We start from the raw sequence: 230,686 nt of genomic DNA, 5'->3' as shown, positions 1-230,686 counted from the left end.
CGGGATGACGGGCAGGGCTTTGATCTGGATGAGCAGAAGCAGGCTTCATATGGCTTGGCAAATATGCGGGAACGGGTGACGGAGATTGGTGGGGCTATCCAGTTTGTGACGGCCCCTGGTAAAGGAACACGAATTGAGATCACGATCCCTGTGATGAACGATGAAAGCGAGGTAGAAGATGTCAATGGAACCGGAAGTCGAAACGGAGACGGAATCGTCGATCAGAGTATTGCTCGTGGATGATCATGAGATGGTGCGTATCGGTCTTGCTGCTGTGCTTGATACGGAGGATGGCATCGAGGTCATCGGTGAAGCAGGAAGTGGAGAGGAAGGCATTCGGCTTGCGCAGGAGTATAAGCCTGACGTAGTGCTGATGGACCTTGTCATGGAAGGCATGGATGGTATCGAAGCTACACGTCAGGTGCTCAAGATCAACCCGGAATGCAAGGTTATTGTGTTGACCAGTTATCTGGATGATGAGAAGATGTATCCGGTCATTGAAGCCGGAGCTTTCAGTTATCTGCTGAAAACGTCCAGAGCCAATGAAGTTGCTGACGCCATTCGTGCAGCTGCCCGCGGTCAGTCTGTGCTGGAGTCACAGGTAGCATCCAAAATGATGAATCGATTTAGACAACCACAAGCGGCTGCGCCTTTGCACGAGGAGCTTACCGATCGGGAGATGGATGTTTTGCGCTTGCTCGCTCAAGGCAAGTCCAATCAGGATATTGCGGATGAACTGATTATCGGCATCAAAACGGTGAAGTTCCATGTAACCAACCTGCTTGCCAAGCTTGGAGTAGATGACCGGACACAGGCAGCAATCTATGCGTACAAAAATGGTTTAGCCGAGTAGACGCAGTATGTGAAATGGGAAGAGATCCATCCGTATCGGGAATGTTGGAATATGCAAAAGCAAGATGATCATGAAGCTTGATTATAACAGGAAGCTCAGTCTGCATTTACGTGGCAGAGGAGCTTTTTTTGTTTTGCATGAAAATTGAGAGGCTAGTAGTGAAGGACAAGGGGGGAAGTCCCCCGGCTGTATAAACCCGTCTGAAAGAGGGCATGCTGGTTGATAGATTCATAGAATGGGAGAAAGAAGCAGGGGGGATTCACTTGTTGAATCGTTGGATGACGACAGGCATTATTGCAGTGGCAATTATTATTTTAATCAGTGTTACACATGCACAGGTATATGCGGAAAATATGACGGCAGCAAAGTCCTTATCCGAAACAGCGGCTCTGGAGAAATTGCTGCATACAGCAGATTCGATGATCGACCGTACGGATCGCTTGGTGATCAAGTGGCAGGCTGGGGGGAAGGGGAACGCTCAGGAGCATGCGATGAAGCTGGCCCTGGAGCTCGGACTCGCGGCACCAGTGCAGATGTGGCAAAACGGACATCAGGTGTATCGCAGTGAGGGTACAATCGGAGCTGAAATATCAGGCCAAAGCACCCGGGTGCTGCTCAACGCAGTGGATACGGACGATGAAGGCTATTACATTATTGTGCAGCTGTCTGGAGGAAGGAATCTGGACCGTTATGCATTGTTAACATGGCATGGGCAGATGGCAGAAGTGATGGAGAAGCTGGGCATGAAGGCGAGCTGGAATATGTCGGTGCAGGGTATGGTGGATGAAACAGCGATAGATATAAAGCCAAAGACAGATGGACAACTCGCAGTGATGGAAGCCAAGCTTTCCCGTACAATGAAGATGAGGGCTGTGGAGCGGTATGAGGATGAAGCAACAGCAAGCATTTCCTATCAGGCGGCTGACTTGCCTCTGGAAATTCAAAGCGGTACACATCGATTAAATATGCAGCTTGCGGTGCATCAAGTGAGTGGGCAGCAGGCTGCTCGAGTTACGGTAGGTTTTCCAATCATCACGATTGAATATTGAATGGTGGAGGTAATGAAGTATAGTGCATCCGGCGAGGTGATATGCTAAAATGGCATCACATCCAGGAAGAAACTGGATGGTCGATGTCGGATGCCTGTCAGAAGCAGAGCAGATGAACACTATTACATAGCTCGGGAAGCAGACTAAGAAGAGTCCTCCCGGAAGAAAGAGGAGCCTATGGATAATAAACAGATGCAAAATGAAGTGCAGACACCAGGTGCAGTGTTTTTCATTTTTGGAGCGACGGGCGATCTGGCCCGCCGGAAGCTGTTTCCGGCCATCTATAGTTTATACCGTGAGGGCAAGCTTGCCGAGGATTTTGCGGTCATTGGCGTAGCCCGGCGTCCGAGGTCACAGGAGCAGTTTCGGGACGATCTTCTTGAATCCATTCAGGAGTTCTGCCGTTATCCGGCAGGAGAGCCTGAAGAATGGAATGCTTTTGCCGAGCATTTTGAATACAAATCACTGGATATTAACAACGTAGACGGGTTTCATGAGCTGCGGGAGCAGACGGAGCAGCTGGAAGCCAAATTCAAAACACCAGGCAACCGCTTGTTCTATCTGGCACTGGCTCCTGAGCTGTTCGGCAGTGTGTCCTACAGCTTGAGAGATGGCGGGATGCTGGAGGGAAAAGGATGGAATCGTCTGGTGATTGAGAAGCCGTTTGGATATGATCTGCCATCAGCGGAGAAGCTGAACGAGCAGATTCGCGAAGTGTTCAAGGAAGAGGAAATCTTCCGGATTGACCATTATCTGGGCAAGGAAATGGTGCAGAACATCGAGGTCATTCGCTTCGGTAATGCGTTCTTTGAGCCGCTTTGGAACAACAAACATATTGCTAACGTGCAGATTACGCTGGGTGAGACGGTGGGTGTGGAGGAGCGTGGCGGTTATTATGACCATTCTGGCGCTCTTCGCGATATGGGGCAGAACCATATGCTGCAGATGCTGACGATGATTGCGATGGAGCCGCCAAGCCGTTTGTTCCCGGAGGATATCCGTGATGAGAAGGTGAAGGTGCTTCGTTCCCTGCGGGAGTTTACGTCAGATGAAGATGTACGAAACAATGTGGTGCGAGCTCAATATACGGAAGGGGAGTACCGTGGAAAACAGCTTCCGGGGTATCGCCAGGAGGACAAGGTTGATCCGGAGTCCAATACAGAAACGTATTTTGCTGCGCGTGTATTTGTAGACAACTTCCGCTGGGCAGGAGTGCCGTTCTATATTCGGACAGGCAAACGCCTGCCGGTGAAAACGACGGAGATTGTCGTTGAGTTCAAATCGATGCCGAATAACGTATATCTCGGTAAAAAATATAAGCTGGAGCCGAATCTGCTGGTCATTCGGGTGAATCCGATGGAAGGCATTTATATCAAAATCAATGCCAAGAAACCGGGCTCGGATTCCGAGATTCAGCCCTTGGCGTTGGACTTCTGCCAGAGCTGCATGATCGGAATCAACTCGCCCGAGGCTTATGAGCGCCTGCTGCACGATGCAGCAGAAGGCGATTCCACGTATTTCACCCGCTGGGATGAAGTGGCGACAGCCTGGTCTTTTGTGGACCGCATTGCAGCTGCCTGGGGGCGGAATCAGGGCGAGCTGCACACGTATCCGGCAGGCACGTGGGGACCAGAGGCGACAGGCAAGCTGCTGGAGCAGGATGGTTTCCATTGGTGGCCGGTAAACGGGCAGGATGAGGACAGTGTCGTTTGGCATGTAAATGGTTAAGGTCATGAGCATGTGAAGATAAGGATGTATATGTGATTAAACAGAGTTCAACGGTTATTCAAGCCCGGAAGATCGCAAGAAAGATGCGGTATTTCCGGGCTTTTTTTCGGTTGAGCTCAAAGGGGAAAACGGAGCAGAAAGGCAGCTCCATCAGAAGGAAAAAAAATAATTAAATTTAAGTAGTTGACAAAAAGTAAGTATATAACTTATACTCAACACATGAGTTAAAGAGTTACGCAAATGACCTGCTGCATTCGGGCCACACAAAAATAAAATATTCCGAATCAGCGGAGCATTCATGAGATAAAAGGTAAACCAGTTGAAGGGGTTTGCGGCAGACAGAATCATGAAAAAAATTGGCATAATATCTTTAATCTAAGAATACTATTTTGTAATTATCGAATGGAGGAAAAAGAAGATGATGTTGGATCTAGGGTTGTTGTTAATTCGTTTGGTGATTGGTTTGTCGTTTATGGCGCATGGGGCACAAAAGCTGTTTGGATGGTTCGGGGGTTACGGTATTAAAGGGACTGGCGGCTGGTTTGAATCGATCGGCATGAAGCCGGGCACACTGCTTGCTCTGCTGGCAGGTCTTGCGGAATTTGGTGGAGGCTTGCTGCTGGCGCTGGGTCTGCTCACACCGGTAGGCGGCATTCTGATTGCACTGACCATGGTGATCGCTATTGTGAAAGTGCATGGTGCTAACGGCTACTGGTCCACACAGAACGGATTCGAGTACAATCTGGCGATTCTCGTACTGGGAGTAGCCCTTGCTCTGACAGGCGGCGGGCAATATGCGCTGGATGCACTGATTTTCTAAAATCGAATAATCTGCAAGGAATGAGAGGACCCGGATGCCAGGTATGGCAGAAGGGTTCTTTTTTTTGCGAAGAAAAGTGTAGAAGTTGGGGAAGGTAATCGGTTATTTTCGGCACAGATTATGGTACAATAGGAGAGTTGAATTGAGAACGAGTGACGAAACAGGAATGGAAGCGCCCAATCTGAAAGGATGAACTCCATTGTAAATGTGTAAAATGAATTTATCGTGTACTTCCAATTATGGGGACGACATGTGAATGAATAGACAACCGGCTTTGCCTTGTGGCATAAGTTTACTAAGGTTTGGCTACTTGCAATAATGGACCGGCATATGCCGGATTAACGTGAATGAACGGACGAAAGGGATAGACGCTATGAGCAAAGCTGCAAACAACATTCTGCAACAGGAAGTGGACAAACGTCGGACGTTTGCCATTATCTCTCACCCGGATGCGGGTAAAACGACTTTAACCGAAAAGCTCCTGTTGTTTGGGGGCGCGATTCGTCTTGCGGGAACAGTAAAGGCTCGGAAAGCCAGCAAACACGCGACAAGTGACTGGATGGAAATTGAGAAACAGCGGGGGATCTCGGTTACGTCTTCCGTCATGCAATTTGACTATCTGGGTCATCGGGTTAACATTCTGGATACACCAGGTCACCAGGACTTCAGTGAAGATACGTATCGTACGCTGACGGCTGCCGACAGTGCGGTCATGCTGATTGACGTGGCAAAGGGTGTCGAGGCACAGACGATTAAATTGTTCCAGGTGTGTGCGAAGCGCGGCATTCCAATCTTTACGTTTATTAACAAGCTGGACCGTGAAGGACAAAGCCCGTTTGATCTGATGGAGGAGCTGGAGAACGTACTGGGTATCCGCTCTGTGCCAATGAACTGGCCGATCGGAACAGGACGCGATCTGTGCGGTGTATACGACCGGATGAAAAATCAGGTGGAGCTGTTCCAGGGTGACGATCACTCCACGATTAAAGTGCAGAAGGTTGAAAGCTACAAAGATCCGATTATTCGTGAGATGGCGGGTGAATACCTGCATGAACAGCTGTGTCAGGAGCTTGAGCTTCTGGATGTTGCAGGTGATCCGTTTGATATGGAAAAGGTACAGCGTGGTGAACTGACACCGATTTTCTTCGGCAGTGCGATTAACAATTTCGGTGTGCAGACGTTCCTGGAGAACTTCCTTGAGCTGGCTCCCAAGCCAGAGCCGCGTCGCAGTACAGCAGGTGAAATTGATCCGACCAATGAGAAATTCAGCGGATATGTATTCAAAATTCAAGCGAATATGAATCCGGCGCACCGTGACCGAATTGCGTTCCTGCGCATTGTATCCGGCAAGTTCGAGCGTGGCATGAGCGTGAAGCATAATCGTGTGGGCAAAGAAATCAAGCTGTCTCAGCCGCAGCAGTTTCTGGCACAGGATCGGGATATTGTCGAAGAGGCGTATGCAGGCGACATTATCGGTCTGTTTGATCCGGGGATTTTCCGAATTGGAGACTCTTTGAGCCAAGGCAGTGAAGTGGTGTTTGATGAGCTGCCAACGTTCTCGCCAGAGATTTTTGCCAAAGTCACGGTTAAAAATGCGTTGAAGCACAAACAATATCAAAAAGGGATTGATCAGCTGACAGAGGAAGGCACGATCCAGGTATTTAACACGGTGAGCTTTGATGAGACCATTCTGGGCGTAGTGGGTCAGCTCCAGTTCGAGGTATTTGAATACCGGATGAAGGGTGAATACGGGGTAGATGTGCAGCTGCAGCGGATGCCGTATCAGTTTGCCCGCTGGATTGTAGATGAGAATCTGGACCCGAGCAAATTCCGGATTAATTCCGCGCTGGTTAAGGATAAAAAAGGAAACTACGTCGTTCTGTTCGAGAACGAATATGCGATGAGAACGGCTATAGACAAAAATCCGACAGCAAAGTTCCTCGAAACTGCGCCTTAATGGGAAAATTAGATCGTTCTGAGCGACTATGCGACTATACACGCACGCAGGCTTAAATAATTCAATCCCTCCGCCGTTTGGTGGAGGGATTGTTGCTTTACCCTTACCTTTAAGGCAGGTATGAAACTGCCGATCAGGGAGAGTTTTTTTCGCAGACAGAACAAACGGTTTGATGGTTTCCCTTCGTCTTTCAGTGCTTCGGTTAGCGAAGCGGCTGAACGGGAATGGTGTGCAGATGCTCCTGCGCGATCTGAATCAGTTCGTCCTGCTTGGCAGGTTCGGTGTTCTTCCAGATCATTTCGAAAATGGCGCCTAGTCCGGGCAGTGCTGCCTCAGGTCCGTCCACTGAACCTTCGATCATCTCTCGCAGTTGGTCATCACTTTTGTCATGAACCTTATGAACAATCGCTTCACGCAGGCTTAATGTAATGGGCATCGCATTTCCCTCCTCGTATTATTCGGCTGCTGTATTACTGTTCCCTGTGGAGGGTGAGCGCATTCAAGTTTCTCCGTCTTTGTGGTATACTACGAAGGATTATTTACGTTGGCATCGTACCGGAAGAGGTGCGTCATGCCGTAATGCAGCGGGAGGTTAAAGACCCTGATGGCAAAGAAACAATATGCTGTAATTGGCATGGGACGGTTCGGTTCAAGTGTGGCCAATGCACTCAGCGGCATGGGATTTGACGTGCTGGCGATTGATGCAAACGAGCAGCGGACGCAGGAAATGTCCAATGTGGTGACTCATGCGGTATCGGCAGACTCAACGGATGAAGAAGCGCTGCGCGCGCTGGGCATTCGCAATTTCGATGTAGTTGTTGTTGCGATAGGCGAGGATATTCAGGCCAGCATTCTGACAACGCTGATTTTGAAGGACATGGGTGTACCTGTGCTGATCGTGAAAGCTCAGAATGAGCTGCATGGCAAGGTGCTGCAGAAGATTGGTGCGGACAAGGTGATCTACCCGGAACGGGATATGGGGCTGCGTGTAGCGCATCACCTGACATCCCCGAACATTCTGGATTATATTGAGTTGTCTGAGGATTACAGCATTCTGGAGATGAAGGCATCGGAGCAGATGATCGGCAAAAACCTGCTGGAGCTGAACATCCGGGCACGATTTGGCTGTAACGTCATGGCGATCAAGAGCGGTGGATCGATGAACATCTCTCCATATGCCGAGGATCGGATAGTAGATGGAGACGTGCTGGTTATTGTAGGGCACAAGGATCATCTCACCAAGCTGGAGCTGGCATATCCGAAATGAAATGGGAATTCGGGAAGGATGGAACGATGGATATTGTATCACCGCAAAATACACGTGTAAAAGAATGGGCCCAGCTGCTGGAGAAAAAGCATCGGACCCGTCAGCATAAATATATAATCGAGGGCATTCATCTCGTACAGGAAGCACTGCGTGCCGGAGCCGATCTGGAGTGCATCGTGTACGATGGAGAGCAGGGGGTGCCGGTGGAGCTCGCTGGCTTGGAGAATCCGCTGAAACGAGTAGAGTGGGTTAGTGTATCGCCTGCAATTATCGCTAAATGTACGGATACGATGACACCTCAGCCGGTATTTGCAATTGTGCGGAAAAGCACAGAGCCGCTGCAGAGCCTGATTGCGGAGCGTTCAGGTCTTGTTGTTGTATTGGACGGGGTCCAGGATCCCGGCAACGTGGGTACCATTATTCGCAGTGCGGATGCCGCCGGAGCGGCAGGAGTCGTGCTTGGCGCTGGCTGTGCGGATGTATATAACCCCAAGACGATTCGTTCGACAATGGGTTCATTGTTCCATTTGCCTATTGTAGAGGGAGAGTTGGGAGTGCTGCTGGCTGAAGCAAAGTCCTCAGGTGTGAGGCTGGTCAGCACCTCACTGCAAGCAGAATATTCGTGTTATAGCTATGACTTTACACAGCCGGTATGGCTTGTCATTGGAAACGAAGGCAAAGGCATCTCTGACACTACAGCACAGCTTGTAGATGACGCAATTACGATTCCGATGCAGGGCCAAGCCGAGTCGCTCAATGCTGCGATGGCGGCAACGATTTTGCTGTTTGAGGCGATGCGGCAGCGGATGGGTTGATAAATAATATCAATCCGTATCCATCCATAATTAGCTTCACCCATTGACTTAAGACTGGAAAAAAATGAGGGCTTTCCCTGAGCGCTTTCCAGTCTTCTTTAGTGGACGACAAACGACCTATTCCACCTTCAATTGAAGGGTACGGAATAGGTTTTATTTTTATGGAGAGTGAACTTATTAAATTAAATCGAACGATATCGCCTGTTAAAACCAATATATAGTGTAAGGAGAAAGGGGATGGAAAATGAGTGAGGAGAACGAGTACATACGATTGGTGAGGCTAACCTTGGCTGGTAACCATGAGGCTTACGGAGAGTTATACGAGAAGACGGTAGCGGATGTGTATCGCACGGTTCGTTTTCTGGTTCGTGATGCGGCGGATGCGGAGGATTTGGTACAAGAGATTTATATCCACGCGTATCGATCCTTGGCGCGCTATGACACTGGGCGGGCTTTTTGGCCATGGTTAATGGGAGTCAGCATGAGACAGGTCAAAAATTATCGACGCAGAAAACTGATGCAATTTCAATTCAGGCAGCGAATTGAGCAGATGAATCGCGATAAGGATAGGGAAGTTGACTTTTCAACTCACCTTATCCATAGACTGGCGAACCGTCACCTACTGGATCAGGTGCAGTGTTTGCCTTACAAGCTGCAGCAGGTCGTTACTTTACACTATTTCAATGAGTTTAGCCAAGAAGAAGTCGCTGACATTTTAAATATTCCGCTAGGTACAGTGAAATCTCGAATTCATGCTGCACTCACCAAGCTGAGAATGAAACAGCAACGGCTTTCCGAAATTGCACGAAAGGTGGATAATGCAAATGAAATTGGATGAACAGTTACGAACGGCATATCAGGAGGAAACAAAGAATTGGATGATCTCAGCTCGTATCAAACATAATGTAATGAATAAGGTTCGGAAGAAAAAGCCTGGTGTGCAACGAAGCAGAACATGGCGGGTGACTATGCTGCTGGCGGCAGTGCTTCTAATTCCTACTGGAGCTTACGCGGGGTATACATACTTGGCAGACAGCATATATGGATCGCAAGATCAAATCACCTCATTAGGTGGGACAGCAGCAGATTACGAACGATTGGAAGCAAAGCTGCAGACGGCCAAGGCTCATTTTACGGAAAATGAATTCGAGCTGTATATGGGGCTGCTCAAACAATTTGGACAGATCGCATTGACTCATGCAGACGCTCAAGGGGAGTTGAATCCAGAGAGCTGGAGTATGGCAGAACAGGAAAAGTATAAAGAATTAGTGGCTGAGCTCCAGCCGTTCTTTGATAAGCTGGAAGGGTTAGAGAGCAAGTCTTCTAAGGCTATACCGGTTTCACCGAGACTAATGGACGAAGAAACATTTTGGACTGAGCAGTTTACAAAGGCAGAAAAGATGTTTACGAAGGAACAGTATGCTGACTTCAGATCGGTATATGAACAGATGAATAAGTACAAAGCGATCGTGGAAGACCCGGACGGAATTTATCACATGGATCGATTGTCCAAGGATCAGAGGTCCGATCTGGATCATTTAACAGAACGGATGGGTGTATATTTGGAAAAGCTGGGGCTGGATGTGCGCTGATGCACGGTACACAGACAGCTTGGGTAAGCTCGGGAATCAGGGGATTCTAAAGCTTAATTTGCTAGCTATTCGCTACTAGCTAATCTCTGGCTAATCCCTTCCTCTCATTCTCAAACGATATTGATGTGGTGTGGTGCCCGTTGCTTTTCGGAATACTTTACAAAAATAAGAGGTGCTGGATATGCCTACACGATGGCCGATCTCGGGAATGGACAAGATTGAACGGCTTAGCAGTACGCAGGCGTGACGAATACGTGTGGCTTGAGCATATGCCATGATGCTGTTGCCCGTTTCTTTTTTGAACAAATGAGATAAGTGATAGACGGACAGATGAAGTTCAGCTGCTATATGCTCTATACGAAAAGGCTCTGCATAGTGCTGCTCAATCCACTGCATGGCTGCCTCGGCATGGGGATTCATAAAACCTGAGCGAATTGTTGTCTGATCTGAGAAGTGCGAATGAGGGGAATGGGCTTCACTTTTCCATAAATAGCGAAGTTGCGTCAGTATATTTAGTGTGAAAAGACAGGCATCCTCCGCCGCTTCATAGGGCAACAAGTCTGGATACTGCTTACCAAAATGCTCAAAAAGCTGAATAAGTGGGACATCAGGCTTCAGAGATAGCGGGGGAGTGGATATCTGCTCATTGAGAATGTGATATGTGAAATGGTGTGTGGTGATGAAGTGCGGCCAATATTCCTGCAGCAGATCAAGCTCTACCATAAGCACTGTGCGAATAAACGGGTGCTTGCTCGATACTTGCATCTGTACATGGTGCAGCTGAAAGGGCCGGAAAATCATGAGCATCCCCGGTTCGAGTGGAAAGGCATGGCCCTCGGTAATCAACTGTCCGTAACCATCATGAATATAGGTTAATTCTAATTGGGAATGAGCGTGAAAAACCTCACGATAAGTAGTTTTAGTTGTGCGCCGCCACATCAAGCGAAATTGTTCATGATCGATATGAGACAAAAAAAGCAACCTCCCTTTGATCGCAAGATAGTTTTATTTTATCACAGGATCTGCGCATAAAAGCGCTTTATTCTGATGTATTGTGAAAGAACTAAGGGAGGAGTGGAATTGATGATCAACGTAGCTGTTATTGGTGCCGGTGCAATTAGCGGGGCGCATATTGAAGCGTATATGAAGTTTCCAGAGCGATGCCAGATTGTAGCTGTGGTGGATGTGTATGTGGAAAAAGCACAAAAGCGAATTAGTGAATACAGGCTCAAGGAGGCAGTGGCGGTGGCAACTGTTCAAGAGCTGCTGCACACCGACATCAACATTGATCTTGTATCGGTCTGCACACCACCATATACGCATGCTTCCATCGCTTGTGATTTCATGCGGGCGGGCAAGCATGTATTGGTTGAAAAGCCGATGGCTTCATCACTCGAGGAAGCGGATCAGATGCTGAAAGCTGCGCGAGAGAGCGGCAAACTGCTGTCTGTTGTTGCACAGAACCGGTTTACAACCCCGATGATGAAGCTTAAAGGAGTGCTTGACAGCAAGCTCATAGGTCCGATTCTCCATGTTCAGGTGGACTCTTACTGGTGGCGGGGGCATAACTATTATGATCTGTGGTGGCGTGGGACCTGGGAAAAGGAGGGCGGTGGATGTACGCTTAATCATGCCGTGCATCACATGGATGCCATGCTCTGGATGATGGGGCAGCCGATTGAAGTGCGGGCCATGATGGCGAACACGGCACATAATAATGCCGAGGTGGAGGATATATCAATGGCCATGCTTCGATTCGGCCAGGGGGCAGTCGGCATGATTACAAGTTCCGTGGTACATCACGGAGAGGAGCAGCAGTTAATTTTTCAAGGGAAAGAAGCTCGGGTGTCTGCACCCTGGAAAGTGGTCGCATCGACCTCGCGCAGCAATGGATTCCCTGAACCTAATCGGGAGCTTGAACAGGAGCTGCAGCGGCAGTTTGACGAACTGCCTGAAGTCATATACTCAGGTCATACGGGACAGATTGAGAATGTACTTCATGCTGTAGAGACAGGAGCTCCGATCTTGGTTGATGGAGAGAGTGGGCGAGATACCTTGGAATTAATTATAGCCATTTATAAGTCAGCAAGTACGGGGGAGAAGGTGACGTTTCCAATACCATCGAATGATGCGTTTTATTCCAGAGAAAGTATGATGAAGCAAACTGTTCATTTTTATGAGAAAAAATCATCGATCGAGAATTTCGAGGATTTGGGTATTACGCTTGGACGCAAATTGGATGCAGAGTAAGAGGGAAGTATACAAGGGGATCTGTGAAAGTTTATTAATAATGAGCAGGTAGAATTTAATCAAATAAGACCATATATAACAAATAAATGATCTGATTTTGTAAAGTGACGAAGTTGCGTTTTTTTATTTAGCTTATAAAACAAGTAGGGGGAAATAGGTAAGGCACGGATGACCTCTTTTGAAAAAGAAGAGACAGTTTGATGTTCATTTTTATGCATGATATCAATTGTTAGATGAATTTAGTTATTCAAATTTTACACGTGAACGCAAATGATATATAGAATAAAGCAAGATTTTTTAAAACAAGAGTCTATTTGAATTCAGTAATTTGATGAGCACTAATTTACGAAATAAAGAAAATATTCAATACAAAAGACTATTGTATAGCGCTATACAGTAGTCTTTTGTATTGAATTTTATTAAATATTACCCTTCTTTTCCCAAATATAAATTAGTTGATGGAAATAAAAAAGGAAAATAAATCTGAGATTAAAAAAAAGACTAGGACCAATTTGTGACACAAGGACTATATACTTAGTCATTTTTGGTCATAAATAACAAAAAAATGTTGTAAAATTGCCAAAATGAAGCTATGATCTTATTTGGAGTTACTTATTTATCCAAAATGTAGGTATAATGAACCACATATTCATAAAAATATAATATATTTCAACTGGGAAAAATGAAATTAAAATTGGAAAATTATATTTCCTGAAATGTTTCATATTTTCAAGAAAGTAGGTTGTGATACAGGTATGATTGACCTTGAAAGGTTTATTTCTGGTTTTTTACTCTCTGTTAACTGCGTTTTATTTATCGTTGGACTGTTCATGTACAGGAAGTGGAGAAATCCAACGTATCTTAAATTTTTGGTTGCCTTTTCCTTGATGCTGTTCTCCAACATCGGAATGTCACTAATGTCTGCTAAGCTCTTTGTGGTTAATATGTTTTTTATGTCTCTATACGCAGCATCAATAGTGATCACTCAAATTGCTCTGTTTCGTCTTTATTACAAGAGCACGGACAAACTTTATGTTCACTTAGGCGGAACCGCCGTGTCTTTGCTTACAGCAGCGATGTCTTTGTTTTTACCCGTACAGATGAGCTCATTTCTGTTGTTTCTGGCAGTTGTCGGGGTTACCCTCTTCACGCTAATCAGGATTTTTCCAGAAGTTGGTGTTAACCCTAAATACTTTATGCTTACGATTCTATTCTCTATACAATATTTGCTTCACCTGGCAGGAGCATTTACCGGGTATGAATTGTTGTCCGAGTTAGGCATGATCTTTAGTGCGTTTGCTAGCTTTACAGTCTTTTTGATGATATTTGAGAAAATTATTGGCGTTATGCAGGCAGCTACATATACATCAACCCGAGATGAACTTACTGGACTTTTTACACAAAAGCACTTTGTACATCAGGCTAATCAAGCTTTATCAAGTGGTAAAACGACAGGTGTGCTATACATAGAAATTCAAAATTTTTCAGCTCACATTTCCGAGGAAGAGTCACTGAGAAGAGCAGGTAGAGCCGTAGGGAGAGCATTAGATGGATTGGGATTTGCCGGGCGTTATCAAAACAATGCTATGACTGCTTTAATAACAAGTGCAAACATATCGCTGTCTGAACTGGTTAACTCCCTAAGAATGAAGATTGATGTGGAGGCTTCAAGTACAGTCCTTATCGGATACATGGATACCAAATCTGGTGTTGCTCTGGATGAATTGATCTCTGAGGCAAGAGAAGGGGCTATTCGAACCAAGCAAAATGGAGTAAACAAAATTTTTGATCTGGATCAAAGTAAAATATTAGCAGACTAATGGGGGCAGAACACAGTGAACGCAGTAATCATCTCCAGTAAAGCTTCTGCACTGGTACATGAGGCTATAGGGAATACGGATGTTAGCTTTGAGAAAACGGGACGCTTTGAAGGCGGACAGTTTGTTGAATTTTGTGAAGCTGTTGCGAGGATCAACATTAATGCATTTATTACAGATATCGATTGTACAGATGCTCAAACCTTCCTGCGGGGAATTAGTCAGTATCGAGTAATACGCCCTAATACGAAAATCATTGCTATAGCTCTTGATCGTTATGAAGATGATGGAGTCGTTCATGAATTGGCCGACATGGGAATAAACGTGGTGACGACCTCACCAGGTACGAAGCCCAAATCCATTATTCCGGCTCTACGTAATTTATTGCCTGAGCGGAATCAAGGGGGGATGAACGCTGCATCTCAATCCCAGGATGACTGGGAATCGACAGATTCTGAAATGGAGAATGTGAAGGAGCGAATCTATCGTTATACTGCTAAGTTAACCTCATCGGGGGGCTTCGACTCTTCTGATGTAATGGATCTTGAGCTGCCAGATGTACCGATTCAAGAAAGAATCATTCTTAAGGATCGCATTATCGGGACTATTCTCGTAGCGGTTATGGGTGTGGAGTCCAAAGTGGGATCAACTCATCAGAGTATACTGATAGCTAATTATTTGAAGCGGAAAGGCTATTCTGTAGGTTTGGTAGAAGCAAACGCATCAAGTGACTTTACAGCCATTGAGAATGCTTATGAAGGAACACCGGACTTTAAAAGCAACAACCTGCATTTCACAATTGAAGGTGTGGAGTACTACAAAAACAATAGCAAGCTGGACATAAATCACTTAGTTACAGCAGGTCATGACTATCTAATTCTAGATATCGGAGGTTTTGAAGAAAGCGACTGGAGTAAAGAGTTTTATCGGGCGAGTGTAAATATTGTAGTGGGTGCTGGCAGTGACTGGCGTCAAGGGAAGATCCGAAGATTCAGAGATATACATAAAAAAATGGATCAGTCGAATTGGGTTTATTGTATACCGTTCGTTGAAAATCTGAGCATTCAGGATATACGTAAAGAGCTTCCAGGCAATCTGGTCTATCGTATTCCGCCTCATGCAGACCCTTATAAGCACCAAAGTGACACGGAGTCGGTATTGAATAAACTCATGAAAAGTTATATGGGTGATAGCAAAAAGATATCCTCCAAATCCATGTTATATGGAATTCTCGGCTTATGTATTTTGATAATTGTTGTGCTAATTATTCTTTTAGCTATAAAAATATAATTGGATTTAATGATGTTAGATTGAGAGGGGTTCATTATGTCAAAGATTCGATTTAGACAGAAACAGCTGCTTCTGTCCGCTTCCATTGGAGGTGCAGTAGTTCTTTTTATATGTGTTGTCGCAGGATATTTCATCATTGAATATATTCAAGGAAGGTACTTAGAACGAACAGTACAGCTTGAACAGCAGCTTCAGGATGCCCAGAAGAAATTAAACGAGGACAAGATGAGAGTGACTGTCTTAAATGATAACCATAAGGCGGGTGATCTTATAACAGAAAATGATGTCACATCACTTGTTGTACCTGTTAGTACTGTTCCGCAGAATACAGCCGAGCAAGCTGATATTGTAGGCAAAAGAATAAAAATAGATATGCAAAAAAATTCTATTATTACGAGCACAATGTTGTTTGAGGATGGAATAACACCAAAAGACCTTAGGAATCAGGAATTTAGCCTTGTAAGACTTCCATTGAAATTGAAGAAAGATGAGTTTGTAGATGTACGGATCCGTTTTGCGACCGGTCAGGATTACATAGTGCTTTCGAAGAAAAAAGTCGAAGATTTAAACAATGGAACGATATGGTACAAGCTGAGCGAGAAGGAAATTTTGACGATGTCCAGTGCGATTGTGGATGCATACATCAACGATGCATCAATATATGCGCTAAGTTATGTTGATCCTTACATGCAAGAGGCTGCAATACCGAACTATCCATCCAATTCCAAAGTATTGGATCTCATTGAATCCAATCCAAATATTGTAGGGATAGCGACATCTGCACTTGAACGGCAAGTACGTGCCAAGCTCGAACAGGATTTAAGGTCCATGAGTGATGAAGATCGTCAGAAGTATATTAGCGGGCGTAATACCACTGAATTGAATAGCGGAGAATACATCACTGAGACAGAGGGACAAGGAAAAACACCGAATGCCCAGCAGGATAATTCATTGATGGATAATGGATCCTCAGGATTGAGTCAGCAAGGCAATGATGGTGCAGCAAATACCACTTCAGACCCAGGCATTTTTAAAGATGGCAATACAAGAGAACCCGGACAGTAAACGAGGAGATACCAACATGAAACAAATACTTGTGATCGGACACTATGATAAAACAGATTTTATGATGTACCTTGGAAAATTGTTATCTCTAGATCACAAAGTCTTGCTTGTGGATGCTACCCGGCATAGGGACTACGAATATGTATTTCCCAAAATGGACGAGACTCTCAACTTGCATACACATGATCAATTTGATGTGCTGGAGGATATTCACTCTTACGAGAGCCTGAAGAAAAATCTGGGAGATTCACAGTATGACTTTGTATTAATTGATTGTAATGACGAGCAGGCATTGGAGAGCTGGCCGGAGGTGGATTACGTCTACGTTGTAACGTCATACGAGAATCCGGTAATACAGAAAAATGTAAAACTTATTCGGGCTTATTTTCAAGGAGAAAAGTTGTCTTCCGTTAAATTACCTGTAACCAAAGTTATCTATGAGGTGAGTAATCATCTGGATGAAACATATCTGAACAGTTTGCTGGATGACCTGCCGTTATTGTGGAAGGAAAGCCTGATCTATTACCCGGATGAACGGGACCAAACATTAAAAATCATCAATCAATATAAAAGCACCGTAATGGTCAAACGCATGTCTAGTCCTTATAAATTTGTCATTAAACAAGTAATAGAGTTCATCTCAGGACAGGAAATGTCTAAGGTTAATGCATTATGGAAGCGGGCCGAAAGGAGTAATTAGCATGGGGAAAATTGCATTTTGGGGCATGCAGCACGGCTTGGGTGTAACCAGTGCAACTGCTGCTCTTGCTGCATATATCGGTTTTGAATATGACGTAAGAACTCTGGTATCGCAGCCGCAGCGGACAGATGGTGATATGGAACGTTTCTTTAACAAAACGATTAATCAATATAATCGGCAATTTTTTGCCATTGGTGGGCTTGGGCTTGATTCACTGGAACGAGTAGCCAAAAGCAGTAAGCTCGAACGTGATAGTGTTAAAAACTATACTTTGATGGTAGAGCGGAATCGTTTGGATTTGCTCTGGGGAAGTGATCGTCTTAATCGACCGCAACAAAGTTCAATCGATGCGGTTAACATGATTTTTCGCATGGCAGCGGAGTATTATGGCATTTCCCTTCTTGATGCAAGGAGCGGGAACGAGAATGAGGTTTCCAATAGTTTGATTGAGGAATCGGATTTAGTGATCGTTTGTGTTAATCAAAATGTGAGTGTGCTTGAAAAATATTTTGATGCACAAAAAAATCACTGGCCAGATGCTTTGCGGCAAAAACCGCATCTCCTCCTGATGACGCAGTATGACCCATTATCCAAGTACAAAATCAAAAATATTACGAACAAATATAAGTATAAGCTTCCGATTTTGACGATTCCATACAACACAAGCTTTAAAGATCATATGAATGATGGGGATATTAAAGGTTTCTTTGCAAGGAATCGATATATTAACAGCACCAACGAGAATTATTATTTTATACAGGAAGTTGGACGTGCAGCAAAAACTATTTTGCATGAGATTGGGATTAACACCAAACTGAAGCGAATTGAAAGAGGGAGTTAAAGATGGGCTTAGCATTCACCATTAATTTCCTCGTCATTGTTCTCATTGTGGCGACATTGATTGGTTATTTATTCGTAAAGCTCAACCGAAAGCCTGGTCAAATAACATCCAATAAAAAGCATGACAATGAAGAACGATTCCAATTTGATTATCTGCTTGAGTATGTCAAAACGATGATTAATGAGTATGTGAACAGTAATCTGCTGGATATGGGAATGACCAGCGAGGAATACAATCGCCGTCAAGGGGTAGTTGCCGAGTTAAGAAGTGCTATGAAAAATGCTACTTCTGGTGACATACAAGAAAAAATATATCTGAAGCAGTTTATTTCTGATTTGCTTGAGCGAAATTATGGATTTAACGAGGAAAACATTAATCAATTAATCCCTTTTGAAGATGAGGATGAATTGACACAGCAGGATAAATTTGATATTTTGCTGCATTTGTTTAAAAAGAAGCATGGTTTTCAGGCATTGTCCAAACTTATTGACAAATATCAACTGGATCAGCCGAAGAAAGTCATTGAGGATGGAACCGTAGATTCATATGTAATTACGGGTGAAGAGATTGACTCCATTTATGTGAAGGAAGCCCGTGGTGGTTTGGAGTTTGATGATAAGCTGGCTATCGTTGTACAGCGAGTTTACCAGCACTATAAAGGGTTTGGCGTTATTGATGAGATACGTGATATGTCGATTGATGGTGTATCAGGCGGCGTATCCGGAGTTCCCACACATATGCAGATTGTGGAAGATGAGATGTCATTACTGCAAGGTATGAAGCAAAATATATACCCGGGATATCAGAGCGTGTGGATCTTTTTCCGAGGCAAGTCGATTCATCTATCGTTTCTGAGCTTTGATACGGATTTGGAATTGAAGAGGGTCTGTCAGAACATTTATAAATATGACAACCCAGGCCAATTAACCGAGACAAATGGATTCAAGGTCAATGAGATGAAGGACGGGTCACGGGTGGTTGTTGTCAGACCTCCGTTCGCAGAAAGCTGGGCGTTTTTTGTCAGAAAGTTTGATCTTCCCAATATGAAGCTGGACCATCTGATCTCCTCCAAGGATACAGCAAATGCAGAATTAGCAAGAGATATGATTAAGTATTTGATGAAAGGTGCGCAGGTTACTGCATTTACCGGGCCACAAGGCTCTGGTAAGACATCTTTGGTCATGGCTTCTGTGAAATACATATATGCTACGTTAACTTTGAGGATTCAAGAGATGACCTTTGAGCTCCATTTAAGAAGGCTGTACCCGCAGCGTAACTCGCTGGCTTTACGAGAGACAGAGAACATTACGGGACAAGCGGGACTGGACTTACAGAAGAAAACAGATGGTTCTGTCAACATTCTGGGAGAGGTCGCTACGGATCCCGTTGCTGCCTGGATGATTCAGATGTCGCAGGTAGCGAGTCTGTTCACGATTTTCACCCATCACGCGACTTCTGCTCGTGAATTGGTATGGTCTTTACGTAACTCACTGCTTAAAACCGGTGTATTCCAAAACGAGCGCATTGCAGAAGAACAGGTTGCTAATGCCGTGCAATGGGATGTTCACATGCGCAAGGAAATGAACGGTAAACGTTACATTGAGCGCATTACAGAGATTACTCCTGTTCGATTCGAATCGGATACCCTGGAGCATGATGAAGTATTGTCCAAGGGAGATTCTATTGAAAGCAAGCTGGATGCACTCGTGAACCTGCAAAGAGAAGTATATCGAAGAAATAGCGGTAGAGTATGGACAGCCCGTAATATCATTGAATATCAAAACGGTGAATATGTCGCTGTGTCTCCAATCTCACCAGAGAAAATTGAAAAGATGCTGTTCCATATGAATGAGGAGGATCGCGCAAACTTTAGTCAATTTCTGAACAAGCATTGGGGGCAGACTCAATGAATAAGTGGATATGGATCTTTGCTATCTCTGGCGGCGCACTTCTCATCTCGGGTGGGATACTGCTTTATCTGATACTCAAAGACCGCAAACGGAAAAAAAATCGTGGAAACGTGTGGCCGTCTTCCAAAAGTGTAACCGGGAAAACACCACGGCAGCTGCTGGTGTTTTATCAGAAATCATATCATCAGCTGATCAAAGTACCGATCATCAAATCACAAATTTTGAAGATTCGCAAGCGCCTGACCGCGATCAATACATACGACGAATACTCGTTGCGGAAAGAAACCATGCGAATTACGTACTTGACCTTAGGCTCGATATTGGGAGGACTTATCGTCCTGGCGATTTTTAGTAAAAGCTGGATGGCTTTGTTTTTCGGTGCGCTGGCTGCAATTGTGATTAATGAACTGTTCATTGATATTTTCGTGAATCGTGTTGAGGATCGCTTGTTAAAGCATTTTTCCAATGTACTGGAGGATGATCGGCACCATTACCAGGAAGTTCGAATGGTGGACGAGGCCCTGTATCAGGCAGCTCAATCATCGCCACATGATATCAAGCTTCAGACCGAGCGAATTCACGAGGTGCTGACTTCAAAGGATCCTGCTCGGGAACTGGAAAAATACTATGCCGTTGCTCCTAACCGATATTTAAAGGTGTTCTCAGGGGTCTCACACCTGATCATGGAATATGGAGATCGCAATGTACAGAAGGGCTCCATGTATCTGAACGCCATTAATAAATTTGTACAGGAGATCAGATATGATCTGATGAGAAGGCAGAAACTGCGTTACAAGTTAGGTGGTCTCACCTTGCTTGCCTTGATTCCAATCTTGCTGTCATTTCCGTTGCAACGCTGGGCAGAAAATTATTTTCCAATAACAACGGAGTTCTACGATAGCAGAATAGGATTTCTCATTCGTATGTTTATCTATGCGGCAGCCGTCATTTGTTACTTGCTGATCCGTAAGCTATCCGAAAATGATGAGGCCAAATATGTACCCAAAGGTCCGAGGAAGGAATGGGAAAAGAAAGCATACTCGTGGTCTTGGGTGAAGTGGATTGTGGATCGATTGGTTCCGCCACCGAATACGAGAAAACATCATCGAACCAATATGCTGCTTAAAGAAGCAAATTCCCATCTAACGTTGGAATGGTTATACATCCATCGCGTAGTGATCTCGGTGTCTGCATTCGTAGGTGTGCTCTTGATCTCTGTATTTCTGCATTACAACAGTGTTCACCATATATTTAGCAAACCAACAACCGAAGAAACGAACATTCTGGGGTATATGAATGCGGATGAGCTGGAGCGGGCCAATCAAATGACTGCGATGGACAATCGAATTATAGAGGACCTCCAGAGCAATAAAAATCTGACCAGAGAACAGATTGTTCAATCTGTGGAGTCTCATGCCAACGAGCCATTAACGGAAGTGGCGATGAATAATACGGTCAACCGGATTATAGGCAAAATCACCGTTGTGAATAACGAATATCTCAAATGGTGGGAGCTTCTAATTGCAATAGGTTTTGGGGTGGCTGGCTACTACATTACGATATGGATGCTGCAATTTCAGCGCCGGTTACGAGCATTGGAAATGCAAAATGAGGTAGATCAGTTCCATGTGCTGATATCCATATTATGCGAGTTCGAACGGATATCGGTTGAAACCGTACTGGAATGGATGGAGCGGTACAGCATCATTTTCCGTCCTGCCCTGCAGAAATGTCTGCTGAACTATGACAGTGGTGCGGAAGAGGCATTGAAGATGCTGAAGTCGGATGCTCCTTTTGATTCCTTTGGCAGAATTGTGAAACGTTTGATGCAGGCTGTAGAAAAGCTATCTTTACGCGAAGCGTTTGATGATCTGGAGATGGAACAGGAGTATTATGCCGAACAGAAAAAAGAACGGCTGGAGCGCCTGATTCGCAAAAAAACTTCCTATGGCAAGCTATTTGGATGGACGCCAGGAGCGTTGCTTATCGCACTTTATCTGGTATTTCCGTTCCTCTATATGTCCTTTAAACAGCTAAGTGATATATCTACACAATTACAAACTATTTAAAAGAGGAGTAATATTTCATGGAAGAAAACACAGGCGTCGGTATACGTGTCGCAGCAGGTATATTCCTCACGATTATGTTGATTACCATCGTAGTCATTATAACGATCTCGTCACAAGATGCGGCGAAACAAGGGCAGACAAAGATGGCAGCTATTACCACCCAATTATCGGATACAGAGTATCAGACGTATAGCAATACGACGTTATCAGGAAGTCAGGTCTTGAATGCTGTAAGGCAATATATGAATCAGGAGCAGTTTGGAATCAAGGTTATTACCGGTAAAGAAAAAGGTGCAACAATCGATACTCAATCTCAAGGCGTTTTTTACGGAAGTACGTTTAATACTAAAACTGGTGATGTCCTAGATGCGAGTGCTAAAAATGTAGATTTGAGTAATGCTGAAAATCAATTTTTACCTAATTATATTAATCCTAGTGGTAAGTTTAAATCCTCTATTGTTAGAGACAAAAACAACATGATTCGTGGAATAATTTTTATACAAGAGTAGCTTGGAAAAAAATTAATTGAACAGGAGGTCCTCCAATGAGCGAAACCGTAGAAAAGTTCATACTCGTGGCAGCTGAGATCAGTATTGTGCTTGTCGCCTGCATGTTCGCTCTTGGAGGCATCCAATCTCAGGATGCTGCTGTCCAGGCGGCACACAAAAGCGCAGTCAACGAAGAACGGAGATTATTTACAAGTCTCGAAATTACGGAACAAGTGACGTATACCGGTGCTGAGGTGCTTCAAAGCATCCGGCAGATGAAAGCGCTGGATGCCAACATTCGTGTAGTTAACCAATATTTCTATCGTTCTGATGATATTGAAAGTATTGATGTGTCAGGCGTTGATCTGAACCGAACGTATACCGTGTCTTATATTCGGGATAGTCAAGGCAAGGTACAAACCATTGTTTTTACATAAAGGGTGAGCTTGTTTGGAAAACTCTTTCTCCAAAATATTAGGTGTTTTTATCGCTATCATTTTGTTATTTCTCTATCCATTATTCCAGCAGGCGCAGCGGCAGGATGACCTGTCACAGCTTGTGGTGCATTCGGCGGTTACTACGTTTGTGGATTCAGCCCGAACCAAGGGGTATATCACACCTGAAATGTATACCGAGTTTAATCAGAAGCTGGGGGCTACAGGCAACCAGTACGATATTCAGATGGAACATTTGCATAAGAAATACAATCCGGATTACTCAGATCCGGCCAATTCAACTACATTCCGTGAGAGCTTTACAACGTATTTCGACGGTCATTACAACCAGGAAATTATGCAAAGGTTATTTCCGAGCAGTCCCACATCGGATGTTAATCGAAGATACGTGATGGCAGTAGGTGATTTCTTTACGGTGAAAGTAAAAAATGTGAATCGTACCATGGCTACAATTTTAAACGATGTGTTCACAGGGGGAATTACGAACGGGAATGTCAAGGTTTACGTTCCTTACGGAGGCATGGTAATCAATGAAGATTACTAATTGGGCGATTTTCTTTATCTGCATTTTCGTGCCCTTCTATCTCATAATGGACTTCCGAACGGGGGATCAGAAGACAGCACTTGCTTTGTCTGATCAATATTCAGCAACGCTTCATACTGCTGTTCAGGATGCTTCTCAGATGTTGAATATGAATGTGCTTCAGGAATATGAGGCGGGATACCAGTCGAAGAAGTTTTTCTTCGCCAACAAAGAGCGAGCACTGGACACCTTTTTTCGCACATTATATTTGAACTTTGATATTGTCAATGATCCTGTTAGGCAAGGGACTCTTTCCGGGTATATACCAGCCGTTGCGGTCATTGATTACGATGGGTATGACGTGTATGCCGTAGACGAATATCGGGACGCTAACGGCGAGCGAGTGTTTAAGCATATGTGGAGACCCAAAAAACCTTATTCCTATTCCGACAATCGCGGCAACAGCATTAACTTTACGTTGGACAGTTATGTGTATGCATACGATGCTTATACAAAAGCCTGGGTAGAAGGCTTCCGTGAAGATTTGGCGGGTACAACCAACATTCCTTTATTAGACAATGCAGCGGATTTTGAACTGATGCGCAAGAGTGTCATTGTGAAGAGCATTCAGCAGGATCTGGCTTATTACATAAACAAACATAACGAATATGCGACCAGATATGGTATTCACTATACCTTTAAGCTTCCACAGATTTCCCAAGAGCAGTGGATCAACTCCATTGATGATATTGGGATTATGGCTTTTATCCAGGGCATCCCCATCGGTGACCAATTTTATAATAACTACGCGCTTGGCGGCGGGCGTCTGGTTAAGAAAACCGAGATCAAGGGCGCTGTCGATCCAGCGACTGGAATTAAATATTATTATCCAAGCACATGTTCATATGGCTATAGGGAAGACGAAACCTTTTCAAGTGAGAAAGACGCGGCGGCGGCGGGGTATTTTCCTAAAGGTTGTATGAATCGTTAAAGCAGTTGCATGAAGAGGAGGTAGCAGAGCATGTCCCATTTTTTTTATAAGAGATCACCTAGGATTATTAAGGAAACATCGGGGGAAGAAGTTGAAATTTTCTCACCGCCGGCTCTTCCTCAGCCTCCGCAGTTAAATATTATTTCGATTATGGTGCCGATCATGGTTACTGTTGCCGGTGGAGCGGCCATGATGACCTTTTATCAAAGCCGGGGAAACGGGCAATTCGTAACGGTACAAATGATATCCCTTTGTATGATGGTTGTGTCCTACTTCGTGCCTGTGCTGGTTCACTTTCAAGCGAAGGCAAAGCATCGGAAAAAAATAAAAGACAGGGAACGGTTATATGACAACCATATCAATGAGAATCGGGAAATTTTGCAAAACTGGAAAAACGAGCTGATTCTTAACTGGCATCAAACCCACCTGGATCCCCAGTTTTGTATCAATATGGTGAAGGATCGAAGCTCCTCGGTGTGGGAGAGAATTCCTCAGGATTTCGATTTTCTGAAAGTTCGTGTGGGGATAGGCACGGTGCCTAGCCATTTTGATATTAAAGTGCCGAAGCAGAATGGTGTCGAAAAGGACCCGATGCTTGAAAAGGCAAGAGAAATGACTGAAAAATTTACAACGATAACTAACGCTCCTGCTTTACTGGATCTGAATAAGTATCGCGTTGTTGGTCTTGTGGGCGATGAAGAAGAGCTGAACAGATTCTGTCGAACAGTCGTGACTCAACTTGCTTCACATCATGCTCCGGATGAGCTGAAACTGGCTGTATTCATGAATAAAACGCAGCGAGAGAATTGGGACTGGATGAGATGGATTCCCCATGTATGGAATGATACCCGTTCAGGCAGATATCTGTTCGAGGAACGTGCATATCAGCCACAGCTCATGGAACAGCTATTCACACTTTTACAACGACGCCAATGGTTGAACAAAGGGGAAAAAGCACTGCCTTTTTACGTCTGCTTCCTGCCCTACATTGAAATGCTGGAGCATGAGCCGATTCTTCCATTGATGATGAAAAGCTCGGAGGTCATCGGGGCGTGCAGCATCGTATTAGCCCCTAGCAAAGACGTCTTACCGAAGGAATGTGAACTTGTTATTGACTTACATTCAAATGAAGGGGTTATGCGTTCCACGAACGTTACAGGGGGCTCCGCGGGCGATAATACGTATGCCAAGCCTAAGGATGAGATTCCATTTGTACAGCCCTTCCAGCCGGATCAAATGTCACTGGAGCAAGCAGATCAGTTTGCCAGACAGATTGCACCGTATCGGATCAAGCGAAATTCCGCAGATGAAATTGTGAATGTACTGACGTTGTTCGAACTATTCGGTGTTCAGGATATTGAACAATTCCATGTAGAAAATAATTGGAAGAAATCGCGATATCCGAATACGCTGCCGTTTCCGGTCGGCGTTAGGGGCGGGAAAAAGCCTGTACTCCTGAATCTTCACGACAAAATCGAGCGTAAGGGACATGGACCTCACGGACTTATGGCAGGAACCACTGGTTCAGGGAAAAGTGAAGTTATTCAATCTATTATTGCATCTCTCGCAGTTGAATATCACCCGCATGATATGGCTTTTATGCTGATCGACTATAAGGGTGGGGGGATGTCCAATACGTTCCAGGATCTGCCTCACGTAATAGCGACCGTAACCAATCTCGAAGAAGAGGGATTGATTGAACGCTCGAAGGTTTCGCTTAAAGCGGAGCTCAAACGGAGACAGCGCTTGTTCATTGATGCTGGTAATGTACAGCATATTGACGAGTATTATCAGACAGATTGGAAGGATAAAGAGCCCCTTCCGCATCTATTTATTGTCATAGATGAGTTCGCGCAGCTTAAAAAGGATCAACCGGAGTTTATGAGTGAGCTTGTATCCATTGCGGCGATCGGCCGGACCTTGGGTGTGCACTTGCTGCTCGCAACGCAGAAGCCAGGCGGCGTTGTGGACGATAAAATCTGGAGTAACTCTCGTTATAAAGTCTGCCTCCGTGTTCAGGACGAGAGTGACAGTCGTGAGATGATTCGTATCCCGGATGCGGCTCATATTACAAATCCCGGTCGTGGTTTCCTGCAGGTGGGAAGCAATGAAGTATTTGAATCCGTGCAATTTGCCTGGAGCGGAGCGCCATACCGGCCCGATCAAAATATTGCACAGTCAGACGATACGATGTATTCCTATGAGCTGGATGGCCGGAAAACAAAGCTGAGAGATCAACTGGAGCTGATTCAGGAAACGGAGCCTTCCGAAGAGAAGGGCCTGCGCAAAAAGCAACTGAACGTTCTGATTGATCATATCGCTATGAAAGCTGAACAGGAAGGTATTCGACGTTTGCCGGGGCCTTGGCTAGAGCCTCTGCCTACTCAACTTACGCTAGAGGATTTGGAGACCGGTGCGGTGGAGCCGGGAAAAATTTTAAATCCACAGGTCGGACTTATTGATGATGTTGTCAATCAGAGACAGTTCCCGTTACGAATTGATCTGGAATCTGGCCATTGGCTGATCTATGGTATGCCAGGCACAGGGAAAACAACCTTTATTCAAACCTTGCTGTACTCTCTTGCAAAGGACACAACGCCGAATGATGTGAACATCTACGCACTTGATTTTGGAAGAATGCTGAAGGATTATGCGCTGCTGCCCCATGTGGCCGATGTCATTCAGGATGATCAGGAAGAGAAGATGAATCGGTTGTTTAATTATCTCGAAGAAACGATTAATAAGCGCAAAACGCTGTTTGCCGAAACGGGAGTAAAATCCAGACTTTCCTACTGTGCAGAGACAGGCAATACGCTGCCGGCAATTCTCGTTATTATCGATAGTTATGTCAGTTTCCGCGGTCAGTTCGAGAAGCTTCATGAGAAACTGGACCCTCTTCTTCGTGAAGGGCCCGGGCTTGGGATATATTTTGTGGCTACCATCAACCGAATCTCGGACATGCTGGAACGTAGTCGCAGTAATTTCCCGAATGCGGTCTCCTATATGCTTGCAGATGCAGCGGATTATAACTATGCCGTAGGAAGGTTACTCAAGGCTCCGACACAGATGCCGGAGGGCAGAGCTTTTGTGAAGGGAAGCATCCCTCCATATGAATTCCAGACGGCATTATCCATTCAAGCAGTGAATGAGTCTACTCGTGCAAAACAATTGCGTGAACAGTTCGTAGCAATCGACGCTTCTTGCACGACACCTAAGCCGGAGTCCATTCGAGTGCTGCCGGAGGTCATTTCTATTCCAGAAGCAACAAGTACACTGAATCTGGCTTCTAGCCCAGTCTTGCCTGTGCATATGAACATTGACAGTTTAAACATGCTTGGCTGGGATATGGAAGCGGATGGCCCATATTTCATGGTGGCAGGCAGAATGGAGTCCGGAAAGACATCCCTTCTTGTGACGATTGGCCTAATGTCTGCTATGAAATATAGACAGGATGAGCTTGAGCTCTATCTATGCGACTTTAGACGCACACAGCAAGGATTGGGAGCATTGAAAGAGTTGCATCATACCGTGGCATTTGCAACCAATGAGGACACGATGGAGGAAATGATCGAAGCTCTGCGTACCAAGCTGGAAGAGCGAGTTGCTGACCCGGATGAATTGGCTCCTAAAATGGTACTCATTATTGACGACGTTGATTTCATCGCAAAGCGTATTTCTCGAACCGTAACAGGACATCTGGAATACATCACGAGAAATGGACGGGAGCATGGGGTGTATATCATTGTTTCCGGACAAGCCAATGCGATTAATCGCAACTATGATGATTGGTTGAAGGACATCAAATCTGCTCAAATCGGTTGGTTGCTAGGCACAGCCGAGTCTAACGATACCGAGCTATTCAATATTAAGGTTCCTTACGTGTCAGGCAGCCGTTTGCTGCCAGACGGAGAAGGTTTTTATGTTAAACGTAAATTCGTCAATGTCAAAGCAGTGCATGCATTTGCCAATGGTGCTGCTCAGATTGAGGAGCAAGTAGCTGCAAGCAATGCAAGCTCGATTTTTGTCGCAAATTAAGGGTTAAAAGGAAAAAAGACTTACAAATGAGTCTTTTTTCCCAAAATATGTTTGGCAATTGTGTAGTTCATTGTATACAATAGTAATTGGGTAAAATTTATAAAATTGGTATAAAGGGGAATATAGGAATGGCGAAAATTTTAATAACACCTGATGAAATTACTAATGCTGGACAGAAGTTTGAGCAAGCTGCACAAGAAAGCCAACAAATGGCTCAGCAATTAAATTCACTGATGGAATCCATGCGCTCTCAGTGGGAAGGTATGACTTCTAATAAGTTCTATGACAGATTCCTGCAAGAAAAGAAAAGCATGGACGTTTATGTTAGGATGCTTCAGGATGTGGGAAAAGATTTAAAAGATATTGCAACTCGTTTCAGACAAGCAGACCAACAGTAGTTGTTACATAAGAAGCCAGGTAAACTTACCTGGCTTTTTCTATATCTGAAAGATGAAAAGGTGAATCTATTCCGATGAGTTATACAGTACATGCGACGGGAAGTACGCCCGCTCTATTAATCTATTTAATTGATATCAGTGGCTCAATGACACTTGAACTGGAAGGCCAGAGAAGGATGGACATTGTCAATGAGGGGTTACAAACCATCATCCGACAAATTGTTTATCGTGCGACGAAGGGTTCGAAGGTATCCCCTCGTTATCGGATCGCTATTCTTGCGTATAGTGACGAGGTGTATGACCTGCTGGATGGTGTAAAATCTATCGACCGAATCGCTAACCGTGGCAGTTTACCACCGTTATATCCCAAACGATTCACAGATACGGCGAAAGCATTCAAGCAGGCGGAGAAAATTATTCAGTCCGAGCTTCGCAACATGGAGCACTGTCCTGCCCCGCTCATTTGTCATATGACGGATGGGATCTATACAGGTGAAGACCCTGAACCAATCGTTGAACGAATCAAAGCAATATCCGTGCCTGATGGACAAGTGCTGATTGAGAATATTTTCATTACAGAGGATGCCTCAACAAGCCGTATTCGGGATACTCGGGCGTGGAAGGGCATGATGCCGGATTCTTTTGTGGTAGATCCTTATTCAGAAAAACTGAAACGGATGTCTTCGGTCATTCCCGAAAGTTATCGTGAAATGATGATGGAATCGGGTTATTCGGTTCAGAAGGGTGCACTCATGATGCTGCCTGGTACAAGTAAGGACTTAATATCGTTAGGGCTGCAGATGTCTGCGTCAACACCGATGTAGCCGGAAGGAGGATGATCAGATGGATCGGACATTATTAACCTTAATTATTGATGCAACCGGAAAAAGGACCGATATTGAAGTGCCTAATATGCTCCCGCTCAACGAATTACTTGAGCCCATGCTCAAGGGATTGAATGAAGGTATGGCTTTGACATTTCAAGCATCCAATTATCGCTACTCTCTTAGCAGTGATGGAAGTGAGTGGAGTAACATAGAGCTGCACCAGTCTTTGGCCGATGTAAAAGCGATGGATGGGTGTTACCTGCGAATCGAGCAGGTGAACTCGTTCTCAACGGTCTAATTTCGAAACATTTTTCAGTGCAAAGGGGAGCAAGCGTTGTGTTTCCACCAGAACTAACTACAGAACTACACATCAGAAGCCAGGTCTACAGATTGGTGCCTCACCCTCAATTTGAAGGTATGCCTTATGGTCAAGAGGGACGAGAAGGCACGGTCTATAAGCTGATCAACAGCGCGGGAGAGAGTAGTGCCTTGAAGGTGTTTCGTCCAGCCTTCAGAAAACCTTCTGCGATGAAATTAACGGAGCTTATGGCAAATATGAAGGATCAATCCGGGCTTCGGGTCTGGTCTAGAACTATCCTGAATCCGCTAGAAGATATGGAGCTGCTTGGACAATATCCAGAGTTGTTATATAGTGCGCATATGCCTTGGATTGAAGGCAAGACATGGAGTGAATTCATGCTTGACCGGGAAGTGGTTACTCCGGAGAAGTGTTTGAAACTAGCAAGCGTTTTGGTATCAACTATGGCTGTATTGGAGCAAGCTGGCATAGCCCATGCGGATTTGTCAGCCGCTAATCTACTGATCGTGAACGCGAATCAAGAATCGGAAGATATGTCTGTTGAACTAGTGGACGTAGAAGGCATGTATGCCAAGCAATTGGAGGAACCCGATAATTTACCTGAAGGTGCTACGGGATATACTCCCCCCTTCCTTAGAGAATACGGGGATTGGGGACCTCAATCGGATCGATTTGCTGGCGGAATCCTGCTTGCCGAGATGCTGGCTTGGTCGAGTACAGACATATGTAAGTATGCATGGGGAGACAGTTATTTTGATCCGCAAGAAATGCAGCAGCCGAGCGAGCGATACACCCTTCTTCAAGCAACGCTTGAACGACAGTATGGGCCCGAAGTAGCGGCTCTGTTAAGCAGATTGTGGAGTGCGGAGCAACTGCAGCAATGTCCGACATTTGGGGAGTGGCAGATTGCTTTGGCTTCAGCAAAACAGTTTGCGGAGCAAGCAGCCAAGGTTGTTTTTGATCCAGATACAGAGCTGCCGCAGCCAGAAGAAGAGACGGTGAACCTGCCAAGCGAGTATGCTGTGGATGCTCTAACATCTGCGCAAGAGAATCAACTGGCGCGGGCACGCCAACTCGAACGTCAGGGGAATTTGACTTCGGCCTTCTGGGAATACGGGAAGCTGATTGAGCAGTTTAAGGAACGAACTCCATTTCATATTGAGATTGGCATTGCGATGGAGCAGGTGCAGGAAGGCATCGATCAGACCGTTTTTAATCCGGAACCCAAGCAAACTTTAGTCAAAAAGGGCTGGGCTCAGCTACTACACCAGAGTAAACAGTCCAGTTATGAACGTTTGTGGATATATGTCATAGGTGGTTCGGTTGGGGCGCTAGTTTTTGCATTCATTATCTACGTCATAGGACTGTTTAAATAGAGCTATAGGGAGCGTGTGATTTTTGGAAAATGAGTTGCAGGAAGAGTGGGCTTTTGAGTTGTCTCCAGAGGAGTTTTTCTTTTTAACTCAGCTCGTAGGAGTTCGTTATATAGCCAACTTTGAAGATCCCTATCGTGGATATTTGGCTAAGGAATTGGAAGAGGAATATAAGCTTATCGAGAAAACATTTATATCCAAAGGATACCTGATCCCGAAAGCGGATGGCTCGGGCTACGATATGAATGAAATGCTGGCCTATTGTATTGCTGCGTGCGGCAGTGCTGATGTTATGCATGTGAGTAAACAGATTGAAGGCAAGGGGAAATACGAGGGCCATTACTATTTTACGCCTCGAATTGTCGTTGAACAGACCGTGAATGAGTCAGGTGGCATTCAGATTGTTCCTGTAGCGGATGCCAATATCACATTGGAAGCCATGAAAGGTTTTTTCCCGCTCACTCTCCAATATCGAAGTGCTGCGAAGAAGGCGGTCATTAAGGATTGCAAATGGGAACAATGGAATCAGCTTACGGAGGATGATCGGCGTAACAGATTGATTCAAGCAGGTCACACGGAGGAGCAGGCCATGCTTGCACTGGACATTTTCAACAACGGGGAGCGCTCCGGGTCCATGATGTTTATGAAGAGGCAAGGGCTGATGTGGCATCAGGAGGATTACCATTATGCACAATGGGGAGACAAGCTGTATCTGGCTGTCGAGCTGACCGAAGGTACACTTCAGTTGCAGCCTTATAAGCCAGCTATAGTGAAAAAAGCATTAATGCGTTTTGCAGATCAAATGGAGAAATTGGAAGGGAAAGGGGTTAAATAAATGGCGGACCGTATCAAAATCGAGCCTGAACGTATTAAGGAAATTGCCACCCGTTTTCTAGCGAGCAGTCAGGAAAATATTGCGTTATCCAGAGAATTAAAGTCATTGATTGATGGAATCACAGGGGAATGGGAGGGGAAATCCCAGGAGCGCTTTTATTCTTCATACAAGGATGCCCATGTTCAATTGGAAAGTGTTTCTACTGTATTGAAGGATGTAGGAGACGAACTGAATGCCATTGCTGAGCGATTTAACAAGGCAGACTCAATAAAGTAAGGAGATGTACGTATGCCTATTCGGCCAGATGTCAGCAAGCTGCGGAGCATCGCTTCCAGATTACGCAGCAACAGCAGCAAATTGGAGAATGAACGCTCCAGCATTAACAGTAATGTGCAATCTATGACCTGGAGAGGTCGGGTATATCAGCACTTCATGGATGATTTTCGTGATACTACACAGCGGATGAGACAGACTGCGGATGAAATGGAGCAATTTGCACGCCGGTTGGAATCGCTCGCCAATCAGTTTATGCAGGAAGACCTTGAGGAAGAGCGCAGAGAGAGAGAACGCCAGGAACGAGAGCGTCAGGAGCGTGAACGGCAACGGGCTGCCGCGTCTGCGGCCGCTGCAGCTGCGAAGAAGAAATAAGGGGGAAGTCAAGTGAAATTGGAAGTCAGCCTATCCGACCTGAAACGGACATCAAGAAGTCTAGATCGGGCTGCGGATGAGATGGGGGATTTGCGAGCGGATCTGAACCGGTCGATGAACAGCCTCACCCAGAAAACCCTCAGCCAAGGCGGGGTCCAAAGTACGTTTACCCAACTTATGCGAGAACTGGACGGCTTGCAGACCAAGCTGGAGCTGCTCTCCGAGCTGACTCGTCGCAAACGGGACGAATACGAACAAGCCGACCGGGAAGGCAAAAAGTTCAACTGGGGGAAGCTGGCGAGTTTCCTTACTTTTGCACTTGGCACAGTGCTCGATTTCGCGCCCATAGTGGGTAACGTTAAGGGAGTGATCGAAGCGATCACGGGCCGGGATTTGGTTACCGGAGAGAAGCTAGCATGGTATGAGCGTGGTCTTGGCGTGCTGGGACCACTGGGGAAAGGGGTCAATAAAGCGACATCTCTGCTCAAGTTTGCGGATGAAGCCGTGGAGCTGACCGGAAAAGCGGTGAAGCATGCAGACGATGCGGTCGATGCCGCCAAAACGGCTGGACGGAACGCGGATGACGCGATCGATGCCATCCCGACCAGTCCGAACAAGGCGGGGGTGCCGGGGAGTACGACCCGGGAAGCGGGAGAAGACATTGCGGGTACGGCGCCGAAGCCAGCCAAGGCAGGTGAAGCTCCGGCAGGTGCCAGAGATGCGGATGCACCGATGACCAGCAGTAAACCGACAGGCAAGGCAGACGATACCCCTGGCGATGCAGGTTCTACCCGCCATGATGGTGGTCTGACGGATGCCGAGAAAGCCGGGACGGCCGGTCTGACGGGACTAACAGGGGCAGCTGCGGCCAAGGCCATGAAGGATAAAGCGGCCAGTGCGGGCGCCAAAGGCGCAGATGCACCTGTCCCTCCATCCAAGGGGGGAGCCGCTTCACCGCACCAGCCGTCACCGGGCCGAGCGCCAGAGACACAGAATGTCACGAAGTCCAAATCGGAGAGCACTCCGGGAGATCCGATTCATGCCGCGACAGGCCAGCAGTTTATGAACCACGATATCCTGACCCTGCACGGGGCTGCGGACTGGCCGCTGACCTTGATCTACCATTCGGGTCTGCTGCAGCGAGGTGAACTGGGCCTGGCCTGGACACACCAATATGGACTTCGACTGGAGATCCAAACTGCCGAGGAAGCCGGACAGCCTGTACCTGCCGTGGAGGTATACTGGACCGCCGGACGACATAACCGGTTTGTGCATCAAGCGGACGGCACCTACCGCAGCTCCGATCTCGACGTCTACTTTGACGTGCTCGAACGAGATGCACAGGGCTGGACCTTGACCACGCGCGAGCCGCGTGAAATCTACCGCTTCACCGAAGATGGTCAACTGCTCAGCCACGCAAATGCAAGTGGTCTGAGCCTGGACATGACCTATAACGCATTCGGCCGATTGGCCGCCTTGACAGACCGAGCTACGCAGCGTGCATTGCAGCTGGAGTATACGCCTACAGGCGAATTGAAAGAAGTTAAAGACGCGCTGCGACAAGTGAAATTTGCATACAATGTCGGCGGTATCTTGGTACAGATTCAAGAGCCGGAAGGTGTTGTCACTGACCTGGTTTCGGACGAAGCCGGCCGCTTGCTCGCCCTGAGCGAGAGCGGCATCCTTCAGTTTACCAATACGTATGATGCCTCCTACCGGATCATCAAACAGACAGATGCCGCAGGCCATGCGTTCCTGTTCCGGTATGATACCGAGAGTCATCCAGGCCAGACGTGGACGACCGTCACCAACCGTCTTGGACAGACACGCATCCTGGTCCATGATGAAGCGCTGCAGCTCCTGGAAGTGCATGCCGAAGATGGCGGAATCACACGTTATACCTATACCCCGCAGGGGCAGACCGATCATGTCACCAATCCGCTGGGCGAAACGACGACGTACGTCTATGACAAGGATGGGCATCTCATCCGTGAGATCGATCCGTTAGGTCAGGAGACACAGTATAGCTATACCCCGCACCATCAACTGGCGCGTGAAATCGACGCCGAAGGCGGCGTAACCAGCTATCAGTACGATGAACAGCAGCGTCTGACCACCGTGACCCGTCCCGATGGCAGCCAGGCACAGTGGGCATACACGGAAACCGGACAAACAGCCGTGTATCAGGACTTCACCGGAGCGAGCTGGACCTATGGATATAACGACACAGGTGAACTGGCGTATACCCTGGATCCCGAGGGAAGAAAGGTACACGTTCGCTGGGATGAAGCGGGTCGTGTGGTGGAACTGGAGGATGCCGCGGGAGGCATCAGCCGCCGAAGCTATGATGGCGCAGACCGCCTGACCTCCATCATGGACCCGCTGGGCCTCACGTGGCAAACCCGATATAATGCCAGCGGACAACGCATTCGCGAGACGCGCCCATCGGGCGCTTCGATGCAGTATACCTATACACCAAGCGGGGAAGTAGCGACCGTCACCGATGCGCTGGGCCATAAGCGACAGTATATCTACGATGCCGAGAACCGCCTGATTGCTGAAACGAATGCTTTAGGCGACACGACACAGCTCGCGTATGACCTTGCTGGACGATTGCAGACTGTGACCGATGCGCTGGGACAGCTAACGCAGTATCACTATGATGGTGCTGGACGATTGGTGAGCGTTGTGGATGGCGAAGGACGAACCGTCCAGCAGCTGACCTACGATGCAGCCGGCCGCCCAGTCGCTTGGCAAGACGGACTTGGCCACATGACCCGGCTGCGATTTAACGCCCTGCACCAGCGTGTAGAGGATACCGACGCCGATGGGCACACCCGCCGTTATCGGTACGATGCGGCTCACCGCCTGCTGGAGGTCATCCAGGGTGAAGGCACAGACGAAGTCACCTATCGTCAGACCTGGGACGGGGAAGATCGCAATACGAGCTACACCGATGCCAGCGGCAATGAAACCCGACTCACGTATGACCGCAGCGGTCGATTGCTGCAGGAGACGAATGCCGCCGGAGCACGAATCGCCTACGATTATGATGAACGCGGCTGGCTGCGTGCCAAGCTGGATGCCAAGGGCCAGGAGACCCGGTACGAATACGATGCCGCGGGTCGCCTGATCCGAGCTACGGATGAAGCGGGCGAAATCGTGCTCACCTACACACCGGACGGACAAGTTGCACGTGTGCTGGAAGCCGAGCAGCATGAGGAACGCACCTACGATGCGGCTGGCCGCTTACTTACCCGAACGGATGGCTTCGGGCACCTGCTGCAATATGCTTATGATGCCGCAGGTCGCATGACTGCGTTGACCTATCCGGATGGCAAAGAAGTAGAGTACCGCTACCACGCTACCGGGGAACTGGCCGAAGTAAAGGACTGGAATGGTCGCCTGACCCGGTACCGGTACGATGCCAGCGGGAAACTCATCGACACCCGGCGTCCGAACGGCAGTCAGGAGCAGCGGGAATACGATGCCGCAGGCCAGCTCATTCGCCTGACCGATACGAGCGGGCAGGGGATTCGATTACAGCAATTCAAGTATGAATACAGTCCGGGCGGTTTGCTGCTGAAGGAAGAAAATAAACAGTATACGTATGACACCTTAAAACGCCTGCGCAGTGGCGCGGAGCCCGGCCGTATTGTACACTACACGTATGACCCGTCGGGCAACCTGACGAGCGAACACGTCGGCATCTCTCCAACCGAACCCGTTGGCAATTTGCCAACACAGCAGGAGCTACACTATACCTGGGATAATCGGCTACAACGGGTAGGGAACTATCCGGTCGAGATGGATGCGAATGGTAACCTGCTGTATGCCACGGATGGCAGCACTGCTTCCGCGTATGAATACGATGCCCGTAACCGACTGGTGAAGGCGGGCAAGCTGAAATATCGGTACAACCCGCAAGGCGATCGCATTGAACTGGCACAGCGGGGCCAAGTGACCCGCTACGTCATTGACGATGCGCCTGAACTGAGCCGGGTGCTGATGGAGCTGGATGGCGAGGGCAACGTCAAAGCCCGTTATGTGTACGGGCTGGGGCTGATCGGGCGCGAAGATGCAGATGGAACGTATCTGAGCTACCACTACGATTTGCGCGGCAGTACAACTCTCCTGACAGATGAACAGAACCGGGTGACGGATCGCTATACGTATGGATTGTATGGCGAGCTGGAGCAGCATGAAGGCGCCACCTCACAGCCGTTTGCGTATAATGGTCGAGACGGGGTCATGACCGATGTCAACGGACTGTATTATATGCGAGCGCGGTACTATGATCCGAAGCTGAAGCGGTTCCTGAACCGGGACGTGATTCGCGGTGAGATTCAGGACGGGCAGACCTTTAACCGCTATGCGTATGTCAACGGGAACCCGGTAAGCTACATTGACCCGTTGGGGTTGATGAAGTGTGAGACTGGAGGGACGGGTAATCCTGATTTTATAGATGAGACAGGTCGTCTCGGTGGTAAACTGTATAGTGATAAAGATTTGGACCTGTTAGGTAACTATCTTGAAAAAAGAGGAATAACGCTTAAAGTAGGTGATGAGCATTTACCTCCTAATAAAGGTGGAGCTTTTCACGGTCCTACAGGTACACTCTACTTAAGAAGTAATCCAACTCAATATGAAGTTTGGCATGAGCTATCTCACTATTTACAGTATAATAAGATAGGTAAAGAAGCATATTTAAATCTACCACGTACTGGACGGGTTCCAATGAATGATTTAAAGCAGTTTAACGCTCCAGAGCAATTTGTTTATGATATGCTTTCAAATAGCCCTAAGAAATGGAATTCTTTGAATGAGGCCGAACGACTTCATGCGAATTGGTATATAATGGAATTTGGGGGTATCAGGTAATGAAACTATCAAGAGAACAGGCGGAAAAATTAGCACTGGAATATGTGAATAAAGATACGAATGAAAACTACAAATTGATACTAATTAGTATCGAAATTTCTAAATTTTCCCCCAAATATTGGGCGGTTGCATTTGAAGTTAGAACCTCAGAAGATCATGTGTTAGAAGGTCCTTTACTTATACTTGTTGATGATAATTTAGAAAAGGCAATGAGCTTAGATGAAGCAGTAGAAGCTCATTTGGCTAACGGTGATGTTTAAGGGCTAAATTATCTTTATGAAATTTTCAAGCAAATCTAGTGTTAATTTTATACCTCAGTAACGCTATCCCAATACATTAAGCAGGTTGATTATGGTCAGATACCATCATGATTAACCTGCTTTTTGTTATCTTTTTATTCTGGAGTTTTTTATCATTTGTATTCATCTCGACCGGATAGTGCCTAAGTATGGGACTGATGTTTTTGACCAAAGAGCAGAGAATGCAGGATTTGACTTATACCAAAGCCTAGCCCTTATAAACAACTAGGAAATAAGACAAAAAAAGAAGTTGGAGGATAAAGTAAATAATCGAACAATAACAAATGAAGAGTGGAAGAGGCTTGAATGGAATAAACGGCTTGCGAGTCGAAGAGATGCAGGAGTCAAAGAGTTTTGGCAACAAGAGAAGAGAAGGATGAAAAACGGTGAGCCAACAACGAGAAACTGGTCTCAGGAACAAAAAGAAGCGATACTAAGTAATAAAGTTCCTAGTTATAATGAAAAAACAATAACAGGACATCATGCCTACAGTGTTTCAAAGTACCCTCACCTTGCAAATAGAGGAGAGATAATTTATCCTGCTACTGTAAAAGAACATATTACTCGTTGGCATGGTGGGTCATATAGAAGGAGTTTACCTGGAAAACCGTATAATCCTAGGTTTGCGGAGTAATTTTAATTTGGTAATATAAACGTTTTAGAAGGAGGTATTGCCAGTGACAAGAATCTCTGTGACTCTACAATCCGAAACATCAAGTAAATTGTTAATGACCATTAAAAAAACACACAGGTCTAGGTCTGTCAGATATTCAAACTCGTACTGATAATAATGCTCCTCTTATGGAAGTTGATTATGTAAATAATAAAGAGATGGAAAAAATGAAAGATTTAGTCGAAGATTTAATTGATAATGATGCGAGTATCCAACTGTTCGAACAGGATGGCGACTTCAAAGAGGAACTACCTCTTGGCCACTTCATGAAGAGCTTTGGAATGTCAAGACAAATTGCAGAAGATAGAGAAAGAATGGATGACATTTTAGTAGAAGAAGATGAAGAGTAAAAGAGAATCGGCGGGGCTAGCCAATGCCGAATGAACCTATCATTTATCAAATAACATGAATAACCCATGTAATACCAGTATAAATATTTTGTCATTTCGTTTGTACGCACATAAATGTTTGAATTTTATCACCTAAATAACGGCATCTCGTTACGTTGGGCAGGTCGATTATGGTCAGATACTACCCATAGTTGACCTGCTTTTTGTTATCTTCGTTTTCTGGCATTTTTTCAACTCGTAATTGTAGAATACGCCACCCCGATAGAAAAGCTGTCTAAACCATCCCGCTTGACGTATGACCGCAGCGGCCGATTGCTACAGGAAGCGAATGCAGCCAGTGTGCGAACTGCCTACGCTTATGATGAACTTGGCTGGCTACGAGCCAAGCTGGATGCCAAGGTGTATTACATGCGAGCACGGTACTATGATCCGAAGCTGAAGCGTTTCCTGAACCGGGACGTCATCCGCGGTGAAATCGAGGATGGGCAGACCTTTAACCGTTATGCGTATGTCAACGGGAACCCGGTAAGCTACATTGACCCGTTGGGATTGATGAAGTGTGAGACGACAAAAAGGGTTAGCGAAAATTCTAATCCAAATACAGGAAAATTAAAATTAGATCTGCAATTGTTTGCGTCTGAAGGCAAAAGCCCATCTTCTTGGAAACCTGGGATGGATGTTACTGAAGAACATGTTAGAGAGGCCATGAAGAACGCTCCTGTACAGACACAGCAAACTGCAGTATCTCTACCAGCTATTGATCGCTATACTAAGCGTTTAGCTGAGGGAGAGGTACCACCTCCTATTAAAGTCGATAATAATATTATAGTAGACGGTAACCACCGTTACATTTCAGGTAGAGTTGCAGGTATTGATATTCCAACCACTCCATATAGTGGAGGTAAAACTGATAAAGTTATACGATGGGAGGATGTGAAAATCGATCCATATGATTGGGGAAATAGATAAAATAAAAAGAGGTGAGTAAACATTATTATTATTAATTGTATTGCAAATGAAGCAATAAAGCTTGAGTTAGACTCTTTGGAGAGAGCGAAGTTGGATGAGCTAAACTTGCATAGAGCCATTTTGAACAGAGCCAACTTGAGTGGTTCTAGTTTAGTAAAAACGAATTTACGTGGCGCCGAACTAAAAGAATCAAACTTAAGTCGAGCGAACTTAACAAGTGCTTTACTGATGGTAGGTTTATTTGAAAATTCAAATTTGGAATCCTCTAATTTAACAAAAGCAAATCTCGCAGGAGCTGACTTTAGCCATGCGAATTTAAGTAATGCTATTTTATTTAAGGCTGATGTGTGGAATGCTAATTTCAAATCTGCTAATTTGAAAGGTGCAAACATGCTATGCCAGAGGATAGAAGATGCTAACATAGAAGGTGCTTTATACGACGACAGTACAATTTGGCCAGCCTCTTTTAATCCTTTAGATTATGGGGCTATAAAAACTTAGTCGTTGTGGTCGTATAACCGCTGGAGTGAAGTATCAAGAAAACCTTGAAATAGGGATTGAGTAGAGTTGGATATAGAAAATTCTCTAGGCTGATTGTGGTTCATTTTAGGGTCAAACCTAGTATGAAGATTATTTAAGAATCAACTGGTATCCAAAATTAATTCAAACAACTAGGATAGCCCAAGTTGTTTTGATTTAAATTGATAAGCAAAAGCCGATTCTTCGGAAAGGTGAAATTTTTGAGTTCTCGTATTCTAGATAATGATATAATAGTGTTTTACAATACTTGTACAAAAAAATAACTTCAATAGCAACCTTAGTTTATTTCTCTATAGAACTAAGGTTGTTCAGCATATTATTAGGTGGTAAAAATTCACCAGCATGTTCATTAATACCACTCACTCGCGGCTACACTACACCTGAGATAACCGCCTACAACGGGTAGGGGACTATCCCGTAGAGATGGATGCGAATGGTAACCTGCTGTATGCTACGGATGGCAGCACCGCTTCCGCCTACGAATATGATGCCCGTAACCGACTGGTGAAGGCGGTAAGCTGAAATATCGGTACAACCCGCAAGGCGACCGCATCGAACTGGCGCAACGCGGTCAAGTAACCCGTTACGTCATTGACGATGCGCCTGAACTGAGCCGGGTGCTGATGGAGCTGGATGGCGAGGGCAACGTCAAGGCCCGATAAGGTGCGGCCTGGGGTTGATCGGGCGCGAAGAGTTGGAGGAGGGATTATATTGAATGAGAAAAGAGAGTATATGAATGTGTTATTGAAATATCTAATGAATGAAAAGAATTCAGAAGAATTTCAAACTTTTCTCGTCCTTTTAGAACAAATAAAATATCAACCTAGTTTGATGAGATACTATGGAGAAGAGTTCATTAATAATTTGAAGGAACTTTTGCATAATATTACTGACAAGTATGATAAAGCTTCAATAATAGAAGCAATCGTTCAATCTTTTTTTTGGTATGAAAGTGACAGAAGTTACTATGAGGAATTACTTAATGATTATATTTGGTGTTTACGTGAACATGCTACTAGTGTCAATGATAGTATCCTTTGTTTAACCTCATTTCGTCATATGGGATTTACTGAGCACGAGTTGGTGGCGAAACTGGTAAAGAACTTGGATCAAGAACAATGTATATTAATCTTTTCTGGTTTAAATTGGGAATTTCCTTATAATTTAGATATAGAGATAATGGATACCTTTAAGGAATCCGAGGTTTATTCAAACATAAGCCAACGTTCAGCAATAATAGCTCAATTTCTATTATTGGTTAATCCGAATATAAGGAAATATGCTAGTGTAAGTAAAATAAAATTCTTATACGATTCCTACAAAGGCGTATATGAGGACTGCTGGCCAAGAGGTTTAATTCCGAATAACAAAGATACCCTTATTAAGACCAAGGTATTATCCCTAAAAGAAGTGAGCATCTTAGAAAAGTTAGATGAGTTAATAAATACGCAAGAAGAAGATTTGGATTCAATTCAAGTTAGGGGACTATATGATGAATTTTTTGGAGATAAAGATCCATTTGAGGTGATTTTCACTCTTCCCTTGTAAAATGGTTTTGTTTTATTGAGAAAACTCTTATCCAAGTCTTCAAAAAACATTATTGCTAAAACCGCACCTGCTATTGTCCATGCCGCTGATGAACCAATCCTGCTGAAAAAGCTTCAAGTGTAGGTAGTGGGTAGCTAAGAAAACTGGGTTGTACCTTGGGACTTAGACATGATCTTTTAACTGTAAGTACTAGTCAAGTCGGTATGATTAAGGTGTGAGGTGTAGCCTTAGATTAAGGTATAGAAATGAAAAGCAAGTAATTAACAACGAAAAGAAAGTAAAGTTTTAGATTCATTGCGGTATACCTTAAGGTGTACCGCATTTTTAAAACTAGGAGTAAAGTAAGCTAAGAGAAGTAGCTATACTGAGTTTATTCTATCTCTAAATTACATAGAAAAGAGGAAACACATAACAAGGCCGCCTGATCCGATACCAGCGGTCGACAGATTTGTTTGTAGCAGTTTAAGTGTGCCTAAGTTCGGACAGCCTGCTACTGAGAGAAGAAAATAAACAGTGTACGTATGACACGTTAAAACGCTGCGCCTAGACGATCGGTATCAATTACTTAATAGGGCAAAATAGATTTGAATGATGAGATATCCTTCCTTTTTTTTTTTTTTTTTTTTTTTTTGAAAAAAAGTAAAATTATGTAAATAAAATGATTATTAAAATCAATCCTAAATACCTATATCTCACAAGTTTTTAGCGGTAAAATATTCTTATAAATGGCATTTTTGAAAAATTATGAGGCGAGATGAAAATCACAAAGAATTGAAGGTGATATTTTAGGAAGTTGTAAGATGTGAACGATTCAACGTACATAGGTTTACCAGAGATTTTACGAAGAGAATAACAACATTGGAGTGTGAACGAATTGAAGAAAGTAACACAACTACTACTAAGCGGTGCATTGGTACTGGGAATGCTTCCTTTCACCGGGATTGCAAATGCAGCAGCACTCTCGTTTAAAGACGTGCCTGCAAGCCATTGGGCGAAAGCCTCCATTGATGCTGTCGTATCCAAGGGTGAGAGAATTGGGCCAATAACGCAGGTACTAAAATAGTATCTCAAGCGGATGTACGCCAGCTTAGGAATGCTGGATTTGATGTTTTGTATGCTCCAACAAGTAAAAAACCCTTATCATGTGAGGATCATTGCTAAAGATAAAAACTTTAATGAAGAAGGAATCCAATTGTTGGATGAGATATTTAGAGAGGTAGGAAGATTGAAAATTAAATAAGAGGTGTAGAAAATGAACAATCAAAATAGCTCTGATTGGAATAAACCCTTTAAAGATATTGATAATTTTAATGATTTCATTGATGTGATAAAAAACTGGGGCAACTTATATGATGATTGGGAAGAGTATAATATTTATGGTATGATTGCTATTTTGTCAGCTAGTTTAGATAACATAGAGAGAAACTTTTTAGATGATGAGATTGAAGGTCTCTATGAACATCTTAATGAGAAACAGTTGGATTTCCTGATAAAAGTGGGTAAGCTTATTGAAAAAAAATTATAATTTTCGAATTTGAAATGCCATAAAAAGTTGACTTTTATACTGTAACTTTGCTTCTGGCAAGAAGAAATTATGAAATTGCTTTAAGTAAGTAACCTTAGCGCCCATTATTAAGGTTACTTACTTTTTATTTTATTGATAATTTGACTTCACCGGAATAAAAAGATTGAAGAAGAGCAACATTCTGGCTAATAAAACTTGCTACTTTTGAATGCTGATATATTTGTCCTATTGCGTTGCTAGATAGTCCTGATGGTGGTAGGTCCAGAACCCGGCCAGTAGTACAAACATTCCGGAGTGATTCTCTTACGCAACATCCGAACTACATTTGGAACAACCGACTTCACTTGTAGGGGACTATCCCGTCGAGATGGATGCAAATGGTAACCTGCTGTATGCCACGGATGGCAGCACTGCTTCCGCGTATGAATACGATGCCCGTAACCGACTGGTGAAGGCTGCTAAGTTGAAATATCGGTACAACCCGCAAGGCGATCGCATCGAACTGGCACAGCGTGGCCAAGTGACCCGCTACGTCATTGACGATGCGCCTGAACTGAGCCGGGTGACGGATCGTTATACGTACGGACTGTATGGAGAACTGGAGCAGCATGAAGGCGTCACCTCGCAGCCGTTTGCGTATAATGGTCGAGACGGGGTCATGACCGATGCGAACGGACTGTATTACATGCGAGCGCGGTACTATGATCCAAAGCTGAAACGTTTCCTGAACCGGGACGTCATCCGCGGGGAGATTGAAGACGGACAGACCTTTAACCGCTATGCGTATGTCAACGGGAATCCGGTAAGCTACATTGACCCGTTGGGGTTGATGAAGTGTGAGAACGAACACTATGTTAGATATGGTGCTGAGAAAGAAGCAAAGGACTCACTAGATGCAAAGGGATTATTACCTAAAGTTCATGATAATGGAACTGAATCGAGAGGAAGCAAATGGATTTCAGAGAAGGGGAAGGAAAGAGATCCTCGATATCTTGGGGATCCAGAGAACTATACACAAAAAATCAAAATTGAGACGAAAAAAGGGACAAAAGAATGGCTCCAATCTAAAGGCGTAGATTTTGAAGCTATGGTTGGGGGAGAATCCAAGTATACAAATCGTGTTATAATTAAATCCTCTAATGAAGCAGGTTCTTATGGTATAGGATCAGGCTTACTGAAAGAATTTAACGAGAAGTGGGTTGAGAAAATTACTATTGAGAAGGTCCCTTCATCTAAGAAAAAAGGGCGATAATAACTAATGGACGGTGAGAAAAGTGTTTCGTAATAACAGTAATTTTATGGATAAAATCAAGGAGTACACTAAAGAATTAGTTGAAAAAAATCAAATGGTATATAGTCAAAAAGATTTTGAAGAAAGTTTCTTAATGCAATCCTCTCATACGCCTTTTAATATCGATGCTATACAAAAGTTTGAATATGGAAGAGTTGAAAGAGAGTATTCTACAGATGAATATAAAGGAATCTATGGATTAAAGGTGAAGAACCAAGCTGTTCTTTTAACAGATATTATGTACTTTCTTGAGGGAGAGAAGAATGTAATTAATTTAATCGAGAGTGAATTTCCCGAATTAAGTATCGGTGAAATTAAAGCCGCATTACGTGTGATGATGATATTTATGCTTAGCATTGAATGTGACGAGATTTTAGGAAACGAGTAAGATCAATTCTTTCTACTTAACTTATCATTGTAATCGTCTGCATCTAAATTACTGGCAATAGATATGAAAAAACCTTGAGCACTGTTTTATGGCGCTCAAGGTTTTCTCATATTTAATCGTTATCATCCTTATGAGTTATTCATGCCAGCTAAGCGGTATAACGTTTAACAACTGGTTTTCGTATGTGAATGGGAGTCTAGTAGGCTACCGTTACCCGTTAAGATTGATAAAATGATGCAAACGGCAATCTGCTGTATGCCACGGATGGCAGCACCGCTTCCGCGTATGAATACGATGCCCGTAACCGACTGGTGAAGGCAGGCAAGCTGAAATATCGGTACAACCCGCAAGGCGACCGCATTGAACTCGCGCAGCGCGGCCAAGTGATTCGCTACGTCATTGACGATGCGCCTGAACTGAGCCGGGTGCTGATGGAGCTGGATGGCGAGGGCGACGTCAAGGCCCGATATGTGTACGGCCTGGGGCTGATCGGACGCGAAGATGCAGACGGAACGTATCTGAGCTACCACTATGGTCTGCGCGGCAGCACGACGTTGCTCACGGATGAGCAGAATCGAGTGACGGATCGCTATACGTATGGATTGTATGGCGAGCTGGAGCAGCATGAAGGTGTAACCTCGCAGCCGTTTGCGTATAATGGCCGAGACGGCGTCATGACTGATGCCAATGGACTGTATTACATGCGAGCACGGTACTATGATCCGAAGCTGAAGCGTTTCCTGAACCGGGACGTGATTCGCGGGGAGATTCAGGACGGACAGACCTTTAACCGCTATGCGTACGTCAACGGGAACCCGGTAAGCTACATTGACCCGTTGGGGTTGATGAAGTGTGAGACGAATTCTAATGACATATTAGCCTTGCCCTTCGGTAACAACAGTAAGACCATGAATTTAGGATCTGGTGACAATCCGCTTAAAGGAGCAATCAATGTAGACATGAGGAATGTTAATGGCGTGGATGTTGTGGCAAACGCAAATCATTTGCCTTTCAGCACAAGATCGTTCTCAGAGGTCATTGCCCAAAATCCGCATGGTTACGACATTTTGAATATTAGAGAACGGTGGGGTTCTAAAAGTTGTTGGTGGTGAGAAAAATCCATTCTTTAAAAACATGTTGAGTGCAGACAATAAGTATTTTGAACAATTTGGTTTTGAGTTAGTTGGAAGAGGGAAAGCTTCTGGTGATTTAATGTTTGGAGTGCAAAAAACTACTGATGGTAAAATTTTTTCCGACAAATCATTGGAGAGACAATTTGAGGTTATCTTGAGGAGAACTTATCAATGATAGAACTGGATATATCTAAACAAAAATTTGAGCTTTACGACTTTACAGAATCAGTAATCCAATTTAAAAGCCCTTCTAAAATTATTAACAAATTCTCTCTGGATATTTGGGGGATAATTATACCAATCAAAATGTTTAGTATAGAGCAATATGGGTTAGGGAATGATCTGATCTTATTTGATGACAATGTCTATATTTCTGGTTTTTCCACTATCTATTTTGAGGATGTAGATAGTATTGAGATTGAAGTAGAGTTGCTTTCTGAGATGAAACCTCATGAGCATATTTACCAATATGATGGGTCTAAATGTAAAATTAAAAAAAAGTGGGGATCGAATAGTTCTTCTGAAGGATATAACTATGAGATATTTTCATCTATTGATTGGCCCTTTGGGAGTAGTTTTTTGTCTATAATTGCTTCAGGCAAAGCCACTTTAGAAATAGAACCGGAAAGGTTTATTCCACTAAATCAGTATATATTAAACACTTCAAAGTATGGATTGAACATAAATGGAGATTGACAAATATTCAATTTTATTTTAACTGATTCAAACCTCAAAGGAGTTTGAGAGTGTATGTTAAATTCTGAGTGAAAGTGTTCATAAATCATCTATTTGGTCTCAAGTATAAAGAAATTGTACTTGATATGGACCTAGACGAGTGGTTTCAATTACTTAAGAGGATAAAATTTGATTAATTTAAATGATGAGATCTCCTTATTCTTATACAACAGATCAGGTCAATTATGTAATAAACCATGATTGACCTGTTTTGTTATACCCTCGCTTAAACTGATTGTTAAAATCAATCCTAAATACCTATATTTCACAAGCCTTTAGTGGTAAAATATTCTTATAAATGGCATTTTTGATTGGCTTTTAGGATGATGGAAGACCTAGTATTTATTCTTTGAGAATTCATGAAGCAAGATGAAAATCACTAAGCATTGAAGGTGATATTTTAGGAAGTCGTAACATGCAAGAACGGTTCAAGAGATACATAGGTTTACCAGAGATTTTGCGAAGAGAATAACAATACTGGAGTGTGAACGAATTGAAGAAAGTAACACAATTAGTACTAAGCGGTGCATTGGTAATGGGAATGCTTCCTTTCACTGGGAGTGCAAGTGCAGCAGCACCTTCATTTAAAGATGTGCCTGCAAGCCATTGGGCAAAGACTTCCATCGATGCTGCTGTGTCCAAGGGTTATTTTAAAGGCTACAGTGATGGAACGTTTAAGCCTGGAGCAACGGTAACACGTGCGGAATTTGCGGCATTGTTGTCTCGTGTGTCCAAAGCGACTCCTGAGTTGGAGCAAGCGAATGTATTTCGGGATTTGACAGGTCATTGGAGTGAAGGAGAAGTAAACCGTGCGGTATCTCTCGGCTTTTTGAAAGCTTCGGATTATCCAAACGGATTTAAACCTAGCACGGCATTGACAAGGGAAGAAATGGCCAAGTGGCTCAGTTCAGGACTAGCTGCACAAAACGAGGATTTCAAGCAAGCGCTGAAGGATACAGATACAGAGAATACGTTAGTTCCTGTAGCTGAGTTCTACAAGGGTGGTTTAAAGAAAGCGGCTTATCCATACGTCTCAGTTGTATTAGGAACCGGATTGATGGCTGGGTACCCTGATGGAACCTTCGGTCCCGGGAAGACGACGACACGAGCAGAGGCTGCTGTGATTTTGTCTCGTTACCAACAAGTGCAAGAAAGTAAGGCTGATTCGTACAGAGATTTAAATGAAATGCGTGAAGTAGGAATGACGGGTACGAATTTGACTTCAGCAACACCTTATGTTTTTCTGAAATCCGAAGATGGTGTGATATCTAGCTTTGATCGTATAGTTGGCAAAACCGCAAAATTCCGTAACAATTTAGGTACACTAACTCCGCATCGAATGATTGTTACTGATGCAAAATCAAAGACAGATATTAGCAATCTTTACGGCAGGATGTTTATAGATGAATCATATGGATTTATGAACAATGATTATTACGATGTTTTTATGGAGGTGACCGTAACTCCAAGTGGAGATAATCTAAGAAATTTGATTTTTCACCAAGAGGTTGCAAATATTTTTACGACGGTAAGTAATTTCAATAGCGGAAAAGTGAAAACCTTTGGAATCACAAATCTCCCCATCAAAGAATATGTGAATTCCGGCTTCTTTAAGAAGGAGGTTCCAAGAACATTCTGGATGAAATTTCTTTTAAAAAGAAGTACGGAAGGATCTTCAAACGAAACTTGGAAATCCTTCAGCATTGATAAAAATACTAGCACTTCTTTTAGTCTCCCACTAAGATGAGAAAAATATTGGCAATAGAACGACGGAATTGGAAATTTTCTATTTTAATTGTTGGCGCTGTTTTCCTTCAATTTTTTATATATCCTTATTGTGTCACTACTGCTGAAGATAATGATAAAGTAGTGGTGGTGAGCCCTGACCCTGAGGATAATAAAAAAATAAATGAAGTAATTGACCCAATAGCTCTACCTAAAGGGCCAACAGGTTACCAAAAGGTAGTTAGAATATTCGAGGGGATAAAACAGGCAAACCCTGGGGTATATTGGTATCAAATTGATAGTCTGGATTGGATCGCAGAAACTACTTTAAGTGGTGGTAAAGTAAAAGCGGATAATGTCATTTATGGAGGTATCTCTGCACCAACTGTTAGAGAAGTGACAGATCGTATTCAAATGAGAGAAAACCCAGCATACCTGCCTAATGAATATCGAGATAAATCAGGAATACAAATTTCGCCAGACAAGGTACCGAGCCCATACATTGTTAAAGCAGAAACTACAGGAGTTCAGGGCCAGAAGTCTCTGATCACTAAATTAACACTGGATAATTCAAAATCAATTGTTACATTAACTTCAAAAACTGGTAAAAAAGATGCGTCCTTATATGAACCAGAGTACACAGATGATTATGGCAAAAATCCCAGTGGCAAAACCAAGTACAGTACCCTATATCTAACGCCTTTAAACATAACATGGCGAAGTAAATGGACGGAGCAGAAAAAAATTCGGCTTACAGGTACGCAGCGTTTAAAGAAAGATGAGGAAGCCAACCTCAAAGGTGAAGTGGCTACGATGGCTCATGGAGCAAAGCAGTTCGGCAATTGGGTAGATATTTCAACGCGATCGGGTGTGGATTGGAAATCAGATAATGAAAGTGTCGTATCCGTTAATTCAAGCGGAAAGATCAAAGGCTTGAGTCCGGGGACCGCTACTATTTCTGTGGAATGGAAAAGTGGTGATTCGTATCAATATGATCTCATCGCCTACTTAAAAGTGACGGTGGGGGATGGTCCAATCCCGCATGAACCTGGTGGTGTAGCAGGTTGTACATACACGATTAATCCACCGAATGAAGTCGCTTCCCCACAAACGGCATTTATGGATCCAGGGGCTCAAGGGCATATTCTGGCGGATGATCCTGCAAACGGTATCCACTTTGACGCCACGCGAGGCATTCCAACGTCGGAGCATCTGTATGCCAATACGTGGGCAATGAACTATCTCTTTCAGCACACCTTTGGCAAACAGCAAGGCACGATTACATATGACTGTGAAGCCAAACTGACGTATGTTCGAACCTGGAAGGTGGAACAGCCTGATCTCCCAGGGCCAGATGGAACAACGATTCCGCAGGAAGATACAGAGGAATCGGATACCGTCGATGTCACCTACAATTTCGACTTCGAGCGAAACTATAGCTATTGGAAGATCAATAACGTGGAGCTGTATTTCATTGATCAGGCGGAGATGGAGAATTACGCCCTGCCAGACGGCGAGCGCATTACGCTGTATCCGCAGGGATACACGCCACCCGAGCTGGAGATGGAACATGACGAAGATGTTGAAATTCATGTGATGCCGAAGGAAACCGGAGAAATCAGCTACGTGCCCCCGGTGCTGGCGAGTGATGGGTATGAACCCCTCGATGTTCCAGATGATACCGAGCTCTTAAAAGGGATGGCCGAGGGGCAAACAGGCCCGCCTGATGTGAAAAATGATGCACTCGACTTTATGTGGGAAGGTTCCTCCACGAAGGTCATGGACGGTAGTGTCGTGGTCGAACATGGACCCGATCCGACGCAAATTCCGGCACCGGCCAAGATCGGTTCGTATAAAAACACCGGAGAGCAGGTGCTGTATGAAGATCAGCTGTTGATTCCCCAGACTCGTTTGAACAAAGCGAATACGGAGTCCAGCGGAGAAATCCAGTATGCACTTCATCCGACAACGCTAGGAGGCAGTGGAGACAAGACATTCCCGGTCAGTCCCATTAATACCGTTACGGTTCATACCCCGGTGGTAAACTACTCGCTCGTGTCGGATGATCAACCGCATAACCAGAAGACCGTGCCCAATATGAATCGATCTGCACTCATTTTGGAGCGACCGTTTACCGTTCGTATCCCGACGAGCGGCCAGCATCTGGATTCGGGCTCGTATCCGGGATACGGAGATCGGGACTATGCCAAGTATTATCGGATCAAACAAGTGCGCTTCCCGTTTGATGTATATAGTGCGGACCAGACAGAGTTCTATCCACGGAAGACGTGGATTGATATCGAAGTTCCCGTTTTGGACACGACCTTCTATCTCCCGGTGTGGGTGGATGAGGGAGATTACCAGGTAGAGTTTCGCAACATTGCCGAGAATGCACCGTCTGACTACCCTATGCAGCCAGACGTTGATGCTCAGCCAGATGCGAATACCGACCTGTACTACCACGTGGCATCGGATGAAGTATCCGTGGAGGTCATTGGCCGATTGTACGATTTTGAAATTACCGATATCGCAGACTATAACTGGGAACTCGTTTTCCGCCGCTTCAAGGGCAGCATTGCCCCAACGTGGATCAGCTACTGGACAGGCACGAAGGATATTGATGGAGACAAGCGAGGCAATTTCCCGCAGTTCACCGTGCCGATCCGCCCGGGAAGCCATCCGCTGCAGGGATACCAAAATGTGGCGGTGAAGACGGGATACCACTTCAAGTTTGATTTTAAAACGAAAGGTAATATGTTTGGCCCGAGAGACGGGATTCGCCTCACCCCGACCTTTGATTTTGTAAGCAAGGATGGCCAAACCCGTGTGCCCGTGGATTTGTATTATTCGACTAATCAGCGGAACTTTATCCGTATTGGCTCGGCCGAGGATCAGGTGAAGCGATTTGTCATATTAAATGATCGCATGCGCCAAGTACCTGCGGTACAGCTGCGCGATACCGCGACGTACAAATACCATCGCTATGGCGAGACTCACACGGGGATGATGAGCGAAAGAGCGTATCAGGATTATTACCGGGACAAGTTTACAAAGATGAAAACCCCTGTCGGCGGATACAGTCTGCTGCTCATGCCAGAGCAGCTACGGACGTTTATCGGGCCGAAAACGAACATTCCGACTACAGCGAGTGCAGATGTGCTGCGAGCGAATGCGGCGATTCAGCAATGGTATGGCGAGTACAGCTTGCCCGCAGAGCCTTATGTGGTTCAGGCGGGAACCAACCTGGCAGAGTATGGCCGAACCCATGGGGGACTGGATGCGAAATCGCCGATTTTCCTGAAGAACGGATACATCGTGGTGAATTTTAACCTGGAATCCATTCGGGAAGGCAACCTGGCGGCACCTCATCTGCAATATATCCACGCCCCACTCATGAACCAGTGGCTGCTGGAAGGGTTCCAGCGTCAGGTGCAGGATAGTTACGGTAACTCATTTTCGCTACGAGATGGAGATGTGGTGTTCTATCACGCGGATCGCTCGAGTCGAGATGATTTTAGTGCTCAGGTGCCACATTAAGGATAAGAGAAGTAAACCTCAGGATGAGATCGAAGAGGACGGGATCATGAGTTTTCTTCGATCCTTCCCGTTTTTATGAAGATATGCAGAGTAAAGTGAGGGATGGCGATGCCACGGATTGCCAAGAGTTTTCTTTTGATTATGGTAGTGATTGGATTATTAGGAGGGTGTTCAGGAGTGAACAAAGAGGATCAGGAGATTATAGATCGGTCAGAATCTATAGCAATCAAGTATCTGAAAGATACTTATAACTTAAATGATGTAGTAATTACACGAAGACAATTGCAGCCTAGAATGGCTATGGCTCGTGTTACTGTATATGGTTATGTAAGAGGACATGAAGAGCAGCATTTTAATGTCTCGGTAAATTATGAATCCAATAAGGCAGAATTGCTTTCGTTTAGCAGAGAGTTTCGCAATATGCTTAGCGAACGGGGATTCGACCCCTACAAATAAAGAGAATAAATTACAGGTTTTAAAAGACTAAAGAACATTGGAGGTCATAAAATGGCTGAGAATAGCAGTCCAGGGAAATTAAATTTAACAGATCAAGATTATCAACAGATGTCTGAAGCAGCCTATAGTGATTATGTAATAGGAGAAGATTTTAGAATGGTTCCTGGATGGGAAGTGTTAGATCAAAAACATAATTCATCTGGAATGGACGCCGTGACCTTCTATAACCCGGACACCCAACAAGCGGTAATTGCATTTCGTGGAACCGAGGGCTCTGCCACTTGGGATCGAAGCGTACCCGATTTAACGACAGATGCTCTAAAAATAGGTTTTCCTGAAATTTGGCAGACGGTAGGTCGTGCTTTGGATAATCTGAGATTTCCCGCAGAAAAAGAAATTTCAAATAAGGTGGAAAAGTCACTAGGCTTAGACGATTTCGGGGATTGGGTAGGAAATACACAGAAAGATTTGAGTAAAAGTTTACGTTTTGAAAATCAACTCTACGAAGCAGAAGATTATGTAAAAGAAATGCAAAAGAAGTATCCGGAGGCGAGTTTCACCCTTACAGGGCACTCTCTGGGTGGAGGTAACGCGCAATATGCGGCAGTGTATACAGGGCTAGAAGCTGTCACCTTTAGTGCTCCAACAGTGGTAGCCACACTAACACCTGAAATGCAAAGAAAAGCAGAGGAAGGTGAATTTGACCGTCAGGTTACGAATTTTATACATCCGGGTGATTTCATTGCCAGTGGCATGTTGGGAGGGTATGAGCGACATGTGGGTTCAACCTTTGTAATCAATCAAAACTACGATGAATTTAATACCCGTTATGGTATCGAGGCATGGAAAAAATGGAATGATACTCTGAACGATCCAAATTACCATGGTATGGAGCATTACAAGTTCGATGACGACGGGTATGTGAACAATACATTGTATGACGAGATCACAGGAGAACAGGTTAGCTTTTCACCTCGGAAACCTTCGGACCACAATATATTGGATCATGCGCGAGAAGCCTGGGATACGATGAGCAAAGGCTTAAAGTCGGTCGTTAACATTGTCGGTGGATACTCGGCAGGAACGATCGAGCTGACGCCGGAAGAGTTGAGAGAGGTCGCACAGAAATGGAGTCAGCAGGCGCAAGACATGAGTCGCACGTTTGAACGAATCCAACGTAACTTTTTTGAATATACGGAAAGCAGTCATAGTCGGCGTCTAGTGCCGATCGTATGGGATCTGCAGATGAGCATTAAGCAGCTGGATGAATGGCATCTGGAGCATACCTCGGATCTCGTGGATTACATTCAGAATAAAGCTGATTTGTTTGTAAAGGCGGATGGGGGATAGAAATAGAGATTCAGGGGATCAGTCTGCTGAAGGCGATTCGACTATGGCTAAATGAATTGCGTATGAGCTTTACATAAGTAGAGGTACCAGGTTTTAGATTATGAAAGCTAAAGGAAAGGAAACATGAGAATGAGCAGCAACATAACGATGGATTTGGATCAATTATTACAAGCCGAACGTGAATTGGATCTAATCCTTAGTGAACTGAAGGAGAATGAACGGGAAGCTCGAAAGCTTTACGAAAAGTTAAATGCTTGGAAGGGGCAATCAGCAACAAAATTAAGGATTAAAGTAGAGGTATTCTTCTATCAGTTAGACACACGTACGCAGCAGCTTCTAAAACAGAAGCAGGAGATGTTAGAGGCAATCCAGAGAATAAAAGATGCAGATGGTAGTTATTAAGAACCTAAAAGTATTGAATTCCAATGGTTGAATTTGAGATGAAAATGCCAGATATAAACAGCCGTTTGCCCGTCTGATGTTGAGCATTTGAAAGAGTTAGAAGAGTTTATTTTAATTTTAATTTTAATAGAAATGAGGATAAGAATCTTGAAAAAGAAATTAATTGTGTTGAGTACGCTGATATCTATGTTAGCAGCTAGCATTCCGGTTTATGCAGAGCCATCTATAACCTTTGGTTCGAGTAGTGAAGCCAACCCAAAAACGTTAAATTCAGACGGTAATGCAGAAAGAGAAAGCTTATTATCATTCAAGGATATCCAAGGTCACTGGGCAGAATCAAGCATAAGGTCAGCAATCAGTAAAGGGGTTGTCAGTGGTTATCCCAATGGGATGTTTTATCCAGAAAATAAAGTAACGCGTGCGGAATTTTTAAAGATCGTCATTGGGTCGCTAGGCTACGAGACTGAATCTACGGCTTCTGGTGCTCCATGGTATAAAGCGTATGTTGCTGCCGCCAAATTGAATCAGTTGTATGTGGAATCTGATTTTCCTTCCTCCGACTGGTCTCAACCGATGACGCGTATGGAGATGGTTCACGTTGCAGCGAGAGCAATCGAGCAAGTGGGAACAGATGATTACGATTTTCTATATCTTGCTGTCAAACATGGATTAATCTCAGGTACGGGAAATGGGAATCTTGATCCGGGAGGTACAACAACCCGTGCTCAAGCGTTAACCGTTGTAGACCGCATTCATAAAGTGCGGGATGGACAGACGCTGCAGGTGGACACACTGGCTCTAAAGAATGCTGAAAAAGCAAAGAATGCTGAGCGTGATCCATGGGGACGGGTCATCCGAACGACCAATTTACCTAAAAACGTGAAGGATTTCCCATATATATTGGAAGAGTATCCGAATGAGATGTATGAGATGAAGCCTGATATTATTGTAGATACGACTTCTGCGCAGCTTGCCAAGAAGGACAGTAAATTTAACAATAAGGCTCTAATGGATCAGTGGAAACAAACAACGGAGAATTACTATAACTTATTGCTTAATGTAGACTACAGAACGATTGATGAAGAATGGGCCAATGAATTGTTTTCATATCACAATCAAGGGTTCAGGGTGGTACTTGCCGATATGAGACGGTATGTGAAATGGGTAAAGGAGAACAAAATCATTATGACAGGTTCTTTGATAGCGGAGCCATCTATGGTAACCAAATCGGATGACTTATACTTTTATTTTATTCGAACTAAATTTAGCTTTGAAATTAAATCGTATGTAAAATACAAAAATATTATGTTTGATGAACGTTTCGTAAATGCTGGTTCCTTAAAAAAAGGAAAAAAATATGAAGGATATGCAGATATTCCGCTATCTACGAATTCGAACACGTATGACCTGAAGGTTAGCGGAATGGCTACATTATTCAGTAAAAACTCTATTTTGCGTGAAGTGAAATGAATAAGCTACTCAAGAGAGTTTTCCTATCTTTTATGATTATTTCCTTAACAATGGAATTCATGTTTTTATTCTATGGTACACCTCAGACATATGCAGCAGATGATATTCGATTTGACCCTTCTGGTTCTATTGAGTTTAGTACAACTTCAACAAAAGCATCCACATCTATTCGGTATAAAACGGTGGGATTTACAATTGCTCGCAACGCAAGATGTACCTTAACCAATTGTGCTCCCCAGCAAGGGGGGCCGTTTGGTGTAGTGAGAATAACTCAATATCGTGAAGTGGATAATGGAGATAAAACAGTTACTACATATTTTCGAGTGCCAGTTGATAAAGTGAATGATGCATTGGAAGCTGCTGGACTCGAGAAGATAACTAATGGTGGACAGATTTGGTTGAGCTCTATATTTCATGTTATTAATGGATCCAGACCTGACACAGATTTTGTGACTCTTCAGAGTATAAAGAATGCTGAAAGTTGGGCAGACCCGAGTAAGTTCAGACAATACTATGATATTCCCGTCACTGTCCATGCATATTTTCCGGTTACCAAGATATATAGGACTAGTGAAGGGGCGGAGATGTATTCTGCGAAAGTAGAGAGCAGTCTAGATGATTACGATAAGAATTGGCCGGTGGGTAAGCCAGTAGATACGGTCAGGTTAGATAAAACTTATTCGTTTCAAGGTGAGAATTATAAATTAGTGAAATCGTATGTTCAGTCTAAACGGAAGTTAAATGAACAAAATTTTGTACAAACGGGTGATCCAGAGAGAAATCTAAAGTTATCAGAAAGGAATTTCACGAATTATCTTGGAGGTACTAATGTGGTAGGTGTGTACAGAAAAGATTCTGGAAACCCTTCCCACCCAGAACCTGATGGAAAAGCAGCCTGCAGACCTACAATTAATCCACCGAATGAAGTCGCTTCCCCGCAAACGGCATTTATGGATCCAGGGGCTCAAGGGCATATTCTGGCGGATGATCCTACAAACGGTATCCATTTTGACGCTACGCGAGGCATTCCAACGTCGGAGCATCTGTATGCCAATACGTGGGCGATGAACTATCTGTTCCAACATACGTTCGGTAAACAGCAAGGTACAATTACCTATGACTGTACCGCCGACATTACCTACGCCCGTACCTGGAAAGTGAAACAACCAGCTCTGCCAGGACCCAACGGTACAAAGATCCCACAACCCGATACTCAAGGTTCGGATGAGTATCCACACCAGTACAGGTTCAGCTTTGAGCGGAATTACAGCTATTGGAAGATCAATAATGTTGAACTATATACTATTGATCAGGCGGAGATGGAGAATTACGCCCTGCCAGACGGCGAGCGCATTACGCTGTATCCGCAGGGATACACGCCACCCGAGCTGGAAATGGAGAACGATGAAGACGTGGAGATTCACGTTATGCCGAAGGAAACGGGAGAGATTATTTTTGTGCCCGAGGTGGTTGAGGGTCAAGGGTACGAACCGCCCGATATACCCGATGATACAGAGCTCTTAAAAAGGATGGCTGAGGGTCAAACAGGCCCGCCTGATGTGAAAAATGATGCACTGGACTTTACATGGGAAGGTTCCTCCACCAAGGTCATGGATGGCAGTACCGTCATCGAAAACGGGCCCGATCCGACGCAAATTCCGGCACCAACCAAGATCGGTTCATATAAAAACACCGGAGAACAGGTGCTGTATGCCGATCAGCTGTTGATTCCCCAGACGCGTTTGAACAAAGCGAGTACGGAGTCCAGCGGAGAAATACAGTATGCACTTCATCCGACAACGCTAGGAGGCAGCGGAGACAAGACATTCCCGGTCAGTCCCATTAATACCGTCACGGTTCATACCCCGGTGGTAAATTACTCGCTCGTGTCGGATGACCAGCCGCATAACCAGAAGACCGTGCCCAATATGAATCGATCTGCACTCATTTTGGAACGACCGTTTACCGTTCGTATTCCGACGAGCGGCCAGCATCTGGATGCGGGCGCGTATCCGGGATACGGAGATCGGGATTATGCGAAGTATTATCGGATCAAACAGGTGCGCTTCCCGTTTGATGTATATAGTGCGGACCGGACACAGTTCTATCCACGGAAGACGTGGATTGATATTGAAGTTCCCGTCTTGGACACGACCTTCTATCTCCCGGTGTGGGTGGATGAGGGAGATTATCAGGTCGAGTTTCGTAACATTGCAGAAAATGCACCGTCTGACTACAGTATGCAGTCGAAAGTCGATGCTCAGCCGGATGCGAATACCGACCTGTACTACCACGTTGCATCGGACGAAGTATCCGTCGAGGTCATCGGGCGATTGTACGATTTTGAAATTACCGATATCGCCGACTATAACTGGGAACTCGTTTTCCGCCGCTTCAAGGACAGCATCGCCCCAACGGGGATCAGCTACTGGACAGGCACGAAGGATATTGATGGGGATAAGCGAGGCAATTTCCCGCAGTTTACCGTGCCGATCCGTCCGGGAAGCCATCCGCTGCAGGGATACCAGAATGTGGCGGTGAAGACGGGGTACCACTTCAAGTTTGATTTTAAAACGAAAGGCAATATGTTTGGCCCGAGAGACGGGATTCGCCTCACCCCGACCTTTGATTTTGTAAGCAAGGATGGCCAAACCCGTGTGCCCGTGGATTTGTATTATTCGACTAATCAGCGGAACTTTATCCGTATTGGCTCGGCCGAGGATCAGGTGAAGCGTTTTGTCATATTAAACGATCGGATGCGCCAAGTACCTGCGGTGCAGCTGCGCGATACCGCGACGTACAAATACCATCGCTACGGTGAGATTCACACGGGGATGATGAGCGAAAGAGCGTACCAGGACTATTACCGGGACAAGTTTACAAAGATGAAAACACCTGTCGGCGGATACAGTCTGCTGCTCATGCCAGAGCAGCTACGGACGTTTATCGGGCCGAAAACGAACATTCCGACTACAGCCAGTGCAGATGTGCTGCGAGCGAATGCGGCGATTCAGCAATGGTATGGCGAATACAGCTTGCCAGCAGAACCTTTTGTCGTTCAGGCGGGAACCAACCTGGCAGAGTATGGGCGAACTCATGGGGGACTGGATGCAAAATCGCCGATTTTCCTGAAGGACGGATACATCGTGGTGAATTTTAACCTGGAGTCCATTCGTGAAGGCAACCTGGCGGCACCGCATCTGCAATATATCCATGCCCCTCTAATGAACCAGTGGCTGCTGGAAGGGTACCAGCGTCAGGTGCAGGATAGCTATGGAAACTCGTTTTCGCTACGAGATGGAGATGTGGTGTTCTATCACGCGGATCGCTCGAGTCGAGATGATTTTAGTGCTCAGGTGCCGCATTAAGGATAAGAGAAAGTAAACCTCAGGATGAGATCGAAGAGAACGGGATCATGAGTTTTCTTCGATCTTTCCCGTTTTTGAGAAGATACAGAGTAAAGTGAGGGATGGCGATGCCACGGATTGCCAAGAGTTTTCTTTTGATTATTGTAGTGATTGGATTATTGGGAGGGTGTTCAGGAGTGAATAAAGAGGATCAGGACATTATAGATCGGTCAGAATCTATAGCGATCAAGTATTTGAAAGAGACGTATGATTTGGATGTAACCATTACAGAAAGAAGAATGTTACCTAAAATGGCCATGAGTCGTGTAACCGTTTATGGGTATGTTACTGGTAATCCAGAACAAAATTTTACAGTTTCTATTAATTATGAAACCGGGAAAAGTGAAAGGTTTAGTTTTAGCTCTGAGTTGGAGAGTTTCATTGAAAGTAAAGGTTTGAATCCATTCAACCAAAAGTGATGGGAGGATTAATGATGAATAAAAATATTACTGATTTAGTTTATCAGGAAATGTCAGATGCTGCTTACGATGACTATCGAGTTGGTGAGCGAATAAATAATTTGCCTGACTGGAAGATCTTGGATCAAAAACATAATTCATCTGGAATGGACGCCGTGACCTTCTATAACCCGGACACCCAACAGGCGGTAATTGCATTTCGTGGAACCGAGGGCTCTGCCACTTGGGATCGAAGCGTGCCCGATTTAACGACAGATGCTCTAAAAATAGGTTTTCCTGAAATTTGGCAGACGGTAGGTCGTGCTTTGGATAATCTGAGATTTCCCGCAGAAAAAGAAATTTCAAATAAGGTGGAAAAGTCACTAGGCTTAGACGATTTCGGGGATTGGGTAGGAAATACACAGAAAGATTTGAGTAAGAGTTTACGTTTTGAAAATCAACTCTACGAAGCAGAAGATTACGTAAAAGAAATGCAAAAGAAGTACCCGGAGGCGAGCTTCACCCTTACAGGGCACTCTCTGGGTGGAGGTAACGCGCAATATGCGGCAGTTTATACAGGGTTAGAAGCTGTCACCTTTAGTGCTCCGACAGTGATAGCCGCGCTAACACCTGAAATGCAAAGAAAAGCAGAAGAAGGTGCATTTGACCGTCAGGTTACGAATTTTATACATCCGGGTGATTTCATTGCAAGTGGCATGTTGGGGGGATATGAGCGACATGTGGGTTCTACTTTTGTGATCGATCAAAACTATGATGAATTTAATACCCGTTATGGCCTCGAGTTGTGGAATAAATGGAATGATACTCTGAACGATCCAAATTACCATGGTATGGAGCATTACAAGTTCGATGACGACGGGTATGTGAGCAATACATTGTATGACGAGATCACAGGAGAACAGGTTAGCTTTTCACCTCGAAAACCTTCGGACCACAATATATTGGATCATGCGCGAGATGCCTGGGATACGATGAGCAAAGGCTTAAAGTCGGTCGTTAACATTGTCGGTGGATACTCGGCAGGAACGATCGAACTGACGCCGGAAGAGTTGAGAGAGGTCGCACAGAAATGGAGTCAGCAGGCGCAAGACATGAGCCGCACGTTTGAACGGATCCAACGTAACTTTTTCGAATATACGGAAAGCAGTCATAGCAAGCGTCTAGTGCCGATCGTATGGGATCTGCAGATGAGCATTAAGCAGCTGGATGAATGGCATCTGGAGCATACCTCGGATCTCGTGGATTACATTCAGAATAAAGCCGATCTGTTTGTTAAGGCGGATGGGGGATAGAAATAGAGATTCAGGGGATCAGTCTGCTGAAGGCGATTCGACTAAGGCTAAATGAATTGCGTACGAACTTTACATAAGTAGAGGTACCAGGTTTTAGATTATGAAAGCTAAAGGAAAGGAAACATGAGAATGAGTAACAACATAACGATGGATTTGGATCAATTATTGCAGGGCAATCAGCAACAAAATTACGGATTAAAGTAGAGGTATTCTTCTATCAGTTAGACACACGTACGCAACAGCTTTTAAAACAGAAGCAGGAGATGTTAGAGGCAATCCAGAGAATAAAAGATGCAGATGGTAGTTATTAAATAAAGGTTTTTCAATTAGAGTGCAATATGTAAAAAAATTAAAAAATAAATCCCAAGTGCTCATGATCATGTCTTGACATGGAACGAACATTTGGGATTTTTATGCTTCCCTACAACCACTTCTCTGCCCATCGCTCCACCGCACTTAGAGCTCGTCCTAGCTCGGTTCCTTTGCGGGACAGCATATATTCAGTTCGAATGGGACGCTCTGTAATTACATGTCTTACGACCAGTCCCTCTTCCTCTAATTCCTTCATACGCTCATTTAATACACGTTTGCTCAAATCAGGAATATAAGCATGAATTTCACTGAAGCGTTTGGGCTCCTCCATCAATGCATGGATAATCAGGGCTACCCATTTCCGGCCAATGATCTGATAAGATAGTTCCACCTTTTCGCATAATTGCTTGGCATTCTTATCATCGTTCATAACGGTTACTCCTTTGGTTTAGTATGGCTTGTAATATCATTAGTATACTTATTGTAACCTGAATGTCCACAAGGTATATGTATAAAATATCACATTCCAATTGCTATTAAACTTACCACATAAAGCGTTAACATTCAATTAAATAGTCTGTAACCCTTGGTACAACTGGAGTTCACAGCTTAGACAAGAATATTGACGAATTGTGACGACAGGTGTAATATGAGTAACGTTAATTATTAGTGGTTACAATTTATAACCTAAGTCAAATAGTGATTCAGGTTGTGGAGAGAAGGAATGTTCCCATGGTTGGATTCAGGTCATGTGCATAACGGAGGCAAGGCGGGCGATGTACCCACTTATTCCGTCTTTTGTCATGCTTGGATTTGAACATTTTGCAACATCATATACTATACTGCACAGATCATAGGAGGCACTCCAATGGACGCAATGACATTTGTCCTGTTCGGGGCAACAGGCGATTTAGCCAAACGCAAAATTTACCCTGCATTATACAATCTGTTTGTAGATCAGAAAATGCCTAAGGCATTCTCCGTCATTGGTTTGGGACGTCGCGAGCTGTCAGATGCGGATTTCCAGGCGAATGTGGAAAAGTCACTGCATGAATTTTCTCGTCAGAAACCGGAGGAAGCATCACAAGTACGTGATTTCATCGGTGCTTTCCGTTATTGCTCATTGAACAACACCAAGCCTGAAGATTATACACGGCTTCTTCAATTGGTGCAGCAGCGGGAGCAGGAGCTTGATATTCCTGAAAATCGCATGTTCTACATGTCCGTTGCACCTGAGTTTTTTGAACCCATTGCATTAAACATTCAAGAGAGCGGCCTGGGGAACACCAAGGGCTGGAAGAAGCTCATCATCGAGAAGCCGTTTGGACATGATTTGCAATCTGCACGTGAGCTGAATGAGAAGCTGAGCAATACGTTTGCGGAGGAAGAAATTTATCGCATCGACCATTTCCTTGGCAAACCGATGGTGCAAAACATTGAAACGTTGACGTATGCCAATCCGGTTATTCAGGCGCTGTGGTCTAATCGCTACATTGCCAATGTACAGATTACAGCGAGTGAAACTGTAGGTGTTGAGGAACGCGCAGCGTATTATGACCAGAGTGGTGCGCTTCGCGACATGTTCCAGAACCATATGCTTCAACTGCTGATGATGATTGCATTGCATCTGCCGAAGCGCTGTACACCACAGGAAATTCAATATAAGAAGAAAAAAATTGCTGAAGCTCTGCGGCCATTAACCAAAGAGAATGTAGCCTCTGAAGTCGTTCGCGCTCAGTATGGTGCAGGAGAACTGCAAGGCTCCTCTGTAGTCGGTTATCTGGACGAGCCGGGCATTCCGGCCGGATCGCAGAATGAGACATATGTGGCTGCAAGGCTGTGGCTGGATGACCCGTTCTGGAGCGAGGTTCCGTTCTATATTCGTACAGGCAAACGCATGGCTGAGAAATCAACCCGTATCGTCATTGAATTCAAGTCACCGCTCAAAACAGGCCATGAGTCTGAAAATACGATGGCTCCGAACCTGCTGACACTTGAAATCGGCCCGGGCGAAAGCCTGTCCCTGCAATTAAATGTGAAGAATCCGCTGAACAAGGGCGAGGTTGAGCCGATGAATATGACCTTCCAGTCGGGGGAGCGCAACGTTCCAGAAGCGTATGAAAACCTGATCTTTGATGCGATGCGCGGTGACGCAACGTTCTTTGCACACTGGAATGAAGTGGAGCTGGCTTGGCAGTGGGTACAGCCGATTCAGGAAGCTTTTGCAGCCGGTTCAATTCCACTGGATACGTACAAAGCAGGATCAGATGGACCAGAATCTGCTGACCGTCTGATTGCAGAAAATGGCTTCCGTTGGTGGTAAGGCGAGCTTATTGCAATCCAAAAGTTATACAGTAAGCAACGCATCATTTTTTACTAAACATTATACCGTTTCAATTTTGCATAAGCCCTTTCGACTTTCGTAGCCGAAAGGCCGCAAACATTTTCTATATAGATCGCAGTTACATCACGATTTGCACAAAGGAACCTATAATCCATGGAGTGGAGGGGACGGAATCAATTCTGTAGAAACGAAGTGTTCGCCTTTGTATTCCAATTTTCCCATATAACAAATAAATCCGAAAAATTGGAATACAACAGCGATCGAAAGAATGATCCGTAACCGGAACGGTTGGTGCAAATGCGGATGTGTGCTGCATCCTGATTTAACTTAACACTAAATATTTGCATAACAGGAGGATTTTATTATGAAACTCGGACTTATCGGACTTGGAAAAATGGGCTTGAACCTGGGCAGAAACCTCATTGATCACAAACACGAAGTGGTTGCCTTTGACCTGAATGCAGAAGCGGTTAAAGAAATGAAAGAATACGGCGCTCAAGGCGTTTCCTCATACAAAGAAATGGTTGAATCCCTGGAATCTCCACGCGTGCTGTGGATCATGGTTCCTCACAACGTTGTAGATGCTGTACTGGCTGAAGTGAGTCCGCTGCTGTCCAAAGGGGATATCATCATTGAAGCAGGAAACTCCCACTACAAAGAGTCCATCCGTCGTTACGAAGAGCTGAAGCCACAAGGCATTCACTACATGGATGCAGGAACTTCAGGCGGTATGGAAGGTGCGCGCAACGGGGCATGTTACATGATCGGTGGAGATCCGGAAGCGTGGGCTATTGTTGAGCCAGCGTTCAAGGATACTTCCGTAGAGAACGGTTATCTGTATGCTGGTAAAGCAGGTAGCGGACACTTCCTCAAAATGGTACACAACGGGATTGAATACGGCATGATGGCTTCCATCGGTGAAGGCTTCGACGTGCTGGAGAAAAGCGGTTTTGACTTCGACTTCGAAAAAGTAGCGCGTGTATGGAACAACGGTTCCGTTATCCGTTCCTGGCTGATGGAATTGACAGAGCGTGCCTTCTCCAAAGACGCTAACCTGGACGAAATCAAAGGTGTAATGCACTCCTCCGGCGAAGGACGCTGGACGGTTGAAACGGCATTTGATCTGCAAACGGCGACTCCGGTTATCGCGTTGTCCCTGCTGATGCGTTACCGCTCCCTTGAAACCGATACGTTCACAGGTAAAGTTGTTGCGGCACTGCGTAACGAATTCGGTGGACATGCTGTGGAGAAAAACTAATTCATTCCTAAGTTCAGCTATTGTGAAAAGTAAACCTTTCGCCTGTGCAGATGACATATCTGCTGCGGGCGGAAGGTTTTTTATGTTGGGGTACCCTGATGTGTTCATCCTGCGGATAACCAAGATCAGGATACCCCAACCCGCTTGGCAAGCCGAACCGTGCACACGGTAAGCCTCCCTGCGTGAGGCTGCCTTGTACCGCACCTGCAGCATCGCCAAGCCGAGCATCGCAGGGCGCTGTCCTTCTTTTTCGGGACAACGCTGCATAAGCATTACATATAAGCCTATGGCTCATCCCGCAGGGGAGGGACGCTTCAATGATGCGAAAGAGATGGCGAAGCCGAAGACGGCGGCCCAAGCCGCCAAGCGGCAGACGCAAGGTGTGGTTCATTGTTTTGCTCGTGGCAGCGTTTTGTTTAATGCAGGGATTTGCATATGTGGACAAAAAGATGAAACCTCCCATTATGCACCTCGCCAAAATTCGGGTGAAGCAGATTGCAACAGAGGCAATTAACAAAGCGATTACGGCCCAGGTCGCTGAAGGCAAGACAACAGAAGGGCTGATTGATTGGAAAACGGATACGAAGGGCAAAGTATCGGGGTTCATGCTGAACTATAACGAGCATATGCGAATTACGGCAAGCACAATGAATGTGGTACAGTCTACACTTCAGAACGTGCATATGTTGAAGGAAAAAATCCCGCTAGGTCAGGCTTTGGGCAGCCCTGTGCTGGCCTCGTTTGGCCCAAGTATTCCCGTTCGGATTGAACCGCAGGGTGCAGTGAAGGTGGATCTGAATACCCGCCAGCAGAATGCAGGCATTAACATGATTCTGGTCGAGGTATATATCCACATTATTGCTGAAGTTGCTGTGGTGGTGCCTTTTGACATGGAGCCGGAGACGGTGGATACCGAAATACCTATTTCTTATCTGCTCGTGGTTGGTGATGTACCGATGTATTATTACGATAATCAGGGCAAGCCGGTTGGCAGCAACGGCAGCAATGCTCCAGCAATCGCGCTCCCGTCAGGTCAATCAGGGGTATCCAGCGGTGGCAGTGGTCATACGGGGACGGAGAATGGTACAGGTGCAAATGGCGGGAACAGCGCCGGTGGAACATCTGGACCACTTCAGGAACAGCCTCAGACTCCGCAGCAGGCACCGGGCAGTGGTGCGCAGTCGAACGGGCTGGAGCTTGAACTGGACCCGCCTGATCTGAACGGCAATTCCTCTGGTCAGAGCGGGCATCCATAAGTGAACGGCAAAGAAGGCCTCTCGCATCATGCGAAGGCCCTTTTTGCATCAGGTTTTCGTACCGAAAATTCTTTTTGCTTACTGAAGATTTTGTTTGTGTTCCGGGAAATCTATTTGCTTTTTTTATTTTTCTGACGGCGTTCATCCTGCTCCCAGTGTCTGAGCAGCGGATAGGGATCGAAGGACCATTCATGCAAGCCGCTGTCCCGATATATGCCATAATGAAGATGTGGAGGGAATTTGCCTTGCGTTCCCGGTTTGCCGTAGCCAGAGCTGCCTACCCAGCCTACAACCTGACCTGGAGTAACGACATCACCGATCTTGACCCCTTTATCAAAGCCGCTCAGATGAGCGTAATAGTGATAATGATTATTCAGATCCCGGATACCTATACGCCATCCTCCAAACGGATTCCAGCCTTTGATCTCCACCATCCCATAACAGGTGCTGCGAACGGGCAGACCGTGAGGAGCGAAGATATCGGTTCCTTCATGGATGCGGTAGCCGCCCCAGCTGCGCTTGGTTCCCCAGGTGCTGCGGTACGAATAGTTGGTGCCCAAAGGCACCGGGAAGGCGTGTCCAAACAAATCGAGCTTGTCAAAATGCTCATATAATTTCGCAAATTGCTGTATCCGTTGAACTGCCCTGGAGTTATGGTAATACTCCCACAGACCAATGGCGAAATCCTCCTGCTTGCTGCCGTACTGCTGTATGATCGAGGCCATGCTGTACAACACATCCAGATCATTGTTAGGGTCTGCAACCCCGTCTCCAGAGCCATCCCGACCGTTTCCGTTGAAAAAAAGAATGGAGGCCGGATGCTGGTCCGTTTCATCCGGGTTCAGCCATCCTCTCCATGCCGGAGCAGTCATAAAAATGCCGGTTAACCGTTCGGGATGCTTGCGATCCTTCGGGTGGGCACGTGTGATGGTTCGCTCATATTGATCAATAGCGGCGAGTCTGTACCATGGAATTTGTGTCATCTGCCCGATACTTTCATACAGATGGCGCCTTGCGGCGAAGATATCAGCAGGTTTAGGCTCGGTAGCTTGTGCAGCAGGCGCCGTTTGCTGCACAGATTTACCGTGAACATCAGCAGGCAGGAATGGGAGAAGCAGCGCGCCTGCGAGTATCGTTTTCAAGCAAAAGCCATAGGTGTTGCGAAATATGCAGTACTGTTGCACAGGGAAGCAGCCCCTTTCCGTTAAGATGATGCACATGTGCCCGATAAATCAAGCTATACCCTAGCGTTCTTCAAAAGCCCTGATTTTATCCATGTCAGCTTGAAAGCACAAGATGTGACAAATGGGGGTTTTTCCAAGCCTTTCATGGTATAATATGTTCCGAGCAACAGCCTAACTTCAGGTAGAAAGAAGGTTTATGCATTGGCTAAACGTGTGAAAGAACCGAAACCGGACTGGATTCGGATTAAATTGACAACTGGAGACAACTATCAGGAAATTAAAAACATGATGCGTTCCAAAACATTGCATACCGTATGTGAGGAAGCACGGTGCCCGAATATTTATGAATGCTGGGCGAATCGAACAGCTACTTTTATGATTTTAGGGGATATTTGTACAAGAGCATGCCGATTCTGCGCAGTCAATACCGGTTTGCCTACAGAGCTTGATTTGCAGGAGCCGGAGCGTGTCGCGGAAGCAGCTGAGCAGATGAACCTGCAGCATTGTGTTATTACAAGTGTAGCCCGGGACGACTTGAAGGACGGAGGGGCTTCCATCTTTGCAGAGACGGTTAAGGCTGTGCGCAGACGCTTGCCGTTGTGCAGTGTAGAGGTGCTTATCCCGGATTTCATGGGAGATCGGGATTCACTGCAGATCGTTATGGATGCCAAGCCGGATATTCTGAACCATAACATTGAAACGGTTGAGCGGTTGTCAGATAAAGTGCGTGCCAAAGCAAAGTATAAACGTTCTCTGGAACTGCTTGCTCGTGCGAAAGAGATGCAGCCTAACATCCCGACGAAATCAAGCATTATGCTCGGTGTCGGTGAGGAATATAATGAAATTTTGGCAACGATGGATGATCTTCGCGCGGTGAACTGTGATATTATGACGATTGGTCAATACTTGCAGCCATCCGAGAAACATCTGTTTGTAGAAAAGTACTACCCGCCTGAAGAATTCGCAGCATTGAAGCAGGAAGGGCTGAAGCGTGGATTCAGTCACGTGGAATCCGGTCCGATGGTTCGCAGTTCTTACCATGCACATGAGCAGGTGAAATCAGCGAATCAGCATGCGGAACAGGCGGCAACACACGCATGATGGAGGAGTCCGGATTGGAACAGGATAAAAATAGGGAAGACCAGCAGCAGACGCAGGAGACTGTGCAGGAAACCGTTCAGGAAAAACCTAAAGCCCCTGTCATTGTGCAGGTCGGCAGCAAAAATTATGAAATTGTTCAGAACCACAAAGAGGGCTGGAATCCTGAAGTGTTTCGTGACCGGTACAGTGAAGTGCTGGAGCGGTATGACTATATTATTGGCGATTGGGGTTACAGCCAGCTGAGACTCAAGGGGTTTTATCGGGACAATCATCCCAAAGCAACCAAAGATTCAACGATCTCTTATATGGTGGATTACATTAACGAATACTGTAACTTTGGCTGTGCCTACTTTGTGCTTCAAAAGTGCAAAGAGCAGCCTCAAGCCAAAGCAAAAAGCGGTTCCTGAGAAGGACCGCTTTTTTAATGCTTTTTCTATCCAATGATAATCTCTGTCAAGCATGATTCGGCTGCATTAATCCAGGAAGGCTGTCCGAACCCGGTTCCAGAACGGATACGGGCGAAACCGCGCAAAGCTGACCTTCTGCTGTGACACCTGACATCGTACCGAGATCAGATCCTCAACCATCACATTGACATGATCAATCGTTAGCAGCAGACGCTGATCTTTACGTGAGAAAATGTCGCAATGATGATGCTTGGGCAAAATGACGGGTGAACCTAGTGTTCGATACACACGGTTGTTGATCGAGGCAATTTCCGCAATCTGGATCGCATCAATCGTTGGATGCACCATGGCGCCGCCAAGCGCTTTGTTGTAAGCTGTACTGCCCGATGGTGTAGATACGCAGATGCCATCGCCCCGAAACATCTCAAATGTAACGTCGTTGATGTCCACCTGAGCCACGACCGTACCGTCAACCCCTTTTAACGTAAATTCATTCAGTGCGATGTAAGAGGCGTTGCCTGACTTTTTACGAATCTCCAGCTCCAATAGAGGGTACTGCACAATACGTGGCTTGAGGAGGTCAGGATCACCTTTACCGCTCATTAATCGCACCAATTCCCTTAATTCTTCCTTCTTCCAGTCGGCATAGAAGCCGAGATGGCCTGTATGAACCCCAACAAAAGCAATGTCCGGAATGCGGTCGATGAAATTGTGAAAAGCCTGAAGCATCGTACCATCGCCTCCGATGGAGATGACAATCTCCGGCGATTCTGCATCCAGTTTGAACCCTTCTTCCTTCGCCAGCGCATGAAACTGCTGACTGAGATCAATTGATAACTGGTCTCCGCGGTCTTGAACATAGTATCTCAAGATGAAAGCTCCTTTGTGGTCATTATACTACCGATGATAATCAATTCCGCGCCAGAACACAACGTTCGATTGAACTTCCGGACAAACTATTTGCACAAAGCCTATTTTTTGCCACGTTTGATCATGAGCTTTGAACCCATCCAGGCAAGACATAACATTAGGAAAAGTACAGAACTGAACACGCTGATTCCTGTTATGCCGATATGTTTCCATTCTGGCGAATAGGCATACGGAGGCATAAATGCATCATTCACAAAAGCAGGAGAAGCCATGCTGCCCATCAGCAGCGGCCATAACAAAACAACAAGCAGTGGTGCAATGGCTGCATGAATTGCTCTTGCCAGTAAGAACGGTCCGTACCGCATCGGGGTGCTGCTTAACACACTCATAATCTGCGCATGTACGGACAGTCCTCCCCAGGAGAGCACGAAGGAGGCAGCAGCGACTTTGAATACTAGAGGAACGGAGGCAGCGGCAGCTCCTGCTTCCTTGGCGCCAAGAGTTACTTCAAACAAACCTCCGACAAGACTGTGAGACAGTGAAGGCGGCAAAGCGGCGAGATGCAGCCCCTGTTCTGTCAGGCTATACAAAACGCCAAGCCATCCGGTCTGAACCATTAATTCCATAATGACGGAAAAGAATACTACAAGCCCGCCTACGATAATAATAAGGCGAAGGGAAGAGGAGACAGCCTGTCTCAGTAACTCACCCAATGTCCTTCCATCTGCTTGCCTCGCTTCATGCATCGCGTATATGGCGCGCAGGAAGCGGCTGCGATGTTGTTCGTGTGCCACAGGGGGCGCGGCAGAGGAGACATCGGAGCGACCGTGAAAACGCATGAGCATCCCGACAAGCACAGCAGCGGCATAATGAGATGCCACAAGAATCGGAGCGATGGACGTGTTGTGGAAAAAACCGACCGATACCGCTCCGATCATAAAGATCGGATCAGAGGAGGTCGTGAATGCGACCAGACGCTCGCCTTCCTCACGCGTAACCAGCTTCTGCTCCCACAGTTGTGCTGTCAGCTTGGCTCCGGTTGGATAACCTGAAGCGCAGCTTACTGCAAATACAAAGCCTCCGCTTCCCGGAACACGAAAAAGGGGGCGCATAAGTGGATTAAGCAGTGTGCCGAGAAAATGTACGATACCAAAGCCGAGCAGCAGCTCGGACAATACAAGAAAGGGGAACAGTGAAGGAAACAGCACGTCCCACCAGATGGCTAAACCTCTGACGCCTGCATGCCAGGTCTCTGCCGGATATAGCGCCATCAGGGTACAGAAGATCAGGAGAGCCAGTGTAATCAGCAAGGGGATGACGCGCTGAGCAGCAGTCATGAATTTTTCTCCTTTATGGTTGAAATGAATGATCTGCAGCCGATCAAGGGCTTTTGCCATCAATATATGAGAAAAAGCGGACAAACAGTACAAAATAATTATAAGAAAGCGTTTGCAAAAGTGGCTGTGTTTTTAAATGATGTATGCTAAAATAGGTAAAACGCCTGAACGTCACCTAATGGTCAATAAGGTGGAATCAATAAGGATGGAGTGATGATCATGAGTCTTGTCGCCGGAGTCCTGGTCTGTGCATTTGTGTATGTTATACGTGCCTCACTGGTACGTACCGAAGAGGAAGATTGGCGAAGTTATTAATGGAATATGCGGTGCGCCAGCCTTATGGGTGGCGCTTTTTTTGTCTTTTTTTGATAGAATGGAGATGCTGGCTTTAAGGGCTAGGTAGTTGACTTACTGTTCACCATGTTCATGAGACGTGTATTATATTGCAAAATTCGACATCAGGAAGAGGTGAGAACCATGAATCCCAGTTTAAGCATTTATGATAATCTTGGAGGTGCTCAAGGCGTTCGTGCATTGGTTGAGGCTTTTTATCCGATTGTATTGCAGAATGAACAGCTTGCACCTCTTTTCCCGGAAGATATTCAGCCGGTAATAGACAAACAGTACATGTTCCTGTCTCAATTTTTTGGAGGACCGGCGTTGTTCTCCGAGGCTTACGGACATCCGATGATGCGAGCTCGTCATATGCATTTTGAAGTAACGGTTGAGCGAGCAGAAGCATGGCTTGCCTGCATGAATCAGGCGTTAACACAGATTGGTGTAGAGGAGCCTCTGCATTCGTTTATTTTGCAGCGCTTATCAGGGCCGGCGCACCATTTTGTGAATACGCCATAGTTCCAAATACAAGACAAGCCTGACGGGAGAGGGATGGAACAAGTGGAATTAGAGCCGCTGTATAAGGTGAAGGTGAAGTGTCATTATTGCGAGACCGAATTTGAAACCTCACGGGTAAGACCTAGCTTGAAACGGCCTTACCGGACAGATTCTGATTTTTGCGCGTATTACAAACAGGAGAATCCCGATTTTTATGTCGTTCGGATCTGTCCTTCGTGCGGATTCGCTTCGACAGAAAATTCAACGGTCAACTTGAGTGATATGCAGCGCAAGGCGTTTATGGAGCAGATTGGTAACCGCTGGGTCAAGCGGGATTATAGTGGTGCAAGAAATTTGGAACAGGCACTCGCTACATACAAACTTGGCTTGTTGTGTGCTCAGGTGATACAGGAGAAGGATCGCGTTGTTGCTGGTCTGCTGCATCATATCGCCTGGCTGTACAGATATATGGAGGATCATGCACAGGAGCATCGTTTCCTTGAATTCAGTCTGGAAGCATACGTCAAAGTGTTCGAACGGGAAGGTACAGGCGGTAATGAAGCAAAGCTGCTGTATTTGCTCGGGGAGCTGAATCGCAGGGTTGGTCGATTTCATGAGGCGGTCCAATGGTTTGGACGAGTTATTCATGACAAGCGCATTACGGATGCTGCCATGATCCGGGCTTCAAGGGAACAGTGGGCGCTGCTGCGTGAACAGATGTTATCCAGCAAAATGGAGCTGCCAGAGGAAATGCTGGAGGCAGACAAAGAGGCTGCGAAGCGCAGCCCCCTTTAGTCTGATCTCATATCAATTAGCGGATAGGCCGACTGGCCAACAGATAATCGTTATCGGTGTCAATGACGGTTATGCTGCTGTTACAGCAAGGGAAAACAAGTAATTTCTTTTTTCCTTCACGGATACGGATGAGTTCCTTAGGTTTAAGGGGTAACAGTACATTGTTTGTGTCACAGAAGGGGCACTGCTGCACGTAAATATCCCCCATAATGATGTCATATGGCCAGCTGTTCTCAAAAGGAATCATTCCGCGCTGCCTTCTTTGTCCGCAGGTTTGGCCGCTTCTTCCTTTGCGAGTTCTGCAATCTTCTGCATGAGAATATGTTGAGGCATATGCATCAGATGCTCCAGAGGCACGCCGAGAGATGCTGCTAGTTTGACGGCAGTTTCAGCCGATACTTGTAAAGGTTTCATACATTGACCTCCTGAAAAGTTGTTGCATTATTTCTCTAGTATAGAGATACGTTGCGTATAAAACCAGTTTTTAATTCAAAGTGTTACATTGAATCTACAGAAAGAGGTGCCTTAATTAGATGAAAATGCCATTACACCCTGTTTGGGATCTGGAGTCCATCTTTAGTGGAGGTTCTTCTTCCGAAGCATTCGCCTCATATCTTTACGATCTGGACAAAGATGTACGAACATTGCAGCAAACCCTTCAGCAGATGGCTGCTCCTGCCACGCTGGAAGATGCAGCTGCTTATAAGCCTGTTCTGGAATTGCTGCAAAGCTGTTATGTGCGGATATCGGAGGGCTCTGCCTTCGTATCCTGTCTGTCAGCACAAAATCAGCAGGACAAAAAAGCGGCCCAGCTTCAAGGTACTGTTAGCTCCATTGCCGCAATGCTGAATAGCAGCAAGTCGAAGCTGGATAACCTCTTTAGCGAGACACCGGATGTTGTATGGGATCAATGGCTTGCGCAAGCTGACATACAGCCGCTATCCTTTGTGTTAAACGAAAGCCGGGCTCAGGCTAGAGACAAAATGTCACCTGAACTGGAGGGACTGGCTCTCGATCTGGGTGTTGACGGTTATCATGGCTGGGGTAAGTTTTATAATACCATCGTAAGCAAAGTGAATATTCCGTTTGAGCAGGATGGAGAGACGGTCATGCTGTCTGCAGGACAAGCGGCCAACAAGTTAAGTGATAGTGAGCGTGAAGTTCGTGAGCGGGTATTCGGCTCATGGGAGCAGGCCTGGACCGAGGTTGAAGATTTTTGTGCAGACACACTGAATCATCTTGCGGGATTCCGTCTGAAGCTTTACGAGAAACGTGGCTGGCAGGATATTTTGAAGGAGCCGCTGGCGATTAATCGGATGTCACGACAGACGCTGGATGCGATGTGGGACGTTATTAATGGAACCAAGCCGGTTCTTGTGAAGTATCTGGAACGAAAAGCCAAATTGCTTGGTGTGGATAAGCTGAGCTGGAGCGACGTAGATGCGCCGGTAGGAAAGTCTGTAGGGAAAGTAACGTATGACGAGGCGGCGTTGACGATTGTTGAGCAATTTGCGAGATTCAGTCCGAAACTGTCCAGCTTTGCGGAGATGGCGTTTGAAAAACGCTGGATAGAGGCTGAGGATCGCCCGGGGAAACGTCCAGGAGGCTTTTGCACGTCACTGCCGCTGAGCAAAGCGACTCGCATCTTCATGACGTTCTCCGGTACTGCGTCGAATGTATCCACGCTGGCTCATGAGCTTGGACATGGCTACCATCAGCACATTATGGAAGAACTGCCTGCACTGAATCAGCGTTATGCGATGAACGTGGCTGAGACAGCTTCGACATTTGCCGAGATGATTGTAGCCGATGCTTTGGTGCAGACAGCGCGTGATGAGCAGGAAAAGCTGGCGCTGCTGGAGGATAAAATCCAGCGCAGTGTTGCCTTTTTTATGAACATCCATGCTCGTTTCCTATTTGAAACTCGTTTCTATGAGCAGCGCAAGAAAGGCCTGGTAAGTGCCGACGAGCTCAGCAGATTGATGGTAGAGGCTCAGGAAGAGGCCTTCTGTGGCGTTCTTGCTTCCACTCACCCGCACTTCTGGGCATCCAAACTTCATTTTTATTTGACGGGGGTGCCGTTCTACAACTTCCCTTATACGTTCGGATATATGTTTAGTGCGGGAATCTATGCCCGGGCTCAGCAGGAAGGCACTGCTTTTGCCGATAAATATGATGATCTGCTTCGTGATACGGGTCGGATGACCGTGGAGCAATTGGCTCAGAAACATTTGGGTGCGGACCTGACCCAAGCTGATTTCTGGCAGGCTGCAGCGAATCTGGTTATTGCTGATATAGAGCAATTTATGGAGATGACGGAGAACGTGATTTAGTTTAACGCTTTTCCTTCATAATCATTAATGGTCGTAATTTGATGTCGGGGAGACATGAATTGCGGCCTTTTTTGTTGTGCACACAAGTTTTTTAATTTAAATTATTTTGTCGTAAATCAAGGAAAAAGCTCATTTTAAGGAATGCAAATGGCAATAAATCGCGCAAAATTTAGTAATAATTACCCAAAAATGTTTTATTTTGTTGAATAATTACATATGTTGTCATATAATGAGTCGTAAGTCCTTGTTGTATAGGACTAAAAGCATAATAGGAGGAGTGTTATCATGAAAATGGAACAGCTTTCACTAGCAAGGCAGTTAGATTTGGTATTTAAAGAGCTTGATGAGGAGTTGTCGGGCTTGGATTCAGGGGTGGTTTTTGTGCAAATACGAAATAATATTATCGGAAAGTTTGGTGTTCGACATAATCCGATAACGGGACGGGATGGACAGATGGAATTGGAGGGAGATGGCCTCACGCATGCACAGCGAGTTTCTTTCCGTGCGATGGCGCTGGAGACGCTGAAGTTCAAGCGCAATTGGACTCATGGGGAAATAAGTTATGATTTTACAGTTCGACAGAATATGATTCTGGTGGATGCAACGATGGAATCCAATTATAATATGGCGAACCTGATGATTCGATATCCTAGAACGAATACATATCTGGACTCAAACAGGGAATCATCATAACAAAATAAAGCGGCACTTCCGAAGAAGGCCGCCTTTCCGTTCAAGCTCTACTCAGGGCAGAAGCAATAATTTCGAGCTTACGAACGACCCGATAATTGCTGCTCAGCGATTTGTACCAGACGTTTGGTGATATAACCACCCAGAGAACCTGTCTCACGGGAAGTGTAGTTACCGTAGTAACCATCTTGCGGGATTGTTACACCCAGCTCTTGTGCAGCTTCCATTTTCAATTGTTGCAATGCTGCATTCGCTTGAGGAACAACCAGATTGTTAGAGCGGCTTCCGCTACCTTGGTTTTGGCTTCCGTACATATGTCTCACCTCCTTATAGGTTGGTGATGTTAGTATGGATCGGAAAAGCGGAAATATACATGATATGGCGTAAGGGAATATATGGATAATCAAAAAGATTCATGTCAACTTAAACAGCCGATCCATTGCGGATCGGCTGCTTTTTGTACAGGAGCATATATATAAGTTGAACTATTTATTTACACGTGAACGGAGAGGACAGAAAAAACCTGAAAAAGCGGAGCGGTCGCCTGAAAGCTTTCTGCAAGAAAGCTACATCGGAAGCATACGCTTATCACCGGATTTTGCCCTTTGGAAAAGGGAATCCAAAAAATCTGGGGATAACAGCGATTGGAAGGTTGTTCTGTCATCGGAGTGGATTGTGTAAAATCTTTAGTTCAACTTATATAGTTATGAAAATATTAGCCGAACGAATGGATTCATATCATCATCCAGACTGGTTCATTTGTTCGTTGAAACAACTTCAATTTTTGAGGTCAACTCGACGGGCTGTTCTGGCTCAAGCCGAATCAATCCTGTGATATCATCAGTCATGGGCAGGTTCGGTGCATCTGGCAGCCAAGTGTAGGGTTCAATGCACAAAAATTGATCTGATTCACCCTTGGTATACAGAACCCAATGTTTGAAAAAAGCTTCATCCACTGAATATTTCAGTGTATATCCATCTTTTCTTCGCAAATGAGCGACAGCCGGTTTGCCTTCCGCAGCACGAAGCAGTGTATCCCAGTTCCGGCCTTGCATATTAATGCCTTCGCTGATGGAGGACCATTCATCATGTAAAGCTTCTATTTCGCCTGTAGGCAGCTGCTCTTTATTTTGGGCATATAATCCGGAAACCGGCAGCTGGAGCGTCCAGTCGGCAGGCTGTCCGTCGAGCAAGAACCATGTATGATATCCCATTCCGAATGGAGCAGGTGTTGTGCTCAGGTTAGTGACACGCAGTCGTTGGGTCAGCACAGCATTTTGCAGGCTGAACGTCATTTCAAGCTTCAACAGGATGGGGAATTGCTCCATCCAGTGCTTTTCATTTTCGGTCAATAATTCGGTTGTGATGGTACATCCATCTTCATCTTCTTCAATATCACTGACACACCAGGCCTGGCTGCGATGGAGACCATGAATATGGTTGCCATGCTCCGTATTTTGATCGAACTGATAACGTACACCTTCATATTCGAATTGCCCCTGGTGAATGCGTCCAGGTGGTATAAGCAGCGGAACCCCGAAATGATATGGCTTCTGTAAATAGAAGGCCAGATCATTCTCGTCTGGACGGCGAACAATATCCCGGTTATGCACAAGATCGCGAATCGAAATGATATTATTTCCCAGGCGTGGCAGCAGGGTGATTTCCAATTCACGGCTATGTAGGATATACGTGTCGTAACCATTCCATTGACCTTTGGTCACTTGTTTCATATCGATGCTCCTTTTCCCACTTGAAATCTGTCTGCATCAGTACGTGTTGCTGCACTGCTGCAGGCGTGTCATTGTTGTGTTCATGCCAGCTTGTCGTGTAACATCCTGCAAGCTGCTTCTAAAGACATGGCAGGATGGCACTACCATCATAACAGATTTTAAACGATCGGGAAAAAAAACGCATCCCATTTTGACATTCTGGCTCCCGCGCATTAAGATGGAATTCTGAACGTTATTTATGAATTAAATGATGTCAACGCGATGACAGGGACAAGTAGGTAAGGAATATTCTCTTCAGAAAGCCAGTGGTAGATGCGAACTGGTGTGAAATCTTTGCTGAATGGACCCTTGAGTGTATAACTGAACAGGCACTGCCACTGCAAGGCGGTCTCAGTAGGTATACCGGGTATTCCACGTTAAGGAACAATGAAGGCTTTTCATTTGTTATGCTGCTTGTCAGTATAACGGGAGAACAAGCGAATAAGGGTGGCACCACGGTCTCACGTCCCTTGCGGATGTGGGGCTTTTTTGCGTTCGCAGGTTGAATTAGCAGGAGCCCACAGGCTGCGAGATCATTATTATCAATGAAATCAGGGAGGTTTATGATGATGAAAACAGTATTATCAGGCATTCAGCCAAGCGGTAAGTTGACATTAGGGAATTACATCGGCGCGATTAAAAATTTTGTGAAATTGCAGCATGACTACAAGTGTCATTTTATGGTTGTAGATCTGCATGCAGTTACCGTGCCGCAGGAGCCGGCAGCGCTTCGCGAGCAATCCGAGGCCGTTGCTGCCTTGTTCCTGGCAGCAGGCATTGATGCATCCAAGTCAAATGTATTTTTGCAGTCCCATGTGCCACAGCACGCGGAGCTTGGCTGGTTGATGACTACGCTCACTTCAATGGGTGAGCTGGAACGCATGACACAGTTTAAGGACAAATCCTCCGGTAAAGATTCGGTTGGTGCCGGTCTGTTTGTATATCCGTCTTTGATGGCTGCAGATATTTTGCTGTATAATGCCGATCTTGTGCCTGTCGGTGAGGATCAGAAGCAGCATCTGGAATTGACTCGTGATCTGGCTGGACGCTTTAACCATCGTTATGGAGAGTACTTCACCATTCCCGAGCCTTATATTCCACAGGTGGGCGCGCGCGTGATGTCACTGGATGATGCTTCCTCGAAAATGAGCAAAAGTAATCCGAATGCCGGCAGTTATATCGCTCTGTTAGATCCGCCGGATGTCATTCGCAAAAAAATCAGCCGTGCCACAACAGATTCAGGCCGTGAAGTCGTTTACGATCCGGCCAATAAACCGGAAGTCAGCAATCTGATGAGCATCTATGCAGAATGCGCAGGTATGACACTGAATGAGGTTGCCGAGCGTTACGAAGGAAAAATGTACGGTCCGTTTAAAAAGGAGCTGGCTGAAGTGGTTGTATCTGTCATTGAACCGCTGCAGACAAGATATAATGAAATTCGCGAGTCTGGTGAACTCGCAGAGGTATTAGAAACTTCGGCACGCCGTGCGGAAGAGGTTGCTCAGCAAACGCTGGATGCGGTGAAAGAGCGCATGGGCTTTGTTCCTAGACGCAAGCTGTAATTCGAATGGTATTGAAACAGGGCATAGGATAAGCAGGGTGGACACTCCAGCCTCAGGAAAGTTGAAGGATAGTCCATAGTCAAGCATGTAAATCGTTTATGCTGTTAAAAAAGAGGAGGCGGATGAAAATATCCGTCTCCTCTTTCCTTTGCGCTGGATGATATCGTTAACGAGCCGGGAACGTTAAGAGGTTGATTCGGAAGCCGAACGGGCTTCCTGACGCTCTTTTTTGGCACGAATGATAAATCCCCATACGATATTAGCCATAGAGAGAACAAACAGCAATGTGGCCAGCCAGCCGTTGTAAGAAATCGTGATTGCTGTAACCGTTAACAAAACGATAGATGAAAATGCGAACCATAAGGATAAACCTTTGCTCATTGGGAAAAACCTCCATGTACAAATTTAATGAATTTTCGTATAACCTGAAGCGTGCGAGCCATAATAATCTTGCAAGCTTGCAATACATTACAGACACAGATTGAAAGGAGATTTTAAATATGGCTCAAGGATCTCGCTCTTCTAACAACTTGGTGGTACCTCAAGCGACAGCAGCACTGCAACAATTGAAAATGGAGGCTGCACAGGAACTGGGTGTAACTATTCCACAAGACGGATACTATGGCAACTACACTTCCCGTGAAACCGGATCTTTGGGTGGTTATATCACCAAACGTCTGGTACAAATCGCTGAGCAGTCTCTGGCTGGGTCTGGCAAATAATTATTATACCAAAGCAGCAAAAGCCCGGAGCGGATAACGCTCCGGGCTTTTCCCGCGCAATCATTCCTATATCTGATTGTGCCCCGCAATCCACACCGCGTCAAGGGCGGGCAGATAAAAGTTTTTTATCCATCTTTTCATCACTCAGCCAGCCTACATACGTATCAATGGTTTCGAAATTGCGATCCATCACTACGACCGCGACAAAAGGATACTGTTTCCGGTGTCGATACCGGACATCTGCCCAGCGAACCTTATAACCTGCGGGCAGTTCCTCTACCTCTGCCACCGCGTAAGAAGTGAAGTAGAGGAACGCACTTACTTCCGGTGATTTACGTGAAGCGGCTACAGCGGCATGAGTGGATGAAGTGGCATGAAGGCTCCAGGTCAGCTCATTTCCGTCTATTTTGCCCAGCTCATAACTGCCATCCTTGTTCGTTTTTACAACGTGCCAACGGCTCCAGGAAATGGTGGGAATGACGATGTACTTGGCAGGCTCCGGGCTGTTGTCCATCTGTTTCACTTTTCGGGCTACCAGTGCGCGGGCGATCGTACGCCAGATATAATATACTCCAATCAGAATATACATCGAGGTGAAGAGTGGAGCAGGCTGCACCAGATCAAAGGCCCATAGCAGAATAGCAATAACATGAGTTGTGAACAGGAACGGGTCAAAAATATGAATGACGTTCCACGCAATCCAGCGTTCCGTAAAAGGCCGTGCGGCCTGGGTTCCATACGTATTAAACAAGTCAGTGAATACATGCACGCCTACAGCGACAGCGGTCCAGAGAACGACGTGTGCAAGGGGAATTCCCTGGAAGATTAATCCGATTACTCCTGTAATCATGAGCACCCATAGCAATAAAAATGGCAGTGAGTGGGACATCCCTCGATGATTCCGAATGTAGAGTGAATTGCTTTTGAAACGCAGAGCAGTATCAATGTCCGGGGCCTGGGAGCCTGCAATGGTGCCAACCATGACCGCGGCAGCGAGCATTGGATCAGCAGCAACAACAGGATCAATGTAGGCGAGCCCGGCCAGACCAATGCCCATGACAAAATGTGTAGAGGTATCCATAAACGTCTCCTTTATGAGGTATATCGTGTTCCAGCATTATACTTCTCTATCTAGGTGATACCCATATCTAGTGTATATTATCCGCCTGTATAGATGCAAAACAGGAATAACTTTGACAGGAATCTGTCCGATTTCCAACAAATGTACGAACATTGTCAAACTATTCAGTGAATTCCTGTGATAAAATTTATATCGGATGTGATCGACAATAGGGTCACTATTTTATACATATGTACCACTGAACCATCGCGATAACGCAAAATTTAAAGGATATGTGCTCAATCGGTTGAATCATGTGACGTTAGAAAACACCAGGTATGCGATCACGCTGAAGAGTGTTGGTGTTGATCAAAGATGTATGCGTATTCACCTTTATATTGTTAGGAGGAAGAGAAGAGGATGCAGGTCATAAAGAAATACAAATGGACTTGGATATTGCTTGGAATTGCCCTGATTATGGCGGTGTATTTAATGTGGAATACGGCGTTTGCCAGCAAGGAGAAATTACCCGAGATTCGGGAGATCCAATCGTTCTCCATGGAAAATGTAGACGGGCGCACCGTATCGCTGGCGGATACGAAAGGTAAAGTGCGATTGTTCTACTTTTATTTTACCAGCTGCCCTGATGTGTGTCCGATTACGACATTTACACTGTCTCAGATGCAGGACTTGCTGAAAGAGGACGGTACGTTTGGAGACAAGGCGTCCTTTGTATCCATCTCTTTTGATCCGAAAGTGGATACGAGAGAGAAGATCAAAACGTTTGCCGATCGTTTCCATGCGGACTATTCCGGCTGGTATTTTCTGCGAGGGGATATGGATAAAACAAAGCAGTTCGCCAAGGAATCCTTTCAGATTCTGATTGAAGGCGAGAACAAGGATGATTTTGCCCATATGAATATGATTGGTCTGGTGGATGAGAATAACCAGCTGCGCAAGGTGTATAACGCATTTAACACAGAGGACGTGCAGCCAGAAGTCATTGCTGAGGACATTCGCAGGCTGATCAAGGAATAGAATACCGAAAGTTTAAATTACAGATCAAGTTTCAAGATTAGCGATAGATGAAAGGCTGTCTCCAGTTGATTTAACCGGAAACAGCCTTTGTTGTCGTTGCTCATTTAAAAGGAAGGCTGCTCGGGATATTGAATGTATTCCTCTAACCCGGCCTTCTCCAGTTGAGCAATGATGTATTCGTCAGGTGTGCCTTCAACCCCTGCGTACCCGCGTCTGGTATATATCTGTACGGCATCGGGAAAAGCATCACGCAGCACCCCTCTTATTTTTTTGCCAGAGCTATCATTGTCCATAAATAAATAAACCTCATCATATCCGACTTGCTTGCGCAGCGTCTCCAGTTTGAGGGAGTTCAGTGTGCCAAACGTGCATAAAATGTTAATTTCTGGACCGACCAGACGTTTAAGCTTGCTGCGATCATTTTTACCTTCAACAATGACATGAATAGGCATCTTGTTCACCCCTGATTCGAGAGCTGATGTCGACATTCCCCGGGAAATGTTACAGCGAAAATCGACTGAATGTACCTATAGTGTATCTGGAAATGGGCGAATGATGCAATAAATTACCCGAGCACACTTTTGGCATCGGAAGAAGAGAGAGACGCAGCAGGTCTGGATGTATAATACGGAAGCAGCAGGATGCCAATCATGAGTAAAATAAATGCGATAAAATAAGGAGACACTCCAGTGCGGAGCTGTCCTGCTGTAATTGGACCGATGAATGAGCCAATAGAGGTGGCAATCGATTGTAAAGAGAAAATACGCCCCAGCTTGCTGCCGCCGCTTAAATGAATGAAAAGTGTAGCCATGGCTGGGAAAATAATACCTTTAGACATACCTAGCACAAATAACACAATGGATAACGAAATCTGAGGCATGGCTGCCATAACAAAAAAGCTCAAGGACATTAGTAATACACCAGCGACTAAACGCAGTTTGGGTGAATAACGGTTAAGAAACAGCATGCTGAGTGTAAACAATGCACCGATGCTGATGATCGAGAACAGTAAACCAGTAGACATCATGGAAGAATGACCGCCTCCCCGCAGAGGAAGTTCAAAGAACAAAATGCCTTGTGCACAGGCGATGACAAGTGGAAGCATAAAATAACGCCAGGATACGGGCAGGAATGCTTTGGATGACTCTGACGGTGTATGACCGGATTTGGATTTAGCAAAACCAGAGGGTGCAGGTACAGACTTCGCGGGTTCGGTTGCCGGCTCCGGCTGGCGAATCAAACCTCTTGGCATAGTTAACAGTGCAATGACTCCTGTAAGGATCAGGAGGTAGCCAAGACTGGAGAAGGTGGCAGAGAAGCCCATCGCACCTACAATAACTGCACCGGCAGCGGGTGATACGACAGAGGCCAGTGTGTGCACGACACCATGTCCGGACATATATTTCCCCTGTTTGACAGGATCATTGGAGAGCTGAGCGAGCAGGGCCAGACAGGCCGGTGACAAAAAGGCCAATACAAAGCCGCTGATTGAGCGCAGGGCGAGCAGTTGCCAAGGGGTATGAATATGGGCCTGCAAGAGCAGAATGATGCCCGCACCCAGTAGGCTGAACACAATATATCTTCGGCTGCCGTGTTTATCAATCTGTGTTCCGGCGATCAGATTGCCAGGAAGATGTGTCAGGGAATAGATGCCCATCATCCAGCCGATGAAGGTTGGAGCTGCACCGAGCGATATGGCAAAAGGCGTCAGGATGGGATACTGGGCATGCAGATCAAATACTGCCAGGAACAAAAACAGGTATAGCCAGATGGCCGTCTTCACAAAAGCCCCTCCTTGTTAGGCGATGCCTGTTTATACACAGGTCTGGAACGTATCCACGTTCGTCGGACGAATCCTCATGGTACTACTTGTACGCCCCGCAGGACGAACTTAGACCGTTTATTTTTACCGGAAAGGGCTTAGCTGACAGCGGGTTCGGAAATCATGTATAATATTCGGGAAGTGTCCTGATCAACTCTAATACGGAAGGTGTAGCCATGAACATAGAAGTTATCAAGGAATTTGTGATGCAGAACTGGCTGGTGATCGTTGTTGCGCTGATCATTCTGTTCTTTGTTCTGAATGTTGTCAAAACGATGTTGAAATGGGCGATTGCTATTATCATTATTGCGGCTCTGCTGATATACAGCGGTATCTCCATGGAGCAGATCAAACAGACGGTCACTGATGTGCAGTCCAGTACGATGGACACACTCAAAAAAGAAGCGACAAACATTATGCTGGAGGAGGCCTCGAAGGCAACCTATGCAGCGGGACAAAATGGTGAATTTACGATTACCAGTCCCAATGTAGAAATTAAGGGCAGCACGAAGTCTGATAAGGTGGATGTGACGTTTCGAGGTATTTCGGTAGGAGAATGGAAGCTCGACAACGAAACGATCCGAACATTTGTCGAACAGGCAAAAAAGAACAAAACAGCACCAGCTTCGTAGTCAAAGGAGGAATGAAGACGTGCTGCAAACTTGGCTGGACAGCCTGAGGGAGTTTAACGGCATAACGATATTGCTGCTGCTCATTGTAGCGGCTTCCTTATTGCAGGGATGGTCCAGAGGGGCTTCACGTTCTGCGGGGAGACTCTTTGGTTTCCTGATGGACGGTATTATGGCAGTGATCGGTATTTTGTTATCCATCGGTTTAACCTTGTGGCTTGCGCCATATGTACAGCAGTGGTTATCCGAGCATGCTTCAGCTATGCCTAATCGGGAGCTGAACCGATGGGAGCAGTTGTATTATACGCTGGTTACAGCGATTGCGGATTTTCCGCTGATGCGTTTCGCTGTATTATTTGTACTCAGCTATGGCATTATTCGCATGGTTCTTGGTTTGTTGTCCTCTTTGATCATCAGCAGAAGGCATGCAGGGCACGAACCAGGTGCACCCAAAGGGGTAATCAGCCGACTGACCGGTGCGGTGATTGGTACCATTATCGGTTCAGTTCGCGGAATGATTGTTATTGCTGTATTGTTCATGATCGTCAGTCTCTATCCGGGCAGCATGTTCAGCCGTTATGTGGAGGCGTCGCCGATCTATATGCAAGGGGCAAAATCGGTGATTGAACCGTTGTCCGGCACGTTTATCAAGGACAAGCTTCCCGTATTTACACAGGCGGTTCAGAAGGAACTTGGAAGTATTCTGCAGCGGAAATATGAGGTCATTGATCACAACATTCCGGCAGATATTGAGCAGGCTGCGCAGGAGATTGTCAAAGGCAAATCTACGGATGAAGCGAAAGCGAGAGCTTTATATGACTGGGTAGGCACCCGCATTCAATACGATTACGGGAAAGTGGATGATTACGAGCAGAAGGGCATCTGGCATGAGCAGACCCCGCAGAATACGTTTGATACACGCAAAGGGGTATGTATTGACTACGCTCGTCTCTATGCGGTGATGGCTCGTTCCCAAGGGCTGGATGTCAAGGTTGTTACAGGTCTTGGTTATAACGGTCAGGGAGGCTATGGCCCTCACGCGTGGAATGAGGTATATGTATCAGACACCGAAAGCTGGATTCCGCTTGATCCGACATGGGCGATCAGTGGCGACTGGTTTAATCCGCCGAACTTTGCGGACACCCACCTGAAGGATCAGTCTGCTTGAGTGCAGACCGGACAAGGTTCGCAATATGACGACGTTGCCAGGTAATCATGCCGGAAATATTCAGTTTTCTGTGGTATGCATCAAGTCATGAAAGAGGTAGGAAGAATGAAAAAGCATTCCAATGAGAAGGATGAACTTGCGGACAAACGGCGTTTTAGCTACCGAATGAACGTATTTTTCTTCGCTTCCTTTATTATTTTTAGTGTAATTATTGTACGTTTGGCCTATTTGCAGTTTGTCGAAGGGCCGGAGCTCAGCCAGGAAGAAGCGAGCAACATTACGAAGGATGTGCCGCTGGCTCCGGTAAGAGGAACGATCTATGATTCGACAGGTACGGTGAAGCTGGCCTATTCCAAGCCGATTCAGTCTTTGTATCTCACATTGTACAAAAACTATGGGGATGTGGACGGTAAGCCCAATCCGAAAATTGGTGAAGTGCAGGAGATGGCCGCACGATTGCATGATGTATTTGAAAAGTATAAAGCCCCGAATTCCGAATCCTTGACCGTGGATCAAATTATCGAGGAGATGGACCTGAATTCACGTAAGGCGAATGGTTTTATGCCGCGCCTGATCAAGAGTGATTTGTCCGAAGGAGAGGTTGCCTATTTTCTCCAGCACAAGGATGAATTCAAGGGCATTCAGATCGTGGAGGAAAGCGTGCGGTACTATGATCCGGATACCGTTGCGGTGCAAACCATTGGTTATCTGAAAAAATTTAAAAGCTCCAAATCCTTGAAAAAATATCAAGAAGTAGATGAAGCGAACAAAACGCAAACCGATCCGGGATTGGTATATACGGAAAATGAGTTTGTCGGCTTTGATGGGCTGGAGCTCCAGTATCAGGATAAGCTGCGGGGTAAAAGTGGATATACGTCGGTTGACGTTGATTTACGTAACTTGCCTGAGGGGGTAGCGGGCACTACGCCGCCGCAGAAAGGATATGACCTGATCTCCAGCATCAACAAAAATGTGCAGGTGAAAACCGAGCAGGCCATTATGGATCAGCTCAGCTGGCTGCATCGTAATCCGGTATCCGGTAAATTGCATCCCAACGCCAAAACAGGCTTTGCTGTAGCCATGGAAGTGGACACAGGTAAAATTGTAGCGGCTGCCAGTATGCCGGACTATGATACGAATGTGTGGAGAACGGGCAGCATCAGCAATGAAGATTACGATAAAATCAAATATATTTACCAGAATGGTACCATTAGGGGCTTCCCGCCGGATGATTCAAGAAAACGTGCAGAGTCGGTTGTCCTGCTTGGTTCAACGATCAAACCGCTCAGTGTGCTGATCGGCTTGAAAGAAGGCTTCTTTACAACCAATACGGTGTACATTGACCGAGGATCAACAACATTTGGTGGAGACAACCGCCGCGTACAGAACTCATCGGGTCACGTCTATGGTGCCATGTATCCTCGTGATGCCATTCGTCATTCCTCCAACGTATTTATGATTGACGAGATTGGGAAGAAGCTGTACTCCCGGTATGGTGCAGAAGGCGTTGGCGTGTGGGACAAGTATATGGAGCAGTTTGGTCTTGGTATAAAAACAGGAGTGGACTTGCCGAATGAATACCCAGGATTTAAAGAATATGAAAGTAAATCTGAAAGCTCTTTGACCAAACTGGCCTATGCTTCCTTTGGACAACAGGGTAAATATACAACGATGCAGCTGGCACAGTATACGACCATGCTGGCGAATAAAGGAAAACGTATGGAGCCACAACTGGTGAAAGAGTTTCGGGATTCTGAGGGTAATGTGGTGGAGAAGGTGAAACCGAAGGTACTCAGTACAGTAGACTTCAGTGATGCATACTGGAATGAGGTACAGCGAGGTATGGCAACCGAGGTTTCTTCCTTTAGCGGCTTCCCTTATGACTTTGCCAGAAAAACAGGTACATCGACACAAAATGTTGGCGGGAAACTGGTGGATAACGGTGTATTTATCGCCTATGCACCACGTAACAATCCAAAGCTGGCTGTTGCTGTAGTCATCCCGGAAGGTGGATTTGGAGCCACCAGTGCGGCTCCGGTTGCACGGGCCATCTTTGATGCCTATGATCAGGAGTTTGGTCTGGATGGTATTCCGAAAAAAAATCAAAATAAAGAAACTGAAACAAATACGCCATAATCCGGTAGTGGAGACACTACAGGCAGAAGAAGGCCCTCAGCATGCTTTGCTGGGGCCTTTATTGTTGCATTTTTATGTAACCTAATGACGGGGATAACGTTATATACAGAGAGGATTTTTCTCTTTTAAGCTGGAAACCGTGAGTTTGTGTATTATTTGTCATATGAAGCTCATTACGAAAATGTAACCAAAAATAGAAAGACGTTACAGTGAGCTTTTGATAAACTTATATTACCATCTTACAAAGAACGGAGAGAACAGCATCTATGTTCAAACGATTCAAGAACAAACCGCCGAATGAAGATGAGAGCGCGGTTAACAAACCTTCCACAGCCAGGCTGAATATGTTTTTTTTCGCGGCATTTGTTATATTCAGTATCCTCATCTTCCGGCTGGCGTTTGTGCAGTTTGTCGAGGGACCTGAGCTGACGTATATGGAGTCCACCCGCAATACCAAGGATATACCGCTTGCCCCGGTACGTGGTCCGATCTATGATGCCACCGGGGAAGTAGCGCTTGCATATTCAGAGCCGGTGCAATCGTTATATGTTTTGCTGTATGAAGACTATGGCAATGATGATCGCAGGCAGGAAGCGGAGGAGCTGGCACAAGAACTGGCCGACATATTCAAGCGCTTCAACCCGGGAGATGCGACGCAGCCCGATGCGGAGGAAATTATTAAACGACTGGATCTGGATCACCAGAAAACGTTTGGTTATGTGCCAAGGCTGGTCAAGTCCGATCTGTCGACCCGGGAAATTGCCTATTTTATGGAGAAAAAAACGGAGTATCCTGGCATTATGGTGCTGGAAGAAAATGTGCGCCGATATGACCCGGACCGGGTTGCTGTGCAGGTTATTGGTTACACACGGGAATTCAAGCGTGTTCCAACGACCATGAAGCAGTACCAGACCATTATCCAGGAGTCTGCTTCTCAACGTGATCCGGGATTGGTCTATTCTCAGGATGAGAGAGTGGGATTCGACGGGCTGGAGCTGCAGTATCAGCAGGAGCTTCGCGGGCGAAGCGGATATCAATCCATTGACATCGACTCTCGTAATTTGCCTACAGGCACAATGGAGCTGACTCCGCCAGAGAAGGGGTACAGTCTGATTTCCACGATCAACAAGGAAATTCAGCTGGCAGCACAACAAGCGATTAGCGATGAAATACGGAAATTGCCGAAGGCAATTACCGGATATGCTGTAGCTATGGAAGTTGATACAGGTAATGTTGTAGCGATGGCAAGCATGCCGGACTATGATCCGAATGACTGGGATTATGACAAGATCAAGTTTGTATTCCGCAACGGCACAACAGAGTCTTTTCCTCCGAATGATAACAAGCCGCGTCACGCCGAATCCGTTGTGCTGCTCGGATCAGTCATTAAACCGCTGAGTGTACTCATCGGACTGAAAGAGGGACTGTTCACTGCGGGAGAAACGTACCCTGATAAAGGGTACGCTGTACTCGGCAAAGACGGACGACAAGTGAGAAACTCGCACTCGGCGTACAATGGAAACATTACTGCGCGGAGAGCCATCGAAAAATCATCCAATGCATTCATGATTGATATGGTAGGCAAGCAGCTGTTAAACAAATACGGTGGAGATAAGGCCATTGATAAATGGGATGAATACATGAAGAGTTTTGGTTTGGGTGTGTCCACAGGCATTGATCTGCCCAATGAATTTCTTGGTCAGTTGGAATATAAAGCAGACAATGATGAATCTGCGCTGACACGTCTGGCGTTTGCGTCATTTGGACAGCAAGCCAAATATACCACGATGCAGCTGGCACAGTACACCACCATGCTGGCAAACAAGGGCAAACGAATGGAGCCGCATCTGGTGAAGGAGATTCGGGATGCAAACGGCAATGTGGTGAAGAAATTTAAGCCGAAAGTGCTGAATGAGGTGAAGTTTGCGGATGCACACTGGAACGAGGTGCATAAGGGCATGGTAACCAAAGTAAGCTCTTTTGATGGATTCCCTTATGATTTCGCCAGAAAAACAGGAACATCCGAGCAAGGAACCGGGCCGAATAAAAAGGAGAACGGTGTGTTTATCGCTTTTGCACCACGGGATAATCCCAAGCTGGCTGTAGCGGTAGTGGTACCGGAAGGTGGGTTTGGTTCGGTCAGCGCTTCACCGATTGCACGCAAAATCTTTGATGCGTATGATGAGGTGTATGGCCTTGACGGTATCCCGAAGGGGAAGAAGGATCAGAAGCAGGAGCAAGAATAACGTTTGAAGCTTTTGTACAATTCTGTGTATATCCGCAAGGTTAAAAGACTTATTGATCTGGTCTGCAAATTTCAATCTCATATCCTTATGGACAGGCAAGGGAAATTATCCCTTGCCTTTTGTTTTGTCATCGGATAAAATTTGCACAAGGGAAACATTATTAGACATGCTTAAAAATTAATGCCTAGTACAAGTTAATTAGTTGTGGACAAATATTTTAGAACAGGGAAAGGGGAAGTGTAACATGATTAAGGTGAAGATGAGGGGTATTCATCGCGGTTTGATGACATTGGCATGTGTTGTGCTGATAATCGTACTGACAGCTTGTTCTGGTACTACAGGCGAGGGTGAGGATGACGGGGGGAAGGTCCGGGTCACTGCGACTACAGGTATGATTGCGGATGTTGCACGAGAAGTAGGCGGGGCATATGTTGAGGTTACTGGCTTGATGGGCCCGGGGGTAGATCCGCATTTATACAAAGCATCCCAGGGAGATATTCGCAAGCTGGAGCAAGCCAAGGTGATTTTCTACAACGGTCTGCATCTGGAAGGCAAAATGACCAGCATCCTGGAGAAAATGTCCAACAGCAAGCTGGTAACGGCAGTAGCCGAGAGAATTCCGACAGAGGAGCTTCATTCTGGTCAAGCGACAGGTGGAACGGAGTACGATCCGCATGTCTGGTTCAATGTAAAACACTGGATGCGCGCAGCAGAAGCTGTCCGCGACACACTTATAGAAGCAGATCCGGACCATACGGAGCAGTATACAGCTCAGGCTGAACGTTATCTTGAGAAGCTGGATGCACTGGACACAGAAGTACGGGAGAAAATCGGACAGATTCCCGAAGCAAGCCGTGTGCTGGTTACAGCACACGACGCATTCGGTTATTTTGGTCAAGCCTACGGGATTAAAGTGATGGGGCTTCAGGGCATCAGTACTGCTGCTGAATACGGAGCCAAGGATGTGAGTGAGCTGCGGGATTTCCTTGTAGAAAATCAGATCAAAGCGGTATTTATAGAATCCAGTGTACCTGCGAAAGCGATGGAAGCGATCATTGCGGGAGCCGCTGAGAAGGGCCATACCGTCAGCATTGGCGGGGAATTATTCTCGGATGCCATGGGGGCTGAGGGAACGGAAGAGGGCACCTATATCGGAATGGTTCGGCATAATGTCGAAACTATTGCAGCGGCTTTAAAATAATATTCAACCTAGAGAAGGGAAGTGAATGAATGATGAATAGCATGAATGAGATGAATGCCACAAGACAGGGGGCAGTGCGTGTGGACCGTAAGTGGCATGGTGAACCCGTAAGGGAAACAGGTGCGGCGACTACCCCTCTTCGAGTAAGGAACCTGGCTGTGGCTTATCATAAAAAACCGGTGCTCAGCAATGTATCCTTTGATGTGCCTGAAGGGCAGCTGATCGGTATTCTTGGACCGAACGGAGCGGGCAAATCAACGCTGATCAAAGCCGTGCTGGGGCTTGTCCCGAAGATGCACGGTGACGTAGAAATTTTCGGACGTTCTTATCGCGAAACCCGTCGGCGCATCGGATATGTGCCACAGCGGGAATCTGTAGATTGGGATTTTCCAACTCATGCTCTGGATGTGGTTATGATGGGCAGATACGGACATCTGGGCTGGTTTCGCCGCCCGGGAAAGAAGGAGAAGGAACTGGCTGCTCATTGTCTTGAACAGGTGGGCATGGGAGATTACATGTACCGTCAGATCAGCCAACTGTCGGGTGGACAGCAGCAGCGTGTATTTCTCGCCAGAGCTTTGGTACAGGATGCAGACCTGTATTTCATGGATGAACCGTTTGCAGGGGTGGACGCTACAACGGAGAAAGCCATCATCTCGCTGCTGGAACAGCTGAAAAAACAGGGAAAAACGGTACTGGTCGTTCATCACGATCTGGCTACAGTAGAAGAATACTTCGATCATGTATTGCTGCTCAACGGGCGTCTGGTTGCGGCTGGACCAACAAATGAAGTATTTGTACCGGATACTTTACAGGAGACCTATGGAGGCCGGATTGCAATGATCGGCAGCCGGACGGAGAAAGGCCAGGTGTGAGTGATGGGGAACTGGCTGCTTTCCATTCTGTCTGATCCGAATACCCGCTGGATTTTGCTCGGCTGTTTATTGCTCGGCTTCAGCAGCGGTATTATCGGCTCGTTCACTTTTCTTCGTCGTCAAAGCCTGATGGGGGATACACTTGCTCACGCAGCACTGCCTGGAATCTGCATTGCATTTATGCTGACAGAAACCAAATCGATCGGATGGTTTCTGTTCGGTGCGCTGGTAGCGGGCATTGTGGCTACGTTCGGCATTTCATGGATCACCCGCTCCTCAAGAATTAAGCAGGATACGGCAATGGGCATCGTATTAACTGTATTTTTCGGAATCGGGGTGGTGATGCTGACACGAATTCAGCACAGTGCCAGCGGGAGTCAGAGCGGGCTCGACAAGTACCTTTTCGGGCAAGCCGCATCAATGGTGCAGACCGATGTGTATGTCATGGGTGGAGTATGTCTTGTACTGCTGATGGCCTGCCTTGTCTGGTTTAAGGAATTCAAGCTTGTCAGCTTTGATCCGGGCTTTGCAAGAGGTATGGGACTGCCTGTAGGAGCTCTGGAACAATTCATTCTGCTGCTCACGGTTATTGCTGTTGTTGCAGGCATTCAAGCGGTGGGTGTGGTGCTGGTTGCAGCGCTGCTAGTTACTCCAGCGGCAGCGGCGAGGTGCTGGACGGATTCACTTGCGCTTATGGTGCTGCTGGCAGGACTGTTCGGTGCGTTAAGCGGTGCGGCAGGCACATTGTTCAGCACACTTGTCCCGAACCTGCCAACAGGACCGGTCACAGTGCTCGCGGCTACGGTGCTGTTCGCCGGGTCAGCGCTGCTCGCACCAAGACGTGGACTGCTTGCTCGCAAGCTGCGCAGCATTCAGGCGAGATCTGAATATTTGCGCGAAGAGCATGCATCGCTTCAGACGCTATCCGCTCAGGCCAAGATGCAGGAACGGGGGGAGATGTAGATGGCCACATTCTGGATTATTTTAACGGCAGTATTAGTGTCCTCTGCTTGTGCCATTCTTGGATGTTTCCTGATCCTGCGGCGGATGGCTCTGGTCGGAGATGCCATCAGCCATGCGGTATTACCCGGAATTGCGATTGCTTTTCTATGGAGCGGCTCCAGAGACTCGCTGTGGATGCTGCTGGGGGCAACGGTGTTTGGGTTACTGACGGTATTTTTCATTCAAAGCCTTCAGGCGGGAGGGCTGTCCTCGGATGCTTCCATTGGCATTGTATTCACTGCACTCTTCGCCGCAGGTGTTATTCTGATCAGTCTGAACGCTCAGCATATTGATCTGGATCTGGACTGTGTATTATTTGGAGAGATCGCTTATGTACAATGGGATACGCTAACGCTGTGGGGGATGGATGTGGGCCCTAGAGCGGTGTGGATGCTGGGCATTACCCTGCTAGTCATTCTTGTTGTTGTGGGACTGTTCTATAAACAGTTCAAGCTGTGTGCGTTTGATCCGGCTCTGGCAGCGGCCTGCGGCATTCCGGTGGTACTGTTCCATTATGTGCTGATGGGGCTGGTGTCGATGACATCGGTGGCTTCTTTTGAAAGTGTCGGCTCCATTCTTGTGGTTGGCATGTTGATTGTACCTGCGGCTGCCGCCTATCTGCTCACGGATCAGCTCGGTAAAATGATTGTGTACGCTGTCCTGATTGGAGCGGCTTCCTCTGTTGGCGGTTATCTGATGGCGTATGTGATGGATGCTTCGATAGCAGGATGCATGGTGGCGGTTGCAGGTATACTGTTTGTGCTTGCGCTGTTGTTATCACCAAAACATGGAATTGTGCTTCGTTATGTACGTCGTAAATATGCGGCAAGGTGAGGCCGGATGAACAGATTCCTTAAAAGACCGTCTGCAGAAGTGAGCTGCATCCCAATGGATAGAAACAACTACCAATTGGAGGTGCAATTCACGGCAGGCGGTTTTTGATGTTTTATTTTTCGGAAATATATAAGACGAATTATACTCATTGTATATCGGAAACGAAGTGTCAAAGCGCCGAATACAGGTTACTTTGTTGCATATGCATGTTCTGTGGTAAAATGTCGTTAGCTGTGACGTCCGGAGGAGTCTGCCATTGGCGGATACCGGGCGATCTTGTTGTTTTAATGGAGAGAGAAATACTGGAGGAGGATTTACAGCATGAGTGAACTGAAATACAAGCTGCTCGCCCTGGATATGGACGGTACGCTGCTGAATGATAATCATGAAATTACACAGGAGACGGCCAAATGGATACAGATTGCAATCCGTCGCGGGGTACATGTGTGCCTGTCCACAGGAAGAGCAGTATATCACGCCATGCCTTATGCGGTACAGCTTGCATTGGAGACTCCGATGGTAACGGTTAACGGCAGTGAGGTCTGGAAAGCACCGCATGAGCTGCATATGCGCCATCTGATGGACCCGTCCTTGATTCGCAAGATGTATGAGATCGGGGAGAAATATAACAGCTGGTACTGGGCATACTCCGTGGAGGAGCTGTTTAATCGTGATCGCTGGACGGATGATCTTGAAGGACGGGAATGGCTGAAGTTTGGCTTCACGACCGAGGATGATGAGATTCGTCATCAGATTATGATGGAGCTGCAGGAGATGGGCGGTCTGCAAATGACGAATTCCTCCCCTGTGAACATTGAGGTGAACCCGGCGAATGTATCCAAAGCGACCGGTGTAGCCGAAGTGTGCAAGCTGCTGGGCATCGACATGTCGGAAGTGGTTGCTGTAGGCGACAGTCTGAACGATCTGGCCGTGATTGAAGCGGTAGGTCTGGGGGTTGCCATGGGCAATGCACAGGAGCAGGTGAAGCAGGCAGCGGATATGATTATTGGAAGTAACAATGAGGACGGCATTGCCCACCTGATTCGTGAACATATTTTGAAGGGGGAATAACCTTTGCTTGCAACCGTTGGCTGGATTTTAATTGTACTGCTCTTTGCAGTAGGCATGGCTGGCACGGTATATCCGATTCTGCCGGGTGCGATTGCGATTTTCTTCGCGTTTCTTGTCTACGGCTGGTTTTTCAGCTTTGATCCGTTCGGTGTATGGTTCTGGATCATTCAGATTCTGATTGTTGTTGTGCTGTTCGTGGCGGATTACGTGGTCAGTGCCTGGGGTGTAAAAAGGTTCGGCGGCTCCAAGCTATCCACAACGCTGAGTACAATCGGGGTCATTATCGGGCCATTTGTCATCCCGGCCTTTGGACTTGTTCTCGGCCCCTTTCTTGGCGCATTTATCGGGGAATTAATCGGAGGGTCTTCTCCTTCCAAGGCATCCAAGGTTGGATTCGGCTCTGTTGTCGGACTGTTTACGAGCACAGTGATGAAGATTATTTTGCAGCTGGTGATGATTGTGTTATTCATTATTTGGGTGGTCCGATTCGCCTAGAATGTCAGGTTAGCTAGCTTAGGGCCGGAGAGAGGTCCGGTGTGGGGGAAAGAAGGGGAATTCGTTTTGTCTAAGAAGGAAACATTTATTAAAGGTACGCTCATATTGGCGGCTGCCGCACTGATTGCAAGGGTACTTGGTCTGGTGCAGCGCGTGCCGCTGGAGCATATCCTTGGAGATATCGGTAACGCATCCTTTACGATCTCCAACACGGTTTATTTAATGCTGTTAACTGTTGCAACCGCAGGTATCCCGAGTACGCTGAGTAAAATGGTTTCGGAACGCTACGCGCTCGGACGTGCGGGGGAAGCGCAGCAGATTTACCGTGCTGCCTTGATCTTTGCGGCAGTGGCCGGTGTGGTCATGTCTGTGCTGTTATGGTTAGCGGCACCTTTCTATGCAACCAACATTTCCAAAGTGCCGGAATCTGTGAGTGCCATTCGGGCGCTGGCTCCGGCCTTGCTGCTCTTCCCGGCGATAGCCATGATGCGTGGGTACTTCCAGGGACGCGGTAACATGACCGCGGGCGGCATATCGCAGATTGTGGAGCAGTTCGCGCGTGTAGGTACAGCGATTGTTGTAGCATATGTGATGCTGCAGTGGAATTACGATGATCAGACCATTGCCGCGGGTGCGTCCTTCGGGGGTGTGTTTGGCAGTATCGGAGCGTTTGCCGTCATGCTGTATTTCACATTAAAGCTGCGCAAGAATGATCGTGCGGCACAGCTGAATTATGAGCGGGCAGAACAGCTGCCGATGCGGGGCATTTATGCTGATATTTTCAAATTATCGATTCCGATTGTGTTGTCTTCCCTTGCGGTACCGGCAATCAACTTTATTGACTCCTCCCTTGTTGTTCCGCTGCTTAGTGGACGGATCGGGCTGGAGGAGGCGACCGGCGTACTGGCGATTCTCGGGGCGAAGGCACAAAGTATTGCAGGCATTCCGCCGATTCTGGCGATTGCACTGAGCCAGTCTCTGGTACCTGTGATTTCGGCGGCTTTTGCCCGTAAGGATGAGCTGCATCTGAAAAACCAGGTTACGCTGGCTCTGCGTATTTCCATCTTGACGGGCATGCCCATTGTGATCGCGCTGTGTGCAGCTGCTTATTCGGTAAACGGTTTGCTGTTCACGAGTCCGGATGGAACGCCGATTATTGCGCTGCTGACGTTCGGTACCATCTTCCAGATTACGATGATGACTACCAACTCGATCCTGCTTGGCGTAGGTAAACCACGGATTACCATGATCAGCGTAGCGGCGGGCATTATCGTCAAGCTGATTGCGAGTCTTATTCTGGCGCCGCTGTTTGGCATCTATGGCATTATCATCGCAACGGCCCTCTGTTTCCTGGTGATTACGTATCTGAACCTGCGCGTGCTGCGCAAAATTGTAGATTTCTCTATTATGGGCGGTCGCTGGCGGGGCTTCATTCTTACGGTGCTTCTCGCGGCAGCGGTCGGTTTTGCAGCCAATTGGAGCGGAAATCAGATCTTTGGTGCGTTCCTGCCTGCACGTGTATCGTTCCTGTTAACCTGTATGGTTGTAGGTGTGCTGGTCGTTGTGGTGTACCTTGTTCTGATGGTGGTACTTCGCGTACTGCGTAAGGACGAGCTGGGCAGTTATCCACGGATTCTGCAAAAAATTCTCCGTCCGCTCATGCGTCTGCAACGCGGCGCCGGACAACGGGGATGAGAGATAAGATAGAAAAGATAAGATAAGATAAACAAAGCGCTGTTCGCTCCTGTAGCGTATTGCGCTTTGTTTTATTTTGTGCGTTTTGTTGGTTTTGTTGGTTTGCAGGATTTTGTTTGTACACTTTGCTGGTTCAGGTGAGAAGCGAGAATGATGTTTAGGTCTAAACAGTACTAGTGGGTAATCTGCTGCACATCATGTGCCAGAGCGGTTTTCAGCATGCCGTACCGATGCTCATGACTCATCTCGAACAGCCAGGGCCTGCGGGGCGCCGTCAGGTATCCGAGGCAATCTCTGGTCTGGAGCCAATCCTGTCTCGTAATCGGTTCATACGGAGTATCTCCCCAAACAGCAAGCAGCTCCGGTGAATACAAACGCTGTCCTTCCGGCAGCCATTCCTCGTTCAGTAAAGCTTCCGCATACAGCTTGTGATCCTGGGGTCCAACATGGTGTGTCGTGAACAGTCCGGGCCAATATTCAGCACGTGAACCTCTGTGAGGTATGGCGCGTGCGAATTCCAGTACCTGCTGGAGCACTTGTTCTACACCGAATAACAGCGCATACAGGCCTTTGCCGAATTGGATACGCTCATTGATTTTGCCGAAATGCTCAATGACCCGCCCGGTGAGCCCTGCTCCTTGTCCAAGAGGGAAAACGATGTGATTTAGTCCGGCCAGATTGTGCAGATGAAAAGCAGGCTTGGAGAGCACTTCTTTTTGAAAATACGGATGCTGTACGACTCTGCTCTCAATATAATTCTGCTCATTAATAATTAAGGCCACGCTTAATATAGAGCTGCATCGTTCCAGCCAGAATCGTTCCCAGAACGGGGTCATAAACGCCGAGACGTGAAAATGGGACAACAGATGAAAACAGCTGCGTCCAAGCCGCCGACTGTGTATATAGAGCTGTAACTGGGGATAAGCATCCTGGAAAATAAGGGCATTGCATCGCTCCAGCAAGCGGTACATATGCTCACGATCCTGCTGATTCTGCAGATTATGCATCAGGTCGCTATGCAAATCCGTCATGTGATACCCGCCGTTGCGGGACACCATATGTGCCAGCAGTGCCCAGTGCAGTTCGGGGTACTGCTCGTAACATTCCAGATACGCAGCTGTGCGGGTCACGTTACTGCGATTATGCTGCTGTGTCAGCGTTTTAATGTCCTCAAGGATGATGCAATCCTCCTCGCACACGAGCGTACTGTTCGCCTGAATGCTGCGGGATGGCGAAATGATGCCAGTTCCGGGTAACAGCCGTTCAACCTCGGCTTGCAGAGCAGCCGCTGTATCCGAGTTCCAGCCCAGATCGCGCAGAGGATGTCTAAGCAGTGAGGATGCCTGCCAAGCAGCCTGTTTGCCGCGCCATACTTCACGGGCCGCTCCGGGAATTGCTCGAACCATCTGCAATAACGAAGCAGGGTGATGTGTTTCTGTCGTGTCACTTCTGGTGGAAGTCATGAATGGAACATCCTTTCATGAAAAATGGTGTTTGATATATCAGGACTTGTGGTTATTCTAAGTATGCGCTGAACATTTGACTTCCAATCGCCAATTTGCTTCACTAAGATGGAGACAAGGTACAGAAAGGGAGATGTGACTATGGAACAGATTACATCCAAGCCGGAATTTGATGTGGCGATTCAATCGCCGCGTTTGACGGTAGCCGTATTCAAGGCAGACTGGTGCGGGGATTGCAAATACATCGATCCGTTTATGCCAGAGGTAGAAACGAAGTATTCACGTGATCTGACACTGATTGAAGTAGACGTGGATCAGGTTGGCCCGGTGAGTCAGGAACAGAATATTTTGGGTATTCCGAGCTTTGTTGCCTATACGGATGGACGTGAACTGGTGCGTTATGTGAACAAGCTGCGCAAGTCGCGTGAAGAGATTGAGCAATTTCTGGATCGCGCCGTTGAGGTATACAACACGATTCATAAGTAAGGGTAGGCCGCGAGTATACTGCTTTTCGTTTCGGTGTCACATGATGCGAAGCCGCCAGGAGAACCATCCCAGCACGCGGTGCCCTGTCTCATGACAAGGTGGTCAGCAAGGAATTGATTTTTCAGATGCAGGGCATACTGTGAACAAGTTTCTCAAACTCAGGGCTGTTGGTTGAGTCGTAATCTGGCTTAAGACAGCCTTGTTTCTGCTTAGGCATGTTGTGTACGTTGTGGATGTAATTGATTTACACGCAACCACAAAGTTTGTGATTCAAACCATTTGGAGAACGGCAATAATGAGTTAGTGGGGAAAGGGGACAATGTTAAGGGGAGGAAGTGAACGGGGTGGGGAAGCTCTTTCGGCCAGTTTCGTTACTCTAACGATTTCCAGAAACGCTATTTGGCCCTAATTACGTGTTTTTATTTTGTAACGATCTCAGGAAAGCTTATTTCGGGAATTTCATGTGAAACGGGACGTATTTAGCGGGTTTTAAATGAAATAAGGTTTCTGGGAATCGTTAAAATCGAAGTAAGCCCTATTTTGCTTAAATAAGCTCATCTGGAATCGTTACAATAAAAGGGTGACAATTAGACAAGACATAGGAACGTTGGAAACACTAGGAACACCGAGAATGCGGTAAACGTCGCAAGTATCTAAACAAACATTGAAAATTTAATCGAACCATCGAACCATCGAACCATCGAACCATCGAACCATCGAAGACAACGAAAACATCACGCAATCGGTAACGTTGAGCATAACCCAACCCAATCCAACCCAGCCCAAAACAATTTGTCGTTTAAATCAGGTTCTCATTTATCAAGCATAGCACTGAACAAACAAAAACCATCATAAAGCAACGAAACTAGCAAAGCACCTCAAAAGAGCTTTACAAACAAAACACTGCACCACCCAAACGTTACATAATAAAAAATCCAAAAGTAAGAAATCATAAATAAATTACACAATAAAGCTATTCCTCTAACAAGAGGGCGATAATATGACTATCAGGTCAAAATTTTAACAGACGTTAACATTTTGTCACAAAGCACGGCGTCAATGATGCTTTTATCCGTTATAATAAATTTAGTTGTGAAATTAGTGTCAAAGTAAAGAATAAAATATCAAACGAACGATCATGAAGCGAAGATGCTCTTCGCCATCTTAAACTAACAGCGGGTGAGAAAAAATTGAAGCACTTAACATTGTTTAAATGGTTAACCGTATTAACCTGTCTTATTATGTTCCTGGCCACTTTTGGCGGCGGGATCGTAACCAAGACAGAATCAGGCCTTGGATGCGGTAACGAATGGCCTTTATGTAACGGGAAGCTCGTTCCTGCACATACTGTTGCCTCTATCATTGAATTCTCCCACCGTGCCGTGAGTGCATTGGCGGGCCTGCTGTCCATCGCTTCGTTTGTTGCCTTTTTGCGATTTGGCAAGCAGCGTCGTGATCTGCAGCTTTTCTCATTTCTGACCCTAGTATTTGTCATTATACAGGGGATTATGGGCGCTTTTGCCGTGGTATTCTCACAATCCTCTGCGGTCATGGCGCTTCACTTCGGATTTGCGTTAATTGCGTTTGCAAGCTCCTTAATGATGGCTCTCGGTATTCGGCAGGAAGCCCGGTACGGTGGTCTCGAACGCCTGAACAGATATCCACGTGTCAGTAAAGGCTTCCGCAATCTGGTCTGGTTCTCCACCATCTACACCTATCTGGTCGTGTATACAGGGGCATTTGTGAGTCATACAAACTCTGCTGGAGGTTGTTCCGGGTTCCCGCTATGTAATGGACAGATCGTTCCTGAGCTTTCGGGAGGGGTAGCTGTAGCGTTTGCTCACCGTCTTGCTGCGGCATCGTTAGTGATTGTCATTGCAATTCTGGGACATTTTGCGTATCGCAAACATCCGGATAATCGGGAGCTGCGTACGCTGGGTGTGTTATCCGTAATATTGATTTTGATGCAAGTGGTTATCGGTATGTTTATGATGTGGACGATGAGCCGCCCAGAGGTGTATATGTTTGTAGCACTCGCACATATGCTGGATATCGCCATATTGTTCGGTGTGCTGACGTATATGAGTTTCCTGGTGTACAAACTGCACCGCCCGGTAAATCGCTTCTAAACTGAAGCAGCTGTCTATCTTAGAACAGAATTCAGTTCCTTCACTTTTAGCACTGCACTTGCAGCCTGGCTGCACTATATTTGGAAAGTCCACCCTTCGGTGATACAGATTACTGGAGCAGGTGGACTTTTGTTTTTGTTTGATGTTTGAATCAACAGGGCAACCTAAACCAAGTTATAATGATTACAAGCATTTGCAGCCGTTAATGGGGAGAAGTAGTGGCTGTCCAGCAGCTGTGACATCATATATTTTGCATCATTAGTGGAAAGAGGAGGACATCTATGCTGCGTACGTTACTTGGCGAGAAGCCGCGGGTCAATCAGGGGATTCTGAAGGAAGCGATGGATGCAATGGCACACACGCTGGATTCATTTGAGCGCCAGATGCATGTGGACCATGACCCGGAACACGATTACAGGAAGCTTTATATCTGGACGCAAGGGCTGATATCATCATTGGATGAATTGGAGCAGAGCTATTTTGCAGCAGCCCATTTTCGTAAAAAAGTGGTTGCCGGCTATACCGAAGATATGACCTCTGCTGAAAAGGGGGAGTATGCGCGTTATGTCTATTTTTATAAGGATGCGTTTATTCGATGCTTTGCCATACTGGACAAACTGGGAACCGTTTTGAATGAAATATTCCAGTTGAATACTTCAAAGACGAAGGTGCATTTCTCTTATTATACGGTACTTAGGCAATTTGATTATCATCGGGAACACCATGCGCTTGCATTGCAATTAATCAAAATCAAGGAAAATTATCGTGAACCCATGAGCAGGCTCCGCAAGCGGCGCAATATGGAGATTCATTACATGAACTCTGAAATGCAGGATGATCTATGGCAGCTGCATCAGACGATGAAGGGGAAAGTCAAGCTGGAGGATCTGGATCAGCATTTGCTGGAGATGCAGCAGGGTGTGGATATGGTCTGTGAAACACTGCACACAGCATATCGATATATCACTCGAATCTGGCGTAAACAGGGCATGAGACGATAATGGCATCAAGCATATCACAGTAACAACATGAAATAATACCCTTTGACAAATCGGAATACTTGGACTATACTGAGTTGCAGATCACAATTTACATGGATTTGTTATTTATCTAAAATGCACTATTTAATAGAGTTTTGACATTGTAGCATTTAATGCAGTTTAAAAATGTAATATTTGATGCAGTTTGATCATTATACATGATGAACTACAAGAACCTATATTATTCTACAAACAATATATTTCTCTTATCGAGAGTGGCGGAGGGACAGGCCCGATGAAGCCCGGCAACCGATCTGTGCTGATGACATGAATGTGTTTCATTACAGATGTTAGGTGCTAATTCCTACAGAATCATAGTGAATATGATTTTGGCAGATGAGAAGGTCATTTCACGTAAAGAGCCATCTTTGTATCTGCAAAGGGCTCTTTTTTTGCGTAGAAAGGGGAGTTTTCCCTTCCTTCGGGTAAAGATATATGTAGGTGATGGGGAAGGAGCCGTACTATTGATAGAACTGGTTGGATTAACCAAAACATATGGCAGGCGTGGCAAGACAACCACGGCGTTGTCAGAGCTCGATTTAAGCATCCAGAAGGGTGAAATATTCGGCGTTATTGGCCACTCGGGTGCGGGGAAAAGCACATTGATTCGTTGCATTAACTTGCTGGAACGTCCGACAGCAGGCGAAGTATGGGTGGATGGAATTAACCTGACGGAGCTTGGCAAAAGTGAACTTCAGCAGCAAAGACGCAAGATCGGCATGATTTTTCAGCATTTCAATCTTTTGTCTTCTGCCACAGTGTACGATAACGTGGCTTTTCCGTTAAAGCTGGTGAATACACCTAAGGATGCGATTGACCGCAAGGTGAAGGAGATGCTGGCTTTGGTCGGTCTGGAGCAGCACAGCAGCAAATATCCGGCACAGCTATCGGGTGGACAGAAACAGCGGGTTGGCATAGCACGAGCGCTTGCAAGTGATCCAAGTGTGCTTCTCTGTGATGAGGCGACCTCTGCGCTTGACCCGCAGACAACGGATTCGATTCTCAAGCTGCTGCTGGATATCAACGAAAAGTATAATCTGACAATTGTGCTTATCACGCACGAGATGCATGTTATTCAGAACATCTGCGCCCGGGTGGCAGTAATTCATCAAGGTGGCATTGTGGAGCAAGGGCCAGTAACTGAAGTGTTCCTGAAGCCGCAGCATGCGATTACTCGGGATTTTGTGAGTCGTGATCGTGAAGGTGGACTGGCGCTGGAAGAAATGGTGCTTGCGAATGCCGGAACGGAGCTCGGAACGGGTGTATCATCCAAGCTGGTGAAAGTGTCGTTTCTGGGAAACAAAACGTATGAAGCGATTTTATCTCGAACGGTTCGCAAAACAGGCGTGGATTTTGCCATTCTGCAGGGCGCAATCTCTACCATCAAGCAAGTTCCCTATGGTCAATTAACTGTAAGGTTTGAGGGCGATGTTCAAGCCATTGAGCAGACGTTATCCGAGCTTGCCGCAGAAGGACTTGATGTGGAGGTGCTTCGTTAATGGATTTTTCAAAAGTAAACTGGGATGAGGTTGGCACCGCCTCTATTGAGACGTTACAAATTTTAGCTGCATCCGGCTTGTTCACCGTTCTGCTTGGTCTACCGCTTGGTGTAATTCTGTTCATGACAGGGCGGTCCGCATCAGCGAGATCTCGAGTAACCTATATTGTTTTGTCCGTCATTGTTAACATCTTACGTTCTGTACCTTTTATTATATTAATTGTTGCTCTGATTCCAGTTTCACGTGCGCTGGTAGGGACTGCTACTGGGGTGCTTGGCGTCATTCCACCTCTTGTTATCTCGGCTGCGCCGTACTTTGCACGTCTCGTAGAGAATACGTTGCGAGAAGTGGATCGCGGCGTCATTGAAGCGGCACAGGCAATGGGGGCATCCACAGGACAGATTGTCAGACGTGTGCTGCTGCCAGAAGCGCTACCGGGCTTGCTTGCCGGCATTACCATCACGATTGTGACCCTGGTATCTTACACGGCTATGGCGGGTATGGTTGGCGGCGGCGGATTGGGAACGTTGGCAATTAACTACGGATACTACCGTTATCAGAACGAAATCATGATTATATCCGTTATATCCATGATTATTCTGGTCCAGCTTCTGCAGATGCTTGGCGATCGTCTGGTCATTTATTTCACCAGGAAATAACACATAGATGAAAAAATATAAGTCGAAGGGGTTTTACAGATGAAAAAATGGTCTATTGTTCTACTCAGCTTGATGTTAATTGCAGTGCTTGCAGCTTGCGGCAACAACAAGAAATCGGACAGCGGTGCGGATAATTCAGCAGGCGCTCCGCGTACCGTTGAATTGAAAGTAGGTGCTTCACCTACACCTCATGCTGAAATTTTGGAAAGCATCAAGCCTGCACTTGAAGCACAGGGCATCCGCTTGCAGGTTGTTACATTTAACGATTACGTACAGCCAAATCAGCAGCTGGAGGATGGCAAACTGGATGCGAACTTCTTCCAGCATCAGCCGTACCTGGATGTGCAAAATAAAGAGCGCGGATTCCATCTGGTTGCTGTAACGCCGGTTCATGTAGAACCTTTTGGCGGTTATTCCAAAAAGATTAAATCGTTGGATGAACTGAAAGACGGCGCAAAAGTAGCAATTCCCAATGACCCTTCCAATGGCGGACGTGCACTCCTGCTGCTGGAGAAGAAAGGTCTGATTACACTCAAAGACAATACCAACATTACTTCCACGAAACAGGACATTACAGCGAATCCGAAAAATCTTGATATTATTGAGCTCGATGCAGCGATGATGCCTCGCCAGCTGGATGAAGCCGATCTGGTGTTCATCAATTCAAACTATGCGCTGGAAGCTAATCTTAATCCGGCTAAAGATGCGCTGCTGATTGAAGACCTGCAAGGCAATCCATATGCAAACATTCTGGTATCCCGTGAGGATAATAAAGATGCAGATGCCATCAAAAAGCTGGCTGAAGCTCTTCACTCCGAAGATGTGAAAAAATTCATCAAAGAACGTTACCAAGGTGCAGTTGAACCTGCGTTTTAAGGTGAAAATCCAACGATAACCCGAAAGCCCCGCATGTCTCATAAAGAGAACTGCGGGGCTTTCTTATCAATCTGCATGCAAAAAGATTTGTTGTTTTATATTTCTCTTTTTTGAGTAAAGATTCAAATTGGAACAGATTGTGAAGAGCGGGCAAGTTGTGAGGGAAGCATAAATCTTTTATACTGGATGAGTGACTGCTCTTTGAAGAGGGGGATGAACGTGAAGGGAAAGATTGCCCTCATAACGGGAAGTGCCAAAGGCCTTGGGAAAATGACAGCACTTAGTCTGGCAGATCAAGGATGCCATATTGCCCTCAATTATGTGCACAGCCAATTAGAGGCTGAAGCGCTCAAGACTCAGATTATTGCCAAAGGCGTGCGTTGTATTGCTGTGCAGGCAGACATATCCAAAGCAGAAGAGATTCATGCGCTTGTAGCTGCCGTGGAAGCGCAGCTGGGGCATATCGATATTTTAGTGAATAACGCGGGGCCATTCGTACGTGAGCGCCGGGTGTTTGCGGACTATTCCGAGGCAGAGGTGCAGATGCTGGTGCAGGGCAACCTGCTGGGACCGATGATTCTGGATCAGCTCGTCCTGCCGGAAATGCGCCGCAAGCAGTGGGGGCGGATTATTCATTTTGGCTTCAGTCATGCCGGTGAAGCGAGGTCGTGGCCTCATCGTGCCGTATATGCTGCTGCGAAGGTGGGGCTGGTTTCGTTTACAAAGACACTCGCCGTGGAAGAAGCGCGCCTTACGGGATTACGGTGAACATGGTATGCCCTGGAGATATTCGTGGTGCAAACAAAGAGAAAACCATTGATGACATTGCGAACATACCTGATAAGGAAACGCCAAGAGGGCGTCCCGGCAGCGGAGAAGATATCGCAAGAGTGATTACGTATCTGTGCCTGGATCATTCGGATTTTATCACAGGCAACATTATGGATGTGTCTGGAGGGCTTGATCCGATCAGGCCAACAATATAACAGGGTACCAAAAAAAGAGCCCTCCGCTTCTTGCGAAGCGAAAGGCTCTCTGAGGTTTATTTCGTGAAGGATTGATTAGAATACTTGTACGACTTCTTGTACACCCTCAACTTCTTCAAGAAGGGCGCGTTCAATCCCGGCTTTTAATGTAATGGTGGAGCTTGGGCAGCTGCCGCAGGCACCGACCAGTTTCAGCTTAATGATGCCGTCCTCCACGTCGACCAGTTCCACGTCACCGCCATCGCGCTGCAGGAACGGACGAAGTTTATCAAGCACATCAGATACCTCATCATACATGGTGCTTTGTGCGTTTTCGCTCATATTGTTCAACTCCTTTCCTCCTTATAGTATATTACAAACGACCACAAATTAAAATGGTCAAACAAAGCAGGTGAATGAAATGAGACCAATTATTGAATTTTGTGCTAACAATATGCATTTTGGCACAGATGAAGTCATGGATCAACTGGATGAAAATCCGGACTATGACGTCATCGAATATGGCTGTCTGACCAATTGCGGTCAATGCTATATGACCCCTTTTGCCTTGGTTAATGGTGAAGTGGTCACCACGGACAAAGTAGAGGATCTATACAGCGCCATTCTTGCCAAAATCGCCGAAGCGGATGCATGGGACGCGCTCGATCTTGATTAATTAACCAAGATGGCGCTTGGACATCCAGAGCACGCCGCTTTTCAAAATACGAGGCACACGTCCCATCATGGACGTTTTGCCCATTAGCCCAAATCCAGCCTTCTTGCCGAGTGCGCCTAATGTGCCGCGAAGCTTGAGAGGCTGCGGATTGGGCTTTTCGCCTTTCCAGAGCGCATGCTGAATATGAGCGATTTGCTCACCCTGAACCTCCGCAGCCTGACCACTTGGTGCATAAGGTACACTTGCACAGTCACCTACAACATACACGTCCGTATACTCCGGAATTTGATAATATTCGTTTAATACGACACGACCCTGCGGGTCCTTGGTTACATTGAGGTCCTGAACTACCTTCACTGGCTGAATACCTGCCGTCCATACAACGGCATCTGTCTGAATTAGTTCGTCGCGGTTATATATGGCGTTAGGTTCAACGCGGGAGATGGCGATATGTCCACGCGCTTCCACCTGATGCTCACTAAACCACTCATGAACATAAGAGGAGAGACGTTGAGGGAATGCAGAGAGTACCCGCTCACCACGATCAAGAATAGTGATATTCAGGTCTGGTCTGCTCTCACGGAGCTCGGCAGCCATCTCAACTCCGCTTAGACCGCCGCCCACGATGTGAACATGGCCATAAGCTTTGACTTCGTTAAGACGAAGATAGGTCTCGCGTGTTTTGCTGAAGCTTTGAATGGTACAGCTATATTCCTCGGCACCAGGTGTGTTGTGAAAACGATCTGTACATCCGAGTCCAATCACAAGCTTGTCATATTCAAGCGGTTCCTGGCCTTCAAATTCAATCTGACGCTGCTCCAGGTTAATGGCTGTTACTTCACCGAAGCGGTGGGTGACTTTCTCATTGACCGGGAAATGGATGCGCAGATCGTAATCCGATACGGTTCCTGCTGCGAGTGCGTAGTATTCGGTCTTCAACCCCTGAAATGGGCTGCGATCCACCAGAATAATTTGTGTGTCTGCGGGGATTTTACCTTCCAAAAGTTCCTTGATGATGGTGAGGCCGCCATAGCCGCCTCCAAGAATGACGAAATTTTTCATGACTCGGCTTCCTTTCTGCATCAGTCCCAAGCGTTGGGGCTGTAACCTGCAGAACAGCTATGCATTGACATAGCTGCTCTGTGTGTTGTTTTAGTTTTAAAAAAATAAATATTTAAGATTGAAAAATTGAAAATTTGAGATATGAGACCACAGTTAAGCATCACTCTGTATAAAACGTGCCCCTGATTAAAGAAGGTTTCGTTCCTGGATGAGTGATGCCTTTGCTGTTTTAATTATTGTTTCAGATTATTATTGTTGTGAGGGAACAGAACTATTCGTAGACCTGGATTTCATTGTAGAACGTATCCCGTTCAACAGGAATACGACCTGCTCCTTTGACGAGCCAGATCAGCTCTTTGCGTGTCAGCCCTTCCGGTGTCAGTGCGCCAGCAGCGTGACTGATTTTCTCGCGTACAATGGTACCATGCACGTCAGATGCACCAAAACTCAGCGCTACTTGTGTCAGCTGCGGACCAATATTAATGAAATAAGCCTTCACGTGCTGAATGTTATCCAGCATCAGGCGGCTGATTGCAATCGTTTTGAGATCCTCATACGCAGAGTTGCGGCGCATAATGCTTGCAGATTTGCTTTTTGGCTGCATGGACAGTGGAATAAACACCATAAATCCGTTGGTTTCATCTTGTAATTCACGAATCTGTGCCATGTGGTTAACACGATCCTCGTAGGACTCGATGGAGCCATAAAGCATCGTAGTATGTGTACGCATGCCCAGATTATGAGCAGTACGGTGAACTTCGAGATAGCGATCTACGTTCGCTTTATCTACACGCATTTTTTTGCGATATTCATCCGACAGAATCTCTGCGCCGCCGCCCGTCAGGGACTTCAGGCCAGCCTTTTGCAGCTCTTGCAGCACTTCCTTGATGCTCAGGCCGCTGATGCGGGTGAAGAAATCAATCTCTGCCGCAGTGTATGCCTTCAGCGTAACATCCGGATATTTTTCGTTTAAAGCACGCAGCGAATCGACATAATATTGAAAAGGAACATGGTTGTTATGTCCACCTACGATATGGAATTCACGCACACCCGGATGAATATGCTGTTCCACGTAATCGATCATCTCAGGACCGGATAACGTATAAGAGCCTTCCTCACCCTGGTCTTTGCGGAAATTACAAAACGCGCAGCGAGCTTCGCATACGTTGGTGAAATAAAGGCTCATGTTCTCGATAAAATAAACTTTCTTGCCATTCTTTCGCAGATTGGCCTCATTGGCCAGCTGGCCCAAAGTCAGCAGATCATCTGTTTGGTACAGATAGACGCCGTCTTCTACGCTCAGCCTTACGCCGTTCTGCACTTTCTCAACGATTTCAGCCATTCTTTTGTCTGTGAACGGTGTTACCAATGTAGACATGCTGTTTCCTCCTGTTCTTTACCGGAATTCGAGTTGTGATGTGTAGGGCTTCTAAGCAGAACTACATAGCAAAGATGCGGTCAACTGCCGCCTTCTTTGTGAAAGACTAACTCTTATTACCCGGTGCAGCTTGTGCTGCATGCGAAAGTTTCATTTTTCCAAAATGAGTCTGGCGACTCTCTATGCATTGGGGACTGCAGTACAGTCTCGAAATGTGAAAAAAATTACAACTCTATATATGACCATCATCCGCATAAGTCATGGCAAAATATTGACATTTTCAGAGTGACCACCTATCCATTATAAACCTCGCGTCCCGGGGGTTCAATACACTGGGAAGAAAAAGGAGTCCAGGGTGAACGCGGAAACGGGCAAACATGACTTGAGCCCCTTGACGGGGTGGAGTATAATTTAAAGGGAAGAGTCGATGAAAAGGAGAGTGACCTGGCATGATTAACATTAGCGAAACGGCTGCTGACCGATTGAAAGAGATGCTTGCACAGCAAGAGACACCCGGAATGTTCCTGCGTCTTGGCGTAGCACCGGGCGGTTGTACCGGATTTTCGTACGCCATGGGCTTTGACGATAAAGAGTCCGATGAGGATATATATATGGAAATTCATGACATGAAGGTTGTTGTGGAGAAGGAAAATGTGAAATATTTGAATGGACTCGAAATTGATTTTGAAGAATCCGGCATGTCTGGCGGCTTCACCATTCATAACCCGAATGCAGTAGCCACATGCGGCTGCGGTTCTTCTTTCCGTACGAGAGAAGAAGCTGGGGTACCGGATAAGGATTGTTAATCTGGGCGGGTCTGAACGTGTTTTTTGAGTAGTGATTTGCAAAAATAGCAGGACGCATTTCCAGCGAAGAGTTTCGCGCGGAAGTGTGTCCTTTTTTATTTGAAATGATGGGAAGTAAAAAAAGAATCCGATATTCAAAAAAACTCCATAACCACTATGAAAGTGATTATGGAGGAGGTACGTATCAATGAGCCAACGCTTGTAATACCCACGGGCCCATCAGCTTGGCGGCGTCGTTTAAAATCGTCAAATCTGCCAGACGGCAAATTCGATAAGCCTTAGCACGATTATCACAATAGACAGTGAGATGGCTAAACTGCGCCGGGATGCGTGACGAGCACTAAGACGGGCTCCGACCCATATAGAAGCGACACCGACGACGATCATGGCAAGACATATCAATTTCTTAACCGTCCCCTGACTGCCAAGCGAGTAGATGCCGTTTACAATATTCACAGCCGCCGCTAAGTACCGAGGAATGTAATTCCCCACGTTTTCGGCTCTCCTCCGCCGCGAGAAAAAAACGATGACAAGCATTTTCTTTCAAAGTTTCACGAATCCACATATATTTTACTTGTTGTGGTTAAAAATAAGAAAATGAACTGGTTGACAGAATTAGTTGTAACAATTATAGTTACATTATGAAATTCAAAAACAGCTATAGTCTGAATAACCTTCATTTTAAAGGAGAGATTGTTGATGAAAATTGCAGTTATTGGCGCAACAGGTAAAGCAGGAAGCATCATTTTGAAAGAGGCGGCGGACCGGGGACATGAAATAACGGCAATTGTGCGTAACGCATCCAAACTGCAAGACAAGAGTCTGAATGTATTGGAAAAAGACGTATTTGATCTCACGGCTTCAGACGTGCAAGGCTTTGATGTCATTGTGAATGCTTTTGGAGCCCCGGCAGGGAAAGAAAACCTGCATGTTGAGGTGGGACAAGCTCTGATTAACATTTTGAAAGATGCTCCAAATACACGCCTGATCGTTGTGGGTGGTGCAGGAAGTTTGTTCACGGACGAGTCCAAAACATTGCGTGTTGTAGAATCCCCAGGATTCCCTGATGCATACAAAGCAACAGCGACTAACCAAGGCAAAAACTTGCAAGACTTGCAAGCATCTTCCGGTATTCAATGGACATTCCTTAGCCCGGCTGGATTCTTCAATCCAGAAGGCGTGCGTACTGGCAAGTATCAGTCAGGTAACGATGTAATTATGGTGAACAGTGAAGGCAACAGCTACATCAGCTATGCGGATTATGCGATTGCGCTTGTGGATGAGATTGAAAATCCGCAGCATCAAAATCAGCGCTTTACTGTGGTAGGCGAAGCGAAGTAACGGATTGTAAGTGATAAAATATGAACGGACACGGATCAGAATGAGATCGGTGTCCGTTTATATTTTGAGCAGCGGTATGCAGCTGCATAGCGTATTTGAAGATGATGTTCAGCAAAAGTATGAGAAAAAAAGTGAAAACAACTGACGGCTGAGCGTTTTAATAATAACTTTTCCGCATTCTAATGGTTGTAAAGTCCACAGATGTTTAATAAAATGGAAGCAAGACAAAAATAAGAGTAGCCTGGCCGGGCTACTCCTACAGCTTTTCATTTGTGGTGGGCTTCCTCCCGTAGTGTAACTTAGAAAGTGACCCGCCCCGCAAGGCCGTCAACCTGTGGCGAGTCACTTCTTCTTCTTGTCAATGTAAGTCAGGAGCGCAAGCACAAAAGTTGCGAACATGAGAACATCGGAAAAAGCGAAGTTCATAGACATCACCTCCCACTGGAGGCTTGTCTATACCCACCACAAATTGGCTGTACATATTAAATTATACCAGCATATAGACGCTCAGACGAGTGTCTTTTTATTTTTTTTATAGAACGAGTTCCGAATTTCGGAAGTGGTTCAGGTCGAGATTCGTCCCCTAGCTTTGCTTGCTCTCATCCATATACAACAGATTCCAGCGGTGGCCATCCAGATCGGCAAAGCCTGCACCATACATCCAGCCGTCCGTTTCACCCGGTCTGCCAAAGACACGTCCTCCGGCAAGCTTTGAATAAAGACATCAACCTCTTCTCTTTGACATGATGATTTTAGCCTCCTAAAGCTTTTTTTACTATACATTATTTTGGTCAGCAAAATAGAGAAATAACAAAAAATCATAAGACAATGTCGGCTGGGATCCATTCAGCTGCACAATGTTTTGTTTTTTTATAAGTATTTCTTTACTTATGCAAGTAGCCGGGCGTATAATCCGTTGAGACATGAGAGATAGAAAGAGAGAACAAAAAGAGAGGTAGGAATCATGAACAACGGATTAATTAATGCGATTATTGCTTATATCATGTGGGGCGTGCTCCCGCTATATTGGAAGCTGTTTAATGATGTGCCGGCAGGTGAAATTTTGTCACACCGTGTGGTGTGGTCATTTGTATTTATGGGAATATTGGTTGCGATTCAGCGCCGCTGGAGTGATGTCAAACGAATCTGGACCAGCCGCTCGCTTTTGCTGCCGCTTACGGCCAGCGGGCTGCTAATTGCAATCAACTGGCTGATCTTTATCTGGGCCGTTAACAACGGTCATGTTGTAGAGACCAGCCTCGGTTACTACTTGAACCCACTGCTGAACGTGCTGCTTGCCGTAGTGTTTCTTCATGAAAAACCAAACCGGGGACAATGGCTTGCCATCGCTATCGCGGCAGTTGCGGTGCTGATTATTGCCATCGACTATGGGCGTTTCCCGTGGATTGCCATATCTCTGGCAGCGTCATTTGGTCTATACGGCTTGGCGAAGAAAAAAATTAAACAGGATGCATCGGTCGGTTTGTTGTCAGAGACCGCAATTGTCCTGCCCCTTGCGTTAGGATACTGGATTTACCTGGGTATTGCTGGTCAAACAACAGCCTGGACGCTACCTCCGACGATGTTTTTTGAATTGCTTCTCTCCGGTGTTGTGACGGCACTGCCACTGCTGTTCTTTGCACGGGCAGCTGCGCGTATGTCGCTGTCTACGCTCGGGTTTGTTCAGTATATCGGTCCAACCATCATGCTGATTCTAAGCATATTTGTGTTTAAGGAATTTGTATCGCCCGTATTGCTCGGTGGTTTTGCTCTGATCTGGACAGCACTTGTTGTCTATGCTGCTGCATCAATGCGTGCGGCCAAAATGGCAAAGGCAGTGTAATTGAATTACAAAAGTAATAAGATATTATCGCGTAGCCCTTTCCGTCCTTAAGGATGGAGAGGGCTGTTTTTTTTACTGTTGTGTATAGATAAAAGAAAGTTTGAATGATTCTTTTATTTACAAATTAAGGAACGTATGTTCTAATTATAGGAGTGGAAAATTTCGGATCGCGGAGGATGTTTGTAATAATGAAGCAGCATGGAATTATGTTGGTTGTTAGTGTTTCGATCCTGCATGAGGGTAAGGTGCTTATCATCAAAGAGAACAAGGCGTCTGTCCGGAATACCTGGAATTTCCCCTCAGGAAGAGTGGAGTATGGGGAAGAGCTAATGGAAGCGGCGCGCCGGGAAGCGAGAGAAGAGACGGGATATGATGTTAAACTGACAGCGGCGACAGGAGTGTACAATTTCATAAGCAGCTTGCAGCAGCAAGTGGTTTTGTTTCATTTTCTCGGTGAAATTATGGGTGGTTCGCTGAAGCTGGATGCAGTGGAAATTGCAGATGCGAAGTGGATCACACCTGTGGAACTATGCAATTCGGAATCACTGGAGCTGCGTGATCGGGATGTGATGAAGCAGATTACTGGGAATATCATATCTAATAAAGAGCATCCATTAACGCTTTTTCATAACCAAGTATAGAAACGGAGAAACATGTCCATGAAGTCTTCTTATTTAACACGTCCCTTTTATTATCTTTGGACAACCCAGACGGCAGCAAATGCTGCTGATGTGTTATATATTATGGCCCTTACGGTGATGGTGCTGGACCGTACCAACTCACTTGTGTCAGCAGCACTGTTGCCCTTGATGCGCAGCGGAGCCCAGATGTTAAGCAGCCTTGCTGCACCGCTGCTCATTCAACGCTTTCAATTGTCCAAGCTGCTTTTATTGTCACAAACAGGGCAGTTTCTGCTGTTTATTTGTCTCGCCTTGTATCTACAACTTAATGGGGATTCCTCCTCATTGCTGCTTGTATTCTCGCTTATATTTGTGATGTCTTTTCTCGATGGATGGACAACTCCGGCTCGTAATGCGCTGATACCACGGTTGGTGACACATGAGCAAGGATTACTCAAAGCCAATGGACTCATGAGTGTCAGTGACCAAGTTGTGCAGTTCGCCGGCTGGGGTCTGAGCGGAATAATTGTTGCGTGGATCGGGTCCAGCCCAACGCTGTTGGTTACAGCTGTTATTTATGGTTTAGCAGCTGCATTCACACTTGGCGTCAAAGAGCTAGATCCTGCAGACTTGGCGGCGAAAGGTAAATTGCAAAAGTCAGCTGAGTTTACTGCGGAAACGGACACAAACCGGTGGCAGACATTAACGGAAGGCTGGAAAATGATCTGGAAAACACCGCGTTTGCGTGTGCTTACGTTCATGGATATGATCGATATGCTGGGTGGCTCTATCTGGGTTGGTGCTTTTACGCTAGCTTTTGTCCAGGTGGCACTTGGTCAAGGAGAAGAATGGTGGGGCTTCATTAATGCGGCTTATTTTGCCGGTACAATTGGCGGTGGATTGCTGGTGCTTGCTCTGGCCAAAGTTATTGGACGCCGATATTTCGGAGTGATGATGCTGGGCATGGCAGGGTATGGCGTATTGACCGCAATATATGCAATGAATTCACAGCCGCTCGCTGCATTAATCCTGGTTATGCTTATGGGCCCATTCGCCGAGCTTGCCATGATTAATCGCCGCACTTTGATTCAGAGCAGTGTGGCAGCTCCAATGCTGCCCAAAGTGTTGTCTGCTCAAGCCTCGATGATGCATCTCGTATTCTGCATTTCTTTACTGGGTATGGCCTGGCTTGCAGAATACATTGGAATTGTGAATCTCTATCTGTTTGCAGCGGCTTTGACGATCCTTGCAATCGTTGCGGGGCTGCTGAACTACCGGGCTTTTCAGGAGAAAACGTTTCTTCGTCAAACGGTGAAGTAAGAAGGGGCGGTGATTGTATAATGCACGATAATTCTAGCCAGAAGAATGGTCCTTTCATGCAACAAAGAAAAGCAATGCGTCTCATATCTCCCTTTATTTTTTCAATGATCATTGGTGTTATTTATGCTGCGCTGATCGTTAATGAAACAGCACTTATTTATATCAACAAAATACTCCCGAGCACGGATGGCCCTGATCTTTATCAGTATCTTCCGGTTGTGCTCCCCGCTTTTGTCTATTCATATGCTGTGCAGAGAAAACACATGATCTGGATTGAAAACCTGTCCTTCAGCTGCATTCAGGCGGTAATTGCTGTCCTGAGCTTTGCTGTATGTCTTTTGGTTGTTATGGTGATGATGTGAGTGTTAGGCTGATTCCGTCCGTTTATTGGAATGGAAGGAGTCTTATTAAGTGCCTTCATCCGGATCGATATCTGCACCATCTACAGCATCCAGTACCCCGACAGCGAGCGTTGTCACGGCAGCAGCAGCAATGAGATGTTTGGCGCCAAGCTTGGCTCGATTTACGTCATCTTCTTTAATGCCCATGACAACGTCCTTTCCGCTGTTATATACATATTTTGCAGAGACAGCGACACCTTTGGCGGTATCATTAACGGCATTTTCCAGATCGGTAAAGCCTGCCTGGATCGCCCCGTCATCCTTTCGAATGACTCCACTGGCCAAATCATATGTGCCGCTGGCCAATTGTCCTACCGTTTTACCCGTATTAATCGTAGCTTTCTCTACACCGTTCCCGATTTCTTTAATAAAGGAACTGCCTGTAACTTCGCCAACAACCCTGACGCTGCCACCAAGCACTCTCCCAGTTACCTCTCCGGCAAACTGCCCTAATCCTTTTAGAAAGCTCATTCCTGTTTCCCCCTTCATGCAACTTGGACAACGCTATGTAAACATAATAAAACTATTATATTCTTCTGTGATGCAAAAGGCCATTTATGTCCAACCACGCTTTTCAACGCAAAAAAGCGCTATCCCTAAAGGACAGCGCCTTCTGCTTTTACCCTGCTCCCGTGCCAAGCGAAAGCACGTTTTAGAAGCAATACTCCAAGGAGCAGCGCGTAGTGGAGGGGGCGGGAGCGATTCTGTAGAAGCGAAGCGTGCGCGTTTGTCATCGGATTTCTCCCATATCAGGGGAATAAAAAAATCCGAGGACAACCAGCGGAAGAACGCCCCGCCCCCGGAACGTCCACCCGCAGCTCCCTCCCAGGTGCTTCTAACCCCGTGCCTTAGTCAATAAACCCTTCCATGACAGCCGTTGGCATCATATTGGACTGCCAAGCGCCTTTGCCGTATCCACCGTTATAGCCAGGTGTAGCCTGCGGCTCCCAGTAGAATACGCCTTTACCTTTGCCATTTGGCAGATTGCGAATTTGATTTTTCATCGCAGCTACGAAGCTTTTGCCTGCTGCCGCCTGATTGTTATCCATGCCAATTTCGGAGATGATGATTTCTTTGCCATAACGATTTATCATATCCTTTGCATTGTTAACCGTGTTGGTCACAGCCGTATTCCAGCCGGAAGCGGAAGGGTAAAGTGACATGGCAATCATGTCGAAGTTAGCACCGTTGTTGATAAGGCCGCCAATATTCCAGACATACAGCGCATTGTCGTCGCCACCCGCCAGATGTACGATCGTTTTGGTACCGCTGCTGATGGATTTTACAGCATTATGTCCGGTGTTCACGAGCCATGCATAGTTTTTCATGTTAACCGAGGCTTTTCCGTCATCCCATAACATGCCGTTGCTCGTTTCGTTACCGATCTGTACCCAATCCGGCGTAACGCCCTTGCTTTGCATCGTTGTCATTACATCGCGCGTATAGTTCCATACAGCATCCATCAGCTGTTGGAAGGTGTAGTTTTTCCAAGCAGCCGGTTTGGTCTGTTGACCTGGATCTGCCCAGGAATCGCTGTAGTGAAGTGTGAGCATAACACTCATGCCTGCATTTTTGGCACGCTGTGCAAGAGCGGCTGCACGATCTTTATTCATATAGCCGTTACCATAATCATTCGATGGATTAACGAACACCCGGATCCGAACGGAGTTGATCTGGTAATCATTTTTTAAAATATCAATAATATCACGTTGTACCCCGTTTTTATCCTTCCATTTGTATCCCTGAGCTTCCATGCCGGGAACCCAGCTGATGTCAGCTCCCTTGGCAAAACTCGGTGCGGCGCTGGCGTGTTGGCCTGCAGGCAGCAGGACAGCAGTAAATAACAAAACAAAAGCCAGCAGAATACTTGTTTTAATTTTGAAACCCCTTACATTTTTGAACATTACAACATGCCTCCTCGGTTATAAGATGTACTGCATCCTCATTATAGCCGTCTGAATTCAAGCTGCTAAAGGGTCGTTTTGCAATATTTTGGTTGTTTTATTAACCACTCTTTCTCTTCTGGCTCCGGTTTAAGAGGAAACAAGGCAAAACAAAAAGCCGTCCGAAGACGGCTTTTCTACCCGTGGCGCTTTTTGAAACATTGATCCGTATCCCGCGCCTCCATCAGTCTCCTGTTAATTGGAGCTAGTGGATCGGGTAAGGGACACGTTCAACATGTGATTAGAAATGTTGACGCACCTCCTTTCCTTGTGGCAAGAGTATACAACACTCTGTTTCGGAAAGCTAGTCTTTTTTTCATAATTACGCAAAAATTATTTCTCGGTTTGAAACATCGTTGTTTCGCGTGCGTAATGGCTCTTTGTACCATTTTCATTGCGGATTCGCACACTTTCATCACTGATGCGCTCCACGATGCCGCGGCCCACTTCACAATATACACCTGCCGGATCTTCCTGCCATGCGGTAACTACACATTGAGACAGGGCAGCGGTGAAAAATTCAATATTTTTTTGCAGCGTTCTAGGTTTGTTCGATTTCATGGGAGACTCCTTTAAATGACTTTAATATGGAATAATAACAACAGCCGATCAAATCACACTGTAGTTCACTTTACCTTGTCTATTGCGCTTTGTAAAGGGATGGAAAAAGTTGCGGTCATGAGTTATCATTTACATAAATTTAACACCCCGTTAACATTCCGATGACGCTTGGAGTCGATTACGAATAGTACAATTATAGAAGAAGTTCGAATAAGAATTGACATGCATCACATTCGGAGGCCAGACATGCATAAGGACATTAAAACAGGCAATTATGTTAACCGTGATTTGAGTTGGGTTGAATTTAACAGACGTGTGCTTCAGGAGGCTCAGGACTCTACAACGCCGATGCTGGAGCGCATGAGGTTTCTTGGCATCGTTGCCAGCAATCTGGATGAGTTTGTCAGTGTCAGACTGGCGGAAACCAAAGAGAAGATCAAGGCTGGATTTACGCAAAAAGACTTCACAGGTTACACCCCTTCGGGGTTATACCGCAGATTGATTAAACGAACCGGGGCCATGGTCGCGGAGCAATATAAAACGTATCATGAACTCATTCGCCTTCTCGCCAAGAAGGGCGTGCTTATTCAGGAGTATGTCGATCTTAACGTGACACAGCAGCGAGCAATGGATCAATATTATCATGACATTATTTTCCCGGTGCTAACCCCGATGGCGATTGACCAGAGCCGTCCGTTCCCGTTGGTACACAATAAGTCCGTTTATCTATCCGTTATGCTGCAAAAGGAAGACGAGCAGGATGGCGAGCCCTTTATGGCCATTGTGCAGGTGCCTTCCAATCTTCCTCGTATTGTGAAGGTTCCTCTGCGGGCGAACAGCAAGAAGAAAACATTCATTCTGATCGAGGATCTGATCAAACATCATGTTCATACCCTTTTTAGCGGATATGTGTCGCTGGCTGTGCAGGAGTTCAGAGTGACGCGTAACGCTGACCTTTCGATTAACGAGGAGGAAGCTGAAGATCTGCTTGAGGCGATTGAAAAAGAGCTGCGGCGCAGACGTCGCGGGGCACCTGTCAGGCTGGAAGTATGCAAAGACTTCCGCAGTGACGCACTGCAGGAGCTGCAGGATGAATTTGAGATTCAGGACCCGATTTTTGAAATTGATGGACCGCTGGATCTCAGCTTCCTCGCTGGATTTGTAGATAGTCTCGACGGCTTCTCTCATCTCAAGTACAGTGCGGTGCAGCCCGTTTACCCGCCAGAGTTTGTGCCAAGAGAGAGTCATTTTGAACTGCTGCGCAAAAGGGACGTGCTGGTTCATCATCCTTATGAATCGTTCGAGCCGGTAACGGACTTTATTCTGGAGGCTTCGGAGGACCCGCAGGTTCTGGCGATCAAAATGACGCTGTATCGGGTAAATGGCGATTCGAGACTTATTCCTGCACTAGCTCTTGCAGCTGAGAGCGGCAAGCAGGTCACGGTAGTGGTGGAGCTGAAAGCGCGGTTTGATGAAGAGCGCAACATTGCTTGGGCACGCAAGCTGGAAAAGGCCGGCTGTCACGTCGTGTATGGTCTGGTAGGCCTGAAAACACATGCCAAAATCATTCTCGTTGTACGCCGGGAGCAGCAGGGGCTGCGTCGTTATGTTCACGTTGGCACAGGGAACTATAACGAGAGCACGGCCAAAGTGTATACAGACGTTGGGCTGTTCACTTCTAACCCTGTAATCGGGGAAGATGCATCCGAGCTATTTAACGAGATTACCGGATACTCCGGACCCAAGGCGCTGCAGGCCTTCCGTGTTGCGCCGGATGGGATGAAGGACGAGTTGTTTGCTCTGATCCAGCGTGAGACCGAGCATGCCTTGAAAGGCATGCGTTCAAGAATTATTGCGAAGATCAATTCCTTATCCCATCAGGATATCATCGATCAGCTCTATGCTGCCTCCCAGGCTGGAGTACAGATTGATCTGATTGTGCGTGGAGTGTGCTGCCTGCGTCCAGGCGTAGAAGGACTGAGCGAGAACATTCGTGTGATCAGCATCGTGGATCGTTTCCTTGAGCATTCACGTTTGTTTTATTTTGAAAATGATGGGAATCCAGACGTTTTCATCTCAAGTGCAGACTGGATGTCACGAAACTTGAACCGGCGCATTGAACTGATGTGTCCTGTATTTGATCCGACATTGAAGAAGATGCTGGTGGATATACTGAATCTGTCTCTGAACGACAATGTGAAGGCAAGACAGCTTATGCCAAACGGCAATTATGTATTTGTAAAAAATGAAAAGCCCCCGCTGAGAAGTCAGACGGAGGCGATGGGGATTATCCCTTGGAAGCCTGCTGAATGGAGTGTTTTAACGTAATTCCCCAAGCTTCCTGCACATCTTTGACGGCATCTTCCAGGCCGTTCAATTCCAGAAGAGGCTCGTCTGTACAGGTCAACGTGACCAGCAGCGAGTCTTTTTCTACGTGTGCATGTATGGCGGCGATGCTCTCAGCGCGGTTTATGGCTTCGGCTGCACGCAGCAGCGAGCCGATTCGATGAGCGCGCCGTACATCCGAATCGTTCAGAATGTCCTCATGCTTCTGAATGAGCTGAGGTGTTCTTTTTTTCGGGTGATAGTCAGCGGCAATGGCACTAAGAATGGTTTCCCGATGAGAGAGTCCGTAAATGCTTGCGTTCATAATCCAGTATGCCGAGTGCTGTGTGTAGCGGAAAAAGTTAATCTGCTTGCCAGCCATATGCAGCATGGAGGCAGTGTACAGAACATGATCTTCCGATGCATCAGGAGCAGCTCCCTGCAGCGCTGTGTACAACGTAACCATATCCTCATAAATACGCTGCAGACGCTTCCGCGGAATCGGCGGGCCGAAGTGAAGGAAATTACGAATGCTGTCTTTCAGAGCATCTGGAGCTGCAGGTTGACCAGAAGCCAAATAATCTCTCAGCAGTCCATCCCGCAACCCGGCTCCACTTACGACATAACGATCTCCTTGAATGAGACGGAAGACGGTGCGCAGTATCAGTACACCCGGCACAATAATATCTGCCCGATCTTTGGCAAGGCCAGGCACCTTTTTTCGTTGAGCGGAGGTCAGGTAGGGCAAGGTACGAGCGATATTTTCCATCGCTTCCTCACCAATTTCATAGTGATGTGTAATCGGCAGCGAGTATTGAATTCGTTTCTGTTCGACTTTTGCCAGAGTACGCATCGTGCCGCCCAATCCGATTAGCGGCAGCCCCGGATGCTTTCCGATCCAGTCCTGATCCTGCAATGCAGCAATGACCTCATCGCACAGCGCCTGTTCATTTTCTTCGGTCCATTCATCCTCGCCACCGTAACGCGCATGGGAATTTACAGCCCCGATGGGCAGGGAGACGCTGTGCAATCTTTGGCGATTGCGGAATACCGTAATTTCTGTACTGCCGCCCCCGATATCTACCACAAATCCGTCTGTCAGCTCAATGGACTGAATGACACCCAAAAATCCGTAGTAGGCTTCCCGGTCGCCGGAGACACATTCAATCGTAAGTCCCGTTTCACTCTCGAGCCACTGGATAATCTGTGCCGCATTGACCGCATTGCGGATGGCAGCTGTAGCAGCGGCGCGAATGTCCAAGGTCTGGTAAGACTCGCAGGTAGCTCTGAATTGACGCAGAATCGTTACGGCCGTATTCAGTGAAGACCGCTGGATTGTACCGTCCGGTTCGACAACTCCACTGAGTCTGGCGGCATATTTGTCTTCATGAATAATGCGGTAGGCTCCCTCGTCATGTAACTCATAGATGACCAGTCGAATGGAGTTGGAGCCGATATCAACAATGCCAAGTGTTTGATGTTGTGTCATAAATATCTCCTTCTACAGAGGTTCAGTTACCCGTAACGGTACAGGGCAGCCATCGCTTCCGGTGAGCCTGGAGGCGAGGCAGAGAAGGGCGTGGTCAGCATAACAACGATGATAAAGACGATGAAACAGGCAAACAATATGCAGCTCAGGGCAAAGCCTCGATTGCGTTTTTTGATAAAAAGACGAATACCGATGACAAAGAGAAGTATCGTCACCGCAACCAGAACGATAGACATTGCGAAATAGGCTACACCGTACAGTGATTTGAAAAATGCTTCCATGTCTTCTGAACGCTCCTTAAATCCTCATTTTTCCTTTACAAGTCATTCTTTAGTAGCATACGACAGATTGAAGCGTTTGAAAAGCTGAGCGGCTGTTGTCTCGTATTCCTCGAATCTAAGCGGGACAGGTTCCCTGGAAAAGGGGCCCCTGCCTTGGACAATCATCCAAGAAAACCGATCATGGGTTGAGTATGTATAAGGTAGGACCATTGTTTGGAGAGAGGAGATCAACCTATGTCGAGACAATTAGCAAGCAAATGGCGCAAGACGGCGCTTTTAATGAAATATCCGGTCGCTGCTGCCCATATTCCGCAGACGAAGGCATTTAATTCAGGCAATCTGCTCTACATGCTCCACCGTTATGGAATGGTATATATTAAACCGATTGTTGGCGGTGGTGGATATGGTGTTATCAGAGTGTCCCGGAGCGGCGGAGTTTACAGATATACACATGTCAACATTAGCCGTTCATTTAACAATTTCGGGCAGATGTATCGTTCTCTCTTGCGAGTGAAGGCGAGACGTAAATATTTGATTCAGCAAGGCATTCATCTTGCCACGATCCACGGAAGACCTGTGGACTATCGAGTCAAGGTGGTCAAGACTGAGCAGGGCTGGGTATTTCGTTCTTTGGTCGGAAGATGGGCTCGTCCCGGTCTGTGCGTAACCAATCTGAGCAGGGGAGGAACGATGCTGTCCGGCAAAAGGGCGCTGGCATTATCACTGCCTCATATTGCGAATCGGTACAAACGTCGGGAGATGCGTTCTTTGACGTTGACTTGTACACATATCATGGAAAGTCAACTTCCAGGCATAGGCCAGCTGGGTTTTGACTACGGGCTGGATCACTCAGGGAAAATATGGATTCTGGAAGTGAATACCAGACCTCAATGAAAATAGGCAAAAAGACTAAAGAAAATTCAGGAAAAACCGATAGTATATACAAGAGGAATGGTAAGAAAAGCGTTTGAAAATTTTCAATCTTGGGTAATACATTCCGAGAAACGCTGGAAAATATGAAAATAGTTCTAAATTTTTGTCTATTCGTAGTTCTAATAGGGTACTCATATGTCCTGTGTATAAATAATGTCCACATTATCCACTGTTATATATTCTATGTTTTTTCCAATTATCAACAATCTATACACAGGATTTCCACATGATGTTGTGGATAACAAGAACGCTTGTTCTCTTTGAGAATCTCTGATATGATAGTTTTGAGGAAAATAAAGGAAAGGTTGTGGCGGGAAATGGCTATGTTATCCGATGAGATGTTGTTGGATTCCTACCATAAAGCGATCGAACTGGATCTCGAACGAGATTTCATCGCGCTGCTATTGGCAGAAATCCATAAGCGCAAACTGGATACCAACGTATCTGCCATTCTTCACTAGAGATCCTCATTGCAGGCAATGTTACAGGTTTCCGGACAAGTCCCATAAAGAGACAGGCTGTACGATGCTTGTCTGACAATGGTGACAATACATCAGGTGATTGCAAACGCTCTCGGTTTCGTCTGCCATGTCAGAGGAAGTCTGAAGTTCGTAGGGGCTGTATGGTCCGGTGTAGTCTTCCAATTTGCCGCATTCTGACAGTCCCTGGAGGCAGTGGGGACAAGCCTGCTCCGGTACAACCAGACCGTTACACAGCGGGCATATATAAGACAAGGGTATCCCTCCTGATTATGGAATCGTTCAGGAGTAAGATACCCTTTTTTGTACCAATTATGCGATTGGTTTTACCACATAAGATGTGATTATCGTTCAATTAACGTTTCATATTACTGCTGTGTCCTGGAGAAAGCTTCGCCTCAGGATCGAAGTATACCTTGGCATTGTTCACTGCCGTAGGCGCTTCACCGAAGCCGACAGCAATCAGTTTAAGCTTGCCTGGATAAGTCGTAATATCGCCCGCAGCAAAGATGCCAGGAATTGATGTTTCCATACGGGAGTCTACAACGATAGAATTGCTGTCAATCTCGATTCCCCATTCCGCGATCGGGCCAAGGGAGGAAACAAAGCCGAAGTTAACGATGACATCATCCACCTCAATCTCCTGAGTTTCCTTCGTTTTGACGTGAGCAAGAGTGACCTTTGTAATCGTGTCATCCCCATGAAGCTCGGTAATTTCGGTCGGTGTTACTACGTTAACCTTGGAATTCATCAGGTTTTCCACACTATGCTCATGGGCACGGAACTTGTCCCGGCGGTGAATCAGTGTAACCTGCTCAGCGATCGGCTCCAGCATAAGCGCCCAGTCTACAGCGGAATCTCCGCCGCCGCTAATCAAAACTTTTTTACCTGCAAAAGCGTTTAAATCACTGATGAAGTAATGCAGATTTGTTTTTTCAAACTTGGCTGCACCTTCGAGTTCAAGGCGACGAGGTTCAAATGCTCCGACACCAGCCGTAATAATAACCGCTTTGGCATGATATTCATTCTCATCTGTCTTTACGATGAAATGCTGTTCTTCCTTTTTCTCGACCGAAACCACTTTTTCTTCCAGGCGGATGTTCGGGTTAAAATGGCTCATTTGCTCAATCAGGTTATTCACCAGTTCCTGAGCTGTTACTTTCGGGAAGCCGGCTACATCATAAATGTACTTTTCCGGATAAAGAGCTGCAAGCTGTCCGCCAAGCTGAGGCATGCTTTCAACGAGTGTAACGGAAGCCTGACGCATACCTCCGTAAAATGCAGCGAATAGCCCAGCAGGACCTCCGCCGATAATAAGCAGATCGGTCATTTCATGACCGGAAGTTTGTGCAGTCAACAATTAACAACACCTTTCTTATTTTAATAGGTAAGGAACAGGTTTTATTTTTGCAAATTACGTCACATAATCTGCATGGGTGTCAAACTGTCCTTCCTATTATAAACGGTGTAATCAGGGTTGCAAAGTTAGCTGCATCACGAATCTGAGAATAATTGATGAAGATCAGATGAGAATAGGGTGAAATTGGAAATGAAAGGTTATGAAAAATAACAAAAAAAACCTTGATCTTTACGTGAAATACAGATATCCTTGACCTGTACTATGTGTTTTTTTTGTCAAAATTAGAGTGATGATGTCAGGTCGGAACAACCTCGCGTTTTGTGGAAACTTGTGGTTAATTTCACAACTTAAATCGATGATATGCGTATAGAATTTCAAATACATTCACGAAGTTTACATTTCTCGTCATAATGGATAAGACCTCATCAATACTTGTAAGTAAGAGCATTTTAAGGAAGTGTATTGCATTCCACCTGTTGAAGGGAGGGTGCGAGCAAAACCGGAAGGGGTACAGACATGAGCAGCATTCCCAAAATCGTCATTCTCGGAGCGGGATATGGCGGAATTCTGACAGCCCAGCGGCTGCAGAAGGAACTGAACTATAACGAAGCTGACGTCACATTAGTGAATCGGCATGATTATCATTATATTACTACACATCTACATATGCCGGCAGCCGGCACGGATAAAATCGAACACGCGAGAGTGTCTATTTCCAAGCTGATTGACGAGTTCAAGATTGATCTGGTGAAATCCTCCGTGAAGGAGATTCGGCTTCAGGATCGCAAGGTCATCCTGGAAGACGGCACCTTGTCTTACGATTATCTGATTATTGCACTTGGCGGAGAGCCGGAAACGTTCGGCATACCAGGCATGCTTGAGCATGCCATGACCATTCGCAGCATCAACTCGGTGAGGCTGATCCGTGAACATATCGAATATCAATTTGCCATGTACAAAAACGATAACAAACGAAACCGTATTCGGTTCGTTGTGGGCGGAGCGGGTTTTAGCGGCGTTGAATTTGTTGCCGAGCTGGCAGACCGTATCCCGCAGCTGTGCAAGGAGTTTGACGTTGATCCCAAGCATGTACACATCTATAACGTGGAAGCGGCTCCATCTGCACTGCCGGGGTTTGATCCCGAACTGGTCGAGCATGCCATGAATGTGCTGAAGAAAAAAGGGGTTACGTTTAAAATCGGAGTCCCGATCAAGCAGTGCCTGCCTGACGGGGTTATCGTCGGAGAAGGCGAGAAGATTGAGGCGGCTACAGTGGTATGGACGGGTGGAATTCGGGGCAATTCCTTACTTGAACAGGCTGGGCTTGAAGTGATGCGCGGACGTGTGAAAGTGGACGAATACTTGCGTGCTCCCGGTCATGAGCATGTGTATGTCATCGGGGACAACTCCCTTGTGTTTAACAAGGAGGGCAGACCGTATCCACCAACAGCACAGATTGCGATGCAGCAGGGTGTGAACTGTGCGAAGAACATTGTCGCAGCCATTCGCAACAAGCAGCCTCAACCTTTTGAATTCACCAGCAAAGGTACTGTTGCCTCCTTGGGTAAGGGAGAAGCGATTGCTGTCGTTGGGGATAAGAAATATAAGGGCTGGAAGGCAGCACAATTGAAGAAGCTGGTGGATCTGCGCTATTTGTTCATCATCGGAGGTATTCCGCTGGTCCTGAGGAAAGGACGGTTTTTCGGATGAGACATTGCAGTGTGCAGGTTCGTGGTCTGTTAACGCGGGAAGAACTGGATCGGTACAACGGACTGATGCAGGTTGGCGGTTATCTGGAGGAACAGAACCAGTATGACCTCGCCTACATCGTGCAGAAGGAAGTGGATATTCTCATCCTGCCAGCAATCGAGCGTCTGAAGGAAAAAAGTCGTGATCGCGATCGTGCGACGGCCGAGTTTCTGGAATCTCTGAAAGCTGTGGATGAAGAGGAGCAGGATTAAAACATTGTATAAGTTGAAAGAGATTAATTTACACGAAACACTCCGATGACAGAACAACCTTTCAATCGCTGTTATCCCCAGATTTTTTTTGATTACCTTTTGTCAAAGGGGAAAATTCGGTGTTCAGCGAATGCTTCCGATGTAGCTTTCTTTCAGAAAGCTTTCAGGCGACCGCTCTGCTTTTCCAGTTTTTTTCTGTCCTCTCCGTTTTTGTGTAAACATTAAACAATTCAAATTATACAGATCCTAATCAAGCTTGAAGTACGTAATAGGTATGAAACAAAGCACCGCAGAGCGATCCTTAAAGGATATATCCGCGGTGCTTTGTTTGCTGTCCTGAGATTAAAAAGAATCGTGTAGCCTGCCTCAATAGAAGGCAAGCTGCACGATCCCTGCATGTGTGAAACCAATTACAGCTTCAGCATTTCTTCCAATGAGCTTTCATTCAGCAGACTTCCCACATAGAATGAACCAAATTCGCCGTAACGTGCACTTACTTCATCAAAACGCATCTCATAAACGAGCTTTTTGAATTGCAGTGCATCATCCGCGAACAAGGTAACGCCCCATTCCCAATCATCAAAACCGACAGAGCCGGTAATAATTTGTTTCACTTTACCCGCATAGCTGCGACCAATCATGCCATGACTGCGCATCATGCTGCGTCGCTCGTCCATAGACAGCATGTACCAGTTGTCGTTCAGCTCACGCTTTTTGTTCATCGGGTAGAAGCAGATATATTGGCGCTGCGGCAGCACCGGCTTGAGACGAGCAACAATCTCCGGATTTTGCATCGGATCTTCGCCCTCTTTGCCGAGGTAGTTGCTCAGTTCAACCACGCTGACATACGAGTAAGCTTTTGTTGTATACTTGGCAAACGTTGTTTTGTTAAAAGCATTCTCAACAGCTTTCAGGTCTTCCAGCGTTTCACGCAGATGCATCATGACAAAGTCTGCCTTCTGGCCAATCACCGTATAAACTACGGTACTGCCTTGGGAAGATTGCTCCACGTTTTTCCATTCGTTCCAAAACTCCTGAAGCTCGTCCAGGGCAACAGCACGCTCTTCATCATCTGCTGCTTTCCAAGCGGTCCAGTTCATGGAGCGAAAATCATGCAGGGCATACCAGCCCTCCAGGGTTGATGCTGCTTCGTTCATGGGTTTTGTTCCTCCTGCAGGTTATATTTCCAAATCCCGGTAAGGGATGGTTCAGTGCTTTATCGTTATATTGTATCCCATCCTGAAGCAGAAGGGCAAATGATCTTCTCGTGAAAATCGGCAGATTTGTCCAGAAAGTTCGTTGCTTCGCCACATTTTTTGCGGTAAACTTACAACTATCCAGAAGAGAAAACCGAATGGGTGAAAGAAGAGGTGAACGCAGCCAATGCAATTTATACCGGTGCTTGTGTTAATGGTGTTATTTTTTGTGATGATGTTTGGTATCGGTTTCATTTTGAATATGCTTATGAAGACCACCTGGTTTCCTTCTTATTTGTTTGTTATCGTCATTTTACCTGTGGTGGTATATTCCTTATGGGATCACTCGTCCACGCTCATGTCACATCTGGCATCATTCCAGCTGGTAGATTATATGACAGGAGTTGCCGGACTGGCGGGGGCCATTATTAGCGGCTGGACGATTCAGAAGCTGCGCCTGGGCGGATATCGCATGTTCTGATGGCTTGAAAGTGAAGGCAGCTGCCGCTACTAAATTGGAGAAAGTCTTGCCTTTGACGCAGACGCATACGCGTGCAAAGGAAAGGCTTTTTTTTGCATGCTCGATTTGAAAAGCTTTTCCCTATACTATGAAGAAGGGGAATGTCTGTCCGCGTTTTCTCATATATATGAAGTAAATAATGGACTATATTTTCACTTGTAATCCGGGACCACAGCTTTTATAGTAATCTAGCGCGGCTTTATGGAGTGAATCATTTTTATTTGAAAATTCGCCCAATTCTGCGAAAACGTGAACGATGTCGATCTAGGACGAAACGGAGTGAGAACGAGTCCGTTTTTTACCTGTTTTTGAGCATTTGAGGATCGGACTTTTATGATAGAATAGAAAAACAGTCTTTGGGAAAGAGGAGATCAGGTTATGCGCATGAAGAATTTGCATCATTATACCGAACATCATCGCTACTGCGTATACAGGGAGTTTGGACTAAGCGCCCTGGACGACCGCATGCTTACAGGAGCTTACCAGCCTATGGTAGGTGCTTTTGCGGTCGGCTTGTATCGGCTGTTATTTCAGCATCTTCCCGGAGAACAGGTCGGTTATTCCCCGCTGGAGCAGCAGCGCAGGTTATTTATGACCCTTGGGCTGGAGCCTAGTGAGAAGGGGCGTAAATATCTGGTTGAGCAGGCGTCCAAGCTGGAGGCTGTGGGCCTTCTTCAGACGTCGCGGGTGTACACTCCCGAAAATGACGATTACATCTACGAGTATGAGCTGCAGCCGCCGCTCTCGCCGGCAGAGTTTTTCCGTACACAGCATTTGACACTGCTGCTTCGAGATAAAATTGGCAAGTTTGCAGTGCTCTCCCTGCGAGCCGGATTCTCGGCTGCCGAGAATGGGGAAGCGCCCTACTCCGCTGCCAATAAAGAAAATATTTCTGTTCCCTTCTACGATATATTTGAATTGAACACCCATGTCATTGATTATGAGCTGGAACAGGCCTTGTCCGAAGTATCCAGCTCCGCGCAGCGAACAGGCACCAATGATGCAGCAGAAGAGATGACGCTGAATTATGCCGACATTATTTTACGATTCCCGCGGGAGTCGGTGAACCGTCGTTATGTGGAACAGCTGCGCTTTGATCATGAACAGCTTGGGATTGTCAATTATGTTGTGAACAAGTTTAATCTCAGTGTGCAGGATGTATGCCGGCTGCTGGATGAGGACGATGTCTTTAATCCGCAGGGCCAGCTGCTTTTGGATGAGCTGCAGCACAAAGCGAGCATGCAATTCAGACAGACGAAGAAACGTCAGGAGCAGCAGACAGTACAAGCCGCCAAAGTGGTTGCACTTCGGCAGCACATGGAGGAGCCACAGCCTTATGCCGATGCAGGTGAGCCGCCGGTAGAGCATGTGGTTCAGATGGAGTATTATGTGGAGGTTCCGCCGCAGTTCGCGACCAAGTGTGATATTCACCAGTACAACATGATGCTGCGCAACGAGCCGTATACCCGACTGCTTCAGACGTTCTTCCCGGGAGCTGTGCCGGACAATCTGATTGATATTTTTGCGAAAATTGATCTGAGCTACAAGCTGCCTGGAGAAGTGATCAACGTCTTGATTCACTATTTGATGGCTCTGCTTGTATCGGGCGGAGAGCAGCGAATTAACCGTAATTTTGTTGAGGCCATTGCCTCTAATATGCTGCTGAAGCAGGTCAATACGTATGAGAAGGCTGTGCAATATATTCGTGATCAGGCCAAGGTAAAAGGCAAGCAGGCTGCAGGAGCAGCTGGAACCCGCACCCGTACATACGGCAAAGGAACCAAAGCCAAACCCGAAATTCCGATTGTACAAGACATAAGCCATGATGAGGACAGCGTATCGGAGGAAGAGTTTGAAGAGATGATGCGTTTTGCCCAGCAGATGCAGGCCAGCAAGCAAAAAGGAACTTTATAATCGTTTATACAGGCGGGTCCCCTATCAAGAGGTGGCTCGCTTTTTTTCAAAGGTAGGGCGTACACAGGTCACACATATGCAAGGAGGGGGGCGTACCGCTTGAGTAAAAACCAAAGAGCCATCGAGTGTTATGAAAATAATGAGTATGATGCGGCGTTAGCTCTGTTCAGAGCAGCATTAAGCGAATCAAGAAATGTTCAGTCGTTGACGAATCTGGCCTGGATCTATTATCACGAAGAAGGTAACGTAGAGGGGGCTATGAAGCTTCTTCAAGAAGCGCTGAATCTTAATCCCGCTTCACACTTTCCTTACAGTTTGCTGGGTGAGATCTTGGTTCGGGAGGAAAGATGGGCTGAGGGGGCGGCTGTATTATTGCGTTCGATTGCCATCGAGACCTCCAAAGAAGCTTGCAACAATCTTGCTGTCGCCAAGTACCATCTGGGAGAATGGGATCAGGCTGCGGCGTTGTTTTTGCAAAGTGCGGAGCCTTCGGATTACGCGATGTACAGTCACATCTACTGTTTGATTAAAATGGGGCGAATGAATGAAGCCAAGCATATGCTGCATGCTTTTTCAGAACAGGATGAGCATTTTGCCGGGGAAGTGCATGTGGCCGAGCTGTATGTGGAGTTGCAATGCTTCTCTGAAGCGGTTCACTGGTTTAAAAAGTCATGGAACACGTACTACAAGTCACCTGACTGGGTGTGCAGATATATTTATGCCCTGGTGCAAATGAATGCAATGCAAGCTGCGATTGAAATCACGGAGCAATGTATTCAATTGAAACAGGATGATATCGAGGAAGAGCAGGCGGAGCTGTGTGAGGAGGAATGGACAGAAAGCGACCAAGCCGTGTACCTCAAGCAGTTGGAAACGGAGAAACAGGAGTACACGCACATTCTTGCCAAAATCTCCGAAGGGTACGTTCCACCGCTGGATTTCATGACATCCGTAAATTCAGTATGTTACTTGTTCGGCTGCTCCAGACATGGTCATTCGGAATATAAGGATTGAATGAATTATCAAATGATCAATAGATCAGCAGATCAACAGCCCTCTCCATTCCCTTCAGGGAAAAGACAGGGTTGTTTTTGTTCTACAGGCCAAATTAAAGATTTCGAGGTATAAATTAAAGAATAGTTGCGCGTGACAAGGATATGTCAGAGGGCGGGTGATATAATGCAAGACAGAAAAACGAGCAGCAAAGGGGGAGCCAGCTTGAAAATTGTTAGCGTTTACAATAATTTTTTCAAAAATAATATGTTTATGAAAATGCTGCTGATCTTTTCGCTGATCTCGATCGTTACGATGATTACGCTGTCCTATCTTATTTTTCTATCTGTATCGGATTCCACCATTCGCCGGGAATTGGCCATTCAGAAGGCTGCGATGGAACATGTAGACCGCTACATGCATCAACAGTATGAATTGGTGCAGAACATGGTGCGGGATATGCATCAGAATGAGGCTTTATCTGCCAACATTATTTATCTGATGAACCACTCGTATGCCGAGTATGCTCAGCATATGACGAACGGTTATTACGCCAATCGGGACGACTATTCGGCCGAGGTGCTCAGGCATTTTCAGAACATGATCGACCGCAATTCGGACATTCATCAGTTGATGCTGTACAGTGCCGAGAAGCAGAGCTTGTTCACCTTCAATCAGTATAAGCAGTTCCGCAGGCTGGACGCCAACGTAGCGAGATCTTATATTCCCGATGTGATGGCTATGGAGATGCCAAATATCAATGCACCCAATTACTGGATTCGCAAGGCGATCAATCTATGGGACCCTGCACTGTATGCCATACGTGTGCCCATTAACAATACACAGACCTTGCGCAATATGGGGCAGTTTCTCATTTTTTTTGACTCAAAGGGCATCGGCAGTGCACTGGATAACTATGAGCGGAATCTGAAGGGGGATATCGTAGTGCTGTCTGCTAAAGGCACGGTATTATTCGATTCCGGCGGCAGGTACTACGGGAAGAGGTATCCTTATGTCGAAGCGGCAGATTCACTGTTTGACCAGACCGATATGGATGCGATGAAGAAGGAACAGAACATGTATGTGAACCGATTTGTGTCTGCTGATCAGGGGTATGTCGTCATTGGCACAGTACCTGTAAAAGAGATGGCAGAAGCGTATGCAGGGATTCGGAATACCATTATTTCCATTAGCTTTATTTCTCTGCTGTTTGCCGTGTTTGTTCCGGCCTTTTTCATTATTAACTTTGCCAAGCGTACTCGCAGAATCATTCGTTTCACCCAAAAAGTAAAATACGGCAATTTGTCAGCACGCATTGATGATGCCAGAGAAGATGAACTGGGACAAATATCGCACAGTTTTAACGATATGCTGGATGAATTGAATCTGTACATTGAACGAGTATACAAAGCAGAGATCAGGCAAAAGGAGACCGAGCTGGTAGCACTCCAGGCACGAATTAATCCGCACTTTCTGTACAATACACTGGAAGTGATCCGTATGAGGGCCATTTCACAGGGGGCAAGAGATGTAGGGGAGATGATCTACAGCCTGTCGGTGTTGTTCAAAAGTCTGGTGCAGCAGAAGCCTGATTACACGCTGAAAGATGAGATGGAGGCTTGCCGTTTGTATCTGGAGCTGTTCCGTATCCGGTACAAGGATATTTTTATATATACGATACAGATGGATAACAAGTATTACGAACACCCTGTGGTGAAGCTTTCGCTGCAGCCCATGATTGAAAATTATGTGGTACATGGTATGCGCACAGAGTGTAGTGACAATAAACTGTCGATCAAGGTGCACGAGGCCGGGGACATGCTGCAGATCGAGGTGCGTGACAATGGTAAAGGCATTGATGCTTCCCGGCTTGCAGAAATTCAGGAGGAACTGGAACGTGCAGAAGAATCCGGCCAGATGTTTGGATTGCGGAGTGTACACAGTCGCTTGAAATATTTGTTCGGTCCACAGTTCGGAATCACGATTGAGAGCACTCTTGGGCAAGGGACTATGATCAGAGTGAGATTTCCTTATCAATTGCGTTCTTGAGATCTCCTTATCAATACCATTCATGAATTTCCTTATAATACCATTATAAAATTTTCTTATAATACAATTCGGAAAGGAAGTGTGTATGTCATGTACAAGGTTTTTATTGTGGACGACGAGCCGTTCATCATTGAGGGGTTATACGATATTGTGGATTGGGCTGCGTTCGGGATGGAAATTGTAAACCATGCGAGCAACGGACAAGCCGCTCTGCAAGCTCTTCCCTGTCAGCCGGTGGATATTCTGATAACGGATATTTCCATGCCCTTGATGAACGGACTTGAACTTATTCGGGAAGCCCGGCGGCTGCAGCCGGAGCTGAAGGTGATTATTCTCAGTGGATTTAATGAATTTGAATATTTAAAAGAAGGCATGAAGCTCGGCATCGAAAACTATCTGCTCAAACCGATTAACGTAGATGAACTGGAATCCACGCTTCGTAACACAGAAGCGAAGCTGGATCAGCTCGTTACACCGCGTCTGGAAGAAAAATACGGTATTCAGATATTAAAGGACAATATTCTGCATCGATGGCTTACCGGGCAGATTGCTGCAGCGGAATTTGAGGAGCGTGCCCGTTTCATGAATCTTTCACTCGCTGCACCTTATGTCACTGTTGCCGTGCTGCGTGATCAAGGTCATAAAGGTCAGGTGCAAAGGTCGGAGCTGCTGTTTGCACAAGTTGAACAGCTGGTTGCAGAGCAATCCCATCTGAACCTCTTTCGGGATATGGATGGAGATATCGTGCTTGTAGCCAATACAGGAGACGATGCGGGGGAAGCAGACAGGCTGATGTCAGATTTGCAGGACCTGGCAGAAGGGCTAACGGTGACGTATCCCGATCTGCATATTGGTGCAGGCCGCTTGGTGCATGGAATTTATCAGGCGCCTGCCAGTTACGAGCAAGCGAAAAAGGCACTCCAGTATGTGTTGATCTATCCTGATCGGCGGGTGATCGATTATACGATGCTGGACCAGCAAGGTTATGCTGGGGGGGCCTTTTTTATAGATTGGAGAGCCTACGCCAAACTCATTTTGTCTCGCAGTACGGAGCAGCTCGCTGCGCAAATTCGCACCGATTTTGAACAGCACCGTCATAAACTAACACCTGAGCAGCTGCAGAATACAGCGCTGGAAGTCGTCATCCGTTTCAAGATGGAGCTGGAGAGCATCAAACATGTGGAGGAAACAATAATCTGTCAGCAGGGACTTCGTCTGGTGCTGGATAGTATATCCTTTGAGGAACTGGTACATGCATTGCAGCAGGTGGCAGCCCGGACGGTGGAGTCCCTTATTCAGGACATGAGAAATCCCATTGTGAGTCAGGTACTGCAGCACATTGAAAAGCATTATGCTGAAGAGCTTTCCTTGAAGCTGCTCGGTGCACAGTATCATCTGCACCCGGTTTATTTGGGGCAGCTATTCCACAAAGAGACAGGTGAAACATTTGCCGAATATATCAACAAGTATCGAATTGAGCGTGCCAAAGAGCAATTGCGCACCTCCAATCTCAAGGTACATGAGATTGCCCGGAATGTAGGGTACTGGGAGACAGGGTATTTCTATAAACAGTTCCGCAAGTATGTGGGCATCTCACCGACGGACTTTAGAGTGTTTGGGTGACCAGATGCACATTTCTCTTTAATTTGTACCTCGAAACCTTAAGTTTATCTTCTTTTTGTAAACGATTTCATTCGATAAGGTTAAAGCAGTTAGTTGATAACAGCAAGGGAGCAAAAGAAGAAAACACAAAAAGGGAGGATCACGCAAATGAGTAAAAGCAAAAAACGTTACTCGCTCGTTCTTTCATTGTTAATGGCTTTTATGTTTGTTCTTAGCGCATGCGGTGGCAGCAAAGAGGCGTCGGAATCCGCCGGAGCAGGGAACGATACTGTGCAGTTGATCTGGTACACCATCGGTACCCCGCAGAAGGATGTCAATAAAGTCATGGAGGAAGTTAGCAAATACACCAAAGAGAAAATGAATGCTACCGTGACCATGAAAATGGTGGATTGGGGTGATTATTCTCAGAAAATGCAAGTGAACGTAGCATCTGGTGAACCGATGGACATTATTTTTACTTCTGCTGGAGGTTTTGACTATGTGCAAAATGCCCGAAAGGGTGCATTTCTGGAACTGGATGAATTGCTTCCCAAATACGGCCAGGACCTCATCAAAACGATAAATCCTGCTTTCCTGAGCGGTTCCAAGGTAGACGGTCACAACTACGGTATTCCTGCCAACAAGGAGCTGCCGCAGCAGGAGGTTTGGCGTTTCAACAAAACGCTGCTGGATAAATACAAGCTCGACACTTCGGGTGTTCGAACGTTAGACAGTCTGGAGCCTTTGCTCAAAACGATCAAGGAAAATGAGCCAGGTGTTACCCCTTTTGCAATGGATAAAAACTACGTGCCTTATGTGCCGTACGATTATGTGATCCAGAACCTTCCGATGGCGGTGAAGCTGGACACAACCGATTACAAGATCGTTAACATTCTGGAGACACCGGAGATGAAGGAAGCGCTGACCACCATGAACAAATACTATAAAGCGGGTTATGCGTCTCCAGAAGCTGCATCAACAGGCTCTACCAACGATCTGACAACATCGGGCAACTGGTTTCTGGATCGAGCTCAGACGCAGCCGCTCGCGGACAATCAATGGTCGGCAAGTTATGGTTATCCTGTCGTATCTACCCCGGCAAGTGATGCCATTATTACAAACACATCCGTACAAGGCTCCATCATGGCTATATCGGCCAACTCGGAATATCCAGAGAAAGCAATGCAATTTCTGAATTTGCTGAATACAGACCCTGTGCTGCGTAATATGGTGGACTCAGGCATTGAGGGTACACACTACAAAAAAGTGGGTGACACTCATATGGAAAATCTGCCTGAATCGAAAAACTACGATATGCCTTCCTACTCCCTCGGAAATAACATGCTGCTCTATCTCAACAGCAATGATCCGGATAATAAATGGGAGGAGTTCAAAACATTCAATGCAGAAGGCGTGGATTCGCCAATCCTCAGCTTTAACTTTGATGCAAGCAAAGTATCTGCTGAACTGACAGCGGTACAGAACGTGAAAGAGCAGTATTGGGCAGCATTGATGACAGGCACAATCGACCCGGCAACCAATCTGGATCAAGTGATTGAGAAATTCAATCAGGCCGGACTGGAGAAAGTGATGGCTGAAGCCCAAAGCCAGCTGGATGCCTGGAGAGCAGAGAACAAGTAAGGATACGGGAGATGGGATCGGGCGGCTGCTTGTAGCGTTCGATCCTTTTCCATTCACAGCCTGAAGGAGGATATCCGCAATGAGTACACTTTTGAAAAATCTGATCAAAAACCGAGTCATGCTGCTCATGGTGCTGCCCGGCGCTATCTGGTTTTTCTTCTTCTCTTATCTGCCGCTGGCAGGCACCGTCGCTGCCTTCAAGCAGTACCGCTTCAGCCGTGAAGGCTTCTGGGCCAGCCTCATGAAGAGTGAGTGGGTGGGATGGGACAATTTCAAGTTCCTGTTCAGCACGAATGATGCCTGGCTGATTACACGCAATACACTTCTTTATAACATTGCGATCATTTTTCTCGGTCTGGTTTTTGCGGTTGGACTCGCAATTCTGCTCTCCGAACTGATGAACAAACGTCTTGCCAAGCTGTATCAAACCGGGATGTTTCTGCCGTACTTTCTATCCTGGGTTATCGTCGGTTACTTTGTATTCAGCTTCCTGAGCATGGATCGAGGCATGCTGAACCAGATTATTGGTTGGTTCGGGTTCGAACCGATTCAGTGGTATTCAGAGGCCAAGTATTGGCCGTATATTCTGATTTTCGTTGCGTTATGGAAAACGATTGGATACAACAGCATCGTCTATCTAGCCTCTATTCTTAGCATCGACAAGTCGCTGTATGAAGCCGCCATGATTGATGGTGCGAGCAAATGGCAGCAGATGCGAAATATTACGATACCGCTGCTGTCTCCAATTATTACGATTATGACCTTGCTGGCCGTGGGCCGGATCTTCTACGCGGACTTTGGTCTCTTCTATCAAGTGCCGAGAGATTCGGGAACATTGTATTCCGTTACAAATGTCATAGATACGTATGTCTATCGGGGGCTGAAAACAAGCGGTGAGATCGGCATGAGCACAGCAGCAGGTTTGTATCAATCGGTTGTGGGGTTTGTGCTCGTCATCATCTCGAACTACGTGGTTCGCAAAATCGATAAAGACAGCAGCTTATTCTAGGATTACGAGAAAGGAGTGAACCTCTGTGGCTCAGGTTAGGCTTGTCAAAAGACGTGACTTCCACCACGTATCCGCTGCATGGAACGTGTTTATGAATATCATCGCCGGACTGTTTGCATTGATCTGTGTATTTCCCTTTATTTTTGTCGTAATTATCTCTTTTACGGACGAAAAAGTGCTGGCTTGCGACGGGTATCGTCTTATTCCGGCGGAATGGAGCCTCGCGGCCTACCAGTTTGTCTGGCAAAGTGGTGATACCTTGCTGCGAGCGTACGGGGTGACCCTTCTTGTCACCATGCTGGGCACCATCATTAGTTTGATTTTGATGTCACTCTATGCCTATGCAATCTCTCGCAAGAGCTTTCGTTATCGGAAATTTTTCTCCATCTTTGCCATTCTGACGATGCTGTTCAATGGAGGCATGATCCCGACGTATATGGTTGTATCCCAATTGTTAGGTATGAAGGACACCATCTGGGCATTAATTCTGCCGCTGGCGATGAATGCCTTTTACATTATGATTTTGCGTACGTTTTATTCGACCAGTGTGCCGGATGCCATTATTGAATCGGCGAGAATGGATGGTGCAGGAGAATTTCATACCTTTCTGAAAATCGTCATTCCGTTGTGCCTGCCAGGTCTGGCAACAATCGGTTTGTTCAGTACGCTGGGTTATTGGAACGACTGGTTTAATGCGTTGTTGTATATTGATAATCCAAATCTGGTACCGCTGCAATCCATGCTGATGCGGATCGAGTCGAGCATTCAATTCATCCAGCAGAATTCAGCCAACAGCTCGATGAGTCTGGCAGCTATGCAGTCCATTCCGCAGGATACGTCCCGAATGGCCATGGTTGTGCTGGCCACGCTGCCGATTATATTCGCATATCCGTTCTTCCAGCGTTATTTTGTTCAGGGTTTGACGGTGGGTGCTGTAAAAGAATAACGGGATTCCTCTACATGATGGGAGAGGCCCCCCCCTATCTCACCAGAGCAATTTTCCAGATGTATCTGTTGAGTTATTGTTGGCTTTTCTATAGAATGAACTGTATGAATACCACCAAAGGGGGCTTGAAGCCATGGAATCCTTGGGAGGACTGCTTCAGCAGCTGAACCCTTCCTTTCGTGAGCAGTCGCGGCGAATTATGGCGGATTTGCTGGAGGACCCGTATGTGCGTGAGTTCCGCGCAGGTCATCCTGAACTGAAAGATGCACAGCTCATGCCTGATCTGAGCAAGCTGTATCAGTATGCCAAAGATTCGAAGAACTGCGCGAATTGTCCTGGACTGGACAACTGTCCCAACGATTTTCAGGGTCATTTTTGCAAACTGGAAGTAGAGAACTTCAACGGTAAACCCGAAATTATAGATATCAAGGCACCTTGCTCGAAACAGATCGCCCGTCAGAACGAACATATGATCAAGCAGCGGATTCGCAGCTTCTATGTGGACGAGCGTGCTTTAAGTGCTGGATATAATGATGTGGAGATTATGGGTAAGGATCGTCTGCGTGCACCAGCGGTTAACCGGGTGCTGCGTTATATCAGTGAAACGAAGGCGAACGGACTTTCAACGCAGGGGCTGTATCTGGAAGGCTCATTCGGAACCGGCAAAACGTTCCTGATGTGTTATCTGCTGCATGAACTCGCAGTTGCGGGACATACAGGTGTCATCATTTATATGCCTGATTTTGTTGAGGATTTGAAGTCCATGATCAGTGAGGGGCAGAAGCTGAAGGAAATGACGGACATTTTGAAAAGCTGTGATCTGCTCATCTTTGATGATATTGGTGCAGAGAACCTCAATCCATGGGTACGTGATCATGTCATGGGCTCCATTCTTAATTATAGGATGAATCGCAAGCCGACGTTTTATACGTCCAACTACAACCTGGAAGGGCTTGAGAAACATTTGAGCTTCACCAATCGGGATGGCGAGGAAACGAATAAAGGTCAGCGTCTGATGGACCGGATTCGTCCATTTGTAGATGTCATTCAGGTACGGGGCGAGAATCAGCGAGGCAAGAGCTGAGTTATTTTTCTTTTTAAGACGAGTTCTTATGCCAAAAGATTTATGGCGTTAACAGCTGGAATCATTGTGATCTTACGTTAAAATAACACAGATGAACCCCAAAAAAGCCTGGCTTTCGCAATATGCGAGAACCGGGCTTTTCTGGTCTGTGGGAGCCTGAAACTGCCTTGAACATCCTATTCGGTCAGGAATTTAAAAATTACCATGCCAAAAAAGATAACAGTCATCAGGCCGCCCATGCCGACAACGCCCATAATCAGATCGAAGAGATCGTTTCGGGGCTCCTCGTTCACATGCTCACGCGGGTCGGTCATCCGAATATTAGCGTCCATCGTATTGCCTCCTTATGAGGATTGACAGCTTGGCCCTGTAAGCAGGACTGCAACCCGGAGTAATTTTAGTATACTTGGAAAAGAAAGCGTTTGTAAAGATTTTGCAGATGGTGTGCTGCACCTGTAATTGTGAAGATTTCATGTTGGGAAGATGAACATTAGTCGTTCATTTCACAAGTTTAACGCACATGTGTTATACTGGAAGTGTCGTTCACGACGTTACAGGTTAAAATAAAACCGTAAGTATATATAAGGAGGACAATTTCATGGCTATTGTTAACGTATCCGATCAATCCTTTAACACGGAAGTCGAAGGAGAAGGAACGGTTCTGGTTGATTTCTGGGCGCCTTGGTGTGGTCCTTGCAAAATGCTCGCACCAATCCTGGAGGAGCTGTCCGCAGAAGTTGGCGATTCCGTTAAAATTGCGAAAGTCAACGTAGATGAAAATCCGGAATCTGCTTCCCGCTTTGGCGTAATGAGCATTCCGACATTGATTTTCTTCAAAGATGGTCAACCGGTAGATAAAGTGGTTGGTCTGAACTCGAAGGACGCACTCAAAGGCATTATCGAAAAGCATCAATAAGCATATTCACAAGCCATCACAGCAATATCAATTAAGTGCAGGCTGACACATCGCCTCCGGTTTACATGCCGGAGGCGTTTTGCGTCGAAAAGCGATATGCAGGACAATATAAAAGTAAAACTAATTTTTACAACATCCGTGAACTATTCACACAATGACGTAAAGGACAGAAAAAACCTGAAAAAGCGAAGCGTTCGCCTTTATCACCGGATTTTTCCCTTTGAAAAGGGATCGAAAAAATCTGGGGATAACAGCGATTGGAAGGTTGTTCTGTCATTGGAGTGGTCGGTGTGAATTCTTTTGTGTAACTTATTACTTTTACTTTTTCGGAAGGGAGGACCCACCGAATTATGGACCCATTTATGCAGCAGTTAGAAGAGCAGGAGCAGGCACTGGAGCAGATTCGTCACAAGCTCGCACTGCTTCCGGATATGCCGGGATGTTATCTGATGAAGAACAGTGAAGGGACCATCATCTACGTTGGTAAAGCTAAAGTGCTCAAAAACCGTGTGCGCTCTTATTTTATTGGCAGCCATAACGGAAAAACGCAGCGTCTGGTTTCTGAAATTCGTGATTTCGAATACATCGTGACAGGCAGCAATATGGAAGCACTCATACTGGAATGTAACCTGATCAAAAAGCATATGCCTCGTTATAACGTTTTGCTCAAAGACGACAAGACCTTTCCATATCTCAAAATAACAAATGAAAAGCATCCGCGGCTCGAAGTCACCCGCCGTGTGCTGAAAGATAAAGCCAAATACTTCGGTCCTTACCCGAATTCGTATGCGGCACATCAAACGAAAAAACTGCTGGACCGCATGTATCCGCTGCGCAAATGTGGTGTGATGCCGAAGGAAGTCTGCCTGTATTATCACATGGGCCAATGCCTTGCCCCTTGCGTGAAGGAGATTGGCAAAGAGCAGTATGACGAGATTTCACAGGAGATCGGATCATTCTTGAGCGGTGGTCACGAAGAGATCAAAAAGGATTTGCAGCGTAAAATGCAGGAAGCGGCCGAAGATTTGTACTTCGAACGTGCCAAAGAGCTGCGTGATCAGGTGATTGCGATTGATGCAATCATGGAAAAACAGAAAATTACGATGGCAGATGCCAGAGACCGCGACGTCTTTGGGTTTGCGATTGACAAGGGCTGGATGTGCGTCCAGATTCTATATATGCGTCAGGGAAAAATGATTGAACGTCACGTGTCCACCTTCCCTTTTTACGGTGAGGCCTACAGTGATTTCATGTCTTATGTTACACAGTATTACAGCGACAATCCGGCCTTGCCGCAGGAGATTTTGCTGCCAGAGATGCCGAAGGAGCTTCTCCTTGGCGAGCATGTTACCGATTCGGCACATTTGCACGATGTAAATACGCCAGAGCATGGGCAGGCTGCGGTAACGGCCGAATCCCTGCAAGAGGAACAGCCGTTAGATACCAGCGATGTAGTGGCTGCTGAGCCGCTCGTTGCCGAGACTCGAGCAGCTTACGAGGTGCATACGACAGAGGAAGCAAAGAGCAATACTGCCGATGAGCTGCATACCGAAGCCGAAACCGAAGCTGCCAATGCCAAGCTGCCATCCGAGCAGGAGGACCCGTCCCAGATGGCGGCTGCCCTTCAGGAATGGCTGGAGATCAAGGTGCACATTCCGCAGCGCGGGTTGAAGCGTCAGATGATTACGATGGCACTCGACAATGCGCGAGTGGCGCTCGAAGAGAAATTCCGTCTGATTGAACGCAACGAAGAGCGTACTTCGAAAGCATCTGAAGGTTTGGGACGTTGGATCGGTCTGGAGCAGCTGCGCCGGATTGAAGCGTTTGATAACTCAAACATTCAGGGAACCAATCCCGTATCGGCCATGATTGTATTTACGGATGGCAAGCCGGATAAGAAAGAATATCGCAAGTATAAAGTGCGATCTGTTGAAGGCCCGGATGATTATGAAACGATGCGGGAAGTGATTCGCCGCCGCTATGAGCGGGTGCTTAAAGAAAACCTGACCCAGCCTGACCTCATCGTGGTCGATGGTGGTAAAGGGCAGATTTCGGCCGCAGTGGATGTGCTTGAAAACGAGTTGGGCTTGTTTATTCCGGTCTGCGGATTGGTGAAGGATGCGAAACACAAAACGTCTCAGCTGATGATCGGCAACCCGCCCGAGGTTATCGCCTTGCCTCGGGATAGCCAGGAATTCTATCTGCTGCAGCGGATTCAGGAAGAGGTTCACCGTTTTGCCATTTCGTTCCACCGTGAGCAGCGCGGCAAATCCATGGTTACATCCAGGCTGGATGCCATTCCCGGCATTGGAGAGAAGCGGCGTAAGCTGCTGCTCAAGCATTTTGGCTCTTTACGCAAAATTAAAGAGGCCAGCGTCGAAGACTTCCGGCCTCTATCTATTGGTGACAAGCTGGCAAATCAGATTATTGCAGCACTTCGTGATGAGGAGTCGTAACATACGGCTTCTCTTTTTGTTTGGGATTAAAACGATAAATTACATATCCCACGATAGCTGGAAGTACAATCCAGAAGATGCCGGCACTGATGTTCAATGCATCTCCCATGAAAATCAGACTGAGTCCCATCAAGAGGCTGTCGAAGATGACGTGAGCGAACACAACGGCAATGAAGCCGTGGCGCAGCATAATCAAGCTGAACAGCAAGCCGATAACGGTCAGCTCGATCGGGCGTGTAATGACAGGATAGATCGGATACAGCGTATGTCCCAGTGCCCATATGATCGTAGGGATCAAGCAGGCGATAAACGTATTGCGCACCACCTTTTGCATCATACGTATCCCGAACAAGCGATATACCGCTTCTTCACCAATCCCGGCCATCCAGGCCATAATCGGGAACACCCAGGCATATGTCATGTTATAGGTGGATTGATCCGCTGACGTTGTGGACCATGTGCCAATGCTTCGCTCCAGAATAAAGAACAGCACCGATTGTACACCCAATAAAATGAAAGCCCACAGATATCCAGTGTACATGCTGTGGAGCACGTATTTGCCGTAACCCGGCTCTTTGGCCCGAGGCCATGGATTCCAGCCGATTTTGCGCCACATGCCGTCTCCTGCCACAAGGGACAGATAGATGGTAACGCTCATCACGATCGTAAGTCCTGTTTGAATGAGCATGAGGAACGCCAGCATGAAGCTGGAAAGTCCTTGTGCCTGAAACAGGGGCAGCATGTTCAGTGTACCGATCATGGAAGCCGCGAAGTATACAATTGACAATACTACCCCTCGTTTGAACGATGTGTTCGCACGAGTCAGAATGCTGTAGATGATAGCCAGCACCCCGAGCACAAACGTCAAAAAGGCGTAACCACCGTAGGTTAACCAGTTCGCAAGTTTGGTCTGGTCCTTCACATAATCCGTATGTGCCTTCGGTACCGAGAATCCGGGATCAAAGGAACGCACGGCACCATTTTCAAACGTAAACTTCAGCTCCAGCCTGGAATCTCCGATTGTTTTACTCGCATCGGTGTACTTCAGACCCGGTTCACCATCTCGTGTCTCCAGTTGAAGCGCTGGCACATCATAACCGAACTCTTTCAGGATTCCAGCGGCGAGAGTTTTTTTCTCGTTCAAAGGCATGTGGCCTTCTGCAACTGATTCCGAGGTGGTGGGTATGCCCTGTTCCTGTTGGGATTCAATGGCTGTATACATAGAGGAAGGCAGCACATGTTTGAACGCGACAACCTTTCCGGTTTTCATATGTACGTCAACGTTAAGGTAACCGCCTTTGTCCTGATCTATCAAGCGCACGCGATACACATCATAAGGGTAGGTTTTTTCCCACTGCTTATTATAGGTATCGAGCTGCTTGGTCTTTGCCATGTATCCGTAAATATCAGAATGGGTCTGATAGGTTACAAGAGGTTTATTGGCGCTGCTTGGCAGTGTATAGTCGTCCACCGAAGCTGCGAATGATCGTGCCGCTTGTACTGCTTGCTCCTTGCTGATGTAGGCTGCAGATGAAATTTCTGTCGTTTGTGAAGAAGTTGCAGGGAAGATCTGAAACACAAAAAATAAAATCAGGCCAATCACCGCAAGCAACCCCAAACGCATGAAGTTAGCCTTAAACTGCAAAGGCTGCCCTAAGGGATTCATAAAAGCAATTTCCTCCTTATATTCAATTCCATATTAATGTAAAGATAGCACAGGGCAAGTACCCAATGCCAATGACATAGCGAAAACGGGTGCAAAACTTTGAAAATGAATGAAAATGATCGAAACACTTCGATTCAGTTGTCCCGATATGCGGGTTTTTGCCGTTTTGGTCAAATTCGATGTTATTTACACAAAAATCGTTTTGTCTGCATGGCCTGCAGCGCGTATAATTTTGAAGCAAATGTGTAGAATCCCGCATGTAACGGGATAAACAAGGGAACGAATAAAAGGTGACCTACCTTTTCTTTATATATGTTTCTTAAATGTAATCCATACATGCTGGACGTCTGGCGAACAGGGTAGGACATCAGTCGCTATACCGCATGAAGTATATGGGTCATAAAATCGGAAACTCCACGAGGTGGAGTTGTTTTCATTTTTTGTAGAGGTGGATGATACAGAAGTGGGATTCAAAATTCAATGGGCACAATTATCGCCGCCACGTATTCTTGTGTTGGGTTTCGCTAGTATTATTTTGATAGGCACGCTACTGCTCATGCTTCCAGCGTCCAGTCGAAGTGGAGAAAGCCTGGCCTTAATCGATGCATTTTTTACTGCTACTTCAGCTGTTTGTGTAACTGGACTGGTTGTCGTGGATACAGGAACACACTTTTCGGTGTTAGGTCAGGTCATTATTGCTGTACTAATTCAGGTTGGCGGGCTCGGCTTTATGACGATGTCTACCCTGGTTGCTATTGCCTTCAAACGAAGAATTTCACTCAGGGAACGGCTGATTTTGCAGGAAGCAATGAATCAAAATACGATGGAGGGCATCGTACGGCTGATTCGCAAGGTGGTTGCTTACTCTCTCATTCTGGAGGCGGTATGCGGAACGTTGTTTGCACTACGCTGGTCATTGGATATGCCCATCAGCCGTGCCATTTATTATGGATATTGGCATGCAATTTCCTTGTTTAACAATGCAGGCTTCGATATGTTTGGAGATTTCAGCAGCCTGACCGGTTATGTGTCTGATCCGATGGTTAACTTTACAGCAATGTTTCTAATAATTTCAGGGGGCATCGGATTTGTGGTGCTGTCGGATCTGGTGGATTACCGAAAAACGAAAAAGCTATCCTTGCATACCAAAGTTGTTTTACTAATGACGGCCTTGCTCATTCTGCTTGGTGCACTGGTCATTTTTATATTTGAATTTACTAATCCCCGAACACTCGGAGGGCTGAACTGGGGAGGTAAAATACTGAGTTCGTTCTTCCAGTCAGTAACGCCGCGCACAGGTGGAGCGAATACATTAGATATTGCAGGTATGAGACAAGCTACACAGTTCTTTATGATCATTCTGATGTTTATCGGTGCTTCTCCGGGATCAACCGGGGGCGGGATCAAAACAACGACGTTTATCGTTATGGTCGGCGCAGTTATTGCCATGATTCGGGGACGAGAGGACATTGTATTTTTCCGGTATCGCGTTGCACAGGAACGAATTTTTAAAGCGCTGACGATCACGTTACTGGCTCTGCTATTTATCATTGCGGTTACAATGGTACTGAGTACAACAGAGGACAGCAGTTTTTTAATGATTATATTTGAAACAACATCGGCCTTCAGTACGGTTGGATTATCGCTGGGTCTGACGTTAAAACTGACGACTTTCGGAAAACTTTTAATTTGCTTCACGATGTTTGCAGGAAGAGTTGGGCCGATTACACTGGTTTATGCACTGGGGCAAAAAAACAAAAAAGGAAAAGAACTATACAGATATCCGGAAGGCAAGATGATTATTGGCTAATGGTGGTTAGGTTGGCGGTTGAGGCTAATAGGTTAGTTAATGAAGTTTAGGTTGATAGATGATTATTTGGATAGAAGGGTTCGTGAAGAACGATGAAAAAACAGCAGTTTGCGGTGATTGGACTTGGGCGCTTCGGCTCCAGTCTGGCTCAGGAGTTGATGGAGCTCGGTTACGAGGTGCTTGGGATTGATAAAAATGAAGAGCTTGTCGAAGACATGAGTGATCTGGTCACTCACGCTGTCGTTGCAGATGCGACGGATGAGGAAGTGTTGCGCTCTTTGGGCATTCGTAATTTTGACTGCGGCATCGTTGCCATTGGTGACGATATCCAGACGAGTATCCTTACCGCCATTCTGCTCAAAGAACTGGGAGTCAAAACGGTTGTGGCTAAAGCCATCTCTGTTCTTCACGGACGGGCGCTAGACAAGCTGGGCATTGACCGTGTTGTGTACCCGGAACGGGATATGGGCATCCGGGTCGCTCACCAGCTGGTGACACCCAACCTGCTGGATTACATCGAATTGTCCAATGATTACAGCATTGTGGAGATGAAGGTGCCAGCCTGTCTGCACAATAAAACGTTGTCCACCCTTAACGCCCGGGTACGCTTTAACTGCAGCATCGTAGCTCTGCAAAAGGAAGCGGGCGTTATCATTGCCCCGACAGCAATGGATTCATTGCAAATGGGGGATATAATGGTCATTATTGGCAATAATGATGACATCGACCGGTTTGAGGAAGAGGTCATTAGTCAGGAGAGCTGAAGAGGCGGGGGATTATGTATCCCCATGTGTTTTCTTCTTTCCATCAAGGCGCCGTTGTTCTCCGTGAGGGCAATGGCGCTTTTGTGGTAAAAAATGCCGCTGTCTCCCGGACCCACTGTCTGGAGGTTTCGCTGAGGTCCTCCTTTTCCCCGTAAATCATGCAGGTTGTTCTTCGGGTCTGCCTGAGCTGTGGCAAATGCACGGCAGCCAGATCATTGTCAGCCAGCAGCTGCGGACGAAGGTAGGATTTGGGCAGCAGGGCAGCAGCTTTACAGGTCGGGAGCAGGCGGATAATCGCCTCAAAGGAGTCGATCTCCATGCGAATGTCAGGCATTACGGTGCAGCGCTGAAACAGGTCATCGGTCAGCTTGCGGTACCATGTTCCCTTGGAGAACGTAATCATCGGCAGATCCTGCAAATGCTCCATCCCGGCTTCTTTGCCTGCCAGCGGGTGCGTCAGGGGCACGACCAGCTCCAGGTGATCATCAAAAAGAGGCACACAGTTCAGCCCTGCTTCACTGATGGAGGAGGCAACGATGCCGACATCGGCTTTTTTATCACGCACAAAAGAAACGATCTCATGTGTTTTGCCTGTTAACAGCTTCAATTCTGCATGGGGATGCTTCTCCATAAAAGCGTTGACCAGCGGAGGCAGGGTCGTCTGAAGAGTCGTCAGGCTGGCGCCGAGCGTAATAATGCTCTGTTCTTCATCCTTATATTGAGACAGCATGGTGAGAAATTTTTGCTGCTGCTGTTTCTGTTCCACGGCGAAGGTGTATGCGAGCTGACCTACACTCGTTAATTCCAGCCGTTTGCCCCGGCGATGAAAGAGGGATACCCCCAGTTCATCCTCCAGCTTGGAGATTTTACGGGAGAGTGCGGGCTGGGACAAGTTCAGTAATTTGGAAGCGCGGTTCAGGCTGGACTGCTCCACAACCGCCGCAAATGCGTTTAATTCTTCGAACATGAACACAAACCTCTCTTCTTCGTGAGTGTGATTATTGCCCTTGATTAATTTTTTTCTTATTGTATGGCTTTTACACTCGTTGTTTTAAGATTGTAGAGTCTTTAGGTCGATTGTTTAGAGCTTATACCTATAGGTTATAACATTTAATAATTATATTGCAATTCCCTTATAAGAAAAAAAGGAGTAACATGAATTGTGACACAAGTTGTTCACACCTGAACAAATCGGAACAATTTGTCGAACTTTCCTGCTCAGGAAGGATTCGTGTCATGATATGCGAATGTATTTTATGAAAACGTTGTATTTAGCGAAAGGGGATCGACATTTTATGAAAGGGTTTTACTCCAGAAAGCTGCACTCCTTGCTTGGCGTCATTCCGCTCAGTTTGTTTTTTGTTGAGCATCTGGTGACGAACTTCTCGGCAGTTGAAGGCGGCAAAGAAGCTTTTAACGGTGCGGTTGCCTTCCTGAACAGTCTGCCGCTCGTCATCGTTTTGGAAACGTTTCTGATCTGGCTGCCGCTGTTCTATCACGGTGTATATGGTCTGTACATTGCTTATCAGGCCAAGCCGAACGTGGGTCGTTACGGCAATGAGCGTAACTGGCGCTACACGCTCCAGCGCGTCAGTGGTGTCATCACATTTGTATTTGTGATCTGGCACGTGTGGGAGACGCGTGTGCAAGTGGCTCTCGGTCATGTAACACACGAACAGCTTGGCGGTGTTATCCATGACATCGTGATGAATCCGGTAACGTTTATTTTATATCTGATCAGTGTTGTGGCGGCATCCTATCACTTTGCCAACGGGCTCTGGTCATTCCTTGTTAGCTGGGGAATCACAGTCGGACCTCGTGCACAGCGCGTATCCTCGTATGTGTGCATGAGCTTGTTCGCTATTATTTCCATCATGTTTATCGCTTCATTGTTTGCTTTCCGGAACGTAGATTTCGAGACAGCTACTTCAATGATTGATGCGGTAAAATCAGTTCTGGTTTAATTTTGTAAACGAGTGCTTATCTCTATTTTGTATGTGAATCGACATTCTCTGGTCTGAATTTTGAATGACGCTGATAATTAAGGAGTGAACTAGCAATGGCATCATCGAATGTAATTATTGTGGGCGGCGGTCTCGCGGGATTGATGGCGGCGATCAAATCGGCTGAAGCCGGAGTCCATGTTCATTTATTTTCATTAGTTCCTGTGAAAAGATCACACTCCGTATGTGCCCAGGGCGGCATCAACGGAGCGGTAAATACCAAAGGGGAAGGCGACTCTCCATGGGTACACTTTGATGATACGGTATATGGCGGTGACTTCCTTGCCAACCAGCCGCCAGTTAAAGCGATGTGCGAAGCAGCACCTGGCATTATTCACCTGATGGACCGGATGGGCGTCATGTTCAACCGTACACCGGAAGGTTTGCTTGATTTCCGCCGTTTCGGCGGTACGAAGCATCACCGTACGGCATTTGCCGGAGCGACAACAGGGCAGCAGCTGCTGTACGCACTGGATGAGCAAGTACGCCGCTGGGAAGCAGCGGGTCTCGTAACCAAGTATGAAAACTGGGAGTTCCTGCAAGCCGTTATCGATGACGAAGGCGTGTGCCGCGGTATTGTGGCACAGGATTTGAAATCCATGAAGGTACAGACATTCCCGGCTGAAGCTGTTATTCTGGCGAGCGGTGGTCCTGGTATCATTTTCGGTAAAACGACGAACTCTGTTATCAACACAGGTACTGCTGCAAGTGCAGTGTACCAGCAGGGCGTAAATTATGCTAACGGTGAGTTCATTCAGATTCATCCGACAGCCATCCCAGGTGATGACAAGCTGCGTCTCATGTCTGAATCCGCGCGCGGTGAAGGCGGACGGATCTGGACATACAAAGACGGCAAGCCTTGGTACTTCCTTGAGGAAAAATATCCTTCTTACGGTAACCTTGTACCGCGTGATATCGCGACGCGTGAAATCTTCAGTGTCTGCGTAGACATGGGACTGGGTGTAAACGGTGAGAACATGGTGTATCTTGACCTTTCTCACAAAGATCCGAAGGAGCTGGATGTCAAGCTGGGCGGAATTATCGAAATCTATGAAAAATTCATGGGTGACGATCCACGTAAAATTCCGATGAAAATCTTCCCGGCAGTCCACTATTCCATGGGCGGCATGTGGGTAGACTACAACCAAATGACAAACATTCCGGGGCTGTTTGCAGCTGGTGAATGTGAATATCAATATCACGGTGCGAACCGTCTGGGAGCAAACTCTCTCGTATCCGCGATTTACGGCGGTATGGTGGCTGGACCGAAAGCGGCTGAATATATCAAAGGACTCAAGAAATCGTCCGCAGATATTTCTTCTTCCGTATTCGACGGTTATACGAAGCGCCAGACCGAGAAATACGAAGGTATCCTGAAAATGCAAGGTACCGAGAATGCTTATGTCATCCACAAAGAGCTGGGCGAGTGGATGACAGCGAACATGACGGTGGTACGTTACAACGACAAGCTGGAAGCAACCATCGGCAAAATCAAGGAATTGAAAGAGCGTTATGGCAAAATCAACATGTACGACAACTCCGGCTGGAACAATCCGGGCGCGGCGTTTACCCGCCAATTGTGGAACATGCTTGAGCTTGCTGAAGCAATGACACTGGGTGCACTGCTTCGTAACGAGAGCCGCGGAGCGCACTACAAGCCGGAATTCACGGAGCGTAACGATGAGGAGTTCCTGAAAACAACGATCGCAAGCTGGACGAAGGAAGGTCCACAAATCTCGTACGAGCCAGTGGACGTATCCCTGATTCCACCGCGTATCCGTGACTACTCGAAGGACTAATCAGTACAATTCAGCTTAATCATTCAATAGGTGAACCATTAAGCTGCTGTTCATAATTACAGCAATCCAGCATGAATGGATTGCTGCTTCCAGCAAAGCGACATCCAAGGTGCAAGGGCACAGCGGAGGAAGCGGAAATGGCCGGAAGAAGCGAAGCGTTCGCGTTTATCATCGAATTTTCACCCTGTAGAGGGTGGATCAATAAAATTCGAGGGTAATGGCGATCGAAAGGGTATTCCGCGACCGAAGCGTCCATCCGAGCACCAACAAAAGAAGCTTTGCGCACCAGCAATACAATCATCGTCACCAGAGGAGGGGACAACGATATGGCGGAACAAGCAACAGCAAGCAAAACCGTCAAGTTTATTATCACCCGTCAGGACAGCCCGGAGTCATCTTCGTATACAGAGGAGTTTGAGCTTCCGTATCGTCCGAACATGAACGTGATCAGCGCCCTGATGGAGATTCAGCGGAATCCGGTGAACAAGGATGGCAAGTCCATCGCTCCGGTATGCTGGGAATCCAACTGTCTTGAAGAAGTGTGCGGCGCCTGCTCCATGATTATCAATGGCAAACCGCGTCAAGCGTGTGCAGCTCTGATCGACAAGCTTGAGCAGCCGGTTCGGATCGAACCGATGAAAACATTCCCGGTAGTACGTGACCTGGTCATTGACCGTTCCCGGATGTTTAATGCACTGAAACGTGTGAAGGCATGGATTCCAATTGATGGAACGTATGACCTTGGTCCGGGACCGCGGATGCCTGAGAAGAAGCGTCAGTGGGCTTACGAGCTGTCCAAATGTATGACTTGCGGTGTATGTCTCGAAGCTTGTCCTAACGTGAATGAAAAAACGGACTTTATCGGTCCGGCTGCGCTGTCCCAGGTTCGTCTGTTTAATGCTCACCCTACAGGTGAGATGAATGCAGAAGAGCGCTTGGAAGCGCTGATGGAAGATGGCGGTATTGAAGGCTGCGGTAACTCGCAGAACTGTGTGCGCTCATGTCCGAAAGGCATCCCGCTCACAACGTCTATTGCCGAAATGAATAAACAGACAACCAAGCATATGTTCAAACGCTGGTTAGGTGTATAAACAAGTGTAACGCTGATACAGCGTTCAGCTCTGTTACTTGAAGAAGTCGTGATTCCGCGCAGCAATCGCCGGTATTACGGCTTCTTTTGCCATCCGCCAAAGGAACCGGGTGTTTCGTGCAGAATATGGTATACTACAGGGATGAATACGGCCGTTAACGGTCTTGAAGAAGCCCGATGCGAGGAGGGGGAGAGATGGGACAGACACCGCGTTCACACAGCAGCAGCCCGCCGTCCCGGCGCTTGAGCAGAACGGTCAGTTCGAAGGAACCTCTTTTTCCCGGAGAAGAAAAGGATCATGACCCTTCTCGTCGAAGTTTTCAACTGCGGAAAATCATTATGACCCTGGGAGCAAGTGTGCTGACACTAGGGTACGCGCTATGGGAGCCGCGATTATTACAGATTAGCCACATTAATCTCAAGCTCCCGTCGTTCCCGGCATCGTTTAACGGATTGCGCATCGTTCATTTCAGTGATGCACATCTGGGCTTCCACACCGGGATGAAGGAATTGAGCAAGCTGGCAGCACGAATAAAGGAGCAGCAGCCTGACCTGATCTGTTTTACCGGGGATATGGTGGAGAGGCAGGCCGCACCAATGCGCGAATGTGTATCCGTTCTGGCCTCGATGACAGCGAAATACGGGAAGTTTGCGGTTTTGGGTAATCATGATTATCGAGGTCAGCAGCAGCAGGATGTGCAGAATATGTTTCAGGAAGCGGGCTTTACACTGCTGTGCAATGAGCATGTCATTATTGAAAAAGATGGAGACCAGCTTGCTGTCACAGGTCTGGATGATGCCTTAACGGGCAGCCCTGACCCGGAAGCAGCTGTTGCCGGGCTGAGACAGCGTGTGTGGAAACTGCTGCTTATGCATGAACCGGATTATGCAGATTATGCAGCTCCGTATGGATTCGGATTGCAGCTGTCCGGTCACAGCCATGGGGGGCAGGTTCGTTTTCCTTGGTTTGGTGCAATGACGACCCCGCGGGGTTCACGTAAATATATACAGGGGCTGCACTACACCTCCCGGCATCACATGCCCGTGTATGTGAATCGTGGATTTGGCATGACACTGCTGCCCATTCGTTTTCTGTGCCGGCCTGAGTTGACGGTGCTTCACTTGCGATCGGACAATGAAAGCAATCATTCTTAGGAAGAATGCTAAGATATCAGATTGAATAACAATAACGATATGGACATGAATGGAGGGGAAGTAATGGAGCGAATTGCAATTGTATCCGACATTCATGGCAACATGACTGCCTGGGAAGCTGTGTGGAAAGATATACAGCAGCGCGGCATAGAGAGAATTTTCTGTCTCGGTGACCTTGTAGGCAAGGGGCCGCGGCCAGCTGAAGCCGTGGATCAGCTCAGAGCGGCATGTGAAGTGGTTGTTCGCGGCAACTGGGATGAGCTTGTTGCTGTGAATCAGGATGTGACTGACTTTACGTGGCAGGCTGAACGGCTGGGCACAGATCGAGTGGCTTATTTGGCGAGTCTTCCCTTTAGTTATGAATTGAAGCTGAGTGGACGTAACGTAAGGTTCGTGCACGCTTCACCACAGAGTGTGTATCATCGTGTTCAGCCTTGGGATGAGATGAATAAGAGACTTGCCATGTTTGAGCCCCCAGCTGACGAGGCAGGCTCAGGAATGGCAGATGTGGTCGGTTACGGTGATGTGCATAATGCCTTTCTGCAGTATTTGGATGGAAGAATGCTGTTTAATGCAGGTAGCGTGGGCAATCCGCTGGATATTCCACAAGCCTCGTACTGCATTCTTGAAGGAGAAGAGGGCGAAGACAAACAGAAGCCGTTTAACCTGCAGTTTGTTCGGGTTCCGTATGATATTGAGCAGGAAGTGCAGATTGCACAGCAGCATCAAGTTCCGGCACTGGATGCTTATATTCGTGAACTGCGTTCAGGCATTTATCGTGGATTACAGGGGTAGGGGAAAAATGCAGTATAACCTTCATTATGAAGATGACATACTATAGTGAATGAATCAGATTGTGATAGGATGCCGGATCATCGTCAGAGCATGCTTGTCTTACCGGACTAAAACCCGTTAGGCAAAGGAGAGAGTGCCATGCTTACCCGAGATATGCTGATTCAAGGCTTGCCTGTCTTAGGAACAGAACGCCTTGTCCTGCGCTCATTACGTCAAAGTGATTACAGTGCATTAGCCGAGCTGTTGTCCCATCCGCAAGTCATACGATACGTCAATCGCGGCAGCCAGTCTCCCCCGATACGTGCGAGAAAATTGCTGAACCAGATTCGGAGCAGCAGTACCAAGTTAGATTCACTGCATTACGGTATCTGCTGCAAAGGCAGCGAGCAAGTCATTGGCATTGCGTCCTTCCAGCACTGGAATGATCAAAAAGGTACAGCCCAAATCGGGTACATCCTGAGCAAATTATACTGGGGCAAAGGTTTGGCAACTGAAGCGGTTCATCGTTTGTTAACATTCGGATTTGACGAACTTCACCTGTGGAGGGTTGAAGCACGCTGTTATGAGGCAAACTTGTCCTCAGAAAGGGTGCTCCTTAAAATGGGCATGCTTTACGAACGCAGTCTTCCAGCCTTCGGGCTGAATGATGATGACGACGAGGTCGGTGAGGGTTCCAACTCCATGAACGTCAAGGTGTACGGAATGTCTCGTGGACAGTTCCAATCGGGTGTGAACGGGAAAAGTCTGCATTCGCCAGCATGGGACAACCCTGAAATATCATAGAGTATATCAGGGTATGAGAACTGAAACGAACTTCAATCATTTGTTACACAATTGAAATATAGCTGCAATTGAATTCTAACAGACAGAGGGTAAACTTATCTCATGACCCCCTTTTTGATAATAGATAATGCAGTTGGGACCCGCGATGAGCGGGTTCATTTTTTGTCCATTAAAGTTTCACGAGTCCAGCGAGGCGTGCTAATAAAATAAAAAAAGATCCCCACGTTACTTACGCGGGGATCTTTGTATCTAGACAGCTTTTGTTTTTACAGGGGAACAATCTGCATTTGCTTCTGTTTGAAATAAACCCATTCGGTGAAACCAATTTCCTTCAAACGTGTCCGCACCTGCTCAAGCTCATCCGCAACCCTTCCAGGGATATGTGCATCCGAACCGAAGGTGACTTTTACCCCGTAATGCCGGGCACGTTCCAGAATGGCATCAGATGGGTACCAGCCACCGCTAAGCTTCGTTTTGCCCGAAGTGTTGATTTCGATCGCAACATTGGCTTCGGCAATAATCTGAAGTGTCTCATCAATAGCATGGTCTGCCATAATTTCAGAGAATGGGGGATAGTTACCTTTCATTGCATCAATATGTCCAAGAATCTGGAAGATGCCGCTCCGGGCCGATTGTGCAATTAACTTGTAATACGCTTCCTTAACTTCGATTTTGCGAGCATCCGATAATCCCTTCCAGCGGGTTTTATTGAAAATACTGATCTCCTCTGTGTGATGAACGGAGCCGATAATATAGTCAAATGGATACTGTCCCAGCGTTGAACGATACAGTTCGGCATGGACTGGAAAATAATCGGATTCAATCCCGAGCAGGACATCGATTTTCCCAGCGTATTCTTCTTTAAGCGAGAGCACTTCGGCTACATAATGCTGTAACTCAGATTTACCCATCGCAATTCGTGGATGCGCCTGTTCCAGCTCACTGCCAAAGTAAGGGGTATGATCAGAAATTCCGATGGCCTGAAGTCCCGCTTCAATACCTGCTTCAACGTAATCTCTGATGTTGCCATCCGCATGACCGCAGCGGAAATGGTGCGTATGAAGATCAAATTTCATATGGAATCCCTGCCCTTTCTTTTCATCTATTTAAGTTGAACTAAGGATCTTACACAATCCACTCCGATGACAGAACAACCTTCCAATCGCTGTTATCCCCAGATTTTTTCGATTCCCTTTCCGAAGGGGAAAATCCGGTGATAAAGGCGAAGCTTATGCTTACGATGCAGCTTTCTTGCAGAAAGCTTTTAGCTCCGCTTTTTCAGGTTTTTTCTGTCCTCTCCGTTCACGTGTAAATGAATAGTTCAACTTATCTAGGTTTATTCCGAGCTGATGAATTGAGTTTCCGGCATGCCCTTGAGGTCACTCAGAAATTGATGCATCGCCGAGTTGAGATAACGACTGGATTTGTAGATGACACCTACAGGATGGCTGACCTCCAGTTCACTTAAAGGGATCATACGCAGTGTACCTTGCCGCAGCTCATGTGCTACCGATTGTTTGGAGATAATGGCAGCCCCGAGATCAATCTCAACCATACGTTTCACTTCCTCACTGCTGGACAATTCCATCACAACATTGGGCTCAATATTGTATTTTTTGAAAACAGCTTCTGTAAACCGGCGACCTACCGTATCGGGCGACAGAAGAATCAGAGGCGTGCTTCGCAGCACGTCCACGGCCGCATGTTTTTTCTTCGCGAGTGGATGCGCAGGAGATACGACCAGTTCAAACGTATCATAGTACAGCACAGAGGTACTAAGGTTAGGATTACGTTCAGTAAGGTATCCAATACCGATGTCCACCAAACCATTTTCGACCTGTGTATAGATTTGTGAAGAAGGAAGCGATTGAATGCTGGTTTTGATGAGCGGGAATTGATCCTGAAAGTAGGATAACACCCTTGGCAAAATCTGAATGGCAATGGACGTTGTCGTTCCGAGCACAATGCGTCCTTGTGGGGTTTCATCAAGATCGGACAGCTTCTGTTTTAACTCGTCTACAATATCGAGCATGCGTTCAGCGTGCTCCAGAAAAACCTGTCCGCGATCCGTCAGCGTTACCGGCTGGTTCCGATCAACAAGCACAGTGTTGAATTCGTCCTCCAGGCTTTTGATCTGGGCCGATACAGCCGGCTGGGTCAGGTTAAGGAGTTCGCCCGCTTTGCGGAAACTCATCGTTTTGGAAATGGTGATCAGCGTTTCCAGTTGGCTAATGTTCATATACGGCCTCCTTGCAGCTAAATATCTCTGTATGTCATTTGTCGTGCTGTAAAAGTCCGTGACGGGTACAGTTTCTTTTATATTAAATTATAGGGGATTACGGTCATCAGAGCAATGAAGGGGAATGGGCATATGAAAAGTAGTTCAACAGACTAACAAATATAAGATCAGTTATTATTTAAAATTTTAATCAAATTAAAAATCAGTATAAAAGTCCTACAAGTCTTTAGCAGTTTCAAGATAGTCAAATAATTTTTCCAAAGAAGTGAAATACGGACAAAAACAGCTATAAACATTTGCTATTCGAATGACGATAAATTATAGTGCACATGCTTTGCTGAATTCTTAATGAATTCTCGTACGTGATAAAGTATAATAAATTTAATAAATATGGGACTTTTGGTGGTGTGACCAATAACCCAGTGTGAGGAGGACATAAAAAGTGAAAGCGGAAGTGATAAATCCATTCCTGGAATCGGCACGTAACGTATTTGAACAGCTCATCCAGGTTTCGCCTTCCACCGGGAATCTTGGCGTGAAGAATGTAGAATACATTGCTGACCATGTCTGGATTGTAATTGGAATGACGGGACAGCTGAGCGGAAATATTGTTTTTGGTATACAAGAAACGGTTGCTTTGAAAATTGTTTCAGCCATGATGGGTGGTTTTGTGATCACTGAAATGGATGATATGAGTAAAAGTGCGATCTCCGAGCTGGGCAACATGATCAGTGGGAATGCCAGTACAATTCTGTCCAATCAGGGCGTCGTTGTGGATATTACACCACCTCAAGTGATGCAATCGGAGCATTTAACGTCATTCAGTGCAACGAAAGCGTTAAGTATTCCTCTTCTGATGGATGGCATTGGCGAGATGGATATTCAGGTGATGATCTCGTAAAATAGAAGCATGGCCTTTATGAGGCAAATGTGTTCATTACGGGAGGACATCAACCATGCTGAAAGATCAGGTTGTTTTTATTACAGGCGCATCGAGCGGAATCGGTGCACTTTGCGCACAAATGCTGATCGAGGAAGGAGCCATCCCGATTCTGGCTGCCCGTTCACGGGACAAGCTGGAACAGATTGGTGCTTCACTACAAGGACGGCATGAATTGCTCACACTGGACGTTACCGACAGTGAGCAGGTTCAGACGGCTGTAGACGCGATGTTACATAAATACGGAAAAATTGATATTCTGCTGAATAACGCCGGTTACGGAAAATTTGCTGCCATGACGGACATGTCTGTACAGGAATTTGACGAGATGATGGACGTGAATTATATGGGCATTGTGCGCTGTACCAAAGCGGTGCTTCCACATATGCTGGAACGGGGCACAGGCCAGATTGTGAATGTTGCTTCGATGGCTGGCAAGATTGGAACGGCCAAATCGGCTTCTTATACAGCTACAAAGCATGCGGTGCTTGGATTTAGCAACGCGCTGCGTCAGGAGCTGCGCAAGACGGGCATTACGGTCACGACGATTAATCCTGGCCCTATTGATACACCATTTTTTGATCGCGCAGACCCTTCAGGACATTATGTGAACAATGTACGCTGGCTTATGCTGACACCACAGAACGTAGCAGGCCACATGATTCGGGCGATGAAGAAACGCAAGGAAGAAGTGAATTTGCCAAGGCTGGCGTCCGCTGGTATCTGGCTGTATCAGTTATTCCCGCGGCTTGCCGATCGACTGTCACACGGTGTAATGAATCAGAAGTAGAATGTAACAAGCAGCACCATATATCGGATGATGAAGGGCTCCGCCGAGGGGCTTTTCTTTTTTTTGTGCGGACTTGTACGTTTTCAGAATAAGATTTGGTACACAGGCTTTTTTCGCATATAATGAAAGGTAATGTGATGACAGGTTTTTGTTTTAGTAGACGAATAAATTTAAAGGATGGAATACATGACGAATCAAACTTTTGCATCAATAGGCGTGGCACAGGATTTGGAGGCGCTGCTGGCCCAGCATGGCATTAACGAGCCATCTCCGGTACAGGCACAGACGATTCCGGTTGTTCTGGAAGGCCGCGATGTCGTATCCAAATCGCAGACGGGAACAGGCAAAACGCTGGCCTATTTGCTGCCGCTGCTGCAATCTATCAAGAATGACATTAAAGGCACACAGAAGCTGATCATCGCGCCGACGCAAGAGCTTGCCATGCAAATTGTGCGTGAGGCACAGCGTTATGGAGCAGAGCGCGGCATTGGTGTTCAAGGTCTGATTGGCGGTGCGGCTGTGAAACGTCAGATCGAGAAGCTGCGTGAGCATCCAGAGCTTGTTGTCGGCACGCCTGGACGGTTGAAGGAACTGATTACACTCAAAAAGCTGAAAATGCACAACGTATCCACCATTGTGATCGACGAAGCGGATCAGGTGTTCCAGCTTGGCGGCGTAAGTGATGTGGAATTTGTGCTGAAAAGCGCCTTGCGTGACCGTCAGTTAATTTTCCTGTCCGCAACGATTGACGAGCATACAGCTGCGCTGGCGAAGCGCGAGATGAAAGAGCCCGTGCATATCGGTATTGAACCGGATCGTGCAACAGCGGCAGGACTTGAGCATTATTACTTCGTAGAAGAGGGCCGCAACAAGATTGATCTGCTGCGCCGTCTGGTCAGACAATATAACCCGGATCGGGCCATTGTATTTGTCAATGCAACCGAGGACATCGGTGAAGTTGAAGCGAAAATGAATCACCTGGGACTGTCTGCGGCCGCGTTGTACGGGGATGCCGACAAGGTGACTCGCAGCAACGTACTGTCAGCATTTCGCAACGGTAAAATCCAGTTGCTGATCGCGTCCGAGGTAGCAGCAAGAGGACTGGACATTGAAGGCTTGCCGATGGTCATTAACTTTGATCCGGCTTTCGACTCCGAGCACTACGTTCACCGTGCAGGCCGGACAGGCCGAATGGGGCGTTCAGGCATCGTGCTGTCTATTGTAGATGAGACACAAATTTTCATTATGCGCAAATTCGCTCGGGAACTTGGCATTGAGCTGCAGGAGCGTGTTCTGTTTGGCGGCAAAGTATTGGAGGCTGATCCAAGGCCGGATACTCGCCCGGAGGGGCATTCCTTCTCGCGCAAACCTGGACAGTCCCGCGACCGCAAGCCAGGTCAGGGCAGCCGGAAGCCGGGCCCAAAAGCGACGATCTCCTATCAAAGTTCAACAGGCAGCAAGCCGACTGGAGCTCGTACGGGGCGCGACCAGGATCGCAAAAACAAGGGTGCACCCAAGTGGAGTAAAGACAGAGCACCGCGCTCTGAGGAATAATCGGATGAAAGGGGTGCAGGGATAGATGGAGAACGTTCAATCGCCTGTGCTGCAGATCAGTGGGCTAAGTGGTGGGTACAGTGCCAAAAGGCCAGTGCTGCACGGCATTAACCTGGAAGTGGGACGCGGAGAAATGGTCGGGCTGATCGGATTAAACGGTGCTGGCAAAAGTACAACGATGAAACATATTCTAGGCCTCATGACTCCGCAGCAGGGAGAGGTTCGAGTGATGGGCAAGAAGCGGGAAGAGGATGCACAGATCTATCAGTCCGCGATGGCCTTTGTCCCGGAATCTCCTGAATTATATGATGAGATGACCGTAATGGAGCACCTGGAGTTTACAGCGCGAGCTTACAACGTGTCGGAGGCAGATTTCAAACAGCGGACAGAGAAGCTGCTGAATCTGTTTCGCATGAATGAAAAGAGTACAAGTCTGTCTACACATCTGTCCAAAGGCATGAGGCAGAAGGTGATGATTATGTGTGCGTTTGTTGCCGGGCCACCGCTCTACATCATTGACGAACCTTTTCTGGGACTTGATCCGCTGGGCATCCGTTCCTTGCTGGATTTCATGCTGGAGATGAAAGCAGCGGGATCTTCCATTCTGCTGAGTTCTCACATTTTGTCCACCATCGAAAATTATTGTGACCGCTTTGTTGTACTGCATCGTGGACAGGTTATTGCTCAAGGCACACTGAGCGAGCTGCGTGCCCAGTTCGGGGAGTCTGATACACCGCTGGAGCACATGTTCTACTCCCTTGTGCAAGGCAGGGACTGACATGGATCTCAAGCTGTTATGGAAGCAACGTCGGACAGGTTTCTGGAATGGGATTCTTCCTTATCTGGGTTATGTGATCCAGAGCGGGGTTGCGATGGTCTTTTTATTTCTGGTCATTGCGTTCTCTGCCTGGTACACCTCGTTTGTACAGAACATTCCTGCGGGATTTCCAATTCGCTGGATCGCTTTATTGCTGCTGGCCCCGCTTGTGCTGCTCAGCAGTTACCGTACATATCTGCTTCCGGCGGATATTGTTTTCCTGCGGCCGCAGGAGTACCGGATGCAGGAGTATTTGAAGAACAGCTTTGTTCGGGGCGTTATTTATAAAATGCTGGGGCTGCTGCTCGTATTTCTGACGTTATGGCCGCTATATGTAAGGGCAGATGCAGATGCCAAGCCGCTGGGCTGGTCGATGCTGTTCCTCGTAATATGGAAAGTGCTGTCCAGTTATGGGGCATGGCAAGAGCTGAGGATGGTACAGGCCGGAGCATCCAGAGCATATCGTCTGCTTCGCTGGGCACTGGCCATCCTGGCTGTGGCGGCCTGGCTGTGGCAGCCGCCGTTCCGCAGTCTCTGGTTCTTGCTGCTGCTTGCGGCAGTATATATCGTTGCGCTGCGCGTGCCTGTGAAACATCGTGTCGCATGGGAGCGTCTGATTCAGGTGGAGCAGACGCAGGCGGGCAGAGTGATGCGGACATTAGGCTGGTTTGTGGATGTGCCGTCGTCTGGACAGAAGGTAAGCTCTCGCCGCTGGCTCAGTAAATGGGGAAACGGCCTTCCATGGAATGCAGGGCAGGCTTATCGGTACCTCATGACCAAAACATTCATTCGAACAGAAGTATTTACGATTGTGCTTCGTCTGATCCTGCTTGGCATGCTGTTGTCCTGGTGGACAGCGGGCAGTTACTTTGGAGCCTGTGTGTATCTGTTCTTCCTGCTGCTTGCAGGTATTCAGCTCGGGGTGCTGCGCCGCAGTCACAGTGAATCCTTCTGGATCATGATCTACCCGATCTCAGGGGAGAGTCGCCGCTCGCAGGTGCTCGGTTTTATTTTTCAACTCCATGCGTTCGCCGCAGTGCTGATGTGGCTGCCGATGCTTGCAGCCGGATTTGGAGGTCTTACCGTAACAGGCTCTGCACTGGTGCTAGGCATACTTGTCATCGTGCTCATGCGCCGTTCTCAGGGCAGTAAATGGCTCAAGGAGGAAGAGGACGAATAGGGGTTCTTTCGATCCTGTGCCACCTGCTCGAATGTACTGCAGCTCTGTGTAATTCATACACGCTGCATGTATCCCGAAAAAAAGGTATTTCAGGCTGTATCCTGGAATACCTTTTTTTGTGCGTGCTGCAGTATCAAGATGTCATGTGTGCGGGAAGAGAGGTTTAACTAACAAAGGAAGGATTTTGTGATGATAACGAGCAGGATGAACAGTACAAGAATGGCACCTGTGTTGGTAAATCCTCCGTATCCGCCGCAGTATCCGTATCCGCCTCTTGTATCTTCAACTTGGGACATGGGTCATACCCCTTTCGAGTGATGGTTTGGCACGCCCTTGCGTACATCGTATATTATGTGCCATGGGGGTAGGCTGATTGGGCCCGTGCCCTTTCGTCACCGTTTTGGGCATCTGTCCCGCAGGCAGAGACAGATGCCCTATTGCACAGAAGGTGAGATCAAGGACGAGACGATATGTTGTTTCTGATGTTTGTAATATAGAAAGAACCCTTTGGCATCATAAGCTTGCGCCTAGTGATGCAAAGGGTTCTGTTGTTAAAGCATATTATATTTTTGAATGGTTATATTCTATGTCGTTTGGTTTAGCGCTTTTGCAGATCCTGAACGCCGCGATAGACTGTATCGAACAGTTCTTCCAGACCATTCTCTTCAATACAGGAGAAGGCAATTCGCAGATCGGTTTCACCCAGTGCAATCGTACCAACGCCATATTGATGCAGCAGGTGACTGCGCAGCTCCTCAGCACCAACATGCTTCAGCTTCAGGCACATGAAGTAACCGGAGTTGAACGGATAATACTCCCATACATCTCCATACTTGCCGCTGTCGAGAAGTTCTTTGACTTTGTTGGCGCGGCCTTTCATAATCTCGAATTTCTCCAGCTTCTGCGCTTCAAACTCCGGTGCTTTCAGCGCATCCAGCACAAATGTCTGTGAAGGATGCGGTCCGCTGGAGATGGTTGCACGGATGATGCCGAGTGTTTTTTGCTCCAGGGCATGCAGCACGGCAGCATCCTCATGAGCAAACGTAATAAAACCGACACGGAAGCCCCAGACGAATTCTTCTTTGGTTGCGCCGTCAATTTTCACGGTTAATACACGCGGATGAATATTGGACAGCTTGCCAAACAGGGACTCATGAATGGAATCCTCGAAGAACAAACCGAAATAAGCATCGTCAGTCACAGCGACTACATTTACTCCAGCCTCTGCAGCTTGGCGAATGGCATCTACGATGGCATCTGCTTCAGCGGCACCCGGTGTGTAACCAGTCGGGTTGTTCGGAAAGTTGAGCAGCACGATGGCTTTGCCTTTATCCTTCTGCGCAAGCAGTGCCTGGAGCAATCCGTTGCTGTTAAAGTTCATCTGATCATCAAACAATGGATAATGAACCAACTGGCCGTGACGACGAATTCCGAAAGTCAGCTCGTAGTTCTCCCAGTTTTTATCCGGATATATAACAGCGTCCCCTTCTTCTGTGAACAGGTCGGCTACAATACTGAGTCCATGGGTCAGTGCATTGGTTACAATCGGATTACCGAACGATTTGCCTTCCAGAGAAGGTGTTTCCTTCAGCATCTTGTCTCTCCAGACGGTCCGCAGCTCAGGTTTACCTGCCGGCGGCGCGTAAGGGTACAGATCCTTTGGCTGGAATGCAGACAGCTTCTCCTGAATCACCTGGAGATGCATCGGCACACCACCCTCCAGGGCGATACCAATCGTTGCATTGTAGGTCTTGGCCAGGCTTGCTGCTTCCGCAGATTGACTCAAGATACCTTCTTTCGGAAAATAAATTTCTTTGCCGAGTTGTGACAGCATGGAGTAGACGTAACTGCTGCCGGCCTGAATACTTTCGTTCAACTGTTCAGCCAGTGGATTCATTCTTTTCATCCTTCCAAGTCTTTGTGATTCAACTGCCTAACATTATATCACCTTGACATTCCCCCGTCACGGAAATTACGCAATATGACAGTTATATCACTTCACCGCGTTGTTGTGGATGGAGAAAACATATCCTTTTGGCCCTTACAAGCAAGACTTAGCCGAGTTTACTACTGGTGAAAAGGGCAATATTTCCGCATCATTTCGGCTGTTTCCTGATCTCGGCCTTCATTCCGTTTGTGCAGCTCACCGCTGATGTGCTCGAATCGTTCGGGAGTCAGATTTTGTCCGAATTTGAACTTGGCACTGATTCGATCCGGCACAATCCGAACGACAGCAACGGCTTTCAGCTGTCCTGTATAACGAGGGTCCTCAGCATCAATCGGTGCATAACCGCCTTGCGGCTGAAGCTTTTCCATAAAACGCTGCAGCACTTTTCCTTTTATTTCAAGCTCTTTCACGGGTTCTGCATAACCTGTAGCCATGACACTTTTGAAAAAGGAGGTTGCGGGACAAGCCAGCTCAGGATCACTGAAAAAGGAAGGAATCAGCGAGAATTCCTCTGCAACGGTAAAGCTGACCGAGGAATGCTGTTTGATCTGCTTCATTTTTTCCCCGGCCAGACTGCCATGAAAATAAAAGCACCCATCCATATATACAAAATTCAGCGGTGTCACTCTCGGTTCTCCCTCCGGGCTGACAGTGCCCAGAAATCCGAAGGAGCATTGGTCCAGAAAGGTGATCATTTCCTGTTCTTCTTCTACAGCGAACTCTTTGCGTCTCATATCATTTCCCCCATTATTAGATCGTTTACAAAAAAGGATTTAGCGCAATGTTCCTTGGAATAACGATAAAACGAATATTGACAGCTAAATAGATCCAATTTACATTCATTTTTATAGTCCAATCGGGAAGAAGGATCAGTGCAAGCACAACTTACAAGTGAACAAAAGGGGATGCTTACATGGAATTATGGCTGCCGCTTGACTCATACGAGCTCCAGCATCGTTACAAATATCAGGCGTTATATTACGCACTGCGGGACGCCATTCATTCGGGTACACTGGAGGCAGGAGCACGGCTGCCTTCTACACGTGTGCTGGCGAAGCAGTACGCACTGTCACGCGGCTCGGTAGCCCAGGTGTACGATATGCTGCTTGCGGACGGGTATGTCCAGGCCTACCGGGGAAAAGGCACTTATGTAACAGAATCAATATCCACACACTCTGACCAGCAAACCGACGCGGTGCTGCCTCTCTCCCCATGGGGTGAACGATTGCTTGCATCGGCGGCAGTTGATAAACGATCCCGTGAAGAGACACAGTCGGGACATGAGTCCGTCATTAACTTTCGGATGCAGCGTCTGCAGCACGATCATTTTCCTGCGGCGGAGTGGAAAAGTGCGCTTGCCGCTGTTCATCGCAGCGGCTGGAGAGAGCCGGCAGGTGCAGCGGGGGATCCGGAGCTGCGGGAAGCCATTGCCTCACATCTCCGCTGGACACGCGGTATTCAGACAGAGGCATCCCGGATCGTGCTTTTCAGCGGATCGATACAGGGCATTACGTTGATCTCCCAGCTGTTCATTGCCGAGGGAAGCCCGGTCGTGCTGGAAAATCCGAGTTATCCGGGCATCGTTCATGCGGTCAGATCCTGTGGTGGTCAGGTCATTCCAGCGGAAGTAGATGAGGGTGGCATTATCCCTCAGCCGTGGCAGGCACAAACGCTGTTTGTTACGCCGACAAGACAATTTCCGACGGGAGCGGTGCTGGGTCTGGAACGAAGACGAGCGTTGCTGGCTTGGGCATCGAGGCAAAATGCCGTGATTATTGAGGATGATTATGACAGTGAGTTTCGTTGGGGCGGGCGGCCGATCGAACCGCTCAAGGTGCTTGACCACGAGCAACGTGTTATTTACATTGGCTCCTTCTCGCAGACGATGCCAGCATCGTTCCGATTAGGTTATGCGGTACTTCCGCCCAGTCTTGTGGAGCCGCTGCTGGCTGCCAAAGCGTTGTATGAGCCGGTGTCACCGGCACTGCTGGAGCAGCGTGCACTGGCCAGGTTTATGACAAGAGGAGGCTATATGCGCCATCTTCGCAGGCTAACCAGGCTGTATGGGGAGCGGCATGATTTTATGGTGCAAGAGATGGAGCGGTGTATGCCCAAGGCGTTCACGCTGCTGCCCGGGGATGCCGGGCTTACGATCTATGCGGTCTGGAACGGGGATCGGGCCAGTTACGAACGTTTTACGGAGCAGGTTCATGAACAGGGAGTATTGTTCCGGGATGTGGAGCGATATCGCTTGATGCCGGGGCGGGCTGCGATCTGTTTCGGGTTTGCTCATCTGGAAAAAGCAGAGATTCGTGAAGGTGTGCGGCGAATGCAAACCGCGTGGGAGAAGTGCACATTTTCGTTTCGTTGAATTCCGCTGTATAATGGGATAAGTGTGTAAAGAGATTAACTTTCAAGGGGGAGTGGCGACATGCTGCAGGCATCGCCGTCATCATTTATTATTTTGCCCGCTGTCGCTAAAATTGTCTGTGAACCGGGCTGGAAATGGCAGAAGCGGGAAAAACCGATGCAAAATTATGATTTATTTTACGTGTGGAGCGGTGAAGGCACGGTTATTCTGAATGATCAGCCTTATGAGGTTGGCAAAGGGAGCTGTTTTCTGTTCCGTCCCGGCGATCATACAAGTGCAACACATAACCGGCAGAAACCGCTTGTGCTGACGTATATTCACTTTGATGTGGACGGGCCTGTGACTGATGTGCCTCAGTCTTATCGCGAAGTGCAGGAGACGGTGGAATTCGAGCATCTGCTGGCACGGTATGTGCGGTTGTTTTTATCCGACGTGTATGGACGTGATGAAGAAAGCAAGCTGATTCTGAAGCAGCTTATGATTCATTTGCTGCGAGCGGATACGGAAGAGCCAGTGGAGAAAAAGGTAAGCAACCAGCTGTCTGATGTCATCCAGGAGGTTGCCAATTATGTTCGCCAGCATCCGGGGATTACACATCGCGTAGAGGATCTGGCCGCACGGGCCGGGCTTTCGCCTCGTTACTTTTCGATCAAGTTTAAGGAACTGGTTGGTTCATCGGTTCAGTCCTATATTATCCGTATGCGTATTGAACGGGCAGAGCATCTCCTGGTGCATACCGGCATGAATGTGACCGAAGTTGCGGATGCACTGGGGTATCGGGATATCTTTTTCTTCAGTCGTCAGTTCAAGCAGTATACAGGTAAAAGTCCGTCCGAGATTCGTTAACAACCCATCCGGGTCTCGCTTCCAACCCGAATCCCTATCGTTTCATTGCTGGATTGCAGGGGTAAGTAAATAGCAATCCAGATGACCATAGAAGGAGGAACAGGTGATGATCAGAAGAAAAAGACGGGTCCGCCACCGCAGAAATTCGATGAGGGGATACAGTATCTACCGGAATCGTATGCGCCGGCTGGTGCAAGTGGAGGAACCGCAGGATATCTGGTTTTAACGTTAATTTAAACTGATGATTCAGGCGAAGCGGGGCTCCGCCATGCATGTATACAAAGCATAAATAAAGAGGATGACGCAACACCTGATTGCAGGTGCTGTGCCATCCTCTTTATTTGCATATGCACTTATGACTGTTTAGGTTTCAGGCGGCCAAGTAAAGAACCCATTTTTACGGAATCTCCCGGCTTCAAGTCAGGTGCTGGTTCAAAGGTGTCTGTCTGCATGAGCAGCACAACGGTGGAGCCGAACTCAAAATAAGCCAGATCGTCTCCCTGAGCCCAGGCGCGGGCATCCGCATCTGCATATTGAATACTACTCACGTTCATCGCACCAACTTTGACAACCGCTACTTCACCAAAGTCATGTTCAATATACGTAATGAGCCGTTCATTCCGGCTGAGCACGGATTTCATATGGGTGAGTCCGAAATCATTGACAGGATAAACCTTGCCCTTAATGTGCTCGCTCTCCATTTTGCGACCGCTGACAGGTGCATGAATACGATGATAGTCACGCGGGCTGAGATAGAGTACAAATACGTAGCCATGCTTGTACTTCTCCAGATGCGGAGAGTGATTTAATAATTCAGCAAGTGTATAATTTTGTCCCTTAACATTCAGAATGGTTCCAGCGGAGATCGGGCCGGCTGCTGTAATTTTGGCATCAACGGGGCTGATCAAAGCATGTTCTGAAGAATCCAGCGGGCGCATCCCGGGTTTTAATTTGCGAGTAAAGAAATCATTCAGGGAACGATATTCCTTCCAGTCTTTCTCGGCTTCCTGTGCAGGGATGTTGTAGGTCCGGACAAAATAAGGGATAAATGCCTTGCTTCCCCGGCTTTTGGAGAAGGCTCCCACGGTCCGGGAGATCCATTTGCGCGAAGAAAGCTCGGTCATTAATCGCAACAGCGTTTTTGCCATGAATATCCCCCTTAGGGTTAATACAAACTTCAAGGCCGCAAAAGCGGCCATTCTGCATAATATTGACACAAATCACGATTGAAATCAATACAATCCGCGATCATAGGTTTGCGGCTGTCTTGGAATGCTGAATTTCTGATCCAGCAGCAGACGTCCATATGCCATCGGTTTGCTGTAAGTCATCTGCCAATGCTCGTTCATGCCTGCTTTGCGAAAACCATACCGCTGGTCTCGTCCATTGCATTCAATGAAGAAGATGTCTCCCCCTCGCGTTATGCCAAGATCAAGGCCCAGATCAGCCAGATGTGGCAGACTGGAACTCAACGTGTGCGCAATTCGTGCAGCTACTGCGGCGATTCGAGCTTCAAGATGGAATAGCCCCGTCCCTGGCTCGTTTAGCCCTAATGCCTCAGAGATCGTCATCACTTTCCCGCCCTGGGCGATGTTGGTGACAAACGTATGGGCGGGTGCTGCTTTGGCAAACATGCCTGTTACGCTCCATAACCCGTCACCACCACGCTGCACGGATACTCTGAGATCGACAGGCCTCCCCTCATGCCGGATGAGTGGAATGCGTTCTTCAATCAGGTACGTGTGGCGGAATATCCGCCGAAGTGCAGCGGAAGGCAGTTGCCCCCGATTCAAGCGAAAGGTTGCCCATCCGCTTCGCGATGCTCTGGTTTCACAGGTCAGCTTCCAATGCCCCTCCTGCTGAAACAGCCGCATAATGCCATGACCGATGCTGCCACTAGACGGTTTAATGACGAGATCATTGTAATGCTGCATCATATGGGCAAGGGATTCGGGAGTTGCTTTGACGGCATAGGGAAGATGTGCTCTCAAAAAAGGGTCCTGCTGCAGCATGTCATGCACATGATGCTTGTGGTAGCGATTACGTACGTTGTAGATCTGAATGCCTTGCAGCAGTAAACGTGTGATCTGTCTCTGCTCCGCACCTCGAAGCTGGAGCGCCCGGTTATGAATAACAGAGGGCAGGGTTATGCGCTCACGGACGTATCGCCCTTCTTTTTTCACATAAGCCCTACACACCTTACGTTCCAGATCAATATCTTCCAGCCGTAAAAAGCAGGGTGTTAATCCGAAGCTGGCTGCGGCCAGCTCATAATTAGCGAGTGATTCCTGACCGGTCCTTCCGGCCGGTATCCCCCGGTACATGCGTGAATCGAACATGATGCCGATCGTTTCTTGAGGCATGACCGTTCCTCCTTCGTTGTTATCGCGACCCTCCATCGTTGTCCTTTCGGCACGCCGGTCTGCCTAGTGCTTGGCTCTGACATCGCGATAACACTGACCGGTGTGCAGATGCGTTCCAATGCATCCGTGTATGCTCAGACATCATATCCTATGAGCGGAGCAGGAATGGGGCGTGGACAGCCGCCTTGTCTCTTGTTTGTGTTCAGCCTATTTACAGCTGGACAGACATGGACTATGGTCTGAATTCGCTTATAGCAGATTGCAGATATGCAAAAGTCGGCCCAGAAATGTGGCAGATGCCCAGAATGAAGCATATGATGCGGGAGACGAACGTTAGGGGAAGGAGCTGGCCTCATGAATAAAAAGGGCAAAAAAAAGATTTTAACGCCGAAGCTGCCTCATATCAGTCCAAAATTCAGGGAACTGGAGCTGACCGATCGGCGGATTGAATCCACAAAGCTGGAAAGAGCAGTGAAAAAGGAAGAGAATTCGGTTCCGGACACTATTGCTGCCGAAGCGGTTGCTGCTGAAACGACAGCAAAGCCGGAAGCTGTCACATCCGAGTCCGAGTCCGTGCAGATTAAACCCGAAGTCGTTATGGAATCGGAAGCTCTCAATAAACCATATTCGGATGAATTATCACCCGAAGCTCCAAGCCTGGAACAGAAAGAGGATACTGTCCAGACGACTGTGGAAAGAGAGATTTATATCAGCGGTATTGCTCCCCCTCAGGAAAAACAGGAGAATGCGAGGTGGCTCGCGGGCAAGCAGCACCTGGAACAGCTGAATCAGAACCGGATGCCTGGTCATGAGGGGCATTATATCTACACGGATGACATCAGTGATTTTGCTGTGACCGAAAGCAAGCTGGCGCCCTTTGCAGTAGATGCATCCAAGCTGAAATCAGGGGCAGTAGGCAGTGAAGCTTTGCAAGATTATGCAGTGACGAGCATTCATATTGCTGACGGTGCGATCGTATCTGCTAAGCTTGCAGAAGCTTCCATTGCAGAGGAGCATCTGATTGATGGCTCTGTATCCGGTCACAAAATCAGAAATGCCTCGATTGCCGGGGATAAAATCCGGGACGGCAGCATCACTTCACAGAAGCTGAGCAATCAGGTTATTGATGCAGCCAAAATTGCGGATGGCTCGATTGGAACGAGGCATCTCAGTCGTCTGCTGGTCACTGAGGATTTGATTCAGAATCAGGCGGTAACCGCAGACAAAATTGCGATCAGCGGTATCGAAACCCGCCATTTAGCCGGCGGTGCAGTGCATACGTCAAAGCTGGCGGACGATGCAGTCACTAGTGCCAAAATTCGTGAAGGGGCGGTGACTGGCAGCAAAATTGAAGATCAATCTATCGATTCACGTCATATTCAGGCCGGCTCGATTAAACAGTCTCATCTGACAGAGGGGGCAATAGGACGTAATCAGCTGTTAAGTGGCAGTGTCGGCAGCGAACAGATCGAGGACGGAGCTATTCAAACCCGCCATGTAGCAGAGCATGCTTTAAATGGAAAACATTTGGTGGATGGTTCGATCGGATCGGCACAGATTCGAGCTGGTGCAATCGGTAGTGAGCAGATCGGCAGTGCCGAAATCGGCACTGAGCATCTGGCTAATGGTGCCATTAGCAGCAGCAAGCTGGCAGACCAGTCCGTGGGAACGGCCAAATTGCTGGAGCAGGCTGTGACTTCTTCGAAGCTGGCAGACCAGAGCATTATTGCTTCCAAAATTGCCGATGAAGCCATACAGGGGAAACATCTCGCCAAAGGTTCGATTCGTGCAGAGCATATCGCCAATCGTGGTATTACACCCGTTCATATTGATAATGGTGCCATTCATTCGATTCATCTGGCCAACAGCAGCATCGAAACAACTCATCTATCAGAGGGAAGTGTATCTGCTGATGCGCTGGCAGCTGGGTCGGTTCTGGAGAAACACCTGACAGAGTCATCGGTTGGATCATTTCAATTACAGGATGAAGCGGTAACGACTGCGAAACTGGCTGCCGAAAGTATAACGTCTGAAAAACTTGGACCCGGCTCGGTAAATGGCAGAGTTCTGGCTTCAGGTGCGGTGAGCTCTTCCCATCTGGCGGGCGGAGCCATTACAGCAGCGCATCTAACCCCAGGCAGTGTGGGCTCGGAGGCCCTTCGTCCGTATGGAGTGAAATCCGAGCATCTGACAGAACGTGCGGTAGGTGCACCACATCTTCAGCCCGGAAGTGTTCAGACGGACACCGTGTCACGTGCAGCCATTACAACCGATAAAATAGCACCGGGCAGCATCACTTCCGCACTTCTCGCGAATGGCTCGATCTTCCCGCCGCATCTGACAGACCATGCCGTGACATCACCTAAACTTTCACCTGAAAGTGTATCCACGGATAAGCTGGCAGATCTGTCGGTCACCTCGGCAAAGCTGGCTGACGGCAGCATCACCTCCTCCAAAATTATGGCGGAAAGCATCGTTGCCAAACATATTCCTGCGGAAACGATTCGCGGATATCATCTGAAGCAGCATGCTGTTTCATTGGAGCATCTGTCGGATGAGGTACGCAATCCCGAACTCTTTGCCAATGGCAGTATTCCTGGAAGCAAGCTGCGCCCAGCAGCAATATCGACAGAACATCTGGCCTCTGGTTCGGTATCCGGAGAGGCATTGCAGCATGGAGCAGTAGGCAGCGAGCACCTGCGGCAGGATGCTGTCGATTCACAGCACCTTGCTGACGGCAGCATCAAGTCCGAGCATTTGGCTGCTCAGGCTGTGAATGGTACTCATCTGAAAGCAAATGTAATAGACAGTGAGCATATTGCCGAAAAGGCGATATGTTCCCGCCATCTGACGGCTGGGGTTGTGCAAAGCGGACATCTTGCGCCACTCTCTGTATCGGAAGCACATATGCAGCCGGGATTGATCAGCGGACTGCATCTGCAATCAGAAGCTGTAGGTGCAGCTCATTTGCAGCAGGGCACGGTGCATTCTCGTCATCTTCAGGATAGAGTGGTGCTTTCACACCATATTCTGGAGCGTAGCATCGGGACTGAACATCTGGAGGAGGAATCGGTTAGCACTGCACTTCTGCAAGATGGTGCAATCACCGGCTCCAAACTCGCGGATAACAGTGTGGACGGCAGTAAACTTGCAGATGGTAGTGTAGATGGCAGCAAGCTTGCAGAAGGCAGTGTAGACGGCGGCAAACTTGCAGAAGATGCAGTAAGCAGCAATCATTTAACGGCAGAGAGTGTGCAGGCTGCACATATTGCAGCAGGAGAGGTCCATGCCAATCATATTGCGGATAGCAGCATCACTTTCTACCATCTGAGCGAAGACGCCGTAGGTACAGTTCACCTGCAAGATGGTGCAATTACTGCATCCAAACTCGCGGATAACAGTGTGGACGGCAGTAAACTTGCAGATGGTAGTGTAGATGGCAGCAAGCTTGCAGAAGGAGCGGTAAGCAGCATTCATTTAACGAGAGAAAGTGTGCAGGCTGCCCATATTGCAGCAGGCGAGGTCCATGGGGATCATATATCGGAAGGCAGCATCACTTTCTACCATCTGAGCGAAGACGCCGTAGGTACAGTTCACCTGCAAGATGGTGCAATCACCGCTTCCAAACTCGCGGATAACAGTGTGGACGGAAGTAAACTTGCAGATGGCAGTATAGATGACAGTAAGCTTGCAGAAGGCAGTGTAGACGGCAGCAAGCTTGCAGAAGATGCGGTAAGCAGCATTCATTTAACGGCAGAGAGTGTGCAGGCTGCACATATTGCAGCAGGCGAGGTTCATGCGGATCATATATCGGAAGGCAGCATCACTTTCTACCATCTGAGCGAAGACGCCGTAGGCACAGTCCATCTACAAGATGGTGCAATCACCGCCTCCAAACTCGCGGATAACAGTATGGACGGCAGTAAACTTACAGATGGCAGTGTAGATGGCAGTAAACTTGCAGAGGGCAGTGTAGACGGCGGCAAGCTTGCAGAAGGAGCGGTAAGCAGCATTCATTTAACGAGAGAAAGTGTGCAGGGTGCGCATATTGCAGCAGGCGAGGTCCATGGGGATCATATATCGGAAGGCAGCATCACTTTCTACCATCTGAGCGAAGACGCCGTAGGCACAGTTCACCTGCAAGATGGTGCAATCACCGCCTCCAAACTCGCGGATAACAGTGTGGACGGAAGTAAACTTACAGAGGGCAGTGTAGATGGCAGCAAACTTGCAGATGGCAGTGTAGACGGCAGCAAGCTTGCAGAAGGTGCAGTAAGCAGCATTCATTTAACGGAAGAGAGCGTGCAGGCTGCCCATATTGCAGCAGGCGAGGTCCATGGGGATCATATATCGGAAGGCAGCATCACTTTCTACCATCTGAGCGAAGACGCCGTAGGTACAGTTCACCTGCAAGATGGTGCAATTACCGCATCCAAACTCGCGGATAACAGTATGGACGGCAGCAAACTTGCAGATGGCAGTGTAGACGGCAGCAAGCTTGCAGAAGGTGCAGTAAGCAGCATTCATTTAACGGAAGAGAGCGTGCAGGCTGCCCATATTGCAGCAGGCGAGGTCCATGGGGATCATATATCGGAAGGCAGCATCACTTTCTACCATCTGAGCGAAGACGCCGTAGGCACAGTTCACCTGCAAGATGGTGCAATCACCGCCTCCAAACTCGCGGATAACAGTGTGGACGGAAGTAAGCTTGCAGAGGGTAGTGTAGATGGCAGCAAGCTTGCAGAAGGAACGATATCATCGGTGCATCTGGCTGATCGTGCCATTGACGGCAGCAAGTTGAGTGAACAAAGTATTACGTCCGATCACTTGAATGAAGGCATTGTAGGTACAGCTCATTTGAGCGAAGAAATCTGGAATGCGATTCGTCAGGTCAGTGCGGAGACGCTGGAACAGCTTGCCGAGCTCAAACGGCAGGAAGCGATGCAGGAAGTACAGCAGTTTATGCAAACCGTTGGTATGCAAAATGAAGGCCTGTTCACCTGGGAAGACAATGGAGAGGATTCGCCGGAGCATAACGATACACAGAATGCTTTCCAGGTGGGAAACTGGAAGCTGCAGGAGCTGCTGGGGTTAGCCGATGAATATGAGGAGCAAGCTGTTCTGACAGACGGTGAGCACGCTGCGGAATGGCCTGAGCCTGAGGCGATACAGACAGGAGAGCACATCGCAGCTTCAGATGAAGCCGACTCTGAACGTCCCGAAGCGGTCATTCCCGTAGCGTATACACTTGAGCCTCAATCAGTGAAACAAGAGCATCTGTGTGATGCTTCTGTAGGCAGCGAGCAGCTGCAAGCCGGTGCTGTGCATGCCGAGCATCTGGCGTTCCAGCCTGTGCGCAGTGTAAGCAAACAGCCGGTTGTGCAGCAGTTTGGTATGGAAGCCTTTATTTTGCCAGAGGATGAGGTATGCACAGAGGTCACGATTGTTTTTGAAGAATCATTTAATTCGGAGCATTATGTGATTGTGGGTATGAGTAATGATCGCGGATTCCAGGTGTCGCTGTTATCTCAGAGTGAGGATGAAGCGGTGCTGGAGATTACCCGCACAGCAGATTGCAAGCATACGTACGGTTTGTTGTCCTGGATTGCAGCAGGACCATCAGCCTGACCGTTGCCTTGACATTTGCCCATAAGGTCTGAATCTGACATATGCATAGATAGAAGCGGTGTCCGGCAGTTGTTCCGGGCACCGCTTCTGCTGTTTGCGTTATGACCGTTCGGACATGAGGGGAGCGAAACGGTCGGGTTTCTTTTTTTACAAACCTACTGCTTGATAAGCTTTGGTGATGGCCGTAGCTTCAGCGGAATTGGCACCATACAGGTCCTTGGCTGCCTGAATTGTCGCTGTTTTGGCTGCTGCAAATTTGGAGGTTGGCGTCAGGTAGTTCACGAGCGTGCTGTAGAAAATACGGACTGCTTTATCCCGGCCGATGCCGCTAACCGTTACACCGTTATGTGTACCGCCTTGGGCTGCAAGATAATAGGCTTTGTTAATGATACCGCTGTTGATATGCACACCGCCGTTATCCTGCGTACCTGTATAGCGGTCACTGTATTTGTCAGGTTGATCATACAGCGTAGGATTGGACAAGGAGCGCAGTGCATCCCCCGGAATGTTAGGAGTGTAGATATCATCGCCAAGCAGCCAGTTTTTGCTCTCGATCGTGTTCCCCATAATATCGGCAAATGCTTCGTTCAGAGCGCCGGGTTCATTGCGATATTCCAGATCGGCTGTATACTCGATGACCCCGTGTGTTAATTCATGACCGACAACATCCAGATCAGCGGAGAAAGAACGGAACAATGAGCCGTCGCCGTCACCAAATACAATTTGTGCCCCGTTCCAGAAGGCGTTGTTGTAATTGGAGCCATAATGCACCGTAGAGCGGATCAACAATCCGTTACCGTCGAGGCCGTTGCGGTTGAATTTATTTTTGTAAAAGTCATATGTGGCTGCAGCATAAGCGTGTGCATCTACAGCTGCACGATCTGTCCATATATTATTGGAGCTGGTAAGCAGGGTTCCTGGCAGAGAGGAGCTGTTGTTCGCTGAATGGGTTTGAATGCCGTTACCACGAGTGGTGTCTTTCAATTGGAAGGTGCTGCCGGATTGCGTGGTGGTCAGCGTTTTGGTGTCACCCAGCACGCCAGTACCTGTACCTGTGGCAAAGTTGATGATATCAAACTGGGATACGATGCTTCCGTCCAGCGCGTTAATGAAATACTTGGTTCGCAGCGGAGCAGGCTCGAGCACGTTAACTTCTGTAATGTAAACAAGATAGGTTTGACCGTCTTCTTCATGATGATAGATGTTTAACTCGGCTTTTGGCTCAAGCTCCGGTGCGCCCAGCTTGCCAATACGGGAGGTAGCTTCTTTCTCGGCAGCTTGGATGGCATCCTCTGCACTGATTGCGGGAACGCCATCATTCGGGATAGCCTGTTCTTCAATGGGCGGGAGATCGCCAAGTGCGGAAGTTACAGCGCCGTTCTTGTCCAGATGGATCGTTTGTTCTGCACCGTATACCGGAACACCTTTGATGTACTGCTTCAGACGAAAGTGCCTTACGCCGGAAGTGTCCGTACTGCGTTTAATAATTTTGAGCTGGCCTTTGACATCGGCATTCAGGAATTGCTCCTGTTGCCCCAGGTAATTGTAAATGGTTTCATCCGGATTATTGGTCAACAGTAAACTCTCCTCGGAGGTGTATGGAGCCTCAAATGGAATGGATGAATCAGAGATCGGGGCAGCGGTAGCAGAGGATACGGAAGCAAGCAGCAGTGCTCCTCCAAGAATCGTTGGCATAACTTTGGCAAATTTCATCGTTTACTCTTCCTTTCTGGATCAAATTTTAATAAAAAGGGATTATGCCTATCTCGGCTGGTTGTCCGTCTGCATCGGGCAGGGCGGAGTGTGGAGCTTGGATGAGAAGCGGGGCTGACAGAAATGTGTGAATAACAGTTATGGAATGGCATCACTCCTTTCAAGGTTATTGCAATTGCCTGTACACGGCGGGAGAAGAAGACTAATGGCTATAACTAACCAAAGGTCAATAAATGAATGGAGAAAGCGAAGTTAGGAACGTGAGTTCTTGAGAAGGTTAAAATTGTAAATATCATCGGCTTGAATCGTATAGTATCACAGTGTAAAAGTTTGGAAAAGATGTTATGTCAGCTTTTTAACAAAATTGTGTCTAAAGACGGGGAAACGATGTGGAATCTGATTTTTTTGACGGATTTTGTCAAAATTAAAGGCTTGTTTTGCATCAATCCATGCTTAGAACCTGCATACAGCAAGGGCAAAAGCCGTTTCCACTGCTCCACGAATACATAGAATAACGTGTACTCCCTTGGCATGATCAGGATCGATTTGCGGGAGGTGAAATGGTTGCGGAAACAACGGATTAAAGCCCGTTTTGCAACAAAAACAAGGAATAAACGCTCCGGAGGGGCGGCGAGGAAAAAACAAATATATTCCGGAAGGAAAAAGGGTAAAAAGGCCTACGTGCTCATCGCACCCGTCACGGTTGACGAGGCTGCTCAAGAGAAGGGGAAGTTTGTTCGTGATGACAGGGAAACGGTTCACCAGATCGGGGATAATGCTCACGGGCCACTGTTGTCCGTTATTATTCCAGCGATGAACGAGCAGCGTACCATTGCCGCTGTAGTGCATGAATGCTTGCGAATATGCCGTGATGCGGAGGTGCTGGTTATTGTGAATGGATCAACCGATGCTACGGCCAGCGAAGCCGAGCGGGCAGGAGCGCGTGTGATTCAATATGCGGAAGCGCTGGGGCATGACGGGGGACGGAGAGCAGGGGCTGCAGCTGCAAGAGGGCAGATTTTGCTGTTTACCGACGCCGACATCAAGGTTGCGGCTGAACATCTTGCACCATTCGTGCAGGCGGTGCTGAAAGGCGTTGATGTTGCGTTGAACGATTACAACGGCCCGGTGACACGAAATCCGGTGCATCCGGTTGTTGAAGCGAAACATATGTTAAACAGTCTGCTGTGCAGATCCGATCTTGGTGGAGCTTCCATGACAGCCGTTCCGCACGCCATCAACCGCAGAGCACTGGAGATCATGGAGACATCCTCTTTGGAAATTCCGCCGCTTGCTCATGCGAAAGCGATCGTTGGGGGGCTTCGGGTGCAGGCCGTTCATCATGTGCCTGTGGGAAGATTGAATGCGGTTCGCAGTAGGAAACGAAAAGAAGCTGATCCGCTTAGCCAAGTTGTGCTGCAGGATCATCTGGAGGCTATTCGCTGGATTACCGATACACGTGGTGCGCGAGGTGGCTTTCCGGACTTACAGCGTGTTCGAAGTTTGACCATATAGAGGGAAGAACAGCCGGATGGTGAGCAGGGTTATGCCCCAGCTGCGGTAAGGGAGAGGGATTATAGGCCAGGCGCAATCGTGGATGGGGTTCTGTGCCGGCTGCAGTATGATGCTGGAGGTGACAGCAATGAAAACGAGACCACGAGCGGCGGTTCGCAGACAAACGCTGGCCAGGCGGACGTCCGCGAGCAGGTTGAGGAGCAGGCCCCTATCCGGGAAAGGCACAACACGCAAGCTTCGTCAGAAGAGAAGTCGAGGAAAAGAACGGCAGCTGGGACTGGACCTTCGTTCGTACTGGCGAGCGGGCAGACTTGCAGGCAAATCTTCGACGATGGATGCCGATCTGGTGAATCAACATGCTCGGGCTGCATGGCAGGCTTATGCAGCGGATCAACCGGGACTGGAGCAATGGGAGGATGCCATGCAGGCGGGAAAAGTATTTATGCAGGGGTATGCCCAATCCTCGGGCCGTTCGCCAGACATTGTGCCGCTCGCTCTCCGCCATACCGCCGCTGCAGTAGTCTGTGCCTGCAATGAGGAACGAACGCTGGGGCAGGTGCTGATCCAGCTGAAACGGTTGCCCTTGCGTGATATTGTAGTTGTATTAAACGGAACGACAGATAACAGTCTGGAGCGGGTGCTGCAGCAGCCGGGCATTACGCTTGTGTATGAACCAGACCGGGCCGGACATGATGTAGGGCGTGCACTGGGAGTCAAAATGACGGATGCAGAGACGGTTCTGTTTGTAGATGGGGATATGGTCGTGCCTGCCGAGGAGCTGGCTCCTTTTCTCTTCGCTGTTGACCGGGGACAGGATGTTGCACTTAACAATCTGACCTCTCTGCTTCCGCCATTTGCCAAGCAGGATGAGGTCAGCCGCATTAAAGCGTATTTGAACCATACGCTGGGCAGGCGGGAGCTTGGCTCGAACTCGATGACTGCTGTACCGCATGCTGTATCCAGACGTATGATTGAAACGGTGAAACCTGCTTCACTGGCGGTTCCACCCAAAGCGCAGATGCTTGCCATCCAGCACGGGCTGCGGGTATCTGCTCCGAGTCAGGTGGATGTCATCCGCTCCAATCGGCTGCGCCCCGGGAATACAGGGAGCAACAACGAGGTTGCCAGACTGATTCTGGGTGATCATCTGGAAGCACTGGCTGTCTGGCTGAACTCAGGTGGGAACGCTGCCCAGTCGAGTGTTCTCTCTCGGGCAGAGGTTGCATACAGGAGGAACGCGAGATGACGCTAACGAGCATAATTATACCGACGTATAACGGACTTTCACTGTTAAAACCTTGTGTGGAGGCCATTCGAACATACACAGGGGAATCAACACCATACGAGATTATCGTTGTGGATAACGGATCAACGGATGGGAGTGCCGAGTTTTGTGCCAGAGAGCGCATACGATTTGTTCGTCTGCCTGAAAACCGGGGTTTCCCGGCTGCCTGCAATGCAGGGCTGCGCGCCGCCTGCGGGGATGAACTGCTGCTGCTGAACAACGATGTTACCGTGACATCCCGCTGGCTGGAAAATATGCGGGCAGCACTGTACAGTGCTGAGGATGTGGGCATCGTTGGTCCGGTGACCAATTACGCCAGCGGCATTCAACAGGTGCAGATAGAGTTTCGGGATATGGCACATTTTCAAGAGCTGGCTGCTGCGAGCAACGTTTCGGATGCGTCGCGGTGGAAGGAAGTGCGGCGAATCGTCGGACTGTGCATGCTGATGAAACGAAGTGTGGTGAATGCGGCAGGATGGCTTGATGAAGCGTACTCCCCGGGGCATTATGAAGACGATGACTACTGTTACCGGGCGAGGCTGCTGGGATTCCGACTTCTGGTGTGTGGTGATGTACTCGTACATCATCAAGGCAGTGCGAGCTTTCAAAAGACGGATCCGATCGAATGGAAACAATTACTGGAGCGCAACCGTTCGATTTTTATCAATAAATGGCATGTCGATCCACTTGAATATATGGGCATATCCGATGAAGGAGGGAACAAGATATGAAAGGTGTAATTCTTGCTGGCGGCACAGGGACCCGATTGTACCCTCTGACCCGGCTTATTAATAAACATCTGCTTCCCGTCGGCAAACATCCGATGATTATGTATGGTATCGACAGGCTTCGTCAGGCAGGGATTGAGGATATCCTGATTGTTATCAATAAACATTCCGCAGGTTTGTATACGGAGTATCTTGGAGGCGGAGCAGATCACGGGGTCAAGCTGACCTATCGCATTCAGGAAAAAGCCGGCGGCATAGCTGAAGCGCTCGATCTGGCGTCTACTTTTATTCTTCCGGGCGAAAAATTTGTGGTGCTGCTGGGCGATAATCTGTTCAGCGACGATTTGAAGCCTTACGTGGACCGATATATGCAGCAGCCTGCCGGTACCGCACGTGTACTGCTCAAAGGGGTGGATGATGCGCGGCGGTACGGTGTGCCTGTTTTTGACGAGCAGCACCCGGAACGTATCGCATATATTGAGGAAAAGCCAGGCCAGCCGAAGACCTCTTACTGTGTAACCGGCATATATATGTATGATGATCATGTGTTTAATCTGATTCATAACATTGTACCATCGGCACGCGGAGAGCTGGAAATCACGGATGTCAACAATCACTATGCATCCAGTGGCGGACTGGAGTACGACATTTTGCAAAAATACTGGAGCGACGCGGGTACATTTGAGTCGCTCCAGGAGGCAGCTGAGCGTATGAAGGGGCAGCTGCCATAACGGATATAAACCGATAGTACAGCCGCTGTGCGGTGCCTGATCGACACAGATGATCGAAGCCAAGCTTGCGCCGGAGCCTTGAAGAAAGCTCCGGCGTTTTGCGCAGCGTCAGCGGCGATCCTTTTCCATGTTCAAGGAGGGATTGGTGTGAGAGCAGGAAGCAGAAGGAGTGCAAGTAAGGCAGGAAGTGTAGGGCGCATGGACAGGGCGATACAAGTGGAGAATGCAGGGAAGTGGGGCATGTGAAGGGCGCAGGGAGAACAGGGAGCATAAGGAGTGCGGGTAAGGCAGGGAGTGTGAAACGTGCGGGTGGAGCTGGCGGTGTGGTGACTACGGGCAAATCAGGCAGAGCCCGAGCTGTGCCCCATGCGGGCAGGGCGGCGCGTGCCAGCCGTGCAGCGCTGGCCGGCCGGGCACAGGGGCGCCTGCGCCAGGGCTCGGCCCAGCGCAGGCACGCCTCTGCGCAGGGCCGCCGCGCCGCGGCCCGCGCCAAGCAGCGCACGGCGATGCGCCGTGCGCCACAGCCAGCACCGCATGCAAGCTCGCCACAGGCGATGCCTGCCAGCGGTGCTGGCCCCGCCCCGCGCCAGACGACACACCCGCCGGGTGTCGTCGCCCTGCCCGCGGGGCGGGAAGGCGCTGCCACGAGTGCGGGCAGCGCAAACGGCGTGCCGCCGGCGGCTGCGCAGCAGGCCGCGCAGGCGGCAGTGCCCGGCGGTTACGCCGCGGGTTACCGCGACGGCGTATACGCCGGGGGCGAGGCGCTGGTGGCGAAGCACATCCCGCCGGATCACATTCTGCCCGCTGTTGCAGCGGCAGATTTGATCGCGGCGGGCTTCCGCCAGTATGCGCCCAGCCTGACCCGGCTGACCAGCCCTCATGAGCTGGCTGGTCACATCATGGTAGCGCTCGATGAGCAGCGCCCCCTGTCTGTTGTTCGCCTCGGGGATGGCGAACTGCTTACGCTGGCAGCGGATACGGTGCTGCCCGCTCTTGAAGTGCAGGAGCTGGCACCGTTTCTGCCGTATGCAGGGGTGCCATGCTCCACGCCGGACATCCGCGCGATGCTGGCGGAAGCTATCCAGGGTGCGGACTGGGTGGGAGTGCCCATCTCACGCGCACCTACATTTCAAGGACTGTTATTCCCGGTACTGCGCCATTTCGGCATCAACTGGTCCAGTCTGAAATTGACCAGCTCAACGATCAATTACAGCCTGCATCATTCGCGGTTGCTGCTTCCCATCCTGCAAGGACGGAGGGTGCTGCTTATCGGCAGTCAGGCAGCAGAATTGGGAGTTCTGCTGCATCAGCATGGAGTACAGATTACAGGTATACTTCCGTCTGTGGCGGGTATGGCAGATATTCCGAGAGTGATGCAGCATGCTGCGGAGCAAACCTTTGATATTGCGCTAGTTGCAGCGGGCATTCCGGCAGTGGTGCTGTGCAGACGCATTGCTGGAGAACTGGGAAAAGTTGCTTTCGATTTTGGACATTTGGCTGACAAACTGGTGACAGGAGAGCTTCAACTCTAGTGGATCGTCCTGAGCAGGAGATCAGGAGCAACTTGCTACAGGCACGAGTGGAATGGAGGAAGCAGCATGAAGAAATCGAAAAAAACGTTTCATCACACACGCAACGCACGAAAAAACAGACAAGGCAGCTCGCAGGAGAGCGGTCAAAGTAAAAAGTCCGGACCATCATTGAGCAATGCTGCTCATCGTACCGAGGCATCGGCTACCGCTCTGCTTCATGCAGCAGGCAGCCGTCATCGACGATTGTCTTCACGCAAAGGCAAAAGAAATGCTCGAAGCCTTCGAAGCACCAAGCTATATAAACAAGGGTACAATCGAGGTTATGAAGACGGGTTGCGTCAGGGACAAAACTCATTCGGCCTTGTTTTTGAGGGAGTGAGCATTATCATCCCGACCTACAATAAGCGTGATTATGTGCTGCAATGTGTGGCGAGCATCGAGAAACATACCCCGGCCCCTTACGAAATTATTGTGGTCGATAATGCCTCTCGGGATGGCACGGCAGAAGCGCTGCTTCGCCAAGGAGGCATGGTAAGAGTTGCTGCACTGGAGAAAAATCGGGGCTTCGCCGGGGGCGTTAACGTTGGTCTGATGATGGCCAAAGGACGTCATATTGTCGTGCTGAACAACGATACGCTTGTTACACCCGGCTGGCTTGAGAATATGATGGCGTGTCTGAACAGTGATCCACAGATCGGTGTGGTTGGCCCTGTGACGAACTATATTGGCGGAGATCAGCAGATTGAGGTGCCATATCATGATGTGAAGGAGATGTGGACCTTTGCTGCCAGCCAGAATCGCCCGGATACAGGCAAACATCGGTTGACGGACCGACTCGTTGGATTCTGCTGGCTGTTCTCCAGAGATTTGTTTGAGCGTGTAGGTTATCTGGATGAAGGGTACGCGGTAGGCAATTTTGAGGATGATGACTGGATTGTCCGCGTGCGTATGCTCGGATATCGTCTTGCCGTGGCGGGGGATGCTTTTATTCATCACTACGGAAGTGTAAGCATGAAAGAGCTCGGAGAACAGCAGTTCAACACAGTGAATCAGGGCAATGAACAATTTTACAGCGAAAAATGGGGAGACCCTCACACGCTCATTGCCGAAACCTCCCGGCTGATACAATCAGAGCATGCGGACAGCCAATCGCGATCCCGGCGGAACGTACCCTTAGCCAATGGAAAGGAAGATAAGCATCAACTGGCAGCAGGCTTTGATTTTGAAAAGGAAGCTTCGATATCCTGCCTCAGACGCAGCAGCGATTTCTATCCCGAAGAGGCATTGCTTGTTGATCTCAAGGGGGACGCCTACACCTTAAAAGGCAGGAAGCGACGCAAGCTGAACATTCCAGTTCCACGCGGCATTTCGCCCGTTCTGGTAGCCAAACCTGATCTGCTCGGCATCCCCTCAGGTGAGCCGATCAACGCTGCAGGGGATATTCGCAGTTGGCCGTTTGAACCGGCGCAGGCACAGCCAGCCATAACTTCGGATGCAGGCAAGGTAGCTGCCTGCGGCAGCATCGTTGCGGCTTCCAACGCACCCGAAGTATGGTATCAGATCAGTGAAGGCAAACGCAGAAGGTTTGTGTCGGGTTATGCTGCGGAACGCTGGGGGGTTAGCTCCCGACATGTACAGCAGATACCAGTTGAACTGCTCCACGCGATCCCGGAAGGCTTGCCAATTATTGCGCCACCGCAGCTGCTGACCCAGGACCTGTAATGATCACCGCTCGCGGTTTGAAGCAGTATATGAAACATGCGGAATGAACAGCACAGCAGAGTACGCAGCATTAGGCTGAACGTTCACTCTGATCTGTTCATTCCGCATGAGGTATTTCAGACACAGGTTATATAATTAAGTGTTACCCCTAAGGCAAGTGAGGAGAAATGAAGAGGTAGATGTTACAGAAGCAAAGCAACGCTTGATGAGTTGATCGAGACTAAAAGGTCATGAATCGGCTATGCCCTTTAAGTCCTGCAATGAACGATGAGAACTGTGGGTAACTGCTCTTTTCAGAATGCTGAGATAGGGGGAAGGCAGAGTGTGATATCAGTGATACCTGTATTATGATGATACAACTGCAGGTAGCCGATCTGCTAAAAGGGTCATACATATTATCATTCGTATAAAATAGAATAAATTGAAAATAGAACCGATCTAAGGAGAGGCCTTATGCTTGTAGGAAGCACTCTATATTTGAAACCTCTTGAATTCAAGGATGTGAAAAGTAGTGGCAATTGTCTTACTATATATAGAAATTTGCTTGAAAAAAGATTATTTTCTAAAGCCCTCCTGTTACAGGAGGGCACGGCTTGTTCACCAGTTGTAGATGAATCCTTGATACTTAGCTATCCACCATTGATCAGTTTCTGTAGTTCTAGTCACAAGAGAGATAAGTGTAATATACCCGTAATATGGAGCATCATCATAGTAGTAAGTAGATGGAACATCAGAACTATTAGGATAGTGCAGCTTATTATATGTTACATACTGCTCAACCCACTTTGAGGAAGAATGGGGAGATACAATGTTAGATGTCTCAGTTGTAGTATTACCCATATTAGTGATGACAGGACTTGATGCAAAAGACGTAGAGGAAATGGTAAAGCAGGTAACGACAGCTAATAGGCCAGTAATAAATTTTTTTCTCATTTCAATCATCCTCTCTTATTGGAATACATTTACATATTATAATAATTAATTCCAATAGTAAATGGAGAATGAGGTCGAATTTATCTTGTTATATGAAATATATGTGAACTTCGGTGAAATTCAGAGAATTAAAGGGTGTAGTACTGATGAACAAATAGACATTAAATCACCATCTTACATGTATATAGTGAGAACTTTATTTTGATAAACAGGCGAATCAATATGCAATTATTGTTACAGAACCTGAATTTTACACGAAATTAACGAATGAAAAATTCCAGAATAAAGGTTTGGTTATCAGTTCTCCGGCATCAAGTTTAGCAGAAGCAAAGATTATCAAGGCGAAATTAAAAGCAAAGGAGTGAGTATGAGCTCACTCCTTTTTTGCCCTACGTTTTCTTAAAATCGTCTAACAAAGTTCCGTTGTTTTCCGACACTATCTATTTTCGAAAATAAAATACAATTTTTCTATGCTGTTATAGGAGTATTCTATTAGGAGATCCATTGACCCTGAGAGCGAGCGGGAGTACATTATAGCCATAAACCGACTTAACAGATGGGAATTGGTGATTTAGATCGTCTGAATAAGAGGAAACGATACTTTAGAAACCAGGGAGGTACATCGATGTCATCATCCAAAAAACTGGCTCAGTTGCTTGAAAAGGTTGATGAAGCAGCTGCTGTGTGAACAAAAATGCATTCTGATTTGTGGCCTCATCTCCTTATATACATTTGCAATATCGTTATAGAAAAAATCTATTAGAAGCACGGTTGACCTGTTTGCAGGGCAGTGATAAGCTGTGTGAAATTAAAACAAACAAAACTCATAGGAATAATCAAGTTTTGGGGCGACAGCGGATTTCAGAATTTTAACTTTGTTTTTTGTACCGCAGGAGCAGCGTTCATTTTACGACCCAATTTTACTCTTGTACAGTAACTTATTTCAGGAAGGCGGAGTGCATATGACAGCAAAACGTAGTTTGAAATTTGGAGCGATCATTCATGGTGTAGGAGGAAGCAACACCACCTGGAGACACCCGGAGGTTTTGTCTGATGCGAGTGTGAACTTCGGGTTTTACAAACGTCAGGCCTTGAAGGCAGAAGAGGGCAAGTTTGATCTGGTTTTCATCGCGGACGGACTGTATATTACCGAAAAATCCATTCCCCACTTTCTCAACCGCTTTGAGCCGATCAGTATTCTTTCCGCTCTCGCTGCAGTAACCTCACGCATTGGCCTGGTTGGCACACTTTCCACATCCTACAGTGATCCGTTTACAGTCGCCAGACAGTTCGGCTCCCTCGATCTGATCAGTGACGGACGTGCAGGCTGGAACGTAGTAACGTCCCCGCTCGAAGGCACTGCAAAAAATTACAGCAAAAGTCATCATCCGACACATCCGGAGCGTTACCGCATTGCCAAGGAGTATTTGCAGGTGACCAAAGGATTGTGGGATTCCTGGGAAGATGATGCATTTGTGCGAGACAAGGAGAGCGGTGTATTCTTTGATCCTTCCAAGCTGCATACGCTGAATCATGAAGGCGAATTTTTCTCGGTACAGGGGCCGCTTAATATTGCTCGTTCGCGGCAGGGACAGCCGGTTATTTTCCAGGCAGGTTCTTCGGAGGATGGCAAAACGCTGGCCGCTCAGGAAGCGGATGCTGTATTCACCGGGCATGACAATATTGAAGATGCACAGGCATTCTACAAGGATGTGAAAACAAGAGCTGCTTCTTATGGTCGCTCATCACAGGATATCGTCATTTTGCCAGGCATCAATCCCATTGTAGGACGCACGGCAGAGGAAGCCGAGCAGAAGTATCAGGAGATCGCGAGTCTGGTCACGATTGATAAAGCACTGGATTATCTGGGACGTTTCTTCGAGTATCATGATTTCTCCCAATATCCGCTGGATGAACCGTTCCCGGAACTGCATGGCATTGGCAGCAACAGCTTCCGCAGCGGAACAGACAAAATCAAGAAGGATGCGAAAGAACAGGGGTTAACGTTGCGGGAAGTTGCTCTGCGGGCTGCAACACCACGGAGTCAATTCCTGGGTACACCAGAGCAAGTGGCCGACAAAATTCAGGAATGGTTCGAGGCAGAAGCAGCAGACGGCTTCATCATTGCTTCTGAACTGCCTAGCGGATTGTCCGACTTTGTGGAGCTGGTGGTGCCTATTTTGCAGGAACGCGGTATCTATCGCACGGAATATGAGCATGACACGCTGCGTGGCAATCTGGGTGTACAGGTGCCTGTAAACCGCTATACCGCAGCCAGAACACAGGAAGAGTCGAACGTCATCTAATCAAACGTCATGTACCTGTTTCATGAATGTTGTCTAAACGCGGTGACAGTATAGTCCATCGTAAAATGAAGCATAAATGCATCTGGAGCATGAATTAATAAAGTGAATAGAGTCTTCCACGCCTTAAAACCCACTTTTCTCATAGGAAATATAAATTATATGCAAGTTTGCTTACCATAGCACATTAATGACACCTGTATACACAGAGGGGGAAGCGATATGAACAGGTCTGTTTCATGGACAAAATACGTGGCATTGGCATTAGCATTGGTGATGGTATTGTCTGGATGCGGAGCGGCGTCAGGAGGAAAAACAAGCGGTACAGCAGCGGCTTCCCAAGGGGGCGGCCAGGCTGGAACGGCTGAAGGCGGTAATCTTACGTTTGCACTCGCAACCTCACCGGATACGCTGGACCCGCATCGCAGCGGCCTTGCTGTAGCCGTACGCGCCATCCGAACCATCTATGACAATCTGGTGGTGCAGCTGCCCGATGGTTCCATTAAGCCTTGGCTCGCCAAGGAGTGGAGTGTGTCGGGGGACGGCAAAAGTTATACGTTCAAGCTGCGTGAGGACGTGAAGTTCCATGATGGAACTCCGTTTAATGCCGAAGCGGTGAAGTATAATCTGGATCGGGTCATTGATCCCGCCACCAAAGCCGCCAACGCCCTTGCCCTGATCAGACCCTACAGCTCCTCCGAGGTCATTGATGAATATACAATCAAGGTGAATCTGGCTGTACCGTCACAGGCTTTTCTGGGCAATTTGAGTCAGGCCTTGCTGGGCATTGTGTCTCCAACAGCAGCGAAAAAATATGGAGATCAGCTGGGCAAAAATCCGGTAGGTACAGGACCGTTTACGTTTGTGAAATGGGATGAAAATGCGGATATCGTCGTAGCCAAAAACAAGGATTACAGCTGGGGACCGGACACGGTGGAAAACAAAGGCGCTCCTTATATTGATACGATCACGTTTAAAATTGTACCGGAAGAAGCAACACGCATCGGAAGTGTACAAAGCAAGCAGGTGCTTGCCGCCGAGACTGTGCCGCCGCAAAATATCGCTGCGCTGAAAAGTGATGCAAACCAGCAACTGCTGCAGGCCAATACCGTTGGACTGCCGTATACCCTCTTTTTCAATCTGCGCAAGGCACCTTGGGATGATGTAAAAGTAAGGCAGGCGCTTCAATCCGCTGTAGACGTCGAGTCCATTGTGAAAACCCTGTATCTGGGCAACTACGAGCGCGCATGGTCTGCATTGTCTCCAGGCATTCTCGGCTATGACAAGGCGCTTGAAGGAAGCATCACCCCGGATATCAACCGCGCTAACCAGCTGCTGGATGAGCAGGGCTGGGTCAAGGGCGCTGACGGGATTCGGGCGAAGGACGGGAAGAAGCTGACTCTGAAATATGTGGATGGCTCCCCTAACCGGGAGAAACGGAATGACATTGCTGCGATCATTCAGCAGCAGCTGAAACCGCTGGGCATTGCGGTTGAAGTGGTAATTACCAAAGACGTTGCTACCGTGATCTATCAGAACTGGGACTATGATCTGTATGGCAACAGCCAGGTCAATTCCGATCCGAACGCGTTGTATGCCTTCTATCATACAAGTGCGGAAGGAGAACGCCCGACATTATCGGGTCTATCTGATCCAAAGATTGATCAACTGTTAGAGCAGGGTGCGGTGGAGAAGGATACCGCGAAAAGAGTAGAAATCTACAGTCAGATACAGAAGTACCTGATTGAACAGGCGGTTATTTTGCCAATCTACGTTTTCCCTTATACAGTGGCTGCCTCCAAAGATGTGCAAGGCATAACATTTGATTCGCTCGGTTATCCGCTCTTTAATGATGTACGCATTCAGCAATAAAAGATGCACCCGCCCTTGACTTTAACAGAAGCTTATAGCACATTCTGGTCTCAGAAAGGAGACATCCCGGTATGATTCAACTTGTCTTGTCACGGCTGGCAACGTCACTGCTCGTTATATTTGGAGCCTCGGTGCTGGTGTACTGCATCATGTATCTTCTGCCGGGTGATCCGGTGCTGCTTATGCTGGACCCGTCCACGGCTACCCCGGAGATGATCGCGAACCTCCGGGCACAGCTTGGACTGGACCAACCGTTTTACGTACAGTTTGCGAACTATTTTGGTCATATGCTGCGTGGTGATTTTGGTCAATCCATGGTGATCTCCGATCCGGTGCTGCCTAAAATTCTGGAGCATTTCCCGGCAACCCTGGCTTTAACTGCACTAAGCTCGCTAATTGCCATTACGATCGGAATCACACTGGGCGTTTTGTCCGCAGTGCACCGGAATGGTGTCATTGATTTTGTAGCCCGGCTCGTTGGTTTGTTTGGCATATCCATGCCTACCTTCTGGACCGGCATTCTGCTCATTCTGCTGTTCTCCGTGCAGCTCGGCTGGTTTCCGGCGATGGGTTCGGACGGATTCAGTTCGCTGGTGCTTCCGGCTGCCACACTCGGACTGGTCGGCGCGGGCTTCATCGTGCGCATGGTGCGCAACAGCATGCTGGAAGTCATTCATGAGCCCTTTATCGTTGCACTGCGAGCCAAAGGAATGTCTGAACGTGTCATCATGTATGGTCATGCACTGCGTAATGCGCTTATCCCCGCAGTTACGGTGATTGGCATGCTGATCGGTGATCTGCTGGCAGGCACCGTGGTGGTGGAGACGGTATTCTCCAGACAGGGAATCGGGCGTATTATTGCCGATGCATTAATGGCAAAGGATTTGCCGGTGGTGCAGGGGGTTGTGTTTTTTACATCCATCATCTATGTCGTTCTGAATGTGCTGGTAGACATCTCGTATTCGTACATTGATCCCCGGGTTCGGCGAGCTGTTCGTACATGAGACAGTTCATCATACCATCATACCAAGACCATCAGACCATCAGAAATATCAGGAATAGCGCATCAGGCGCACGCAGAAGGAGGCGTTAATGGTTATGAGCATGAAACCTTTGGCTGGTGACAAAAAGGCATGGGCAGGCAGCGCAGGGAAAGCCGGCTTGTGGGGATGGAGCCGCCTGTCTTGGCGGCATCGTGTTTCATCCGCAGTATCGCGGCTGTTCTTGTATGTCGCGCTGCTAATCGTCATTTTTACTGTGGCCTGTGCGATCGTTCCAGGTTGGATTGCTCCGTATGATCCCACACAGATGATGACGGACGCAATACTACAGGCTCCTTCTGCTGTACACCTGTTTGGTACGGATTATTTCGGAAGAGATATTTTCAGTGTGGTTGTGTATGGCAGCAGAGATTCCCTGCTGATTGGTTTTGCTTCCGTGCTTGTGGGCGGTCTTGTTGGCAGCATGCTTGGAATCCTTGCGGGGTACGTGGGCGGAATCGTTGATACCGTAACAATGCGTGCCGTAGATATTCTTATGGCTGTGCCTGGTGTTCTGCTGGCACTGTCTGTTGCCGCTGCACTTGGCCCCGGACTGATGAATATTGCGCTGGCGGTGGCAGCAGCCTCGATACCGGGGTATGCCCGGGTGATGCGTGGTCAGGTCATGTCGGTGAAGAATCTGCCCTTTATTACCGCAACACGTTCACTGGGCGGTTCCAACGCCCGTATTTTCTGGAAGCATGTTCTGCCACACTCCTTGTCGCCGCTGCTCGTTATGGCAACGCTGGGAGTAGGCACATCCATATTGACCGGATCGGGACTCAGTTTTCTCGGACTCGGTGTATTGAAGGAAATTCCCGATTGGGGTGCATTGCTGTCCCAAGGCAGAGGGTATTTGACGGTAGCCTGGTGGATTTGCACATTCCCGGGTCTGGCCATTACGCTGTTTGTTCTGGCTGTAAATCTGATTGGGACGATATTCGCGATAGACTAGATCCAAAAGTAAAAGGAGCGGCCTGACCGCTATTCCAAGGAGGAAAATAACATGTCACATGTTGTTATTATTGCCGGAACCCCGTCCAAGCGTTCACGTTTGACAGGACTTACGGATTATAGTAGCCATACGTTAAGCAAAGCTGGTATTTCCGTTGAAGTGATTCAGGTGACTGATTTGCCGGCTGAAGACCTGGTGCAAGCAAAATTCGACAGCCCGGCCATTCAGGATGCACTTGCCATTGTGGATGCAGCGGATGCTGTTATTGTGGCTACTCCTGTATATAAGGCAGCCTATTCGGGTGTGCTCAAGCTGTTTCTCGACCTGATTCCACAAGAAGGACTCCGGGATAAGGTAACTCTCCCGCTCGTCATTGGCGGTTCGATTGCACATTTGCTTGCCATTGATTATGCATTGAAGCCTGTGCTTACCGCACTCGGAGGACGCCATATTCTTGGCGGCGTATACGCAGTGGATCAGGCGATTGAACGCAATGAGGACGGAACATTTACACTTGCGGCAGATATTACCGCCCGTCTGGATCGGTCTCTGGAAGAATTAAGATTGACACTGGAAAAGGACGGTATTACGATAAACTAAAACCGAGTAATATGATAGGAAAAATGAAAATGGATGATGGTCTTACCATCAGCGATGTCTGTTTCCCTTGCTAAAACGTCTGCGGACGTAGATACGGAGGCGCCCATGAATGTAGAGAACATTGAAGCATTTGTATATATCAATCACTATGGCAGCTTCAATAAGGCGGCTGAAGTACTCTTCTTGTCCCAGCCTTCGGTTACGGCACGCATCCAGTCACTGGAAAGAGAGTTGGGGTGCAAGCTGTTTGACCGGCTAGGCAAGCAGATTGTGCTGACAGATGAGGGCCGCAAATTTTTACCGTATGCGCAGCAGGTGCTGCAAGTCCTTCAGAAGGGAAGACAGAAAATTCAGCAGCGGAGAACAACACCTGAAGCTTTGCGTCTCGGCAGCACGGTGTCGGTGTCTAATTATGTTATTCCTGATTTTCTGCCCCGAATCAAAGCAACATATCCCGAGGTGAATATCAAGCTGACCACCGCAACAACAGATCAGCTGATTGCCAAACTGCTCGGCCATGAGATTGATCTGGCCTTTGTACGCAAGGTCATGCATCCCGCCATTCGTACCGTTGCTTTTTACGAAGATCCAATCCAGCTGTATGTATACAAAGACCATCCTTTCATTGAGCGTGGACATGTCAGTATGGAGGCGCTTCGGGAGCAGCAGCTGGTTTTCTTTGAATGTGGATCACTGGACTGGCTTCGAATTCATCGGGCTTTCGATTCTTTGGAGCATCCGCCGGACATTACATATCATGTCGATAATTCAGAAACAGCGAAGAAACTGGTCATGCAGGGGGCAGGCATTGCTTTTCTCCCAGGGCTTACGGTAAAGAAGGAGGTACAACGTCAGGAGCTGTTCCCTATTCAGATTCATGAAGTGGCAGGAGTATCGCTGCAGATCAGTGTTGTGACCTTGAAGGAGGAGTATTCGCCATTTGCCGAGCCCTTCGGGGAAATGCTGCGGCAGCTGTAGCTGCAACAGCATTTTGCCATTGAATTGTGCAGGGAAGCGAATCAAAACAAGAGAAAACCGAAGCAACCATCACATAACCTGAAGCTGAACGGAGGGACGGAATGAGAAGTGAGCTGGAGCAGTCTGGACGGAAGCTTGAGCAGCCGGATGAGGAGCAACTGGGCAAGCCGGATGAAGAGCAAGGACACCAGCAGGATGCAGAAAAGCAAAATGATGAGCAAGAAGAACAGCTGCAGGCACAACATGTAGAGCAAGATGAAGCATTTGCGGAAGAGCTGACCGCTATCCGGCGGTATCTGCATCGCAACCCTGAGCTGTCTGGTGAGGAAAAGGAAACAACCGCAGCCATTCGTGGCTGGCTGGAGAAGGAAGGCGTTCGTCTTGCGGATGAGTATACGCTGCGTACCGGGTTGATCGCTGAAGTGGGACAGACGGAGGGACCTGTCGTTGCGCTGCGGGCGGATATTGATGCTCTGCCGATTCAGGAGCAGACCGGGCTGGAGTTTGCTTCACAGATCGCAGGGCGTATGCATGCGTGCGGGCATGATGCCCATACAGCTATTCTCGTTGGAGCCGCACGGCTGCTGAAGCAGCGTGAAGCCCGTCTTCCCGGGCGAGTACGTCTCATCTTCCAGCCTTCGGAGGAGAAGGCGACAGGTGCACGGCAGGTCATTCAGAGCGGGGCACTGGACGAGGTACAGGCTATATTTGGTTTGCATAACAAACCGGATTTGCGAGTTGGCACTGTAGGCATTCGTGAGGGGGCACTGATGGCGGCGGCAGACGGTTTTGTTGTCAAGGTGGAAGGTGTAGGCACCCATGCCGCAGTGCCGGAAGCGGGCATCGATCCGATTGTCGTTGCTTCGCACATCGTCACCGCGCTGCAGGCCATTGTCAGTCGTAATGTGAGTGCGCAGGAGAGTGCTGTTATCAGCGTTACCAAAATTCACAGCGGCACTGCCTGGAACGTCATCCCGGAGGAGGCGGTGCTTGATGGCACAGTACGTACCTTCGACGAGAAGGTACGGGCGCTTATTCGCGAACGCTTCAATCAGGTGGTGTCCGGTGTCGCTGCAGCCTATGGCACCCGTGCAACGGTTCGCTGGATTCAGGGACCGCCCGCTGTGGTCAATGATGAATTGCTGGCGGAGAACGCTGTTCAGGCTGCGCAGCAACTTGGCCTGAATACCGTCAGACCGCTGCCCTCTCCGGCGGGGGAGGACTTTTCCTTTTATCAAAAAGAAGTGCCCGGTCTGTTCCTCTTCCTCGGCACCTCGGGCCCGCATGAGTGGCATCATCCGGGCTTTGATGTGAATGAGCAGGCGTTGCCGCTGGGCGCGCACTTGCTGGCAGCACTGGCAGAGCATGCGCTGTACCGTCTGCAAGGTCAGATTCGTTGTTGAGGGTAAAGGGACACCTGATCAGACGAAAAATCAGTTTTTGCTTCGCCCATCATCGTTGTATGGGTCACTCGTATGAAAACGGATGGATCGGTATCTCTTGATCTGTATCTTCTATACCATTAGCTGAAGAGCTGGCGCCGGACGTCAGCTCTATTTCTGTTTTCTTAACCAACAATGCTTCTAAATTACACAGTAATTATATTTATAGATCAGCACAGCTAATGACGCACATGGAAATATTTGTTGACGACCCCTAATGCATGTGCTATATTCTTCCTTGTTTAATCGTAATTATTACTATTAGATGACAGACAAGCAATTGGAGGACTTCAATTCAAATTTCATAAGAACAGGAGCAGCCGCTGGCATGAAACATGAGATTGATTTTATCAAATGTAGTCCAACGCAGAACATGACTATTCTGGTCAAAACGAATCATGCTGCCGAGCATTACGGCGACATTGCCTCCAGTCTGATGTCTTATGATCATGTCTACGCTGAGCAGGTCGGGTTCATTGAGCCGCCGCGCAAGCAGGGAGCCGCCGCCCGTCTGGAGATGGCTGGAGGAGAGTTCTGTGGTAATGCGTGCATGGCACTTGCTGCCCATATTGCCTCTGAACAGGGGCTGGAGCAGCTGGCTTCAATGAACGTCAAGCTGGATGTTTCAGGCACAGAGACCCTGATTTACTGTCATGTGAAGAAGCGGGAGAATCGGTATGATTGCCAAGTTACGATGCCTGTTCCCGAACTGATCGAGCGCAAGGCGCTCACGTTTGAAGGTATGGAGCTGGAGATGATTGTTGTTCGATATGCCGAATTTATTCATATTGTGATCGAAGTTCAGGATTTCGATGACACGATGAGACGGCGGGCACAGCGTCTGGCGCGGCTCCTCGGACTTACGACGGGTGACAAATTGATTGGCATTCTGTTATACCGTCCAACCACAGAAGAGATGGTTCCGTTAATTTATGTTCCGCAGCTGGATAGCCTCATCTGGGAGAGGGGCTGCGGGTCGGGCACAGCATCCATAGGCGCTTATCTGGCCTGGTTTGCAGAGCGGGAGGTTACACAGCTGATCAAGCAGCCTGGAGGAGTAATCAAGGTGACTGCCGAGTGGAATGCAGCAGGTGTGAAGGCAATTACGATCGAGGGCAATGTTGGAATTGTAGCTCACGGAACCGCTTTTATTGATGCCCCGCTGGAACGGAGCAGAAGTATGGCGAGTATCTGAGCAAAACTCCGTATCTAGGCCTTCAATGTATACGAGTGAAGCTTTTTATCTTAAATCTGGCAGCACGGTGTGACGATAACGAGATGCAGGAGGAGAAACTATTGATCACGTTAATCCACTTTGAGACAAAGCTTACCGAATTCGCTTCACAGTTCAGCAATCTTGCGGTCAGGTATGACCAAACGCTTGAGCACAGCTCCGAGCTGGAGACAGTTATTAATGATTATTCCCGTTTTGTGACGGATGAGGATCATCGGGAAGCTTGGGATATGTTGAGACCTTCAGAGCTGGAGGAGCTTGAGCCGCTGATCCAGGAACTTAGAGATCAATCAGCCCGGTGTGTAGCGATTATGGAGAAGTACCGGGCATTGAAGCTGCAGGATGGAGAAGTGCAGATTGCGGATTATTTTAAAAATATCGAAGAATGTATCGACAAAGAGTTTGGCAGCTTTCAGGTGATGCCTGATTCGAAAGTGCTGCTGGTCGGTTCCGGTTCCTTCCCGATGACCCCGCTACTGATTGCACGGCGAACCGGAGCACAGGTGGTAGGCATTGATATTGATGCAGAAGCAATTACGCTTGGGCGAGGAGTTGTGCAGACGCTTGGGGCAGAATTAAACATTCGTCTGGAATCGTCGCTGCTGGAGGATCTGCCATATACCAGGGAAGCCACCCATATCATTTTCAGCTCAACCGTAGCCAACAAATACGATCTGCTTGATCAATTACATGCGTTGACCAATGCACAGGTCGTCGTGGCGATGCGTTACGGCAACCAGTTGAAATCGCTGTTCAATTATCCGATGCGGGAGACGGACGACCGGAAATGGAGGCTCGCAGATAACATTTTGCGGCCGCATGATGTGTTCGATATTGCGTTATACCAGAAGAGTGTGTAAGGGAGGCATATATGATCAATGAGCGGTGTTCAACGAGTTCTGTTATGCGGCACAGGTCCTGCGTCCATCCAGCTGGCTGTTACGTTCAAAAATGATCTTGATTGTCACGTTGGTCTGGCGGGCAGGGAATCGGTGCGGTCAGCAGCCTTCTATGCAGCATTGGAACAGAATGGGCAGCAGGTTCAAGTGACCATACAAAATGAAAAGCATTATGCCCTGGCAGGAGAGTGTATCGTGGATCAGGTATTCCGAGGATACGACACACTAGCAGGAGAATGGCATACGCTGGTTCTGGCTGTCACAACCGATGCTTATATCGACGTATTACAGCAAATAGATGATGCTGTTATACAGCAACTGAAATATGTCATTCTGGTTTCACCGACGTTTGGTTCCAGTCTGCTGGTGAGCCAATATTTGCAGGGACGGGGAGCAGAGGCGGAGATCATCAGCTTCTCTACGTATCTGGGAGATACGCGTTGGATGCATGGGCAGCCGTCTAATCAGGTCATCACTACAGGAGTGAAAAGGAAGGTGTACATTGGCTCCACAGTGCCCTCTTCAGCATATGTGCAGCAATTACGTGAGCTGTTCGAGCGATTGCAAATTTCACTCGGCGTGATGTCTTCCCCGCTGGAGGCGGAGACGCGAAATATTTCGTTATATGTGCATCCACCGTTGTTTATGAATGCTTTCTCACTGGAGGCGATCTTCGGTGAGCAGGGCGTGCAAAAATATGTCTACAAGTTGTATCCCGAAGGCCCGATTACACCTGCGTTAATTCGCAGCATGCGGGAACAATGGCAGGAGATTACGCAGATTACGGACAGACTCCATGTTCAGGGAATCAATCTGCTGCAGTTTATGACGGATGACAACTACCCGGTCCGATTAGAGAGTTTATCACGTCAGGATATCGAGCAATTTGATCAATTGCAGGCGATTCATCAGGAATTTTTATTATACATACGGTACGCCTCGTTATTGATTGATCCGTTCTCGGAGCCGGATGCTGCCGGAGCCTATTTCGACTTCTCCGCTGTGCCGTTTCGCCGCATATTTACGAACCGTGAGGGAGAGCTCGACGTTCCGAGAATGCCGAAGGAGGATTACTACCGCATCAAAATCATTCAGGGCATTGCCAGACATGTGCAGGCCAGCTGCCCTACGATTGACCATTTTATCGCCACATATGAAGCGAAGCTTCAGGAAACGGCCCGTGCACACCCGGATCAGCGTCTGTCTACAGCATTTGTAATCCAGTCGTTTCAGCAGGATATTCAGATGATTTGCAGTGCTCTAACCGGCAGTAAGGATTGATTTTGATATAAAAAATGCAAGTTGAATTTAGGGCGTGTCTTGAAACCTACTGAAGTGCATATTTTACCGCCTTTTCGCCCCCTGCTGCGTCACTTTCCCTTGACGTGCCCCGGCACGCCTGCGGAAAACTTCCTGGCTTGGAACGAAAATTCAGCAAAATCTGCTTCCTGCAGAGTTTTCAGACACGCCCTGGTTTTACACCGAAACGGAGAGGGCAGATAAAACCTGAAGAAACGAAGTGCTCGCATTTATCCCCGGATTTCCCCCTTGGAAATGGACTCCTGAAATCTGGGGATAACGGCGATCGGAAGGTTGTTCTGGCCACGAAGTGGTATGGTGTAAATTTTGAATGTAACTTGCTCAACAGGGGGAAAGGTTATGACAAAAAGAAATGCTTTCAAACGCCTCGTGTCACTAGTCGCTGTCATTGCGATCATCTCGGGCTGCACTCAAAATGCCCAGACTACCAGAGAGGAGAAGGCGCCAGCGACGGCAGCAGTCAGCCAGAAGAACAATGAAATTATTTACGCTTCTGCCAAAGATATCAATGATATGAATCCACATCTGTATCCAGGCTCGATGCCTGCACAAGGAATGGTTTATGAGTCACTGGTGGAGAACACCAAGGATGGCATCAAGCCGCTGCTGGCGGAGTCATGGGATATTTCAGAGGATGGAAAAACATATACTTTTCATCTGCGAAAAAATGTAAAATTCCATGATGGCGAGCCATTTAACGCCGAGGCGGTCAAACAAAATATAGAAGCCGTTCAGGCTAATGCCGAGAAGCATTCCTGGATCAAGCTTTCCACCAAAATCAAGGATGTTAAAGTTGTGGATGAATATACGCTGCAGCTGATGCTATCCGAAACGTATTATCCAACGCTGGTGGAATTGTCCATGACCAGACCGTATGTGTTCATCTCACCCAAGGATTTCAAAAATGGAGGAACCAAGGATGGAGTGAGCGGTTTCCATGGAACCGGACCATACAAGCTGACCGGACATAAGGTGGAGGAGAACGCTACGTTTGAAGCGAATGCGGAGTATTGGGGCGGTGCACCTGCGATTCAGAAAATTACGGCCAAAGTGCTTCCGGCTGGAGAAACGACATACCTGGCACTGCAAAAGGGTGAGATCAACGTTGTATTTACCGATGACCGCGGAGCGGACAGCATTGATGTAGCGGCAATGGACCAGCTTGCTGCGTCCGGCGAGTATCAGGTAGTGCGAAGTGATGCAATGAACACAGCCATGATCGTAGCGAACAGCAGCAAGCTGGATAGCCCGGTGCATGATAAGGCTGTGCGAGAGGCGTTATGGACTGGCATTGATCGCGAAACGATCAGCAAGGATATTTTTAATGGCACGCAGACTGTGGCAGACACTCTTTTCTCATCCAACGTGAACTATGCCGATGTGGGCCTGAAGATCAGAGCGTATGACCCGGAAGCTGCCAAACAGCTGCTGGAGCAGGCAGGCTGGAAGCTGGCTGAGGGCAAGACCGTGCGGGAGAAGAACGGTCAACCACTCGCGATGAAGTTGTATTATGACAGCAACTCCTCCTCGCAAAAAACGCAGGCCGAGTTGATCCAGTATGAAATGAAGGAAATCGGCATGCAGCTCGACCTGGTAGGGGAAGAGTCTTCTTCTATTGCCAATCGCAGATCCACCGGGGAATATGATCTGTTGTTTAATCAGACCTGGGGATTGGCCTACGATCCACAGAGCACTATTGCCGCATTTACATCAGACTCCTCGTACAAGCATACCACCAGTGGTATCGCGGAAGCAGATGAGCTGTACCGAAAAATCGACGAGGTGATGAGTTCTACGGACGAGCAATCCAGAAAGGCGTTGTATGCCGATATTCTGAAGATTGTGCATGATGAAGCGGTCTTTATTCCGCTTACCCATGGACGTGTGACTGTTGTTGCTCCGAAAAATCTGCAGGGTATTACCTTTAAGCAGACGCAGTATGAATTACCTTTTGAAAAGATGAAATTAGAGTAGAGAGGAGAGGGCCATGGGAAGTTACATTGCGAGACGACTGCTGTTAACCATCCCTATGCTGATCATCATATCCTTGATTACCTTTCTGCTGATCAGTCTGTCACCTCTTGACCCGGCTGTGGTGGTGCTGCAGGCGCAGGATGTACCGCAGATTACCGATGAGCTTATTGCCCAAACGAACGAAGCGCTGGGTTTCAACCAGCCTTTCCTCGTTCGATATCTGGACTGGATGAAGGCCGTCGTGCAGTTTGATTTTGGACATTCGTATGTATCTGGCGAATCGGTGTGGTCTTTGATCGGACCGGCATTGCTGAATACGTTAAAGCTGACCCTGGTATCATCTGTTTTCATCATCCTGTTCTCTGTATTGCTTGGTGTGCTCAGTGCATTAAAAGAAGGCAAACTGCTGGATCGATCCGTCCGAGGGGTTTCCTTTTTCCTGACAGCGATGCCTTCCTACTGGCTTGCAGCGATGCTCATCTGGTATTTTTCCGTGAAGCTGGACCTGCTGCCAACCAGCGGTATGGATTCTTATCGCAGCTATATTCTGCCTGTGCTGGTGATTACGGTGAGTTATACGGGCATTTATTTCCGCTCGGTTCGCAGTGCCATGCTGAGCAATATGAATGAAGATTATGTGTTCTATGCCCGTGCAAGCGGTCTGAGTGAGCGGAAGGTCATGCTGCATATTTTGCGCAATTCCTTGCAGGTGGCCGTGTCGATCTTTGGTATGGCGATCCCGATTATACTGGGCAGCACGGTGGTCATTGAAAATGTATTTGCATGGCCGGGCCTTGGCCGGCTAAGTGTAAGGTCGATTCTGAGCCGGGATTTCCCGATCATTCAGGCGTATGTGCTTATTTTGGCGGTAACGTTTGTGCTGTTCAATATGTTCTCCGATATGATCAATGCTGCGCTGAATCCTCGTTTGAGAAAGGAATTCTGATGCGATGCGACTATTCAAAAATCTGAGCCGTGACAAGCTGGCTGTAACCTCATTGACCATTATTGTATTGACGATTGCCCTAGGTGTGTTTGCCCCTCTTGTCGCTCCCCATGATCCCGGTGCGGTCAATATGAAGCTTCGCTACGCCTCGCCGTCCTGGTCGTACCTGTTAGGCAATGACCATCTGGGCCGATGTGTGTTATCCAGGCTGATCTATGGCATTCGTCCAAGTGTGCTGTGGGTGCTGGCTGCGCTGGGCATCTCGGTGCTGGCGGGTGCAGTAGCCGGGTTTGCCGCAGGTTATTTCAAGGGCAAGGTAGATGCATGGCTGATGCGAATCTGTGACATCATGCTGTCGTTTCCCGGCTACGTCATGACCCTTGCGGTTGTCGGGATTCTGGGGGCAGGACTGGAAAATATCCTGATTGCGTTTGTTTGTATGAAATGGGCATGGTTTGCTCGTGTCATACGTACATCGGTGATGCAGTTCTCGGAGATGGAGTACGTGAAATTTGCCAAAGCTTCAGGCATATCCCATATGCGGATCATTACGCGACATCTCATTCCGGTGACGTTTGCCGATATTGCGGTGATCTCCAGCAGTGCAATGTGCTCGATGATGCTGCAGGTATCGGGACTTTCCTTTCTGGGGCTGGGCATTCAGGCTCCCCATGCCGAATGGGGCATGATGCTGAATGAAGCCAGAGAAGTCATGTTCTCCAGACCTGAATTGATGCTGGCTCCGGGACTCGCCATTATTGTTGTTGTGTCCGCTTTTAATTTCTGGTCGGATGCCCTTCAGGTGGCACTTGATCCGAAATTAATGACTTCACAAGGAAAGCCGGACCCGTCTCATGAAAGAGAGGTGAGAAAGGCTGTCTATGAATATAGTCGAGGTTAAACATCTCAAGGTGTGGGACACGCAGACAGATCGTACGATTATCCATGACAGCTCATTTGAAGTCCGACAGGGAAGCTGCCTGGCCATCGTCGGGGAGAGTGGCAGCGGCAAGTCAGTCACCTGCCGGGCATTGATGCGGCTGAACAAACCCAATATGCGTCAGTCGGGAACGATGCTGTTTCAGGGCGAAGACCTCCAGCTGCTCCCGGAACAGGAGATGCGGCGCCGAAGAGGCAGGCATCTGTGTATGATTATGCAGCAGGGCATGAGTGCATTTGATCCCTCTTGTGTGCTTGGAGTCCACATCCGGGAGACCTTACAGACACACTATAACTGGAACACCCGTGAGCTGGAGCGCAAGATGTATCAAGCCATGGAGCGGGTCATGCTCAAGAACCCGATGGACATTCTGAACAAATACCCGCATCAGCTGTCTGGCGGCATGCTGCAGCGGATGATGATTGCCCTGGCCCTTGTGCTGGAGCCGGAGCTGATTATTGCGGATGAACCAACAACAGCGCTGGACACCATCTCTCAATATGAGGTACTGGAGCAGTTGATTCAGCTGCGGGAGCGCATGGGCTGTTCCATGATTTTTATCTCGCATGATCTTGGTGTAGTTCGGAAGATTGCGGATGATGTGATGGTGATGAAGGACGGAAGCATTGTGGAGCAGGGCAGCATACAGTCTGTTTTGCAGGAGCCAGAACATGCGTACACGCGTTACCTTGTATCCACCAGGCAGGAGCTAAGCAATCATTTCAAAGCCATCATGCAGGAGGGATCGTAGATGCTTACGGTAGAACAGGTTGAAAAATCATACACGCAGGGCGGCATGTTCTCGAAGCAGCGACAGCAGGTGTTGAAAAAGGTGACCCTGGAATGCCGTCCAGGTGAATGCCTCGGCATTATCGGGGAGAGCGGCAGCGGCAAATCGACCCTGGGACGTCTTATGCTCGGGCTCGAAAGGCCGGATCGGGGAACCGTTCGATTCGAGGGCCAGGACGTGATGAACCGCCGGGTTCGGGTGGGGCAGATCAGTGCCGTTTTTCAAAACTATACGTCTTCGATGAATCCATTTCTCACGGTGCAGGATGCCATTATGGAGCCGATGAAGGCGCAGCAAAAGACTCACGAATCTGTACAACGCCCGCAGAAGGCGGCAGCAGCGAAAGTGGATATGCTGCTTGCTCAGGTTGGACTGGACACTTCGTACAAACTCAAGTATCCTCATGAGCTGTCAGGCGGAGAGGCACAGCGAGTCTGCATTGCAAGAGCGATCTCGACCGAGCCGAGGTGCATTGTGCTGGATGAAGCGGTCAGCTCGCTGGATGTGTCGGTTCAGATTCAGGTGCTGCAATTGCTGAAATCGTTGAAAAGTCTGTACACGATGAGCTACGTTTTTATTACGCATGATATTCAGGCGGCAGCCTACATCTGCGACAGGTTAGTTTTTTTCAGAGATGGCCGGGTGGAGGAGACGATTGCAGTTGAACAGCTGAAGCATGTGCAGTCCGACTATGCCCGCAAATTGTTAAAGCATCTAATCTCGTTATAGCTGTCAATGATCGAAGTTGAACGATAATTTTACAAGGTTATTCTGTCATTCGGATTGGACTGCTTTATGTCTTTAGTTCAGTTTATATAATCCTGGATGCGGGAATGAACGGTTTTGTGTGGAGGAGGAGTAGTCTTGTGAGTGGCGCGATGTCGTGGCCTTTTTTGCGTTTGTACATTCTGGTGCTTCTGTACTTCAGTGCCAATGCCATTCTGAATGTGATTATTCCGCTGCAGGGGGCATTTCTTGGTGCAAACAGCACGACCATAGGAGTCATTATGGGGGCATATATGTTCACCACGATGTTTTTCAGACCGTGGGCGGGCAAAATGATTCAAAAGCATGGGCCGATTAAAATTCTTAGGATCATTCTGATTATTAACGGGTTGGCCTTGGTTTTATATACGTTTACGGGGCTTGGAGGTTATCTGATTGCCCGTATGATGCAGGGGGTATCGACGGCCTTTTTTTCCATGGCACTGCAGATTGGCATCATTGATGCACTGCCGGAGAAAGACCGCTCGCAGGGCATCTCGTATTATTCGCTGTTCAGTTATATTCCGGGCATTGTGGGCCCGGTGCTGGCTTTAGCTCTGTGGCAGACCGGAGGCATGGACTATTTTACAGTGGTACTGATTGGGATTGCGGTCTGTACGGGTATATTTGGCTACACGGCCAAGATGGAAAAAAATAAAGAGCAGTCACATCCGGCAGATACATCTGCACAGAATGCGGGCATGTGGCAATCCTTCGCCCAACTGGTGAGAAATCCGCTGCTGTTCCGCTCCAGTCTGCTGATGCTGAGTGCTTCCGTTGTATTTGGTGCGGTCACCACCTTTATCCCGCTGTATGCGGGTCAGATTCAGGGGGGCCATGCCGGTGTGTATCTGATGCTGCAGGCAGGCACAGTGGTGCTGGCGCGGATTGCACTTCGCAAACGTATTCCTTCGGATGGACGATGGCACTCGCCGTTTATGATGGGCACGATGCTCCTGCTTGCGATTGCCTCGCAGTGTGTAAGCTTTTCGGTGACGGGAGGCATGATTTTTTTCTATGCTGGTGCTGTGCTGATGGGCATTGCTCAAGCAATACTGTACCCGACGCTGACGACGTATCTGTCCTTTGTTCTGCCTAAGCTGAATCGAAATGTATTGATGGGTCTATTTATTGCCACAGCGGATTTGGGCATCTCTCTGGGCGGTGTCATCATGGGACCGATTGCAGATATCTCTTCCTATTCATTTATGTATATGATCTGTGCTATTCTAGGAGCGGTGATGATATTTTTTGCCTATGAACGGCGAACAACCCTACAGTGAGTTCCTTGAGTTGATCGCTCGAGTGCAGGCATGTGATAGAGAAAGCAGGTATGAAATTTTGAAAGCTTCAACTTCTGTAACGACAACATCCAGTAGCAAATTAAATCCGGTATCCGTTTCGTTTATCGGATTTTATATACTGGCTTTTTTATTTTTTGCTGCGAACGCGGCTTTGACCATTATTCTGCCCTTGCGAAGTGAGGCCGCCGGGTTAAATCAGGCCGAGATCGGTCTGATGATGGGCAGTTACATGTTCACCTGTATGCTGCTTCGGCCGTTTGCGGCACAGTTGCTGGGCAAGCATGGGCCGTTGCGCGTGATGCGGTGGCTGCTGATATTGCATGCCGGAACGCTGCTGCTGTTTATCGTGTCTGGCGTGGACACGTATCTGTGGCTGCGGGCGCTGCAAGGCGTAGCAACAGCATTTTTTTCGATGACGATGCAGGCCGGTATTGTGGAGAGACTGGAAGACAAGGACCGGGCGCAGGGGCTGTCGATGTACACGCTGTTTACGATGGTGCCTTCGCTGGTCATTCCGATTCTGGCCGTACAGATCTGGCAAAATGCCAGCGAGCTGGCGTTTACACTGCTGATGATCGGACTTGCTGTGCTCCCCTTGCTGCTCGGGTACAAGGTGGATTTGCCGCAGAGCACCGTGCAGAACAAAACGTATACGCTGGGAGACATGCTGCGTTCCTTCAGCGGCATCTGGCGCAGTACACCGCTGCTTGTCAGCAGTGTGGTGATGCTGTTTGCCTCCTGTGTATTTGGCGCAACAGCCACCTTTCTTCCGCTCTATATGGTATCGACAGGTGCAGCGAGTGCCGGATTTTTTCTGACGATCCAGGGCCTCGTTGTGATTCTGTGCCGTTTTCTTTTGCGTAAAAAAATTCCGTCGGACGGCAGCTGGAATACATGGCTTATGGCAGGTCTGATGCTTAGTTCTGCGCTGGGAACGCTGCTGCTTAGCCTGATGGATAGCATTGGGCCAGTGGTTTATGTGGCTGCGGTGTTTAGCGGTTTTGCGCTGGCCTTGCTGTATCCGACCCTAACGACGTATCTGTCCTTTGTACTGCCTGCGGATTCCAGATATGTGCTTATGGGTATTTTCATGTCCTCTTATGATCTGGGCTTTTCGCTCGGCGGGCTGGCGATGGGTGTTGTGGTGCAGATCAGCTCGTATTCAGTCATGTTTACTATCTGTACGCTGCTCTCTGTAATAGCTTTAATCGTAGTGGTGCTTAGCAAACAGAGGATGGAGGGCAGGGCGGGTGCAGCCTCAGTTTAGATAGGGCTGGGCAGGAGCAGACCATGTGACTGGAGAAGTGGAACGAACACGAATAGGAATACGAGCATGAAATAGGATTAAAAGTATGAGTATGAGTAAGAGTATGAATTTTGAATAAGCATATTTATAGCAATTTTTAGAACAGGCTTATGATGAAGCTTTGCTAAAGCGCATGGGGTATGCGCATATGCAGGCAGAAATCGTAAGCCTTTTTTATATTGTTTTTTATGGCAGGAACGAAAAAAGATTTGACAATGGTGTCAAACAGGATTATATTCATTGTTGTTAATCGTAATAATTACTATTAAAGTCATCTATGAAGATGAACTGCAACTATAAGGAGTCGATTTTCATGACACAAAAGCAAATACCGGTGACCGTTCTTAGCGGTTACCTGGGATCAGGTAAAACAACAGTTCTAAACCATGTGCTGCACAATCGGCAAGGCTTGAAGGTCGCTGTAATCGTAAACGACATGAGCGAGGTCAACATTGATGCGGCGATGGTCAAAGGTGAGGCAACGCTCTCGCGCACAGAAGAGAAGCTGGTGGAGATGTCCAACGGCTGTATCTGCTGCACGTTGCGCGATGATCTGATGCAGGAGATTGAAAAGCTGGTGAACGAGGGCAAATACGACTACATTCTGATTGAATCGACAGGCATCAGTGAACCTGTTCCGGTGGCACAGACGTTTACATACGCCGATGAAGAAACAGGCATTGATCTGACTCGTCTGGCGAAGCTGGATTGTCTCGTTACTGTTGTTGATGCCAATCGGTTCTGGCATGATTATGCTTCGGGACAGAGCTTGCTGGATCGCAATCAGGCGACTGGGGAGGAAGATACCCGTGATGTCGTTGACCTGCTTATTGACCAGATCGAAACCTGTGATGTTTTGCTGCTGAACAAATGTGATCTGGTGGAAGAGGCGGAATTGCAGAAGCTGGAAGGCATAATCCGCAAGCTGCAGCCGAGTGCCAAGATCATTCGCACGGTGAACGGACAGGTGAATCCGATGGAGATTTTGAACACGGGGCGATTTGATTTTGAGAAGGTGAGCATGTCGGCCGGTTGGATACAGGAGTTGGAAAAGGAAACTCATACACCAGAGACCGAGGAATACGGTATTGGATCATTTGTGTATCGCCGTCGGAAGCCATTCCATCCATCCCGTCTGGCTGAGTTCATGAGTTATTGGCCGGAAGAGGTCGTGCGTGCCAAAGGGCTGGTGTGGCTTGCTGCTGAAGGGGATGTGGCTGCCAGCTTGAGCCAGGCGGGGCCCTCCATTCAATTCGGACCTGCGGGGCATTGGGTAGCGGCCCTGCCGGAAGAAGATCAAGCAGAAATTTTGCGGACCGAGCCGGATGTGCTTGCCAAATGGGATGCCCAGTGGGGCGATCGCCAAACGGAGCTGGTGATGATCGGCATAGATATGGAGCGCTCCATCATCGAGGATGAACTGGACCAATGTCTGCTCAGCGATGAAGAGATGCTGGCAGATTGGGGACATTTCGAGAACCCGCTGCCATGGCCTGCAGAAGCCATTTAATGAAGGCTGAGTTGGCTGGGCTATACGTGAACAGTGAATTGGCTTAGAACACATGGAGCGTCAGGTGTACATTTTATGAAAATATTACATTATTCAAACGATAAAGGAGCTGGAGAATTTGGCTAAAAAATCAAAGGTTGTACGTGAGAAGCAGCGTCAGGCCGTTGTGGCAAAGTATGCGGAGCTGCGCAGGGAACTCAAGGAAAAGGGAGATTATGAGGCTTTGCAGAAGCTGCCTCGTAACGCTTCACCAACGAGACTGAAAAATCGTTGTGAAGTGACAGGCCGCCCGCGTGGATATCTGCGCAAATTCAAAGTATCCCGGATCAAATTCCGTGAGCTGGCTCATCAAGGCCAGATCCCAGGTGTGACTAAATCCAGCTGGTAAGCCTTACGGAATGGTGTGTTTATGAGTGAAAGTGATAGTGATTGTGGAATGGTAGTGAAATGAAAATGATATTGTTATGAAATGTTTGCCTCTGGTTTTAGTCTTTGAATTGGGGAGGCGCTATAAGCGAAGTTTTCAGGAAAGTGAAAAGCAGTAGGCAATCAAGGAATGGTGGAATTGTTGATTGTAACGCTTTTGCTGGTTCCAGCTTGGTGATAAGTTCTTATTTTTCGATAAGGGGGGCAGTTATTCCATGCTGGATGTGTTTACACTGCGGCGAATTGAATCTTTGATGAATGGATATGTTCACGAGAAAGTACCGGCACAGCTGCGTACCATGGTGAAGTTAACCTACGAGATGAAGGGCAATGAGCTGATTCTTACCGAAGAACGTCCAGGCGTACAGCGTTATCAGTGGGATCGCATGCCGATAGCCCGTTTTTACTGGGAAGGAGATCAGTGGCAGGTGTTCGCTAGTGATGATTATTCCAGCTGGAATCCAGTGGAGGTCATTGTGCCGTGCTCTGATTTTGAAGATGCGCTGGAGCAGGTGGAAAGGGACGAGTCCGGGGTATTCTGGCGTGAGCGTGATTGAAGCAGTGAGATAGTAATGAACGTAAGAATATGATGTAATGGATAAGTGTATGTGAATGGGATATGAGTAAGGGGATGTGTATATGTAAGGAGTTGGGTACATCCTAGGGTATGTATAAGTGTAAGGATATAGGGCATATGTGTGGGGCTGGGGCATCGGGAATAGGTCAGCAGGATAAGATGGTCAGTCCTGTTCATGCCATTTGCCAGCTAAATTGGTTAAGAGGACTGCAATCGTGGATTACGATGTGGTCCTCTTTTGGTTGTTGTCGGGAGAAGTTAGGGATGCGATGCGCAGTTGGCGGTAGAGTGCGATGAAGTGATTAAAGTGACATTAAGGTAACTGAGGGGTGAGATGGAATGAGGTGCTGCGAGAAAATGGAGTGGCTTGGCGTCAGGAGTGAGGTGGAGAGAGAGGGGTAACTTGGCTTTAGGAGTGAAGTGGTGTGAGAGAGGGGGGTAACTTGGCGTCAGCAGTGAAGTGGTACGAGGGAGTGAAGTAACTTGGCGGTAGGGGGGACTGAGGTGCACACATCATATTGAGTCAAAATAAACTCACCAAAGTACGATCAAGCAGGAAGTCAATTTTTAACGATTCCTAGGAACGCTATTTGCCCGGATTTAGCAGGTTTGAAATTCTAACGATTCGTAGAAGCGTTATTTTGGTGAAAATAGTGGTTTTGGTAGGGAAAACGTTGAAATTGAGCCGAATAAGGTTTGTAGGAATCGTTAGGTTTTTCTAGACGTAAGAATGGGTGAAATAAGCCTTCTACGATTCGTTAGCGTCAGGAGTGAGGAGGCGAGAGAGTGAGTAACTTGGAGACTGGAGTGAGGTGGTGAGAGAGAGTGGAGTAACTTGGAGACTGGAGTGAGGTGGTGAGAGAGTGTGGGGTAACTTGGAGACAGGAATGAGGTAGCGAGAGGGAACGGATTAACTTGGCCTCAGTAGTGAGATACTGCGAGGGAGCGGACTGCGGACTAACTACTCGGTCCGTCTCTTCTCCCCCAACAGGCCCTCTGCAGCTATGCCTCGTATAAAATCTCACCCGTGCGGGATACATCGTATCCTTCAAATGCCTTCAGCTCCTGCTGGAACTCCGGAGATTGCAGGATGCGCAGCACCGACTCGATCCAGGCCTCGTTGCCCTGTTTTCGCAGCATAACCAGGTCGTACCGCTCTTGAACGAGCGGGATAAAATCAACCTGTCCCACAAGACGGGCGGCCTTTTCAATGCCTACGCCAACATCGGCTTCGCCGGAGCTGACTTTGGCTGCCACGCCCATATGGCTTGTTTCCTCCACATCATACCCGAGCAGCCCCGCAGCTGATATCCCGTTCAGCCGCAGCTGCTCATCCAGCAGTACCCGGGCTCCCGAGCCCTTTTCACGATTGGCAAGGCGTAGCCCTGACCGATTCAAATCGGTCCAGTCATTTAACTGACGAGGATTACCACGCGGGACGTACAGACCCGCAGGACGGGACAGCAGATTTACAACGACGTAGGACCAGCCTGTTAAAATTTTGCGGATATATGGCAGATTGTATTCTCCGGTGTCTCCATCCAGCAAATGTGTGCTGACCAGATCGGACTCCCCGCGGTACATTGAGATCAGACCGTCCAGACTCCCCATAAAGGAGCGCAAAGGACGAATGCCCATTGACTGTTTTTCGATGTGACGCATCAGAATGTCCAGGCTGACATCCTGACCCGTAATGACCAGATGACGTGCTGCACGGGTATTGTTCTGTCCGAAACCAGCTGGAGAGTTGGCGTACAAAGAAAGAGCCATCTGCGAAGCAGACGACACTGCTGCCTCAGTTGTATGAGCTGCATACTGTCCCTCCCCCTGCCCCGCGAGTATATTCGAGATGGTATGCTGCTCCTGTGTGCGATTCGTCAAATCATAATGCTGCTCTGTCCCAATTGGTCCAATAGCCTGCTGATTCACGCCCGAGCCGCTCACGCCTGTTGACTGCTGCGCCGGGGACTGAAGCTGCTTGGAGCGGCGTTTATATTCTTCCAGATCTGTGGCGTCAATGCGCATTTGTTTGCCTACCCGATAGGCGACAAGGTCTCCCTTTTTGATCAAGTCATAGACGGTTAGTTTCGATATTTTAAGCAGTTTGGCAATTTCTTCGGTTGTGTAGGATTGCTCCTCCGTCATGAGTGAAGAACCTCCCTTTATATTATAAGGCCGTATAACTGCGGCTTTTCTACCAATGTGTTTATTGCGAGCGGGATAATAGAAGTTGCACCCGAAATCATTCCTGAACGGGTTGTTATCGATCCGATACTGATGCTGCTAGATGCAGACGTTTCTTGTACTATACCACTATTCAAAGGTCTTCATAAACCTGTATCTGAAGGTAATCATAAACCTGCGCATGATGTAACTGCATCGTTCTCATCTATCTTCGGTAAAAATGTGAAGCCCCTCACCTTCCCATTTCAAACGTTCTGTGTATAATTAGTTATAATTAAATATATCTAGTTATAACTAAACATAACTTTGGGGGAGAATGAATGAACAAGAGAGCTGGAACCTTACTTGGAGTTATATCACTAAGTCTCGCACTTGTGCTGGCAGGCTGCGGAGCAAACGGCAGTTCGGCTGCAGAGAAGCAGGATGCATCATCTACGACTAACCAGACTACAGCCTCTACATCAGCAGCATCTGGTGAGGATACATCACCAGCTACGTCAGAATCCCAGGAAAAAGTCGAGCTAACGATATCGGCGGCAGCAAGCCTGACCGATGCCATGACAGAGATCAAAACCAGCTATGAGCAGGCACATCCCAACATCAGCCTGAATTTTAACTTCGGGTCTTCGGGTGCACTGCAGCAGCAGATTGAGCAAGGAGCACCGGCAGATATTTTTGTATCGGCTTCAGCTAAAAATATGAAGGCACTGGTCGATGAACATCTGATCGCATCCACAGACCAGAAAAATCTGCTGCAAAACTCACTGGTAGCCATCGTGCCCGCAGATGGGACAAGTACAGTCACCAGTGAGAAGGACCTGGCTAATGAAGCCATCAAAACGGTAGCCATTGGCATTCCCGAGAGCGTGCCCGCTGGAACGTATGCAAAAGAAGCTCTGACCAACGCGAAGCTGTGGGATCAGCTTGAGAAAAAGCTTGTGCAAGGGAAAGACGTCAGACAGGTGCTGCAGTATGTCGAAACAGGCAATGCGGATGCAGGCTTTGTGTACAAAACCGATGCACTGACCTCCAAGCAGGTGAAAATCGCATTTGAAGTGGACAAAAACAGTTATACACCCGCAAACTATCCGCTTGGCATTATTGAGGACACGAAGCACCGTACAGAGGCCGAACAATTCTATGCCTATCTGCAAACACCGGAAGTGCTGGACATTTTCGCTAAATACGGCTTCACGATCCCGCAATGAATATAAGTGCAATCGACTGGTCCATGTTCTGGTCACCGGTGCGCTTGTCCCTTCAGGTGGCACTGTTATCCAGCATTGCCGCTTTATTGATTGGCGTGGCCGTTGCCTGGAAAATGTCTCGTGCTTCCTTTCGAGGCAGAGTGTTTCTGGAGACCCTGCTTATGCTTCCACTTGTTCTGCCACCAACAGTAGTTGGCTTCCTGCTTTTGGTGTTGCTGGGCCGTAGAAGTCTGCTCGGACACTGGATCGAAGTGATCTTCTCGGCTCCTGTCATTTTCTCGTGGTGGGCTGCTGTAATTGCTTCAATTGTGGTGGCTTTTCCTCTAGTGTACCAGACGATGAAATCAGGCTTTAACGGGGTTGATCGAGACCTGGAAGATGCAGGACGCTCTATCGGAGCGAATGAGTGGCAGGTATTCCGATACATTACGCTGCCGCTTGCAGGCAGAGCACTGATGACCGCATTTATTCTGGGCTTTGCTCGCGCTCTGGGCGAATTCGGTGCAACCTTGATGATCGCGGGCAACATTCCAGGCAAAACACAGACCGTGCCCACGGCTATATATGTGGCCGTCGATTCAGGAAATCAGACGATGGCCTGGGCCTGGACCATTTCCATTATTATCATTTCATTTCTGATGTTACTGATGACGAGACAGCAGCGTGATTATCAAAAATCATAATAGATTTGCCACAAACCCGCTTGGAGAACTGCTCTCAAATGGCGGGTTTTTCTTATGAATTGCAAGACATATGTCCTCAGGTGCAATGAAATTGATCATATTGGAAAAGTAAAGCCCTTTTCGCGGAAAAAAAACAAATTTTTTTCCAAATTTCTGCTGTTCAGTACTCGCTTTCAGGGGGCTTGTTCCTGTAAAATAGGAGGTAACTGATTCCAGCCAAGCATTGAAATAAGGAGAGACGACGATGAACACTAAACCTGATTGCGACATATCGTTGCAAATCGATGATTATCTGGATCTTTTGCATTTTGCCATCCAAATTCAAGATCAGGAATGGCGCCAGTCCCTTATCCAGCAGCTCAAAATATTTCAAATTGCACCGGAGCAGCAGCATACGCCCGAAGAAGAATTGTGGATGAGATTCGATTACATCAATAGCAAATTGACAGGTCTATGTCATCAGATTCATGCCGCGCATTCGGTGGATGAACGTAAAAAGTTTGAAGAGCGAGTCGGCGTGTTGCAATTGCAACGGGTGGAAGTGGCACGTAAAATCAAATGGGCCAGCCGAAGATAGACACTGCTCCTATGATTCACGAATAGATGACGAATGGACAGAAACTGGATAATACACGAAACAGAGCCATGCTCCTTATGTTGAGGGGGTGGCTTTTTTGCTTGCAGAATAGACCGTGGTCATCCTGTTGGATGAACAGACATCGGCGCTTGATCCAGAGCTTGTCGGTGAGGTGCTTGTTGTAGATCGAAGTCATATCATTAGACATCAGGTCGAAGTTATTTCATTTCACGATATAGGCGCAAGCTGTAGTAACTGACGATCCCGGCCCGGCATATGCTGTAACAGGCAAATGCTGATAGGCCGGTTTTTTTCTGTGGTGAAGCAGGCCTTGACCCGAAAGGAGGAGCACCATGCAGAGTAAAATTGATGAAATTATTACACATATCGCCCATTCCCATCAGCAGATCGCACGGGTATTGGATGCCAAACGTCAGGTCGCTGTACGCATGTCGGAGATTATCCATCATTTGCCCGATAACGAGCCGGAGCTGGATGGGGTTGAGGGGCTGCTGGACAGCTCGGGACAGATAAACAAAAGTATTATCTCCTACCTGGGGGGGCTGGCTGACCTGGAAGAAGCTGTGGCCGAGACGCTGACCCAGGTCATGCGGGAGATTGCAGTGCAGGAGGAAGAATAAGCCCGGAAGGCGGGTGATGAAACATGAGCAGAGAACAAAGCCTTATTCTGATGCTGGATGCAGCAGCCAAAATGCAGTGGAACATTGCGCTGATTCTGGAGGCGAAGGCGATTGAGGCGGAGAAGGTGCGGAACTGGACGCTGAATCATCTGAATGGGGACAGCTTTTTGACCCATAGTGATCAGGTTGGAGAACCGCTGAAAATGCATGAGCAGCTGGTGGAGCTGCTGGAAGGCTTAACCCGCATGGAAACGGGGTTATGCAACAATCTTAAAGCGGTTATGGTCCAGAATGACAGCGAAGATAGCGGTATGGACGGGGGCATGTTTGGCGGCATGGATCTCGGGGATCTGGGAAAATGAGTCTCTTGCAGCGTGAGCAGGAGGTCAAACTGGCGCTCATTGAATCCATTGCCCACAGTCAGCAGGCCCTGGCCCGTATTCTGGACAGTGTAGCCAGTGTATCGTCTCATTCGGAGGTATCTGCTCGCAGTCTTGCCGAGAATATACGTCTGCTTAGTCGCTATCAGGAAGAGATGTCTCGTATGGTCACAGGCGTCAGGCTCTCCCGAATTCGTTATGGTGAGCCGGGGCTGCCTTGGCTCAAAGACCCCGCGTGTGTCATCCGTGCCGCCGGGGACCTACAGGAGGAATGCTGATATGTTAAAAAAGAAGTCCAGGCTGAAAACAAAACGTGCTTTGGTCGCTCGTGGCGCCCGCCTGCGCAAAATCCGCAAGCTGCGTGCGCTGAAATCAAAACGTGTCGTTCATAAACGTACAGGCAAAGGACGCAGTGCGTGGCTGAAAAAAAAGAAACGCACAGTGCGGCGGCATCGCAATGTGAAGGCCGTTCAACCTGTCGTCCCGGCCACCCCTACCGATCCAAACCCCGACAACGCATACAGTCAAGGATACAACGAAGCATACAACGAAGGCTTCAACGCGGGTTTCGCCAAGGGTTTCGAGGACGGACACCAATTGGCTTACAAGGCACAGTAATGAAGGCATCGAAGGACTAACTTACAGGTATGGCAACAACCCGGGGGGACAATTCCTCCGGGTTATTTACATAACCGCTGCAGCGGACATGCCCGTGCAGGCGGACATGGAGGGCAGACGCCAATTTTGCGCCTTGCAGGACACCCGTCCATGATGCATCTGACCCCGGGGCATATCCTTTAGAGGGAAGACCAATCTCGTGGAGAGTCCGAAAAGGGATCTCCTTGAAGGAAGACAGGGTGAAGAATGTGGCAAAACGAAGACACCGCCCGCTGACGGAAGCGGAGGCGGCCTACCGCGGCGGATATGCAGAAGGCCGCAGGTTTGGCGGCTGTCAGGCCATCATGGAGCGGGTACAGCCATATGTGCCAGCCCCGCGGGACATGAAGGTGCTGTATATCCCTCAGGGTTTCGATGCTATTGATGAGGGTGTCATCTCGGCACTGCAGCAGTCCGTTCGGGAATGCGTTGTTGGATCGCCAGCAGCGATGCTGCAGGAAGCTGTTCAGCATCGGCCGGATGTTGTTCTGGTAATGAACGGTCTGCATGTATTTCCCGAGAATCACCTGGAACAGGTAAGAGGAATCCGTGAGCAGGGGATACGAACGGCGATATGGTTTGTCGATGACCCTTACTTTACGGAGGACACCGCATCCATCTGTCAGCATTATGACATTGTATTTACACATGAGGAGGCAGCCGTTTCTTTCTACAGAGACAAAGGAGCACAATGTGTCATTTATATGCCGCTGGCTGTAAATCCGGGCATGTTTCATCCGCGTCGTACAGAGCCGCAGCATCAGTACGATATCTGTTTTATCGGCACGGGTTTCTGGAACCGGATTGACCTGTTCAATCAGCTCGCTCCTTATCTGGCAGATAAAAAGGTGTTTATTGCCGGAAGTCAGTGGAGCCGTTTGGCCCGGCTGGATGTGCTGGGGCAATTCATCCACGAAGGATGGATTGATCCGGCGGCAACGGTGGATTATTACAACGGAGCGAAGATTGTTATTAATGTACACAGAACCTGTGAGAACGGGGAGGACAATCGTAACACGCACCAGCTGGAGGGGAACTCGATCAATCCAAGGACTTATGAGATCAGCGCTTGCGGCACGATGCAGATTACGGATACTCGCGGAGATCTGCCCCGCTATTACCGTCCCGGGTATGACATTGAAACCTTCACGACAGCGGCAGAGCTGCAGCGCAAAATCCAGCATTATCTGCATCATGAGGAGGAACGACAGGCTATGGCTTGGCGTGGCTTGCTCACAACGCTGAATCGTCATACGTTTAACCGCCGAATTGCCGAGTTGTTAGGACATTTGTAGCTTTCCTTCTGCTCGAAGGAGGGCAACCGGAAACACTTAATCCCAAATAAAAAGGAGTGGCGGTATGTCTCTCAAACACCGTAAAACGAGAAGGCTTCATGCACCTGTACTCAGCCTGGCTGATCAGGCACGCAAAAACGGGCAACAGGCCGGATATGACGCAGGCAAAGAAGAAGGATACCTGCGTGGCCGTGCTAACTATATTGTGAATTGTGCACAGGAGCCGCTGCCCTTCCGGCAGCTTCACGTGCTGTACGTTTCTTCGGGGAAAGGATTCCCTTACTCCCCCATTGATGAAGCAATCTTGGCTACGCTGCAGGGCATGGTGGCTCAGGTGACATTATCTGATCCACGTCAGCCGGTATCTCAGGTTGCGCTGGAAACACGTCCTGATCTGGTGCTTGTGCTGGATGGCATGGATATCCCGATCGAGCATATTGATGCGATACGTCAAGCCGGAATTCAGACGGCAATCTGGCTGACGGATGACCCGTATTATACCGATATGACGCTGGAAATTGTGAAGCATTATGACCATGTGTTCACACTGGAACTGAACTGTGTGGAACTGTATCGCCAGCATGGCTGTGCGTCTGTGCATTATATGCCGTTTGCCGCTTTTACCAACCATTACTTCCCGATTACTACGCCTTCCCCGCTGAAACGGGATGTCAGCTTTATCGGCTCGGCTTACTGGAACCGTGTGTATTTCTTCAATCCGATCATGCCGCAGCTGATGTCACACAACACGGTATTCAACGGCATCTGGTGGGACCGTCTGCCAGACTATACGGCCTATGGAGAGAAGATTGAGCTGGGCCGCTGGATGAGTCCGCAAGAAACGAATGATGTATACAACGGCACCAAAGTTGTGATCAACCTGCATCGTTCCCATGAGGATGATTCAGTCAACAACAACCAGGTCAAAATTTTGCCAGCTTCGCCGAACCCGAGAACATTTGAGATTGCCGCGAGCACGACATTACAGCTGACCGATGCGCGGGATGATCTGGCTCGTTTCTACAGACCGGGCGTGGAGATCGAGACGTATTCTTCACCACAGGAGATGCTGGATAAGGTGGAGTATTACCTTACACATGAGAAGGAGCGGCGTGAAATCGCCCTGCGGGGACTGGAACGCACGCTCAAAGATCACACGTATGGCAGACGTATAAACGAAATGTTGAGCATTATATTCCCTTAATCTCGGCCAGGAGGAGGTGTGCACAGTGCCCTGTATCGGTTTGTCTGTATACAGGGTCCGTGTGCGGCCATGGCAATGAAACCAAAGCTGATGTTGTTTTCTCATGTATGCAACACTCGCAGTATTACCGGTGCGGAGAAGCTGCTGCTTCATTTTATGAAAGAGATTGATTCGATCTTTGAATGTGTGCTCGTTGCACCGCAGGAAGGGAAGCTTACCGGGCTTGCACGAAGGTACGGTGTACATGTCCACATATGTAATCTGCCGATGCTTCACGGTGTGTACACTCCTTATCAGGGCATTGCACAGGATGCGGAAAATTTGCGGCATACGCCAGCATTTCAAGATGTAATTTCACTGTTCCAGCGTTACGAGCCGGATATGATTTTGACGAATACCTGCGTGAATGTGATGCCTGCCGTGGCGGCAAAATCGTTAGGCATTCCGGTTATCTGGAAAATTACCGAGATTATTCAGACGACGGAACATACAACCGAGGCGATTCAGATGATCGGCCGGTACGCAGACTGGATTGTTGGCATTTCAGAGACGGCAGCGGCACCCTTCAAACAGGCGGGGATGAGTGACAGGGTTACGATTATTTCCCCGACATGGGAACCGTCTCTGCCTGCCCCGGACCGCTGGCTGCATCTGCGTGAGCGCAAACGCAAGCAGCTTGGCCTTAAAGACACGCATACCTGCATCGGTTATATTTCTTCCTTTATATATGATGCCAAGGGTTTGAAGCCCTTTGTAGATATGGCACTGCGATTGTGTGAGACACAGCCGCGTTGTCGCTTCTGGGTGATCGGCGCACCTTCGGACAAAAAGTATTATGACGAGTGTGTGTCCAGGGTAAAACGTTCCGGGTATGCAAAACGCTTTATTTTCACCACATTTGAGGAAAATGTGTCTCTGGCCTACACCGCGATGGATATCGTGGTAATCCCGAGCATGGTGAAGGAAGGCTTTGGCATGACAGCACTGGAGGGGCTTTATTTTGCCAAACCCGTCATTGCTTTCGCCCAGGGCGGTCTCAAGGAATTGATGGAATCCGTGGGCAGCAGCGCGTTTCTGGCACCGCCCGGGGATAGTGAAGCGCTCGTTACGCTCGCAATGACACTGCTGAATGATTCGGAGCTGGCTTCGGAGACCGGATGGCGCAACCGGACAGAAGCGGAAAAGCTGTATGGTATTGAAACCTACCGAGTGAAGCTGCATACGATGGTCACACAGTGGTTATTGCGCTTTCCCGGATGGTTCAAATATATCCAGCCTCCGAATGGCCCTGTCTTGACATGGGGAGAGGGCGGTCTGCGCACGGTGCTGACACCCGACCCGTCGCTTGTCAAGGCACGGCTGTTTCCAGAGAGCATAGTGCAGTTTCTGCCTCGTTCCTCGCTGCCTCCAGTAGCGATAGCACTTCATGATGGAGGAGCCGTACAAACTAACAAGGCAGAGGAGCGGATTCAGCTCGAAGGCCATGCCAGAAAGCACCGCCGCAAGAAAGGCATTTTAGTCGTCCGGCGCGGGCTTAAAAAGCTGAAACGGAGTGTTCGAACCCGGAAGAAAAGCGGCAGGGCTCGTAAAACAGCAGGGCGAAGTATCACTGCTCAGAAAAGGTCCACACGCAGACGTTCCTCCGGGAGAAAGACACGCAGCCGCAAAATACGCAAAGGCTCCGGTGCCAGATAAAGGCCGGGGTTTCCAATACACGTTCGAAAATAAGGGCTTCAAAAGCACGATAGAAGAAAGGGTTTCAAAAACACGATAGAAGAATGGGTTCCCAAAAACACGATAGAAGGCAGGGATGACGATGAAGATTATGACCGTGTTGGGTACGAGACCTGAAATTATTCGGCTCAGCCTGATCATCTCCAAGCTGGACCAGTACGCGTCCAAACATATTCTGGTCCACACGGGACAGAACTTCACTGAAAGTCTCAGCGGTCTTTTTTTCAAAGAGATGGGTCTGCGTGCCCCGGATTATGTGCTGCAGGATGAAGCCGCCTCTTTGGGGCGGCAGCTGTCCTCCATGTTTACGCAGATGGAGGACCTGATCCTGCAGGAGAAGCCCGACAAGCTGCTCCTGCTCGGAGACACGAACAGTGCCCTCTGTGCTGTACTCGCCGAGCGTATGGGAATTCCTGTTATTCACATGGAGGCAGGCAATCGCTGCTTCGATCTGGATGTGCCGGAGGAGAAAAATCGCCGCGTTATTGATGCGATCTCGACTATAAATATGCCGTACACCGAGCAGAGCAAGAAACATCTCGTCAGTGAAGGTGTGCCCAGCCGCCGGATTGTGCTGACGGGCAATCCAATCTATGAGGTGATGCAGCACTACAGCGGTCAGGTCAATGCCAGCAAGATTTTGAAAAAGCTCAAGCTGAAGTCTGGTCAATATTTTCTGGTCACGGCCCATCGCGCTGAAAATGTGGATCACCCCCCTCATCTGCTGGAGATTATGAAAGGGCTCAATCAGGTAGCGGAGGAGCATGGACTGCGTGTTATTTGCAGCATTCATCCACGAACGGCAATTCGAATCTCGGAGCATCTGCAGCTGGAGATGCATCCGCTCGTGGAATTCCACGAGCCGTTTGGATTTTTCGATTTTGTGATGCTTGAACGCCATGCGTGCTGTGCACTTACCGACAGCGGAACGGTGCAGGAGGAATGCTGCATCATGGGTGTGCCTACGGTGACGATGCGCCGAACGACCGAGCGTCCCGAAACGGTGGATTGCGGCAGCAACGTGGTATCCGGTCTGGATGCGGCACGAATTGCGGACTGTGTAAACGTGATGATCAAGCTGCCGAATGATTGGGATTGTCCGCAGGGTTACAAGGCAACAGATGTATCCAGTAAAGTGGTTAAATTTCTGCTTGGAGGGAAAATGCATGTTTGAAAATAAGCGTATACTCGTGACTGGCGGTACGGGATCATGGGGGTATGAGCTTGTCGCTCAACTGCTGCCCCAGCAGCCCAAGGAAATCATCGTTTACTCCCGCAACGAGTCCAGCCAGGTAGCCATGAGCCGTGAGTTCGAGGACCCTCGCCTGCTGTTCCGCATTGGGGATATCCGTGACAAGGATGCTTTGACTGCGGCCTGTCAGCATGTGGACTATGTGTTTCATCTGGCTGCACTCAAGCATGTGCCGGTATGTGAAGACCAGCCTTATGAGGCTCTCAAAACAAACGTGATCGGCACGCAGAATGTCATTGAAGCAGCGATCGAGAACAAGGTCAAAAAGGTAATCTATATTTCAACCGACAAAGCGGCGAATCCTTCGAATTTCTATGGCATGACCAAGGCGATCGGTGAGAAATTAATCGTTTATGCCAATCTGCTGCACAGTGAAACCAAGTTTGTTACGGTGCGTGGCGGCAATGTGCTTGGCACAAACGGCAGTGTTGTGCATCTGTTCAAAAACCAGATTCGCCAAAAAGGCCAGGTATCCATTACGGATATGGGCATGACTCGCTTTTTCCTTACGCTCAAGGATGCCATTACTCTGCTGTTCAAGGCTTCGGTGGAAAGTGTTGGCGGAGAAATCTTTGTCATGACGATGCCAACATGCAAAATTGTTGATCTGGCTGAAGTGCTGATTGAGGACTCCGGGGTGGAGAACGTAGCCATTGTGGAGCGCGGGATTCGTCCGGGCGAGAAAATTCACGAAATTCTGATGAGTGAATTCGAAAGCTTGACCACCGTTGTCTATGACGAGCAGTATCTGGTGATTCTGCCTACACTCGGGATTCCTGGGCTGCGTGAGCACTACACAAACTGCCCGCCTGTGCCATACAGCAGCTTTAGCTCGGAGCATCAGCTCATGACCAAAGACGAAATTCGTGAAATTTTGAAACGCGGAGGGTTTCTGTCATGAAGCTGCTGATTCTTGGGGGAAACGGAATGGCCGGCCATATTCTGGTCGACTATTTCCGCCGTCAAGGTGTGCACAGCGTCTTCTACACCACCCGGGACGTGACAGACCCGAAGGGCTTGATCCTGGATGTGAACGACAGCTTTATGGTCGACAGGCTTGTAGAAGCGGTGCACCCGGACGTAATCATTAACGCGGTCGGTGTGCTCAACAGCTTCGCTGACAAGGATAAAATTGCGGCTTATCATATCAACGGTTTTCTGCCGCATCGTCTGCGGCGCATAGCGGATTCCCTCGGTGCACGTCTGATTCATATCAGTACAGACTGTGTGTTTAGCGGAGATCGCGGTGCATACCGGGAGCATGACGTAACCGATGGAACGTCCTCCTACGCCATCACCAAAGCGTTGGGTGAGGTGATGGATGAAGGACATTTAACGATCCGAACGTCCATTATTGGACCTGAAATCCGGCAGGGCGGCATTGGTCTTATGCAGTGGTTCATGTCAAGCAAAGGCCAGGTCGGCGGGTACACTCGTGTATTCTGGAATGGTGTCACAACACTTGAGTTAGCCAAATGGGTAGATCATTATCTGGACTCTCCAGTCAGCGGCCTGATTCATCTTGCTCATCCTGTGCCAGTCAGCAAGCATGATCTGCTTGTCCTGTTCCAGCAGGTCTGGAATAAACAGGATGTGAAAATTGTGCCGGACGACAGTGTAGTACAGGATCGCACACTGGTATCTACCCGTGAGGATGTGAAGACAGACCTGCCGGATTATTCAACAATGCTGAAGGAGCTGGCATTATGGATGGAGCAGAGCTGACGGGTAAAAAGGTGTTGATTACGGGTGCCTCCGGTTTCACCGGTCGGCATGCGGTACATTATTTTCAAGGTGCCGGGGCTGACGTTGCAGCTGTTGTGCGCAGGCCGGATGTATATGCGTTTGATCAAAAAGTAGGTATACACGTCTGTGATCTGAATGATAAACATCAGGTGAGAGAGCTGATCAAGCATGTTCAGCCGGACTATGTGCTGCATCTTGCAGGCAAAAACTCGGTACCGGATTCCTGGGCCGAACCGCTATTAGTGCTTGAAACCAACGTGATGGCGGTGTTATATCTGCTGGATGCACTCCGCAGCTGTCCTGCTGCCCGCACGGTCATTGTTGGCTCAAGGCTCAAGTATACACCGGAGCCGGGACGTGTGCCGGCTCCGCCGCATCCGTACAGCCTGAGCAAAGCGCTGGAGGAGATGGTTTCCCTGTCCTGGATGTCCCTGTTCGGTCAGCAGATTATGCTGGCTGAGCCAGGCAATCTGATCGGTGCGGGCCCATCCACAGGCATCTGTTCTCTGCTTGCCCGGCATGTCGTTGCCTGTGAGCAGACAGGGAAAACGGAAGCATTTCGTCTATCCGGGCGGCATAATACCCGTGATTTTCTGGATGTGCGGGATGCCGTTCGGGCTTATGCCGTTTTACTTCTGCATGGCACCAGCGGGATGGTATATCCGGTAGTGTCCGGGGTGGAGCGAAGTCTTGGCGAGATTGCGGAACTGCTGTTGTCTATGACCGATGCAGAGGTGCCGATGCGCTGGGATGGTGCATCCTCCGGTCCGGACGGCGCGGGCAAGCAGGAGGAATTATCGGAGCTGCGCAGGCTGGGTTGGCAGCCGAAAATTGCATTTGAGGATTCGCTTCGGGACATTCTGAGCGATGTGCGTGCCCGCCAAGGGAGGATAATCGAATGAATCCACGTGTGTCCATTATCATTCCGTTCTACAATTGTCCGTATGTGCCACAAGCCATTCAAAGTGCATTGAATCAGACGTATGCCGAGGTGGAGATCATTGTTGTTAACGATGGCTCCACAAGGCATGAGGAGCTGCTTCAGCCTTATTTGCCTCACATCAACGTACTTGGCAAAAGCAACGGGGGCACGGCTTCAGCGTTGAATCACGGCATTCGGCATGCCTCGGGTGATTATGTGGCCTGGCTGAGCTCGGATGACTTCTTCTACCCTGACAAAATCCGTTACCAGCTTGAATTCATGCAGCGTGAAAATGTACTGGTATCCCATACGAATTTTCACTATATCAATGAGCATTCGGCCGTTACCAAAATGCATGGCGGCCCTGAGCCGATGTCCGAACTGGATTGTCTGCGCCGGTTCAATGGCGGTAATCCGGTCAACGGATGCACGGTCATGATTCGTAAGGATTTGCTTGGCGGCGTGGGACTGTTTAATGAGCTGCTGCCTTATACACATGATCTGGATCTCTGGCTGCGCATGCTCCTTAACGGTCATCGCTTCCCGTATCTGAATGAGCCGCTCACGGCGTATCGCTGGCATGGAGGGATGGGGTCGGTCCGTCATGCGGACGCGATCGGCAGAGAAGCGTCCATGGTCTGGTCCAGATATCGCGAACCGCTGCTGCAGCGCATTGCTGCGCTTGGCGGGTAGCGAGGGAGGCCGTTATGAAGCCGCGCAGCGTGCTGATTAACGGCCTGTTTGGCGCAGCCTTTTTGCGAGAAGCAGGAGGGTTAAAATGTACGTTCACCTTACCGCAGTTGCCCGCTACCGTTGATCTGAACCTTCATATACTGGAGGAGATGCATCAGTTTCAGTTTGCACAGCAGAGATATGTGCAGGAAGGGGAGGCTCGGATGGAACCGAAGGTATCAATTGTGATTCCTTTTTATAATTGCCCATATATCGAGCAGGCCGTTCATAGTGCTCTTCACCAGACGTATCCCCATATTGAGGTGATCGTGGTGGATGACGGTTCCACCAAGCATGTAGAGCGGCTGCAGCCATTTATGGATCAGATTCATTACATTCGCAAAGAGAACGGTGGCACAGCTACAGCACTCAACGAAGGTATTAAACAGGCGACAGGGGACTATTTTGTCTGGCTGAGCTCGGATGATGTCATGCTGCTGAATCGGGTGGAAAAGCAGCTACAGTTCATGCTTGAAGTCCAGGCTTCGTTCTGCCATGGTGCGTACCACTATGTGAATGAGCGCGGTGAATGGCTGGATACGGTACAGCCCGAGGTGGGAAGTCGTCTGGAGATGCTGCAGGTGCTGATGGAAGGCTGTCCGATCAACGGATGCACTGTGATGGTCAAGATGGAGGCATTTGAACGCTTCGGGATGTTCGACACCGATTTTCGATACACGCATGATTATGAGATGTGGCTGAGGTTGTTTCCGCTGTATGAGCTGTTTTATTTCAATGAGCCACTCATGTGTTATCGGCTGCACGAGTCGATGGGAACGAAACGTCATTTCAAGGAACTGGTTGCGGAGATGAAGCGTGTTCAGGAGAAACACCGCCCGATCCTGCTCAATCTTCAGCAAGTGGGTGGTTACTGGAAATAGAGGTTTTATTTATAGTGAAAGGAATTATTCTCAGAAGGTAGGGGAGAGAATAAAAATTGATTCTTACTGATACCTTACTTGTTTTGTGGTTGCTCAACACAAGCATGCAAGGTGTTTTTTTTGTGTTAGAGAAACTTGATTGTAATTTGATTTTTATCAATGGAAATATTTGCAGTTATATCTTATATGATAGATTTGCTTGGTTACAAAATGTGACAGTAGATGATGATATATTTTAAAATAATAGTATAATTTTAGGATTTCTGCATTGACTTAAATGGGTTTATATTCTAATATTTTCCTTATAGAAGAATGACATCCATTTATGGGAGGTAAGTTTTTTGGGGAAAATTAAACATAGCTTAACTGCTTTTTTTGCGGTAGCATTCTTTGCTCTAACTTCTGTAACGGTTTTTGCTGGTGCTGTGGCAGGAGGAGACTTGTGGTATGATGGTGGTCAAACAGGTACTTATGTATATTCTAGTATTTACGATCATAAGCCAGATGATGGTAGATATTACGAAGTTAAAGCCAGTGTTAAAGTATGTTCAAGTGTAACAACTTCAGGCTGGCTCCCTGATAGCGCTTATATAAGTGCTGATCGGAGTTTCTGGTGCAATGAATCATCGTATTACGATTACAGATTACTCTCCAATGGTGGGAAATAAGGGGATTCATTTTTTAAATCATACTTAAAAATTCAGGATGTCATTCTTCTTACTTTCATAATTGATTGCTTAAAGGTGGTAGAATATGGTTAGGGTGCTATTCGTGTTCCTGCTAGGGCAAATATTTTTATTATCCGTTATATTTAACCAGACAATATACCCTATTTTGGAACTAAACCGTCTTGGTGATTCATCTTTACGTTCTTATAGCGTGGAGAATTACAGCGGCGATACTCTTAGAAAACTATATAATGTTATGGATAATTCATGTTTGGCTGATAAAAAATGTGATGTACAATTGATTAAAACCCCGGTGTCTAAAGATAATAAAATGGTATTTGAAATTTATCACAGTAATGTTTCAAGTTTGCAAAAGGTAGAATCCACATCGTCCAATAAAGTATTTAATTACTATGATCTAACCGAAGAAGAATTCATTGATCATGATGGGACATTTTCCACCAATTTAAGTGAAGATTTATTACGCAAGATTGCAAAAGATGCTGGAGTCTCTTTGAAAACTAATGATGCTATGATTGATTACAATCAAATATTTCAATATAACTCTATCAATTTTGTGATTTTATTCGTATTATCACAGCTTATTTTGTTCATTTATACATTTACAAGAATAAAGATCAATGCAGTGAAAAAGGTTCTTGGTTTCTCAACTTTTCGAATGGTCACCTCCGCACTGAGGCAGCTCATACTCATGCAAATCTTCATCATTCCCGTAATTCTAATTATACATTTTGTATACTTTTTAAATCTTGGCAATCTCATACCTAGGTATTTTTATGTATTATTTATTTTTTTATTGGGTATTGGAATACTAAATTTGATAATGCTGTTAATTACTCAGTTCAGTCTCAAATATATTGACATCAATCTAATGATTAAAAATAAAATTTATTCAAATAGATTAAATATGAGTTTATATGCGGTCAAAATATTATTGATTTTATCAATTACAGTAGCTGCTTCGATCTTTTCTCAGAATTTAGTTGAGTATAAAGAAGCTTTAAATAATTATGATAAATTCACTAAATTAGGAGATTATTATACCTCGATTGGATATAATTCAGACGAATATGAGAAAGCATTGCGTGATAAGGACTTGCTTGTGAAATATGGTAATTCTGTAAAAGAAATTGTTCAACATTATTCAAATTCGGCCCAGTTATATGTTCATGATGTGTCTAGCATATTACCACGACTTTCTCCTAGTTTATTAGAGCGGCAAGGGATTACTATTGAGGATGTCCTTTCAGATTTTAAAAAGAATTATTTGATACTGAACAAACGATTTTTGAAGGACTTTACGACTATTAAAGACTCTCATGGAAGAAACATAAATTTTGACAATATTGATCAACCTACGATTTTGGTACCTGAAAAACAAAAACAGCATGAAAAACAAATTATTGAGTTTTACGTTCAAAGGTACAATTCATTATCTAACTATAATGTAAACTATGGACTTGAAAGCAGTAAGGTTGATCTCATCAAGTCGATCAACGTAATCTATATAAGTGATGGATTTAAACCGGAACTGTTGGGTAAAAGTTACAAGGGTGAGCTTTCCGGAGAAGAAATTAAGGATCCAATTATATTAGTGGATCAAGGAAAGTTCGATAATCTTTATTACTTTGATCAATTGAACCAAGGAAATATAATCATAAAGGCGGAAAACCGCAAAGATTTTTCTGCTCAAATACATCAAAATGGTTTGTCTAAATTAATCATTGAGGGTTCTCTTATAACGCCATTTCAAACTCAGATACGTTCAACTGAATTTCTCATGCAGCAATCTCTGATATTTGTTGTTTTATTTATAATTACATTGATCTTTGTAATCTATATATCAAATTATATAGATATAATGTCTAATAGGAAAAATTTAGCTATAAGGTATGTTCTGGGATACAGTGATATTAGAATTATGAAATCACGTTTGCTAATTACGTTGATTTTGTTGTCAGCTATACTGCTGAGTTTGTTTATTCCGTTTAACATTCTGATCTACATCTTGATTTTAATCATCGATATTGCTGTTCTATTCATCTTATATACATTTGTAATTGTAAGAAATATTCAAGATGTAACACGAGGGGGCTCATAATGCAAGCGATCAAACTTGTTAATATTAGTAAAGGATATGAAGGAGTATCTGTCCTTGAAAATATAAATTTATCAATAAATGCAGGTGAAATGGTTGCAATTACAGGAGAAAGCGGAAAAGGAAAAACAACATTATTGAATATTATTGGTCTAATTACGAGTAAAGATGAAGGAGAACTTCACATATTAGGCCATAAGAATCCTAAAAGTCATTCGAAAGAGGCCATGTTGCTTAGAAGAAAGGCAATCGGATATTTGTTCCAAAACTACGGCTTAGTAGATGAAGAGACAGTGTCTTGGAATCTTTCATTAGCTCTGGAATATAAAAAGATGAAAAAGAAAGAAAAAAATGAATTGATTGAGCAGTACTTGGACAAATTCTCTCTTACACCACTAAAAAATAAACGAGTTTATCAACTAAGCGGGGGTGAACAGCAAAGGGTTGCTATCATAAGGCTTATGTTACAGGACAGTGATTTAATTCTTGCTGATGAGCCTACTGCAAGCCTAGATGAAGAAAATGAAAAATATATTTTAGAAGATCTTAGAGAGCTAAATAAAAGAGGAAAAACGATTATTGTTGTTACACACAATAAAAACATTTTACCTTATTTTACCAGGGTAGTTCGTTTTGAAGAGTTGTGAGAGAAATGATACAAGAAACCTGCATAAATTCACGAAGGTTCCTGTTATTCGTTGAACTTTATAAGACCATCCATTTGCTTTCAAAATCGTATCTACCAGGATGAGTACAACTCAGCATCATCTGTGATTAAACGACGAACAATAAGAGCGAATACCTACGAGCAGTGTTTAGATGCTACAGGGTGAACGCTCTTCTTTTTTTAAGAGATGAGATAGGATGAGTGAAGAAGAGACAAGACGAGCATGAGTATGTAGTGGAAAACAAAGAGAGCAGGTATAGAGGATTTCCAGTATAATGGAGGTAGCTTGTACATAGAAGGGACTGAACTATGCGCAGATATCAATATGGAGTGACCCGACGATAACATGAACTATTGGAGGTTAACGTATTGATTACTGAATTACACACAAACCGATTATATCTGCGTCAAATGAAGGAAACTGACGCTACAGGCCTTTTTCAAGTATGGTCTGATCCAGAGGTTGCCAGGTTTATGAACATCTCTCCTTTTACAGCTGAACAACAAGCGGTAGAGATGATACGGATGCTCGCTGATCTTGCACAGGGGAGGCAAGCTATACGCTTCTCTATCATGGAGAAGGAGTCAGGTACAATTATGGGCTCCTGCGGTTACAATTACCTTGATTTTGAACAGGCCAGAGCGGAGATTGGATACGATCTTGCCATAGCTTATTGGGGCAAGGGATACGCGGCAGAGGCGGTTTCTGCCCTGTTAGATCGTGGTTTTACTTCGCTCGCGCTGAACCGGATCGAAGCTAAAGTTGACCCTCGCAACGTGAATTCGATCAGGCTGCTGGAGAAGCTTGGATTCACGAGAGAAGGATTGCTGAGAGCTTATGAGAGGGAAGGAACTGGCGCAGAAGCAGGAACAGGATCAGGAGACACCTTTAATGATCTGTATATGTATTCGAGGCTGGCCTCGGATTGAGGGAACCGCTTTAAGGGGTGCAAGAAATAAATTAAACATGACAAAAGAAGCTGCAGATTCAATCTGTGGCTTCTTCTGTGTGTTTTGCCAGAATGGGGTACCTTCCCGGGATGAAGTATTATGGACCGCCCACTTTGAATTCACCTATGACGGTTTTTCCATCATGTTCATAGAGTGAGATTGCTCGGCCGTCTGGGTTAAGTGTTAACTGGCGTTTAACAGCTTCTTCAGGTGTTGCAGGGTCCTCACCGATTAACTCAGATGAGCGTACATAACCAATTGTGCCATCTGTTCCTTGAGCTAACAGTAGATCTGGAGGATGTAGTGGATCTGTAGGTTTACCATAAGTTTCACCAGCCTCATTCACTGGATATAACGATTGAGCTTCTTCAGAAGCATTGGTTTTATTATGATGGGAATCATTTGATGCGAACCCAGTGACGTAAAAAGCTGATGCAGTGACTACGACTGATGTGGAGAATGCCAGAGCAATAAGTCGTTTCGATCTCAAGCTGTCCCATCCTTTCATGTAAACTTCTGCTATCCAAAATATAACATAATATTTACTGGAAAAGGATGATATTTCTCTCGTTCACCTTTTATTCCGGTTCATTCAAAATAATCATGGATACCGGATCGGGAAATACATACCCTTTCGGAAGCTTCTGCATGAGTGTGTTCATCGTCTCATAATCCACCTCAATATGAGGTGTCGAGACAGGAACGGAAAACCAGCGGTTGTACAGATC

The 230,686-nt window shown here is 47.4% G+C and carries 212 protein-coding genes, 3 pseudogenes, 1 riboswitch and 1 other annotated feature (2 of these 217 cut by a window edge); of the genes and pseudogenes, 171 read left to right on the top strand and 44 right to left on the bottom strand.

The genetic code is table 11. The features are described 5' to 3' along the window. The 6 genes from HNR77_RS09790 to HNR77_RS09765 all read left to right on the top strand — a co-directional run. Positions 1-243, top strand: partial view of a sensor histidine kinase gene (locus tag HNR77_RS09790; RefSeq protein WP_184183086.1) — the 3' end only. 873 nt of this gene lie to the left of the window's left edge; the window shows 243 of its 1,116 coding nt (coding positions 874-1,116); its start codon lies off the left edge, out of view; it ends in the stop codon at positions 241-243. Continuing rightward, positions 185-853 carry a response regulator gene (locus HNR77_RS09785; RefSeq protein ID WP_111273191.1) on the top strand — a complete coding sequence of 223 codons (669 nt, stop codon included), beginning with the start codon at positions 185-187 and terminating at the stop codon, positions 851-853. Before HNR77_RS09790 ends, HNR77_RS09785 begins: the two co-directional genes overlap by 59 nt. A gap of 263 nt (positions 854-1,116) precedes the next feature. Then, positions 1,117-1,902: a YwmB family TATA-box binding protein gene (locus tag HNR77_RS09780; protein WP_184183083.1), complete on the top strand. Its 786-nt coding sequence runs from the start codon at positions 1,117-1,119 to the stop codon at positions 1,900-1,902. A 177-nt stretch (positions 1,903-2,079) separates the two neighbouring features. Beyond that, positions 2,080-3,630, top strand: coding sequence for a glucose-6-phosphate dehydrogenase (gene zwf / locus HNR77_RS09775; RefSeq protein ID WP_184183080.1), 1,551 nt, complete (start codon positions 2,080-2,082; stop codon positions 3,628-3,630). 421 nt (positions 3,631-4,051) lie between these two features. Beyond that, positions 4,052-4,450 (top strand): DoxX family protein, encoded by a 399-nt coding sequence (locus HNR77_RS09770; RefSeq protein ID WP_184183177.1) that lies wholly within the window; start codon positions 4,052-4,054, stop codon positions 4,448-4,450. 373 nt (positions 4,451-4,823) lie between these two features. Beyond that, positions 4,824-6,407, top strand: a complete 1,584-nt coding sequence (locus tag HNR77_RS09765; protein ID WP_184183078.1) for a peptide chain release factor 3 — start codon at positions 4,824-4,826, stop codon at positions 6,405-6,407. Between the two features lie 202 nt (positions 6,408-6,609). Here HNR77_RS09765 and sspI read toward each other — a convergent pair whose 3' ends face one another. Next, complete coding sequence (gene sspI / locus HNR77_RS09760) at positions 6,610-6,843, bottom strand: small acid-soluble spore protein SspI (protein WP_184183075.1); 234 nt, start codon at positions 6,841-6,843, stop codon at positions 6,610-6,612. Positions 6,844-7,011: 168 nt separating this feature from the next. On the opposite strand from sspI, the gene HNR77_RS09755 reads away from it, so the two are divergent. The 4 genes from HNR77_RS09755 (at position 7,012) to HNR77_RS09740 (ending at position 10,081) form a co-directional block, all read left to right on the top strand. Continuing rightward, a complete protein-coding gene (locus HNR77_RS09755; RefSeq protein WP_145406545.1) occupies positions 7,012-7,674 on the top strand; it encodes a potassium channel family protein in 663 nt (220 codons plus the stop codon). Positions 7,675-7,700: 26 nt separating this feature from the next. Further along, positions 7,701-8,489: a TrmH family RNA methyltransferase gene (locus HNR77_RS09750; RefSeq protein WP_184183073.1), complete on the top strand. Its 789-nt coding sequence runs from the start codon at positions 7,701-7,703 to the stop codon at positions 8,487-8,489. Positions 8,490-8,733: 244 nt separating this feature from the next. Then, complete coding sequence (locus tag HNR77_RS09745) at positions 8,734-9,327, top strand: sigma-70 family RNA polymerase sigma factor (RefSeq protein WP_184183069.1); 594 nt, start codon at positions 8,734-8,736, stop codon at positions 9,325-9,327. Then, positions 9,314-10,081: a DUF3600 domain-containing protein gene (locus HNR77_RS09740; protein ID WP_184183067.1), complete on the top strand. Its 768-nt coding sequence runs from the start codon at positions 9,314-9,316 to the stop codon at positions 10,079-10,081. Before HNR77_RS09745 ends, HNR77_RS09740 begins: the two co-directional genes overlap by 14 nt. 90 nt (positions 10,082-10,171) lie before the next feature. Here the strand turns inward: HNR77_RS09740 and HNR77_RS09735 are convergent, their stop codons facing one another. After that, positions 10,172-11,053, bottom strand: a complete 882-nt coding sequence (locus HNR77_RS09735) for an AraC family transcriptional regulator (RefSeq protein ID WP_184183065.1) — start codon at positions 11,051-11,053, stop codon at positions 10,172-10,174. A gap of 111 nt (positions 11,054-11,164) precedes the next feature. On the opposite strand from HNR77_RS09735, the gene HNR77_RS09730 reads away from it, so the two are divergent. The 44 genes from HNR77_RS09730 to HNR77_RS09510 all read left to right on the top strand — a co-directional run bounded on the left by HNR77_RS09730 (position 11,165) and on the right by HNR77_RS09510 (position 61,305). After that, entirely contained in the window at positions 11,165-12,331 is a 1,167-nt protein-coding gene (locus HNR77_RS09730) for a Gfo/Idh/MocA family protein (RefSeq protein WP_184183063.1), read from the top strand. Between the two features lie 755 nt (positions 12,332-13,086). Then, positions 13,087-14,151 (top strand): nucleotidyl cyclase domain-containing protein, encoded by a 1,065-nt coding sequence (locus tag HNR77_RS09725; protein WP_184183061.1) that lies wholly within the window; start codon positions 13,087-13,089, stop codon positions 14,149-14,151. A gap of 15 nt (positions 14,152-14,166) precedes the next feature. Beyond that, positions 14,167-15,438 carry a hypothetical protein gene (locus HNR77_RS09720; RefSeq protein ID WP_184183059.1) on the top strand — a complete coding sequence of 424 codons (1,272 nt, stop codon included), beginning with the start codon at positions 14,167-14,169 and terminating at the stop codon, positions 15,436-15,438. A gap of 36 nt (positions 15,439-15,474) precedes the next feature. Next, the gene (locus HNR77_RS09715; protein ID WP_184183058.1) at positions 15,475-16,503 is read left to right on the top strand and encodes an SAF domain-containing protein; all 1,029 of its coding nucleotides are present in this window, start codon (positions 15,475-15,477) and stop codon (positions 16,501-16,503) included. 16 nt (positions 16,504-16,519) lie between these two features. Beyond that, a complete protein-coding gene (locus HNR77_RS09710; protein WP_184183044.1) occupies positions 16,520-17,203 on the top strand; it encodes a hypothetical protein in 684 nt (227 codons plus the stop codon). Between the two features lies 1 nt (position 17,204). Continuing rightward, the gene (locus HNR77_RS09705) at positions 17,205-18,044 is read left to right on the top strand and encodes a hypothetical protein (protein ID WP_184183041.1); all 840 of its coding nucleotides are present in this window, start codon (positions 17,205-17,207) and stop codon (positions 18,042-18,044) included. A 2-nt stretch (positions 18,045-18,046) separates the two neighbouring features. Then, the gene (locus tag HNR77_RS09700; RefSeq protein WP_184183038.1) at positions 18,047-19,954 is read left to right on the top strand and encodes a P-loop NTPase family protein; all 1,908 of its coding nucleotides are present in this window, start codon (positions 18,047-18,049) and stop codon (positions 19,952-19,954) included. Then, on the top strand, positions 19,951-22,023 hold the full coding sequence (locus HNR77_RS09695) for a hypothetical protein (protein WP_184183022.1): 2,073 nt from the start codon (positions 19,951-19,953) through the stop codon (positions 22,021-22,023). Before HNR77_RS09700 ends, HNR77_RS09695 begins: the two co-directional genes overlap by 4 nt. Positions 22,024-22,040: 17 nt before the next feature. After that, positions 22,041-22,532 carry an ABC transporter permease gene (locus HNR77_RS09690; protein ID WP_184183019.1) on the top strand — a complete coding sequence of 164 codons (492 nt, stop codon included), beginning with the start codon at positions 22,041-22,043 and terminating at the stop codon, positions 22,530-22,532. 35 nt (positions 22,533-22,567) lie between these two features. Beyond that, a complete protein-coding gene (locus HNR77_RS09685; protein ID WP_111273175.1) occupies positions 22,568-22,948 on the top strand; it encodes a hypothetical protein in 381 nt (126 codons plus the stop codon). Positions 22,949-22,961: 13 nt separating this feature from the next. Further along, entirely contained in the window at positions 22,962-23,510 is a 549-nt protein-coding gene (locus tag HNR77_RS09680) for a hypothetical protein (RefSeq protein ID WP_110899372.1), read from the top strand. After that, the gene (locus tag HNR77_RS09675) at positions 23,497-24,480 is read left to right on the top strand and encodes a hypothetical protein (RefSeq protein ID WP_184183017.1); all 984 of its coding nucleotides are present in this window, start codon (positions 23,497-23,499) and stop codon (positions 24,478-24,480) included. The genes HNR77_RS09680 and HNR77_RS09675 overlap by 14 nt, the downstream gene beginning before the upstream one ends. A 30-nt stretch (positions 24,481-24,510) precedes the next feature. Continuing rightward, positions 24,511-28,515: a type VII secretion protein EssC gene (gene essC, locus HNR77_RS09670; protein WP_184183014.1), complete on the top strand. Its 4,005-nt coding sequence runs from the start codon at positions 24,511-24,513 to the stop codon at positions 28,513-28,515. A gap of 128 nt (positions 28,516-28,643) precedes the next feature. Beyond that, a complete protein-coding gene (locus tag HNR77_RS09665; RefSeq protein ID WP_184183011.1) occupies positions 28,644-28,913 on the top strand; it encodes a WXG100 family type VII secretion target in 270 nt (89 codons plus the stop codon). A 74-nt stretch (positions 28,914-28,987) separates the two neighbouring features. After that, positions 28,988-29,737 (top strand): vWA domain-containing protein, encoded by a 750-nt coding sequence (locus tag HNR77_RS09660; RefSeq protein ID WP_184183008.1) that lies wholly within the window; start codon positions 28,988-28,990, stop codon positions 29,735-29,737. Positions 29,738-29,756: 19 nt separating this feature from the next. After that, positions 29,757-30,038, top strand: coding sequence for an EsaB/YukD family protein (locus tag HNR77_RS09655; RefSeq protein ID WP_184183005.1), 282 nt, complete (start codon positions 29,757-29,759; stop codon positions 30,036-30,038). A 38-nt stretch (positions 30,039-30,076) separates the two neighbouring features. Further along, positions 30,077-31,435 (top strand): protein kinase family protein, encoded by a 1,359-nt coding sequence (locus HNR77_RS09650; protein ID WP_184183002.1) that lies wholly within the window; start codon positions 30,077-30,079, stop codon positions 31,433-31,435. 22 nt (positions 31,436-31,457) lie between these two features. Next, positions 31,458-32,267 (top strand): hypothetical protein, encoded by an 810-nt coding sequence (locus HNR77_RS09645; protein WP_184183000.1) that lies wholly within the window; start codon positions 31,458-31,460, stop codon positions 32,265-32,267. Beyond that, on the top strand, positions 32,268-32,543 hold the full coding sequence (locus HNR77_RS09640) for a WXG100 family type VII secretion target (RefSeq protein WP_145406490.1): 276 nt from the start codon (positions 32,268-32,270) through the stop codon (positions 32,541-32,543). Positions 32,544-32,555: 12 nt separating this feature from the next. Then, positions 32,556-32,915 (top strand): WXG100 family type VII secretion target, encoded by a 360-nt coding sequence (locus HNR77_RS09635; protein WP_184182997.1) that lies wholly within the window; start codon positions 32,556-32,558, stop codon positions 32,913-32,915. Positions 32,916-32,927: 12 nt separating this feature from the next. Then, positions 32,928-37,796, top strand: coding sequence for an RHS repeat-associated core domain-containing protein (locus HNR77_RS09630; RefSeq protein ID WP_184182994.1), 4,869 nt, complete (start codon positions 32,928-32,930; stop codon positions 37,794-37,796). Next, entirely contained in the window at positions 37,796-38,056 is a 261-nt protein-coding gene (locus HNR77_RS09625; protein WP_184182991.1) for a hypothetical protein, read from the top strand. Before HNR77_RS09630 ends, HNR77_RS09625 begins: the two co-directional genes overlap by 1 nt. Before the next feature lie 289 nt (positions 38,057-38,345). Next, positions 38,346-38,729, top strand: coding sequence for a hypothetical protein (locus HNR77_RS09620; protein WP_184182988.1), 384 nt, complete (start codon positions 38,346-38,348; stop codon positions 38,727-38,729). 167 nt (positions 38,730-38,896) lie between these two features. Next, entirely contained in the window at positions 38,897-39,118 is a 222-nt protein-coding gene (locus HNR77_RS09615) for a hypothetical protein (protein ID WP_184182986.1), read from the top strand. 312 nt (positions 39,119-39,430) lie between these two features. Continuing rightward, positions 39,431-40,087 carry an RHS repeat-associated core domain-containing protein gene (locus HNR77_RS09610; protein ID WP_184182983.1) on the top strand — a complete coding sequence of 219 codons (657 nt, stop codon included), beginning with the start codon at positions 39,431-39,433 and terminating at the stop codon, positions 40,085-40,087. A 75-nt stretch (positions 40,088-40,162) separates the two neighbouring features. Beyond that, on the top strand, positions 40,163-40,588 hold the full coding sequence (locus HNR77_RS09605; RefSeq protein ID WP_397366459.1) for a pentapeptide repeat-containing protein: 426 nt from the start codon (positions 40,163-40,165) through the stop codon (positions 40,586-40,588). A gap of 750 nt (positions 40,589-41,338) precedes the next feature. Then, positions 41,339-42,175, top strand: coding sequence for a hypothetical protein (locus HNR77_RS09595; protein ID WP_184182963.1), 837 nt, complete (start codon positions 41,339-41,341; stop codon positions 42,173-42,175). 874 nt (positions 42,176-43,049) lie between these two features. After that, a complete protein-coding gene (locus HNR77_RS09590; protein ID WP_184182960.1) occupies positions 43,050-43,238 on the top strand; it encodes a hypothetical protein in 189 nt (62 codons plus the stop codon). Between the two features lie 12 nt (positions 43,239-43,250). Continuing rightward, a complete protein-coding gene (locus tag HNR77_RS09585) occupies positions 43,251-43,415 on the top strand; it encodes a hypothetical protein (protein ID WP_184182957.1) in 165 nt (54 codons plus the stop codon). 12 nt (positions 43,416-43,427) lie between these two features. Next, positions 43,428-43,700, top strand: a complete 273-nt coding sequence (locus HNR77_RS09580; protein ID WP_184182954.1) for a hypothetical protein — start codon at positions 43,428-43,430, stop codon at positions 43,698-43,700. Between the two features lie 325 nt (positions 43,701-44,025). Continuing rightward, on the top strand, positions 44,026-44,952 hold the full coding sequence (locus HNR77_RS09575) for an RHS repeat domain-containing protein (protein ID WP_260410442.1): 927 nt from the start codon (positions 44,026-44,028) through the stop codon (positions 44,950-44,952). 46 nt (positions 44,953-44,998) lie between these two features. Beyond that, positions 44,999-45,379 (top strand): hypothetical protein, encoded by a 381-nt coding sequence (locus HNR77_RS09570; protein ID WP_184182951.1) that lies wholly within the window; start codon positions 44,999-45,001, stop codon positions 45,377-45,379. A gap of 311 nt (positions 45,380-45,690) precedes the next feature. Further along, positions 45,691-46,491 (top strand): RHS repeat-associated core domain-containing protein, encoded by an 801-nt coding sequence (locus HNR77_RS09565; RefSeq protein ID WP_311768600.1) that lies wholly within the window; start codon positions 45,691-45,693, stop codon positions 46,489-46,491. Between the two features lie 22 nt (positions 46,492-46,513). Further along, a complete protein-coding gene (locus HNR77_RS09560) occupies positions 46,514-46,687 on the top strand; it encodes a hypothetical protein (RefSeq protein ID WP_184182945.1) in 174 nt (57 codons plus the stop codon). Further along, positions 46,684-47,208, top strand: a complete 525-nt coding sequence (locus HNR77_RS09555; RefSeq protein WP_184182942.1) for a hypothetical protein — start codon at positions 46,684-46,686, stop codon at positions 47,206-47,208. Before HNR77_RS09560 ends, HNR77_RS09555 begins: the two co-directional genes overlap by 4 nt. Positions 47,209-47,740: 532 nt before the next feature. Next, on the top strand, positions 47,741-48,994 hold the full coding sequence (locus HNR77_RS09550) for an S-layer homology domain-containing protein (protein WP_184182939.1): 1,254 nt from the start codon (positions 47,741-47,743) through the stop codon (positions 48,992-48,994). A 392-nt stretch (positions 48,995-49,386) separates the two neighbouring features. After that, complete coding sequence (locus tag HNR77_RS09545; protein WP_260410441.1) at positions 49,387-52,509, top strand: DUF5704 domain-containing protein; 3,123 nt, start codon at positions 49,387-49,389, stop codon at positions 52,507-52,509. Between the two features lie 177 nt (positions 52,510-52,686). Further along, a complete protein-coding gene (locus HNR77_RS09540) occupies positions 52,687-52,965 on the top strand; it encodes a hypothetical protein (protein WP_110899765.1) in 279 nt (92 codons plus the stop codon). Between the two features lie 51 nt (positions 52,966-53,016). Further along, complete coding sequence (locus HNR77_RS09535; RefSeq protein WP_184182936.1) at positions 53,017-54,315, top strand: Tle-like phospholipase domain-containing protein; 1,299 nt, start codon at positions 53,017-53,019, stop codon at positions 54,313-54,315. 129 nt (positions 54,316-54,444) lie between these two features. Then, positions 54,445-54,717 (top strand): hypothetical protein, encoded by a 273-nt coding sequence (locus HNR77_RS09530; RefSeq protein WP_184182933.1) that lies wholly within the window; start codon positions 54,445-54,447, stop codon positions 54,715-54,717. 87 nt (positions 54,718-54,804) lie between these two features. Then, on the top strand, positions 54,805-56,187 hold the full coding sequence (locus HNR77_RS09525) for an S-layer homology domain-containing protein (RefSeq protein ID WP_184182930.1): 1,383 nt from the start codon (positions 54,805-54,807) through the stop codon (positions 56,185-56,187). A gap of 950 nt (positions 56,188-57,137) precedes the next feature. Further along, positions 57,138-59,555, top strand: coding sequence for a DUF5704 domain-containing protein (locus HNR77_RS09520; RefSeq protein ID WP_260410440.1), 2,418 nt, complete (start codon positions 57,138-57,140; stop codon positions 59,553-59,555). A gap of 176 nt (positions 59,556-59,731) precedes the next feature. Further along, entirely contained in the window at positions 59,732-60,013 is a 282-nt protein-coding gene (locus tag HNR77_RS09515) for a hypothetical protein (protein ID WP_184182928.1), read from the top strand. A 14-nt stretch (positions 60,014-60,027) separates the two neighbouring features. Further along, positions 60,028-61,305: a Tle-like phospholipase domain-containing protein gene (locus HNR77_RS09510; RefSeq protein WP_260410439.1), complete on the top strand. Its 1,278-nt coding sequence runs from the start codon at positions 60,028-60,030 to the stop codon at positions 61,303-61,305. 421 nt (positions 61,306-61,726) lie between these two features. Here HNR77_RS09510 and HNR77_RS09505 read toward each other — a convergent pair whose 3' ends face one another. Beyond that, the gene (locus HNR77_RS09505; protein ID WP_184182922.1) at positions 61,727-62,047 is read right to left on the bottom strand and encodes a winged helix-turn-helix transcriptional regulator; all 321 of its coding nucleotides are present in this window, start codon (positions 62,045-62,047) and stop codon (positions 61,727-61,729) included. A gap of 438 nt (positions 62,048-62,485) precedes the next feature. On the opposite strand from HNR77_RS09505, the gene zwf (HNR77_RS09500) reads away from it, so the two are divergent. The 3 genes from zwf (HNR77_RS09500) (at position 62,486) to yunB (ending at position 66,475) form a co-directional block, all read left to right on the top strand. Next, positions 62,486-63,940: a glucose-6-phosphate dehydrogenase gene (zwf, locus tag HNR77_RS09500; protein ID WP_184182919.1), complete on the top strand. Its 1,455-nt coding sequence runs from the start codon at positions 62,486-62,488 to the stop codon at positions 63,938-63,940. Positions 63,941-64,325: 385 nt separating this feature from the next. Further along, a complete protein-coding gene (gnd, locus tag HNR77_RS09495) occupies positions 64,326-65,219 on the top strand; it encodes a phosphogluconate dehydrogenase (NAD(+)-dependent, decarboxylating) (RefSeq protein WP_111269543.1) in 894 nt (297 codons plus the stop codon). Between the two features lie 317 nt (positions 65,220-65,536). Continuing rightward, on the top strand, positions 65,537-66,475 hold the full coding sequence (gene yunB / locus HNR77_RS09490; protein ID WP_184182916.1) for a sporulation protein YunB: 939 nt from the start codon (positions 65,537-65,539) through the stop codon (positions 66,473-66,475). A gap of 110 nt (positions 66,476-66,585) precedes the next feature. Here yunB and HNR77_RS09485 read toward each other — a convergent pair whose 3' ends face one another. Further along, positions 66,586-67,659, bottom strand: coding sequence for a M23 family metallopeptidase (locus tag HNR77_RS09485; RefSeq protein ID WP_184182913.1), 1,074 nt, complete (start codon positions 67,657-67,659; stop codon positions 66,586-66,588). A 201-nt stretch (positions 67,660-67,860) separates the two neighbouring features. Between HNR77_RS09485 and lipA the strand changes: the two genes are divergently transcribed. After that, complete coding sequence (lipA, locus tag HNR77_RS09480; protein ID WP_111269540.1) at positions 67,861-68,760, top strand: lipoyl synthase; 900 nt, start codon at positions 67,861-67,863, stop codon at positions 68,758-68,760. A 14-nt stretch (positions 68,761-68,774) separates the two neighbouring features. Further along, complete coding sequence (locus HNR77_RS09475; protein ID WP_260410438.1) at positions 68,775-69,167, top strand: YutD family protein; 393 nt, start codon at positions 68,775-68,777, stop codon at positions 69,165-69,167. A 66-nt stretch (positions 69,168-69,233) separates the two neighbouring features. Here HNR77_RS09475 and HNR77_RS09470 read toward each other — a convergent pair whose 3' ends face one another. Together HNR77_RS09470 and ylbJ are read right to left on the bottom strand one after the other, a co-directional pair. Next, the gene (locus HNR77_RS09470; protein ID WP_111269539.1) at positions 69,234-70,037 is read right to left on the bottom strand and encodes an NAD kinase; all 804 of its coding nucleotides are present in this window, start codon (positions 70,035-70,037) and stop codon (positions 69,234-69,236) included. 101 nt (positions 70,038-70,138) lie between these two features. After that, complete coding sequence (gene ylbJ, locus HNR77_RS09465; protein WP_184182910.1) at positions 70,139-71,374, bottom strand: sporulation integral membrane protein YlbJ; 1,236 nt, start codon at positions 71,372-71,374, stop codon at positions 70,139-70,141. Between the two features lie 477 nt (positions 71,375-71,851). On the opposite strand from ylbJ, the gene HNR77_RS09460 reads away from it, so the two are divergent. Both HNR77_RS09460 and HNR77_RS09455 read left to right on the top strand, forming a co-directional pair. After that, positions 71,852-72,229 (top strand): globin domain-containing protein, encoded by a 378-nt coding sequence (locus HNR77_RS09460; protein ID WP_111269537.1) that lies wholly within the window; start codon positions 71,852-71,854, stop codon positions 72,227-72,229. Positions 72,230-72,271: 42 nt separating this feature from the next. Then, positions 72,272-73,003, top strand: coding sequence for a DUF2225 domain-containing protein (locus HNR77_RS09455; protein WP_184183161.1), 732 nt, complete (start codon positions 72,272-72,274; stop codon positions 73,001-73,003). A 16-nt stretch (positions 73,004-73,019) separates the two neighbouring features. Here the strand turns inward: HNR77_RS09455 and HNR77_RS30255 are convergent, their stop codons facing one another. Then, complete coding sequence (locus HNR77_RS30255) at positions 73,020-73,250, bottom strand: hypothetical protein (RefSeq protein WP_111269535.1); 231 nt, start codon at positions 73,248-73,250, stop codon at positions 73,020-73,022. After that, positions 73,247-73,417, bottom strand: a complete 171-nt coding sequence (locus HNR77_RS09450; protein WP_184182907.1) for a YycC family protein — start codon at positions 73,415-73,417, stop codon at positions 73,247-73,249. Before HNR77_RS09450 ends, HNR77_RS30255 begins: the two co-directional genes overlap by 4 nt. A gap of 119 nt (positions 73,418-73,536) precedes the next feature. Here HNR77_RS09450 and HNR77_RS09445 point away from each other — a divergent pair, with 119 nt between their 5' ends. Continuing rightward, positions 73,537-75,336 carry a M3 family oligoendopeptidase gene (locus HNR77_RS09445; RefSeq protein WP_184182904.1) on the top strand — a complete coding sequence of 600 codons (1,800 nt, stop codon included), beginning with the start codon at positions 73,537-73,539 and terminating at the stop codon, positions 75,334-75,336. Between the two features lie 282 nt (positions 75,337-75,618). After that, positions 75,619-76,029, top strand: a complete 411-nt coding sequence (locus HNR77_RS09440; protein ID WP_397366484.1) for an O-methyltransferase — start codon at positions 75,619-75,621, stop codon at positions 76,027-76,029. Between the two features lie 77 nt (positions 76,030-76,106). Here the strand turns inward: HNR77_RS09440 and HNR77_RS09435 are convergent, their stop codons facing one another. Then, entirely contained in the window at positions 76,107-76,340 is a 234-nt protein-coding gene (locus HNR77_RS09435; RefSeq protein WP_076211017.1) for an alpha/beta-type small acid-soluble spore protein, read from the bottom strand. Between the two features lie 166 nt (positions 76,341-76,506). Here HNR77_RS09435 and HNR77_RS09430 point away from each other — a divergent pair, with 166 nt between their 5' ends. After that, a complete protein-coding gene (locus HNR77_RS09430) occupies positions 76,507-76,707 on the top strand; it encodes a hypothetical protein (RefSeq protein ID WP_184182899.1) in 201 nt (66 codons plus the stop codon). A 74-nt stretch (positions 76,708-76,781) separates the two neighbouring features. Here HNR77_RS09430 and HNR77_RS09425 read toward each other — a convergent pair whose 3' ends face one another. Continuing rightward, complete coding sequence (locus tag HNR77_RS09425; protein WP_184182896.1) at positions 76,782-77,759, bottom strand: aldose 1-epimerase; 978 nt, start codon at positions 77,757-77,759, stop codon at positions 76,782-76,784. 252 nt (positions 77,760-78,011) lie between these two features. After that, positions 78,012-78,272, top strand: a binding site (T-box leader). A gap of 95 nt (positions 78,273-78,367) precedes the next feature. On the opposite strand from HNR77_RS09425, the gene trpS reads away from it, so the two are divergent. Further along, positions 78,368-79,360 (top strand): tryptophan--tRNA ligase, encoded by a 993-nt coding sequence (gene trpS / locus HNR77_RS09420; RefSeq protein ID WP_184182893.1) that lies wholly within the window; start codon positions 78,368-78,370, stop codon positions 79,358-79,360. A 183-nt stretch (positions 79,361-79,543) separates the two neighbouring features. Here trpS and HNR77_RS09415 read toward each other — a convergent pair whose 3' ends face one another. Then, the gene (locus HNR77_RS09415; protein WP_111269529.1) at positions 79,544-79,741 is read right to left on the bottom strand and encodes a hypothetical protein; all 198 of its coding nucleotides are present in this window, start codon (positions 79,739-79,741) and stop codon (positions 79,544-79,546) included. Positions 79,742-79,860: 119 nt separating this feature from the next. Here HNR77_RS09415 and HNR77_RS09410 point away from each other — a divergent pair, with 119 nt between their 5' ends. Next, positions 79,861-80,082 (top strand): alpha/beta-type small acid-soluble spore protein, encoded by a 222-nt coding sequence (locus HNR77_RS09410; protein WP_056702318.1) that lies wholly within the window; start codon positions 79,861-79,863, stop codon positions 80,080-80,082. A 100-nt stretch (positions 80,083-80,182) separates the two neighbouring features. On the opposite strand, the gene HNR77_RS09405 is transcribed toward HNR77_RS09410, so the two are convergent. After that, positions 80,183-81,163, bottom strand: coding sequence for a metal-dependent hydrolase (locus HNR77_RS09405; RefSeq protein ID WP_184182890.1), 981 nt, complete (start codon positions 81,161-81,163; stop codon positions 80,183-80,185). A 399-nt stretch (positions 81,164-81,562) separates the two neighbouring features. Here HNR77_RS09405 and HNR77_RS09400 point away from each other — a divergent pair, with 399 nt between their 5' ends. Continuing rightward, positions 81,563-82,180, top strand: a complete 618-nt coding sequence (locus tag HNR77_RS09400; protein WP_184182887.1) for an SCO family protein — start codon at positions 81,563-81,565, stop codon at positions 82,178-82,180. A 104-nt stretch (positions 82,181-82,284) separates the two neighbouring features. On the opposite strand, the gene HNR77_RS09395 is transcribed toward HNR77_RS09400, so the two are convergent. Beyond that, complete coding sequence (locus tag HNR77_RS09395; RefSeq protein ID WP_184182884.1) at positions 82,285-82,632, bottom strand: toprim domain-containing protein; 348 nt, start codon at positions 82,630-82,632, stop codon at positions 82,285-82,287. A gap of 113 nt (positions 82,633-82,745) precedes the next feature. Then, a complete protein-coding gene (locus HNR77_RS09390) occupies positions 82,746-83,963 on the bottom strand; it encodes an MFS transporter (protein ID WP_184182881.1) in 1,218 nt (405 codons plus the stop codon). A gap of 215 nt (positions 83,964-84,178) precedes the next feature. Between HNR77_RS09390 and HNR77_RS09385 the strand changes: the two genes are divergently transcribed. From HNR77_RS09385 to HNR77_RS09335, 11 genes are all read left to right on the top strand, one after another. Then, on the top strand, positions 84,179-84,634 hold the full coding sequence (locus tag HNR77_RS09385) for an ATPase (RefSeq protein ID WP_184182879.1): 456 nt from the start codon (positions 84,179-84,181) through the stop codon (positions 84,632-84,634). Between the two features lie 19 nt (positions 84,635-84,653). Continuing rightward, complete coding sequence (locus tag HNR77_RS09380; protein ID WP_184182876.1) at positions 84,654-85,799, top strand: transglutaminase domain-containing protein; 1,146 nt, start codon at positions 84,654-84,656, stop codon at positions 85,797-85,799. 105 nt (positions 85,800-85,904) lie between these two features. After that, positions 85,905-87,935 carry a peptidoglycan D,D-transpeptidase FtsI family protein gene (locus HNR77_RS09375; protein ID WP_184182873.1) on the top strand — a complete coding sequence of 677 codons (2,031 nt, stop codon included), beginning with the start codon at positions 85,905-85,907 and terminating at the stop codon, positions 87,933-87,935. A gap of 266 nt (positions 87,936-88,201) precedes the next feature. After that, a complete protein-coding gene (locus HNR77_RS09370; RefSeq protein WP_184182870.1) occupies positions 88,202-90,181 on the top strand; it encodes a peptidoglycan D,D-transpeptidase FtsI family protein in 1,980 nt (659 codons plus the stop codon). Positions 90,182-90,425: 244 nt separating this feature from the next. Next, the gene (locus HNR77_RS09365; RefSeq protein WP_184182867.1) at positions 90,426-91,382 is read left to right on the top strand and encodes a metal ABC transporter solute-binding protein, Zn/Mn family; all 957 of its coding nucleotides are present in this window, start codon (positions 90,426-90,428) and stop codon (positions 91,380-91,382) included. A gap of 32 nt (positions 91,383-91,414) precedes the next feature. After that, entirely contained in the window at positions 91,415-92,257 is an 843-nt protein-coding gene (locus HNR77_RS09360; RefSeq protein WP_260410434.1) for a metal ABC transporter ATP-binding protein, read from the top strand. Positions 92,258-92,260: 3 nt separating this feature from the next. Further along, on the top strand, positions 92,261-93,220 hold the full coding sequence (locus HNR77_RS09355; protein WP_184182863.1) for a metal ABC transporter permease: 960 nt from the start codon (positions 92,261-92,263) through the stop codon (positions 93,218-93,220). Then, entirely contained in the window at positions 93,221-94,093 is an 873-nt protein-coding gene (locus tag HNR77_RS09350) for a metal ABC transporter permease (RefSeq protein WP_184182861.1), read from the top strand. Positions 94,094-94,414: 321 nt separating this feature from the next. Then, a complete protein-coding gene (locus HNR77_RS09345; protein WP_184182858.1) occupies positions 94,415-95,164 on the top strand; it encodes a Cof-type HAD-IIB family hydrolase in 750 nt (249 codons plus the stop codon). A gap of 54 nt (positions 95,165-95,218) precedes the next feature. After that, a complete protein-coding gene (locus HNR77_RS09340) occupies positions 95,219-95,659 on the top strand; it encodes a DUF456 domain-containing protein (protein WP_184183155.1) in 441 nt (146 codons plus the stop codon). 66 nt (positions 95,660-95,725) lie between these two features. Further along, positions 95,726-97,354, top strand: a complete 1,629-nt coding sequence (locus HNR77_RS09335) for a putative polysaccharide biosynthesis protein (protein ID WP_184182855.1) — start codon at positions 95,726-95,728, stop codon at positions 97,352-97,354. A 173-nt stretch (positions 97,355-97,527) separates the two neighbouring features. On the opposite strand, the gene HNR77_RS09330 is transcribed toward HNR77_RS09335, so the two are convergent. Then, entirely contained in the window at positions 97,528-98,760 is a 1,233-nt protein-coding gene (locus HNR77_RS09330) for a DUF2515 family protein (protein ID WP_483874548.1), read from the bottom strand. 198 nt (positions 98,761-98,958) lie between these two features. On the opposite strand from HNR77_RS09330, the gene HNR77_RS09325 reads away from it, so the two are divergent. From HNR77_RS09325 to HNR77_RS09295, 7 genes and pseudogenes are all read left to right on the top strand, one after another. Further along, positions 98,959-99,303, top strand: a complete 345-nt coding sequence (locus tag HNR77_RS09325) for a thioredoxin family protein (RefSeq protein ID WP_111269516.1) — start codon at positions 98,959-98,961, stop codon at positions 99,301-99,303. 1,190 nt (positions 99,304-100,493) lie between these two features. Then, complete coding sequence (locus tag HNR77_RS09320; RefSeq protein ID WP_184182849.1) at positions 100,494-101,432, top strand: COX15/CtaA family protein; 939 nt, start codon at positions 100,494-100,496, stop codon at positions 101,430-101,432. Between the two features lie 281 nt (positions 101,433-101,713). Beyond that, positions 101,714-102,433 carry a Cthe_2314 family HEPN domain-containing protein gene (locus HNR77_RS09315; protein ID WP_184182847.1) on the top strand — a complete coding sequence of 240 codons (720 nt, stop codon included), beginning with the start codon at positions 101,714-101,716 and terminating at the stop codon, positions 102,431-102,433. A 242-nt stretch (positions 102,434-102,675) separates the two neighbouring features. Further along, a riboswitch (SAM riboswitch) is annotated at positions 102,676-102,815 on the top strand. Positions 102,816-102,936: 121 nt separating this feature from the next. After that, on the top strand, positions 102,937-103,971 hold the full coding sequence (locus HNR77_RS09310; protein WP_184182844.1) for a methionine ABC transporter ATP-binding protein: 1,035 nt from the start codon (positions 102,937-102,939) through the stop codon (positions 103,969-103,971). Beyond that, positions 103,971-104,630, top strand: a complete 660-nt coding sequence (locus HNR77_RS09305) for a methionine ABC transporter permease (RefSeq protein WP_184182841.1) — start codon at positions 103,971-103,973, stop codon at positions 104,628-104,630. The genes HNR77_RS09310 and HNR77_RS09305 overlap by 1 nt, the downstream gene beginning before the upstream one ends. Positions 104,631-104,669: 39 nt before the next feature. Continuing rightward, on the top strand, positions 104,670-105,506 hold the full coding sequence (locus tag HNR77_RS09300; protein ID WP_184182839.1) for a MetQ/NlpA family ABC transporter substrate-binding protein: 837 nt from the start codon (positions 104,670-104,672) through the stop codon (positions 105,504-105,506). Between the two features lie 219 nt (positions 105,507-105,725). Further along, positions 105,726-106,492, top strand: a pseudogene (locus HNR77_RS09295) (SDR family oxidoreductase). 75 nt (positions 106,493-106,567) lie between these two features. Here the strand turns inward: HNR77_RS09295 and HNR77_RS09290 are convergent. Beyond that, positions 106,568-106,813 (bottom strand): NifU family protein, encoded by a 246-nt coding sequence (locus tag HNR77_RS09290; RefSeq protein WP_053783253.1) that lies wholly within the window; start codon positions 106,811-106,813, stop codon positions 106,568-106,570. Positions 106,814-106,892: 79 nt separating this feature from the next. Between HNR77_RS09290 and HNR77_RS09285 the strand changes: the two genes are divergently transcribed. Then, positions 106,893-107,147: a YuzB family protein gene (locus HNR77_RS09285; protein WP_111269509.1), complete on the top strand. Its 255-nt coding sequence runs from the start codon at positions 106,893-106,895 to the stop codon at positions 107,145-107,147. Here the strand turns inward: HNR77_RS09285 and HNR77_RS09280 are convergent, their stop codons facing one another. Beyond that, positions 107,148-108,209 carry an NAD(P)/FAD-dependent oxidoreductase gene (locus tag HNR77_RS09280; RefSeq protein ID WP_111269508.1) on the bottom strand — a complete coding sequence of 354 codons (1,062 nt, stop codon included), beginning with the start codon at positions 108,207-108,209 and terminating at the stop codon, positions 107,148-107,150. Positions 108,210-108,480: 271 nt separating this feature from the next. After that, positions 108,481-109,587 (bottom strand): aminofutalosine synthase MqnE, encoded by a 1,107-nt coding sequence (gene mqnE, locus HNR77_RS09275; RefSeq protein WP_111269507.1) that lies wholly within the window; start codon positions 109,585-109,587, stop codon positions 108,481-108,483. Positions 109,588-110,036: 449 nt separating this feature from the next. Here mqnE and HNR77_RS09270 point away from each other — a divergent pair, with 449 nt between their 5' ends. Further along, the gene (locus HNR77_RS09270; RefSeq protein WP_184182836.1) at positions 110,037-110,393 is read left to right on the top strand and encodes a HesB/IscA family protein; all 357 of its coding nucleotides are present in this window, start codon (positions 110,037-110,039) and stop codon (positions 110,391-110,393) included. Between the two features lie 699 nt (positions 110,394-111,092). Further along, positions 111,093-111,734: an NAD(P)-dependent oxidoreductase gene (locus tag HNR77_RS09265; protein ID WP_184182833.1), complete on the top strand. Its 642-nt coding sequence runs from the start codon at positions 111,093-111,095 to the stop codon at positions 111,732-111,734. A 342-nt stretch (positions 111,735-112,076) separates the two neighbouring features. Here the strand turns inward: HNR77_RS09265 and HNR77_RS30755 are convergent, their stop codons facing one another. Then, on the bottom strand, positions 112,077-112,160 hold the full coding sequence (locus HNR77_RS30755; RefSeq protein WP_397366482.1) for a putative holin-like toxin: 84 nt from the start codon (positions 112,158-112,160) through the stop codon (positions 112,077-112,079). Positions 112,161-112,317: 157 nt separating this feature from the next. After that, positions 112,318-112,440: pseudogene (locus HNR77_RS30250) on the bottom strand (VOC family protein); the annotation flags it as partial. A gap of 258 nt (positions 112,441-112,698) precedes the next feature. Between HNR77_RS30250 and rarD the strand changes: the two are divergent. The 4 genes from rarD (at position 112,699) to HNR77_RS09245 (ending at position 115,879) form a co-directional block, all read left to right on the top strand. Continuing rightward, positions 112,699-113,577, top strand: coding sequence for an EamA family transporter RarD (gene rarD / locus HNR77_RS09260; RefSeq protein WP_184182830.1), 879 nt, complete (start codon positions 112,699-112,701; stop codon positions 113,575-113,577). Between the two features lie 188 nt (positions 113,578-113,765). Further along, positions 113,766-114,218 (top strand): NUDIX domain-containing protein, encoded by a 453-nt coding sequence (locus HNR77_RS09255; RefSeq protein ID WP_184182827.1) that lies wholly within the window; start codon positions 113,766-113,768, stop codon positions 114,216-114,218. 18 nt (positions 114,219-114,236) lie between these two features. Next, the gene (locus HNR77_RS09250; protein WP_184182824.1) at positions 114,237-115,517 is read left to right on the top strand and encodes an MFS transporter; all 1,281 of its coding nucleotides are present in this window, start codon (positions 114,237-114,239) and stop codon (positions 115,515-115,517) included. A 56-nt stretch (positions 115,518-115,573) separates the two neighbouring features. After that, positions 115,574-115,879: a hypothetical protein gene (locus tag HNR77_RS09245; RefSeq protein WP_221443766.1), complete on the top strand. Its 306-nt coding sequence runs from the start codon at positions 115,574-115,576 to the stop codon at positions 115,877-115,879. Positions 115,880-115,924: 45 nt separating this feature from the next. On the opposite strand, the gene HNR77_RS09240 is transcribed toward HNR77_RS09245, so the two are convergent. From HNR77_RS09240 to HNR77_RS09230, 3 genes are all read right to left on the bottom strand, one after another. Continuing rightward, positions 115,925-116,389 (bottom strand): hypothetical protein, encoded by a 465-nt coding sequence (locus HNR77_RS09240; RefSeq protein ID WP_184182820.1) that lies wholly within the window; start codon positions 116,387-116,389, stop codon positions 115,925-115,927. A 377-nt stretch (positions 116,390-116,766) separates the two neighbouring features. Next, on the bottom strand, positions 116,767-117,822 hold the full coding sequence (locus HNR77_RS09235; protein ID WP_221443765.1) for a glycoside hydrolase family 53 protein: 1,056 nt from the start codon (positions 117,820-117,822) through the stop codon (positions 116,767-116,769). A 372-nt stretch (positions 117,823-118,194) separates the two neighbouring features. Then, positions 118,195-118,422, bottom strand: coding sequence for a hypothetical protein (locus HNR77_RS09230; protein WP_111269498.1), 228 nt, complete (start codon positions 118,420-118,422; stop codon positions 118,195-118,197). A gap of 246 nt (positions 118,423-118,668) precedes the next feature. Here HNR77_RS09230 and ppk1 point away from each other — a divergent pair, with 246 nt between their 5' ends. After that, positions 118,669-120,750, top strand: coding sequence for a polyphosphate kinase 1 (gene ppk1 / locus HNR77_RS09225; RefSeq protein ID WP_184182818.1), 2,082 nt, complete (start codon positions 118,669-118,671; stop codon positions 120,748-120,750). On the opposite strand, the gene HNR77_RS09220 is transcribed toward ppk1, so the two are convergent. Both HNR77_RS09220 and HNR77_RS09215 read right to left on the bottom strand, forming a co-directional pair. Further along, a complete protein-coding gene (locus HNR77_RS09220) occupies positions 120,710-122,236 on the bottom strand; it encodes a Ppx/GppA phosphatase family protein (RefSeq protein WP_184182816.1) in 1,527 nt (508 codons plus the stop codon). The two genes, ppk1 and HNR77_RS09220, sit on opposite strands and share 41 nt — an antisense overlap. A 26-nt stretch (positions 122,237-122,262) precedes the next feature. Beyond that, positions 122,263-122,517 carry a hypothetical protein gene (locus HNR77_RS09215; protein ID WP_184182814.1) on the bottom strand — a complete coding sequence of 85 codons (255 nt, stop codon included), beginning with the start codon at positions 122,515-122,517 and terminating at the stop codon, positions 122,263-122,265. A gap of 234 nt (positions 122,518-122,751) precedes the next feature. Between HNR77_RS09215 and HNR77_RS09210 the strand changes: the two genes are divergently transcribed. Together HNR77_RS09210 and sda are read left to right on the top strand one after the other, a co-directional pair. Next, positions 122,752-123,411: a YheC/YheD family protein gene (locus HNR77_RS09210; protein ID WP_184182812.1), complete on the top strand. Its 660-nt coding sequence runs from the start codon at positions 122,752-122,754 to the stop codon at positions 123,409-123,411. Between the two features lie 356 nt (positions 123,412-123,767). Continuing rightward, positions 123,768-123,911 (top strand): sporulation histidine kinase inhibitor Sda, encoded by a 144-nt coding sequence (gene sda, locus HNR77_RS09205; RefSeq protein ID WP_111269493.1) that lies wholly within the window; start codon positions 123,768-123,770, stop codon positions 123,909-123,911. A gap of 21 nt (positions 123,912-123,932) precedes the next feature. Here the strand turns inward: sda and HNR77_RS09200 are convergent, their stop codons facing one another. Together HNR77_RS09200 and HNR77_RS09195 are read right to left on the bottom strand one after the other, a co-directional pair. After that, positions 123,933-124,184: a hypothetical protein gene (locus HNR77_RS09200; protein WP_184182810.1), complete on the bottom strand. Its 252-nt coding sequence runs from the start codon at positions 124,182-124,184 to the stop codon at positions 123,933-123,935. Between the two features lie 100 nt (positions 124,185-124,284). Next, positions 124,285-125,286, bottom strand: a complete 1,002-nt coding sequence (locus HNR77_RS09195; protein ID WP_111269492.1) for an NAD(P)/FAD-dependent oxidoreductase — start codon at positions 125,284-125,286, stop codon at positions 124,285-124,287. Between the two features lie 519 nt (positions 125,287-125,805). Here HNR77_RS09195 and HNR77_RS09190 point away from each other — a divergent pair. Both HNR77_RS09190 and HNR77_RS09185 read left to right on the top strand, forming a co-directional pair. Further along, entirely contained in the window at positions 125,806-126,999 is a 1,194-nt protein-coding gene (locus HNR77_RS09190; RefSeq protein ID WP_184182807.1) for an NAD(P)/FAD-dependent oxidoreductase, read from the top strand. Continuing rightward, positions 126,996-127,250: a hypothetical protein gene (locus HNR77_RS09185; RefSeq protein ID WP_123064683.1), complete on the top strand. Its 255-nt coding sequence runs from the start codon at positions 126,996-126,998 to the stop codon at positions 127,248-127,250. The genes HNR77_RS09190 and HNR77_RS09185 overlap by 4 nt, the downstream gene beginning before the upstream one ends. Positions 127,251-127,660: 410 nt before the next feature. Here HNR77_RS09185 and hemQ read toward each other — a convergent pair whose 3' ends face one another. Further along, on the bottom strand, positions 127,661-128,407 hold the full coding sequence (gene hemQ / locus HNR77_RS09180; protein WP_184182804.1) for a hydrogen peroxide-dependent heme synthase: 747 nt from the start codon (positions 128,405-128,407) through the stop codon (positions 127,661-127,663). A 226-nt stretch (positions 128,408-128,633) separates the two neighbouring features. Between hemQ and HNR77_RS09175 the strand changes: the two genes are divergently transcribed. The 9 genes from HNR77_RS09175 to dnaI all read left to right on the top strand — a co-directional run bounded on the left by HNR77_RS09175 (position 128,634) and on the right by dnaI (position 140,204). Continuing rightward, positions 128,634-128,927: a YuiB family protein gene (locus HNR77_RS09175; RefSeq protein ID WP_111269556.1), complete on the top strand. Its 294-nt coding sequence runs from the start codon at positions 128,634-128,636 to the stop codon at positions 128,925-128,927. A 417-nt stretch (positions 128,928-129,344) separates the two neighbouring features. Beyond that, positions 129,345-130,880: a replication initiation and membrane attachment family protein gene (locus HNR77_RS09170; RefSeq protein WP_184182801.1), complete on the top strand. Its 1,536-nt coding sequence runs from the start codon at positions 129,345-129,347 to the stop codon at positions 130,878-130,880. Between the two features lie 99 nt (positions 130,881-130,979). Further along, the gene (locus HNR77_RS09165; RefSeq protein ID WP_184182798.1) at positions 130,980-131,894 is read left to right on the top strand and encodes a tetratricopeptide repeat protein; all 915 of its coding nucleotides are present in this window, start codon (positions 130,980-130,982) and stop codon (positions 131,892-131,894) included. A 204-nt stretch (positions 131,895-132,098) separates the two neighbouring features. Beyond that, positions 132,099-133,922 carry a sensor histidine kinase gene (locus HNR77_RS09160; protein WP_397366432.1) on the top strand — a complete coding sequence of 608 codons (1,824 nt, stop codon included), beginning with the start codon at positions 132,099-132,101 and terminating at the stop codon, positions 133,920-133,922. A 90-nt stretch (positions 133,923-134,012) separates the two neighbouring features. Continuing rightward, entirely contained in the window at positions 134,013-135,545 is a 1,533-nt protein-coding gene (locus HNR77_RS09155) for a response regulator transcription factor (RefSeq protein WP_184182792.1), read from the top strand. Positions 135,546-135,692: 147 nt separating this feature from the next. Continuing rightward, positions 135,693-137,165: an ABC transporter substrate-binding protein gene (locus HNR77_RS09150; protein WP_184182789.1), complete on the top strand. Its 1,473-nt coding sequence runs from the start codon at positions 135,693-135,695 to the stop codon at positions 137,163-137,165. Between the two features lie 79 nt (positions 137,166-137,244). Continuing rightward, positions 137,245-138,174, top strand: a complete 930-nt coding sequence (locus tag HNR77_RS09145) for an ABC transporter permease (RefSeq protein ID WP_184182786.1) — start codon at positions 137,245-137,247, stop codon at positions 138,172-138,174. A 25-nt stretch (positions 138,175-138,199) separates the two neighbouring features. Further along, a complete protein-coding gene (locus HNR77_RS09140; protein ID WP_184182783.1) occupies positions 138,200-139,120 on the top strand; it encodes a carbohydrate ABC transporter permease in 921 nt (306 codons plus the stop codon). Positions 139,121-139,253: 133 nt separating this feature from the next. Next, complete coding sequence (dnaI, locus tag HNR77_RS09135; protein WP_111269482.1) at positions 139,254-140,204, top strand: primosomal protein DnaI; 951 nt, start codon at positions 139,254-139,256, stop codon at positions 140,202-140,204. 176 nt (positions 140,205-140,380) lie between these two features. On the opposite strand, the gene HNR77_RS09130 is transcribed toward dnaI, so the two are convergent. Beyond that, a complete protein-coding gene (locus HNR77_RS09130; protein ID WP_110897381.1) occupies positions 140,381-140,536 on the bottom strand; it encodes a YqzM family protein in 156 nt (51 codons plus the stop codon). 266 nt (positions 140,537-140,802) lie between these two features. Between HNR77_RS09130 and trxA the strand changes: the two genes are divergently transcribed. Both trxA and uvrC read left to right on the top strand, forming a co-directional pair. After that, positions 140,803-141,120: a thioredoxin gene (gene trxA, locus HNR77_RS09125; RefSeq protein ID WP_110897382.1), complete on the top strand. Its 318-nt coding sequence runs from the start codon at positions 140,803-140,805 to the stop codon at positions 141,118-141,120. A 350-nt stretch (positions 141,121-141,470) separates the two neighbouring features. Continuing rightward, on the top strand, positions 141,471-143,576 hold the full coding sequence (uvrC, locus tag HNR77_RS09120; protein ID WP_184182780.1) for an excinuclease ABC subunit UvrC: 2,106 nt from the start codon (positions 141,471-141,473) through the stop codon (positions 143,574-143,576). Here uvrC and HNR77_RS09115 read toward each other — a convergent pair. After that, positions 143,545-145,242, bottom strand: coding sequence for a CPBP family intramembrane glutamic endopeptidase (locus tag HNR77_RS09115; RefSeq protein WP_184182777.1), 1,698 nt, complete (start codon positions 145,240-145,242; stop codon positions 143,545-143,547). The two genes, uvrC and HNR77_RS09115, sit on opposite strands and share 32 nt — an antisense overlap. Before the next feature lie 463 nt (positions 145,243-145,705). Here HNR77_RS09115 and HNR77_RS09110 point away from each other — a divergent pair, with 463 nt between their 5' ends. Continuing rightward, positions 145,706-147,052, top strand: a complete 1,347-nt coding sequence (locus HNR77_RS09110; protein ID WP_184183149.1) for a TrkH family potassium uptake protein — start codon at positions 145,706-145,708, stop codon at positions 147,050-147,052. 92 nt (positions 147,053-147,144) lie between these two features. Further along, positions 147,145-147,816, top strand: coding sequence for a potassium channel family protein (locus HNR77_RS09105; RefSeq protein ID WP_111269478.1), 672 nt, complete (start codon positions 147,145-147,147; stop codon positions 147,814-147,816). A gap of 43 nt (positions 147,817-147,859) precedes the next feature. Here the strand turns inward: HNR77_RS09105 and HNR77_RS09100 are convergent, their stop codons facing one another. Continuing rightward, positions 147,860-148,783 (bottom strand): LysR family transcriptional regulator, encoded by a 924-nt coding sequence (locus HNR77_RS09100; protein ID WP_145405364.1) that lies wholly within the window; start codon positions 148,781-148,783, stop codon positions 147,860-147,862. 328 nt (positions 148,784-149,111) lie between these two features. Here HNR77_RS09100 and HNR77_RS09095 point away from each other — a divergent pair, with 328 nt between their 5' ends. Both HNR77_RS09095 and sdhA read left to right on the top strand, forming a co-directional pair. Continuing rightward, the gene (locus HNR77_RS09095; protein WP_184182774.1) at positions 149,112-149,780 is read left to right on the top strand and encodes a succinate dehydrogenase cytochrome b558 subunit; all 669 of its coding nucleotides are present in this window, start codon (positions 149,112-149,114) and stop codon (positions 149,778-149,780) included. 95 nt (positions 149,781-149,875) lie between these two features. Beyond that, entirely contained in the window at positions 149,876-151,618 is a 1,743-nt protein-coding gene (gene sdhA / locus HNR77_RS09090; RefSeq protein WP_111269475.1) for a succinate dehydrogenase flavoprotein subunit, read from the top strand. A 19-nt stretch (positions 151,619-151,637) separates the two neighbouring features. On the opposite strand, the gene HNR77_RS09085 is transcribed toward sdhA, so the two are convergent. Next, a complete protein-coding gene (locus tag HNR77_RS09085; RefSeq protein WP_221443763.1) occupies positions 151,638-151,925 on the bottom strand; it encodes a hypothetical protein in 288 nt (95 codons plus the stop codon). Between the two features lie 19 nt (positions 151,926-151,944). Between HNR77_RS09085 and sdhB the strand changes: the two genes are divergently transcribed. The 4 genes from sdhB (at position 151,945) to HNR77_RS09065 (ending at position 155,441) form a co-directional block, all read left to right on the top strand. Continuing rightward, positions 151,945-152,709, top strand: coding sequence for a succinate dehydrogenase iron-sulfur subunit (sdhB, locus tag HNR77_RS09080; protein ID WP_145405362.1), 765 nt, complete (start codon positions 151,945-151,947; stop codon positions 152,707-152,709). Positions 152,710-152,903: 194 nt separating this feature from the next. Then, on the top strand, positions 152,904-153,863 hold the full coding sequence (locus HNR77_RS09075; RefSeq protein ID WP_184182768.1) for a metallophosphoesterase: 960 nt from the start codon (positions 152,904-152,906) through the stop codon (positions 153,861-153,863). A 63-nt stretch (positions 153,864-153,926) separates the two neighbouring features. Further along, the gene (locus HNR77_RS09070; protein ID WP_184182765.1) at positions 153,927-154,658 is read left to right on the top strand and encodes a metallophosphoesterase family protein; all 732 of its coding nucleotides are present in this window, start codon (positions 153,927-153,929) and stop codon (positions 154,656-154,658) included. Positions 154,659-154,796: 138 nt separating this feature from the next. Beyond that, the gene (locus HNR77_RS09065; RefSeq protein ID WP_184182762.1) at positions 154,797-155,441 is read left to right on the top strand and encodes a GNAT family N-acetyltransferase; all 645 of its coding nucleotides are present in this window, start codon (positions 154,797-154,799) and stop codon (positions 155,439-155,441) included. 266 nt (positions 155,442-155,707) lie between these two features. On the opposite strand, the gene HNR77_RS09060 is transcribed toward HNR77_RS09065, so the two are convergent. Next, a complete protein-coding gene (locus tag HNR77_RS09060) occupies positions 155,708-156,517 on the bottom strand; it encodes a histidinol-phosphatase (protein ID WP_184182759.1) in 810 nt (269 codons plus the stop codon). Between the two features lie 260 nt (positions 156,518-156,777). Then, positions 156,778-157,680, bottom strand: a complete 903-nt coding sequence (locus HNR77_RS09055) for a LysR family transcriptional regulator (RefSeq protein WP_110897395.1) — start codon at positions 157,678-157,680, stop codon at positions 156,778-156,780. 442 nt (positions 157,681-158,122) lie between these two features. Here HNR77_RS09055 and HNR77_RS09050 point away from each other — a divergent pair, with 442 nt between their 5' ends. From HNR77_RS09050 to HNR77_RS09030, 5 genes are all read left to right on the top strand, one after another. Next, positions 158,123-158,581, top strand: coding sequence for a chemotaxis protein CheX (locus tag HNR77_RS09050; RefSeq protein ID WP_145405357.1), 459 nt, complete (start codon positions 158,123-158,125; stop codon positions 158,579-158,581). Between the two features lie 55 nt (positions 158,582-158,636). Continuing rightward, entirely contained in the window at positions 158,637-159,410 is a 774-nt protein-coding gene (locus tag HNR77_RS09045; protein WP_184182756.1) for an SDR family NAD(P)-dependent oxidoreductase, read from the top strand. A 186-nt stretch (positions 159,411-159,596) separates the two neighbouring features. Next, positions 159,597-160,964 (top strand): DEAD/DEAH box helicase, encoded by a 1,368-nt coding sequence (locus HNR77_RS09040; RefSeq protein WP_184182753.1) that lies wholly within the window; start codon positions 159,597-159,599, stop codon positions 160,962-160,964. Between the two features lie 25 nt (positions 160,965-160,989). Continuing rightward, positions 160,990-161,742, top strand: coding sequence for an ABC transporter ATP-binding protein (locus tag HNR77_RS09035; protein WP_111269465.1), 753 nt, complete (start codon positions 160,990-160,992; stop codon positions 161,740-161,742). Position 161,743: 1 nt separating this feature from the next. Next, positions 161,744-162,961 (top strand): ABC transporter permease, encoded by a 1,218-nt coding sequence (locus tag HNR77_RS09030; protein ID WP_184182750.1) that lies wholly within the window; start codon positions 161,744-161,746, stop codon positions 162,959-162,961. A gap of 167 nt (positions 162,962-163,128) precedes the next feature. Here HNR77_RS09030 and HNR77_RS29925 read toward each other — a convergent pair whose 3' ends face one another. The 3 genes from HNR77_RS29925 to HNR77_RS09020 form a co-directional block, all read right to left on the bottom strand. Beyond that, positions 163,129-163,257: a YjcZ family sporulation protein gene (locus tag HNR77_RS29925; RefSeq protein WP_221443762.1), complete on the bottom strand. Its 129-nt coding sequence runs from the start codon at positions 163,255-163,257 to the stop codon at positions 163,129-163,131. A 302-nt stretch (positions 163,258-163,559) separates the two neighbouring features. Next, a complete protein-coding gene (locus HNR77_RS09025) occupies positions 163,560-164,858 on the bottom strand; it encodes an aminotransferase class I/II-fold pyridoxal phosphate-dependent enzyme (RefSeq protein WP_184182747.1) in 1,299 nt (432 codons plus the stop codon). Between the two features lie 170 nt (positions 164,859-165,028). Further along, the gene (locus HNR77_RS09020) at positions 165,029-165,643 is read right to left on the bottom strand and encodes a pyridoxamine 5'-phosphate oxidase family protein (protein WP_184182744.1); all 615 of its coding nucleotides are present in this window, start codon (positions 165,641-165,643) and stop codon (positions 165,029-165,031) included. Between the two features lie 179 nt (positions 165,644-165,822). On the opposite strand from HNR77_RS09020, the gene pdxR reads away from it, so the two are divergent. Then, positions 165,823-167,280: a MocR-like pyridoxine biosynthesis transcription factor PdxR gene (gene pdxR / locus HNR77_RS09015; RefSeq protein ID WP_184182742.1), complete on the top strand. Its 1,458-nt coding sequence runs from the start codon at positions 165,823-165,825 to the stop codon at positions 167,278-167,280. 60 nt (positions 167,281-167,340) lie between these two features. Beyond that, a complete protein-coding gene (locus HNR77_RS09010) occupies positions 167,341-168,126 on the top strand; it encodes a helix-turn-helix domain-containing protein (protein ID WP_111269460.1) in 786 nt (261 codons plus the stop codon). A 353-nt stretch (positions 168,127-168,479) separates the two neighbouring features. Here the strand turns inward: HNR77_RS09010 and asd are convergent, their stop codons facing one another. Continuing rightward, positions 168,480-169,274, bottom strand: coding sequence for an archaetidylserine decarboxylase (gene asd / locus HNR77_RS09005; RefSeq protein ID WP_184182739.1), 795 nt, complete (start codon positions 169,272-169,274; stop codon positions 168,480-168,482). 84 nt (positions 169,275-169,358) lie between these two features. Then, a complete protein-coding gene (locus HNR77_RS09000) occupies positions 169,359-170,489 on the bottom strand; it encodes a YheC/YheD family protein (RefSeq protein WP_184182736.1) in 1,131 nt (376 codons plus the stop codon). A gap of 354 nt (positions 170,490-170,843) precedes the next feature. Between HNR77_RS09000 and HNR77_RS08990 the strand changes: the two genes are divergently transcribed. Continuing rightward, entirely contained in the window at positions 170,844-176,117 is a 5,274-nt protein-coding gene (locus HNR77_RS08990; RefSeq protein WP_184182731.1) for a WIAG-tail domain, read from the top strand. A 147-nt stretch (positions 176,118-176,264) separates the two neighbouring features. On the opposite strand, the gene HNR77_RS08985 is transcribed toward HNR77_RS08990, so the two are convergent. Next, complete coding sequence (locus HNR77_RS08985; protein WP_184182728.1) at positions 176,265-177,830, bottom strand: M4 family metallopeptidase; 1,566 nt, start codon at positions 177,828-177,830, stop codon at positions 176,265-176,267. A 564-nt stretch (positions 177,831-178,394) separates the two neighbouring features. Between HNR77_RS08985 and HNR77_RS08980 the strand changes: the two genes are divergently transcribed. The 6 genes from HNR77_RS08980 (at position 178,395) to HNR77_RS08955 (ending at position 185,343) form a co-directional block, all read left to right on the top strand. After that, positions 178,395-179,345 (top strand): glycosyltransferase family 2 protein, encoded by a 951-nt coding sequence (locus HNR77_RS08980; protein ID WP_184182725.1) that lies wholly within the window; start codon positions 178,395-178,397, stop codon positions 179,343-179,345. A 127-nt stretch (positions 179,346-179,472) separates the two neighbouring features. Beyond that, positions 179,473-180,591: a glycosyltransferase family 2 protein gene (locus HNR77_RS08975; protein ID WP_260410432.1), complete on the top strand. Its 1,119-nt coding sequence runs from the start codon at positions 179,473-179,475 to the stop codon at positions 180,589-180,591. Continuing rightward, positions 180,588-181,361, top strand: coding sequence for a glycosyltransferase family 2 protein (locus HNR77_RS08970; protein WP_184182722.1), 774 nt, complete (start codon positions 180,588-180,590; stop codon positions 181,359-181,361). The genes HNR77_RS08975 and HNR77_RS08970 overlap by 4 nt, the downstream gene beginning before the upstream one ends. Then, a complete protein-coding gene (locus HNR77_RS08965; RefSeq protein WP_184182719.1) occupies positions 181,358-182,089 on the top strand; it encodes a sugar phosphate nucleotidyltransferase in 732 nt (243 codons plus the stop codon). The genes HNR77_RS08970 and HNR77_RS08965 overlap by 4 nt, the downstream gene beginning before the upstream one ends. Positions 182,090-182,322: 233 nt before the next feature. After that, positions 182,323-183,621, top strand: coding sequence for a GT-D fold domain-containing protein (locus HNR77_RS08960; protein WP_311768599.1), 1,299 nt, complete (start codon positions 182,323-182,325; stop codon positions 183,619-183,621). Between the two features lie 66 nt (positions 183,622-183,687). Then, positions 183,688-185,343 carry a glycosyltransferase family 2 protein gene (locus tag HNR77_RS08955; RefSeq protein ID WP_184182717.1) on the top strand — a complete coding sequence of 552 codons (1,656 nt, stop codon included), beginning with the start codon at positions 183,688-183,690 and terminating at the stop codon, positions 185,341-185,343. 597 nt (positions 185,344-185,940) lie between these two features. On the opposite strand, the gene HNR77_RS08950 is transcribed toward HNR77_RS08955, so the two are convergent. After that, positions 185,941-186,276, bottom strand: a complete 336-nt coding sequence (locus HNR77_RS08950) for a hypothetical protein (protein WP_184182714.1) — start codon at positions 186,274-186,276, stop codon at positions 185,941-185,943. 962 nt (positions 186,277-187,238) lie between these two features. Here HNR77_RS08950 and HNR77_RS08945 point away from each other — a divergent pair. The 20 genes and pseudogenes from HNR77_RS08945 (at position 187,239) to HNR77_RS08850 (ending at position 209,437) form a co-directional block, all read left to right on the top strand. Next, positions 187,239-188,582: an LLM class flavin-dependent oxidoreductase gene (locus tag HNR77_RS08945; RefSeq protein WP_184182711.1), complete on the top strand. Its 1,344-nt coding sequence runs from the start codon at positions 187,239-187,241 to the stop codon at positions 188,580-188,582. 219 nt (positions 188,583-188,801) lie between these two features. After that, positions 188,802-190,451, top strand: a complete 1,650-nt coding sequence (locus tag HNR77_RS08940) for an ABC transporter substrate-binding protein (RefSeq protein WP_184182708.1) — start codon at positions 188,802-188,804, stop codon at positions 190,449-190,451. Positions 190,452-190,522: 71 nt separating this feature from the next. Beyond that, positions 190,523-191,455 carry an ABC transporter permease gene (locus HNR77_RS08935; protein WP_184182705.1) on the top strand — a complete coding sequence of 311 codons (933 nt, stop codon included), beginning with the start codon at positions 190,523-190,525 and terminating at the stop codon, positions 191,453-191,455. A gap of 94 nt (positions 191,456-191,549) precedes the next feature. After that, positions 191,550-192,472 (top strand): annotated as a pseudogene (locus HNR77_RS08930) (ABC transporter permease). Between the two features lie 25 nt (positions 192,473-192,497). Beyond that, the gene (ssuE, locus tag HNR77_RS08925; RefSeq protein WP_184182702.1) at positions 192,498-193,046 is read left to right on the top strand and encodes an NADPH-dependent FMN reductase; all 549 of its coding nucleotides are present in this window, start codon (positions 192,498-192,500) and stop codon (positions 193,044-193,046) included. 105 nt (positions 193,047-193,151) lie between these two features. Further along, positions 193,152-194,024, top strand: coding sequence for a LysR family transcriptional regulator (locus HNR77_RS08920; protein ID WP_184183140.1), 873 nt, complete (start codon positions 193,152-193,154; stop codon positions 194,022-194,024). A 101-nt stretch (positions 194,025-194,125) separates the two neighbouring features. Then, positions 194,126-195,427: an amidohydrolase gene (locus HNR77_RS08915; RefSeq protein WP_184182699.1), complete on the top strand. Its 1,302-nt coding sequence runs from the start codon at positions 194,126-194,128 to the stop codon at positions 195,425-195,427. A gap of 367 nt (positions 195,428-195,794) precedes the next feature. Beyond that, positions 195,795-196,661: a histidine racemase CntK family protein gene (locus HNR77_RS08910; RefSeq protein ID WP_184182696.1), complete on the top strand. Its 867-nt coding sequence runs from the start codon at positions 195,795-195,797 to the stop codon at positions 196,659-196,661. Between the two features lie 101 nt (positions 196,662-196,762). Then, complete coding sequence (locus tag HNR77_RS08905; protein WP_397366415.1) at positions 196,763-197,560, top strand: methyltransferase domain-containing protein; 798 nt, start codon at positions 196,763-196,765, stop codon at positions 197,558-197,560. Positions 197,561-197,578: 18 nt separating this feature from the next. After that, positions 197,579-198,880 carry an opine metallophore biosynthesis dehydrogenase gene (locus HNR77_RS08900; protein WP_184182693.1) on the top strand — a complete coding sequence of 434 codons (1,302 nt, stop codon included), beginning with the start codon at positions 197,579-197,581 and terminating at the stop codon, positions 198,878-198,880. Between the two features lie 378 nt (positions 198,881-199,258). Then, positions 199,259-200,893, top strand: coding sequence for a staphylopine-dependent metal ABC transporter substrate-binding lipoprotein (gene cntA / locus HNR77_RS08895; RefSeq protein WP_184182689.1), 1,635 nt, complete (start codon positions 199,259-199,261; stop codon positions 200,891-200,893). Positions 200,894-200,906: 13 nt separating this feature from the next. Then, positions 200,907-201,839 carry a nickel/cobalt ABC transporter permease gene (gene opp1B / locus HNR77_RS08890; RefSeq protein ID WP_184182686.1) on the top strand — a complete coding sequence of 311 codons (933 nt, stop codon included), beginning with the start codon at positions 200,907-200,909 and terminating at the stop codon, positions 201,837-201,839. Positions 201,840-201,843: 4 nt separating this feature from the next. Beyond that, on the top strand, positions 201,844-202,740 hold the full coding sequence (gene cntC, locus HNR77_RS08885; protein WP_184182683.1) for a staphylopine uptake ABC transporter permease subunit CntC: 897 nt from the start codon (positions 201,844-201,846) through the stop codon (positions 202,738-202,740). Beyond that, positions 202,721-203,530: a staphylopine uptake ABC transporter ATP-binding protein CntD gene (cntD, locus tag HNR77_RS08880; protein WP_184182680.1), complete on the top strand. Its 810-nt coding sequence runs from the start codon at positions 202,721-202,723 to the stop codon at positions 203,528-203,530. Before cntC ends, cntD begins: the two co-directional genes overlap by 20 nt. Beyond that, positions 203,531-204,298: an ABC transporter ATP-binding protein gene (locus tag HNR77_RS08875; protein WP_184182677.1), complete on the top strand. Its 768-nt coding sequence runs from the start codon at positions 203,531-203,533 to the stop codon at positions 204,296-204,298. Between the two features lie 137 nt (positions 204,299-204,435). Next, a complete protein-coding gene (gene cntE / locus HNR77_RS08870) occupies positions 204,436-205,617 on the top strand; it encodes a staphylopine family metallophore export MFS transporter CntE (RefSeq protein ID WP_184182674.1) in 1,182 nt (393 codons plus the stop codon). 58 nt (positions 205,618-205,675) lie between these two features. Next, positions 205,676-206,905: a staphylopine family metallophore export MFS transporter CntE gene (cntE, locus tag HNR77_RS08865; protein WP_260410429.1), complete on the top strand. Its 1,230-nt coding sequence runs from the start codon at positions 205,676-205,678 to the stop codon at positions 206,903-206,905. A gap of 352 nt (positions 206,906-207,257) precedes the next feature. Continuing rightward, positions 207,258-208,454: a GTP-binding protein gene (locus tag HNR77_RS08860; protein WP_184182668.1), complete on the top strand. Its 1,197-nt coding sequence runs from the start codon at positions 207,258-207,260 to the stop codon at positions 208,452-208,454. A 118-nt stretch (positions 208,455-208,572) separates the two neighbouring features. After that, positions 208,573-208,842, top strand: a complete 270-nt coding sequence (rpsN, locus tag HNR77_RS08855; protein ID WP_184182664.1) for a 30S ribosomal protein S14 — start codon at positions 208,573-208,575, stop codon at positions 208,840-208,842. A gap of 253 nt (positions 208,843-209,095) precedes the next feature. Continuing rightward, positions 209,096-209,437: a DUF3024 domain-containing protein gene (locus tag HNR77_RS08850; RefSeq protein WP_184182662.1), complete on the top strand. Its 342-nt coding sequence runs from the start codon at positions 209,096-209,098 to the stop codon at positions 209,435-209,437. Between the two features lie 1,022 nt (positions 209,438-210,459). Here HNR77_RS08850 and HNR77_RS08845 read toward each other — a convergent pair. Continuing rightward, positions 210,460-211,602 carry a substrate-binding domain-containing protein gene (locus HNR77_RS08845; protein WP_184182659.1) on the bottom strand — a complete coding sequence of 381 codons (1,143 nt, stop codon included), beginning with the start codon at positions 211,600-211,602 and terminating at the stop codon, positions 210,460-210,462. A 359-nt stretch (positions 211,603-211,961) separates the two neighbouring features. On the opposite strand from HNR77_RS08845, the gene modA reads away from it, so the two are divergent. From modA to HNR77_RS08740, 21 genes are all read left to right on the top strand, one after another. Next, a complete protein-coding gene (gene modA / locus HNR77_RS08840; protein WP_184182656.1) occupies positions 211,962-212,849 on the top strand; it encodes a molybdate ABC transporter substrate-binding protein in 888 nt (295 codons plus the stop codon). Beyond that, positions 212,846-213,532 (top strand): molybdate ABC transporter permease subunit, encoded by a 687-nt coding sequence (modB, locus tag HNR77_RS08835; RefSeq protein ID WP_184182653.1) that lies wholly within the window; start codon positions 212,846-212,848, stop codon positions 213,530-213,532. The genes modA and modB overlap by 4 nt, the downstream gene beginning before the upstream one ends. 244 nt (positions 213,533-213,776) lie before the next feature. Next, positions 213,777-214,109 carry a hypothetical protein gene (locus HNR77_RS08830; RefSeq protein WP_184182650.1) on the top strand — a complete coding sequence of 111 codons (333 nt, stop codon included), beginning with the start codon at positions 213,777-213,779 and terminating at the stop codon, positions 214,107-214,109. 115 nt (positions 214,110-214,224) lie between these two features. After that, on the top strand, positions 214,225-214,368 hold the full coding sequence (locus tag HNR77_RS30245; protein WP_260410428.1) for a hypothetical protein: 144 nt from the start codon (positions 214,225-214,227) through the stop codon (positions 214,366-214,368). A gap of 94 nt (positions 214,369-214,462) precedes the next feature. Further along, a complete protein-coding gene (locus tag HNR77_RS08820) occupies positions 214,463-214,750 on the top strand; it encodes a nucleoside-diphosphate sugar epimerase (protein ID WP_111269428.1) in 288 nt (95 codons plus the stop codon). A 23-nt stretch (positions 214,751-214,773) separates the two neighbouring features. Continuing rightward, complete coding sequence (locus HNR77_RS08815) at positions 214,774-215,112, top strand: alpha-helical endospore appendage domain-containing protein (protein WP_184182647.1); 339 nt, start codon at positions 214,774-214,776, stop codon at positions 215,110-215,112. Then, positions 215,109-215,408, top strand: coding sequence for a hypothetical protein (locus tag HNR77_RS08810; protein ID WP_111269426.1), 300 nt, complete (start codon positions 215,109-215,111; stop codon positions 215,406-215,408). Before HNR77_RS08815 ends, HNR77_RS08810 begins: the two co-directional genes overlap by 4 nt. 1 nt (position 215,409) lies before the next feature. Beyond that, positions 215,410-215,748, top strand: coding sequence for a hypothetical protein (locus tag HNR77_RS08805; RefSeq protein ID WP_184183183.1), 339 nt, complete (start codon positions 215,410-215,412; stop codon positions 215,746-215,748). Between the two features lie 239 nt (positions 215,749-215,987). Beyond that, a complete protein-coding gene (locus HNR77_RS08800; protein WP_184182644.1) occupies positions 215,988-217,082 on the top strand; it encodes a CgeB family protein in 1,095 nt (364 codons plus the stop codon). A gap of 64 nt (positions 217,083-217,146) precedes the next feature. After that, positions 217,147-218,286 (top strand): CgeB family protein, encoded by a 1,140-nt coding sequence (locus HNR77_RS08795; RefSeq protein WP_260410427.1) that lies wholly within the window; start codon positions 217,147-217,149, stop codon positions 218,284-218,286. Positions 218,287-218,361: 75 nt separating this feature from the next. Next, a complete protein-coding gene (locus HNR77_RS08790; protein ID WP_221443761.1) occupies positions 218,362-219,981 on the top strand; it encodes a glycosyltransferase family 4 protein in 1,620 nt (539 codons plus the stop codon). 121 nt (positions 219,982-220,102) lie between these two features. Then, positions 220,103-221,194: a non-hydrolyzing UDP-N-acetylglucosamine 2-epimerase gene (gene wecB, locus HNR77_RS08785; RefSeq protein ID WP_184182638.1), complete on the top strand. Its 1,092-nt coding sequence runs from the start codon at positions 220,103-220,105 to the stop codon at positions 221,192-221,194. Beyond that, a complete protein-coding gene (locus tag HNR77_RS08780) occupies positions 221,187-222,173 on the top strand; it encodes a polysaccharide biosynthesis protein (protein WP_184182635.1) in 987 nt (328 codons plus the stop codon). Before wecB ends, HNR77_RS08780 begins: the two co-directional genes overlap by 8 nt. Continuing rightward, positions 222,170-222,997, top strand: coding sequence for a dTDP-4-dehydrorhamnose reductase family protein (locus HNR77_RS08775; protein ID WP_184182632.1), 828 nt, complete (start codon positions 222,170-222,172; stop codon positions 222,995-222,997). The genes HNR77_RS08780 and HNR77_RS08775 overlap by 4 nt, the downstream gene beginning before the upstream one ends. Beyond that, positions 222,979-223,920 carry an NAD-dependent epimerase/dehydratase family protein gene (locus HNR77_RS08770; protein ID WP_184182629.1) on the top strand — a complete coding sequence of 314 codons (942 nt, stop codon included), beginning with the start codon at positions 222,979-222,981 and terminating at the stop codon, positions 223,918-223,920. The genes HNR77_RS08775 and HNR77_RS08770 overlap by 19 nt, the downstream gene beginning before the upstream one ends. Then, positions 223,917-224,633, top strand: coding sequence for a glycosyltransferase (locus HNR77_RS08765; RefSeq protein ID WP_184182626.1), 717 nt, complete (start codon positions 223,917-223,919; stop codon positions 224,631-224,633). The genes HNR77_RS08770 and HNR77_RS08765 overlap by 4 nt, the downstream gene beginning before the upstream one ends. 14 nt (positions 224,634-224,647) lie before the next feature. Beyond that, the gene (locus HNR77_RS08760) at positions 224,648-225,553 is read left to right on the top strand and encodes a glycosyltransferase (RefSeq protein ID WP_260410426.1); all 906 of its coding nucleotides are present in this window, start codon (positions 224,648-224,650) and stop codon (positions 225,551-225,553) included. A 341-nt stretch (positions 225,554-225,894) separates the two neighbouring features. Next, positions 225,895-226,221, top strand: a complete 327-nt coding sequence (locus HNR77_RS08755) for a hypothetical protein (RefSeq protein ID WP_184182623.1) — start codon at positions 225,895-225,897, stop codon at positions 226,219-226,221. A gap of 166 nt (positions 226,222-226,387) precedes the next feature. Then, positions 226,388-228,343 carry a hypothetical protein gene (locus tag HNR77_RS08750; protein WP_184182621.1) on the top strand — a complete coding sequence of 652 codons (1,956 nt, stop codon included), beginning with the start codon at positions 226,388-226,390 and terminating at the stop codon, positions 228,341-228,343. Further along, a complete protein-coding gene (locus HNR77_RS08745; RefSeq protein ID WP_184182618.1) occupies positions 228,343-228,987 on the top strand; it encodes a putative bacteriocin export ABC transporter in 645 nt (214 codons plus the stop codon). The genes HNR77_RS08750 and HNR77_RS08745 overlap by 1 nt, the downstream gene beginning before the upstream one ends. 389 nt (positions 228,988-229,376) lie before the next feature. Then, the gene (locus HNR77_RS08740; protein ID WP_184182615.1) at positions 229,377-229,937 is read left to right on the top strand and encodes a GNAT family N-acetyltransferase; all 561 of its coding nucleotides are present in this window, start codon (positions 229,377-229,379) and stop codon (positions 229,935-229,937) included. A gap of 118 nt (positions 229,938-230,055) precedes the next feature. Here HNR77_RS08740 and HNR77_RS08735 read toward each other — a convergent pair whose 3' ends face one another. After that, a complete protein-coding gene (locus HNR77_RS08735) occupies positions 230,056-230,466 on the bottom strand; it encodes a hypothetical protein (RefSeq protein ID WP_184182612.1) in 411 nt (136 codons plus the stop codon). A 70-nt stretch (positions 230,467-230,536) separates the two neighbouring features. After that, positions 230,537-230,686, bottom strand: partial view of a hypothetical protein gene (locus tag HNR77_RS08730; RefSeq protein WP_184182609.1) — the 3' portion only. The gene runs 21 nt beyond the window's last position; 150 of the gene's 171 nt are visible here — the last part of the coding sequence; the start codon falls outside the window, past its right edge; it ends in the stop codon at positions 230,537-230,539.

It is taken from the genome of Paenibacillus sp. JGP012, from assembly GCF_014203995.1.
GTDB classification, from domain to species: Bacteria; Bacillota; Bacilli; order Paenibacillales; family Paenibacillaceae; genus Paenibacillus; species Paenibacillus silvae.
The sequence above is the reverse complement of the archived record's forward strand: the minus strand, read 5'-3'. Positions and strand labels throughout refer to the sequence as shown.

Excerpts from the sequence above, each read along its gene's own strand:
- HNR77_RS09785 (WP_111273191.1), top strand. The coding sequence starts at position 185 with ATGGAACCGGAAGTCGAAACGGAGACGGAATCGTCGATCAGAGTATTG.
- zwf (WP_184183080.1), top strand. The coding sequence starts at position 2,080 with ATGGATAATAAACAGATGCAAAATGAAGTGCAGACACCAGGTGCAGTG.
- HNR77_RS09770 (WP_184183177.1), top strand. The coding sequence starts at position 4,052 with ATGTTGGATCTAGGGTTGTTGTTAATTCGTTTGGTGATTGGTTTGTCG.
- HNR77_RS09765 (WP_184183078.1), top strand. The coding sequence starts at position 4,824 with ATGAGCAAAGCTGCAAACAACATTCTGCAACAGGAAGTGGACAAACGT.
- sspI (WP_184183075.1), bottom strand. The coding sequence starts at position 6,843 with ATGCCCATTACATTAAGCCTGCGTGAAGCGATTGTTCATAAGGTTCAT.
- HNR77_RS09755 (WP_145406545.1), top strand. The coding sequence starts at position 7,012 with ATGGCAAAGAAACAATATGCTGTAATTGGCATGGGACGGTTCGGTTCA.
- HNR77_RS09750 (WP_184183073.1), top strand. The coding sequence starts at position 7,701 with ATGGATATTGTATCACCGCAAAATACACGTGTAAAAGAATGGGCCCAG.
- HNR77_RS09745 (WP_184183069.1), top strand. The coding sequence starts at position 8,734 with ATGAGTGAGGAGAACGAGTACATACGATTGGTGAGGCTAACCTTGGCT.
- HNR77_RS09740 (WP_184183067.1), top strand. The coding sequence starts at position 9,314 with ATGAAATTGGATGAACAGTTACGAACGGCATATCAGGAGGAAACAAAG.
- HNR77_RS09730 (WP_184183063.1), top strand. The coding sequence starts at position 11,165 with ATGATCAACGTAGCTGTTATTGGTGCCGGTGCAATTAGCGGGGCGCAT.
- HNR77_RS09725 (WP_184183061.1), top strand. The coding sequence starts at position 13,087 with ATGATTGACCTTGAAAGGTTTATTTCTGGTTTTTTACTCTCTGTTAAC.
- HNR77_RS09715 (WP_184183058.1), top strand. The coding sequence starts at position 15,475 with ATGTCAAAGATTCGATTTAGACAGAAACAGCTGCTTCTGTCCGCTTCC.
- HNR77_RS09710 (WP_184183044.1), top strand. The coding sequence starts at position 16,520 with ATGAAACAAATACTTGTGATCGGACACTATGATAAAACAGATTTTATG.
- HNR77_RS09705 (WP_184183041.1), top strand. The coding sequence starts at position 17,205 with ATGGGGAAAATTGCATTTTGGGGCATGCAGCACGGCTTGGGTGTAACC.
- HNR77_RS09700 (WP_184183038.1), top strand. The coding sequence starts at position 18,047 with ATGGGCTTAGCATTCACCATTAATTTCCTCGTCATTGTTCTCATTGTG.
- HNR77_RS09695 (WP_184183022.1), top strand. The coding sequence starts at position 19,951 with ATGAATAAGTGGATATGGATCTTTGCTATCTCTGGCGGCGCACTTCTC.
- HNR77_RS09690 (WP_184183019.1), top strand. The coding sequence starts at position 22,041 with ATGGAAGAAAACACAGGCGTCGGTATACGTGTCGCAGCAGGTATATTC.
- HNR77_RS09685 (WP_111273175.1), top strand. The coding sequence starts at position 22,568 with ATGAGCGAAACCGTAGAAAAGTTCATACTCGTGGCAGCTGAGATCAGT.
- HNR77_RS09675 (WP_184183017.1), top strand. The coding sequence starts at position 23,497 with ATGAAGATTACTAATTGGGCGATTTTCTTTATCTGCATTTTCGTGCCC.
- essC (WP_184183014.1), top strand. The coding sequence starts at position 24,511 with ATGTCCCATTTTTTTTATAAGAGATCACCTAGGATTATTAAGGAAACA.
- HNR77_RS09665 (WP_184183011.1), top strand. The coding sequence starts at position 28,644 with ATGGCGAAAATTTTAATAACACCTGATGAAATTACTAATGCTGGACAG.
- HNR77_RS09660 (WP_184183008.1), top strand. The coding sequence starts at position 28,988 with ATGAGTTATACAGTACATGCGACGGGAAGTACGCCCGCTCTATTAATC.
- HNR77_RS09655 (WP_184183005.1), top strand. The coding sequence starts at position 29,757 with ATGGATCGGACATTATTAACCTTAATTATTGATGCAACCGGAAAAAGG.
- HNR77_RS09640 (WP_145406490.1), top strand. The coding sequence starts at position 32,268 with ATGGCGGACCGTATCAAAATCGAGCCTGAACGTATTAAGGAAATTGCC.
- HNR77_RS09635 (WP_184182997.1), top strand. The coding sequence starts at position 32,556 with ATGCCTATTCGGCCAGATGTCAGCAAGCTGCGGAGCATCGCTTCCAGA.
- HNR77_RS09625 (WP_184182991.1), top strand. The coding sequence starts at position 37,796 with ATGAAACTATCAAGAGAACAGGCGGAAAAATTAGCACTGGAATATGTG.
- HNR77_RS09615 (WP_184182986.1), top strand. The coding sequence starts at position 38,897 with ATGGAAGTTGATTATGTAAATAATAAAGAGATGGAAAAAATGAAAGAT.
- HNR77_RS09585 (WP_184182957.1), top strand. The coding sequence starts at position 43,251 with ATGTACGCCAGCTTAGGAATGCTGGATTTGATGTTTTGTATGCTCCAA.
- HNR77_RS09580 (WP_184182954.1), top strand. The coding sequence starts at position 43,428 with ATGAACAATCAAAATAGCTCTGATTGGAATAAACCCTTTAAAGATATT.
- HNR77_RS09570 (WP_184182951.1), top strand. The coding sequence starts at position 44,999 with ATGGATAAAATCAAGGAGTACACTAAAGAATTAGTTGAAAAAAATCAA.
- HNR77_RS09560 (WP_184182945.1), top strand. The coding sequence starts at position 46,514 with ATGTTGAGTGCAGACAATAAGTATTTTGAACAATTTGGTTTTGAGTTA.
- HNR77_RS09555 (WP_184182942.1), top strand. The coding sequence starts at position 46,684 with ATGATAGAACTGGATATATCTAAACAAAAATTTGAGCTTTACGACTTT.
- HNR77_RS09545 (WP_260410441.1), top strand. The coding sequence starts at position 49,387 with ATGAGAGAAAACCCAGCATACCTGCCTAATGAATATCGAGATAAATCA.
- HNR77_RS09535 (WP_184182936.1), top strand. The coding sequence starts at position 53,017 with ATGGCTGAGAATAGCAGTCCAGGGAAATTAAATTTAACAGATCAAGAT.
- HNR77_RS09530 (WP_184182933.1), top strand. The coding sequence starts at position 54,445 with ATGAGCAGCAACATAACGATGGATTTGGATCAATTATTACAAGCCGAA.
- HNR77_RS09520 (WP_260410440.1), top strand. The coding sequence starts at position 57,138 with ATGGATCCAGGGGCTCAAGGGCATATTCTGGCGGATGATCCTACAAAC.
- HNR77_RS09510 (WP_260410439.1), top strand. The coding sequence starts at position 60,028 with ATGAATAAAAATATTACTGATTTAGTTTATCAGGAAATGTCAGATGCT.
- HNR77_RS09505 (WP_184182922.1), bottom strand. The coding sequence starts at position 62,047 with ATGAACGATGATAAGAATGCCAAGCAATTATGCGAAAAGGTGGAACTA.
- zwf (WP_184182919.1), top strand. The coding sequence starts at position 62,486 with ATGGACGCAATGACATTTGTCCTGTTCGGGGCAACAGGCGATTTAGCC.
- gnd (WP_111269543.1), top strand. The coding sequence starts at position 64,326 with ATGAAACTCGGACTTATCGGACTTGGAAAAATGGGCTTGAACCTGGGC.
- yunB (WP_184182916.1), top strand. The coding sequence starts at position 65,537 with ATGATGCGAAAGAGATGGCGAAGCCGAAGACGGCGGCCCAAGCCGCCA.
- ylbJ (WP_184182910.1), bottom strand. The coding sequence starts at position 71,374 with ATGACTGCTGCTCAGCGCGTCATCCCCTTGCTGATTACACTGGCTCTC.
- HNR77_RS09460 (WP_111269537.1), top strand. The coding sequence starts at position 71,852 with ATGAATCCCAGTTTAAGCATTTATGATAATCTTGGAGGTGCTCAAGGC.
- HNR77_RS30255 (WP_111269535.1), bottom strand. The coding sequence starts at position 73,250 with ATGATTCCTTTTGAGAACAGCTGGCCATATGACATCATTATGGGGGAT.
- HNR77_RS09450 (WP_184182907.1), bottom strand. The coding sequence starts at position 73,417 with ATGAAACCTTTACAAGTATCGGCTGAAACTGCCGTCAAACTAGCAGCA.
- HNR77_RS09445 (WP_184182904.1), top strand. The coding sequence starts at position 73,537 with ATGAAAATGCCATTACACCCTGTTTGGGATCTGGAGTCCATCTTTAGT.
- HNR77_RS09435 (WP_076211017.1), bottom strand. The coding sequence starts at position 76,340 with ATGTACGGAAGCCAAAACCAAGGTAGCGGAAGCCGCTCTAACAATCTG.
- HNR77_RS09425 (WP_184182896.1), bottom strand. The coding sequence starts at position 77,759 with ATGAAACAAGTGACCAAAGGTCAATGGAATGGTTACGACACGTATATC.
- trpS (WP_184182893.1), top strand. The coding sequence starts at position 78,368 with ATGAAAACAGTATTATCAGGCATTCAGCCAAGCGGTAAGTTGACATTA.
- HNR77_RS09415 (WP_111269529.1), bottom strand. The coding sequence starts at position 79,741 with ATGAGCAAAGGTTTATCCTTATGGTTCGCATTTTCATCTATCGTTTTG.
- HNR77_RS09410 (WP_056702318.1), top strand. The coding sequence starts at position 79,861 with ATGGCTCAAGGATCTCGCTCTTCTAACAACTTGGTGGTACCTCAAGCG.
- HNR77_RS09405 (WP_184182890.1), bottom strand. The coding sequence starts at position 81,163 with ATGGATACCTCTACACATTTTGTCATGGGCATTGGTCTGGCCGGGCTC.
- HNR77_RS09400 (WP_184182887.1), top strand. The coding sequence starts at position 81,563 with ATGCAGGTCATAAAGAAATACAAATGGACTTGGATATTGCTTGGAATT.
- HNR77_RS09395 (WP_184182884.1), bottom strand. The coding sequence starts at position 82,632 with ATGCCTATTCATGTCATTGTTGAAGGTAAAAATGATCGCAGCAAGCTT.
- HNR77_RS09385 (WP_184182879.1), top strand. The coding sequence starts at position 84,179 with ATGAACATAGAAGTTATCAAGGAATTTGTGATGCAGAACTGGCTGGTG.
- HNR77_RS09375 (WP_184182873.1), top strand. The coding sequence starts at position 85,905 with ATGAAAAAGCATTCCAATGAGAAGGATGAACTTGCGGACAAACGGCGT.
- HNR77_RS09370 (WP_184182870.1), top strand. The coding sequence starts at position 88,202 with ATGTTCAAACGATTCAAGAACAAACCGCCGAATGAAGATGAGAGCGCG.
- HNR77_RS09365 (WP_184182867.1), top strand. The coding sequence starts at position 90,426 with ATGATTAAGGTGAAGATGAGGGGTATTCATCGCGGTTTGATGACATTG.
- HNR77_RS09360 (WP_260410434.1), top strand. The coding sequence starts at position 91,415 with ATGAATAGCATGAATGAGATGAATGCCACAAGACAGGGGGCAGTGCGT.
- HNR77_RS09355 (WP_184182863.1), top strand. The coding sequence starts at position 92,261 with ATGGGGAACTGGCTGCTTTCCATTCTGTCTGATCCGAATACCCGCTGG.
- HNR77_RS09350 (WP_184182861.1), top strand. The coding sequence starts at position 93,221 with ATGGCCACATTCTGGATTATTTTAACGGCAGTATTAGTGTCCTCTGCT.
- HNR77_RS09345 (WP_184182858.1), top strand. The coding sequence starts at position 94,415 with ATGAGTGAACTGAAATACAAGCTGCTCGCCCTGGATATGGACGGTACG.
- HNR77_RS09340 (WP_184183155.1), top strand. The coding sequence starts at position 95,219 with ATGGCTGGCACGGTATATCCGATTCTGCCGGGTGCGATTGCGATTTTC.
- HNR77_RS09330 (WP_483874548.1), bottom strand. The coding sequence starts at position 98,760 with ATGGTTCGAGCAATTCCCGGAGCGGCCCGTGAAGTATGGCGCGGCAAA.
- HNR77_RS09325 (WP_111269516.1), top strand. The coding sequence starts at position 98,959 with ATGGAACAGATTACATCCAAGCCGGAATTTGATGTGGCGATTCAATCG.
- HNR77_RS09315 (WP_184182847.1), top strand. The coding sequence starts at position 101,714 with ATGCTGCGTACGTTACTTGGCGAGAAGCCGCGGGTCAATCAGGGGATT.
- HNR77_RS09305 (WP_184182841.1), top strand. The coding sequence starts at position 103,971 with ATGGATTTTTCAAAAGTAAACTGGGATGAGGTTGGCACCGCCTCTATT.
- HNR77_RS09300 (WP_184182839.1), top strand. The coding sequence starts at position 104,670 with ATGAAAAAATGGTCTATTGTTCTACTCAGCTTGATGTTAATTGCAGTG.
- HNR77_RS09290 (WP_053783253.1), bottom strand. The coding sequence starts at position 106,813 with ATGAGCGAAAACGCACAAAGCACCATGTATGATGAGGTATCTGATGTG.
- HNR77_RS09285 (WP_111269509.1), top strand. The coding sequence starts at position 106,893 with ATGAGACCAATTATTGAATTTTGTGCTAACAATATGCATTTTGGCACA.
- HNR77_RS09280 (WP_111269508.1), bottom strand. The coding sequence starts at position 108,209 with ATGAAAAATTTCGTCATTCTTGGAGGCGGCTATGGCGGCCTCACCATC.
- mqnE (WP_111269507.1), bottom strand. The coding sequence starts at position 109,587 with ATGTCTACATTGGTAACACCGTTCACAGACAAAAGAATGGCTGAAATC.
- HNR77_RS09270 (WP_184182836.1), top strand. The coding sequence starts at position 110,037 with ATGATTAACATTAGCGAAACGGCTGCTGACCGATTGAAAGAGATGCTT.
- HNR77_RS09265 (WP_184182833.1), top strand. The coding sequence starts at position 111,093 with ATGAAAATTGCAGTTATTGGCGCAACAGGTAAAGCAGGAAGCATCATT.
- HNR77_RS30755 (WP_397366482.1), bottom strand. The coding sequence starts at position 112,160 with ATGAACTTCGCTTTTTCCGATGTTCTCATGTTCGCAACTTTTGTGCTT.
- rarD (WP_184182830.1), top strand. The coding sequence starts at position 112,699 with ATGAACAACGGATTAATTAATGCGATTATTGCTTATATCATGTGGGGC.
- HNR77_RS09255 (WP_184182827.1), top strand. The coding sequence starts at position 113,766 with ATGAAGCAGCATGGAATTATGTTGGTTGTTAGTGTTTCGATCCTGCAT.
- HNR77_RS09250 (WP_184182824.1), top strand. The coding sequence starts at position 114,237 with ATGAAGTCTTCTTATTTAACACGTCCCTTTTATTATCTTTGGACAACC.
- HNR77_RS09245 (WP_221443766.1), top strand. The coding sequence starts at position 115,574 with ATGCAACAAAGAAAAGCAATGCGTCTCATATCTCCCTTTATTTTTTCA.
- HNR77_RS09240 (WP_184182820.1), bottom strand. The coding sequence starts at position 116,389 with ATGAGCTTTCTAAAAGGATTAGGGCAGTTTGCCGGAGAGGTAACTGGG.
- HNR77_RS09235 (WP_221443765.1), bottom strand. The coding sequence starts at position 117,822 with ATGTTCAAAAATGTAAGGGGTTTCAAAATTAAAACAAGTATTCTGCTG.
- HNR77_RS09230 (WP_111269498.1), bottom strand. The coding sequence starts at position 118,422 with ATGAAATCGAACAAACCTAGAACGCTGCAAAAAAATATTGAATTTTTC.
- ppk1 (WP_184182818.1), top strand. The coding sequence starts at position 118,669 with ATGCATAAGGACATTAAAACAGGCAATTATGTTAACCGTGATTTGAGT.
- HNR77_RS09220 (WP_184182816.1), bottom strand. The coding sequence starts at position 122,236 with ATGACACAACATCAAACACTTGGCATTGTTGATATCGGCTCCAACTCC.
- HNR77_RS09215 (WP_184182814.1), bottom strand. The coding sequence starts at position 122,517 with ATGGAAGCATTTTTCAAATCACTGTACGGTGTAGCCTATTTCGCAATG.
- HNR77_RS09210 (WP_184182812.1), top strand. The coding sequence starts at position 122,752 with ATGTCGAGACAATTAGCAAGCAAATGGCGCAAGACGGCGCTTTTAATG.
- sda (WP_111269493.1), top strand. The coding sequence starts at position 123,768 with ATGGCTATGTTATCCGATGAGATGTTGTTGGATTCCTACCATAAAGCG.
- HNR77_RS09190 (WP_184182807.1), top strand. The coding sequence starts at position 125,806 with ATGAGCAGCATTCCCAAAATCGTCATTCTCGGAGCGGGATATGGCGGA.
- HNR77_RS09185 (WP_123064683.1), top strand. The coding sequence starts at position 126,996 with ATGAGACATTGCAGTGTGCAGGTTCGTGGTCTGTTAACGCGGGAAGAA.
- hemQ (WP_184182804.1), bottom strand. The coding sequence starts at position 128,407 with ATGAACGAAGCAGCATCAACCCTGGAGGGCTGGTATGCCCTGCATGAT.
- HNR77_RS09175 (WP_111269556.1), top strand. The coding sequence starts at position 128,634 with ATGCAATTTATACCGGTGCTTGTGTTAATGGTGTTATTTTTTGTGATG.
- HNR77_RS09170 (WP_184182801.1), top strand. The coding sequence starts at position 129,345 with ATGCGCATGAAGAATTTGCATCATTATACCGAACATCATCGCTACTGC.
- HNR77_RS09155 (WP_184182792.1), top strand. The coding sequence starts at position 134,013 with ATGTACAAGGTTTTTATTGTGGACGACGAGCCGTTCATCATTGAGGGG.
- HNR77_RS09150 (WP_184182789.1), top strand. The coding sequence starts at position 135,693 with ATGAGTAAAAGCAAAAAACGTTACTCGCTCGTTCTTTCATTGTTAATG.
- HNR77_RS09145 (WP_184182786.1), top strand. The coding sequence starts at position 137,245 with ATGAGTACACTTTTGAAAAATCTGATCAAAAACCGAGTCATGCTGCTC.
- dnaI (WP_111269482.1), top strand. The coding sequence starts at position 139,254 with ATGGAATCCTTGGGAGGACTGCTTCAGCAGCTGAACCCTTCCTTTCGT.
- HNR77_RS09130 (WP_110897381.1), bottom strand. The coding sequence starts at position 140,536 with ATGGACGCTAATATTCGGATGACCGACCCGCGTGAGCATGTGAACGAG.
- trxA (WP_110897382.1), top strand. The coding sequence starts at position 140,803 with ATGGCTATTGTTAACGTATCCGATCAATCCTTTAACACGGAAGTCGAA.
- uvrC (WP_184182780.1), top strand. The coding sequence starts at position 141,471 with ATGGACCCATTTATGCAGCAGTTAGAAGAGCAGGAGCAGGCACTGGAG.
- HNR77_RS09115 (WP_184182777.1), bottom strand. The coding sequence starts at position 145,242 with ATGAATCCCTTAGGGCAGCCTTTGCAGTTTAAGGCTAACTTCATGCGT.
- HNR77_RS09105 (WP_111269478.1), top strand. The coding sequence starts at position 147,145 with ATGAAAAAACAGCAGTTTGCGGTGATTGGACTTGGGCGCTTCGGCTCC.
- HNR77_RS09100 (WP_145405364.1), bottom strand. The coding sequence starts at position 148,783 with ATGTTCGAAGAATTAAACGCATTTGCGGCGGTTGTGGAGCAGTCCAGC.
- HNR77_RS09095 (WP_184182774.1), top strand. The coding sequence starts at position 149,112 with ATGAAAGGGTTTTACTCCAGAAAGCTGCACTCCTTGCTTGGCGTCATT.
- sdhA (WP_111269475.1), top strand. The coding sequence starts at position 149,876 with ATGGCATCATCGAATGTAATTATTGTGGGCGGCGGTCTCGCGGGATTG.
- sdhB (WP_145405362.1), top strand. The coding sequence starts at position 151,945 with ATGGCGGAACAAGCAACAGCAAGCAAAACCGTCAAGTTTATTATCACC.
- HNR77_RS09075 (WP_184182768.1), top strand. The coding sequence starts at position 152,904 with ATGGGACAGACACCGCGTTCACACAGCAGCAGCCCGCCGTCCCGGCGC.
- HNR77_RS09070 (WP_184182765.1), top strand. The coding sequence starts at position 153,927 with ATGGAGCGAATTGCAATTGTATCCGACATTCATGGCAACATGACTGCC.
- HNR77_RS09065 (WP_184182762.1), top strand. The coding sequence starts at position 154,797 with ATGCTTACCCGAGATATGCTGATTCAAGGCTTGCCTGTCTTAGGAACA.
- HNR77_RS09060 (WP_184182759.1), bottom strand. The coding sequence starts at position 156,517 with ATGAAATTTGATCTTCATACGCACCATTTCCGCTGCGGTCATGCGGAT.
- HNR77_RS09055 (WP_110897395.1), bottom strand. The coding sequence starts at position 157,680 with ATGAACATTAGCCAACTGGAAACGCTGATCACCATTTCCAAAACGATG.
- HNR77_RS09045 (WP_184182756.1), top strand. The coding sequence starts at position 158,637 with ATGCTGAAAGATCAGGTTGTTTTTATTACAGGCGCATCGAGCGGAATC.
- HNR77_RS09040 (WP_184182753.1), top strand. The coding sequence starts at position 159,597 with ATGACGAATCAAACTTTTGCATCAATAGGCGTGGCACAGGATTTGGAG.
- HNR77_RS09035 (WP_111269465.1), top strand. The coding sequence starts at position 160,990 with ATGGAGAACGTTCAATCGCCTGTGCTGCAGATCAGTGGGCTAAGTGGT.
- HNR77_RS09030 (WP_184182750.1), top strand. The coding sequence starts at position 161,744 with ATGGATCTCAAGCTGTTATGGAAGCAACGTCGGACAGGTTTCTGGAAT.
- HNR77_RS29925 (WP_221443762.1), bottom strand. The coding sequence starts at position 163,257 with ATGTCCCAAGTTGAAGATACAAGAGGCGGATACGGATACTGCGGCGGA.
- HNR77_RS09025 (WP_184182747.1), bottom strand. The coding sequence starts at position 164,858 with ATGAATCCACTGGCTGAACAGTTGAACGAAAGTATTCAGGCCGGCAGC.
- HNR77_RS09020 (WP_184182744.1), bottom strand. The coding sequence starts at position 165,643 with ATGAGACGCAAAGAGTTCGCTGTAGAAGAAGAACAGGAAATGATCACC.
- pdxR (WP_184182742.1), top strand. The coding sequence starts at position 165,823 with ATGGAATTATGGCTGCCGCTTGACTCATACGAGCTCCAGCATCGTTAC.
- HNR77_RS09010 (WP_111269460.1), top strand. The coding sequence starts at position 167,341 with ATGCTGCAGGCATCGCCGTCATCATTTATTATTTTGCCCGCTGTCGCT.
- asd (WP_184182739.1), bottom strand. The coding sequence starts at position 169,274 with ATGGCAAAAACGCTGTTGCGATTAATGACCGAGCTTTCTTCGCGCAAA.
- HNR77_RS09000 (WP_184182736.1), bottom strand. The coding sequence starts at position 170,489 with ATGCCTCAAGAAACGATCGGCATCATGTTCGATTCACGCATGTACCGG.
- HNR77_RS08990 (WP_184182731.1), top strand. The coding sequence starts at position 170,844 with ATGAATAAAAAGGGCAAAAAAAAGATTTTAACGCCGAAGCTGCCTCAT.
- HNR77_RS08985 (WP_184182728.1), bottom strand. The coding sequence starts at position 177,830 with ATGAAATTTGCCAAAGTTATGCCAACGATTCTTGGAGGAGCACTGCTG.
- HNR77_RS08975 (WP_260410432.1), top strand. The coding sequence starts at position 179,473 with ATGAAAACGAGACCACGAGCGGCGGTTCGCAGACAAACGCTGGCCAGG.
- HNR77_RS08970 (WP_184182722.1), top strand. The coding sequence starts at position 180,588 with ATGACGCTAACGAGCATAATTATACCGACGTATAACGGACTTTCACTG.
- HNR77_RS08965 (WP_184182719.1), top strand. The coding sequence starts at position 181,358 with ATGAAAGGTGTAATTCTTGCTGGCGGCACAGGGACCCGATTGTACCCT.
- HNR77_RS08955 (WP_184182717.1), top strand. The coding sequence starts at position 183,688 with ATGAAGAAATCGAAAAAAACGTTTCATCACACACGCAACGCACGAAAA.
- HNR77_RS08950 (WP_184182714.1), bottom strand. The coding sequence starts at position 186,276 with ATGAGAAAAAAATTTATTACTGGCCTATTAGCTGTCGTTACCTGCTTT.
- HNR77_RS08945 (WP_184182711.1), top strand. The coding sequence starts at position 187,239 with ATGACAGCAAAACGTAGTTTGAAATTTGGAGCGATCATTCATGGTGTA.
- HNR77_RS08940 (WP_184182708.1), top strand. The coding sequence starts at position 188,802 with ATGAACAGGTCTGTTTCATGGACAAAATACGTGGCATTGGCATTAGCA.
- HNR77_RS08935 (WP_184182705.1), top strand. The coding sequence starts at position 190,523 with ATGATTCAACTTGTCTTGTCACGGCTGGCAACGTCACTGCTCGTTATA.
- ssuE (WP_184182702.1), top strand. The coding sequence starts at position 192,498 with ATGTCACATGTTGTTATTATTGCCGGAACCCCGTCCAAGCGTTCACGT.
- HNR77_RS08920 (WP_184183140.1), top strand. The coding sequence starts at position 193,152 with ATGAATGTAGAGAACATTGAAGCATTTGTATATATCAATCACTATGGC.
- HNR77_RS08915 (WP_184182699.1), top strand. The coding sequence starts at position 194,126 with ATGAGAAGTGAGCTGGAGCAGTCTGGACGGAAGCTTGAGCAGCCGGAT.
- HNR77_RS08910 (WP_184182696.1), top strand. The coding sequence starts at position 195,795 with ATGAAACATGAGATTGATTTTATCAAATGTAGTCCAACGCAGAACATG.
- HNR77_RS08900 (WP_184182693.1), top strand. The coding sequence starts at position 197,579 with ATGAGCGGTGTTCAACGAGTTCTGTTATGCGGCACAGGTCCTGCGTCC.
- cntA (WP_184182689.1), top strand. The coding sequence starts at position 199,259 with ATGACAAAAAGAAATGCTTTCAAACGCCTCGTGTCACTAGTCGCTGTC.
- opp1B (WP_184182686.1), top strand. The coding sequence starts at position 200,907 with ATGGGAAGTTACATTGCGAGACGACTGCTGTTAACCATCCCTATGCTG.
- cntC (WP_184182683.1), top strand. The coding sequence starts at position 201,844 with ATGCGACTATTCAAAAATCTGAGCCGTGACAAGCTGGCTGTAACCTCA.
- cntD (WP_184182680.1), top strand. The coding sequence starts at position 202,721 with ATGAATATAGTCGAGGTTAAACATCTCAAGGTGTGGGACACGCAGACA.
- HNR77_RS08875 (WP_184182677.1), top strand. The coding sequence starts at position 203,531 with ATGCTTACGGTAGAACAGGTTGAAAAATCATACACGCAGGGCGGCATG.
- HNR77_RS08860 (WP_184182668.1), top strand. The coding sequence starts at position 207,258 with ATGACACAAAAGCAAATACCGGTGACCGTTCTTAGCGGTTACCTGGGA.
- HNR77_RS08850 (WP_184182662.1), top strand. The coding sequence starts at position 209,096 with ATGCTGGATGTGTTTACACTGCGGCGAATTGAATCTTTGATGAATGGA.
- HNR77_RS08845 (WP_184182659.1), bottom strand. The coding sequence starts at position 211,602 with ATGACGGAGGAGCAATCCTACACAACCGAAGAAATTGCCAAACTGCTT.
- modA (WP_184182656.1), top strand. The coding sequence starts at position 211,962 with ATGAACAAGAGAGCTGGAACCTTACTTGGAGTTATATCACTAAGTCTC.
- modB (WP_184182653.1), top strand. The coding sequence starts at position 212,846 with ATGAATATAAGTGCAATCGACTGGTCCATGTTCTGGTCACCGGTGCGC.
- HNR77_RS08830 (WP_184182650.1), top strand. The coding sequence starts at position 213,777 with ATGAACACTAAACCTGATTGCGACATATCGTTGCAAATCGATGATTAT.
- HNR77_RS08820 (WP_111269428.1), top strand. The coding sequence starts at position 214,463 with ATGCAGAGTAAAATTGATGAAATTATTACACATATCGCCCATTCCCAT.
- HNR77_RS08815 (WP_184182647.1), top strand. The coding sequence starts at position 214,774 with ATGAGCAGAGAACAAAGCCTTATTCTGATGCTGGATGCAGCAGCCAAA.
- HNR77_RS08810 (WP_111269426.1), top strand. The coding sequence starts at position 215,109 with ATGAGTCTCTTGCAGCGTGAGCAGGAGGTCAAACTGGCGCTCATTGAA.
- HNR77_RS08805 (WP_184183183.1), top strand. The coding sequence starts at position 215,410 with ATGTTAAAAAAGAAGTCCAGGCTGAAAACAAAACGTGCTTTGGTCGCT.
- HNR77_RS08795 (WP_260410427.1), top strand. The coding sequence starts at position 217,147 with ATGTCTCTCAAACACCGTAAAACGAGAAGGCTTCATGCACCTGTACTC.
- HNR77_RS08790 (WP_221443761.1), top strand. The coding sequence starts at position 218,362 with ATGAAACCAAAGCTGATGTTGTTTTCTCATGTATGCAACACTCGCAGT.
- wecB (WP_184182638.1), top strand. The coding sequence starts at position 220,103 with ATGAAGATTATGACCGTGTTGGGTACGAGACCTGAAATTATTCGGCTC.
- HNR77_RS08780 (WP_184182635.1), top strand. The coding sequence starts at position 221,187 with ATGTTTGAAAATAAGCGTATACTCGTGACTGGCGGTACGGGATCATGG.
- HNR77_RS08775 (WP_184182632.1), top strand. The coding sequence starts at position 222,170 with ATGAAGCTGCTGATTCTTGGGGGAAACGGAATGGCCGGCCATATTCTG.
- HNR77_RS08770 (WP_184182629.1), top strand. The coding sequence starts at position 222,979 with ATGGATGGAGCAGAGCTGACGGGTAAAAAGGTGTTGATTACGGGTGCC.
- HNR77_RS08765 (WP_184182626.1), top strand. The coding sequence starts at position 223,917 with ATGAATCCACGTGTGTCCATTATCATTCCGTTCTACAATTGTCCGTAT.
- HNR77_RS08760 (WP_260410426.1), top strand. The coding sequence starts at position 224,648 with ATGAAGCCGCGCAGCGTGCTGATTAACGGCCTGTTTGGCGCAGCCTTT.
- HNR77_RS08745 (WP_184182618.1), top strand. The coding sequence starts at position 228,343 with ATGCAAGCGATCAAACTTGTTAATATTAGTAAAGGATATGAAGGAGTA.
- HNR77_RS08735 (WP_184182612.1), bottom strand. The coding sequence starts at position 230,466 with ATGAAAGGATGGGACAGCTTGAGATCGAAACGACTTATTGCTCTGGCA.